Raw genomic sequence first — 225,213 nt, 5'->3', positions numbered from 1 at the left:
AGGTCGCGTTCCATCCACGCGCGTTCCGCGAGATCTACAAATTCATCGCAGGCCGTGAGCCAGCGCTGATTGCCATCCAGCCGGAGCGAGAGGTGCGAATCAGCGGCCTCGTGACGGGAACGCCGGGCGGCGCACCGACGAACCGTCCCGTGGCCGGCGCGAGCGTCGAGGTCTATCGCATCGCCGCCGAGACCCGGGCGCGCAACGGCGAGCCTGTCTATCGCGGCCAGACCGGCGCGGACGGGCGCTGGGGCCCTGCGGAAATCGATCCGGCCTCCTATATCGAGATCGTACTGACATCTCCGGGCGCGCCGATCACCCATTTCTACCGCTCGCCGTTCCCGCGCTCGTCCGACGTCGTGCATCTGCGCGCCGCGCGGCCGCTGGGCCAGGCCGATGCCGGAGCGGGCGCGATCGTGATCATGGCCAGGCCGCGGGGCTATTTCGGCTTGCCACGCGACATCGTGCTGCTCGACGGCAAGGAGCCTGCCGACATACAGAAGGGAGTACCGACCGACGCCGCCACGACATTGCGGCTGCCCGCAGGCGAGGTCGGGCGCAGCGTCACCGGACTGTTCAACGAGGAACGCATCGCCGCCCGGCTTTGGCCAGCTTCGGAGAGCAGGATTGCGGTCATCGAGCTGACTAATTAGTTACCGGAGTCAAATGATACACGAACGCTCTGGAGGGCGCGTCGATGCGCCCTCTTCCTCGCTTCGCAGGCGCCTCGGCATGGATCCGTTTCGCAGGATCTCTCGCCGTCGACGTGAGGGTCTTCCACTTGAGGGTCTGCCACGGTTCGCCGCGGTCGCCTGCACAAGCCGCGGCGCTGATGTTGCCGATCGATCCTTTGCCGCGCCGCCGGCGTCGTGAGGCCACCCATGAGTACCGCCGAGATCCATTATTTGCCGCAGGCCCGAGCACCGCTCGTTCCTCCGATGCCGCCGCGTGCGCCCGACAGCATGGGCGCGTTCCGTCGCGTACTGCTGATGGGAGAGAACGCGATCGCAACCTGGAGCCAGCGCGCCTATGAGGACGAGATCGTCCGCGGCCGGTTCTTCGGCAGCTCGAGCTACATTCTCAACACACCCGACACGATCAAGCATGTGCTGGTCGACAATTGGGAGAACTATGTTCGCACCGACGGTGCCATCCGCGTGCTGCGACCGGTGCTCGGCGAAGGCCTGCTCATCGCCGAGGGCAGGGCCTGGAAGCACCAGCGCCGCACTCTGGCGCCGGCATTCACGCCGCGCGCCGTAGCGGGGCTGATTCCGCACATGATCGCGGTGACCGATGACACCGTGACGCGGCTGAAGCAGCAATGCGACGCGCCGGTCGACCTGCGCGAGATCATGCAGCGCATGACGCTCGACATCGCCGGGCGCACGATGTTCTCGTTCGAGATGGGCCGTCACGGCGCGACCTTGCGCGACTTCGTGTTCGAATATGGCGCGCGGCTGGCCAGCCCACATCTGCTCGACATCGTGCTGCCGCTGTCCTGGCCGACGCCGCGCGACATCGCCCGCCGTCGCTTCCGCAAGCGCTGGACCGCCTTCGTCACCCTGCTGATGGCGGAGCGCCGGGCCGCCGGCAAGCTGGACGACGCGCCGCCGCGCGACCTGTTCGACCTGATGGGCGCGGCACGCGATCCGGAGACCGGTGCGGCCTTCACCGATGCGCAACTCGCCGACGAGGTCGCGACCATGATCCTCGCCGGCCACGAGACCACCGCAACGGCGCTGTTCTGGGCGCTGTATCTGATCGCGCTCGATCCAGCCAGCCAGAGCAAGCTGGCGCAGGAAGCTGGCGCGGCCAGCGATCTCGGCGATCCGGATCGATTGCCGTTCACCCGCGCCGTGATCGACGAAACGCTCAGGCTGTATCCGCCGGCCTTCCTGATTGCGCGGGCGGCCAGCGGGCCGGACCGGCTCGCGGACTTTCCGGTCAAGCGCGGCGACGTGGTGCTGATCTCGCCCTGGCTGCTGCATCGGCACGAAAAGCTCTGGCGCGCGCCCAACGCGTTCATGCCCGAGCGATTCCTGCCGGGCGCCGCGCCGCCTGAGCGCTTCGCCTATCTGCCGTTCGGCGCCGGAGCGCGGGTCTGTATCGGCGCCCATTTTGCGCTGGTCGAAGCCGTGTTGGCGCTGGCGCGCCTGGTCGGCGCATTCAAGATCGAGCTCATCGACCGCGCGCCGGTGATGCCCATCGGGGTGGTGACGACGCAGCCGGACCGGTCGCCGCTGTTCAGGATCACGCCGCGCTGAGCAACCCTGGCGCGCTTGCCGGCCGTTCGCTTACCGAAATGTCATGCGGTCCGGACCGTCCGGCGCATTGCCGGAGCCGCTTTTGATTCGCATATTGAAGATGTGGGCTCGGGGGTGGCCGGGACAACAGCCGCGAAGGACGTCATGCTGGAAGGACTGCGCCAATTCATCGCCGACGTCGTTTCGCCGCAGCAGACGCCGGCCTTTGACGACAACGGCTATCAGCTTGCCGCGACCGCGCTGCTGATCCATGTCATCTCGCTGGACGGCGAGCCGAGCGAGGCCGAGCGGCGCAAGCTGCACACCCTGATCGAGCTGCGTTTCGGGCTCGACCCCGGCAGCGCCGATCGCCTGATTGCCCAGGCCATGCTGGCCGAGGGCGATGCGGTCGACCTCTATCGTTTCACCAGCGTGATCATGCGCGAGGTCGATGAAGCCGGCCGGCTGCGCATTGTCGAGATGATGTGGGAGCTGGTCTATGCGGACGGCAGGGTCACCGAATTCGAGGACAATGTCGTCTGGCGTGCCTCGGAGCTGCTCGGCATTTCGACCCGCGACCGTGTCGACCTGAAGCACCGCGTTGCCGCGCGCCGGCCGGCCAATCCGGCCTGAGGCCCGGTTTGGAGCTCGAAGCGGAACCCGAGATGAACAAACTTTAATTTTGTTTCTGGCCGTAATCGCTCCGATAAGCCTATGTGAATTCGAAACTATTGCTTCAATTGGATCCCGCGTCGCATTTTGCGCGGCTTGCATGTTCCGGTCTGCCTATGCTCTCGTCCGGCGCGACCGAAGATTGTCTGGAATTTGATCAAATCAAAGAGCTGGGATCGTGGGTGAACGTGTCACGCTCATAACAGGTGCGTCGGCGGGGATCGGGACCGAGCTGGCCCGTGTGTTTGCCGCCAATGGACACCGTTTGGCGTTGGCAGCCCGGCGCGAAGACCGCCTGGCGGCGCTGGCCCGCGAGATCGTCACCCAAGGTGGCCCGGAGCCGCTGGTCATTCCCTGCGACCTGACGTCGCCTGATGCGGGCGACACCATCGAAGCCGCTTTGTCGGCCGCCGGCGTGGAGCTCGAATTTCTCGTCAACAATGCCGGCTTCGGCCTGTTCGGCAAAGCCGTGCAGCTGTCCCGGACCGAGCAGCTCGACATGATCGCGGTCAATGTGCGCGCGCTGACCGAGCTGTCGCTGCGCTTTGCCGACCAGTTGATCCGCAACAAAGGCGGCATCCTCAATCTGGGGTCGGTGGCCGGCTTCCTGCCGGGACCGGGCATGGCCGTCTATTATGCCTCCAAGGCCTATGTGATCTCCTTCACCGAGGCGCTGCGCAAGGAGCTCGCGCCGCATGGCGTCCGGGTGACCGTCCTGTGTCCTGGGCCGGTTCCGTCGGAATTCCAGGACCGCGCCGGTTTCAAGCCCGGGGTCGACTCGGTGATCCTGAACGTCTCGCCCAAGGCGGTCGCCGAGGCCGGCTATCGTGGTCTGATGGCCGACAAGCGCGTGGTGTTGCCCGGGCTCGGCATCAAGATCGTGCCGTTTCTGCTGCGCTGGTTCCCGCGCGGCTTCATCCTGGACGCGGTCGGCCGGCTGCAGCTGAAGCGCAGCTGATCGACGCTGGCGCGGGGCTTGCTTGGCGAGGGTCGCGCGCTCACGCGCCGTTAACTTTCGCTTAGCTATGATCGTCAGGTGATGCTCAGGCAAGACCCTTCGCGCCAACCGAACGGGACCGCCAAGACGGACGTTCGACAACGACCCTCCATACCGGCCCGCGCGGCTACACCGCGGCGGCCGGTTCTGATCATCCTGCATCAGGAGACGTCGAGCCCCGGGCGGGTCGGCAACGCGCTCCGTGCCCGCGGCTATCCGCTCGACATCCGTCGGCCGCGCTTCGGCGACCCGCTGCCGGAGACGCTCGATGAGCACGCCGGTGCCGTTATTTTCGGCGGTCCGATGAGCGCAAATGATCCCGACGAGTTCGTCCGCCGCGAGATCGACTGGATCGATGTGCCGCTGCGCGAGCAGCGCCCGTTCCTCGGGATCTGCCTGGGTGCACAGATGCTGGCGATGCAACTCGGCGCGAAGGTCGCGCCGCATCCGGAAGGGCGCGCCGAGATCGGCTATTACCCGATCCGTCCGACCCAAGCCGGGCGCCGATTGTGTCCACATTGGCCCGATCACGTCTATCACTGGCACCGCGAGGGCTTCGACCTGCCCGCCGGAGCCGAGCTGCTCGCCGAGGGCGGCGACTTTCCAGTCCAGGCCTACCAATACGACAACGCCACCGGGCTGCAGTTCCACCCCGACGTGACCTACGCGATGATGTGCCGCTGGACCACGCGCGGTCATGCCCGGCTGGACACGCCCGGCGCGCGGCCGCGCCACCATCATTTCGACGGACGAGCCGTGCACGATACGGCGGAGCGCGCGTGGCTCCAGCATTTTCTGGACGGCTGGCTGGCGCGGCGACCGGTTGCGGCAATGGCCGAGGCGGCTGAGTAGAAGCCGGTCTTTCAGACAATCAGGCTTTTCAGTCCATTGGGCTAAATACCAGCCTGGCTTCGCCATGTGGCTACGCCGGGCACCACGCTTCGCCCTTCGGGCACTGCGTGGCCGCGCCACGCGTAGCCCGAAGGGCGAAGCGTGGTGGAGCCAGGCGGGATCGAACCGCCGACCTCATCATTGCGAACGATGCGCTCTCCCAGCTGAGCTATGGCCCCAAGTCACGTTTCAAGTCCAAAGACTTGTCAAGTCCGACGGCTTGGTCACGCACGGCCGCTCGAGATTGGGAAGGCGGCCGGCAGAACGGCGCCATTTACAGTCGGGCCTCCGGCCAAGTCAAGAACGCTCACATCGCCCGTTAGCCTTGACGGGCAGCTTCCCTTGTTTGCCCCTGGGGGAACCGATATCTAGCGGTGAGCCCGTTCTCCCGCCCCAAGAAGCCCCCTGATGAAGCCCATCATTTACGTTCTGATCCAGGTCATCTCGCTTTACATGTACCTGCTGGTCGCGTCGGCCATCCTGTCCTGGCTGATCGCCTTCAACGTCGTCAACACGCGGAATCAGTTCGTCGCGGGCATCGCGGAGTTCCTCTACCGAATCACCGAGCCGGTGCTCAGCCCGATCCGCCGCCGGCTGCCGAATTTCGGCGGGCTCGACATCTCGCCGATCATCGTCTTCTTCCTGCTGATGCTGATCCAGATGTACCTGGCCGATTACGTCTATCCGTTCGTGCCCTAGGCCGAACGGCGCGATGAGCCCGCTGCCCTGGCGCCCGGCGTCCGACGGCCTGACCGTTGCGCTGCGGGTGACACCGCGCGGCGGCCGCGACGCTATTGACGGCATCGAGACGCTCTCCGACGGCCGCAGCGTGCTGAAGCTCCGGGTGCGCGCGGTCGCCGATGGTGGCGAGGCGAATCGCGCCGTGACCGAACTGCTGGCCAAGGCGATCGGCGTCACCAAGGCGGCGGTGCGAATCACCTCCGGCGCCACCGCGCGGCTCAAGCAGGTGACGATCACAGGCGACGCATCCAGGCTCGATCAGGCCTTGCGCGACCTCGTCGCAGCCCATAAGCCGACCGGGAAATAGTCGAGGCAGACGCAGGATACGCGAGGAGAACTTTCGGCTTCGCAGACAGCGGTCTTCACCCTCCCCTGGAGGGGGAGGGTCGCCTCACGGTCAGCGAAGCGAACGTGAGGCGGGGTGGGGTGATCTCTCCACGGGACCAGCATCCGTGGCTTCACCCCACCCCGCTCGCCCGCTTCGCGTGCGACCGACCCTCCCCCTCCAGGGGAGGATGGGAGCTCGCGGCAAGCATCCTGCGCTCAATGGACTGAGTTGAACGACGAGGGAGAGCAATGACCGCGCGCATCATCGATGGAAAAGTGATCGCAGCCGACCTGCGCGGGCAGGTGGCGCGCGAGGTGGAGCGGGTCAAACGCGATCACGGCCTGACGCCGGGGCTCGCGGTGGTGCTGGTCGGCAACGATCCGGCATCCGAGGTCTATGTGCGCAGCAAGCATACCCAGACCCAGGCCGCCGGCATGGCCTCGTTCGAGCACAAGCTGCCTGCCGACGTCGCGCAGAGCGAGTTGCTGGCGCTGATCGACAAGCTCAACCATGACCCCTCTGTTCATGGCATCCTGGTGCAGCTGCCGCTGCCGAAGGGCCTGGAGACCGAGATCGTCATCAACGCGATCGACCCGGCCAAGGACGTCGACGGCCTGCATCCGCACAATGCCGGCCGCCTCTCCGGCGGCCAGCCGGCACTGGCGCCGTGCACGCCGCTCGGCTGCATCATTCTGAGCAAGACCGTCCACCCCTCGCTGGAAGGCCTGAACGCCATCGTGATCGGCCGCTCCAATCTGGTCGGCCGCCCGCTGGTGCAATTGCTGTTGAACGAGAACGCCACCGTGACGATCGCGCATTCGCGCTCGCGCGATCTGGCCGCGCTGACCGCGCGCGCCGATCTGGTCTACGCCGCCGTGGGCCGGCCCGAGATGGTGAAGCGCGACTGGATCAAGCCGGGAGCGACCGTGATCGATGTCGGCATCAACCGCATCCCGACCGCCGAGGGCAAGACCCGCCTGGTCGGCGATGTCGCCTATGCCGAAGTTGCGGAGGTCGCCGGTGCGATCACGCCGGTGCCCGGCGGCGTCGGCCAGATGACGGTGGCGTGCCTGCTGGTGAACACGCTGCGCGCCGCCTGCGCCATCGCCGGACTGCCGAAGCCGGCGGTGTGAGCCTTCTTCCCGACGGGCCAAGCTTTGCTTGGACATGATCTTTCGGAAAGCCGGTTTCCACCTGTCCGGATCATGCTCTGGAGATCAGAGGCGCCGGCGCCGCGCGGTTTGCGATTCCGCGGCGCCGGGCTGACTCGAACAACAACCCTACTTCTTCGCCGCCTTGGCGCGGGCGATGCCCTCGCTGATCAGCTGATGGGCGTCGTCGGCATTGCCCCAACGCAGCACCTTCACCCATTTGCCGGGCTCGAGATCCTTGTAGTGCTCGTAGAAGTGCTGGATCTGCTGCAGGGTGATGTCCGGCAGGTCGGAATAAGTGCGGACCTTGTCATAGCGCTGCGTCAGCTTCGAGGACGGCACCGCGATGATCTTCTCGTCGCCGCCAGCCTCGTCCTCCATGATGAGCACGCCGACCGGGCGAACGCTCATGACCGCGCCGGGCACGATCGCACGGGTGTTGGCAACCAGCACGTCGCAGGGATCGCCGTCATTGGAGAGCGTGTGCGGGATGAAGCCGTAATTGCCGGGGTAGCGCATCGCCGTATACAGGAAGCGGTCGACGAACAGCGTGCCGGCCTCCTTGTCGAGCTCGTACTTGATCGGCTCGCCGCCGACCGGCACTTCGATGACGACGTTGACCTCGCGCGGCGGATCTTTCCCGATCGGGATGGCGTCGATGCGCATGGATGCTCCGTAGAACTTGAACTTTGAGAATTTGAACGTTTGAGGGTCGGACACTCGCGAGCTGAGCGCTCATATTCGCAGTCGCAAAAAAATCGCGGCTGCGCAACAGCTACCTCAATCCGAAACCTTCAGTTCAGTTCAGGACCGCGTTAACGCTTAACGCGTCCAGGGTTCAAGCAGTCCGGGTGCAATTCGCCGGGACTCAGTTCGTCCAGGCGAAGGCGACCTTGTCGAGCGACTTCGGCCCGAAGCGCTCGGACGACCGTGCGACCATGCGGCCCCCCAAGGCACGGTAAAACTCGGTGGCGGGATCGTTGTCGGACAACGCCCACACCACCATGCTCTTCAGCCCGCTTTGCGCGAGATCGCGCTTGGCGGCCTGAAAGAGCCGGCGACCGAACCCCAGCCCCTGAAATTCCGGTCGCAGATAAAGCTCGTAGACTTCGCCGTCAAAGTGCAGGCTGCGGGCGCGATTGCGGCCGTAATTCGCATAGCCTGCGACCTTGTCGTTGAACACCAGCACGCTGACGCGGCTGCCTTTGCGGATCGCGCTGTCCCACCATTGGGGGCCGCGCCGGTTGATCAGCTTCTCCAGCTCTGCGCCAGGGATGATTCCCTGATAGGCAGAACGCCAAGCTTCATCATGGGCTGACGCCACCGCAGCCGCATCTGCAGCCTTGGCCGGACGGACTTCGATCAGGGTTGTGCTCATGACGAGATCAAAGCAAGTCGGCGGCGCGCCTTCAAGGTGCCACGTTAAAGATCGGTTAACCTGTGGACTTTCGGCATCACCGTGGCGGAAAGCTGTGCCGAAAAGGGACAAATTCGCAACATGCCCATGCGCCAACGGTGCTTAATAACCGTCAGCTGCGACGGGCAACGACAAACTGCAGCGGACCGGCCGCAGCAGCCGCGCGCGCGGTGCCGGCGGAGAACGATTCCCGCTCGGCAGGACGATGGCGCTCGACGCCCTCCGATGATTGTTCGCTTTGCTTCGGCTGGGACGAACAGGCGCGCGACGGCCGCGCCAACCTGGCCGGGACAGCACGCACGCACTGCGATATCGATGAGCCAAAGAAGGGCGGCGACCGATGGCTGCAGCCCTGCAAGCAGGACCATGATGACGCTGTATTTCCTGGTCAAATATCTGCACGTCCTCGGCGCCATCGTCATTCTTGGCACCGGGACGGGGATCGCATTCTTCATGCTGATGGCGCATCTGAGCGGACAGGCTGCGTTCATCGCGCGAACCGCGGGCGTGGTCGTCATCGCCGACATGCTGTTCACGCTGTCGGCGGTGCTGCTGCAGCCGATCAGCGGCGGCACGCTGATGTGGCTGTCATCGACGTCGCTGTCGGAGCGATGGCTGACGACGTCGCTGGTACTCTATGCATTGGCGGGACTGTTCTGGGTGCCGGTCATCTTCATGCAGATCGAGCTGCGCGATCTCGCGCGCGCCGCCGACGCCGATGCTCAGCCGTTGCCGCCACGCTATTTCACCGTCTTCCGCCGCTGGTTCATCTGCGGCATTCCCGGCTTCGGGTCGGTCATGGCCATTCTCTGGCTGATGATCGCGAAGCCGTTCTGATCGGGAGCCGGCGATGACCGCTTATCCGCGCATCCTCGTGCTCGGCGCGTCCGGCCTGATCGGCCGCTACCTCACCGACGACCTGCGCCGGCGCGGCTTTGTGACGATCGGCCTGGCGCGGGCGTTTTCGGCCTCACAACGAATGTCGCCGCTGGACATCGAGCTGCCGATCATGGCGCTCGATCCGTCGGCTCTGGCAGGGTTGATCCGTGCCCATGAGATCGACGTGGTCGTCAATGGCCTGGGTGTGCTGCAGGATGGTCCGGGCAGCAGCACCGATGCCGTGCACCGCGATATCGTCGCGCGGCTGCTCGCCGCGTTCGCCGCCTGCGGCCGTAACGTTCGCTTCGTTCACATCTCGATCCCCGGTGCAGCCGAAGAGGACCACACGGCGTTCGCAACGACCAAACGCGAGGCCGAGCGGTTGATTGCCGCGTCGGAGTTCCCTTACGCGATCCTGCGGCCGGGCTTCGTGATCGCGCCCACGGCCTATGGCGGCAGCGCGATGGTTCGCGCGCTTGCCGCGTTGCCGCTCGATCTGCCGGCGAAGGATGCGGCAACGCCGTTCCAGCCGGTCGCGGTGGCCGACATCGCCGCGACGGTCGCCTGGCTGGCGACGCGCCCGATCGATGACGAGACGACCCGTGCGGTGAGCTGGGACCTGATGCAACCGCAGCCGGTCACGCTCGGCGACGTCATCGGTGGCTTTCGCCGCAGCTTTGGCACGGTGCAGTGGCCGCGCATCGCGCTGCCGCTGACGGTCCTCAAGCTCGGCGCTGTTGCCGGCGACCTATCGAGCTGGCTCGGCTGGAGGCCGCCGATCCGCACCACGGCGATGGCCGAGCTGCGCCGCGGCGTCCGCGGCGATCCGCAGCCCTGGATCGCCGCCACCGGCCTCACGCCAACGCCTCTGGCTGACGCGATCGGCGGGCATGGCGCGTCGATCCAGGACAAATGGTTTGCGCGGCTGTTCCTGGTCAAGGCGCTGATCATCACCAGCCTGGTGCTGTTCTGGATCGCCTCGGGCAGCATCGCGCTGTTCGTGTCGTTCCCCGCGACGACGGCAATCCTGACCACGCGCGGCTGGCCCGAGGGCTTCGCAATTCCGTTCGCAGCCATCACCAGCATGATGGACATCTCGGTCGGCGTCCTGATCTCATTCCGGCGGACGGCTGTGTTCGGCCTGATTGCAGGCATTGTCGTCTCGCTCGGCTACATGGCCGGATGCGCGCTGTTGACGCCTGATCTCTGGCTCGAGCCGCTCGGCGCTCTGGTCAAGACCGGACCCGCGATCGTGCTGATGCTGGTCGCGCTGCTGACAATGGACAATCGATGATGACCACCTGGCCCGATGACGACGTGATCCTGTATGACGGCATCTGCGTGTTCTGTTCGCGCTGGGTGCAGTTCGTCATCGCCCGCGACGCCGCCAAACGTTTCCGCTTCACGCCGATCCAGTCGCCTTACGGCACGCGCCTGGCGCAGGCGTTCGGCATCGATCCCAAGGAACCCGACACCAACGCCGTCGTGCATGGTGGCCGGGCGCATCTCAAATCGGATGCGGCGCTCACCGTGCTGTCGAACCTGCCGGGCTGGGGTTGGACGCGGGCATTGTTCGCGGTGCCTAAGCCGCTCCGTAACGCCGTGTACAGCGTGGTCGCGCGCAACCGCTACCGGATCTTCGGCAAATACGATTCGTGCTTCGTGCCGGACGCCGAGCTGCGCCGGCGGGTGCTCGAGTAGGCCAGATCAATCGATTGATTCGAACGATTCATCCGATATAATCCGTTGGATCGATTGATTTCAGCATGAAATTCTCTCCGAAACCGCTGGTTTGGGAGAGTTTTTCATGGCCACCCCTGCGCACGATCTCACCGCCGATGCCCCTGTCGTCGCTCATCGGGCAGATGCCCGCGCCCCTGCAACGCGTCTCTCACTGCTGTTGCCGGGGCTGGCGCTGTCCGCCGCGCTCGCGGCCGGTGCCTTCGGACTCCACCAGCTGCCAGGCTTCCGCCTGTTCAGCCCGATGATCCTGGCGATCATGGCCGGCATGGCGCTTCACAACGTCGTCGGCACGCCGGTGCGGGCCAAGCCGGGCGTCGCGTTCGCGATGCGCCGCGTGCTGCGGATCGCGATCATCCTGCTCGGCCTGCAGCTGACGGCCGCACAGATCGTCGAGGTCGGCGCGCGTGGGCTCGCGGTGATCGCGCTGAGCCTCGCTGGCACGTTCCTGTTCACGGTGTGGATGGGGCGGCTGCTCGGGGTCGACAGCAAGCTGGCGGAACTGATCGCCGCGGGCACCTCGATCTGTGGCGCATCCGCGGTGATCGCGACCAACACGGTCACGCGCGCGCCTGACGAGGACGTCGCCTATGCGGTGGCCTGCGTCACCGTGTTCGGCTCGATCGCGATGTTCGCCTACCCGCTGCTGCCGGCGCTGCTGCAACTCGACGCCCACGCTTTCGGCCTGTGGAGCGGCGCCTCGATTCACGAGATCGCGCAAGTGGTCGCAGCCGCTTTCCAGCAGGGCCAGCAGGCCGGCGAGTTCGGCACCATCGCCAAGCTGGCGCGGGTGACGCTGCTGGCGCCGGTGGTGCTGACGCTCGGCCTTTTGGCCACACGCCGCGCCCGCCGACACGGCCAAGACCATGTCAGCGCGCAGCCGCCATTGCCCTGGTTCGTGTTCGGCTTCATTGCGCTGGTCGGCATCAACAGCGTCATCACGGTGCCCGCCGAGGCGAAGACGGTGATTGTGACCGTCACCGGTTTCCTGCTGTCGATGGCGCTGGCCGCGATGGGGCTGGAGACGGATTTCGTCAAGCTCAAAGCAAAGGGCCTGCGGCCGCTGGCGCTGGGCCTCGCGGCCTTCCTGTTCATTGCGATCTTCAGCCTGGCGCTGGTGAAGCTAACGACATAGGAGCCGATGTGACGCTCGAGCAGCTCAGGATCTTCGTTGCGGTGGCGACGCGCGAGCACGTCACCCAGGCGGCGCGCGAGCTCCATCTGACCCAGTCGGCGACGTCGGCGGCGGTCGCTGCGCTGGAGGCGCGCTACCAGACCAGGCTGTTCGATCGCGTCGGCCGCCGCATCGTGCTGACGGCGGCCGGCAAGGCGTTTCTGGTCGAAGCCAAAGCCGTACTGGCGCGCGCTGCCGCAGCCGAGACCGTGCTCGACGACCTCGCCGGCCTGAAGCGCGGACGGCTGGCGCTGGCAGCGAGCCAGACCATCGCCGGCTATTGGCTGCCGGCCTTCATTCACCGTTTCCACGACGCGCATCCGGCGATCACGCTGGGGCTGTCGATCGGCAACACCGAGCAGGTCGCGGCCCAGGTGCGGGACGGCTCAGCCGATCTGGGATTCGTCGAGGGCGATATCGACGATCCCCTGCTCGCCGCGCAACCGGTCGCGGAGGACGAGATGGTGCTGGTCGGGCCGGCCGGCCATCCGCTGTGCCGGGCAGCGTCCCTCACGGTCGGCGATCTGAAGGCGGCCCGATGGGTGCTGCGCGAGCAAGGCTCGGGCACCCGCGCCGTGCTCGAAGCCGCGCTCGGCCGGTTCGGCATCACGCCGGCGCAGCTCGATATCGCGTTCGATCTGCCCTCCAACGAGGCGGTGCGGGGCGCCGTCGAGGCCGGTGCCGGCGTCACGGTGCTGTCGCGCCTCGTGGTGATGCGGGCCGTGACGGCGGGCCTGCTCGCCATTGCCAACATTGAGCTGCCCAAGCGGCACTTCTACAGCCTGCGTCACAAGCAGCACCACCAGACCCAGGCCGCGCGCGAATTCCTGCGCATGGTGAGCGCGGCGGGTTGATCGGGGCACGTCAGCGCGAGCGCAGCCACGGCTGATAGGCTAGCGCTTCCCCAGCGATGCGAGCGCCTCTCGCGCGGCGCGCTCACCGCTGTCGCGGGCGCCATGGGCGGTGGAGAAGAAATCCGGCGGCGTGGCCTCGCCGGCAAAGAACAGGCGATCGTCGACCGGGGCCGCCAGCACCGCGCGCTTGCCGGCATGGCCGGGCAGCGCGTGCGAATAGGCGCCGCGCGCGAACGGGTCGGCGCCCCAGCGCGACTCGGCGAGCGGCTTGAGGCTCTTGCGGATGTCATGGCCGAGCAGCGCCACGACGTCGTCGATCGCCTGCGCCGCCAGCGCGCCCGCGCCGGCTGCCTCGATCTCGCGGGCGAAGCTGCCGCCGTAGAAACCCTCGATGCAGGGCTGACCGAACGGGCGCAGCTGGAAGCTGCCGACGCGCGCGGTGTGGCTGCGGCCCCGCATGCCGGAATCTTTCGGCAGGTGCTCCCAGCCGTCGAGTGCCAGCGTCACCTTGTTATCGAGGCCGAGCGGCAGGCCGGCAGCCGCTTCGACCTTCGCGGGTAGCGGTGGATTGAAGCGGATCGCCTCGTCGGCGATGAGATTGGTCGGCACCGTGACGATGACCTTGTCGGCGGTCAGGGTGCCCTGCGAGGTCGTGAGGCGGATGCGCGTGTCGCCATGATCGATCAGGGTCACGTTGCAGTTCAGCGCGATCGGCAGGCCGGCGCCGTAGGCGGCGACCAGGGCTCCATAGCCGCGGCGGATGCGCCAGTTCACCTCGGTGTCTGCATACGCCTCGAAGTCGAGCAGCGACATCTGCTCCAGCTCGCAGCCGTTCAGATAGGTGCAGATCGCATCGATCATGCCGTTCCAGCGATTGCCCGGCTCGAGATAGTCGCTCGCGGGGGCATCGTGGCCGCGCGCGGCAGCTTCCGCCGTGCGGGTGAAGAACGCCTCCAGCGCGCCGATGAACTCCTCGCGCTCTTCGCGCGGGAACGCGGCCTCATAGGCCTGGTCGCGCCACGGCGGACGGGACTTGTCGATGGCGAAGGAAAGCTGCTCGGCGATCGCCACGAACGCGTTGCGGTCCGCGGAATGCAGCCAGCCGCAGCCGAGGTCGAAGGTGACGTCAGGCGAGGCCATGATGGTGTGGGCCCGTCCGCCGATGCGGTCGCGGGCCTCCAGCACGATGCAGGAGACGCTCCTGCGCTGCAGCGCATGCGCCGCACCGAGGCCGGCCGCGCCGGCCCCGATGATGGCAATGTCGATCGACGATGGGAGGCTGCTCATGAGGCGAATCCACCTCGTTGGCGTGGGCAGTCAAATCGCCGCACAAGGCGGTGTCATCACCCGGAAAGCAGGTGATCCAGTCCGCCGAGACGGTTATGTGACCCCGACGGGCCGCGGCGTACTGGATGCCCCGCCTCCGCGGGGCATGACGGCGGAGTGTGTGGAGGCGCTGCCTCTCGCAACGCCCGCGAGGTGTGAAGGCCGTGGCCGTCTTACGCCACCGCCTCCTTCTGCTTCTCGGCGCGCTTGCGCTCGTTGGGATCGAGATGCTTCTTGCGCAGGCGGATCGACTTCGGCGTGACCTCGACGAGCTCGTCGTCCTCGATATAGGCCAGCGCCTTTTCAAGCGTCATCTTGATCGGCGGGGTCAGGCGTACCGCTTCGTCCTTCGACGTCGTGCGGATGTTGGTGAGCTGCTTGCCCTTCAGAACGTTGATCTCGAGATCATTGTCGCGGGTGTGCTCGCCGACGATCATGCCGCGATAGACCTTCCAGCCCGGCTCGATCATCATCGGGCCGCGGTCTTCCAGCTTGAACATGGCGTAGGCCACCGCCTCGCCCTGGTCGTTGGAGATCAGGACGCCGTTGCGGCGGCCCTGGATCTCGCCCTTGTAGGGCGCGTAGTTGTGGAACAGGCGGTTCATGATCGCGGTGCCGCGGGTGTCGGTCAGCAGTTCGCCCTGATAGCCGATCAGGCCGCGGGTCGGTGCGTAGAACACCAGGCGCTGGCGGTTGCCGCCGGATGGCTTCATCTCGATCAACTCGGCGCGGCGTTCGCTCATCTTCTGCACGACGACGCCGGAATGCTCCTCGTCGACGTCGATCACGACCTCCTCGATCGGCTCCAGGGTCTGGCCGGTCGCCGGATCCTTCTGGAACACGACGCGCGGACGCGACACCGACAGCTCGAAGCCTTCGCGGCGCATGGTCTCGATCAGGATCGCGAGCTGCAATTCGCCGCGGCCGGACACTTCCATCGCGTCCTTGTCGTCGGCCTCGCGGACACGCAGGGCGACGTTGCCCTCGGCCTCGCGCAGCAGGCGGTCGCGGATCATGCGGCTGGTGACCTTGTCGCCCTCGGTGCCGGCCAGCGGCGAGTTGTTGACGATGAAGGACATCGACACGGTCGGCGGATCGATCGGCTGCGCCGGCAGCGGCGTCTCCACCGAGGGATCGCAGAAGGTGTCGGCGACGGTGCCCTTGGTCAGGCCCGCGATGGCGACGATGTCGCCGGCCTCGGCGTCATCGAGCGGCGTGCGCTCGAGGCCGCGGAACGCCAAGATCTTCGTGATACGCCCCTGCTCGATCATCTTGCCATCGGCGGCCAGCACCTTGACCTGCTGGTTCGGCTTGAGCGTGCCGGAGGTGATGCGGCCGGTGATGATGCGGCCGAGATAGGGATTGGCCTCGATGATGGTGCCGATCATGCGGAACGGCCCCTCCTCGGTCTTCGGCGGCGGGACGTGGCGCAGCACCAGCTCGAACAAGGGCTCCATGCCACGGTCCTGCGGACCTTCCGGGCTGTCGGCCATCCAGCCCTGCTTGGCCGAGCCGTACAGGATCGGAAAGTCGAGCTGCTCCTCGCTGGCGTCGAGCGCGGCGAACAGGTCGAACACCTCGTTGATGACCTCGGTCGGGCGGGCGTCGGGACGGTCGACCTTGTTGATGACCACGATCGGCTTGAGGCCGACCTTGAGCGCCTTGGAGACCACGAACTTGGTCTGCGGCAGCGGGCCCTCGGCGGCGTCGACCAGCACCAGCGCGCCATCCACCATGTTCAGGATGCGCTCGACCTCGCCGCCGAAATCGGCGTGGCCGGGGGTGTCGACGATGTTGATGCGGGTGTCCTTCCACTGCACCGAGGCGGCCTTGGCCAGGATGGTGATGCCGCGCTCGCGCTCCAGATCGTTGGAGTCCATGGCACGCTCGGCGACCTTCTGGTTCTCGCGGAAGGTACCTGACTGCTGCAGGAGACGGTCGACGAGCGTGGTCTTGCCGTGGTCGACGTGGGCGATGATGGCGATGTTGCGAAGATTCATGGTTGGTGTCTTCTAAGCTTTCTCAAGAGCCCGTGCTCTGTCCCCGGCGGGGCGCGCGCTTTGTTATAGTCGAATCAAGCTGTTAGCTTTGCGACGCGCGCTCGCGAAACTCGTTCGGCGGCAGGGACCGGCAGCCCCAAATAGGAAACCCGGCCAATGGACCGGGCAGACCTCACGCGTTGCGGCGCAATATAGGCGAAAAACGCCAAAAAACAATGACTGCTTTCAGGAATCAGAAGCGGGTCCGGGTGACTCGGCCGGCGGATCGGCTGACGCTTCGGCCAGCCAGCGCTGCCGGGCCGCCCGGACGTAGAGGATCCCGATCACCCCGGCGAGCAGCCCGATCGGAAGCAGCACGGACGGCATCTGGTTGATCCAATACAGCCGGCTGAAGCCGTAGACGGCGAGAAAGAGGCCGGGAATCACCAGCACGATCCCGGTCGCCATCAGCGGGCCGGCGAGACCGGCGGGCCGTGCGGCGCCCCACCACAGCGCGGCAACACCGACAGCGCCCAGGGTGAAGCCCGTCAGCAGCGGGCTGGGATCGCCGATATGCGTGATCGAGCCCATGGCGCTCAGCCCGAACAGCATCGAACAGGCCCCCGGCAGCAGCAGCACGACACCGGCAATCAGCATGACGCTCGGCAGACAGCCGCTCGCGGCCTCCGGGCGGCCAGGGGTCGTGGGGCGCAATCGGTGGTGCGCAGACAGCATCAGCACGGCGCCGACGATCGACGCGGCCAAGCCCTCGAGGAAGAAGCCGAAGTACCCGCCCATGTGCCAGCGAACGAAGAAGGCGAAGTAGATCGCCGCGTACAGCCCCCACGCGATCAGCGCCAGGCTGCAGACCATGATCAACGGATTCAGGCAGCCTTTGCCGCGCGGCCGGTCTTCGTCCGGAATGCCCTCGGGCGGTCCCTTCCAGCGCTCCTTCGGCAGCGGCGGCATGGCACGATCGGCTTGCGATTCAGGACGTTCCGGCGAGGTCATGTGACCGGCCTCAGCCCCAGCGGCGGTACACCGCCAGCACAATCATCACGAGTCCCGTAACGGCCATGCCGGCCAGGATCGCGCCGGGGCCGAGCAAGCCGCCGAACTCGTTCCACTCGCGGCGCATCAGCGCCATCACGCAGCCGAACGGAAACATCAAGACGAGCCCGCCGAGGATCGCCCCCAGCGTCGCCACCAGGCCGGCAGGCTCTCGCGCCCGACGCACGTCCTCCAGGAAGGGCGACAGCGGCGGACGGCGGTTGAACGGGTCATCATCCATGGCGGCGCGGAATCATTCGTCGAATGCCGAAGAAAACGAGCAGCAGGCCGATCGCGGCTGCCCAGAACAGGAGACCCTTGATGACATCGTCGGGACTCGGCTCACGCAACTCCATCACGAAGCATAGCAAGCCCGGCGCGAACAGCACCAGTCCGACGAGCAGCATCAGGATCGACAGGACGACTCCGCGCCACAGGCGGTCCGGGCTGCTCCTGCGGCGTCATGAACGGCTCCGCCCGCGCCTGACCGCCAGGATGATCAACACGACGCCGGCGATGGCCGCGCCGACGAACAGCAGTCCGATCGGATCGACGAGGTCGTTGCGCGTGATCTGGTTGGGAAAGATGACCAGGACGCAAGCCATGGGAAACAGCAGGATGAGGCCGGCAATGACCGCGAGCGCCGTCAGACAGCCGGAGCGCGCCTGCTGAGGCGGAAGTTCGGGGGGAAGGATCGGTCGATCAATCATGGCTGCGCGGAATCATGAGACGGACTGCAAAGAACACCATGCGTGCGCTCACCGCCGCCACGCCGTTATAATCAGCAAAATGCCGCCCGCGCCGACCGCCAGGCCGGCGACGACCCACGCCGTCAACTCCGCTGGCCAGTTCTTCTCCTGCAAGCCGAGATAACCGAAGACCACGGCGCAGGCGCCCGGCAGCAGCAGGATGACGCCGACCACGAACAGGACCGCCGTCAGGCAGCCGCTGCGCAGCTCACCCGGCTGCTCGGATGCAGGCGGCGGCGGACTCTTTTTCTCCGGCTCGCTCACGCCTGTTCACCCTTCGCCAGCCGGGCTCGGATGCCGTCGATGGCGCCGTTGCGATAGAACAGATTGTAGGTGTCGAACGGGATGATCTCGCCGCGCTCGGTGACGAAATGGATGCAGGAGCGTTTGACGTTGCCGACGCAGAAATTGAAGCGGTCGAGAAACTGCACGATGGTGACGCGGAAGACGTGCTCGTAGCCGAGATTGTCGGGCACCTGCACGGATGGCAAACAGCAGAGGAATTCGGCGACACGCTCGCTGGTATTGAGCGGCCCCGACGACAGCGAGAACAGCTCGACGAATTTGTCACGCAGCACCGGATATTTTTCCGGACTGATCGTGTTCGGCATCACCGACAGCAGCTCCTCCTGCGGCACCATCGCGGTGAGGGGCAGCACGGTTGTGCCGTTGCGCAGGCCATAGCCGATCGAGATGCTCTCGGGATTGCAGGGCAGCGGGATCATGTCCTGCTCGCCGAACACGCCGGTCTCGACGACGCGGCGGCGGATCTCCGACAGCATGATGCGATCGGTGTCCTTGTCGAAGTCGGCATTGCGGCCGGCGTCCTGCACCGGCTGCAAGGTGACGCCGCGCACGCAGCGCCATTCCAAGGCATGACGCACGATGTCGCCGATCTCGTCGTCATTGACCCCGCGCTTGATGGTCGCGACCAGCGTGGTCGAGATGCCCTGATGTTCGAGGTTCTCCAGCGCCTGCTGGCGGATGCGGCGCAAATCGGCGCCGCGAATGTTCGTGAGACCGGCGCGCGACAGCGAGTCGAACTGCAGATAGACCTCGAGCCCACGCTTGGTCTCCGCGAGCTTCGCGACGAAGTCCGGCTCGCGCGCGATGCGCAGGCCGTTGGTGTTGATCATAACGTGACGGATCGGCCGCGCGCGCACGGCGGCCAGGATGTCGAAGAAATCAGGATGCAAGGTCGGCTCGCCGCCGGAGATCTGCACCAAGTCCGGCTCGCCCTCGCTTTTCACCAGCGCGTCCAGCATCCGCTCGACCGTGGCGAGCGGCGTGAAATGCGAGCGCTGCGGCGAGGATTCGGCGAAACACACCGGGCAGGTCAGGTTGCAGTGATCGGTGATCTCGATCAGCGCCAGGCAGGAATGCTGCTCGTGGTCCGGGCACAGGCCGCAATCATAGGGGCAGCCATATTCGGTGCGGCGCTGGAAACTGAGCGGCGTATCGCCCGGCTTGATGAACGCCTTGCAGCGCCGCCAATAGGCTGCGTCATCGGAGACCAGCGTCGATTGCACGCCGTGCGCCTTGCAGCGCTTCTCGTACCAGACCTCGTTGTCCTGGATCTGGATCTTGGTCGGCACCAGCGCGAGGCAGGTCTCGCACAGGGATTGGGTCTGTCCCCAGAACACATAGGGGCGTGACTTACGCAGCGGCGCGTTCATGCGTGACCTTCGATTGCGGCGCGGTTGCCAGCATCGCCAAAGCGTAGGCCGCAATGGCGAGCGACAGCAGGTGAAACAAGGTGAAGGGGCCGACGACCGGCCCGTACGGCTTGAGGAATTCCCAGACGAAGCGCTGCAGGCCGTAGACCAGAAGCGCGAGATAGAAGCCGCTGGCGATCACCGCCGCATTCCGCCTGATCACCGCGACGATATAGGCGGCGGCAAAGCTGGCCATCGCGAGACTCTCATAGAGCTGCACCGGATGGCGCTGGATGCCGTCGCCGAAATCATGGCCCCAGGGCAGAGCCGTCGGCGTGCCGTAGGTGAAATCGTCGAGCCCGGCCGCAAAGCAGCCGATCCGCCCGACGGCGACCCCGACCGCGAGCGGCAGCGCAAAGCGCGCCCCGGTGCGCAAGGTGATGCCGTGGCGCCATTTGTAGAGTTCGACCGCGATAATGCCGCCGGCGAGCGCGCCCTCGACCGAGCGCGCCAGCCCGGCCATGCCGGAGAGCCACAGGTTCAGCGTGCCGAACAGATACGCGCCGAGCCCGGCACCGAATACGAGAGCGGCGATATAGGGCCATTCGGTCGACTGCCTGGGAAAGCTCACGCCGCCAAAGCGCGCGAGCCACCAGCCGGCGGCCGCCGCGCTGAGCCAGGCAGCGACGTCGAAGATCGCGTGGAGAACGGCGCCGTCCATGCCTGCCCTGAGGACTTCCCAAATCCGGTTGCATCCGGACTATGACAAGTTCCAGCAGGCTAAGGCAATGCTGGGATCGGATCAGCCCGTCGCGGCCTGCTCGGTCGGATAGACGCCGCGGAGAACCTCCTCGAAATGGGTTTTCACGGCCTCGTTGCACAGGCAGGAGCACTGTTTCAGGGCGTCAAAGTCACGCACAATGAAGGCGCCGCGCCGCGTGTCCAAAATGCCTTCGGCGCGGAAGGTCTGGACGACACGGCTGACATAGCTGCGGCCGACACCGAGCAAGGTCGCCAGTTGCTCATGGGTCAGCGGCACAATCGGCTCGCCATCCGTGCGGTCCATCGCCGCGACGATCCACTTCGCCGTGCGCTGCTCGATCGAATGGATGGCGTTGCAGGCGGTCGACTGAAACACCTGCGCCAGCATGCAATCGGCATAGCGGGCGAACACGTTGCGCAGCGTCTTCGATTGCAGCTTGGCAGCGGCGAGTCGCGACAGCGGCAGCCGCGCAAAGGGACCGCCGAACTTGACGACGATGCGCGTGTAGGCAGGCAGGAAGCCTTCACTGACGATGCCGCCCACCGCGCCCTCGCGTCCCACCAGGATGGTTTCGACGTCGCGACCGTCCTCGTTCGCCACCAGATAGGACGTGAGCGCCGGCCCGCATGGGAAATGCACGATCTGAACGTCGTCGCCGGGACGGTAGAGCAGATCATTCGGCGCCGCTTCGTCCTCGACCAGATGTGGCGCGATCAGCGCGTAATCGGCTGGGCTCAAGCGTCGCAGCAGATTGTTGTAGGGCCGCTCTCGCGACAGCGTCGTCACACCTTGGTTCAGCATCATCGTTCCCCGCGCCATACGCATGTGCGTGATCCCCGCCCCTTGTGTTCACAAGTGCACCGACACAGGAACTCTGATATGCTGCCTTCGGTTCCAGGAACCCGCCGGCGCGCTTACAAGGAGGCGCCGGGCAGCGGGGCCTTCACCCGGAACCCCGCAGATCATGACAAGCTCGCAGTCCAGCGTGCCCGAGCACTATCAGGACGTGCTGGTCGTCGAAGACGACCCGATCATTGCGCTCGGCCTCGAAGACACGATTACGGATCTTGGCATTGCCGTCATCAGAGTTGCGGCCAATGTCGCCAGCGCTCTCGCCATGATCGAGGAGCGCGCACCGCAATTCGCGCTGCTCGATGTCGGCCTCGTACGCGAAAAGAGCTTCGCGATTGCCGAGCGGCTGACAACGCTCGGCATTCCCTTCGCATTCTCGACCGGCTACGGCGCCGACCGCGTGCCGGCAGCGTTCGCCGACCGGCCGCGGCTGCCGAAACCGTGTCCGACCGAAGCGCTGGAGGCGGTGCTGCGGCGGCAGGCTTAGCTGCCGCCGCAGCACTTTGCTGCGTGTTTCGAGTGCGGCCGCCAGCTCAGCCGAGCTTCGGGTCAAGGGTCGTCGACCACAGCGCGACGTCGGCGCGATCGCGCAGGGTCACGGTCATCTGCCCGGTCTCGCCCTCGATCTTGACGTGCCCGAAGAACTGCATGCCGGCTGACGGCGGCAGGTTCTGCTTGTCGAGACCCGGCGCCTTGATGAAGCGCACCTCGGGGCCGAAAGTGTTGTCGAGCTCGTTCGGGCCGAACGTGCCGGCATGCAGCGGGCCCGAGACAAACTCCCAGAACGGCTCGAAGTCCTGGAACTGCGCCTTGTTCGGATCATAGTAATGCGCGGCGGCGTAGTGCACGTCCGCCGTCAGCCACACCGTGTTCTGGATCGGCGCGGTCTTGATGAAGCGCAGGATCTCGGCGATCTCCAGCTCGCGCCCGCGCGCCGGACCGTCGCCCTGCGCAATCGCCTCAGAGCCCTTCTTGTTGGCCGCGTCGTCATAGACGATCAGGCTGAGCGGCATGTCGGAGGCGATCACCTTCCAGGTCGCGCGCGAGTTCAGCAGCGCCTGCTTCAGCCAGCGCATCTGCTCGGGCCCGATGAAATAGGACGACGGGCCATATTTGTCCTCGAGGTTCGGGCCGTTGGCGCCGCGATAGCTGCGCTCGTCGAGCACGAAGACGTCGAGATGCGGGCCGTAATTGATGGTGCGATAGACCCGGCCAGGCTCGGCGATGCTCTCGCGCATCGGATACATCTCGTGGAAGGCGCGGGCCGCGCGCGCGGCGAGCAGCTGGATGTTGCGCTCCTTGTAGGCCGCCGGCAGCTCCTTGGAGGCCGACCAGTTGTTGGTCACCTCGTGATCGTCCCACTGCACGAAGATCGGCACCTCGGCATTGAAGGCGCGGACGTTCTCGTCGAGGAAGTTATACTTATGAGCCGCCCGGAATTCGTCGAGCGTCTCGGCGACCTTGGCCTTCTCTTCCACCGTCAGGTTTTTCCAGACCTTGTTGTCCGGCAGCTTGACCTCGGACTTGATCGGACCGTCGGCATAGATCGTGTCGCCGGAATGGAGGAAGAAGTCGGGCCGGTGCTTCTTCATGGTGGCGAAGGTGAACATGCCGCCATCGTCGGGATTGATGCCCCATCCTTGTCCTGCCACGTCGCCGCCCCAGACGAACGAGACGTCGCGCTTGTTGCCGGGCGCGGTGCGGAAGCGCCCGACCACCGCCTCGCTTTCGACGGCGCTGTGCGAGAGGTCGCGGAATTTGACGCGGTAGAAGATGTCCTGGCCGCTCGGGAGGTTCTCCAGCAGCATCTTGGCGGTAAAATCGCTTTCGGGCAGCGCCGCGATCGGCGGCAGGCTGCGCGCGTTCTTGAACGACTCTGTCGTCGCGACCTCGACCAGCATTTGCGACGGGCGGTCGGCACGGGCCCAGACCACGCCGCCATCCATGCTGACGTCGCCGGACTGGACACCATGCGTGATCTGCGGCCGGTCGGCGGCGCGGCTCAGATAGGGCATCGACAGCGTCGTGACGCCGGCGGCAGCTGCCGTCGAGAGGAATCGGCGGCGGGACAGCCTGGACAGCTGCGGGCGCGAAAGGTGAATGGTCATGCGAATCTCCTGCTTGGATGGCGCGTGCAATCGGCGCCGCCACCACCACGGCAGGCCTAGAAAAGATTGGTGACGCTGGAATAACACGGCCATGCCGAGCACATCGGGATACCGTTCACAGGCGAGGACCGTTGGGGAACGGGCGGGCTCAGGTGCCGGCGGCGCGCAATTGCGCGCCGGTGCGCTGCAGATTGGCGGGCATGCTCATCAGGATCAGCTTGCGATCGGCGACCGCGTTGTGGAACTGCTCCAGCGCAATGTTGAACGCAGTGAGAGCGGCATGCTCGATCGCGCCATCCTCGAAGCAGGTCAGCGTATTGCGCAGGATCTCGTCGGCCTCACCTTGCAGCTGATCGAGCTCCTCGGTCGAATCGCTCTTGCGTGCGATCGTGATCATCTCCAGCAACCGGTCGCGCAGCGAGCTGTTGATCGTACGTTCGTCCCGCTTGAGATAGCCGGCGAACCAGGCGCCCGCCGAGCCCATCGCCGAAAGTGTCATCAGCCCCCACCAGATATAGTCGCTGTAGCGGTCCAGGAAGGTCTTCTCCTCACCGTCGACGAATGCCGCGGCACCGGGATGGGCGGGAATCGCGGCGTCCTTGTCGGTGTCGGGGGTCTCGATCTTGGCGGCCAGCGGGAACTCCGACATCAGCTGCTGCCGCACCGAAAACAATTGGCGGGCGAATGTCGACACCGTCGAATCCGACAGGCCCTTCCGCGCCACGATGTGGTGATTGAAGCTGATGGTCTTGACTTCGTCCTCCGGCCGGTCCGGCGAGCCGCCGAAGGCGCCCGCCGGGATTTCGGTCGCTTCGTATTCCGGATGGTTCTGCGCAATCGCCTCGGCGGAGTCGATCGCCAGGAAGGTCGGCACGCCACCATCCTTGGTCGCGGCGGCGATGGCATCCGCGGTGATCTTGCTGTTGATCGGTCCGGCCGCGAGATAGACATCCGCCTTCTGGTTGCGCACCGCCTCGGCCGCCTCCGAAATCGGAAATTGTACGATGTCGACCTTGCTGGCATCGACGCCGTATTGATGCAGGACGATCTTCAGCAGGTTCACATTTGCCGGGGTCCGCCCGATGATGCCGACCTTGTGCCCGGGCAATTGCGAGATCTTGGTGATCTTGGCGCCGCTCTTGCGTCCCTTGCCCTTGGCCACAGGCGGCACCCAAAGCACGGCGACGTTCTTGCGCAAGGTCGCGACGGCCTGGGCATTCTTCGGCACTTCGAGGTCGCCGCGCACGATCGCGAGATCGACCTTGGCGGCAGCGAGCGCCTGCGCGCTCTCGGCCGCGCCTTCGGTCGGCACGGGACGAAGCCGCACCGCGGCATGCGATTGCGAGAAGGCTTGGGTCAGGGCTTGAACGACCTTGAGGTCGTCACTGTTCGGGGGACCCACCGCGATCTTCAAGGTTACCGGCCGCATCGCGAAATAGTAGGCACCCGCCAGCGCGCCGACGATCGCGAGGATCCCGGCGATGACGATGAACACGGCAGGGCGCATTTGCGAGCGCTGCGCTGGCGTGGTCTGTGGGTCTACCAGGTCCGGTCCTCCGGTCATCCGACGGCTCGGAAGCGGCGCCACGCGCAGCGCCGCCTGCCCTCGTTCTTCTCTAAAGGTAGACTGTAGCAAATTTCTTGTCCGCCCAGGGTGACATCTGCGTCATGGTTACCGGAGCCGAAGTGGCCCGATCATCGGGGCAGTTCCATGACCCGGCGAGATTGGCCGGGTGAGAGCTGTCTTTTGGGCGATGTGGCGCAATCATCGGGACGGCTGCAGACTACGGTCCCGTAAAGGTCCGGGTGCGGCACAAGGGCGCGGGCCATCCACGAGGTGAATGGGAGGTTGACATGGTGGAACGATTATCAGCAGAGGCACGAACCGACGCGCTCCGGAAACTTTCCGGGTGGTCCGAGCTGGACGGTCGCGACGCGATCAGCCGCAGCTTCACGTTCCGGGACTTCAACGAAGCGTTCGGCTTCATGACGCGGGTCGCGCTCGTGGCCGAGAAGCGCGATCACCACCCCGAATGGCGCAACGTCTACCGCACGGTCGACGTCGTGCTCTCGACGCATGATGCCGGAGGCGTGACCCTGCTCGATGTCGAGCTCGCCGAAGCCATGGATGCGATCGCCGCGTCGATGGCCTGAATCCGGTCCACCCCGGCGACTTGCGGCAGCATTGGCCATCCCCACATGTGCCGGGGATCGCGCTCCATGGCGCCATCCGGAACCTGGAGATGACACATGGCGTCGGATACGACCGACTACAGCGTGGGTTTCGAGCCTGCCGACCGGCTGGCGCAGGACCGCGACACTGTGCGCCGGCGGTTCTGGGTCAAGTTCAAGCAGGTCGTTGCCCGGCTGCCCTTCGCCGAGGATCTGCTTGCCGCGTATTACTGCGCCTTCGACAAGGAGACGCCGCGGCACGTCCAGGCCGCGCTGCTCGGCGCCATCGCCTATTTCATCCTGCCGTTCGATTTTCTGCCCGACGTGATGCCTGTTCTCGGCTTCACCGATGACGCGGCCGTGCTCGCCACGGCCATCCGCATGGTGGCCTCGCACATCACACCGGACCATCGCGCTGCCGCGCGCGATGCACTTGCGCGGCTCGCTGCGAAGCATGATCCGGATGCAGAAGCTGACGCCGGTTGATGCCGGCTGGCCTTGGATGGCCACGGTCATCGTCTGAACTGCTGAACAAAAAGCCCCGCCATGCGGCGGGGCTTTTCATTTGCTTCAGGACTGAGCCGAGATCAGCCGCTCAGCGCTGTCCCCGAGCCTGGGCGCGGGCGCTGCCGGTCTTTTCGGCCTCCCAGGCCTGATACTGCTTGAACAGGGCTTCCCGCTCGGCGTCGCTCTGGAGGTTCTTGCCGGCGTTGCTCTGCTTCAGAAAGTCGTCGAAGCGATCGCGCTGGGCGCCTTCCATCGCGTGGCTCTCGAGCCATTTGCTCGCCGAGGGAAGACGCTGCCAGCCCGCGAGCGGCGCCGAGAGCGAGACTTCCTTCCACTTCGGATGGAAGGGCGGATTCTGGAACGCCGGAAACTTTGTGAAGAACGCATCGACGAAGGTCGCGAGCTTGCGATAACGATCGGTGTTCGGCGCCCAATTGTAGGCCGCGAGCACCGCCGGCACTGCGATCGTATCCACCTTTTCGCCCTCGGCGATCAGGTTCGGATAGTCCTTCGCGGTCAAGGTCGCCGGGAGATAGTCGTTCTGCAGCGGCCGGTCGTAATCCACATTGACGAGATGGAAGCGGCCGTCATTCACGAAGTTGCTGACCGATTTGTAGGGCTTGCCGCCGACGACGATGACGGCGTCGAGCTCGCCGCGCTTCAGCTTCTCCATCGCGATGCGCTGCTCGATATAGAGGAAGTTCGCCCGCAGGCCGAGCCGTTCGAACACGGTCAGCGCGGTCACGAAGGTGCCGCCATTGGGCAGGTCGACGCTGACACGGCGGCCTTCGAGGTCACGCAGATTGCGCACCGCACGCGGCGCGATCACCTGCATCTCCTCATTGTAGAGCTTGGTGACGTAGGTGAACTGCTTCTTGATGTCCTTGGCGAAGCCCTTGCGCTCCAGATAGTCCAGCGTGTCGGCGCGGACGACGCCGAGGTCGACACCCTGCAGGAACAGGATGTCGGCCACGCTCTGTACCGAGCCGCGGCCGACGATCGGCAGAACGCGCAGATTGTTGCCGTCATCCAGCAGGGAGGCGAGGTCGGCGCCGAACTGCACATAGGTGCCGCCGATCGTGCCGGTGATCAGCGTCACCGTGTTGGCGTTCAAAGCCTGCTTGGTCTGCACCGAGCCGAACTGGAAGATCGCCTTCAGGCTGTCGCTGACCTTGGCGGGATCGAATTCGCTCTCCTCGGCATGGGCAGAAAAACCGAGCGCGAGGACGATGGCGGCAACGGCCGCTCCAAAAAGACGTCGCATGTATCCCCCTTCATCAAGTCGGGCACATGATCGCTCACCGGAACGCGGACGGCACCGTGTCAAAGCGGGCGCCGAGGATTGGTTCGAAGATCATGTCTGAAAGCAAAAAACCAAACACGGCGGCAACGGCCGCCATGTGCGCTCAATTCTGCAGCTGGTCGAGGCGCCTTTGCGCTTCGGAGGAGCCGAGCTGGGCGGCCCTGCGATACCAATTGCGGGCGGCCGTCGGATCGGCATTGATGTTGCGGATGTCCTTCGTTCCGAGCACATGCGGATCATAGGTCTGCGCCAGCATCAGTGCCGCCGCCGGCTCCTGTGCTTCGGCGGCACGCTCGAGCAGCAGGCGGGCGGACGGAATGTCGCCTGCCGCGAGCAGCCCCTTGGCGCGCTTCATGATGCCGGCCAGCTCATCCGGCTCCAGCCGCCGCGTCTGCACCGGCGGAGGAGCCGCGGTCACCGCGCCAAGACCCGGCGCCACGATCGCAGCTCCGGCACCGGGGGACGTGATGGAGGACGGCGCCATGGCCGAGGGTCCGGCCGGCGCGGCAGCGGCGTTGGGTGCAGCAGGCGCAGGCTGAGTGACGACGCGATTCTGCAGCGCAGTCTGATACGCGTTGGCGATATCGTCCCGGCTCGGCGCGACGGCCGCTGTCTGCACCGGGGAGGCCGCGGCGGATACTTCCGGCGGCAGCCGGGCCGGCTCATTCAGCTGCATATCACGGGCGGTCAGCTGGGTGCCGCTGGGCTGGGGAGGCGCGGTGGGATCAGGGGTGCTGCCGATGATCGAAGCCTTGGCCGTGGCGATGAGGTCGCGGGTCGCATCCGACGTCACCAGCGCGAACAGCATGGCGACGCCGGCCGCGGCAAGAACCGCCAACAGAATGCGCGACGAGATCGACGTGCGGCGCGCCCGCGCCGGCCACTGCTCCTCGAACTGCGTGCTCTCGATGGGATGGCCGCTCTCATATTCGGAGAGGAACATCGGCATCGACTCGTCGGCCGGATAATTATCCTGGGCCGACCTGCCGAAACGATAGGTCCGATTGCGCTCAGGCGGCGGATCGTCAGGAAAAGGACCAAATCCAGATTCAGGTTGGTTCCTGTCCTCGAAACGTCCGCGGGTCGTCCGCTCAGCCATGGCCTTCTTCCCCATCTCACGTCACGCAACACACGTGCGGTCTCAAGCTCGTCAGAAGCTCGAGACCGTTACGATTGTTAGAGGCACCCCACTGCCACCAACTAATTGACTAATTGAATCCGACTAAAAGTGGACAAGAGCTGGCGTGATTCTGGGTAAATTATGATCTCATTGTGGCGAGCTGATCGGATTATTGCCCCGCGCAACGTGTGATAATCAAGAGGCAACAACGACTAATCACCCGAATTTACCGTGCCACAATTTGCCTTGGTTGCATTAACCAAGACACGCTCGTTTTTAGTTTTTCGTCACCAGGTTGCAACCGTCTGGCGGCAGATGTGGCGTAGCCGGCTCTGGCTGGTATCAGAAGATTGCCGCAGGACGATCATTCCGCACCGAAGTTCGTTGATCGCCCACGATGGCCAGCGAGCGATCAGGACGTATCAAATTAGGTCCGAAATGCAGCGCGCCGGCCACAGGGCCGGCGCTTTTTGACCGCGCATGACAACGCACGCCCCTCAACCAGGGCAGGCGATTCTCACGGCGTCACGGATGCAGGATCACCTTGCCCATGGCCTGCCGCCCGGCGAGGACCTTGAGGGCATCGGCGGTCTGCGCCAGTGGGAAGGTCCGATCGACATGCGACGACAGCTTGCCTTCCGCCGTCCACTGCACGAGCTTCTCGAGATTGGCGCGGTTCTTTTCCGGATTGAGCCGTGTCCATGCGCCCCAGAACACGCCGCGGATGTCGCAGCCCTTCAACAGCGCGAGGTTGAGCGGCATCTTCGGAATGTCACCGGCGGCAAAGCCGATCACGAGGAAGCGGCCTTCCCAGGCGATCGAACGCAACGCCGCTTCGGCGTAAGTCCCGCCGACCGGATCGAAGATGATGTCGGCGCCCTTGCCATCGGTCAGGCGGCGCAGGCCTTCCTTCAGATCTTCCTTGGCGTAGTTCAAGGTCAGCGTCGCGCCATGCTGCCGCGCGAATTCGAGCTTCTCGTCTGACGACGCGCAGGCGATGACCTTCAGCCCCATCAGCTTGCCGAGCTCACAGGCCGCAAGACCAGTGCCCCCTGCAGCGCCGAGCACCGCGAGCGTCTCGCCGGGCTTGGGGCTGGCGCGATCCTCCAGCGCATGCAGCGCCGTTCCGTAGATGATGATGATGCCGGCGGCGCGGTCGAAATCGAGATTGTCGGGGATCTTGACGATCGCGGCGGCGGGCAGCGCGATCTTCTGGCGGGCACCGTTATGTCCGCAGGACGCCACCACACGGTCGCCGGCCTTCAGATCGGTCACGCCTTCGCCGACGCTCTCGATGACACCCGCGACCTCCGCGCCCGGAGAGAACGGGAACGGCGGCTTCATCTGGTACTTGCCCTGGATCATCAGGATGTCGAAGAAGTTCAGCGCCGCAGCCTTGATCGCAATCACGGCCTCCCCGGGGCCAGCCACCGGATCCGGCACGTCCGCGAGGACGAGATCATCGGGCTGACAGAATTGCGAACAGAGAATGGCTTTCATGGGCGCTCCTTGGCTGTTGTCCGGGCCGGGCCCGGCTTTTGGAACGTCATGCCGGATTTGCACCCCCGCGACAATCGCCATGACGTGGGCATCACACGACGAGCAGCGACAAATACCGCCACTCGGAACAAAGACGCTCCGATGAGCGTCGAAGTCACGATCACCCAATGTGACGATGATCGCGAGCTTGCTGCGCGACCGACGCGCGCGGCCATCGATCCGGCTTTGCAAACGATGCGTTTAGCCGCTATCCCTCGCCGCAGCCGGTCGGCGATTCCGGGCCATTATGCAGTCACATTATTGGTCGAACGAAATCGCAGGGGAACTTAGCTTCATCATGTTTTTATTGCGATTGTCGACAGTGCTGGCGGCCGGCGTACTCGTGCTCGGCGGGCCGTCCCTGGCTTTGGCCCAGACGGCAGCACCCAAGGCCGGAGCCAAGGCTGCGGCGCCACAGCCGAAAGCCTCGCCCAAGACCGAGGCGAAACCGACGGTCCCGAACATTGGCGGCGTGGAACCGACGCTGATCGGCCAGTTCGGCGGATGGGGCGCCTATACGGCCGCGCCGGGTGGCAAGAAGGTCTGCTTTGCCCTTGCCAAGCCCGCCTCGTCAAAAACCAATCCGGCCAATCGACCGCGCGATCCAGCCTATGCCTTCGTCTCGACCCGGCCGGCCGAGAAGGTGATCAACGAGGTCTCGATCATGATCGGCTACGCGCTGAAGCCGGGCTCCGAGGCAACGCTGGACGTCGGCGGTGCCTCTTATGCGATGTACACCCAGGGTGACGGGCTCTGGATCAAGAATGCGGCCGAGGAAGAGCGCATGGTGGATGCGATGCGCAAGGCCCCCGAGGCCGTGGTCAAGGGCGTGTCGGCCAAGGGGACCGAGACCACCGACGTGTTCTCGCTGAAGGGCCTGGCCCAGGCGCTCGATCGCATCGCCCAGGACTGCCGCCGCTAGGTCAGGTCACGCCTTTACCGCCCTGTCTTGCCGGTCGCATTTGCCGGCCGGATCGTTATATAAGGCCACGAAAGCCTTCGGCCGCAGCGGCCGGGCAGCATTTTGGGCCCCTGGACATGGCAAGGACTGCCGGGCTGCGCGAACCCGCCGCGCCCCTCGAAAAGACCCCGCTCGAAACCTACGTGCCGCCGGCGAAGCCGTCGCTGATCGGGTTGTCGCGCGCGGAGCTGGCGGCCCGGCTCGGCGACGTCGGCGTTCCCGAACGGCAGCAGAAGATGCGGGTGCAGCAGCTGTGGCACTGGATCTACTTCCGCGGCGCCAGATCGTTCGACGAGATGAGCTCGGTGTCGAAGGATACGCGCACCGCGCTGGCCGAGCGCTTCACGGTCGACCGCCCCGAGGTGGTGGCCGAGCAGATCTCCAATGACGGCACCCGCAAATGGCTGCTGCGGCTGCCGAGCGGCGACGATCTGCAGAAGGCGCATGAGGTCGAATGCGTCTACATTCCGGAGACCGACCGCGGCACCTTGTGCGTCTCCTCCCAGGTCGGCTGCACGCTGAACTGCGCCTTCTGCCATACCGGCACACAGCGGCTGGTGCGCAATCTCACCGCGGGCGAGATCGTCGGCCAGGTCATGGTGGCGCGCGACCGGCTCAACGATTGGGCGGATCGCGAGACGCCGCACGGCAATCGCCTGATCACCAATATCGTCATGATGGGGATGGGCGAGCCGCTGTACAATTTCGACGCGGTGCGCGATGCGCTGCTGATCGTGTCCGACAATGAAGGCATCGGCATCTCCCGCCGCCGCATCACGCTGTCGACGTCGGGCGTGGTGCCGAACATCAAGCGCGCTGGCGAGGAAATCGGCGTGATGCTGGCGATCTCGCTGCATGCGGTACGCGACGAGCTGCGCGACGAGCTGGTCCCGCTCAACCGCAAATATCCGATTGCCGAGCTGCTGCAGGCCTGCCGCGATTATCCGGGCGCCTCGAATGCCCGCCGCATCACCTTCGAATATGTGATGCTGAAGGGCGTCAACGATTCGCTCGACGATGCCAGGCTGCTGGTCAAGCTGCTCAAGGGCATTCCAGCCAAGATCAACCTGATCCCGTTCAATCCCTGGCCGGGCTCTGCCTATGAATGTTCGGATTGGGAGCAGATCGAGAAATTCTCGGAATACGTCTTCAACGCCGGCTACTCCTCGCCGGTGCGCACGCCGCGCGGCCGCGACATCCTCGCCGCCTGCGGCCAGCTGAAGTCGGAGACCGAGAAGCTGTCGGCGCGCGAGCGCCAGGCGCTGCGCGCGATGGCGATGACGGATTAGTCGTCGTGATTATCGCCTCTATCGGCAAGCAACATCGTCATGCCCGGGCTTGACCCGGGCATCCATCACGTCTGCCAACGACTGTGAGATGGATGGCCGGGTCAGGCCCGGCCATGACAAGTGGAGAAAGCGGGACCGCGATTGACCAACATGGGTGTCATGCGATGGCGCTGATCGGCCGGCTCGTCGTGATCGCGTTCGCGTTCCTGGTCGCGTGCTTTGTCGCGGGACTGGTCGTCGTGACCGCCATCCTGTTCCCCGAACTATCAGATCTCGGCATCGCCCCGATCGACCAGAGCGCGTTCCAGATCGTCATCGGCTTCGGCTTCATCTTCGTATCCGGCTTCGCCTTGATCCCGGCGATGCTGATCGCCCTCATCACCGAGGCGTTGTCGATCCGCAGCGTACTCGCTTATGCGATCGGCGGCGGTCTGGTCGGCGCGGCCTGTTATCTCGGCTTGATTCCGTTCGATCCGGAGACGTTTCGCTTCGACAGCATCGACCACCGTCAGTTCGAAATCCTGAGCGGAGCCGGTATTCTCGGCGGCCTCGTCTACTGGCTGATCGCGGGACGCAATGCCGGCCGCTGGCGCGAGCCGCCGCCCGCGTTTCCGCCACCGCCGCCGCTGCCGTCGGGATCGCCGCGGTGATGGCCGGTCTTTCCAAGGCCACGCGCTTTCGCTAAACCGCGCGCCATGAACCGCACCGGCCTCTTCATCGCATTGTCGCTCGCGCTCGTCATCGGCGTGCTGTTCGGCGTCTACCCTGAGCTCGACCTCAAGCTGGCGGCGCTGTTCTATGATCCGCACACGCGCAGCTTCCCCTTGAAGCTGGACGGCTACGCCGCTTTCGCGCGGGACGCGGCGATGTGGGTCGCCTGGGGCCTCGCCTTGCCCTCGCTCGTCGCGCTGGTGGTCAAGCTGATCCGGCCCGACCGGCCGCTGCTCATCAGGGGCCGCACCGTCGCGTTCCTGCTGCTGACCCTGTCGCTGTCGGCCGGCGTGCTCACCAATTTCACCTTCAAGTCCTATTGGGGCCGACCGCGGCCGGTCGTCGTCACGGAGTTCGGCGGCGACATGCAGTTCGTACCGTGGTGGGATCCGCGCGGCGGCTGCGGCCGCAACTGCTCGTTCTTCTCCGGCGAGGGCGCCACAGCGTTCTGGACGCTCGCCCCGGCCGCGCTGACGCCGCCCGCGGTCCGGCCGATCGCTTACGGCGCCGCCGTGCTGTTCGGCCTCGCCACCTCCGTGCTGCGCATGGCGTTCGGTGGCCACTTCTTCACCGACGTCGCCGCCGCCGGCCTCGTCACCTTCCTCGTGATCTGGCTGACGCATGGCTACATCTACCGCTGGCCGTCGACACGCCTGACCGACGCCGGCATCGATGCCGCATTGACGCGGTTCGCCTGGCCGGGCTTCCGGCTGATGCGCCGGCTGTTTCGCTCCCGCCGCCGGACCGCGGGGGCCAACCCTGCGGCCTGAGCGCGATTAATCGCGTGCCCAAGGCGACGAAATCTGTTATTCGCCGCCGAATTTCGCAACGAAACCGTCACCACCACCCGGTTGAACTCCACATGACCACGATCCTGAAGGGCCTGCCCAAGGGCGAGAAAGTCGGCATTGCCTTCTCCGGCGGGCTCGACACCAGCGCAGCATTGCTCTGGATGAAACAGAAGGGCGCGCGCTGCTTCGCCTACACCGCCAATCTCGGCCAGCCCGACGAATCCGATTATGACGAGATCCCGCGCAAGGCGATGAGCTTCGGCGCCGAGAAGGCGCGGCTGGTCGATTGCCGCACCCAGCTGGTGCATGAGGGTATCGCCGCGATCCAGTCCGGCGCCTTCCACATCTCGACCGGCGGCGCGACCTATTTCAACACGACACCGCTCGGCCGCGCCGTGACCGGCACCATGCTGGTCGCCGCGATGAAGGAGGACGGCGTCAACATCTGGGGCGACGGCTCGACCTACAAGGGCAACGACATCGAGCGGTTCTACCGCTACGGCCTGCTCACCAATCCGAACCTCAAGATCTACAAGCCTTGGCTCGACCAGCAGTTCATCGACGAGCTCGGCGGCCGCGCCGAGATGTCGGCGTTCCTCACCGCCAACGGCTTCGACTACAAGATGAGCGCCGAGAAGGCGTATTCGACCGACAGCAATCTGCTCGGCGCCACCCACGAAGCCAAGGACCTCGAGAACCTCAATAGCGGCATCCGGATCGTCAACCCGATCATGGGCGTGCCGTTCTGGCGCGAGGACTGCGTCGTCAAGCCCGAGACCGTCGTGGTGCGCTTCGAGGAAGGCCAGCCGGTGGCGCTGAATGGCCAGACCTTCACCGATCCTGTCGCGCTGTTCCTGGAGGCCAATGCGATCGGCGGCCGCCACGGTCTCGGCATGTGCGACCAGATCGAAAACCGCATCATCGAGGCCAAGAGCCGCGGCATCTACGAGGCGCCGGGCATGGCGCTCTTGCACATCGCCTATGAGCGGCTGCTGACCGGCATCCATAACGAGGATACGATCGAGCAGTATCGCATCAACGGCCTGCGTCTCGGACGCCTGCTCTATCAGGGCCGCTGGTTCGACTCGCAGGCGCTGATGCTGCGCGAGACCGCGCAGCGCTGGGTGGCCAGCGCCATCACCGGCGAGGTAACCCTGGAGCTGCGCCGCGGCAACGACTATTCGCTGCTCAACACCGAGAGCCCGAACCTGACCTATCAGCCGGAGCGGCTGAGCATGGAAAAGGTCGAGGATGCCGCCTTCACGCCCGCCGACCGCATCGGCCAGCTGACGATGCGCAATCTCGACATCACCGACACCCGCACCAAGCTGAAGCTCTATTCGGAGACCGGCCTGTTGACGGGGTCGGAAGGCGCGCAGATCTTCCAGCTCGGCCACGACAAGGGCTGAGCAAAAGCTGCTGGCTGAGACGCGCACGACATTCACCGGTGTCCCTGAGAACGCAGGGACCCGTAACCACCTGCAGATCTCGTAACAGACGGTCGTAGCTCCAGCCGGCGCAAAACTTGATCCGGTGAGCGTGGGTCCCCGCCTCGCGGCGACGACACAGAACACCACCAAACGGATTGCCACCAACAAAAATGGCCGGGATCGCTCCCGGCCATTTTCATTTTTGCCTCGGTCGCGGCGCCTCAGCGCGGCGGCGCGATGCCCGGGGGCGGCGGCGGCAGCGCGGCCTGGCCGCCATTCAGCAGCGGCGTGATGCGGCGGACCGTGACGCGGCGGTTGATGCGGCTCGGTCCCTGCGTCTGCTCCTTGAGGTACTGCTCGCCATAACCCTGTGACGTCAGGTTCTCGGCGGGAACGCCGAATTGCTGGGTCAGCAAGGTCGCGACCGATTCGGCACGGCGGTCCGAGAGCGACAGATTGTCGGTCTCGTTGCCGACCGCATCGGTATGGCCCTCGATCAGGAAGACCTCGCGCGGGTTGCGCTGGATTGCCTGGTTGAGGCCGTCGGCGATGACCTGAAGCTTCGCCACTTGATCAGGGCCGATCTCCCACGATCCCGTCTCGAAGGTGATCGTGTTGAGATCGATCGACGGCATCAGCTGTCGCACCGACGGCGAGTAGCGGACTTCATCGAGCGAGTAGCGGCGCTGGACGCGCTCCACGGGCGGCGCGACCAACGTGTCGTAGATGACATCCGGCGGCGCCTCCTCGGCGTCGACGATGTAGCGGTTGTAGGGGATGCGGATCTCCGGCGGCGGCAGATCCACATAGAAGCCGCCGACCGCCTGGGGATCGCGGTAGGTGTTGTCGATGATGATGATCTCGCGGCCGCCGATGTCGCGGCGGATACGGCGCAGCAGCCGGCCGTCGGGCGCGGTGATTGTCACGATCTGGCTGCCGTCCGGGCGGATCACCACGGTGCGGGTCTCGCCGCGGTCCTCCCGCATCACGCGGATGTCGCGGGCGCCGTAGCGGAAGCGCTCGAGCTCGTCATGACGCACGAACTCCTGCCCGCCCGGATCGCGCACGATGACGCGGCCGGGCTCATAGATCAGGGTGCGACCACCTTCCTGGACCTCGCGGCGCTGACCGCGGAAGTCCTCGAGGCGCTGCGGTCCCACCAAGGGTGCGCCAGGCGCAATCGGCGTGAGCTGCTGGGGTGACGGTGGTGGCGGCGCGGGAATCGGAGCTGCCACCTGCGGCGGCGGCCGATTGGTCATCGCCGGCGGTCCAGCGGGCGGCACCGCACCCTGCGCACCGGCTCCGGGACCAGATCCCGGTCCAGGCGCCGGCGTCGCTGCCGGTCCGCCGGGTCCAGGAGCGGCCGTGCCGGGACCCGGACCAGCGGCGCCGGGTCCTGCAGCAGGACCCGGTCCTGCCGCCGGCGGTGGCGTCGGTGGCGTGCCGGGACGTGGGCCGGGCGACGGCGTGCCGGGCTGCGCATTCGGGGGCGGCGTCTGTGCAGCCGGAGGCGTCGCCGGTGAAGGCGGCGTTCCGGGCCCGGGTGCGACGGTTCCGGCGGGCGGCGTCGGCGCGCCGCGCGGCGGGGGTGCCCCCTGGGGAGCACCGGGCGGCGGAGCGCCGGCACCTGGCTGTATCGGGGGCCGCTGCCCGGGGCCACCTGGAGGAGTCGGCGCCGGCGTCGGCTGCGGAGACGGCGCCGCGGACCGCGGTGGCGTGTGCGCAGGCGGTGGCGCGTTCCCCGCCGCTGGAGGCGAAGGTGGCGGTGTCACGGGTGACGGCGGCGTTCCCGGCCGCTGGTTCGGTGCCGAACTCGACGGAGGCGGCGGGGCGGGCGTGGCCGCGGGTGGCGTGGGCGGCGTTGGACGCACGGGAGCAGCCGCCGGCGGAGGCGCAGGCGGAGTCGCCGGGCGTGCCGGCTCATGCGGCGAAGCCGGGGGAGGTGCGGGAGGCGGCGGGGTGTGCACCGGCGGAGCCGCGACCGGCGGCGCGGGACGCGACGGCGGAGGCGCAGGCGGCTCGGCCCGTGAAGGCGGCGGCGCCGCATGGGGCGGCTCAGCCCGCGGCGGCGGCGGGGGCGGCGGCGGAGCAGCCGGACGTGGTGGCTCGGCCCGCGGCGGAGGGGGCGGCGGTGGGGGCGCTGGACGCGGCGGCTCGGCCCGCGGCGGAGGAGGTGGGGGAGGAGGAGCCGGCGCAGGACGCGGGGCCGCTGCCGGTGGCGGCGCGGGCGGCGGAGGTGCCGGGCGTGGCGCAGCAGCCGGCGGCGGCGCGGGAGGCGGCGGAGGCGCAGCCTGATGCGGTGGCGGCGCGCCGGGGCCGGGTCGCTGCGGCTGACCTTGCGGCTGCTGTTTCGGTCGGCCGTCCGGACCGACTTCGCCGCCGCCCGGACCTTGGGCGACGACCATCGGCGTCCCCTGCGCGTAGGATCCGGAGCTCGTCAGTTGCATTGCCGACAGCGCGGTCGTCGCAAGCAGCAGGACGCGAAGTTTGCTCATGTGAATTGTTTTCCCGAGACGTTCTTTTTGAAGCACGGCGTGATCAACAGCTATGCGTTAGGCTGGATTGTGGCGGGGTTCAAATTCGCGCGGCGATTTATTTCGACGTGAACCGGCTGCCGGACCGCCGTCATTCATGTTCCATTCAACCTTGATTTTCAAGGGCTTGCCGGGATTTAACGCTGCGGTGCCGGCATACGCCGGTACCCTGCTCTGTCCATCATCATCACGGCTCAACCACGATCAATCCGTGGCCGGATTCGGCGTGGTCGGCCCCTGCGGTCCGCGCGCCGGCACCTCGCTGGGTGTTTCGCCCGGCAGCTCGCGCGGAGGCGCCGGCATATCCGGCTCGTGCATCGGCGGCGGCACTTCGGGATTCGGATTGCCGAGCGGGTCCTCCGGGGGTGGCTCCATCGGACGACCCGGCGTCGCCGGCGGAATCTCGGGCGGCTCGATCGGCATCACATCGAAACCTTGCGGTTGTCGCCGATGTCGGGACGCGTGCCGGTGACGGCTGCGGCCGCCATTTTGACGTAGCTGACAACTGTACCCGGAGAATCCCAGAACTCGGCGTCATCGGGCGTGATCTTCAGCAGCCGAATGTTCGGATCCTCGGCGCTGTCCCACCACGCTTTTGCCGTCGTCGTGAACAGGTCGCGGATCTTGTTGCGGTCGTTCGAAACGGCGGCGGTCCCGGTCAGCGATACGTATGTCTGGCTGCCTGCATCCGCGAATGACAAATTGACCTGGGGATTGCGCGCGATCTCCTCATCCTTGTGATGCCGCGCATCAGTGAGGAAGTAGATCATGTTCTCGTCACGCGCGAGATAGGCGCTCATCGGCCGCGCACGGAGCTTGTTACCGTCGCGCGTGACCAGCATGGCAAAGCCGATCTTCTTCATCAGGTCCCAGGCGCGATCCTGATCGCGCATGTCGTTGTTGCTCATGGTCCGCTCCCTGGAATGTCAGGAGCGATAACGCCGCGGCGCGCCGCGATGTTCCGACCTCCGCAACGGAACCGGTGCGGCGAATTCAGCCGCGCAGCAGCAGCGTGTTGCTGCGTGTCCGCCCGATCTCGCGATAGCCCCGGCCGATCATGTCTGCGAGGCAATCGTTCTGCCATTCGTCGCGGGACAGATGTTCGATGACGACCGCGCGCGGCCACAGCAGGTCAGGGGCATGTCTGAAGAAGCAGGTCAGAACGCGATCCTCGAATCCCTCGACATCGATCTTCAACGCGTCGATCCGGGTCGCGCCAGCCTGTTCGAGGATGGCCTGCAGCCGCAGCGATGGAACCTTGATGGCCTCACTCCCGGCGGCGCCGACCACGATGTGGCTGGCGCCGAGATTGACGCCATCGGTTTCGATCATCACCTCGCCATCGCTATCGCCGGCCGCGACGGCGAACAGCTTCACTTGCGGCAGGGCCGAGGCATCGCGGTTGAAGGCAAGCCGCGCATGGGTCACGGGATGCGGCTCGATCGCGATCACCAGGCCGGTCGGCCCGACATGGCGCGCGAGCGGCAATGCGAAGGTGCCGACATTGGCGCCAACATCGACCGCCACTCCGCCCGGCGGAATGTGACTGCGCAGAAAATCCAGCTCCTCACGATTATACTCGGGATTGAACAGGGCTCCGCGCTCCGTCGCGCTGACCTGATGATGAAAGCGGAAACGCGCCCCTTGATAGTCGACATCGAGCGGTCCCGCGCGGAGCAGATTGACGATGCGGGTCAGCATCGGCCGGAATGCACCACGCTTCAAGCCGGATCCGCGCGCAACCCGGACGACGAGCGCCTGCGCGGCGTTGGGAGCGAAGGCTCCAAAGGGGGCGGGAGAAGGATCGTTGTCTGGCGTCAAAGTCGCGTCCTGAGCTGAGGCGACGTGTGATAGCCGGTTTTGCAGCGGACTCCAATGCGGAGGGCGTGGCGCGATTGTGTCCTCTCTGAGACCGTGCGCGGCACGATCGTCGTTGATCGGCGACCTCGCGCGCCCGTTCAGAGCTGCTTGCGCTGGCGCAGAAACCGGCCGATGAGGCGCCGCTTACCTTTGCGCGGGATCAGGTCGATATCGCTCACGAGCTTGGCGCCGCCCTTGCGCCGTTCCAGCACGATCTTCCGGCTGTGAAACGCTTCGAGCTCAGCACGATGCGCGACGCTGACGATGGTCGCCTTCGGCAGCTCGCTCGTCACGACCTGCATCATGCGATCCTGGCTCTTCTCATCGAGCGCGGAGGTGGCCTCGTCGAGCACCACGATATCCGGGCTGTGCAGCAACAGTCGCGCGAAGGCGAGGCGCTGCTTCTCGCCGCCGGACAGGGTTTGATCCCAAGGAGCCTCTTCCTCGATCCGATCCTTGAGATGATCGAGTCCGACCTTGTGCAGCGCGTCGGCGACCTGCTCGACAGGCCAATCCTCAGCTGCGCCGGGATAGGCCACCGCACGGCGCAGACTGCCTGACGGCACGTAGGGCCGCTGCGGCAACATGAACAGGCGGCGATCGGGATGAAAGTTGATGCTGCCACCGCCCCACGGCCACAGGCCGGCAATGGCGCGCACAAGAGTGCTCTTGCCGGTCCCCGACTCGCCGGCCACGAGCAGACGTTCGCCGGGATCGACCACGACCTCGGTCTCGCCGACGACCGCAGTGCCGTCATCGAGCGTCACCGAAAGATCGTTCAAGCTCAGCATTGCGTCGCCCGTCGTCTCGCCGTGCTTGATGCGGCCGAGTCCATCGCCGCGCTCCGCGCGTTCGAGCGCATCGAGCGACATCATCAACGAGGCGATACGGCGGGCGCAGGCATTCCAGTCCGCCAGCCGCGGATAATTGTCGACCAACCAGCCGAAGGCGGTCTGCACGATGGTGAACGCGCTCGCAGCCTGCATGACCTGACCAAGCGTCATGCTGCCATCGAGAAACTTCGGTGCGCACAGCAACAGCGGCACGACCGGCGCGATGAGGCTCGAGCCCTGCGACACAAGTGTCGTGCGCATGTGCTGCCCGGCGAGCCGCGCCCATTGTCCCAGGACGTTGCCGAACGTCCGATCGATGCCAGCACGCTCCTCGGCTTCGCCGCCGAGCAACGCGATGCTTTCGCCGTTTTCGCGCACGCGCGTCAGCGCGTAGCGGAAGTCGGCCTCCGCCTGATTCTTGTCCTCGGACGTCTGCACAAAGCGACGGCCGATCGTCACGATCGAGCCCGAAGCGATGGCGGCGTAGATCACCGCGGCCAGCACGAGGAAGCCCGGGATCGTGAGCTCCGTGCCGCCCAAGCGCAATGTGAGCGCACCGCCAATGGTCCAGAGTACGACGATGAAGGTTGCCGCCGAGAGCAGCGCCGAGGTGACCCCGGCCACGAAATCGACCGGTGAGTCGGTCGCGATGCGCAGATCCTCAGCGATCCTGTATTCCGGGTTCTTGTGATCGCCACTGACGAGATTGAGCTGATAGTAGCGCCCGGAGGCCAGCCAGCGCGTGATGATGCTGTTCGTCAGCCAGGCGCGCCAGCGGCGCTGGATCGCCATCCGGGCATAGACCTGCGCGACGGCCAGAATCACGCTGCCGATCGCCAGCGGGAAGAAGATCGCGGTCAGATGGAAAACGGTCGCCGAATCGCGCTTCTCGATCGCGTCGAAGATCGACCGATTCCAGACGTTGATGCCATATTGAAACGCGACGGTGCCGACGATCGGGGTCAGAAGGCCGATCGTGAAGGGCCAGGCCAGGCGGTCGCCGGCTGCTCCCCAATAGCCGTGCGCGCTGATCCAGAACCGCGTCAGCAGATAGCGCTTGCGGACCTGTTCGGCTTCCTCCGGCGACAGTTCAGGGTCGGGCTCCACCACCTCCGGCGGAGGCGGCTCGACCTGCGCGCCGTTTTCGGCGGCGATCTCGATGATCGGCGCCTCATCAGCCGACGACACAGCGGGCCGCGCGATGTCCTGGACCTGTCCCATTCGCCGACAACGGCGGGCCAAGTAGAAGGTTCCGCGACTCAGTTCCCGCTCCGATGATCAGCGCATCTCCGAGCTCGGAGCCACCGGCGGCGCACGGTGGAGCGGGACCGGCACCACCTTGTGCAGCACGCGCGACAATTCTTCGATCGAATACGGCTTGCGCAACAGTTCGAAGCCATTGGTACCCTGCTGCGCCAGCACATGGCTGTAGCCACTCGCCAGCACTATGGGGATGTTGAGCTCGAGCCGGCGAATCTCCTCGGCAAGTTCGAGACCGGTCATCCCCGGCATCACGACGTCGGTGAAAACGACATCGAACCGGCTCCCGCCGTCGATCAGCTCTTCCAGGGCGTCCCTGGCGTTGTCGACGAGGGTCGTGAGATAGCCGAGCTCGGCGAGCGCCTCGGTCGCGGATCTGCCCACGTCGATATTGTCCTCGACCACAAGCACCGCCATGCCGCGGCCGCCGATCGGCACCGCATGCCCGCCAGCATCGCCCCTTGGCTGCTCGGCCGGCGCGACACGCGGCAGATAAAGCGTGAACGTGGTGCCCTTGCCGAGTTCGCTGGTCACACCGATCTCGCCACCGGACTGCTTGGCGAAACCGAACACCTGCGACAGGCCGAGCCCGGTGCCCTGGCCGATCGTCTTGGTGGTGAAGAAAGGTTCGAAGATCCGACTGAACTGCTGCTGAGGAATACCGATGCCGGTGTCCTGGACAGCGAGCGCGACATAGCCGAGCGGCGGACGCTCCTGCGGCGCCGCGGGCGTCGGCAGATCGGACGCTGCCGTCACACTGATCACCAGTTGGCCCTGACCGGCCATCGCATCCCGCGCATTGACCGCCATGTTGATGAGGGCCGTTTCGAACTGGCCGGCATCGGCGTTGACGTAGCAGGGCTCGTCGGGAACGGAGGTCACGATCTCGATGCGCGAGCCCACCAGCGTCTTGACCATGTCGCGCAGCGTGACGACGCTGCGGCTGATGTCGAACACCTCCGGCTTCAGCGTTTGGCGCCGGGCGAAGGCGAGGAGCTGAGACGTCAATTTGGACGCGCGCGCCACGGTGTCCGAGATCGCATCAATGTAGCGCAGCCGCCGCTCCTCCGGCAGGTTGGCGCGGCGCAGCAGGTCGGCTGACGCCCGAATGACGGTCAGGAGATTGTTGAAATCATGCGCGACGCCGCCGGTGAGCTGGCCCAGCGCTTCCATGCGCTGGCCGTGCCTGAGGGCATCTTCCGCCTCCAGGCGACGGGCCGCTTCGATATAGAAGCGCTCAGTCCGGCGCCGCGCCATCGCCAGGAAGACGACGAGCAGCGCGGTTGCCGGGATGCCGAAGATCAGGTGCCGGCCCATCGTGCCGAGCCAGCGATCGCGGATCGTCGCCGTCTCCAACCCTGCCGAGACGTAGACCGGAAATCCGGCGAGACGCTGATAGCCGACGCGGCGCTCGAGTCCGTCGATCGGCGAGGTTTCGGTGACAAGTTGCTCCGTATCGGCGGCGGCCGCCGGAACATCGTTCGGCGGCGGGCCCGCGCTGCGCTGCGCCGCCGGAAAGCGTGCCAGAACAAGACCGTCGAAGCGGCGCAGCGCGAAGTAGCTGCCCGGCGCGCGTCCGATCCGGGCATAGAAGTGCTCGAAATAATCCGGCAGCACCGAAGCCTGGATCACGCCGGTGAAGCGGCCGTCCGCGCTCTGGCGGCGGCGGCTCACACTGAAGAACGCAGCGCCATGGTCGGGCGGCCGCGGCGTCAGTGCAGCACCGACGAAGCTGCCGGCGTTGGTCGTCACATGGGCGCTGAAGTAGTCGCGGTCGGCGAAGATCATATCCGGCGCCGGATAGATCATGCTGCTCACCAACGGACGACCCTGGACATCGAACACCCAGGCGGACTTCATCTGCGGCAAAGTATCCGAGAGCTGACGCAGCCGGCCATGCAGCGCCTGCTCGCGGGCCTTGATCTCGGCGTCGGAGAGATCACGGACGATCTCGTCGATCTCCGACAGGCTGCGGTCGATGGTCTCGAACACCTTCTCGGCATGCTCGTGGACGACATCCAGCGAGCGACGGATGTCGCGATCGGCCTCCTCGCAGGTCGAACCGTAGGAGACATAGGCCGCGACCAGGAACAGCGCGACCGGCAGCGCGAGCGACGCCACCATCATCCATCGCAGCATGATCAGCGATTTGCGTTGTGCGGTCTGCACGGTCGCTCCGGCCCCCAAAAGACCACGAGCTTAACGCAATCGGCCAAAGCTACAAACCAGCTGCGCCCGGAACTTATGACGGTTCCGGGCGCAAGCTCCGATGATCGATCGTTTGGTCGGCTGGCGCCCGGCTAGATCTGGCGCTCGACCAGCTTCAGCTTGAGCTCGGCGATCGCCTCGGCCGGGTTGAGGCCCTTCGGGCAGGCCTTGGCGCAATTCATGATGGTGTGGCAGCGGTAGAGCCGGAACGGGTCCTCGAGATTGTCGAGCCGCTCGCCGGTCGCCTCGTCGCGGCTGTCCTTGACCCACCGGTTGGCCTGCAGCAGCGCCGCCGGTCCGAGATAGCGCTGGCTGTTCCACCAATAGCTCGGGCACGAGGTCGAGCAGCAGGCGCACAGGATGCACTCGTAGAGACCGTCGAGCTTTTCGCGATCCTCGTGGCTCTGCCGCCATTCCTTCTGCGGCGTCGGCGAGGTCGTCTTCAACCACGGCTCGATCGAAGCGTATTGCGCGTAGAAGTTGGTGAGATCCGGTACGAGGTCCTTGACCACCGGCTGATGCGGCAGCGGGTTGATCTTGACCGCGCCATCCTTCACGTCGTGCATCGACTTGGTGCAGGCCAGGGTGTTCTGGCCGTCGATGTTCATCGCGCAGGAGCCGCACACGCCCTCGCGGCAGGAGCGGCGGAAGGTCAGCGACGGATCGATATGGTTCTTGATCCAGATCAGACCGTCGAGCACCATCGGGCCGCAATCATTGACGTCGACATAATAGGTATCAACGCTCGGATTCTTGCCGTCATCCGGATTCCAACGATAGACCTTGAACTCGCGGACCTCGGTAGCGCCCACCGGCTTCGGCCAGGTCTTGCCGCCGGTGATCTGCGAATTCTTGGGAAGTGCGAACTCAGCCATTTCGGGAGGCCTTCTTTGTTATGACGGACGGGCTCAGTACACACGCGCTTTCGGCGGGATGTACTGCACGTCGTTGGTCATGGTGTAGTTGTGCACCGGGCGGTAATCGATCGTGGTCTGGCCGTTCTGGTCGATCCACGCCAGCGTGTGCTTCATCCAGTTCTTGTCGTCGCGATCCGGGAAGTCCTCGCGGGCATGCGCGCCGCGGCTCTCGGTGCGATTGGCGGCGGAGTCCATCGTGACCACCGCCTGGGCGATCAGATTGTCGAACTCCAAGGTCTCGATCAGGTCGGAATTCCACACCAGCGAACGGTCGGAGACGGCAATGTCGCCGATGCCGCCATGGACCTTGTGGATCAGGTTGTGGCCTTCCTGCAGCACTTCGCCGGTGCGGAACACGGCGCAGTTGGTCTGCATCACATGCTGCATGCTCTCGCGCAGCTTCGCCGTCGGCGTGCCGCCGGAGGCGTAGCGATAACGGTCGAGCCGGCTGAGCGCCATGTCGGCCGAGTCCTTCGGCAGATCCGGCTGCTTGCCGTTCGGCGTCAGCTTCTCCGCGAGCCGCAGCGCGGCAGCGCGTCCGAACACGACGAGGTCGATCAGCGAGTTCGAGCCGAGCCGGTTGGCGCCGTGCACGGAGACGCAGGCCGCCTCGCCCACCGCCATCAGGCCGGGCACGATGGCGTTGTCGTCGCCGTCCTTCTTGGTCAGCACCTCGGCGTGATAGTTGGTCGGGATGCCGCCCATGTTGTAGTGCACCGTCGGCACGATCGGGATCGGCTCGCGGGTCACGTCGACATTGGCGAAGATCTTGGCCGATTCGGAGATGCCCGGCAGACGCTCGGCCAGCACCTTCGGATCGAGATGGTCGAGATGCAGGAAGATGTGGTCCTTCTTCTTGCCGACGCCGCGGCCTTCGCGGATCTCGATGGTCATCGCGCGCGAGACGACGTCGCGCGAGGCGAGGTCCTTGGCGGACGGCGCATAGCGCTCCATGAAGCGCTCGCCCTCGGCGTTGACGAGATAGCCGCCTTCGCCGCGTGCACCCTCGGTGACCAGACAACCCGAGCCATAGATGCCAGTGGGGTGGAACTGCACGAATTCCATGTCCTGCAGTGGCAGGCCGGCGCGCAGCGCCATGCCGCCGCCGTCTCCGGTGCAGGTATGCGCCGAGGTGCAGGACGCGTAGGCGCGGCCGTAACCGCCGGTGGCCAGGATCGTGGTCTGGGCGCGGAAGCGGTGCAGCGTGCCGTCGTCGAGCTTCAGCGCGATGACGCCGCGGCAGACGCCCTGGTCGTCCATGATCAGGTCGATGGCGAAGAACTCGATGAAGAACTCCGCGGCGTGGCGCAGCGACTGGCCATACATCGTGTGCAGCATGGCGTGGCCGGTACGGTCGGCGGCGGCGCAGGTGCGCTGCGCCTGGCTCTTGCCGAAGTCGATGGTCATGCCGCCGAACGGACGCTGATAGATCTTGCCGTCTTCGGTGCGCGAGAACGGCACGCCCCAATGTTCGAGCTCGTAGACCGCGTCGGGCGCATTGCGCACCATGTATTCGATCGCGTCCTGGTCGCCGAGCCAGTCCGACCCCTTGACGGTGTCGTACATGTGCCAGCGCCAGTCGTCCTGGTGCATGTTGCCGAGCGAGGCCGAGATGCCGCCCTGCGCCGCCACGGTGTGCGAGCGGGTCGGGAACACCTTGGTGATGCAGGCCGTGCGCAGGCCCGCTTCGCTGCAGCCGACCACCGCGCGCAGTCCGGCACCGCCTGCGCCGACCACGACGACGTCGTAGGTGTGGTCCTCGATCGGATAGGCTTTTCCGTTCGTCGCGGGCGCGCCGTTCGCGCTGCCATTTGCTCCGCCGGCCATGGGCTAGACTCCAGTGGACAGTTTGATGAGGGCGTAGATCGAGGCGAGCGCCACGGTCACCGCAAAGAAGTTGTTAGCCATGATCGCAACGAGCTTAAGCGGCTCGCTGTGGACATAGTCCTCGATCACGACCTGCATGCCGATCTTCATGTGCCAGCAGCTCGCGATGACGAACAGCAGCATGATCAGCGCGATCGGCAGCGAGCCGAGGATCTGCGCAGCGCCGGCCTGGTTGCGGCCGAGCAGCATGATCACCACCACGACCACGGGCACGATCAGCAAGGTCATCGCAACCGCGGTGATGCGCTGGCGCCAGAAGTCGCTGGTGCCGGAATGGGCGGCGCCGAGGTTGCGGACGCGGCCCAGCGGGGTCCGCATCGATTTCGCGCGTGCGTCGCTCATCGGCCACCTCCCACGGCGTAAGCCACGATCCACACCAGAACGGTCAAGGTGATGCCGCCGATCAGTGCGCCCCAGGTCAAAGTCTCACGCTCGTTCGGCTTGAAGCCGTAACCGAGGTCCCAGACGAAGTGACGGATGCCGGACAACAGATGGTGCAGCAGCGCCCAGGTGTAGCCGAACATGATCAGGCGGCCGAGGAAGCTGCCCATGAAGCCCTGGACGTAGGAATAGGCGCTTGGACCGGACGCGGCGGCGATCAACCACCAGGCCAGCAGCAGCGTCCCGAAATAAAGTGCAACCCCGGTGGCGCGGTGGACGATCGACAGGATCATCGTCAGCGTCCAACGGTAGGTTTGCAGATGCGGCGAAAGCGGTCGTTCGATCCTGGCTGTCATTGGTGCTTTGATGATTTCTTGTGGGCCGTGAACGGAAGGGGCTTGCGGCCGTGCGGATCGGCAAGGCGGGCTTTATTTACGGAGAAGGAACAGGCCTTGCAACGAACAAATGGCCCAAAACCGAACAGCGATTCAGTACTAGGTCAGCAGTGAAAAAAGGATCAATGGCCACCGTGGTATGCCAGGACCCAGCACATCGATCATATAGCGAATTTCCATTCACTTCTAACTCCTCGCGCCGGCTGCCACGAACGCGGTAGAACGCGTAAATAACGCAGATCGTAGAGCATTGATTCACCGCTTAACTACGGACCTGACGACGTCGGTTTCGCGATCCGCAGGGCTCCGCGGGGCGACAAATCTGCAAGGCTGACCGGAAGGATTCGCGGGACGAAGGAACGGGTCGCGCAGGTCGCCGGCTCGGCTCTGGAACAAGTCGGCACCGGCGTGCCGCGTTCCTGCCGACCGATGCCCGTATCTTGCCGCTGGTCGATTTTGCCGCATGTCGGGCTCAGACGCCTTCACCTAGTCTGCGGTGAGACGCGAGCAAAAAAGCCGTGCTGCAGGGAGGTCCGATGCCCGTGCCAACGGTCCGGCCGACAACCACCGAACGCCCGGCAGCGCTGCCCGCGCGGCAAGCGTCCTCGCACGAGCCGGCCGAGGAGCCTTTGACCTGCATCCTCGGCTTCACCGCGGCCGGCCTGTTTGCCGCGTGTCTTGCTCTGGCCATCCAGCACGAGGTCGCTTCGTTCGCCGTGCTGGAACTGATCTTGATCTGCGCCGCGCCGCCGCTGGCGGCACTCGTGGGTCTTAGGATCGGGCGACGGCGCTAGCCGCTCTCATTTCGTATAGATGTCCTTGTACTGATCACGCAGCACGTTCTTCTGCACCTTGCCCATGGTGTTGCGCGGCAGCTCGTCGACCACGAACACGCGCTTCGGCATCTTGAACTTGGCCAGCCGGCCGTCGAGCCCCTTGAGCACGCTGGCTTCATTGACGTCAGCACCGGGGTGACGCACGACGACCGCCGTGACGCCCTCGCCGAAATCGGCATGCGGCACGCCGATGACGGCGGACTCGACCACGCCCGGCATGGCGTCGATCTCGCTCTCGATCTCCTTCGGATAGACGTTGAAGCCGCCGGAGATGACCAGATCCTTGCCGCGCCCGACGATGTGGACGTAGCCCTGCGTGTCGATCTTGCCGAGGTCGCCGGTGATGAAGAAGCCGTCAGGACGGAACTCCGACTTGGTCTTCTCCGGCATCCGCCAATAGCCCTTGAACACGTTCGGGCCCTTCACCTCGATCATGCCGATCTCGTCGCGCGCGAGCTCCTTGCCGGTCTCGGGATCGGTCACGCGCACGGACACGCCAGGCAGCGGGAAGCCGACCGCGCCGGGCACGCGCTCGCCATCATACGGGTTCGACGTGTTCATGTTGGTCTCGGTCATGCCGTAGCGCTCGAGCACGGCGTGGCCGGTGCGCGCGAACCATTCGCGATGGGTGTCGGCGAGCAAAGGCGCAGAGCCGGAGATGAAGAGACGCATGTGGCTGGTCGTCTCTTTGTTCAGCCGCGGGTTCTGCAGCAGCCGGGTGTAGAAGGTCGGCACGCCCATCAGCACGGTGGCGCGTGCCATCAGATTGATGATCAGGTCGGGATCGAGCTTGGGCAGGAAGATCATCGACGCGCGCGCGAACAGCGTCACGTTGCTGGCCACGAACAGGCCATGCGTATGATAGATCGGCAGCGCGTGGATCAGCACGTCGTCCTTGGTGAAGCGCCAGTAGTCGATCAGGGTCAGCGAGTTCGAGGCGAGATTGTCGTGGGACAGCATCGCGCCTTTGGAGCGGCCGGTGGTGCCTGACGTATAGAGGATCGCGGCGAGATCGTCGGCGCCGCGCGGCACGGTGGTGAACGCGGTGGCGGCCTTGTCGGCGGCCTCGGTCAGCGAGCCCTTGCCTGACGCATCGAGCGTGTCCACCGTGGCGCCGACCTTGGCAGCCAGCGTGCGGATGCCCTCGGCCTTGGCGGGATCGCACACGACGACGGTCGGCTCGGCGTCGCCGATGAAATAGTCGAGCTCGTTGAGCGTGTAGGCCGTGTTGAGCGGCAGATAGACGCCGCCGGCGCGGACCGTGGCGAGATAGAGCACGAGGCCCGACACTGATTTCTCGGTCTGCGCCGCGACGCGGTCGCCCGGCTTCACGCCCCTGCTGACCAGCACATTCGCCATCTGGCCCGCGCGCGCAATCAGGTCGCCATAGGTGATGCGCTGACCGTCATGGGTCTCGATCGCGAGGCGGCTGGGATCGTCGAGACCGTCGAACAAGCGGGCGAACAGATTGGCGTTGGCGGTCTGGTTCATGCAACATTCCCCTGGAGCGGTGACCGGCCGGCAGTGCCAGCCGGCGGAACATCGTGCTCGACGAAGACGAAAAGGGCCGGGACGGCGGATGGCACCGGCGATGTCGCCAGGGTTGCCGTCTCTGATCGAGGCTGCCTTAGCAAAAACGCCCTTTCGAAGGCAACGGGAGACGCTGGCAAATGACCAAGAGGAAACGGATCGCGTGGATCACCGGCGGCGGCACGGGCATCGGTGAGGCCGGCGCGCTGGCGCTCGCCGCCGACGGCTGGACAGTAATCGTGTCGGGCCGGCGCAAGGCTGCGCTCGAAACGGTGGCGGCGAAGATCGCGGCCGCTGGCGGCACGGCCGAGGCCGTTCCGCTCGACGTCGCCAAGGCGGCGGAGGTGCAGGCCGCGGCCGACGCCATCCTGGCGCGGCACGGCCGCATCGATCTGCTGGTGAACTCAGCCGGCGTGAACGTACCCAAGCGACGCTGGGACGACATGACGCTCGACGGCTGGAACCAGCTGGTCGAGATCAATCTCAATGGCGTGCTGTATTGCATGAAGGCGGTGCTGCCGGCGATGCGCGCGCAAGCGGACGGCACCATCATCAACGTATCGTCCTGGGCGGGACGCCATGTCTCCAAGATGCCGGGGCCGGCCTATACCTCGACCAAGCATGCGGTGCTGGCGCTGACCCACTCGTTCAACATGGAGGAATGCATGCACGGCTTGCGCGCCTGCTGCCTGATGCCGGGCGAGGTCGCGACGCCGATTCTGGAGCAGCGGCCGGTCGTGCCGAGCGCGGAAGAGCAGGCGCGGATGCTGCAGCCGGAAGACCTCGGCCGCACGATCGCGTTCGTGGCAAACATGCCGCCGCGCGTCTGCGTCAACGAGATCCTGATCAGCCCGACGTGGAATCGCGGCTTCATCCAGACGCCGGCGAACAGGGATTGAGGGTGACATGGATTGAGCTTCCGTCATCCACAGATGCGCGGTTGCGAGAACCGTGCGGAGGCCGGAGATCGATCTCGGCATGCGGTGAGACGGCGACGAAGTTCGAGCCGGCCGCGTCGGGGCTCGACCAGCGCCCGCGTCAATCCAATCACGACGCGCTTCAGCGCGGTCGCCTGTCGGACATCTCTTGTGCGGGGGAGGTCACCAAAAATGGTGCCCAGGAAAGGACTCGAACCTTCACGGCCGTTAAGCCACTGGCACCTGAAGCCAGCGCGTCTACCAATTCCGCCACCTGGGCATGTGTGGGCGGTGTGTACGGATCGGACGCGCGCTTGTCAAACCGCTGAAGGCCCAAGATGACAATTTTTCTCACCCGATACGCAAAAACACGGCTCCCTTTTCCGCGATGCGGACGATGGGCTATATAGCGGCGCAAGATGGCGGGCCGCGGGGTGCGAATCGCCGCAAAGAGCCCTCCTCCGGGCGGACGGACCGTCCGGATGCAATCCCAGGAATGATCCCATGGCAACGAATCTGGCATCGAATCTGGACACCCTCGTCACCGTGTTCGGCGGCTCCGGCTTCGTCGGCCGCAACGTGGTCCGGGCGCTGGCCAAGCGCGACTACCGCATCCGCGTCGCCGTGCGCCGGCCGGAGCTCGCTGGCCATTTGCAGCCGCTCGGCCGGGTCGGCCAGATCCACACCGTGCAGGCCAATCTGCGCTATCCCGAATCGGTCGCGGCGGCGCTGCGCGACAGCCACGTCGCCATCAACCTCGTCGGCATCCTGACCGAGAGCGGTGCCCAGACCTTCGAGGCCGTCCAGGCCGAGGGCGCCGCGAATGTCGCCAAGGCTGCGGCGGCGGCCGGCGCCCGGCTGGTGCACGTCTCGGCGATCGGCGCGGACGCGGAATCGACAGCGAGCTACGCCCGCGCCAAGGCGGCCGGCGAGGCTGCTGCGCTGGCCGCGGTGCCCGAGGCCGTGATCATGCGGCCATCGGTCGTGTTCGGTCCTGAGGACCAGTTCACCAATCGCTTTGCGGGGCTGGCGCGCATCTCGCCGTTCCTGCCGCTGATCGGCGGCGGCGAGACCAAAATGCAGCCGGTCTATGTCGGCGATGTCGCGACCGCGGTCGCGGACGCGGTCGACGGCAAGGCGCAGGCAGGTGCGACCTACGAACTCGGCGGGCCGGAGGTGCTGAGCTTCCGCGAGATTCTCAAGATCATCCTCGACATCACCGACCGCGACCGCGCGCTGCTGCCGCTGCCATTCGGGCTCGCCCGGCTGCAGGCGGCACTGCTGCAATTCGCGCCCGGACCGCTGAAGCTGACGCCGGACCAGGTCGAGCTGCTGCGCTCCGACAATGTCGTGTCGGAGACGGCGAAGGCCGCCGGGCTGACCTTGCAGGGCCTCGGCATCACGCCGGATTCGCTCGAGGCGATCGGCCCGCAATATCTCTGGCGCTTCCGTCCGGCGGGTCAATTCCAGCGCAAGAACGCGTGAGAGAGCCCCTGCCCTCTCCGCGTCATTGCGAGCGACGCGAAGCAATCCAGAGTCGTGAACGGGACCCTGGATTGCTTCGTCGCTTCGCTCCTCGCAATGACGAGCGGTGAAAGCCGGACCTACTTGCCGAGCGCCAGCGCGATCAGGCCCAAAGTACCGACGATGACGCGCCACCAGGCAAACAGCACGAAGCCGTGGCGGGTGACGTAGCCGAGGAAGGCCTTCACCACGATCATCGCGGTGATGAAGGACACGACGAAGCCGATCGCGACCAGGCCGAGATGGTCGGACGTCATCTCGGCGCGGCTCTTGTAGAAGTCGTAGACGAAGGCGCCGACCATGGTCGGGATCGCCAGGAAGAAGGAGAATTCCGCGGCCGAGCGCTTGTCGCCGCCGAGCAGCATCGCGGCCACGATGGTCGCGCCAGAGCGCGACACGCCGGGGATCATCGCCAGGCACTGCGCCACGCCGATCCAGAGATACATCAGCAGCGGATAGCGCGTGGCGTCGTGCTCCCTTGGCTTCAGATCGATCTGGTCGACCCACAGCAGGATGGCGCCGCCGACGATCAGCGAGAAGCAGACGACCCAGGGATCGAACAGGAGCGCCTTGATGTATTTGCCGGCGATGAGGCCGATGATCACGGCGGGCAGGAAGGCGATCAGCACGCCGATGATGAAGCGACGGTCGTCAGCGTTCGACAGCGCGCCGATGGCGACGCGCGACAGCTTGAAGAAGTACAGCGCAACGATCGCGAGGATGGCGCCGAGCTGGATCAGGATCGCGAAGCTCTTCCAGAAGCCGTCCTCGCCGAGGCCGAAGAAGCGTTCCGCCAGCAACAGATGGCCTGTCGACGATACGGGAAGAAATTCGGTGACGCCCTCGATAATCCCGAGAAGCACCGCCCGCAGCGTATCTGACATCATTGATCCGATCCATGATTGCCGGCAAAACGCCGCCCTTCTCGCCTATTCGGCCGCGGCCCGCAATTGCAAAAAGCGGGCATCGCCGGCCCGGAGCAATGAACCGGAGCGCGGTCGGGCATACGAATCAGCACGGACCGCATCGCCGGTCCGCGGTCAGCGGCATGAGTTTTCGCGCATGCCGGCCCGCCGCCCTACTCCTTACACTTTCGCCGACCATGCGCTAATGGTCCGATTCGCAACGGCAAATCTGCGCCGGTCCTGCGGCCGATCTTCGAAGTGCGGTCGTTGGTTGATCGTTCGTTAAGCGCTGTGGCGGCACCATCGTCGAAAGGCTCCATGTACACGCTCTTCCACCACCCCTTCTGCCCGCATTCGCGCTTCGTCCGGCTGGTGCTCGGCGAATACGGGCTCGATCTGCGCCTGGTGGAAGAACGCGCCTGGGAACGCCGCGAGGCGTTCCTGGTGCTCAATCCAGCGGGAACGACGCCGGTGCTGTCGGTCGAGGGCCAGCCGGCGGTGCCGGGCGTCGGTGTGATCGCCGAGTTCCTCGACGAGACCTGCGGGCCCGACATGGGCGACCGAAGGTTGATGCCGACCTCGCCTGCGGAGCGCATCGAGGTGCGCCGGCTGATGGACTGGTTCAACACCAAATTCTTCGAGGAGGCCTCGAACCTTCTGGTGACCGAACGCATCTATAAGCGCTTCATGAGCGAGGAGGATGGCGGCGGGCCGCCGTCGACCGACGTGATTCGCGCCGCCAAGACCAATGTGCGCTATCATCTCGCTTATATCGGCTGGCTGGCGCAGCGGCGCAATTTCCTGGCGGGCGACCGCCTGACCTATGCCGACCTCGCCGCCGCCGCGCATTTGTCGGCGATCGACTATCTGGGCGACGTGCCATGGATCGAGGACGACGCAGCGAAGGCGTGGTACGCGCGGGTCAAGTCGCGGCCGTCGTTCCGGCCGCTGCTGAGCGATTGGCTGGCGGGCGTGCCGGCGTCGCGGACCTATGTGGATCTCGACTTCTGAGCCGTGACGCGCCCCAACCGGAGATGCTGAGGGCGGCGCTGGCCGGCGAGGCACAACGGCTGGGGTTCGATGCGATCGGCATTACCGCGCCGGTCGTGAACGCCGAGCGCGCCGCCGCGTTCGAGCGCTTCATCGCATCGGGCCAGCACGGCGACATGGACTGGCTCGCCCGCGAGCCGTCCCGCCGCACCGATCCGCGGACGCTGTGGAGCGAGGTCCGCAGCGTCGTGATGCTCGGCGTCAATTACGGCCCGGACGACGACCCGTGCACGATCCTGGCCGAGCGCAGCCGCGCCGCGATCTCGGTCTATGCGCGCGGCGACGACTATCACGACGTCATCAAGAAGAACCTGAAGGCCTTGGCGCGCTGGCTGGTCGCGCAGGCCGGCTGCGACGTGAAAGTGTTCGTCGACACGGCGGCGGTCATGGAGAAGCCGCTGGCCGAATCCGCGGGCCTCGGCTGGCAGGGCAAGCACACCAATCTGGTGTCGCGCGGCTTCGGCTCCTGGCTGTTCCTCGGCGCCATCTACACCACGCTGACACTGCCGGCGGATGCACCGGAGCATGACCATTGCGGCTCGTGCCGCGCCTGCCTCGACAGCTGTCCGACGGCGGCCTTCCCGGCGCCCTACAGCCTCGATGCGCGGCGCTGCATCTCGTATCTGACGATCGAGAACAAGGGGCCGATCCCGCGCGAGTTCCGCAACGCCATGGGCAACCGCATCTATGGCTGCGACGATTGCCTCGCCGCCTGCCCGTGGAACAAGTTCGCCCAGGCGGGGCGCGAGGCGAAGCTGGCCGCCCGCGACGCGCTGCGCGCGCCCTCCCTTGCGGAGCTGGCGGCGCTCGACGACGCCGCGTTCCGTGCGCTGTTCACGAAATCCCCGATCAAGCGCATCGGCCGCGACCGCTTTTTGCGCAACGTGCTGATCGCGATCGGCAATTCCGGTGATGCGGCGCTGACGCCGGCCGTCGAGCGACTGACGGCAGACCCGACCCCCCTGGTGCGCGGCGCTGCGGCCTGGGCGCTGGCACAATTGCTCGACGCGGACGCGTACGCGCGGCGTGCGGCCACCGCGCTGGCCTGCGAGAGCGACGACAGCGTCCGCGCGGAGTGGCGAACGCCGTGCTGAGCCCGACGCTCAGCCGATCTCGCCGACCGCCGCCAGCATGCGCGCGATGTCCTGCGGCCGCGACAGCCGGTGATCGCCATCCTGGATCATCGTCAGCACCACATCCTCGGCGGGCAGCCGGTGGGCCAGCGCGAACGCGTGCTGCCACGGCACATCCGGATCCTGCGCGCCCTGCAGGATGCGCACCGGACAGCCGACCGTGATGGCGCCGCCGAGCAGCAGATGGTTGCGGCCGTCCTCGATCAGCACCTTGGTGATCGGATAGGGCTCGCCATATTCGGAGGGACGCATCCAGACACCGTTGGCCTCGATCTCCCGGCGGATCTCGGCGGAGAAGCCCTTCCACATCAGCTCCTCGGTGAAGTCGGGCGCCGGCGCGATCAGCACCAGACCTGCGAGCGTCGCCTCGGCCGGCTGCCTCAGCAGTTCGCGCGCGAGCAGCAGCGCCATCCAGCCGCCCATCGACGAGCCGATCACCACCTGCGGCCCCCTGCAGAATTGGCGGAACACCGCGACGCTCTCCTCCAGCCAGCGGCTGATGGTGCCGTCGACGAAGCGTCCGCCCGATTCGCCATGGCCGGAATAGTCGAACCGGACACAGGCGCGGCCGCGCTCGGCCGCCCAGGCGTCAAGCGCCAGCGCCTTGGTGCCCTTCATGTCGGAATTGAAGCCGCCAAGCCAGAACAGCCCGGGCGGATGGCCGGTCCTGGCGCGCACCGCGATCTGGCGCGATTGCTCGCCGGCGCCGACGGCGATGAAAGCGGGGAGATCGGCAGATTCGACAGCGTGGTTCATGGATCGTTACTCGATGATGGACGTTGTGTGGGCGAACCGGCCGTGTCCGTCAATCGCTCGACCGGCCGCTGCCGCTTGCGAAAGCGCCGCCCACACTCTATGTCCGCGGGCGGAACCAGCATGGCCGGCAGCACGCCTATGAGCGCTCGTCCTGGCCAGATGGTCTCCTTGGGGGATTACGCCGTCGCGCTGACATCCTGCGCGTGCGACGCAAGTGCCGCGATGGCCGGGCGGAATTTCGACGCACCGGGCACGCGCGAGCTTGCCCGCAAAGGCATATTCCTTCAAACTAGCCGCCTTCTTCCACAACCTTGGAGAACTACCCATTCGCCGCCCCAATCGAGCCCCGCCCGCTGCCGTCAAAGACGGGCCGCGTACCAATGATGAGATTCGCAATGCGCAGATCCAGCTGATCGACGCCGAAGGCACCAACCGTGGTGTCGTCGAGACCGTGGTCGCCATCAAGATGGCCGCCGAAGCCGGCATGGATCTGGTCGAGATTTCGCCGAACAACTCGCCGCCGGTCTGCAAGATCATGGACTACGGCAAGTACAAATATTCGGCGCAGAAGAAGGCCGCCGAGGCCCGCAAGAAGCAGAAGGTCGTCGAGATCAAGGAGATCAAGCTCCGTCCGATGATCGATGACCACGACTACGACGTGAAGATGCGGGCGATGCAGCGCTTCTTCGAAGAGGGCGACAAGGTCAAGATCACGCTGCGCTATCGCGGCCGCGAAATGGCGCACCAGGAGATCGGCACCAAGCTGCTCGACAAGGTGAAATCCGACGTGGCGGCGTTCGCCAAGGTCGAGCAGGACGCCAAGTTCGAGGGCCGTCAGGTCGTCATGGTTCTGGCCCCGCGCTAGCGCGCAGGGACCAACGCTTCAAACCGGGCCCGCCACGCGTTGGCGGGCTTTTCTTTTGATGGCACCTCTTTTGCCGGGTGCTGGCCCCTGATCAGGACCGCGTCGCCTGCCACCGCCCGCTGCAAGTCCCGGCCGAACCTTTGCCGCTCCAGCGGCCGAAGCCGGACGTCGCGCCCAGCCGCCCGTTACCGCTGGCCGAGGAGCCGCCCTGGGAGACCCGCACCGTGACCGCGCCGCCGCGTCCGACGGAGCCGGTGATGTTCGCAGAGCCGGTCGAGAGCACCCGGCCGCCGCTGATCTGGATGGGGAAGCTGTAGCCCTGGTCGCAATTGCCGGCCTCGGTGATGATCAGGACGGTCCAGGGGCCGTCGAAGCCGGCGGCGTGGGCAGGGAGCGGATGCAGGAGCGCGAGGCCGGCGGTGAGGACGGCGGCGATAGCAGCGGACGGGATGACGCGGGCCATGGGCGAACCTCGGCTTGAAATGGGCTGACCATGGGTCGGAATAGCTGATTCCCTGGTTCGACGTTGCCAAGAGCCTTTGTCTCTGGCATAAGCGCGGCCTTCGTCGCCCGGCTGATCAAGGGCTGCCGTGGCGATGTCCCTGTGCGGGTGGGTCCGGGTTTGGATCCGAAACCTGAGCACAACCAACGCTCTAACGAGCATTTTCGCCAGATGGCGCCGCTTTCGCGGGCGGCTTGCCGTTGGCATGAAGGAGAGCCAAATGCCCAAGCTGAAGACCAAATCCGGCGCCAAAAAGCGCTTCAAGGTGACTGCCACCGGCAAAGTGATGCACGCCCAGCGCGGCAAGCGCCACGGCATGATCAAGCGGACGAAGAAGCAGATCCGGCAGCTGCGCGGCACCCGCGTGCTGTTCAAGACCGACGGCGACAACGTCAAGAAGTACTTCTTGCCGAACGCCTGACCGGCCTCTCGCTTCCGAAACCCTGGCCGCCTCAAAGCCGCGGCTGATCGTCATCTCTGAATCCAAGGATTTCCGGCATGTCTCGCGTCAAACGCGGTGTGACCGCCCACGCCAAGCACAAGAAAGTCTTCAAGGCCGCCAAGGGCTATTACGGCCGCCGCAAGAACACGATCCGCACCGCCAAGCAGGCCGTCGAGAAGGCTGGCCAGTATGCGTTCCGCGATCGCAAGCGCAAGAAGCGCACTTTCCGCGCGCTCTGGATCCAGCGCCTGAACGCCGCCGTGCGTCCGTTCGAGCTCACCTACAGCCGATTTATCGACGGCCTGTCCAAGTCTGGCATCACCGTCGACCGCAAGGTGCTGTCGGATCTCGCGATCAACGAGCCCGCCGCGTTCCAGGCGATCGTTGAGAAGGCCAAGGCGGCGCTCGCCGCCTGATCGCCTCCGCATCGTGAGAACTGAAGAAGCGGCCGATGCTCTCGGCCGCTTTTTGCTATCCGGCGACATCAATCCTTCGCTTGACCCCTGTCGCCGGCGCGGCGACAACCCAGCCGCCTTTTGTTCCGCGGAGATTTTGCCCGTGTCCGACCTCGCTTCGCTCGAAACCTCGATCCTCGACCAGATCGCCGCCGCCGGCGATGAAGCCGCGCTGGAAGCCGTCCGCGTCGCAGCCCTCGGCAAGAAGGGCTCGATCTCGGCGCTGCTGGCGACCCTCGGCAAGATGTCGCCGGACGAACGCAAGACCCAGGGCGCGGCGATCAACCTCGCCAAGGACAAGGTCACGCAGGCGCTGGCCGCGCGGCGCGACGTCCTCAAGGCCGCCGCGCTCGACGCCCGTCTCGCCGCCGAGACCATCGACGTCACCCTGCCGCTGCAGGATTCGCCGGCCGAGACCGGCCGCATCCATCCGCTCAGCCAGGTGATGGACGAACTGACCACGATCTTCGCCGATATGGGCTTCTCGATCGCGGAAGGTCCCGACGTCGAGACCGACGACTACAACTTCACCAAGCTGAACTTCCCGGAAGGCCATCCCGCGCGCGAGATGCATGACACGTTCTTCTTCAATCCGAAGCCGGACGGCTCGCGCATGCTGCTGCGGACCCACACCTCGCCGGTGCAGGTGCGCACCATGCTGACCCAGAAGCCGCCGATCCGCGTCATCTGCCCGGGCCGCACCTACCGCATCGATTCCGACGCGACCCACACGCCGCAATTCCACCAGGTCGAGGGCCTCGTCATCGACAAGGGCTCGCATCTCGGTCACCTCAAATGGATCCTGCACGAGTTCTGCAAGGCGTTCTTCGAGGTCGACCACATCAACATGAAGTTCCGGCCGTCGTTCTTCCCGTTCACCGAGCCGTCGCTCGAGGTCGACATCCAGTGCCGCCGCGACAAGGGCGAGATCCGCTTCGGCGAGGGCGAGGACTGGCTGGAGATTCTCGGCTGCGGCATGGTGCATCCGAACGTGCTGCGCGCCTGCGGCATCGATCCCGACGAGTATCAAGGCTTCGCTTGGGGCATGGGCATCGACCGCATCGCGATGCTGAAATACGGCATGAGCGACCTGCGCCAGCTGTTCGAAGGCGACGTCCGCTGGCTGTCGCACTACGGCTTCAAGCCGCTGGAGGTGCCGACCCTGGCGGGAGGATTGAGCACGTGAGCGTTGCCGGCCTCGCTGTCTCCCAGCAGACGCTGGGACTCCCTCTCCCGCTTGCGGGGGAGGGCTGGGGTGGGGGTCTCTCCGCACGGGAGGTGTCGATGGACGACGACAAGCCTACCTGGAAAGTCTCTCAGAAACTTCGATCGAACGCTCGAGCACTCCGCCAGAACTCGACCGATGCCGAACAGATCCTATGGTCGGAGCTGCGCGGCCATCGCCTGCTGGGCGCAGGCTTTCGCCGCCAAGCCCCGGTCGACCGCTACATCGTCGACTTCGTCTGCCACGCCGCACGTCTCGTGATCGAGCTCGATGGCGGACAGCATTTCTCGACGGAAGGCGAGCAGCGCGACGCTGCACGCTCAGCTGTCATCGAAGCCAAGGGATTTCACATCCTGCGCTTTGCCAACAACGACGTGCTGGCCAATCGCGCCGGCGTTCTTGAAACCATTGCCGCTGCCGTTGCGGCGAGAGCCCCCACCCTGACCCTCCCCCGCAAGCGGGGGAGGGAACAGGACTGACTTCGCAGGAACACCGCCATGAAATTCACGCTGTCCTGGCTGAAGGACCATCTCGATACCGACGAGTCGGTCGAGACGCTCGCCAACAAGCTCACGATGATCGGCCTCGAGGTCGAGCATCTCGAGGACAAGGCCAAGCTGCTCGCGCCGTATAAAATCGCGCGCGTCGTCTCCGCCGAGCAGCATCCGAACGCGGACCGCTTACGCGTCTGCATGGTCGACACCGGCGACGGTGGCGCGCCGGTGCAGGTGGTCTGCGGTGCGCCGAATGCGCGCGCGGGTCTGATCTCGGTGTTCTCGCCGCCCGGCACCTACATCCCCGGCAAGAACATCACGCTGTCGGTCGGCACGATCCGTGGCGTCGAGAGCCGCGGCATGCTGTGCTCGGCCGCCGAGCTGCAGATCTCCGACGATCACGACGGCATCATGGAGCTGCCCGCCGATGCGCCGATCGGCAAGCCCTATGCCGAATGGGCCGGGCTGGGCGATCCCCAGTTCGAGATCAATTTGACGCCGAACCGCCAGGACTGCACCGGCGTCCACGGCATCGCGCGCGACCTTGCAGCCGCCGACATGGGCAAGCTCAACGATCCCGCCATCAAGCCGATCAAGGGCGAGTTCCCCTGCCCTGTGAAGGTTGCTGTCGAGGACGAGAGACTGTGTCCCGGCTTCGCGCTGCGGCTGGTGCGCGGCGTCAAGAACGGCCCGTCGCCGGCATGGCTGCAGCAGCGCCTGACCTCGATCGGCCTGCGCCCGATCAACGCGCTGGTCGACATCACCAACTACATGACGTTCGACCGCGCGCGGCCGTTGCACGTGTTCGACGCCAAGAAGGTGAAGGGCAACCTCGTCGTCCGCCGTGCCCGCGACGGCGAGACCCTGCTGGCGCTCGACGGCCGCACCTACACGCTCGACAGTTCGATGTGTGTCATCGCCGATGACGCCGGCGTCGAATCGCTGGCCGGCATCATGGGCGGTGAGGCCTCGGGCTGCGACGAGACCACCACCGACGTGCTGATCGAATCGGCGCTGTGGAACGAGATCAACATCGCCCAGACCGGCCGCAAGCTCGGCATCAATTCCGACGCGCGCTACCGTTTCGAACGGGGTGTCGATCCGGCCTTCATGGTCCCTGGCCTGGAATTGGCGACGAAGCTGGTGCTCGAGCTGTGCGGCGGCACCCCGTCGGAGAACGTCGTCCTGGGCAACCGCTTCGGCGACGATCGCATCATCGACTTCCCGCTGACCGAGGTGAAGCGTCTCGCGGGCATCGAGGTGTCGCTGACCGAGATGCGCCGGATCCTGACCCATCTCGGCTTCGTGGTCGCGGGTGCTGGCCCCGTCGTGAAGGTCGCTGTCCCCTCCTGGCGCAGCGACGTGCACGGCAAGGCCGACATCGTCGAGGAAATCGTGCGCATGGTCGGCGTCGACAAGGTGCCGATGACCCCGTTCGAGCGCGGCGACGCGCCGCGCAAGCCGGTACTGACGCCGCTGCAGCTGCGCACTCGCCGCGCCAAGCGCGCGTTGGCGGCGCGCGGCATGGTCGAGGCCGTGACCTGGTCGTTCATCTCCAAGCCGGCGGCCGAATTGTTCGGCGGCGGCAAGGCGGAGCTTGCGCTCGCCAATCCGATTGCGGCGGATCTCTCCGACATGCGGCCGAGCCTGCTGCCGGGCCTGATCGCGACCGTGCAGGCCAATGCCGATCGCGGCTTCGGCGATGCCGCGATCTTCGAGGTCGGACAGGTGTTCAAGGGCGATCGGCCGGAGGATCAGTTCGTCGCCGCGAGCGGCATCCGCCGCGGCATCGCGTCGTCGAACGGTCTCGGCCGGCATTGGACCGGATCGCAGGCGGCGAACGCGTATGACGCGAAGGCCGACGCGCTCGCCGTGCTGGCGGCGGCCGGCGCGCCGATGGCGTCGCTGCAGATCGTCGCCGGCGGTCCGGCCTGGATGCATCCGGGCCGCTCCGGCACGATCCAGATGGGCCCGCAGAACGTGCTCGGCCATTTCGGCGAGCTGCATCCGCGCGCGCTGGAGGCCTTGAAGGCGGACGGACCTCTCGTCGCCTTCGAGGTCATCCTCGACCGCATTCCGGCCGCCAAGGCCAAACCGACCCGGGCCAAGCCGGTGCTGGAGCTGTCGGCGTTCCAGCCGGTGTCGCGTGACTTCGCCTTCATCGTCGATCGCAAGGTCAAGGCCGGTGACATCGTCCGCGCGGCACAGGGCGTCGACAAAAAGCTGATCACGGACGTCACGGTGTTCGACGTCTATGAGGGCAAGGGCATCGAGGACGGCAAGAAGTCGATCGCGATCGCCGTGACCCTGCAACCGCGCGACAAGACCATGACCGACGAGGAGATCGACGCGGTCGCGGCGAAGATCACTGCAGACGTCGGCAAGAAGACCGGCGGCACATTGCGCGGATGAGCCTGTCCGGGCTCATCCCTGCCGATCTCAGCCTGTTCGCGGCGGTCGCGCTGGCCGTCGTCGCCCTCATCGCAGCGACCGCACGTGGTTTCTCGGGTTTTGGCGCGGCGCTGATCTTCATGCCGCTGGCGAGCAGCTTTGCGACGCCGCGGCTCGTCGCGCCGCTGCTGCTGGTGATCGACTTCGTGTCGATGGCGCCGACGGTGCCAGCGGCCTGGCACGAGGCCGACCGCAGAGCCACTGCAGTGATCGTGGCCGGCGCATTGGTGGGCGTGCCGCTCGGCACGTGGTTTCTCACCCGGCTCGATCCGGTCACCGTGCGCTGGATCATCACCGGCTTCGTCGTGGCGCTGCTCGCGCTGCTGATCTCCGGCTGGCGTTATCGCGGCAAGGACTACGCCGCGCTCTCGGTTGCGGTCGGCGCCGTCTCGGGCTTTTGCAGCGGCGTGGCCCAGACCGGTGGGCCGCCGATCGTCGGCTACTGGCTCGGCCGCCCGATCGCGCCGAAGGTCGCGCGTGCGAATATCGTGCTGTTCTTCGGCGCGTCGGATTGCTTCGCCATGGTCAGCTATGCGGCCAGCGGCCTGATCACCTGGGATTCTCTCAAGCTCTCGCTGTTGATCGGCCCGGTCTATGCGCTCGGCGTGGCGCTGGGCGCCTCGCTGTTCGGCCGCGCCAGCGAGCAAATGTTCCGCGTCATTTGCTACGCGCTGATCGCAATCGCCGTCATCGCCGGCCTGCCGGCTCTCGACGGCGTGCTCGGCCGCGGCTAGCCTCATCGCAACGAGACGAACCGGGAGGATGCCATGATCAATCGCCGCACGATGCTGTCGCTCGCCATGGGTACGGCCGCAGCCATGGCGACGCGCTCCGTCATTGCGCAAGGCGCGAGGACCGGCACCCGCATCGTCTTCCTCGGCACCAAGGGTGGACCACGCGTCGGAATCGGCGCGTCAAATCCGGCCAATCTCGTCGTGGTCAACGGCACGCCGTTCGTGATCGATTGCGGCATGGGCGTCAGCCGCCAGCTCGTCAATGCCGGCGTGCCGATTCCGTCGGTGAAGTACATCCTGATCAGCCACCATCATTCGGATCACAATCTCGAATACGGCAACCTGGTTTACAATGCCTGGGCGGCGGGACTGTCGACCCCGATCCAGTCGTTCGGGCCGAAAGGCCTGGAGGCCATGACCCGGAGCTTCTGGGAGACCAACAAATTTGATGTCGACACCCGCATCGGCGACGAAGGCCGCCCGGATCCGCGGCCGCTGCTGATCGCCAAGGACATCGACGCGGATGGCGTCGTGGTCAAGACGGCCGATGTGACGGTGACCGCTTTCCGTACGCCGCATCCGCCGATCACTGACAATTTCGCCTACAAATTCGAGACGCCTGACGGCACGATCGTGTTCTCCAGCGACACCGCCTACAATCCGAAGCTCGCCGAGTTCGCGAGGGGCGCCGACGTGCTGGTGCACGAGTGCCTCTACGTCCCTGCCGTCGATCGTCTGGTGATCAAGACCAAGAACGGCGCGACCTTGAAGAAGCATCTGCTGGAGAGCCACACGACCACGGAGGACGTCGGACGCATCGCCGCCGCCGCTGGCGTCAAGGCGCTGGTGCTCAGCCATTTCGTTCCCGGCGACGATCCCGAAGTGACCGACGAGGATTGGACGCGCGATGTGAAAAAGAACTACTCCGGCCGCATCGTTGTCGCGAAGGACCTGATGGAGCTGAAACTGCCGGTGTAGGCGTTGAGCAAACAAAATGGTGGCCGGTGAGATCGGCCAGCGACAGGCGCTTCTCCCGCAAGCCGCCAGGGCAGCTTCACGAGAAGCGCGGCCAGTTTGTGAGTCCGTCGCGCCGGTCCGACGTCAATCCTCGGGCGAGGCCGAGCGGAGCTTGCGGCGACGACCGCGCTGGCGTTCGCTCGCCTGGTCCGGCTCCGGCTCCTTCAACGCACCGATCCGGCGCAACGCCGCTTCGGCGGCACGCTCGCCGGAGTCCCAGGCGCCATCGACCGTGCCCCACAGCGTCTCATGCGTGGCCTCGCCGGCGAGAAAAAGCGGACCGAGCGGCTCTGCCAGGATCTTGCGGGCCCCCTGGCTGCCGGGCGCCGCGGCCGACATCGCGCCAAGCACGCCGGGCGCCTGGTTCCAGCGCGTGGCCGCCGTCGACTTCACGGCCGCGGCGGCTTCGCTGCCGAACAGCTTGCCGATCCAGTCCTTGGCGAACGCGGCCATCGCCGCCTCACCCTGAGCTGAAAGGTCACGCCCGAACGCGCCGGCGACGTCGATGGTGCAAAGCGACGACCCGCCGATATTGGCGAGCAACAGGCCGGTCCGGTTCGAATTGCTCTGCTCGATGATCACTTCGTCACGGGAGAGGCCGAGCGGATTTCCCGTGAGCATCAGCGCGATGTGATCCATGCTGCCGAGGCTGAGCTTCGCCGCAGCGTCGAGCTGTCGCTTCGGCAGCTCCGGTGCGAATTTGATCGTGCCGGATGCCAGCACATTGGTCGACACCGTAAGAATGACCGCACGCGTGGCGATGCGGCCCGCCGGTGTTTCCACCGCGACATCGCGGTTGCCCCACACGATGCGCGTCGCCGGCGTCGACAACGACACGGGCAGCGCCTCGCCGAGCTTGCTGACCAATGTCCCGAGGCCCTGGCGACAGGCCAGCGGCGCGCTGCGGTCCTGGGCCCGCGCCTTGTCCATGGCGGAGAGATCAACGAGATCCTTGCCGGTCGCGCTGGCACCGAGAACGAAGGCGGTGGTGTTCGTCCAATCGCCGAGATCCTTCGGCAGCGCCGTGGCGCAGGAGGTGTCGAGCTTGCCGCGCGAGGCCTCGTCGATGGCGCGGTTGGCGCGCACGAGGCCGGCGAGAAACTGCTCGGTCTCGCCGGGCCGCGCATTGCGGCGGCCGACCCGGATCTTCTGGCCGACCGGCGCAGCCACCACGTCGACCCCGACCCCACGCGCGAGCTTGCCGATCGGGTTGCTGTCGGCGTTGAGCAGCCATCGCGCGCCGCGGTCGAACGGTACGCCGAACGTCGCGAGATCCGTGCTGCAGCGGCCACCGATCTGCGAGGACGCCTCGATCAGGACGACCTTGCGGTTGGCCGCGACGATGCGGCGTGCGGCGGCGATGCCGGCGGCGCCGGCTCCGATCACGACAATGTCAGCCTCACGTGGAACGGCAGCAAGTGCGCGGCGGCCGACCAGGGGCAACGCGGCCAGCGCCGTGGAAGCGGAAAGGAAGCCGCGGCGCGTGAAGCTCATGACATGGTTTCCGAAAGCTTGAACGAAATGAATTCACGTCAAGTTTTGCCGTATTCGCCGCGCTGCGGCAACAAGGATGGTAAACTGGCGGTTCTTGGCAACGCTTCGACTATGAACCAAATTGCAACCGCAATCGACCATCATGGACGAAGGGAAGAAGCAGGCGGCCACTCAAGGTCGCGGGGAGCATCATGGGTATCGTGCTCGATCAGATCGGCAAGCTGATTGCCGCCTATCTCCAGAAGGAGATACCGGGTTATGAGCCGTTCACGCCGAGCGATCCGGAGTACCTGCGCAAGGACATGCAGCCCGGCGACGTGCTGCTGGTCGAGGGCAACAGCCGCATCTCCGGCATCATCAAATACCTCACGCAATCGACCTGGTCGCATGCCGCGCTTTATGTCGGCCCCATCGACGGCGCCGTCGAGCCGGACGGCGAGCCCCATGTGCTGGTGGAGGCCTATGTCGGCGACGGCGTGATCTCGGCGCCGCTGTCCAAATATTTCGACTATCACACCCGCCTGTGCCGACCGGTCGGCCTTACTTTCGAGGACCGCCACACGGTCTGCCGCTATGCCATCAACCGCATCGGCTTCGGCTACGACACCAAGAACATCGTCGACCTGATGCGTTACCTCATCCCGTTGCCAATCCCGCAACGCTGGCGGCGGCGCATGATCGCGCTGGGCTCGGGCGACCCGACCAAGATGATCTGCTCGGCGCTGATCGCGCAGGCCTTCGACGCGGTGCGCTATCCGATCCTGCCCAAGATCACGCGGGCGCCCTCCAGGCGGGCGAAGCGCGAGATCCTGCACATCCGCGATTCTTCGCTGTACATGCCGCGCGACTTCGACATCTCGCCCTATTTCGAGATCGTCAAGCCGACCATCGTCAACGGGTTCGACTACACGACGCTCCATTGGGCCGACAAGCAGAAGCCGCTCGCGGAGGTAGCGGGCGAGTTCGCCGTGTTTCCAGGTTCCGTCCAGGCGCCGCCGCTCGTTCCTGAAGCGGCTGACCAAGAAGCGGCGCAGCCGGTTGCGGCTCAGGAAATAGCGGTCGAGAAACTCGGCGAGCGGCTCATCATCAACGAGCATTTTCTCGTCGCCGAGCCAGTGCGAACCATGGCGCCGCGGGCGGCCGCCCGACGGCGCAACAAGGTTGCGGTCTGAGCACGGCAGACCTCAGCGGTCCGATCGGCTGATCACGTCCATCAACTCCGCGATCTTCTGGCGCTGATCCGCCCTGTCACCGGAGGCGATCGCGTGCTCGACGCAGTGGGCAACATGATCGCGCAGGATCTCCTCCTCGACGCGGCGCAACGCCGCGCGCACGGCGGAAATCTGGGTCACGATGTCGATGCAGTAGCGGTTGTCCTCGACCATCTTCGACAGGCCCCTGACCTGCCCTTCGATCCGGCTCAAACGTTTCTGACAGGATGTCTTGATGTCCTCGCGCATGGGCTCTATATACCCCTACAGGGTATAGGTTTCAAGAGGCTGGGTGATGTCGGAAACCGAACACGGGCAAGCTGTCGCAGCAGGTCAATCCGCTGGATGCGGCTGCGGATCGCGCGCAGGAGCGGTCGAAACCAGACACAACGAGACGGCTGCAGAGGCGTGTTGCACCGACCGTGCCGATTCGGCCGCCACGAGCGATGCGGACGGCTGCTGTGGCGGTCATGACCACGCGACGCCCCTCCCCGCAAAGATGAAAGATCCGGTCTGCGGCATGTCGGTTGATCCGGCGACGTCGAAGCACCGCTTCGAGCACCAGGGCCAGACCTTCCATTTCTGCTCGGCCGGCTGCCGCAGCAAATTCGCCGCCGATCCCGCAAAATATCTCGCGCCCGTTGCGGCGGCCGGGTCGTGCTGTGCCGGCCACGATCACCATGCGCATCACCCCGACGCGACCACGGTCATCGACCCCGTCTGCGGCATGAGCGTCGATCCAGCGACCTCGAAGCATCGCTTCGATCATCAGGGCCACGCCTTCCATTTCTGCTCGGCTGGCTGCCGCACCAAATTTTCCGCCGATCCGGTGAAGTATCTGGAGAAGCGCGAGCCGCCGCCGGAGATGCCGGCGGGTACGATCTACACCTGCCCGATGCATCCGGAGATCCGCCAGGAAGGCCCGGGCACCTGCCCGATCTGTGGCATGGCGCTGGAGCCGGATGTCATCAGCCTCGACGATGCGCCCAATCCCGAGCTCGCCGACATGACGAAGCGGTTCTGGATCGGCGCGGTGCTCGCCGCCCCCGTGGTGGTGCTGGAGATGGGCGGACATCTCGTCGGCGGCCACGGCCTGGTCGATCCCGTGCTGTCGAACTGGATCCAGTTCGTGCTGGCGACGCCGGCGGTGCTGTGGGCCGGCTGGCCGTTCTTCGTGCGTGGCTGGCAATCGGTCCGGACTCGCAATCTCAACATGTTCACCCTGATCGCGATGGGAACATCGGTCGCCTATGGCTACAGCGTGATCGCTACGCTGGCGCCGCAGGCCTTCCCGCCGGCGTTCCGCGGTCATGGCGGCGCGGTGCCGGTGTATTTCGAGGCCGCCTCCGTCATCACCATCCTCGTGCTGCTCGGCCAGCTGCTGGAGCTGCGCGCGCGCGAGGCGACCTCCGGCGCGATCAAGGCGCTGCTGCAGCTGGCGCCGAAGACGGCGCGACGGCTCGACGCTGACGGCAACGATCATGAGGTGGAGATCGCAGCGCTCGCGGTCGGCGACCGGCTGCGCGTGCGTCCGGGCGAAAAGGTGCCGGTCGACGGCGTCCTTCTCGAAGGCCGCTCCTCGCTCGATGAGTCGCTGGTGACGGGCGAGTCGATGCCGGTCACCAAGGACGAGGGCGCGCGCGTCATCGCCGGCACGCTGAACCAGACCGGCAGCTTCGTGATGCGTGCCGACAAGGTCGGCCGCGAGACCCTGCTGTCGCAGATCGTGCAGATGGTCGCCGATGCGCAGCGCTCGCGCGCGCCGATCCAGCGCCTCGCCGACCAGGTCGCGGGCTGGTTCGTGCCGACCGTGATCGCGGCGGCCATCGCGGCGTTCGTCGCGTGGTACGCCTTCGGTCCCGAGCCGCGCTTCGCCTTCGGTCTCGTCGCCGCCGTCAGCGTTCTGATCATCGCCTGCCCCTGCGCGCTTGGCCTCGCCACACCGATGTCGATCATGGTCGGCGTCGGCCGCGGCGCCCAGGCCGGCGTGCTGATCAAGAGCGCCGAGGCGCTGGAGCGCATGGAGAAGGTCGACACGCTGGTCGTCGACAAGACCGGCACGCTGACCGAGGGCAAGCCGAAGGTGACGTCGATCGTCACCGCTGATGGCATTGACGAGACAGGCGCGCTGCGCCTCGCCGCCAGCGTCGAGCGCGCCAGCGAGCATCCGCTCGCCGAGGCGATCGTCCGTCATGCCGCCGAGCGCAACGTCAAGCTGGCCGAAGTGAAGAACTTCGACGCACCGACCGGCAAGGGCGCGCGCGGCGATATCGACGGCAAGGCAGTCGTGCTCGGCAACGCGACCTATCTGGCCTCGCTCGGCATCATCACCGATACGCTCGGCGTCGAGAGCAAGCGGCTGCGCAGCGAGGGCGCCACCGTGATCACGATGGCCGTCGACGGCAAGCCGGTCGCGCTGTTCGCGATCGCCGATCCGGTGAAGGCCTCGACGCCCGACGCGCTGAAGGCGCTGGCCGCCGACGGCATCAAGGTGATCATGCTGACCGGCGACAACCGCACGACGGCCACTGCGGTCGCGCGAAAAATCGGCATCACCGAGGTCGAGGCCGAGGTGCTGCCCGAGCAAAAGAGCGCCGTCGTGGCGCGCCTGCGCGCCAGCGGCAAGGTGGTGGCGATGGCCGGTGACGGCGTCAACGATGCACCGGCGCTGGCCGCGGCCGATGTCGGTATTGCCATGGGCACCGGCACCGACGTGGCGATGGAGAGCGCCGGCATCACGCTGCTGCAGGGTGATCTCGGCGGTATCGCGCGGGCGCGCAAACTGTCGGCGGCTGTCATGCGCAACATCCGCCAGAACCTGTTCTTCGCCTTCATCTACAACGCCGCGGGCATTCCGATCGCCGCCGGCATCCTCTACCCCGTGTTCGGCATCCTGCTGTCGCCGATCATCGCCGCAGCCGCCATGTCGCTGTCGTCGGTGAGCGTGGTCGGCAACGCGCTGCGGCTGCGGGCAACGAAGCTCTGAGGCGACGGACAGCCTATCCTCCGTCCTCGCGAGCGCGGCAGCGAAGCAATCCAGAGTCCCGCCCAACACCGTGGATTGCTTCGCTGCGCTCACAATGACGAAGGAAACAGTTGAGGCGCATCTGCGCACGGTGGGGAGGACGGGCTTGCCGAAGCCCGCTTGCATGTCTACCTCTCTCGCGTGTCTGACAGAGAGGTCCGCCGCCATGATCGATGCCGCCGTCAAGGCGATTTCGCAGATTCTGTCGCCGCCGATGCGCTCGATCCTATGGCGCTCGATCGGGCTGGCGCTGGTGCTGGTCACGGTGCTGGCGATCGGGCTGCAGCGGCTGTTGAGCTGGCTCGCCACCGCCGGCGAGGGCTGGGCCGAATCGATGCTCGGCCCGAATTCCCATGGCACGCTGGAGGTGCTGACCTGGATCATCTCGATCGCGGCCGGCTTCGGCGTCGTGTTCGGCGGCATCATGCTGATGCCCGCGATCACCTCGCTGATCGCCAGCCTCTTTGTCGACGACGTTGCCGATCTGGTCGAGCGCGAGCACTATCCGGCCGAGCGGCCCGGCGTCGCGCTGCCGTTCGGCGTCGCCATCATTGAAGGCCTGAAGGCGGCGGGACTCACCATCCTGGTCTATCTGGTCGCCCTGCCCTTCGTGTTCCTGGCCGGCGCCGGCTTCGTGATCTTCTTCCTCGCCACCGCCTGGCTGCTCGGCCGCGAATATTTCGAGCTCGCCGCGATGCGCTTCCGCCCGCCGGCGGAGGCCAAGGCGATGCGGCGCGACAATGCGGTCACCGTATTCACCGCCGGCCTGATCATCGCGGCCTTTGTGACGATCCCGATCGTGAACCTGGCGACGCCGCTGTTCGGCATGGCCTTCATGGTCCACCTGCACAAGCGCCTATCCGGACCGCGGCCCGAGCTGATCGAGCCGTCGTCGGAGCGCCGGCTGCGCAGCCTCTAGGGCCAGCCGCCGCGGCGATGGGCTCTCGGTCCTGTTGCGGGCAAAAGGAATGAGAATGAAGCCGAGCAGCGCAACGCCGGCAAGCAGCGCCCAGGCCTCGTTGACGCATAGCGCCAGCGACGCCTTCTCCACCAGCGGCCGGACATAGGCGATCGCGGCTTCCTCGGACACGCCGCGCGGCCGGTTGCGCAACAGCTCCGGGGCCAATCCGATCGCCTTGGCGGCCGCGGTGTCGCCAGCCATCAGCCGGTCGCGGAATGCCTGGGCATGCAGCCCGACGCGGCCGTAGATGATCGTGTCGATCAGAGCGATGCCGATCGCGCCGCCGAGATTGCGCATCAGGTTGAACAGGCCGCTGGCGTCGGCGACCTCGGCCTGCGGCAGATCGCCGAGCGCGATCCGCGTCGGCGGCAACAGACAGAACATGATGCCGACACCGCGCACCACCTGCGGCCAGAACATTTCCTGATAGTCCGCACTGGCCGGCTGGAACGCGCTAGCGGCAAGGCCGGCGCTGAACAGCGCGAAGCCGAACGAGGTCAGCAGCCGGGCATCGACCTTGCCGTCCAGCGCTGTCACCAGCGGCGCTGCGATCAGTTGCGCCACCCCAGTCACCAGCATGATCTTGCCGATCTCGAACGCATCGTGCTGGCGCACGAAGGCGAGGAACACCGGCATCAGATAGACCGAGCCGAACAGGCCGATGCCGAGACAGAAGCTCGACACGCAGCCGAGCGTGAACGAGCGGCGCTGAAAGCTGCCGAGCCGCAGGATCGGATGCGGCGAAGCCAGCAGCCGCTGGATCAGCAGAGTCAGGCAGGATCCGCTCAGCACCAGCAGCGCGATGCAGTTCGACGAGAGCCAGCCGCCCTTGGGGGCCTCCTTCAGGCCGAGTTCGAGGCTCGCCAGCGACACCGCGAGCAGCATCAGCGCCAGCAGGTCGAGCTTGTCGAGCTCGATGAGATTCATCCGCTGCTTCGGCAGCAGGCTCGGCGTCATCAGCGCAGCGATGATGCCCGGCACGATGTTGATCAGGAACAGCCAGGGCCACGACCAGGTGTTGGTGATGAAGCCGCCGACGACGGGGCCGATGGTCGGCGCGAGCACGGCAACCACGCCGCCGATCGTGGTTGCGACCGCGTGCAGCCGCGCCGGAAACAGCAGGAACACCGCCGAGAACACCACGGGGATCAACAGGCCGCCGAAGAAGCCCTGCAGCACGCGGAACGCCAGCAGCATGTGGAAGCTGCCGCTCATCGCGCAGCCGAGCGAGGCCGCCGTGAAGATGCTGACGGCGCCGACGAATAGCCAACGCAGGCTGAAGACGCGGGTGAGCAGGCCGGTCAGCGGAATGGCGATGATCTCGGCGATCAGATACGCGGTTTGGACCCAGCTCATGGCGTCCGGCGTGATGCCGAGCGCTTCCTGGATCGTCGGCAGTGACGTCGCCACCACCTGGATGTCCAGGATCGCCATGAACATGCCGACGCACATCAGGATGAAGCCGAGCCAAGTGGCGAGGCCTGGCGTCTCCTGCGGCGTCGCCGGTGCGCTCATGCGGTCTGGCTGCGGCTGATGCCCGACAGCGCCTCCGATTCGGCGCGGATCCGGATGACGAGGACGGCCGCATTCAGGCCGGAGAAGATCAGCGCGATCAGCGGCAGGTGCAGCGCCAGCGGCAGCAAGGCGATTTCCGCGGCGACCACCAGATAGTTCGGATGGGAGATGTAGCGGTAGGGTCCATCCGTCACCAGCGGCGCGCCGGGCAGGATGATGATGCGGGTGGTCCAGCGCGGGCCGAGCGTCGCCAGCACCCACCAGCGCAGCCCCTGCAGCAGCACGAAGCCTGACAGCAGCCAGGGATCAACCTCCTGGTCGGTGCCGAGCAGCCACAGCGACACCAGCCAGGCCGCATGCATCGTGATCATCAATGGATAATGATCCGCGCCGACCTCGACCGCGCCCATGGCACGGAGCCGGCGTGTGTTGTGGCGGGCGAGCACGAGCTCGCCGAGCCGTTGCATCGTGACGAGCGCAAGGATGAAGGCTGCAAAGGTCATGCGGCGTGCCTCAGTGAAACGCAGCTTGCGGTGAAGCCAGGTCCGAGCGCCGTCAGCACCGAGCGCGGCGGCAGCCCGCGGGCGCGGGCACGCTCCAGTACGAACAGCACCGTTGGCGCCGACATGTTGCCGTAGTCGGCGATGATTTCGCGTTCATGATCCAGCGTGCCCTGGCCGAGCGACAGCGCGCGCTCCAGCGCCGTGATCACCTTGGCGCCGCCAGGATGACAGACGAAGCGATCGACGTCCGACGAAGCGAGCTTCATGCCGCCGAGGATCTCGTTGACCGCAGGACCCATATTCTCGGTGACGAAGTCCGGAATGGTGCGCTGGAAGATCACGCCGAAGCCTTCCGGATCGACGCTCCAGCCCATGATATCGAGCGTCTCCGGCCACAGCTTCTCGCCGGTCGCCTCGACCCTGATAGCGCCGCCATCGCCGGCGCGCAGGATCGCGGCCGCGGCGCCATCTCCGAAAAGGCTGAGCGCGACGATGTTGGCTTTCGTCAGCTCGTCGTGGCGCACCGCGAGGGTGCACAATTCGAAGGTCACAAACAGCACGTTGGTGCCGGGCCGCGCCTGCGCCAGCCGGGCCGCGATCGACAGGCCCGACACGCCGCCGGCGCAGCCGAGCCCGAACACCGGCACGCGCGACACGTCGGAGCGGAAGCCCATGCGGCCGGCGACGCGCGCCTCCAGCGTCGGCGTGGCGATGCCGGTCGAGCTCACGCTGACGATGGTGTCGATCTCGTCCGCCTTGAGATCGGCCTGCGCCAGCGCCTTGGTCGTCGCGTCGATGAACAGCGCCTCGGCGCCTTGGAGATAGGCTTCCGTGCGCTCCGGCCAGCCGCGCCGCTCCATGTACCATTCGATCGGCTTGACGCCGTAGCGCTGGCGGATGCCGGTGTTGGCGAACAGGCTCGCCATCGTCTCGAACTGCGGGAAGCGCGGCGACAGCACCACGCGCGCCGCCTCTGTCACCTCGTTCTGGCGAAACTGATGCGGCGGCACCGCGGTCGCAAGCGACATGAGGGCGGCGGTATGGTCCATGCGTCTGATCCTTCCCACGTCCCGGCGCAGCAAAAGTCCGAGAACGCGAGAATCCTCACGCGCCACTCACATCGCCCGGATAACGGGTTTCATCTTATGTCCAATGCGGGCGCCGATGTGGCCCGGCCATGGTGAGACGGCGTCGCCGCGTGACGCAATAGTGACTGTCAAACGCGTTCTCGCGTGCAACCGTTCGTCACGTACAACGTATCAGGCGGTCTTCTCCGGCCAGCGGCACAGGTCCTTGATCAGGCACAACTCGCAGCGCGGCTTGCGCGCCAGACACGTGTAGCGGCCGTGCAGGATCAACCAGTGATGAGCATGCAGCATGAACTCCGCCGGGATCACCTTCTCCAGCCCGAGCTCGACCTCGAGCGGGGTCTTGCCGGGCGCAAGCCCCGTGCGGTTGCCGACGCGGAACACATGGGTGTCGACCGCCATCGTGTGCTCGCCGAACGCCATGTTGAGCACGACATTCGCGGTCTTGCGTCCGGCGCCGGGCAGCGACTCCAATTCAGCGCGCGTGCGTGGCACCTCGCCGCCGAACTCGCTGATCAGCTTCTGCGACAGCGCGATCACGTTCTTGGCCTTGGTGCGGTAGAGGCCGATGGTCTTGATGTAGTCGCGCAACTGCTCCTCGCCGAGCGCGATCATCTTCTGCGGCGTGTCGGCGACCGCGAAGAGCGGCCGCGTCGCCTTGTTGACGCCAGCATCGGTGGCCTGCGCCGAGAGCACCACCGCGACCAGCAAGGTATAGGGGTTGAGATGCTCGAGCTCGCCTTTCGGCTCCGGGTTGGATGCCGCGAAGCGGCTGAAGGCCTCACGGATCTCGGCGGGAGTCCAGGGTTTGGCCGCCTTCAACGCTTTCTTCACCGCGCGGGCAGGGGTCTTCGGCACGGTCTTCGCGTTCGCCGCCGTCTTCGGAGCCTTGGCGGCCGTCTTCGGAGCTGTCTTGGGCGCGGCTTTCGCGGCCTTTTTGGCGGGGCTGCGAACCGGTGCCGGCTTGGCGCGTTGGGGGCGGGTGATTTTGGCCATGATCCGGGTATACTGAGGCCCCATGATGCCAAGCAATGCTTTTGCGTCTCAGGAGACCGGCACCGACGCCGCGGATCAGGAGCTGTTCGCGGCACGGCTGACGCCGCACCGGTCGCTGAACCGCACCGGCTTCGTGGTGCTGATGGTCGTGGTCTGCGCGATCAGCTTCATCGGCGGCATCGCCTCGCTGCTGATGGGCGCCTGGCCGGTGTTCGGCTTTTTCGGGCTGGACGCGTTGGCGATCTACTGGGCCTTCAAGGTCAATTTCCGCCGCGCCCGCGCCTATGAGGAGGTCTCGATCACCCTGACCGAGCTGCGCCTGCGGCGGGTGAGCCACAAGGGCCACGTCATGGAATGGCGCTTCAACCCGCTCTGGGTGCGGCTCGACCAGGTCAGCCACGAGGAGTTCGGCATCGAGAACCTCTACCTCGTCGCCCGCGGCCAGCGCGTGGCGATCGCGAGCTTCCTCGGCCCGGAGGAAAAGGCGAGCTTTGCGAAGGCTCTCACCGCCGGCTTGCAGGCCGCGAAACGGGGGCCGGTGTATAATCCGCTGTAGAAGATATTGTTTCGAGGGAACGAGCACACAGCCCCGAGCTCCGTTCACCTCTCCCCGGCGGGGAGAGGTCGGCGCGCAGCGCCGGATGAGGGGGCCTATCCACCCGATCACTCCACGTGAGCCTCTCACCCGGTCCGCGAGAGGTGGACGGAGATCGCTGCGCCTGCGGGGGCCGACCGCTTCCACCTATGGCCCCCGGATCAGAAATCGGGTGGAGTCCCCGTCCCGGCCGCCCTACATCCGGACTCATGATGACCCTTGCCATTCACGATTCCGCCCTGGCCAAGCCGGGCCCGCACCAATCGGCCGCGCTGCGCGACTACGACGCCGTGCGCCGGGCGATCGCCTTCATCTCGGAGCATTGGCGCCGGCAGCCGACCATCGAGGACATGGCCGACGCCGCCAGCCTCACGCCGGACGAGCTACACCATCTGTTCCGGCGCTGGGCCGGGCTGACGCCGAAGGCGTTCATGCAGGCGCTGACGCTCGACCACGCCAAGGGCCTGTTGAAGGGCTCGGCCAGCGTGCTCGACGCCGCGCTCGACTCTGGCCTGTCAGGCCCCGGCCGGCTGCACGACCTGTTCGTCACGCATGAAGCGATGTCCCCCGGCGAATGGAAGACCGGCGACGCCGGCACGACCTTGCGCTACGGCTTCCACCCCTGCCCGTTCGGCATGGCCCTGGTCATGGCGACCCCGCGCGGCCTCGCCGGCCTCGCCTTCGCCGACCCCGGGGAGGAGGCCTCCGCACTATCAGACATGAAGAGCCGCTGGCCCCGCGCTGCTTACATCGAGGACGTCCCCGGCACCGCCGGCCTTGCGCAACGCATCTTCGACAAGAGCCTGTGGCGCCCCGACCAGCCGCTCCGCGTCGTCCTGATCGGTACCGATTTCGAGGTCCGCGTCTGGGAGACCCTGCTCAAGATCCCGATGGGCCGCGCCGTCTGCTACTCCGACATCGCCACCCGGCTGGAGTCACCAAAAGCGTCGCGCGCGGTGGGCGCCGCCGTCGGCAAGAACCCGATCTCATTCGTGGTGCCGTGCCATCGCGCACTCGGCAAGACCGGCGCGCTGACCGGCTATCATTGGGGCCTGACGCGCAAGCAGGCGATGATCGGGTGGGAAGCCGGGCAGGTTGGGATGGGGTAGGACGGCGGCACCACGCCCTCATTGGCCGGGCTTGTCCCGGCCATCCGCGTCTTTCCGCACGCGAGGAGACATGTGGATGCCCGGGACGAGCCCGGGCATGACGAGTAACTAATTAGCAGGATGGCTTGGGGGGACGTTGCGGATGAGGCACTGCCCGTCTGGCGGCCCTCGCCCCAGCCCTCTTTCCGTGAAGAACGGGGAGAGGGGCGCAGCGTCGCTGCGGGCGACAGTGGGTCTTCAGCTGACAAGACGCATTCAACTGACGAGAAACCAACCGACAAGAAACGCGGTGGCGCGCGGAAACGGAGCGCCTTGAGTGCGCGATCAGCCCGCCAGGTCCAGCTTCGACTCCACCGTCGAATCCGCCTTCAGCCGGTAGATGATCGGTACGCCGGTGGCGAGTTCGCGCTTCAGAATGCCTTCGGGCGTGAGCTTCTCCAGCACCATGATGAGCGCGCGGAGCGAGTTGCCGTGGGCGGCGACCAAGGTGCGCTGGCCGCGGAGGACGCCGGGCAGGATCTCCTGGACGTAATAAGGCAGCGCGCGGGCCAGCGTGTCCTTGAGGCTTTCGCCGCCGGGCGGCGGGACATCGTAGGAGCGGCGCCAGACATGGACCTGCTCTTCGCCCCATTTGGCGCGGGCGTCGTCCTTGTTGAGGCCGGAGAGATCGCCATAGTCGCGCTCGTTGAGCGCGAGATTCCTGCTGGTCGGCAGGCCGGGCTGGCCGAGCTCATCCAGGATCAGCTTCAGCGTGTGCTGGGCGCGCGTCAGCTCGGAGGTGAAGGCAACATCGAAGGTCAGGCCGTGCGCTTTAAGCTTGCGGCCGGCCTCCTTGGCTTCGCTGACGCCCTGCTCGGTCAGGTCCGGATCCTTCCAGCCCGTGAACAGGTTCTTCAAATTCCACTCGCTCTGGCCGTGGCGCACCAGCACCAGGAGACGTTCGCTCATTGCTCACTGATCCACTTGGTTGGTTTAGAACAGGTCCTTGAGGCCGAGCACATCGCTCATCGTGTAGTAGCCCGGCGGCTTGCCATGCGCCCACAGCGCCGCCTTCAGCGCGCCATGGGCAAAGATCATGCGGTCCTCGGCCTGGTGCGACAGCACCAGCCGCTCCGAGGGCCCGGCGAAGATGACGCTGTGATCGCCGGCCGCGGTGCCGCCGCGCAGCGAGGCGAAGCCGATGTCGCCAGAGCGGCGCTCGCCGGTAATGCCGTCGCGGCCGCGCGCGGAATGCTGGTCGAGCACGACGCCGCGGCCCTCGGCGGCGGCGCGGCCGAGCATCAGCGCGGTGCCGGAGGGCGCATCGACCTTGTGCTTGTGATGCATCTCGAGGATCTCGATGTCGAAGCCGGCATCGAGCGATTTCGCGACCTGCTTGACCAGCGCCGACAGCAGATTGACGCCGAGGCTCATATTGCCGGACTGCACGACGATGGCGCGCTTGGTGACGCTCTTGATCACGGCATCGTCGGAAGCCGACAGGCCGGTGGTGCCGATGATGTGGGCGATGCCGCGTTCGGCCGCGATCGCGACATTGGCGATCGTCGCCGCCGGCACGGTAAAGTCGAGGATGCCGTCGGCTTCGGCCGACATGGTCCAGAGGTCGCCCGACAGCTTGATACCGTTGGCGGGAAGGCCGGCGAGCACGCCGGCATCCTTGCCGATCAGCTCCGACCCCGGGGCTTCGAGCGCACCGGCCAGTTCCGCGCCGTCGCTGTCGGCGATCGCCCGCACCAGCGCGCGCCCCATGCGGCCGCCGGCCCCGGCAACGATCAAGCGCATCTTTGACATGTCAGTTCCTCCGCCGGATCAGGGCTATAGCCGGGGCTGACAGCGCGGGCAACCGAGCCCGGCGCGGAGCAGCCCCAGCCCCCGCGCAACAGGTCAGGGCTGCGGGCCGTCATAGCCCTCGATGATGACCAGGTCGCCTTCCGAGTGCGGCGAACGCATCGCGACCAGACGCTGGTATTCCGGGGAATTGTAGCACGCGAGCGCGGTCTCGTAGTCCTTGAACTCGATCACGACGTTGCGCGACCGCGAGGTGCCTTCCTTGGTCTCGTACTGACCGCCGCGGACCAGGAACCTGGCACCGTACTGATGGAACACGGCGCCGTTCTGCGCGACATAGTCCTTGTAGCCATCCATGTTGTGCACGTCGATCCGCGCGATCCAATAGGCCTTGGCCATCCCTGTGGTCTCCTTGTTATGAGGCGGTCCTGCTTAGGTTCGATTGGTCTTTACGTGCGATTGGTCTTGCCGACCAGCGCGAGGGCGCTGGCGATATCGGCGACGATGCTTTCGGCGGCGGCCGCCGGATCGGCGGCGCCGGTCACCGGACGGCCGACGACGAGACGATCGGCCCCACCGGCGATCGCCAGCGCCGGCGTCATGATGCGCTTCTGATCACCAACGTCGGATCCCGCCGGGCGGATCCCGGGGGTCACGAGCTGCATGTCAGGTCCCACGAGCGGGCGCACCAGCTGGGTCTCCTCCGGCGACAGGATCAGGCCGTGGATGCCGATCTGCTTGGCCTGCACCGCGCGGCGGGCGACCAGCTCCTTGACGCCCATGGCGTAGCCGGCCGCGGCGAGGTCGGCATCGTCGTAAGAGGTCATGACGGTGACGGCGAGCAGCTCGAGGGGGGAGCCGGCGGCACCGGCGAGCGCGGCGGTCATGCTCTGCGAAAAGCCGTGCACGGTGAGGAAGCGGGCGCCGAGCCGGGCGATCTGGCGGGTGGCGCGTTCGACCGTGTTCGGGATGTCGTGCAGCTTGAGGTCCATGAACACCTGCTTGCCGTCGGCCGCAAGGCGTTCGGCGAGCCCAAGACCGCCGGCATAGGTCAGCTCCATGCCGATCTTGTAGAACGTCACGGCATCGCCGAGCCGTGTGATCATGGCTTCGGCTTCCGCCACGCCCGGCAGGTCGAGCGCCACGATCAGACGGTCGCGCGGGGCAATCTCGGTCGGCATGTCACCTCACATCGTATGTTGCGCCAGATCGATCAGCTGCCGCACCAACGCATCGAGCGCGGCGATGTCGGCCGGCAGCCTGAGCCGATCCATGTCGTTATAGGCCTTGTCGGCGAAGGCCAGCGCGAGCTGGCTCGGGATGACCTGTGCGTCGCAGGCCGTCAGCATCAGCCGCAACGCCGCCAGCGCACGGACACCGCCGAAACGGTGTTCGGAGGCCGCGGCGATCGCGAACGGGCGGGTGCGGAACACCCGGCCACGGGCTTCCGGTGGCTCCTCCACGCGCGACAGCCAGGCCAGGGCATTGCTGAGCAGCGGCGGCGGGGCAGCGTTGTATTCGGGGGTCACCAGCAGAACCCCGTGATGGACCGCGATCATGCGCTTCAGATTGACCGCCTCGCGCGGCACGCCCGATCTCGCCTCGTGGTCGGCATCGTAGATCGGCAGCGGATAATCGGCCAGCGAGATGCGCGTCACGTCGGCGCCGGCCTGCACGAACTGATAGGCGGCGACTGCGGCGAGCTTGACATTGTGCGAGCCGGCCCGCGTCGAGCCGGGGATGATCAGGATTTTCAGGGCGGACATCGTGCGGCCGGACGGCGACCCGCCACGATGAGCCGCGGCTGCCGGTCAGGGCTTGCGATACACCCAGACGCGCGCGGGCGGAAGGTTCATCCAGATCCGCTCAGAGGCTTCGGTCGTGACGCCCGGCAGCGACTTCGGGATCGGCGGCACCACCGAATAGGTGAACTGCACGAACGGCGCGTTGGGCGCCATCGCCGCGAACGCATCGCGCACCAGCTTCATGCGGGTCAGCATCGGCTTGGTGACCAGCGGCAAGCCGGAGACGACGGCCGAAGCCGGCATGCCCAGAACGTTCCAGAGCGTGTCGCGAAGCCGGTAGGCATCGCCCTGAACGACCTTCGCCTGCGGATAGCGGTCGCGCAGCAGCGCACAGAAGCCCGGATTATATTCGACCAGAACCAGCCGCTTCTGGTCGATGCCGTGCTGAACCAGCGCATTGGTGATCGCGCCCGTGCCCGGCCCGAGTTCGATGACCGGTCCGGTGCCATGAGGATCGACATATTGCGCCATGGTGCGGGCCAGCAGCCGACCCGACGGCATGACGGCACCCATGTGCAGCGGCTTTTCGATCCATGAGCGGAGGAATCGCACCTCGTCGTCGAGACGAAGAGGTTTTTTCGACGCACGCACGGACGTTTGCAGGGGCATCTCAGTACCGGACGGGACCGTTTTCACGGCGATGTCAGAAAAGAGTCACAAAGACGTATAGGTCGCGGGCGGGGCGGTCAAGCCGAACCGTAACGCACGATTAAGGCTCGCGCTCCGCCCTCTTACAGAGGCATTCGATAATTTTTTGCATGTGCAGAGCAGCAAAGTCACACGACGCCCGCGCGCAAGCGCGGCGTCGCGTGAGGGCACGACTCAGCTCGCCGCCTTGCCGAAGAAATCCTTGACCTTGGTGAAGAAGCCGGCGGCCTCGGGCTGGGTTGCGCCGGACGACAGCTTCTCGAACTCGGCCAGCAGCTCCTGCTGCTTCTTGGTCAGGTTCTGCGGCGTCTCCACGACGATCTGGACATACATGTCGCCGGTCTGGCGTGAGCGCAGCACCGGCATGCCCTTGGAGGCGATCCGGAACCGGCGCCCGGATTGCGCACCGGCGGGAATCTTGACCTTGGTCTTGCCCTTGTCGATCGTCGGCACCTCGAACTCACCGCCGAGCGCCGCAGTCACCATCGAGATCGGCACCCGGCAATGCAGGTCGGCGCCATCGCGCTGGAAGAATTCGTGCTGAGACAGCGACAGGAAGATGTAGAGGTCGCCCGGCGGCCCACCGCGCAAGCCGGCCTCGCCTTCGCCGGCGAGACGGATGCGGGTGCCGTCCTCGACGCCCTGGGGAATGTTGACCGACAGCGTGCGATCACGCGTGACCCGGCCGGAGCCGGAGCATGACGGGCAGGGATCCTCGATCATCTGGCCGCGGCCGTGACAGCCGGGACAGGTGCGCTCCAGCGTGAAGAAGCCCTGCGCCTGCCGCACGCGGCCGGCGCCGCCGCACATCGCACAGGTCTTCGGCTTGGTGCCGGCCTTGGCGCCGGTGCCGGAACAGGACTCGCAGGTCACCGAGACCGGAATCTCGATCTGGGCCGTCTTGCCCTGGAAGGCCTCTTCGAGGGTGATCTCCATGTTGTAGCGGAGATCGGCACCGCGCTCGCGACCGGTGCCGCCGCGGCGCTGTCCGGCCATGCCGAACAGGTCTTCGAAAATATCGGAGAACGAGGACGCAAAGCCGGCGCCGAAGCCGTGCGGACCACCGGCGCCCTGCTCGAACGCGGCATGGCCATAGCGGTCATAGGCGGCGCGCTTGTCGGCGTCGCGCAACACCTCATAGGCCTCGTTGATTTCCTTGAATTTGACTTCACTGGAGGCATCGCCCGGATTCTTGTCCGGATGCCATTTCATGGCCAGCTTGCGGAAGGCGGCCTTGAGCTTGGTCTCGTCGGCGTCGCGTTCGACTTCCAGGGTCTCGTAATAGCAGCGCTTGGTGGACATCAATCAAACCCGCCCGAACATGGTCAGACCTGAACGGCTCGCGCGATCGCCGCGCGCCAGTTCAATGAAAATGACCCCCATCCAACGAGACGCAGGCTGCGCTCTTTGGCGTGGGGGTCATGGCTGTCGCCTCTACCGTCGTTTAAGCAGATTTCTTCTTGTCGTCGTCGACCTCGGTGAACTCCGCGTCGACAACGTCATCCTTGGCGGCATCGCGGGCCGCGTCGCTCTCGGCCTGCTGCTTGTACATGGCCTCGCCGAGCTTCATCGACGCCTGGGCCAAGGTGTTGGTCTTGGCCTTGATGGCCTCGGCATCGTCGCCCTTCAGCGCTTCCTTCAGATCGCTGACAGCGTCCTCGATGGCACGGCGCTCGGTGTCGGCGACCTTCGAGCCATGCTCGGCCAGTGCCTTCTCCGTGGAGTGCACCAGCGCGTCGGCATGGTTCTTGGCGTCGACCGCCTCGCGGCGTTTCTTGTCCGCCGCGGCATTCGCTTCGGCGTCCTTGACCATCTTGTCGATGTCGGCCTCCGACAGACCACCCGAGGCCTGGATGCGGATCTGCTGCTCCTTGCCGGTGGCCTTGTCCTTGGCCGAGACGTTGACGATGCCGTTGGCGTCGATGTCGAACGTCACCTCGATCTGCGGCATGCCGCGCGGGGCCGGCGGAATGCCCATCAGGTCGAACTGACCGAGCATCTTGTTGTCGGCCGCCATTTCGCGCTCACCCTGGAAGACCCGGATGGTCACCGCGTTCTGATTGTCCTCGGCGGTCGAGAACACCTGGCTCTTCTTGGTCGGGATCGTGGTGTTACGGTCGATGATGCGGGTGAACACGCCGCCCAAGGTCTCGATGCCCAGCGACAACGGGGTCACGTCGAGCAGCAGCACGTCCTTGACGTCGCCCTGCAGCACGCCGGCCTGGATCGCCGCACCGATCGCCACCACCTCGTCGGGGTTGACGCCCTTGTGCGGCTCCTTGCCGAAGAACTGCTTCACCATCTCCTGGATCTTCGGCATGCGGGTCATGCCGCCGACCAGCACCACTTCGCCGATCTCGCCGGCGGTCAGGCCGGCATCCTTCAGCGCCTTGCGGCACGGCTCGATGGTCTTCTCGACGAGGTCGGCCACCAGCGCCTCGAACTTGGCGCGGGTCAGCTTCATCGTCAGATGCTTCGGACCGGACTGGTCCGCGGTGATGAAGGGCAGGTTGATCTCGGTCTGCGTGGTCGACGACAGCTCGATCTTCGCCTTCTCGGCAGCTTCCTTCAGGCGCTGCAGAGCGAGCTTGTCGTTGCGCAGGTTGATGCCCTGCTCCTTCTGGAATTCGTCGGCGAGGTAGCTGACCAGACGCATGTCGAAGTCTTCACCACCGAGGAAGGTGTCGCCATTGGTCGACTTCACCTCGAACACGCCGTCGCCGATCTCCAGGATCGAGACGTCGAAGGTGCCGCCGCCCAGGTCGTACACGGCAATCGTACCGGCCTTGGTCTTGTCGAGGCCGTAGGCCAGCGCCGCCGCGGTCGGCTCATTGATGATGCGCAACACCTCGAGGCCCGCGATCTTGCCGGCATCCTTGGTGGCCTGGCGCTGGGCGTCGTTGAAATAAGCGGGGACGGTGATGACGGCCTGATCGACCTTCTGGCCGAGATGGGCTTCCGCGGTCTCCTTCATCTTCTGCAGGATGAAGGCGGAGACCTGCGAGGGCGAATAGGTCTTGCCGTCGGCCTCGACCCAGGCGTCGCCGTTGCCGGCCTTGACGATCTTGTAGGGGACGAGCTTCTTGTCCTTCTCGACCATCGGGTCGTCGTAGCGGCGCCCGATCAGGCGCTTGACCGCGAAGAAGGTCCGCTCGGGGTTGGTCACGGCCTGGCGCTTGGCCGGCTGACCGACCAGACGTTCGCCATCGTCACTGAACGCGACGATCGACGGCGTGGTGCGCATGCCCTCGGCATTCTCGATGACCTTCGACGATTTGCCGTCCATAACGGCCACGCACGAATTCGTGGTGCCGAGATCGATCCCGATGACCTTTCCCATGGTCTCATATCCTTCTTTTTGCGGCAGGTTGGGTGGGGCCCTGACGGCGCCCCCATCCAAAACCCCCTCAGATCAAATGCTCGCGATATTGCGACGATGAGCGTCATATAGGAGGGGGTGACTGACCCGCAAGGACCGGACAGGACCCTGGCACGCGGAAAAACCGCGGATTTTTGCCCGCTGCGCGAAAGCGCCGGCCGGCGGCGCCCAACGGTATCTCAACCGGACCTTTGCATCGCGCCGCGCCCGTTTCCGAGCCTGATCCGCAGCGCCGCCGCAAAGGCGCCATATCGGCTGGCGCGGCGACCGCGTCGAATCATCCTTAGCGAAGTCATAATCGGAGCGACCGTCGCCGGCACCGGAACTTCTGGTCGCAGCCAATCGGTCTGTTGCTGGCTTGGCAAACCCGCTAAAAGGCGTGCCGTCCTATGGCGACCGTACGGGGGCTGCGGCCGGCCGCATGCCCTGGGTTTGTGAACGAGGCTGCTTCTTCATGATGTTCTCCCGACTTCTCGCCGCGGCCGTCGTTTCGCTGTCGCTGCTCGGCCCGGTATCGGCTGCGGACGCGATTTTCCCGCCGGGCGTCCGGATCGGACTGGCGCCCCTGGTCGGCCTCACCAAGGCCAAGACCTTCCCCGGCTTCGAGACCGAGGATCAGAGCGTCAAGGTGCTGCTGACCGAGCTGCCGGCAGCAGCCTATGGCGAGGTCAAGAATGCGTTCACGGCGAATCCCGGGGGCACCGGCAACATCAAGCCGGAAAGCATTGAGACGGCTGCAGGGACGGCCTACTACACAGTCGAGAACGGCCGCGACGGTGCCGCCGCAGTGCGGCGCTACTCGATGATCCTGCCCGGCACCGGCTTCTCCGGTTACGTCGCGGTGCAGGTCCCGGAGACGGCGAGCAAGATCTACACGGATGATGCCGTGCGCCAGATGTTCGCCACCGCGGTGGTTCGCAAGGACGTCCCGGTGGACGAGCAATTGTCGACCATGCCGTTCAAGGTGACCGAGCTCTCCGGATTCAAGACCGTGCGCACGCTCGGACCGGGCGCGCTGCTCCTCGCCGACGGCGAAGAGGACAAGGGCATTGAAGCAGCGCCCTTCGTGGTGATCGGGCTTGTGGCCGGGGCAACACCGGAGGCCGGCGACCGGGGCCGTATCGCGCAGCAGGCCGCGACGACCATTCCCGGCGTTCGCGAAGCCCACATCACGATGTCGGAGCCCATTCGGATCGACGGGCTGCCAGCCTATGAGACCCGCGTCGACGCCGTCAGCGGCAAGGACAACACGCCCGTCACCGTCGTTCAATGGTTGCGCTTCGGCGGGCCGAACACGCTGCGGATCATCGGCAGCGCCCCGCGAGACCAATGGTCAACAGCGTTCCCGCGCTTCCGCGCGGTGCGGGATGGCATCCAGCCGAGGGGCTGAGCGCGCCGCCCGGCCCGATCGAATTGTTGCCAGCTCTGCCGGCAATCTGAGGTAACCTGAAGCCCGCGCGCCAAGCGCCGATGCCGCCGCCTCCTTTGCGATCGCGCGTTCCGCGCGTTGATGAGGAGGTGCCGCGGCCTGAGATCAATCAGGGGAGGAAGGTTACATGGACAGACGAGGGATTTTGGCCGGTCTCGGTGCGACGGCGCTGATGTCAGCGCTTCCCGCCCGCGGCTGGGCAGCGGCATCAATCAAGCCGGACGAGACATCGGCGCTGCTCGTGATCGACGTGCAGAATTTTTTCCTGCCCGGCGGCAGCCTCGCCGTAAAGGACGGCGAGCAGGTCGTTCCGATCATCAACCGGATCGCGAAGGCCTTCAGCAATGTAGTTCTGACGCAGGACTGGCACACGCCTGCGCACGTCTCTTTCGCTTCCAGCCACGCCGGAAAGAAGCCATTCGAGCTGGTCGACCTCGCTTACGGCAAGCAGGTGCTGTGGCCGGACCATTGCGTGCAGGGCACCGAGGGAGCGGCGCTCTCCAAGGATCTCGCGATCCCGCAGGCCGAGCTCATCATCCGCAAGGGCTTTCACAACGCGGTCGACAGCTACTCGGCTTTCACCGAGGCCGATGGCAAGACCACCACGGGTCTCGCCGCCTATCTGCAGGCGCGTGGCATCACCCGCGTCTTCGTTGCCGGACTGGCGACCGATTTCTGCGTCGCCTGGACTGCGCTCGATGCCCGCAAGGCAGGACTGGAGACTTATGTCGTCGAGGACGCCTGCCGCGGCATCGACACCCAGGGGTCGCTGGCCAAGGCATGGACCGACATGGCGGCGGCCGGCGTCAAGCGGATCAGTTCCGAGGATATCGCGGCATAGTCCGGTGCGCCGCGACACGGCTTGACAGCACGCGCCACCAACTAGAACTAAGAAAGCCACTTAAAAAATGAAAAAGGCCACGAGCTGACGGCTCGTGGCCTTCTGCTTGTCTTGGACTTGGGCGCCGCCGTCAGGCCGCGTTGTTGGGCTGATCGTTGTTCGCAGCGGGCGCCGGCTTGGCGCCGCCCTTGGACACGCCGACCAGCGCCGGGCGCAGCACGCGCTCGCCGATCATGAAACCGGCCTGTACGACCTGCACCACCGTGCCCGACGGCACCGAGGCATCGGGGACCTCATACATTGCCTGTTGGAAGTTCGGGTCGAACTTCTGTCCGGTCGGATCGAATTTCTTGACGCCGTTCTTCTCCAGCGTGTTGAGCAGCGAGCGCTCGGTCAGCTCGACGCCTTCGATCAGCGCCTTGAGGCCGGGATCGGCATTGGCCCGCGTCTCGGCCGGCACGGCATCGAGTGCACGCTGCAGATTGTCGGCAATATCGAGCACGTCGCGCGCGAAGCCGGTGATGCCGTAGATGCGCGCATCGGCAACCTCACGGGCCGTGCGCTTGCGCAGATTCTCCATCTCCGCCAGCGTGCGCAGCATCTTGTCGCGCGCGTCGGCGGCTTCCTTGGCCAGTGCCTCTGCTGAGCCGGTCTCGGGGTCGTCGGGCATGATATAGGGTTTGGAGACGACGGGTTCGCTGGCCTGCGCCGGGTTTTCCGGATCGTTTTTATGCAGGTCGGGATCGGTCATGGACAGACTTCTCGCAAGTTCGGCTGAACGGGTTTTCTGGATGTCGGGCGGGATATCGTGCTTTAGTCAGCGAAAATCAAGCGCGGGCTCGCGGCTCCACGCGATCGCAGGGTTAACCGGACCGATCGCGCATCAGCCACCGAGCAGCCGGCTGACCAGGCGCGCCGCATAATCGACCGTCGGTATCACGCGGGCATAGTTCAGCCGGGTCGGACCGATCACGCCGAGCACACCGACAATGCGGCCGGTGGCGTCGGAATAAGGCGACACGATCGTCGAGGAGCCCGACAGCGAAAACAGCTTGTTCTCCGAGCCGATGAAGATGCGGACGCCGTCGGCATTCTCGGCGCGCCCCAGGAGGTCGACGACGCCGCGCTTGGTCTCGAGATCGTCGAACAGCCGCCTGACCCGTTCGAGATCTTCGAGCGCGTGGAGATCCTCGAGCAGATTGGCATGGCCGCGCACGATCAACTGGCGATCGTCGCTGTCGCCGCCCGACCAGCTCGCGACACCGGCCGCAATCACCTTCTGCGTCAGCTGATCGAGCTCGGCGCGATCGTGCGCCAGCGCGGTCTCGAGCTCGAGCCGCGCTTCCGCCAGGGTGCGTCCCCTGATCCGGGCATTGAGGAAGTTGGAGGCCTCGGTGAGCGCCGAGGATGGCACGCCGGGCGGCAATGCCAGCACGCGATTTTCGACTTGGCCGTCCTCGCCGACCAGCACCACCAGCGCCCGCTCCGGCTCCAGCCGCACGAACTCGATATGCTTGAGCCGGGTGTTGGATTTCGCGGTCAGGACCACGGCCGCGGCACGGGTCAGGCCCGATAGCCGCGTCAGCGCCTCGTCGAGGGCAGCTTCCACCGACTGCGCCCGTCCGACGGACGCGAGCTGACTCTGGATCGATTGCCGCTCCGCCTCGGTCATGTCGCCGACCTGCATCAGGGCGTCGACAAAGAAGCGGAGCCCCGCCTCGGTCGGCAAACGGCCGGCAGAGGTATGCGGCGCATAGATCAGGCCGAGCTGCTCCAGGTCAGCCATCACGTTGCGCACCGACGCAGGCGACAGCGGAACCGCGATCAGACGCGAGATATTGCGCGAGCCGACCGGCTCGCCGGTCGCCAGATAGCTTTCGACGATCTGGCGAAAAATCTCGCGCGAGCGCTCATTGAGCTGCGCGAGCCCCGCCGGCGGTGTCATCAGGTTGATCGGATCGTGGTGGGCCACCAGAGACTCTCCTCCCCAGTTGCCTATAATGTGTCCATGCGGCGGCTCGGTGGCAAGCTGGTCTTGAGCAGGGGCCCCCTGGCGTGATCCCCCCCTGATAAGCCCTTGCCGCTGCCGGCCCCGGCTCCTACAAGGCCATTCAACACCCGTCTTTGCCCTGCCACGGAGAGAATCATGCGGCCGAGCCGCCGTGCACCGGATGAATTGCGGCCCGTGAGCCTGGAACGGGGCGTCGTCAAATACGCCGAGGGCTCCTGCCTGGTGAAGTTCGGCGACACCCATGTGCTGGTCACCGCCACGCTGGAGGACCGGCTGCCGCCATGGCTGAAGGGCCAGGGCCGCGGCTGGATCACGGCCGAATACGGCATGCTGCCGCGCGCCACCCTGGAACGGACCCGGCGGGAGGCCTCCGCAGGCAAGCAGACCGGCCGCACGGTCGAGATCCAGCGTCTGATCGGCCGCTCGCTGCGCACGGCGATCGACCTGGAGGCGCTCGGCGAGCGCCAAATCACGGTCGATTGCGACGTGCTGCAGGCCGATGGCGGCACCCGCACGGCGTCGATCACCGGGGCCTGGGTCGCGCTCGCCGACTGCATCAAATGGATGAAGACCCGCAATATGCTGAAGACCGAGGTCTTGCGCGCCAATGTCGCCGCGATCTCCTGCGGCATCTACAACGGCACGCCAGTGCTCGACCTCGACTACGCCGAGGATTCCGAGGCCGAGACCGACGCCAATTTCGTCATGACCGGCGATGGCCGCATCATCGAGGTGCAGGGCACGGCGGAAAAGACCCCATTCACCGAGGCCGAGTTCCTGGCGCTGATGGCGCTGGCGCGCAAGGGCGTGGCCCGGCTGGTCGATCTACAGAAGATGGCGGTCGCGTGAGCAGCAGCCATCGCAAGCTCAGCGGTCGCATCGTCATCGCGACCCACAATCCCGGCAAGCTGGCCGAGATGCGCGAGCTGCTGGCCCCCTACGGCGTCGAGGCCGTATCGGCCGGCGAACTCAGCCTCGGCGAGCCGGACGAGACCGGCGAGACATTCCAGGCCAATGCACGAATCAAGGCCGTGGCCGCCGCGGACGCCGCGCAGTTGCCGGCCTTTGCCGATGATTCCGGCATCGTCGTCCATGCACTGGACGGCGCGCCGGGCATCTACTCGGCCCGCTGGGCCGGGCCGGACAAGGATTTCACGGCGGCGATGACCCGGATCGAGCGTCTGCTGCAGGAGCGCGGTGCGACCGGACCGGACAAGCGCGGCGCGCATTTCGTCTCGGCGCTGTGCGTCGCCTGGCCGGACGGGCATGTCGAGGAGGTCGAGGCGCGCGTCGACGGCACCTTGGTATGGCCGCCGCGCGGCTCCGCCGGCTTCGGCTACGACCCGATGTTTCTGCCCGAAGGACATGATCGCACCTTCGGCGAGATGACGAGTCTCGAGAAGCACGGCCTGCCGCCGCTCGGCCTCGGCCTGTCGCACCGGGCCCGCGCTTTCGTGAAGCTCGCGGAGATCTGCCTTGACCAGCGCTGAGAACGAAGCGTTCGGCGTCTATGTGCACTGGCCGTTCTGCCTGTCGAAATGTCCGTATTGCGACTTCAACAGCCACGTCCGCCACACAGCCATCGACCAGGACCGCTTTGCCCGCGCCTTCGCCAGGGAAATCGAGACCACCGCCGCGCGCATCGGCGCGCGCACCGTCTCCTCGATCTTTCTCGGCGGCGGCACGCCGTCGCTGATGCAGCCGCAGACCGTCGGCGCCATTCTCGATGCGATCGGCAAGCACTGGCACGTCGCTTCGGATGTCGAGGTTTCGCTGGAGGCCAATCCAACCAGCGTCGAGGCGACCCGCTTTGCCGGCTATCGCACCGCCGGCGTCAACCGCGTGTCACTCGGTGTTCAGGCGATGGACGACGCCTCGCTGAAAATGCTGGGCCGCCTGCACACCGCCGAAGAAGCCATGAAGGCGGTGGCCATCGCGCGGCAAGCTTTCACGCGCTATTCGTTCGACCTGATCTATGCCCGGCCTGACCAGACGCCGGCGATGTGGACCGAGGAATTGACGCGCGCCATCGGCGAGGCGGCCGAGCATCTGTCGCTGTATCAGCTGACGATCGAGGAGGGCACGCCGTTCTTCGGCCTGCACGCCGCCGGCAAGCTGAAGACCCCCGACGAAGGTCTGGCGCGCACGCTCTACGATGTGACGCAGGAGGTCTGTGCGCGTCACGGCCTGCCGGCCTATGAGATCTCCAATCATGCGCGGCCGGGCGCGGAGTGCCGGCACAATCTCGTCTATTGGCGCGGCCAGGAATATGCCGGCATCGGTCCCGGCGCCCACGGCCGGCTCGATATCGACGGCATCCGGCACGCCATCGCGACCGACAAGCGGCCGGAAGCCTGGTTGATGCGGGTTGAATCCAACGGTCATGGCGTGATGACCGACGACGAGCTCAACCGCGAGGAGCGCGCCGACGAATTCCTGCTGATGGGGCTGCGGCTCGCCGAGGGCATCGACCCGAAGCGCTATGCCGCGATCTCCGGACGGCCGCTCGACCCGCGCCGCATCGCGCTGCTGCGCGAGGAGGGCGCGATCATCGTCGATGGAGACGGTCGCCTGCGGGTGACGCAGGACGGCTTTCCGGTGCTCGATGCCGTCGTGGCCGATCTCGCCGCCTGACGCTGCGCGCTTTTGTGTGGCGTTGAAGCTATGTGGCGTTAAAGCTCTTGGGCGCACCGGCGACAGCCTGCCCGCCCCCTGAGCCGACGCGCATGACCGCGAGCCCGCGCTCGTTGGTGCCGTCGCTGCGGAAACGAAACAACCCGTCGATGCCGGCAAAGCCGGACGCGTTGGTCAGCACGTCTGGCGCGAAACGCTGCGCGCCTTGCGTTCGCGCCAGCGCCGCGACGAGGGCGACCGCATCATAAGCCAGAGTCGCTGTCCGGACGGGATCGCCGCCGAACCGCGTGCGATAGCGTCCCGCAAACGCGCGGAAGCCTGCGGGATCGGGCGCCGCGTAAAGGCCGCCCTGGAGACTGGCGCTGTTGTAGACCCGCGGATTATCCCACAGCCCGGTGCCGAGCAGCTGGATGTTGCGCAGATTGGCCCCCGCCGCCGTCAGCGCATCCGCCGTCGCAACTACCGAATCGCCGTCGTCCGCCAGCAACAGCGCGTCGGCACCGCCGAGCGACTGCGCCACGGTGCGCGCCGCCGTGTTGCGATCGCCGCTATATTTCTCGAAGGCCACGATCCGGCCGCCGCGCCGGCTGACCGCCGTCTTGAACGCACCTTCGACCACCGTGCCATAGGCGTTGTCGGGCAGCAGCGCCGCGAAGGAGCGCTTACCGACACTCGCCGAATAATCCACGATACGGATCGCGTCGGACTCCGGCAGGAAGCTCAGCAGGTACACGCCACGACCGGCGACGCTCGAATCGGTGGAAAAGGCGATCACCGAGATGTTGCGCGTGCGCGCGACCTGGGCGGTCGCTGGCACCGAGCCGGCGAACAGCGGACCGAGAATGATCTCGGCGCCCTCGTCGCAGGCCTGCTGTGCGCCCTGTTGCGCGCCTTGCGGACTGCCGGCGTCATCCTTGATCAACAGCTGGATATTGGGGTTCTGGAACTCGGCCAGCGCCATCTCGGCGGCGTTCTTCATCGACTGCGCCGCGATGCCCGCATTGCCCGAGGCCGACAAGGGCAGCAGCAGCCCGACCTTGACTTGGCCGTTTCCGGCTACCGCCGGTTGTAGCGGTGGCCCGGAGGGGCCGGTCGGTTGCTCGAACGGGTTGGGGATGCTCATGCCCTGCTGCACGCCCGAGCAGGCCGACAACAGCGGCGCGCCGACGATCAGGCCCAGCGCCGTTCGTCGGGCAACCCCATGCGAGTCCGGGCCGTGAGACTTGAGGCCGAAAGACCTGGGACCGTGAGACTTGGGATGACGCGGGCCCACCATGGCATCTCTTCGTTCGGCCGAGACGGCCAGAAGTTCCTTTATCGCACGCCCGTCGGGTCGCACTGATTCAGTCATATTGTCGATGAATAGTTAAGCAAAACAAAAGGCTGTCAGGGCCACACAGCCAATCAATTCGACGTTTTGCACGGCATATCCCCCGCTCGCACGCTGCCGCTTCCTTGACCGTTTCGAACTTGCCGGTCCGAACTTGAAGCTCCGATGAACGGGACGCCCCCGTTTGGATCGGAAGGTCGATCGGCCGGACGCCCGTTCCGCGGTGGCTTTCCCCGGCCGGGCCATTTAAATTACCCCGATGGGCGCGCACGCAACCTCGAACATGTCGCCGAACCCCGGCAATTCTTCCACCACATCTGCCACCACGCGGGGCTATATGGTGGCCGGACACCGCGTGACTGCCCCGAAGGCGCGACCGGGACTTTATCTCGTGGCGACGCCGATCGGCAATCTCGCCGACATCACGCTCCGGGCGCTGGAGACGCTGGCCGGTGTCGACGGCATCTTGTGCGAGGACACGCGGATTACGCGACGGCTGACCGAACGCTACGGCCTGTCATCGGAACTCGCCGCCTATCACGAGCACAATGCCGAAGCCGTGCGGCCAAGGATCCTGCAGCGCCTGGCCGAAGGTGCCGCCATCGCGCTCGTGTCCGATGCCGGCACGCCGTTGATTTCGGATCCCGGCTACAAGCTGGTGCGCGAAGCCTGTGGGGCCGGTCATGCCGTGACCGCATTGCCCGGCCCCTCGGCGGTGCTGGCCGCCTTGAGCGTGGCGGCACTGCCGACCGATCGCTTCTTTTTCGAAGGCTTCCTGCCGGCCAAGCAGCAGGCGCGACGCGCGCGGCTGTCCGAGCTGGCACGCGTCGATGCAACGCTGGTGATGTTCGAGTCTGGCAACCGCGTGCAGGAGTGTCTGGCGGATCTCGCAGACGGCCTGCCCGGACGACAGGCCGCGATCTGCCGCGAGCTGACAAAGCTCCACGAGGAGGTCCTGCGGGGCGCGATCAGCGATCTGGCAGCGCAGGCCAATGAGCTGGAAACGCGCGGCGAGTTCGTGCTGGTGATCGGACCGCCGGCGCGCGATGCCGAGGTGCTGACGACGGATCAGCTCGACGCGCTGCTCGCGGATCTGCTGCAACGGTCGAGCGTCAAGGACGCTGTCATGCACGCCGTCGAACTCTCAGGCCGTCCGCGGCGCGAGGTCTATGCGCGCGCCCTCAAGCTCGCCAAGACCAAGCGGGCGGGAGAGGCCGATGGCGAAGGCTGAGCACACCAGCACGGCCAAGCCTTCCAAGCCAGCCGCGCCTGAGCGTGTCGCCGCCTTTCGCACCGGGCTTTCGGCGGAAGCACGCGCCGCCGCGCTTCTGATCGCCAAGGGCTATCGGATCCTCGCCAAGCGCTTCCGCACGCCGCATGGCGAGATCGACATCATCGCGCGCAAGCGCGACCTCGTCACCTTTGTGGAGGTCAAGGCCCGTGCCTCGCTCGACGATGCCGCCTATGCGGTGACGCCGCGTCAGCAGCAGCGCATCATCGATGCCGCGCAGGCTTGGCTGATGACGCATCCCGAACATGCCGAATTCGAGCTGCGGTTCGACGCAATTCTCGTTGCGCCGCGCAGCCTGCCGCGCCATCTGATAGCGGCATTCGACGCGAGCACCTGACATGACCTTACTGCAGCGAGCAGGGACCTGCCCATGAAACTGAATGTCGCCGTCCAGATGGACCCGATCGCGCGCATCAATATCCGCGGCGATTCGACCTTTGCGCTGCTGCTGGAGGCGCAGCGGCGGGGCCATGGCCTCTCCTACTACACGCCCGACAAGCTCTCGCTGCGCGGCGAGGAGCTGTACGCGCCGGTGCAGGCCTTGGCCGTGCGCGATGAAATCGGCGATCATTTCACGCTAAGCGAGCCGAAGCCGACCGCCTTGGCCTCCTTCGACGTCGTGCTATTGCGACAGGATCCGCCGTTCGATCTCGCCTACATCACGTCGACGCATTTCCTGGAGCGGATCCATCCGAAAACGCTGGTGGTCAACGATCCCGCGAGCGTCCGCAACGCGCCGGAAAAACTGTTCGTGATGAACTTCCCGCAGCTGATGCCGCCGACGCTGATCTCGCGCGATCTCGACGAGATCAACGCCTTCCGCGCTCAGCACGGCGCCGTGGTGATGAAGCCGCTTCACGGCCATGGCGGGGCGGCCGTGTTCCGGGTCATGCCGCAGGACATGAATTTCGGCTCGCTGTTCGACATGTTCTCGGTGACCTTCAAGGAACCCTGGGTGATCCAGCGCTTCCTTCCCGAGGTGAAGCATGGCGACAAGCGCATCATCCTGGTCGACGGCGAGTTCGCCGGCGCCGTCAACCGGGTCCCGGCGGCCGACGATCTGCGCTCCAACATGGTTCGCGGCGGCGCCGCGCAGGCCACCGAGCTCAGCCCGCGCGAACGCGAGATCTGCGATACTCTGGGGCCGGAATTGCGCGCCCGCGGCCTGTTGCTGGTCGGCATCGACGTGATCGACGGCAATCTCACCGAGATCAACGTGACCTCGCCGACCGGCATCCGCGCCATCTCGCGCCTGGGCGGGCCCGACATCGCCGCCCGCGTCTGGGACGTGATCGAGGCCAAGCGGCGTTGAGTGCGCCGACGTTCACGTTCGGCGCGCCGATAGCTGGGGATAAGGCCGATCAAAACGCCCGGTGCGGCCCGCTCCGGGGCTGGTGGTCCGCGCCCAGAACGCTGACGAGCGCGCAATCCATGGTATGACGCACGTCTCATGCGTCTCGTCCTGACCACCTGGAACATCAATTCGGTGCGCCTGCGCATCGACCTCGTCGCCAAGCTCATCAAGCAGGTCAGGCCCGATGTGCTGTGCCTGCAGGAGACCAAGTGCATCGACGACGCCTTTCCGCTGAAGCGATTCAAGCGGCTCGGCTATGAGCATATCGCGCTGAACGGCCAGAAGGGCTATCACGGCGTCGCCGTGATTTCGAAATGGCCGTTCGACAGCACCGGCGTCAGGACGTTCTGCGACAAGGTGGATTCCCGGCATATTTCGGTGGCCTTCGGCGAGAAGGCGCAGCTGGCCCGGCCGCTGGTGCTGCATAATTTCTACGTGCCTGCCGGCGGCGACATTCCCGACCCCGCGCTCAATCCGAAATTCGAGCACAAGCTGCAATTCCTCGACGAGATGAAAGCGTGCGAGCCGTTGCACCCGCGCGGCGACGACCGCCACATCCTGGTCGGCGACCTCAATGTCGCGCCTCACGAGCACGACGTCTGGTCGCATAAGCAGCTTCTGAAGGTGGTGTCGCACACGCCGATCGAATGCGAGAAGCTGCTGGCGGCGCAGAGCCACGGCGCATGGGTCGATGTCGCCCGCGAGCGGATCCCGATGTCGGAGAAGGTCTACACCTGGTGGAGCTATCGCGCCGCCGACTGGACCGTCGGGAATCGCGGCCGGCGGCTCGACCACATCTGGGTGTCGCGCGCGCTGAAGGACAATGTCACCGATTTCAGCATCCTGCGCGACGCCCGCAGCTGGGAGCGTCCGTCAGATCATGTCCCGGTGACGGTGACGCTCGACGTGTAATTCGGGCATGATCCGGACAAGTGGAGACCGCATTTTCCGAAAAGACCCTGGTCAACAACGCGGAATGATCATGATGCGTTTCCGTGGAAACGCCTCATGGTCCAGAGGTCACGACATCAGCTTGGCGCCGGCCTTCAGGATGTCGCCGGCCAGCCGTGTCGCCCGATTGGCGAACTCCTCGCGCAGCCGCCGTGCCGCGACGGCATCGCTTTCCAACACGCGCTGGAACAGGCTGCGCGAAAGCCGAACCACCGACGCATATTCCAGGGCCGTCGCGGTCGCAGGGCGTCGCATCTCCACCAGCAGCGCCAGCTCGCCGATCAGCATGCCCGGCGTCGCGACAACCTCGGCTCCGACCTGGTCGCTGACGCGCAGCGAGCCGCGCTGCACCACATAGCCGCAATCAGCCGTGTCGCCCTCGCGGAACAGCGCCTCGCCGCTCTGGATGTTGCGCGGCTCGGACCCGATCGCAAGCATGCGCAGGGATTCGCGTCCCAACAGCCGCAGCGTCGGGACGCGCTCCAACAGCGCAATATCATCTTCGATCGACATCGAGAGCCCGGGGAAGGCAGAATTAATCCAATATCATAGACGGCGGACCGCCATCCCCGAACGTATCACGGCACCAGCTTGTAGCCACCGGCCTCCGTGACCAGAATCTCTGGATTTGCGGCATCTTTCTCGATCTTCTGCCGCAAACGGTAAATATGCGTTTCCAGCGTGTGGGTGGTGACGCCGGAATTGTAGCCCCACACCTCCTGCAGCAGCGTCTCGCGCGACACCGGCTGCTGGCCGGCACGGTAAAGGAACCGCAGGATGGCCGTTTCCTTTTCCGTGAGCCTGACCTTGCGGGCGTTCGCGCCGGTCAGCATCTTCGAGCCGGGGCGGAAGCTGTACGGACCGACCGAAAACACCGCATCCTCGCTGGCCTCGTGCTGGCGCAGCTGGGCGCGGATGCGCGCCAGCAGCACGGCGAAGCGGAACGGCTTGGCGACATAGTCATTGGCGCCGGATTCCAGGCCCAGGATCGTATCCGAATCGGTGTCGTGCCCGGTCAGCATGATGATCGGGGCCTTGAAACCGCCCTTGCGCAGGCTGCGCACCACCTCGCGACCATCGGTGTCGGGCAGCCCGACATCCATCAGGACCAGATCGGGGGAATTGGCCTTCGCCGCGCTGGCGCCCTTGGCGCCGGTATCGACCGCCTGAGCCTCGAACTCGTCATGCAGCGACAGCTGCTCCATCAGTGTGTCGCGCAGATCGGTGTCGTCATCAACGATCAGGATCTTGCGGGCATTGGCCATTGGTACAAATCCTCTTGCTGGCGCCGGCGGGGATCGAATGATGGGCGCCTTCGACGGTGGGCAAAACAGGCTCATCAGCCCTGTTTCGTCTTGAAGTAGGGGGCTGTTACCGATTCACAAGCGCCCGACACTGTACTCCAGATTTGGGAAGGGAATGAGGTGAATGTCCTGTGTGACCCCGCGCGGGACCATTTGCCGACATTAAGGCAATTGACGGGCAATGCATGGCAATGAAGAGGCGCGTTGTTTCATATCATGACGCAAAGGGATCATCTGGTATGCCAACTACCACGATCCGGGTCCGGGCCGCCGCCGGGAATCGGCGGCGCGGCTGGCTGATCATGGAGGGACTGATCATCCCCGTTGCCCTGGGCCGCGGCGGCATCCTGGCCAATAAGCGCGAGGGCGACGGCGGCACGCCGCGCGGCCTCTTCCGGCCACGCCGGCTGTGGTGGCGGGCCGACCGCCACCGGCGGCCGCAGACCCGGCTCCCCGTCCGTCCGATCGGCCCCGAGGACGCCTGGTGCGAGGATCCGGCCGATCGCCGCTACAACCGGCCGTTTCGGCTGGGCGGCGATCAGCCGGGGGACCGGCTGGCGCGCAGCGACCATCTCTATGACTTCATCATTGAGATCGACCACAACACGCGGCCCCGGATCGCCGGACGGGGCAGCGCTGTGTTCCTGCATTTGGCGCGGCCGAATTTCGGCCCCACCGCCGGCTGCGTGGCCATGACCCGGTCGGCAATGTTGCGGCTGTTGCAAAGCATCGGCCCGCGCACCAGGATCATCATCGAATGACAAGATTCTGAGGGAGGACACCATGCTCACGCCGAGCCAGGCCGTATCGGCTTCGCGGATCCTGCGTGAGCATTGGCGCGAGGGCAGCAAGTTCGCGGCATTGCCCCCAGATCTGCAGCCACGCAACCGCACCGAGGGCTACGCCATCCAGGCCGAGATCGAGTCGCAATCCAGCGCGCCCTTGTTCGGCTGGAAGATCGCGGCGACCAGCGAAGCCGGGCAGCGCCACATCAACGTGGCCGGACCGCTGGCGGGCCGGATTCTCGCCGAGACCGTGCTGCCCGATGACGGCACGGCATCGATGGCCGGCAACGCGATGCGGGTCGCGGAGCCGGAATTCGCCTTTCGCATGGCCAACGACCTGGCGCCGCGGACCATGCCCTACGACGTCGCCGAGGTGCTCGCCGCCGTGGCCACGCTGCATCCAGCCATCGAGATCCCTGATTCGCGGTTCGCCGATTTCGTCACGGCCGGCGAGGCGCAGCTGATCGCCGACAATGCCTGCGCCCACCTGTTTGTGCTGGGCGCTCCGGCGACCGCGGATTGGCGCAGCCGTGATCTGGTCGAGGAACGCCCCCGGATTACGCTCAGCGGCCGGGACTTCATCGGCCACGGTCGCAACGTGCTCGGCGATCCCCGCGTGGCGCTGGCGTGGCTGGTCAACGAACTCCGGGCGCTGGGACTGACGTTACGGGCAGGGCAGGTGGTCACGACCGGCACCTGCCATCCGCCACTGCCGATCGGCAGTGGCGACAGGATGGACGTCGATTTCGGGGACCTCGGACGGGTCTCGGTGCGCTTCGCCTAACGACGCTCATTCTCGCGCGTGGTGGCCTCAGCCGCTGCGTGTCCCGTCAGCGATGGCCGAAGATCGCCGAGCCGACGCGCACATGCGTGGCGCCGAACTGAATGGCCGTGGCGAAATCGGCGCTCATGCCCATCGACAGATTCGCAAGGCCGTTGCGCGCCGCGATCTTGGCGGTCAGCGCGAAATGCGGACCCGGTGCCTCGTCGACCGGCGGAATGCACATCAGGCCGGAAATCTCCAACCCATAATCCTTGCGGCAGGCCGCCACGAACGCGTCGGCTTCACCGGGCGCGATGCCGGCCTTTTGCGGCTCCTCGCCGGTGTTGATCTGAACGAACAGCTGCGGATGCCTGTTCTGCGCCGCAATTTCCTTGGCGAGCGCGGCGCACAGGCTCGGACGATCCACCGAATGAATGGCGTCAAACAGCGCCACCGCCTCCTTGGCCTTGTTGGACTGCAACGGCCCAATCAGATGCAGCGACAGCCCCGGATGCGCCGCCATCAGCGCCGGCCATTTTCCTTTGGCTTCCTGGACCCGGTTCTCGCCGAACACGCGCTGGCCGGCCGCGATGACCGGCTCGATCGCATCCGCCGCAAACGTCTTGGACACGGCGATCAAGGTGACCGAGGCTCGCTCGCGTTTGGCGTCGCGGCACGCCCGCAGGATCTCCTGCTCGACTGCAGTGAGCGCGGATGGTGAAGACGAGGTGAAGCTGGTCGGGGCATCTGGCACGAGGGTGTCCGTCGGTAGATTTACGGGTTTGGCTGCAATTTTACGGAGTTCGGGAAAGGCTTCTTGAACCCTTCTCCCTACCTTGCGCGATCGGGGGCAGGGGGAAAAAATGCCAAGCATCCGCTTCAATCGCAATAGAGTGAAGCTGAACCGGCTGTTGGGGATTCGGGCACGGCTGGCGCTGCTGGCCGTGATCCTGGTTGCGCCGTTGATGCTGGAACGCGCGCGGTCGCTCGAAACCGCCCGCACGCGACAGATTGCGCTCGCTTCCGAAGAGTTCTTCAATATCGCCCGACAAAGCGCCGACATGCAGCGCGAGGTCATCATGTCGGTCGAAACGGTGCTGAAATCCACCGCCTATGTCCGCGCGTCGGCGTCCGGCGTCAGCCGCAGCTGCGATATGCTGCGCGCCAGCCTGCCGACAACGCTGCCCTGGATCCGCACCCTGATGATCGCCGGACGGGACGGACGCATCCAATGCTCCACCAATAATCAATATGTCGGTCTCGACTTCAGCGAGCGGCCTTATTTCCGCGGTGCGCAGGAGACCCGCGACTTCGTGTTCAGCGACTATCTGCTGTCGAAACCGACGCACATGCCGATCGTCATGGCCGCCTATCCGGTCGCAGCGATCACCGGGGAGCCCGACGCCGTCATGCTGGCGAGTGTCAATCTGGAATGGATGTCCAAGATCATGAGCAATCTTGGCAGCCGTCCGGGAATCACGGCGGTGCTGATCGACAGCGAGGGAACCGTGCTGGCCGCGCCGACCGATCGCACCGAGCTGATCGGACGGCCGCTCGACAGCGTGCCCCTGCTGTCGGCGGTGGCCGAGACCGCGATGAGTTCCGACAAGCCTTCGGACACCGTCTCGTTCACGGCCGCCGACGGATCAAAACGCGCGATCAATTTCACGCGCATCGCCGACACCGGCTCGCGCCTGATCGTCAGCATCGATGAAACCCGCGTTACGGCCGCGATCGACCGGGACATCCGCAACGCCTATCTGCAGGCCGGGCTGGTTTGCCTGATCGTGCTGCTCGGCGCGCTGATTGCGGCGGAGAAGCTGATCGTCAAGCCCGTCAACATGCTCGCGGCGACCGCGAAGCGCTTCGGGCTCGGCCAATGGTCGGCGCGTGTCGCCACCAAGAACCTGCCCTCGGAATTCGTGCCGCTGGCGAAGTCGTTCAATGCCATGGCCGCCAAACTCGGCCAGCGTGAGCGCGAGCTCATTGCCGCCAATGACCGGCTCACCGTGATGGCTTCGATCGACATGCTGTCCGGACTGGCCAACCGGCGCGGCTTCCAGAACCATATCGACGTCGAATGGGCGCGCGCCCTGCAGACCGGCGCCGAGCTCTCGCTGCTGATGATCGATGTCGATCACTTCAAGCTCTACAACGACACCTATGGCCATCCGGAAGGCGATGCCTGCCTGTCCCGGCTTGGCGAGACCTTGGCGCAGATCGCGCAAGCCACCGACGCCTTTGCCGGACGTTATGGCGGCGAGGAGTTCTGTCTCTTGATTCCCGGCATCGATGCGCGGCAGGCTTTCGAGATCGGCGAGCAGATCCGTTATGCGGTGCTCGAGCTGAACCTGCCGCATGCGACTTCGGCGTATCGCTGCGTCACCGTCAGCGTGGGCGTGGCCTCTGCGCGGCCCAACGACGCGCTCGCGACGACCGACCTGATCGAAGCCGCCGACGCCGCGCTCTATGCCGCAAAGCACCACGGCCGCAACACCGTCATTGCGCATGGGCTGGTGGACTCTGCTCGCGAAGCAACTGGCGTGGCGCGCGCGGGATGAGCAGCGCAAGATGGTCAGCCGACCGCGAGCTTGCGGTCGAGCTCGAGCTCGGTAATGACGCGGTTGCGGCCGAGCTTCTTGGCGAGATAGAGGGCGCGGTCGCAGCGGTCGATCAGATCGGCCATCGATTCGCCGAACTGGAACTGGCCCACGCCGATCGACACGGTGATCTGGGGCAGCACCTCGCCGGTTGAACGCCGGGTGAACTGACAATCCGCGATCGTGCGCCGGATCCGTTCCGCAATGGCATGGCAGCCTTCGAGATCGGTCTGCGGCAGCACTGCGATCAGCTCCTCGCCACCATAGCGTGCCGGAAGATCCTGGTCGCGGACCCGCTCGCGCAGTGCCTTGGCCACCAGGCGCAGCACCTGATCACCGACACCGTGACCGTAATTGTCATTGAACTTCTTGAAGTGATCGACGTCGATCAGCAGGATGCTGAGCGGCTCGTCCCTCTCCATCGACTCGATCTGGGCGTGACGGAAGAATTCCTCGAGCGCGCGGCGATTTGGCAGACCAGTCAGCGTATCGGTGCGCGCGCGCTGCTCCGATTTGTTGAGCGAGTCTCTGATCGTGTCGAGCTCGCGCGACTTCTCGGCGAAGCTCGCTTCGAGCTTGGCCGCCCGCGCGGTGGCCTGGGCGAGTTCGCTGACGAGATTCTCGATCAGGATCTTCGGATCGACACCCTGCTCGCTGCGCTCGGCGACGCCGTCGATCGCCGCCATATGCGTGCGGTTGTCGGCGATGGCGGCGGTCAGATAGCTCTTGGCGGAGTCCATCACGCCATGCAGCTGTTGCGAGACTTTATGGACGACAGCCGCTTCCGTTCCCTGCTGGCCGATATAGGTGTCGAACAGCGCCTGGTTTGTGGTCTTGTCGAACTTCCGCTTGTTGCTGACAAGAATGTCGACGGCACGCTTCAGGTCCGACGCCGATCCCAGCGAGTACTTGAACCACAAATGGAAGTTGTTAGGCGTGGGGGGCACGCGCTGCTGAGCCATGGAACGCATGGCCTTGTCCGCGACCGTCGTCGCGTACTCGAAGTCAAGCTCGTCGAACGTAGCGCCGGACACGATGCGGAGTGTTCCAAGATGCTGGCTGGGGATCTTGATTATGCACTCAGTCTCCCATTCAAGTCTTAACCGTGCCTCAATCGAACCTTCGACACCCCTGACGGAGCCGCTAAAAAACGCGCAATTACCGTCGCTTAGTTGATGCTCGAAATGGTATCATCATCTCCCGCCCCATTGACCCGCGTGCCGCTTTTGTGGCCTAGTCCGCCGTCTTGAAACGACGCGAATCCTCGAAAATTACAAGCGATTCCATGACATCCGAACGCTACAACGCCCGTGAAGCCGAGCCGCGCTGGCAGCGCCAGTGGGACGAGAAGGCGATCTTCGCCACCAAGAACGACGATCCGCGTCCGAAATACTACGTACTCGAGATGTTTCCCTATCCATCGGGGCGCATCCATATCGGCCATGTCCGTAATTATACGCTGGGCGACGTGCTGGCGCGCTTCATGCGCGCCAAGGGTTTCAACGTACTGCACCCGATGGGCTGGGACGCGTTCGGCCTGCCGGCCGAGAACGCCGCGATCGAGCGCAAGGTCGCGCCGAAAGCATGGACCTACGACAATATCGCGGCAATGAAGAAGCAGCTGCGCTCGATCGGCCTGTCGCTCGACTGGGCCCGCGAGTTCGCGACCTGCGACCCGTCCTACTACAAGCACCAGCAGAAGATGTTCCTCGACTTCATGCAGGCGGGGCTGGTGGAGCGCGAGCAGCGCAAGGTGAACTGGGATCCGGTCGACATGACCGTGCTCGCCAACGAGCAGGTCATCGACGGCCGCGGCTGGCGCTCCGGTGCGGTGGTCGAACAGCGTGAGATGAACCAGTGGGTGTTCAAGATCACGAAGTACTCGCAGGAGCTGCTGGACGCGCTGGACGGACTGGACCGCTGGCCCGACAAGGTGCGGCTGATGCAGCGCAACTGGATCGGCCGCTCCGAGGGCCTGCTGATCCGCTTCGCGCTGGATCCGCAGACCACACCGGCGGGCGAGACCGAGCTGAAGATCTTCACGACGCGACCGGACACGCTGTTCGGCGCCAAGTTCATGGCGATCTCGGCCGACCATCCGCTGGCGCAGGCGGCCGCGGCCAAGAACCCGGAACTCGCCGCGTTCATCGCCGAGATCAAGCGCATCGGCACCGCCCAGGAGGCAATCGACACCGCGGAGAAGCAGGGCTTCGATACCGGCATCCGCGCGGTGCATCCGTTCGACCCGAGCTGGACCCTGCCGGTCTATGTCGCCAATTTCGTACTGATGGAGTACGGCACCGGCGCCATCTTCGGCTGTCCGGCGCATGACCAGCGCGACCTCGACTTCGTCAACAAATACGGTCTCGGCAACACGCCGGTGGTCTGCCCGGAGGGGCAGGACCCGGCGTCGTTCGTGATCACCGACACCGCCTTCGACGGCGACGGGCGCCTGATCAATTCGCGCTTCCTCGACGGCATGACCATCGCGCAGGCCAAGGACGAGGTTGCCAAGCGGCTCGAGGCCGAGCAGCGCGGCGGCGCGGCGGTCGGCGAGCGCCAGGTCAATTTCCGCCTGCGCGACTGGGGCATCTCGCGGCAGCGTTATTGGGGCTGCCCGATCCCGGTGATCCATTGCCCGACATGCGATGTCGTGCCGGTGCCGGCTAAGGACCTGCCCGTGGTGCTGCCGGACGACGTCACCTTCGACAAGCCGGGCAACGCGCTCGACCACCATCCGACCTGGAAGCACGTCACCTGCCCGAAATGCGGGGGCAAGGCGACCCGCGAAACCGACACCATGGACACCTTCGTCGATTCGTCCTGGTACTTCGCCCGCTTCACCGATCCGTGGAACGAGACCGCGCCGACCACACCCGATGTCGCCAACCGGATGATGCCGGTCGACCAGTATATCGGCGGCGTCGAGCACGCGATCCTGCATCTGCTCTACAGCCGCTTCTTCACCCGCGCGATGAAGGCGACCGGGCACGTCGCGATGGACGAGCCGTTCGCCGGCATGTTCACGCAGGGCATGGTGGTGCATGAGACCTACCAGAAGGCCGACGGCACCTACGTCAATCCGGCCGAGGTCAAGATCGAGGTCGGCGGCAATGGCCGCCGCGCGGTGCTGACCGCGACCGGCGAGGACATCACGATCGGCCCGATCGAGAAGATGTCGAAGTCGAAAAAGAACACGGTCGATCCCGACGACATCATCGAGAGCTACGGCGCCGACGTCGCCCGCTGGTTCATGCTGTCGGACTCGCCGCCGGACCGCGACGTGATCTGGAGCGACGAGCGGGTGCAGGGCGCGGCACGCTTCGTCCAGCGTCTCTGGCGGCTGGTCAACGAATCGGTCGCAGCAGGCCAAGAGGCGCCCTCCTCCCGCCCGGCCACGTTCGGCCCGGACGCGCTGGCGCTGCGCAAGGCCGCGCATGGCGCGCTCGACAAGGTGACCGGCGGCATCGAGCGGCTGCATTTCAACGTCTGCCTGGCGCATATCCGCGAATTCGCCAATGCGCTGGCCGAGGTGCTGGCGCGGCCGGCCAAGCCGGCGCCCGACCTGGCCTGGGCGATCCGCGAGGCGGCCCAGATCCTGGTGCAGCTGTTCTCGCCGATGATGCCGCATCTGGCTGAAGAATGCTGGCAGGTGCTGGGCCAGGGCGGGCTGATCTCGGAGGCCTCCTGGCCGCAAATCGAACGAGATTTGCTGGTTGAGGACAGCGTGACCCTTGTCGTGCAGGTCAACGGCAAGAAGCGCGGAGAAGTCACAGTCGCCAGCAACGCGCAGAATCCGGAAATTGAGTCTGCCGTTTTGGCCCTTGATGCAGTAAAATTGGCGCTGGATGGCAAGCCCGTCCGCAAGGTGATCATTGTTCCCAAGAGGATCGTGAATGTCGTCGGCTAGGTTTCGGATCGCTGCGCGCCTGGTCGCCGTGGCCGCTTTGGCTGGCCTGACGGCCGGCTGCTTCCAGCCGATGTATGCCGAGCATGCCGACGGCACGCCCGGACTGCGCGACAAGCTGGCCGGCATCGAGCTGCCGCCGGTCGACAAGCCGAACGCGTCGCCGGAGGCGCGCATCGGCGTCGGCATCCGCAATGCACTCGCCTTCAAGCTCTACGGCACCGCGACCGGCACGGCGCCGACGCACAAACTGGTGCTGAAGTTCCAGACCAGCCGGTCGTCCCTGATCGTGTCGCAGACCACGGGCCTGCCGACCACCGAGAATGTCGGCATCGACGCCCAGTACAATCTGGTCGAGCTCGCCACCAACAAGTCGGTCATGACCGGGACAACCTTCGCCCGCACCTCCTACGACATTCCCGGATCGTATCAGCGATTCTCGCGCCAGCGCGCGTTCCGCGACGCCGAGGACCGCGCCGCCGAGCAGATCGCCGAAAACATCAAGACCAGGCTCGCGGCCTATTTCACCGCGGGCACCTGAGACACGGCTGACACCGCCGTGGTTGCGCTGCGCGGAAAAGACATCGACGCCTTCCTGGGCCGACCCGATCCCGCGCGGCCGCTGATTCTGCTGTACGGCCCCGATACCGGTCTGGTCCGCGAGCGCGCCGACACGCTGATGGCGTCAGCCGTCGACAATCCGGATGATCCATTTTCCGTCGTGAAACTCGATGGCGACGAACTCGCCGCCGAGCCCTCAAGGCTCGTCGACGAGGCCATGACGGTGCCGCTGTTCGGCGGCCGCCGCGCCATCCGGGTGCGCGCGGGATCGCGCAATTTTGCGTCCGGGGTCGAAACGCTCAGCCAGATGACCGTGCGGGACTGCCGCATCGTGATCGAGGCCGGCGATATCAGACCGGATTCACCGTTGCGCAAGATCTGCGAAAAGGCGACGACAGCGGCGGCGATCGGCTGCTATCCGGACACCGAGCGCGATCTGGCCCGGCTGATCGACGAGGAGCTCCGCGTCGCCGCTTTGCGCATCGCGCCGGATGCCAGGGCCTCGTTGATGGCGCTGCTCGGCGGCGACCGTCAGGCCTCGCGCAACGAGTTGCGTAAGCTGACCTTGTTCGCCCATGGCGAGGGCGAAGTGACGCTCGATCATGTCATGGCTGTCGTCGCCGATGCCTCGGAGATGAAGCTCGACCCGATCGTCGACGGCGCGTTCGGCGGCAAGCCGGATGTCGTCGAAACCGAGTTCGGCAAGGCGATGATCGCCGGCACCTATCCCGGTGTCATCATCTCGGCGGCGCAACGGCACGCCGCATGGCTGCACAAATCAGCGCTCGCCGTCGCCTCGGGGACGCCGGTATCGAGCATCCTGGAGGGTGGTTTTCCGCGACTGCATTTCTCACGCAAGCCGAGCGCCGAGACGGCGCTGCGCAACTTCTCCCCTGCCCGGCTGCTGCCGATCATCGACCAGCTGGCCACCGCCGCACTCGACATGCGCAAGCAGCCGGGACTGGCCGCGGCCATCGCGCAGCGGACGTTGTTGTCGATCGCGGTGAATGCGCGGCGGAAGGGCTGATCGGTCCTCATCAGGACGCCGGCTGATCTCACATCGACATCGCATTGAGGCACAAGGCGGAGCGCCAACCTCCAGCGTCATTCCGCGGCGACGCCCGCCAGCGCGGCGAGACCGGAATGACCAAGGAGAGCGCGGAAGCGCCTTGGGCAAGCGCGATCGTTCGGGTCGTCGGATGAGTAGCACCGTCAAACTAGAACTTCGTCAAGCCCGCCCATCATGATGCGTTTCCACGGAAACGCCTCATGATCTTTCCTCTTTATTTGAGCATGATCTTTTCGGAAAACCGGTTTCCACTTTTCCGGATCATGCTCTAACCCTGCTCCAACCTCCGCATCACCTCATCGAGCTGCTCGAGGCTGCGATAGGTGATCTGCACCGTGCCGCCAGGATCGCGGTGGCTGATCGACACCGTGAGACCGAGTGCATCACCGACGCGCTTCTCCAACGCCAGCGTGTCGGCATCCTTCTTCTCCGGCGCTGCGCCGCCGCCGGAGCTGCGCGGCTTCTGCGGCTTGCGCTCGGGCACACCCTCGTCATGCGCGAGTGCCTCGGTCTGACGAACGTTCAACCCTTCGGCGATGATCTTCTTCGCGGCAGTCAGCGGATCCGGCAAGTTGATCAGCGCGCGCGCATGGCCGGCCGAAATCTCGCCGGTGGCAATGAAGCCCTGCACCTCGGCCGGCAGCTTGGTCAGCCGCATCATGTTGGCGACGTGGCTGCGGCTCTTGCCGACAATCTTGGCAATCTCTTCCTGGTTGCGTTTGAACTCGTTGGCGAGCGCGTGATAGCCCTGCGCCTCCTCCATCGGGTTCAGATCCTCGCGCTGCACATTCTCGATGATCGCGAGCTCCAGCGCATCGCTGTCGCTGACATCGACGGGAACGATCGGCACCTCGTGCAGACCCGCGGCCTGCGACGCCCGCCAGCGCCGTTCGCCGGCGATGATCTCGTAGCGATCCTGCTGGCCCTTGACCGGACGCACCACGATCGGCTGGATCACGCCATGCTGCTTGATCGAGGCCGAGAGCTCGGCGAGCTCGCTGTCGGAAAACGTCTTGCGCGGATTGCGCGGGTTCGGCTTGAGAAACTCGATCGGCACCTTGCGCTGATTGCGCGGCCGTTCCGGCGGCGCGCCCGCCTCGCGGCCGACGTCACCGATCAAACTTGCAAGACCCCGGCCCAACCGCGATCGCGACTCGTCCGCCATCGCCTTCTCCTTTGGATTCACGTCAAGCTCCGCTCGCGTCCTGCTGCCGAGCTACGCGTCGGCACAATAAAAAGGGATCGCGAACCCCGCGACCGGGATCCGCCGTCATCCTCGAATAGAGCCCGGATGACGCAAGGTCATCTGGAGCAAAGGCATTGATCAGTTGGCGCGCAGATCGCGCTCGCGCTGGATGACCTCGGTCGCGAGCTTCAGATAGGCTTCGCTGCCGACGCATTTGAGGTCATAGACCAGCACCGGCTTGCCATAGGACGGCGCTTCCGAGATGCGGACGTTGCGCGGGATCATCGTGTTGTAGACCTTCGATCCCATGAACTGACGCACATCGGCGACGACCTGATTGGACAGGTTGTTGCGCGAGTCGAACATGGTCAGCACGATGCCGTGGATCGACAGGTTCGGATTCAAGGTCGAGCGCACCTGCTCCACGGTCTGCAGCAATTGCGACAGACCTTCGAGCGCGAAGAACTCACATTGCAGCGGCACCAGGATCGCGTCCGACGCCGCCATGGCGTTGACGGTCAGCAGGTTCAGCGACGGTGGACAGTCGACCAGCACATAGGTGTAGTCGTTCTCCGGCGAGACATTGTTGTTCAGGCCGGCGATCGCATCGCGCAGACGGAACGCGCGGTTGGCGCTGTTGCCGAGCTCGAGCTCCAGACCCGACAGGTCCATCGTCGAGGACGCGATGTGCAGCCGCGGCACGGCGGTCGCCACCACGGCGTCGCGCAGCGAGGCCTCGCCGATCAGCACATCGTAAGTCGAGCAGTTGCGGCTGCCGCGGTCGATGCCGAGTCCGGTCGAGGCGTTGCCCTGCGGATCGAGATCGACGATCAGCACGCGCTCGCCGATGGCCGCCAGCGCCGTGCCGAGATTGATCGCGGTCGTGGTCTTGCCGACCCCGCCCTTCTGGTTGGCGAGCGCCAGGATGCGCGGATGCCCATCCGGGTGAGGGGCTCTATCTTCTTGATAAATTTGATCAATTACGGCCATGCGCGATCGCCATCGGTTGTCAGCGGAATTCAGTTGTGTCGCTCGATGCAATCGATTGCGACGATCCAGCCCTGCCCGCCCGTCCGGCTGGAGTAAAGTTTCGGCTCAATTTTCCAATACTTAGTAGATTCGGTCAATTCCGCTTCTACATCTTGACCCTTGAGAAACAGCGCTTTCGCGCCTCTTTTCACCAAGGGCTCCGCAAAGCCGATGAGTTGATGTAGCGGAGCCAGGGCGCGTGCGGTCACGCAATCGACTCCCCCGCTCCACTTCTCCACGATATCCCCGATTTCTGACAAATGCACGATCCCCGGAGCGCCGGTGACGCGAATGGCTTCGCGAAGAAAGGCCGCCTTCTTGGCGATGCGCTCCACCAGGTGGACCTCGGCGCCCGGCCGCTCGGCCAGGGCGCAAGCAAGGACCACACCGGGAAAGCCGCCGCCGCTGCCGAGATCGACCCAGATCTTTGCGTCGGGCGCGAGATCCAGCAGCTGTAGCGAATCCGAAATGTGCCGCGTCCACAAATGCGGCAGAGTCGAAGGCGCGACCAGATTCGTCTTGGCCTGCCATTCCAGCAGCAACGCAACATAGCGATCAAGGCGCTGTTCCGTTTCACGTGAAACGGGTGTCAGCGCGAGGGCTGCCGCCTTGTCCGCCGCGATCACTTTGGACGCCACCACCGCCGATGTCTGTTTCACGTGAAACGCCTTCAGACCATAGCTTTGCTGCGCCGGGCTTCACGGCGGAGATAGGCTGCCAGGATTCCGAGCGCTGCCGGCGTCATGCCGTCGATCCGTCCCGCCTGCCCGATCGTCCACGGCCTGGCGGCGGTCAACTTCGCACGGGCTTCGTTCGAGAGACCCGGCACGAGCGCGTAGTCGATGTCGCCCAGCACCAGACCCTCATCGCGTCGGAACGCGTCGACGTCCTCGCTCTGCCGACGAACATAGACATCGTATTTCGCATCGATCTCGAGATGGACGGCAATGGCTGGTCCGATCGTGCCGAGTTCGGGCCAGATGCCTCGCACCTCGGAGAAACCGATCTCCGGATAAGCCATCAGCTCGAAGGCCGAGCGGCGCTGGCCGTCCCGGTTGAGCGTGAGTCCGTACTTGGCGGCCTCGTTCGGCGTGATGGTCACAGACCTTGCCAGCGACCGCGCCGCTTCGAGCGCATCCATCTTCGTCCGGTGGAAACGCGCGCGATCCCCCCCGACACAACCGAGCGCAATGCCCTTGTCGGTCAAGCGCTGGTCGGCATTGTCGGCGCGCAGGGTGAGACGATACTCCGCCCGCGAGGTGAACATCCGGTACGGCTCGGTGATCCCGCGGGTCACGAGGTCGTCGATCATGACACCGACGTAGCCGTCGGCGCGATCGAAGACGATCGGCTCCCCGCCTCCCGCGGTAAGAGCCGCATTGAGCCCGGCCACCAGACCCTGCGCCGCAGCCTCTTCGTATCCGGTGGTGCCGTTGATCTGGCCGGCCAGAAACAGACCTCGCATCCGCTTGGTCTGAAGCGTCGGCTCGAGTTCGCGCGGATCGACATGATCATATTCGATCGCATAGCCCGGCCGGATCATCCGGACGCGCTCGAGCCCCGGAATAGTCGGAAGCAGCGCGAGCTGAACCTCTTCCGGCAGTGACGTCGAAATGCCGTTCGGATAGACGGTCGTGTCGTCGAGCCCCTCGGGCTCCAGAAAAATCTGATGACCATCGCGATCACCGAAGCGAACGATCTTGTCCTCGACCGAGGGACAATAACGTGGGCCGGTCGACTTGATCTGGCCGGAATACATCGGCGAGCGATGCACATTGGCGCGGATCACGTCATGGGTCGCGGTCGTTGTCCGGGTAATGCCACATTGGATCTGTGGCGTCGTGATAGTCTGGGTCAGGACGGAGAACGGCTCCGGCGGATCGTCTCCCGGCTGCATCTCCACAGCCGACCAATCGATCGTCGTCCCATCGAGCCGCGGCGGCGTTCCGGTCTTGAGCCGGCCGAGACGAAATCCAATCGCTTCGAGCGATTGCGACAAACCCAGCGCTGGCGCTTCGCCGACGCGACCGGCGGGCCAAGTCTTCTCGCCGAGATGGATGAGCCCGCGGAGGAAGGTGCCGGTGGTGATAACGATGGCACCGCAGGCCAAGGGCCGGCCATCAGCCAGCCTGAGTCCAGTGATCTGTCCATCCGCAACGATCAGCTGATCCGCCTCACCTTCAACCACGGTCAGGTTCGCCGTCTCGCGGATCGCGGCCTGCATCGCCGCGGCATAAAGCTTACGATCGGCCTGGGCGCGGGGGCCCCGGACGGCAGGACCCTTCCGGCGATTCAGGACGCGAAACTGGATACCGCCCGCGTCAGCGACCCGGCCCATCAATCCATCCAGCGCATCGACTTCCCGAACCAGGTGACCTTTGCCAAGTCCACCGATCGCCGGATTGCAGGACATGGCGCCGATGGTCGCGAAATGATGCGTGACCAGCGCGGTGCGGGCGCCCATGCGCGCCGAAGCCTCGGCCGCCTCGCAGCCCGCATGGCCGCCGCCAATGACGATGACGTCGTAGGATGTCAGGTGATCGCTCATGGCCGACTATCTAACGCTCAAGGACGATGCTCGGAAGACGTTTCACGTGAAACATTGCGCAGTTCGGATGACAGGTGTTTCACGCGAAACATCGAGGCCGCGCCGACGCCGTTTCACGTGAAACGTCCCGCTGAAGTGCTCTGCGGACGTCGGCCGATTTCGCGTTGAACAGTTCTCTGGTTCCGCTGTGTTTCACGTGAAACAATTGACGCCCGGTTAACCAAAGAACGATTGGTTAAGTATATCTGCTCTCCGCTACTTCCCGATACAGAACTCGCGAAAGATCACGTCGAGCAGATCCTCAACATCCACCCGTCCCAAAAGACGTCCGAGCGCAAGCGCGGCGATGCGCAGCTCCTCAGCTGCGAGCTCCTCGCCCAAGTCGACGGCCGCGATGCTCCGGCGAAGCGCTGCAGCGGTCTCGCTCAGCCACGTCCGCTGCCGCTCTCGCGTGATCAGGCCGTGCTCCGTCGCGCCGAAATAGTCCCGCGCGAAACCGACCAGAGCTTCCAGCAGATCTGACATCCCTGCTCCGCTTCGCGCCGAGATCGCGAACACGGGACTCTCGGGGCTGACAGAGATCGCTCCGCTCTGCTCCGTGATCATTAGATCGATCTTGTTACGGACGAACCAGATCGGACCATCAGTCTGGCGCTCCAGCTCTGCCTGGTCATCTTCGGTCAGCCAGAGCACGAGATCGGCTTGAGCCGCACGGTCCCTGGCACGCCGGACCCCCTCCTGCTCCACTGGATCATCAGTCTGCCGGATGCCCGCGGTATCAATCACGGTCACCGGATAGCCGTCGAGGTCGAGCGCGACCTCGATCAGGTCACGCGTCGTGCCCGCATGCGGGGACACGATCGCGACCTCGCGCCGCGCCAGTTGATTCATCAGCGTCGACTTGCCGGCATTCGGCGGTCCGGCGATGACCACAGTCAGCCCGTCGCGCAGCCGCTCCGCCCGGCCCTGTGCCGCCAAGACCTCCTCGATCTCTGCCAGGAGTTGCCTGATCCACGCGAGCGCCGGAGCGATCAGCTCCGCCGGTACGTCTCCCTCATCGGCAAAGTCGATGCCGGCTTCGATCAGTGCCGCCGCCTGGATGATCTGGTCGCGCCAACTCCGGGCTTTGTCCCCGAGCAGTCCCTTGAGCTGTCGGAGCGCCTGGCGCCGCTGCCGGTCGGTGTCGGCATGAATGAGATCATCAAGGCCTTCGGCCTCGGTCAGATCGATCTTGCCGTTCTCGAAAGCACGCCGGGTGAATTCACCGCGATCGGCGGCGCGCATCTGCGGCATCGCTGACAGCAGGGAGACCAGCGTGGTGATGACGGCGCGACTGCCATGGACATGTAGCTCGGCGACATCCTCACCGGTCGCGCTGGCCGGTCCCGGAAACCACAGCACCACCGCATCGTCGATCGGATCGCCACGATCGTCGCGAAGCAAAGCGCGGGTCGCCAGACGTGGCGGCGGCAGCTTGCCTGTCAGCGTCTGAAGCGCCGGGCCGGCACCAACTCCCGACAGCCTGACGATAGCGATCGCGCTCGGCGGGCGTCCGGAGGACAGCGCAAAAATGGTCTGATCATGAGGATGCATAATCCTCAGTTGGGCTCACCGGATCCGAAAGACAATCGGTTTGCGCTGGCATGCTTTACGCTGGATGGCGAACGCCCCGCCGCGACTAGCCCTCGGCTCGAGAACTGCGCGCCGGCGTCGCGAATCGCGAGACTGCGATAAGGGCCTTAGGGCTCGAGATCTTACCAGGGGGCGCGCAAGCTCCGACTCGATCTCAGAGGGATCATGCGCCGAATGGAGACGGAGAGCTGATCGTCATGCAGGCTGATCCGGATGTCTCATTCGTTGTCACGACAGACCTGCATACTCGGACCGAGTCCGGCATGAGCGGCAAAGGCAGCACGGTCACCCGTGGCGCCACAAAACAAGCCAAAACAAAAAGGGCGCTCCGAAGAGCGCCCTTGCCGGATCCGGAGATCGGTCCGTCGATCAGGTGTTCATCGACTCGAAGAACTCCGCATTGCTCTTGGTGCTGCGCAGCTTGTCGAGCAGGAAGTCGATCGCGTCCATGGTGCCCATCGGATTGAGGATGCGGCGGAGCACGTACATCTTCTTGAGGTTCTGCGGCTCGGTGATGAGCTCTTCTTTGCGTGTGCCGGAGCGCGCGATGTCGATCGCCGGGAAGGTCCGCTTGTCCGCGACCTTGCGGTCGAGGATGAGCTCGGAGTTGCCGGTGCCCTTGAACTCTTCGAAGATGACCTCGTCCATGCGGCTGCCGGTATCGACCAGCGCGGTCGCTATGATGGTCAAGGAGCCGCCCTCCTCGATGTTGCGGGCCGCACCGAAGAAGCGCTTCGGCCGCTGCAGCGCATTGGCGTCGACACCGCCGGTCAGCACCTTGCCCGAGGACGGCACGACGGTGTTGTAGGCGCGGCCGAGGCGGGTGATCGAGTCCAGCAGAATGACCACGTCGCGGCCATGCTCAACTAGGCGCTTGGCCTTTTCGATCACCATCTCCGCGACCTGAACGTGACGCGCGGCCGGTTCGTCGAAGGTCGACGACACGACCTCGCCCTTGACCGAGCGCTGCATATCCGTGACTTCCTCCGGACGCTCGTCGATCAGGAGCACGATGAGGTAGCACTCGGGATGATTGGCCGTGATCGAGTGCGCGATGTTCTGCATCAGCACGGTCTTGCCGGTCCGCGGCGGAGCGACGATCAAAGCGCGCTGACCCTTGCCGATCGGCGCGACGATGTCGATGACGCGCGGCGACAGATCCTTGCGGGTCGGATCCTCAAGCTCGAGCCGGAAGCGCTCGTCCGGGAAGAGCGGCGTGAGATTGTCGAAATTGACCTTGTGCTTGGACTTCTCGGGATCCTCGAAGTTCAGCGTATTGACCTTCAGCAGCGCGAAATAGCGCTCGCCCTCCTTCGGGCTGCGGATATGGCCTTCGATCGTATCACCGGTGCGCAGGCCAAAGCGGCGGATCTGCGACGGCGATACATAGATGTCATCCGGGCCTGGAAGGTAGTTGGCGTCCGGCGAGCGCAGGAAGCCGAAGCCGTCGGAGAGAACCTCGACGACGCCTTCACCGATGATGTCCGTTTCCTGAATCGCAAGCTGTTTGAGAATGGCAAACATCAACTCCTGCTTGCGCATCGTGCTGGCGTTCTCGACCCCGTTTTCCTCCGCGAAGGAGACGAGCTCGGCCGGCGTCTTTGACTTGAGGTCCTGTAGTTTGATTTCCCGCATTGGGGTGGTCCTGTGGAAGCGACTTGGGAGGGATGCGAGGTGGCTGTGGGAAGGCGGACGAAATGAGGTCCGCAGGTCTGAGCAGGCCGGCGCGATCAGCGCCAGACCTGATGCGGCGGCCGGTCGAGCCGGGACGCAACCACATCCGCCTGCGTGGGGTGGGATTTAAACAATATAGAAAATCGCGCCGTCGTTCGCAAGCCGCTCGGTAACCGAGCGGTCCACGCCGGGGAGCGTCAGAACGGCTTGACGATGACGAGAACCACGATCCCGATCATGAGGATTGTCGGTACCTCGTTGATATAGCGATAGAATTTCTGAGTATGGGTGTTTCGATCGGCGGCAAAGTCCTTGACCCAACGGGTGAACAGACCGTGGACGCCGGACAGGATCAGAACGAGCAGGAATTTGCCGTGGAACCAGCCGCTGGCATACCAATGTCCAGCCCACACCATGTAGAGACCGGCCAGCCAAGTCACCATCATCGCTGGATTGATGATCGCCTTCAGCAGCCGGCGTTCCATGATCTTGAACGTCTCGGACTGCTTCGAGCCGATCTCCGTGTCGCAGTGATACACGAACAAGCGGGGCAGATAGAGCATGCCGGCCATCCAGGCGATGACAGCAATGACATGCAGCGCCTTGATCCACTCGTACATCTGGTGACGCGATCCTCTGCCGGCTGTCCCAATCTTTGGGAGGCGAGACATATCCGCTCGCTCGATCGCTTCCAAACTAAATATTATTAGAATCTTAAGGTTTGAGTCTAAGTAGCGGTGGATTGGACTCATGCAATCCTGTCAGCCAATTTCCCGCAGCTTGTTCACATCCTTCAACAGGACCGGGAGGCAGAGCCTTGCGCGCTGGAGTCCCATGAGACTCAAAAGCTTGCCGACAATCACGAACAGCTTATCCAGAGACAAGCGCGGCCCTTCCCGATATCATCGAACCCAGCCACTTGCTGTATCCCGGCTTGCGAGCGTGTGAACAACGACGGGAGTTATACAGAGGGGTCCGCCAAGGGCCGCTTTTTCACCCCATCCTTCACAGTGATTCACAGATCGTTAAGGATTTGATGCCCACCACCGGAAATTACTTTCACCTCCATCTGGTTTCCGACTCGACGGGCGAAACTCTGATCACGGTCGCGCGAGCCGTGGCCGCGCAGTACGCCAATGTGACGCCGGTCGAGCACGTCTACCCGCTGGTCCGCAGCCAGAAGCAGCTCGACCGGGTCCTCGACGAGATCGAGGAGGCGCCGGGCATCGTGCTGTTCACGCTCCTGGAGAAGGATCTGGTCAGCCGGTTGGAAGCCAAGTGCCAGCAGATCAACATCCCAAGCCTGTCGATCATCGGGCCGGTGATGCAGCTGTTCGAGGCCTATCTGGGTGCCTCGACCGCAGGGCGCGTCGGTGCGCAGCACGTGTTGAACGCCGAATATTTTGCCCGGATCGACGCGCTCAACTACACGATGCTTCACGACGACGGTCAGATGGTCGACGGCCTGGAGGACGCGGATGTTGTCCTGGTCGGTGTGAGCCGCACCTCGAAGACGCCGACCTCGATCTATCTCGCCAACCGCGGTGTGCGAACGGCGAACGTTCCCCTGGTGCCGGGGATCCCGATCCCGCATCAGCTCGAGACGTTGAAGAAGCCCCTGGTGGTCAGTCTGCACGCCACCCCGGAGCGCTTGATCCAGGTGCGGCAAAATCGTCTGCTGAGCATGGGTGCGGAATCCGGCAATGAGACCTATGTCGACAAGCAGTCGGTGACCGATGAGGTCGCCTATGCGCGCAAGCTCAGTGCGAGGTTCAACTGGGTCATGCTCGACGTGACGCGACGCTCGATCGAAGAGACCGCCGCCGCCATCCTCAAACTCTATACCGATCGGCAGCGGCAGCGCCTGCCGGAATGAGCTGATAACGATGACCTTATGGTGTGGTGACGAACGCCTCGTTCTGGCTTCGCAAAGCCGCGCGCGGCGCATGCTGCTCGAAAACGCCGGTCTGGCCTGCGAGGCAGTGCCCGCCGATATCGACGAGCGTGCCCTGCAGTCCGAGGCCGGGCTGGTGGCGCCCTACGAGATCGCGTTGCATCTCGCGCAGGCCAAGGCCCGCGCCGTCTCGGCGGCGAAGCCGAACTGCTATGTCGTTGGAGCGGACCAGACGCTTGCGCTCGGTGAGCGCATGTTCAACAAGCCGGCCGGCCGGCAGCAAGCCATGCAGCAGTTGCTCGCATTGGCGGGACGTACGCATGCCCTGCATTCTGCGATTGCGGTGGTTCGCAACGGAGAGGTGCTGTTCTCCCATGTCGCGGTCGCCTGGATGACGATGCGGAGCCTGACTGAGAGCGACGTGGCCACCTATCTCGACACGGCCGGTCAGGCAGTGCTGTCGAGCGTCGGCGCCTATCAGCTCGAAGGGCTCGGCGTGCATCTGTTCGACCGCATCGATGGTGACCACTTCACCATTCTCGGGCTGCCGTTGTTGCCGCTGCTCGCCTATTTCCGCGAAGCGCGGCTGCTCAGGTTTTGACGCGGGACGAGATCACCGACAGGAGCCGATGCGAATGAGGGTGCTGGGGCTGACCGGCTCGATGGGGATGGGCAAATCGACCACGGCCAAGCTGTTCGCGGAAGCCGGCGTGCCCGTCTATGATGCCGATGCCACGGTTCACAAGGTGTATGAAGGCGAAGCTGCGCCGGCGATCGAGGCTGCCTTTCCCGGCACCACGGTCGGCGGCAAGGTCGACCGCAGCAAGCTGTCGGCCAAGGTCGTCGGCGATCCCGAGGCGATCCGGCGGCTTGAAGCGATCGTGCATCCGATGCTGCGCTCCTATCATCAGGATTTTCTCGACAAGGCCGCCCAGTCCGGTGTGCCGGTCGCGGTCGTGGATGTCCCGCTGCTGTTCGAGACCGGCGGCGACAAGCGGGTCGACGCCGTGGTGGTGGTCTCCACCTCGCCGGAGATTCAGCGCCAGCGCATCCTCGCGCGCGGGACGATGACGGAAGAAGCGCTCGATGCGCTGTTGGCGCGGCAGATGCCTGATGCGGAGAAGCGCGCGCGGGCCGATTTCGTCGTGGATACGTCCAATGGTCTCGATCCGGTGCGGGCCCGAATCCGCGACATCCTTGCCGAGGTCGTTAAGATGCCGCAGCGGCGCGCGTGATTCGCCACGCGCTTTGCAGCGACGGACACAGCCATGCGTGAGATTGTACTCGACACTGAAACCACCGGACTCGACGCGTTGCGCGGCGACCGTCTGGTCGAGATCGGCTGTGTCGAGATCATCAACCGCATGCCGACCGGCCAGGTCTTCCATCGCTATATCAATCCCGAGCGCGACATGCCGGCCGAGGCATTCGCAGTCCACGGCCTGTCGAGCGAGTTCCTGGCAGACAAGCCGCTGTTTCACGAGATCGTTGAGGAGTTCCTGGAGTTCATCGGCGATGCGCCGCTGGTGATCCACAACGCGTCGTTCGATATCGGCTTCATCAATGCCGAGCTCGACCGGGTCAAGCGTGCGGCAATCCCGCGGGAACGCCTGGTCGATACGCTGCTGCTCGCCCGGCGCAAGCATCCGGGCGTGTCGAACCGGCTCGACGATCTGTGTTCGCGTTATGCGATCGATAATTCCCGGCGCACCAAGCACGGCGCGCTGCTCGACGCGGAACTGCTGGCCGAGGTCTATGTCGATCTGGTTGGGGCCCGGCAGTCGCAGCTGATCCTGACGCAGGACACGCAGGAGATCCGGGTCGGCGCCGCCGGCGACACGCCGCGGCGGCAGCGCGAGACCCCATTGGCTGCGCGCGTGACGGATGCGGAGCGCGAGGCGCACCGCGCCTTCATCGCCACCCTGGGCGACAAGCCCATCTGGATGGAATTTCTCGCCGGAACGTGACCCGGGCCGTCCGGCTGCGGATCACGTCCGTCAATCATCGCAAATAATGCTCTAACGGATCAGCTCGGACGGATCTGCGCGCCCTGGGCAGCCGCCTGACGTTCCATGTTCTGCCGGTAGAGGCTGACGAAATCGACCGGGTCCAGCATCAAGGGCGGGAAGCCGCCGTCACGGACCGAATTCGCAACGATCTCGCGGGCGAACGGGAACAGCAGCCGCGGGCATTCGATCAGCAGCATCGGCGAGAGATGTTCCTGGGGAACATTGACCAGCCGGAACACGCCGCCATAAACCAGCTCGAAGCTGAACATGACCTGGGTGCCGCTCTCGGCCTTGCCCTCGATCGTGAGCGTCACCTCGAATTCGGTGTCCGCGAGGGCGTTGGCGCCGACATTGATCTGGATGTTGATCTGCGGCGGCTGACCCTGCGGTGCCAGGGATTGCGGCGCATTGGGGTTCTCGAAGGACAGATCCTTGATGTATTGCGCCAGCACGTTGAGTTGGGGAGGAGGGGCCGCCTCAGGGTTGGCGCCGTTACCGTTGGTCATCGCAGTGTTCTCCTGGCACAAAGGGCGGGTCGTTGCGGCGCGTGGCTACCATAGGGCCGGCTTGTTCCACAAGGACGAGGCTTAGAGGCTGTTTCGGCCGCCGACCATCGCTGGTCCAACCCGATATGCCTCCATTTGTCGCACAAGGTACCAGGCTGCAACGGGGCGTCGGCGATGGCGGGAAACCTCGGCCGGGACCATCCTGATCCGATTTCCCCTTGGCCTGGAAACGGGTTAGGATCGCCGTGCCACAATGTGCCATTGGCCCGGCTCATTTCGATGACTACATCGGGGTGGATGGACCGATTCATTGGTCTTTACCCGATTCTCGGTAAACGGGTGTCCGATGGCCAGACCCCCGCGTCCGGCCCGACAGGTCAGTCAGAAAGCGAACACGACGTGGATATTTATACCATCATCTTCCTGGCATTGGCGGTCTTTATCTTCGTGCGCCTGCGGGCCGTGCTCGGTCAGCGCACCGGCAGCGAGCGCACGCCGTTCGACCGGGCCGCCCGGAATGCGGTGCAGGGAGCTCCGGACAATCATGTGATGCCAGTCCCGGGCGCGCCGCTTGATCCAGCGGTTGCAACCGCTGGTGCAGAGCCGGGCGTGCCGAGCGATCGCTGGCGCGGCGTGGCGGAGCCGGGCACGCCGCTGGCGCGCGGCCTCGATGCTGTCGTCGCCAATGATCCCTCGTTCGACCCGCGCCATTTCCTCACCGGCGCGCGCAGCGCCTATGAGATGATCGTGCTGGCTTTTGCCAATGGCGACCGTCGCGCGCTGCGCGACCTGTTGTCGTCGGAGGTCTATGACAGCTTCGACGCCGTCATCAAGGATCGCGAGAAGCACGAGCAGAAGACCGAGACCCGGTTCGTGTCGATCGACACGGCAGAGCTGGTCAGCGCTGACCTCCGGGACCGGACGGCACAGCTGACGGTTCGCTTCGTGTCACAGATGATCTCGGTGACGCGCGACAAGATGGGCAACATCGTCGACGGCAATCCGGACAAGGTCGCCGACATCACCGACATCTGGACCTTCGCGCGCGACACCGGTTCGCGCGATCCGAACTGGAAGCTGGTCGGCACCGGCAGCCACTGACGCTGACATTGAACAGCCGATCGTATTCCATGATCGGCGGCATAAGAGGTCGATCAAGGTCGCGGTCGTGAAGGGAGGCACATCGAGGGCGGCATCGGTTTTTTGATCCTGTTTTTTCCGAGCTTCGCGTTGAGTGGTACTTAGACGGTGCAGACATGGTTCGCGAAATTTGGAAGCGGGGTTTTTCCGCCCATCGTCTCAGCTCCTGGACCGCGGCGCTCGCTTTGGCCGTCGTCGCCGTGGTGCTCGCGCCCTATGCGGCAGAGGCGGTGCGCGCGCGTCATCGCTCCGCTCCGCCGATGCGTCACCTGCCCTACCCTCAGCTCGATTGGCCGCTCGAGATCACCAACAGCCAGTATCTGCCATTGGCATGGAGCGATGTGCCCGGCTGGACCGACGACGATCAGCTCGCGGCATACCGGACATTTCGCGCCAGCTGCAAGCCGATCACGGCCAAGCCCGACGGTACGCCCGAAGACAAGGCGCTTGGCGACTCGTTGCGTGATCCCTGCCGGGAGGCGCGGGCGTCCGATCTGGCCGACAATGCCGCAGCGCGCGCCTTCTTCGAACGGCATTTCGAACCGCTGAAGATCTCGAAGCTCGGCGACGCCGACGGCTTTGTCACCGGCTACTACGAGCCCGTGATCGAAGGCTCGCGCACCCAGAACGAGGTTTACAACGTTCCGGTCTATCGCCGTCCCTCCAACCTGTTCGTCCGCGGCTTCAAGCAGGACGCGACCAGCCTGCCCAACAAGGGCCCGGTCTATCGCAAGATCGGACGGCGCAAGCTGGTCCCTTATTATGACCGTGCCGAGATCGAGGACGGCGCCATCGAAGGCCGCGGTCTCGAAATCGCGTGGCTCAGGAACCAGACGGATCTGCTGTTTGCACAGATCCAGGGTTCGGCCCGGATCAGTCTCGATGACGGCTCGACCGTGCGCATCAACTACGATGCCTATAATGGTCACCCCTATACGCCGGTCGGCCGCATCCTGATCGAGCGCGGCATCATCCCGCGCGAGCAGATGTCGATGCAGCGCATCCGCGAGTGGATGGAGCAGAACCCCGAAGGCGCCAACGAGCTGCGCCGGATGAACCGCTCCTACATCTTTTTCCGCGAGGTACAGCTGTCGGAGAAGGACGAGGCGGTCGGCGCGCAGGGCATTCCGCTGACGCCGGGCCGCTCGATCGCCGTCGACAAGTCGCTGCATGTCTACGGCACGCCGTTCTTCATCACCGGTGAGCTGCCGATCGACTCCGAGAAATCAAAGACAGCGTTTCATCGCCTGATGATCGCGCAGGACACGGGATCGGCGATCGTCGGCCCGGCTCGCGCCGATCTCTATTTCGGCGCCGGTCAGGACGCCGGCAAAGTGTCGGGCCGGCTCAAGCACAATATCCAGTTTGTGATGCTGGTGCCGCGCAGCCTCGACCCGGTGGCGCGCGGCCGCAAGATGCCGCTGCCGGATGCGCGGCCCTCGGAGAAGATCGCAAAACTGTTTCCCGAGGTGCTGCCGAAGGACGCGCCGAAGGAGACCGCCAAGGATCAGACAAAGGACCAGTCGAAAGATCAGGTGAAGGGGCCGGATCAGCCCAATCCCGCCGCCTCTACCGTCAAGGATGCCAAGGCCCCTGCCCCGGCTGCCAGCGCAAGCCCGCCGACCACGGTGGCGCAGAACGTGACGGCCCCGCAGCCGGTGCCCTTACCCGAGGCCAGGCCGCGGCTTGAAAGTGATCGCAATATCCGCCGATTGCGTTATGGCAGACGCCACCGCAACCGCCGATGATCCGTCGCCTCCATGTCGCATGATCCCGAGCCGCCCCGTGGCCGCCGAAGGCGCGGTCTCACCGAGGACGAGCGCACGCTGTGGGAAACGGTCGCGCGACAGGTCAAGCCGCTGCGCAAGATCCAGCGCCCGGTTCGCCCGCACCCGCCGATGGTGACGGCTGAGCCGCAGCCGGACAAGCCGACCATGACGCAGCGGCAGGTCGTAGCGGCCGCCGCGCCCAAGCCGGTCAGGCCGGCGATCCCGCCACTGGTCTCGCTCGGCCGCAAGGAGCGCTCGAAACTGTCGCGCGGCCGTAGCGAGATCGATGCACGGCTCGACCTGCACGGCATGACCCAGAGCCGGGCGCATCAGGCGCTGCACCACTTCCTGCACCGCGCCCAGCATGACGGCCTTACGTTCGTGCTGATCATCACCGGCAAGGGCACGATCGGGGCGGATCCCGAACGCGGCGTCCTCAGGCGCCAGGTGCCGCATTGGCTCAGCCTGCCGGAATTCCGCTCGCTGATCGTCGGCTTCGAGGAAGCCCATGTCGGTCATGGCGGCGCGGGCGCGCTCTATGTGCGCATCCGGCGGCCGCGCGGCTGACGGTCAGAACGGCCGTATGATGCCGAGACGCGGGATGACCGTGACGATCCAGCCCAGGATCGTGGTCTTGCGATCGTCGCCATCGACGAGGACCGCCGGCTTGGCCGGGAGCGTCTTCACCGCATGCAGCATCAGCACCATGCAGACCACCCAGCTCGAGATCCAGCGCGAATAGTCGAACACCATCGCGAACATCACGAGATAAGCGAGGCTGATCACGCCGAGCGAAGCGATGACGATCTGGCGATGACGCTGCTCGTGCAGTGCGCCGATCAGGCTCTTGAAGCTCGACCATAACGGCAGATGCAGCCAGAGCAGCAGCGCATAGACGGGCACGCCGAGCAAGTTCGACGGTAGCCGCGCCCAGGTGTCCTGCACTTCCTTCGCGAGCGGCTGGTACCAGACATAGGCGAATTGCAGCAGCTCCGTGCGCGACGGATCGGCCATGCGGGATCGCAAATAGGTCACGAAGTCTGCTTCCGGGAGCGGCATCGTGCCGAGGAATTGCGCGCCGAGAAAGAGCGCGCCGAGGCCAGCCAACACACCGGCGCCGGTCGCGATATCGAGCGTCGTGATCGTGCGGGGGAGATAATAGCGCAGCACCACGATCGCGGTGATGGTCGGAACATACATCAGCAGATGGATGTGGTGGATCAGCACCAGTACCGCCGAGATGAAGGCCGCAAGCAGCACGTAGAGCAGCGAGCCCGCCGGAACCAGCAGCAGGATGATCGCGCCGAGACAGCCATAGACATCGAAATGGCCGAGCGTGAACAGGAAGTTCTTGAACACGAAGGGCGAGCCGGCGGTGAAGACGAACAGCGGCAACGTCGTGCGGTCCAGGCCAAAGGTGCGGCGGAAGAGCTGCACGAACAGAGCGAAAGTGATCAGCCAGACGGTGCCCCCCAGCGCAAACACCAGCCACACCGGCACCTTCGTCGTGAACAGCCCGACGATCGCGCCGATCAGCGCGCGCTTGATGAAACCGTGGTGATAGTCGACCAGCAGATGGATATAGGGGATGTAGGGCGGCAGCGTGAGCTTGTGCAGGACCACGCCGAGCATCACGGCGGCGTTGACGGCGAGCATCGCCCGCCAGTGTTTGCTGAACGCGGCGGTCATGCAGTGCCCAAGCGATGGCAGATGGAGAAGAGGTCGTCGCCACGCGCAAAACCATTGTCCCGGCCTTGAGCCGGGACCCGTAACCACCGCTGTCTGTGCCGAGGCAGGTCTGGAGCCGCCATCTCGAATGACAAATCAGCTTTCGTGGTTATGGGTCCCCGCGTTCGCGGGGACGACGGCGGAGTTTGAGGCTGCGCCGGGGCGGACGAGCGAAGCGGCTCCAAGCGCAACAACCTCTTACAAAATGAACCGGCTCAAATCCGCGTTCTTGGCGAGATCGCCGATATGCTGCTGCACATAGGCGGCATCGACGCGCATGGTCTCGCCTGATCGGTCCGAGGCGGTGAAGGAGATCTCGTCGAGCACGCGCTCCATCACCGTCTGCAGCCGGCGCGCGCCGATATTCTCGACCGTGGAATTCACCGCGACCGCGATGTCGGCGAGCGCATCGATCGCGTCATCGGTGATGTCGAGCGTGACGCCCTCGGTCTTCATCAGCGCCACATATTGCTTGATCAGCGACGCCTCCGGCTCGGTGAGAATGCGGCGCATGTCGTCGCGCGTCAGCGCCTGCAGCTCGACGCGGATCGGCAATCGGCCTTGCAGCTCCGGCAACAGGTCGGACGGTTTTGCGATGTGGAACGCGCCCGACGCGATGAACAGGATGTGGTCAGTCTTGACCGCGCCATGCTTGGTCGAAACCGTGGTGCCCTCGATCAGCGGCAGCAGATCGCGCTGCACGCCCTCGCGCGACACATCGCCGCCGTGGCGGTTCTCCCGCACGCAGATCTTGTCGATCTCGTCGAGGAACACGATGCCGTTGTTCTCGACCACGCTGATGGCCTCCTGCACCAGCTGGTCATTGTCGAGCAGCTTGTCTGACTCCTCGGCGATCAGGATGTCGTGCGATGACTCGACCGTCACGCGCCGCGTCTTGGTCCGGCCGCCGAGCTTGCCGAAAATGTCGCCGATCGAGATCGCGCCCATCTGTGCGCCCGGCATGCCCGGGATCTCGAACATCGGAAAGCCGCCGCCGGAGGACTGCGTCTCGATCTCGATTTCCTTGTCGTTGAGCTCGCCGGCGCGCAGCTTGCGGCGGAACGAGTCGCGGGTCGCCGCACTTGAATTGGCGCCGACCAGGGCGTCGAGCACGCGCTCTTCGGCCGCGAGCTGGGCCCGCGCGGCAACGTCCTTGCGCTTGCGCTCGCGGACTTGGACGATCGCGACCTCGACGAGGTCGCGGATGATCTGTTCGACGTCGCGTCCGACATAGCCGACCTCGGTGAACTTGGTGGCTTCGACCTTGAGGAACGGCGCGCCGGCGAGCTTGGCCAGCCGCCGCGCGATTTCGGTCTTGCCGACGCCGGTCGGGCCGATCATCAGGATGTTCTTCGGCAGCACCTCTTCGCGCAGGCCGGCGTCGAGCTGCAGCCGGCGCCAGCGGTTGCGCAAGGCGATGGAGACTGCGCGCTTGGCGTCAGCCTGGCCGACGATGTAGCGGTCGAGTTCGGAGACGATTTCGCGGGGAGAAAAGTCGGTCATGGGCTCTAGCTAGGCTCGGATTGACGGGGTGGCAAGTCGCCGGGCTCGCGGGACATCAGAAGCGCTGGGCCATCCGGTGTTTCGACCAGGCGCTCGCGCCGAAATCCGGCCTTCCTTTTCATAGGCGCGGATGGCACGTGCATTGGCCGGCGACGGGTCGGCGACGATACGTGGGATGGCGTGCTGAAACACCAGGTCGCAGAAAGCCCGGATGGCGCGCGGACCGTGACCCCGCCCAATGCGTTCCTGTCCGGCGATGAACAGGTCGATCCCGCGGGTCTCTGCGGGCTGGGGACCGAAGCCCTCGTTCCATTGCGTCAGCGCGTAGCACTGCAGATAGCCGGCCGCGTCATCATCCGTCAGCAGGATGTACTGATCCATGGCCGGCTCGTCACGATCACCATCGATCAAGCCATATTGCTCGTCCGGATCACCCCACCATTGACGAATATGGGGCTGATGCAGCCAGTTGCGGATCGCGGGCAGGTCGCCATCGGTTATCCGACGGAAGCGAATGGTCATGGCCGCCCCTGTCCTCACAACAGCGGCGGTCCGGCCTGCCACTGCCGGATCGCCTCGGTCGGGTAAATCAGCATCAAGATATTGAGAGTCAGGTTGTCACGGATGTGCAGGCCCACCCCGATCTCGAACGCGATCGCAATCAGTACGGTCAGCCAGATCGGCAGCACCCGCGCGAGCAGAAAACCGGTGATCATCGCCAGCGTATCGCCGATGGAGTTCACGACGCTGTCGCCGAAATAATCCAGCGAGATGGTGGCGGCGCGATAGCGCTCGATGATGAAGCTCGAGTTCTCGACCAGCTCCCAGGCGCCCTCGATCAACATCGCGATGATCAGCCGCCCCTGCCAGGGCAGAAGCGGAACGACCAGTGCGGTCAGCGCATAGAACAGGAAGCCGTGGATGATGTGGGAGAACGTGTACCAGTCGGTGAGATGCTGGGAGTTCTCCGAGCTCTGCACCACGCCGTGCCACAGCTTCACGGTGCCGCAGGCGCAGATCGGCAGCCGGCCCATCGCGAACAGGATCGCGGCCTGCAGCACCAGCAGCGCCAGCACCAGTACGAGCCAGGGTCCGGACGATCGTCGGGACGCCATGCCGATCCCGTCCGCGCTCATGGCCTACTCGGCCGCCAGCGCTTCGATGGTGATGTTGCGGTTGGTGTAGACGCAGATATCGGCGGCAATGTCGAGCGAGCGCCGCACGATGCTCTCGGCGTCCTTGTCGGTGTCGATCAGGGCCCGCGCCGCCGCCAGCGCATAATTGCCGCCCGAGCCGATCGCCATCACGCCGGCCTCCGGTTCCAGCACGTCGCCGGTCCCGGTCAGGACCAGCGAGACCTCCTTGTCGGCCACGATCATCATCGCTTCCAGCCGGCGCAGATAGCGGTCGGTGCGCCAGTCCTTGGCGAGCTCGACGGCCGCCCGGGTCAGCTGCCCCGGATATTGCTCGAGCTTGCTCTCCAGCCGCTCGAACAGGGTAAACGCGTCGGCAGTGGCCCCGGCGAAGCCGCCGATCACATCGCCCTTGCCGAGCTTGCGCACCTTGCGGGCATTCGACTTGATGACGGTCTGGCCGATCGAGACCTGGCCGTCGCCGCCGATGACCACCCTGCCCCCTTTGCGGACGGTCAGGATCGTGGTGCCGTGCCAGACGGCGGGCTCGTGCGAGGTTGCGTGCATGGAAAGTCCCTGGTTGGTGCCCTCATTTAGGCGCTCGGGCTGGGGGACACAATTACCGCGCCCCTGCCCTGCCCGGTCAGGCCTTGAAATCCGCTCACCATGGCCCGAGATCAGGCGAGGTGCCGTCATCCCGCAGTAGCTAAGGTGTCATCCGCCTGATAAAAGGGCCGCGTTTTCAAGGGAAAGCTGACCCCATGCGTAGCGCGACCATCAAGCGCAAGACCAAAGAGACCGACATCGAGGTGGCCGTCAATCTCGACGGCACCGGCGTGGTGAACATCGCGACCGGTATCGGCTTCTTCGATCACATGCTGGATCTCCTGGCCCGGCATTCCCGCATCGACATGACCGTCAAGGCGGTCGGCGACCTCCATATCGATTTCCACCACACCACCGAGGATGTCGGCATCGCGCTCGGCCAGGCGGTGCGCCAGGCGCTCGGCGACATGGCCGGCATCACCCGCTATGCCTCGATCCACATGCCGATGGACGAGACCCTGACCCGCGTCGTGATCGACGTCTCGGGCCGGCCGATGCTGGTGTTCCGCACGACCTTCCCGCGCGACAAGATCGGCGAGTTCGACACCGAACTCGTGCGCGAATGGTTCAACGCCTTCGCCATGAACGCCGGCATCACCTTGCATGTCGAGACGCTGTACGGCGAGAACGCCCATCATATCGCCGAATCCTGCTTCAAAGGTCTGGCGCGGGCGTTGCGGTCAGCACTTGCGATCGATCCGCGTAACCAAGGCGAAGTGCCATCCACCAAGGGTCAGCTCGGCGGCTGATCTCTTCCCTCGAGGGATATTCGACATGCCCGTCTATACGGTTCACGCTCCCCTCGCCGCCGGGGCCGATCTGCGTTCGACGGATCGCTTCGTCTTCATCCGTGACGGATTCCATCTCTGGGCCGCGGTGCTCGGAGCCGTCTGGCTGGCTTGGCATCGGTTGTGGCTGGCGGTCATCGGCTATGCAGCCCTGATGATCGTGATCGACCTGATCCTGGCGCGGATCGGCGTCGCATCCGGTGCGATCGCCGCGATCGATCTGTTGATGGCGATCCTGCTCGGGCTCGAGGCTTCGAGCCTGAAGCGCTGGAGCTATTCGCGCGGCAATTGGCGCCAGCTCGACGTCGTCGTCGCCGACGATCTCGATGCCGCCGAGCGGCGCTTCTTCGAGCGCTGGGCGGCGCGCCGGAGCACCATCGGCTACGACAACCACACCGTCGATCGCGGCGCTCCGCCGCCGACGCGTGACAATGGACAGCGGCCGCCGCCGCCGCTGCCGCATGCCAGTATCATTGGCTTGTTCCCCGAACCCGGAGGTGGACGATGAGTGTTGCCATCATCGATTACGGCTCCGGCAATCTGCATTCCGCCGCGAAAGCGTTCGAGCGCGCCGCGCGCAGCATGGAGGATCCGCAGAAGGTCGTGGTGACCCGCGATCCCGACACGGTGTATCGCGCCGACCGCATCGTGCTGCCGGGCGTCGGCGCCTTCGCCGATTGCCGCCGTGGGCTCGATGCCGTCGACGGCATGCTGGAGGCGATGACCGAGGCCGTCCGCCAAAAGGCGCGGCCGTTCTTCGGCATCTGCGTCGGCATGCAGTTGATGGCGACGCGGGGCAAGGAGCATGTCACCACCGACGGCTTCGACTGGGTCGCTGGCGATGTCGAGAAGATCGCGCCCCGCGACGAGAGCCTGAAGATCCCGCATATGGGCTGGAACACGCTCGACTTGGTGCAGGAGCATCCGGTGCTGGAGCGGCTGCCGCTCGGGCCGAAGGGCCTGCACGCCTACTTCGTGCACTCCTATCACTTGAACGCCGTCAATGAGAACGACGTGCTGGCGCGCGCCGATTATGGCGGGCCGATCACCGCGATCGTCGGCAAGGACACCGCGATCGGCACGCAATTCCATCCCGAGAAGAGCCAGCGTTTCGGTCTCGCCCTCATTTCCAACTTCCTGAAGTGGAAGCCGTGATTGCAGCGTGCCTGCGCGTCCAGGAGACGGGCAGGGCGCTTGCCTGAAAGACAACTCAGATGATTCTGTTTCCCGCCATCGATCTGAAGAACGGCCAATGCGTGCGCCTGGAGCAGGGCGACATGGCGCGGGCCACCGTCTTCAACCTCGATCCCGCCGCCCAGGCCAAGAGCTTCGCCGACCAGGGCTTTGATTATCTCCACGTCGTCGATCTCGACGGCGCCTTCGCCGGCAAGCCGATGAACGCCCAAGCGGTCGAGGCGATGCTGAAGGTCGTCAAGATGCCGGTGCAGCTTGGCGGCGGCATCCGCGATCTCAAGACCGTGGAGGCCTGGCTCAACAAGGGCATCACCCGCGTCATCATCGGCACCGCTGCCGTGCGCGATCCCGAATTGGTGAAGACGGCGGCGAAAGCCTTTCCCGGCCGCGTCGCAGTCGGGCTCGACGCCCGCGACGGCAAGGTCGCGGTCGAGGGCTGGGCCGAGACCTCCGAGGTCACCGCGCTCGACATCGCCAAGCGATTCGAGGATGCCGGCGTCGCCGCGATCATCTTCACCGACATCGCTCGCGACGGTCTGCTGAAGGGGCTGAACCTCGATGCGACAATCGCGCTCGGCGACGCCGTCTCGATCCCCGTCATCGCCTCCGGCGGCCTCGCCTCGATCGAGGACGTCAAGGCGATGCTGACGCCGCGCGCCCGGAAGCTGGAAGGCGCCATCGCCGGCCGCGCGCTCTATGACGGGCGGCTCGATCCGGCCGAGGCGCTGGCGCTGATCCGCGCGGCGCGCAAGGCCGGAGCATGAAGCTCGAAGACCTCATACGAACCGGATTGTCGCGGATCGACACGATCGCGGTCCGGCGTACTGCGCTCAATCCGGCGCTCTGGCTGGTTGGATTGGTCAGCCCGCTATCCCTGATACTGGCCGCTTTTGTCACTGATCCGTCCGCCCGGACGGTGCTATTCTGTTTCGCTGGAGCTCCGCTCCTGTTCGCGATGATCGGCTATCTGATCTTGCTGTTCAGAGAACCCGATCGGCTTCAATCGAAGAGTACAGAATACAACAGCGAGCCATCAATCTTCTTCATAGGCAGGGTCGCAGCACTGAGATTGTAGAAGTGGCGAACCAGGTGCCGAGGATCGAAACTTCCAAATCTCTGCCGAAGCACGGAGAGAACGAATGAAAAACTTCCTTCTGGTTTTCGACGACGGAAGCGGTTCAGACATCGACCTCAAGAAGTATGTCGAGTCGCTCGACGTTGGTGCAGAAATCTACACCCTCGACGGCCATGTCTGCTTCGTGAAGAGCGACCTGTCAGCTTCCGAGCTATCGAGCCGGCTCTTGAAGTTCGCTGGATCGAGCCTGTTCTTCATCGCGGATATCAGCAATTCTGAATACGAGGGCCGGATGCTGGGCGTCTTCTGGGACTTCCTGAAATCGCGCACTCTCGCATCGGCAGCCGAGTAATGTTCAAGGTCCGTGTCATTCCCTGCCTCGACGTCAAGGACGGACGGGTCGTCAAGGGCGTCAACTTTGTCAATCTGCGCGATGCCGGCGATCCGGTGGAGGCCGCGATCGCCTATGACGCCGCCGGCGCCGACGAGCTCTGCTTCCTCGACATCACCGCCACCCATGAGAACCGCGGCATCATGCTCGACGTCGTCCGGCGCACGGCGGAGGCCTGCTTCATGCCGGTCACGGTTGGCGGCGGCGTGCGCACCATCGACGACATCAAGACCTTGCTGCGCTCCGGCGCCGACAAGGTCTCGATCAATTCGGCCGCCGTGGCGCGGCGCGAGTTCGTGAAGGAGGCCGCCGAGAAGTTCGGCGAGCAGTGCATTGTCGTGGCGATCGACGCCAAGTCGGTGGCGCGGCCGGGCGGCGGCAGTCGGTGGGAGATCTTCACCCATGGCGGGCGCAAATCGACCGGCATCGACGCGCTGGAATATGCCCAGGAGGTGGTTTCGCTGGGGGCCGGCGAGATCCTGCTGACCTCGATGGATCGCGACGGCACGCGGCAGGGTTTTGATATTCCGTTGACGCGGGCGGTTGCCGACAGCGTTCCGGTGCCGGTGATCGCCTCGGGCGGCGTCGGCAATCTGGACCATCTGGTCGACGGCATCCGACAGGGCCGGGCGACCGCGGTGCTGGCCGCCTCGATCTTCCATTTCGGGGAATTTACCATCCGGCAGGCCAAGGAGCACATGGTGCGCCAGGGCCTGCCGATGCGGCTCGATCCCTGACGACATTGCGCCGCAAAAATGTTACATGAACGCTGGTCCGGCCGCCTCCATGGGCGGGCAGGCGTTCCGAGTTCAGGCTGATGTCCCGCTTCACGCTTCACGATCTGGCCGCCATCATCGACGCCCGCGCCGCGGCGGGCGGCGAGGCGTCTTATACGCGCAAGCTGCTCGACAAGGGCCCGGCGCAATGCGCCAAGAAGATGGGCGAGGAGGCGGTGGAGACGGTGATTGCCGCTGTTGGCACCGACCGTGAGCACCTGATCTCCGAAAGCGCCGATCTGCTGTTTCATCTGTTGGTGCTGTTGAAATCGCGCGACGTCCGCCTCGAAGAGGTCGAGGCGGCGCTCGGCAAGCGCACCGGCATGTCGGGGCTAGAAGAAAAGGCGTCGCGCAAGACGGAGTAGGGCGCGACGGCGGGGGAAACGAAGGGCAGCATCATGGATATGCGCACCACCGAACAACAATATAATCCGTACCGCGTCTTCACCCGCCAGCAATGGGCCGAGTTGCGCAACGACACGCCGATGACGCTCGAACCCGGCGAGTTCTCCAAGTTGCGCTCGATGCATGATCGCCTCGATCTCAAGGAGGTCGAGGACATCTACCTGCCGCTGTCGCGGCTGTTGTCGATGTATGTCGATGCCGCACAGCGGCTGTACTACGCGCAGCGTCAGTTTCTCGGCATCCGCGACCGCAAGATGCCCTACATCATCGGCGTCGCCGGCTCGGTGTCGGTCGGCAAGTCCACCACCGCGCGCGTGCTGCAGGCGCTGCTGGCGCGCTGGTCGCCGCGGCCCAAGGTCGATCTCATCACCACCGACGGCTTCCTGTATCCGAATGCGGTGCTGGAGCGGCAGGGCTTGATGCAGAAGAAGGGCTTCCCCGAGAGCTACGACCTGCCGCGGCTGCTCGCCTTCCTCTCCGACATCAAGGCCGGCCGCCATACAGTGCGCGCGCCGGTCTACTCGCATCTCACCTACGACATCGTTCCCAATCAGTGGGTCGAGATCGACCAGCCCGACATCCTGATCGTCGAAGGCGTCAACGTGCTGCAGACCGGGCCGTTGCCGCGCGACGGCAAGGCGGTGCCGGTGGTCTCCGACTTCTTCGACTTCTCCGTCTACATCGATGCCGACGAGGCGGTGTTGCGCAAATGGTATGTGAAGCGCTTCCTGTCATTGCGCGACACCGCGTTCCACGATCCCCGGTCCTACTTCAATCGCTACGCGCTGCTGTCGGACGAGGAAGCCATCGCCACCGCGATCGCGATCTGGGAACGCACCAACCTCGCTAATCTCGAAGACAACATCCTGCCGACACGGCCGCGCGCAACCCTGATCCTGAAGAAGGGCGCCGATCACGAGGTCGAGACGGTGGCGCTGCGGCGGCTGTGAGCTGCGAAGTGCTAAGCGGACTCAAGCGTGAATCGGAGTTCGTGCCCGGCTTGCGCAGTTCTTACCTCTGCCCGCTCTTTGCAGGGAGAGGTCGGATTGCGTAGCGATCCGGGTGAGGGGCATGCCGCACGCGCAGCTCAGATTCCAAGTTCATCGGACGGGCATAGCGGCTCTGGGTGCATGCTAGCTGCCCGAGACATGATCGTTGTCGGAGCCGGATCGTAGAACGGTCGGCTCGCTGCAGAGACTCAGCACCGCCCGTGGAGCTGCCCCTCACCTCGACCCTCTCCCCGCAAGAACGGGGAGAGGGAGCGCACCTCCCATGCGAAGACGAATAACTACGCCGCCACCTGCCGCGCCGCCGCCAGATTGGCCAGCGCTTCATCCAGCTTGTCGCGGTCGATCGGCTTGACCAGGAAGCCGTCCATTCCCGCCTCGAAACAGGCGTAGCGGTCCTCGACCAGGGCATTGGCGGTGAGTGCCAGGATCGGCGTGCGCCGGCCGGGCTCGCTGGCCTCATGGGCGCGAATGCGACGCGTCGCGGCAATGCCATCGAGCCGCGGCATCTGCACGTCCATCAGGATGAGATCATAGGGCGTGCCGGCCGCGCGGGCGGCGAGCCAGGAATCCAGGGCAGCCTCGCCGTGCACGGCGATATCGGCGTGATGGCCGAGCTTGGTCAGCAATGAGCGCATCAGCAGCGCGTTGATATCGTTGTCCTCGGCGACGAGGATCGCCAGCCCGGTGCCCGCCCGCGCCGCGATCGATGGTGCGATGGTCGGAATCGGATGCTCGGCGAATGCCGCTCCTGCGTCCAGGTCGAAGCTGACGCGCGCGGCGAGCGAAGCGGCCCGCAACGGCTTCACCAGATAGCCGTTGAAGGGCGCGGCGGGGGCCAGCTCGTGCCGGCTCGTCGGCGTGACCAGCACGATCAGCCGCGTCGTATGATGGTGTGCAGCCTCGCCCAGACGCCGCGCCGCCTCGCTGCCGATCGCGTCATCGATCAAGACCGCGTGCCAGGCGCGCTCGGGCAGCAGCGCCGCGGCGATCTCGGTCTCGGCGACGAGGCAGGTCTGCGCGCCCCAATTCTGCAGCCGCCTTTCGATCAGCTCGGCCTGCAGGCCGGCCGGGGCGATCAGCATGATCGACTGTCCGGTCAGGTCGGGGCCGCGAAAGCTGTTCTGCTCGCCGCGCTCGAGCGCCGGCGGCAGCGGCACGGACACCTCGAACGTCGAGCCCGCGCCGGGCTGGCTCTGCAGCGCGATGCGTCCGCCCATCCGCTTGACGATGCGGTCGGAGATCGCGAGCCCAAGACCGGTGCCGCCGAAGCTGCGCGCGACGCTGTCGTCGGCCTGCTCGAACTCGCGGAAAATTCGCTCCTGCGCGTCAGCCGCGATGCCGATGCCGGTGTCGCGCACCTGGAAGCTGATCTCGTTCGGCCAGATGCCGGGCTCGGCAATCAGCGCCACGCCGCCTTTGCTCGTGAACTTGATCGCGTTGCCGGCGAGATTGAGCAGCACCTGGCGCAGCCGTGCGGCGTCGCCGGTCACCCAGGTCGGCAGCCGCTCGTCGAGATAGGCCGCGATCTCCAGCTGTTTACCTTGCGCGCGCGGTGCCAGGAGCTCGGTGATCTCCTCGATCAGCGCGGTCAGCGCGAACGGCTGCGCCTCGAGGGCCAGCTTGCCGGCCTCGATTTTGGAATAATCGAGCAGCTCGTTGATCAGCGACATCAGCGCTTCACCCGAGCTGCGGACGGCCTTGGCATAGGTGGTCTGCTCCGGTGTGAGCTGCGTCTCCAGCAGCAGCCCGCTCATGCCGAGGATGCCATTCAACGGTGTGCGGATCTCGTGGCTGGCCATCGCCAGGAAGCGCGACTTGGCGCGGTTCGCCGCATTAGCCTGGTCGCGCGCCTCGGCCAGCGCCCGCTCGGTCTCTGTGCGGTCGGTGACGTCGCGGCCGACACATTGCTGCACGGCCGGATGTCCGGCATCGGAGCGCACGAGCGCCTCGCGCCAAGCGATCCAGCGCGGCCCGATGGCGCTGTCGATCCGCTGGTCGTGGACGCGCGTGCCGCTCGGCTCCAGCGCGCTGTCGCCTTGCTCGAGGAGATCGAAGCTGAACTGGCTGCCGAGCAGGTTTTCGCGATCGAGGCCGGCCATCCGGCAATAGGCGTCGTTGACGAAGATGATCGTGCCGTCGCTCTCGCGCATGACGATCAGGTCGCCTTGTTGCTCGAACAGGCTGCGGGCGCGCTGCTCGGCCTCCTGAAGCTCCCAATTGCGGTCCGCCAGCACCTCGTTGTGAAGCGCGAGCTTGTGCATTTTCTTGCGCATGAAGCGCAGCCGCATGCTGAGCGTCGCGAGCCCGACGCAGGCGAGCGCAAACAGAAAGCTCGCGCCGATCGCGAAGGCGTGCGGGTTGTAGCCGGAGGTCTCGGACAGGCTGGCCTTGATGAAGCCATAGGCGCCGCCGAACCCGGCCATGAAGATCATTGCCGAACGCAGGATCGTAAACAGCGTGTGATGGCGGCGTGTGAACCGGCGCAGCCGCAGCCTGATGCGAAAACTCGCTCCCATCATCTCGCTCACTCCCGAAATCATCAATTCCAATATGACGGCCGGCCCGCACCATGCGGCGTCGGTCTTGCTGAGACTTTGAAACGATCCTGCACGGATCGTCGGCCGTGCAGAGATGGTGAACCGGGCGTTAGCCCGGCTCACGGCAGCGCATTCGCCGGCGCAACGTCGTGATGGTGAGCGGCCATGACCGACGCGACGGCCTGTCGCGCCGTGTCATGGCTGGAGCGACCATGAATGCGGTCATCCGTGCGGCCGTCCGTCGCACCTTCTCTGGCGAGATCGATGCGCGGTGTGTCGGCCGGCGCCTCGGCCGCGATCGCGACCGCCTGGATCGCGGCGGTCACGCTGCAGCCTTGATCGGCCTGGACGGTCGAATGGTCGACGACGACAAGATCGACCGCCTGCGGATCGTCGCGGAGTGTCACGCGGGCGGGATCGTCAGCCGAGTCGCCATGAAAATCGGCGTGAAACGGCTGGGTATCGAGCGCGATGCTGTCGGCTCCCTCCGCCATGCAGGGCGGCATCGCCGGCGCGAATTCGAATCTCACCATGAGCGCGGCCGCGATCAGTGACGCAGCCGCAACGACGAGCTTGATACGCAACATGACACGCACCGACACGGAAGGCCTGATCACGGACAAGGCGAGCCTTATGGTTGCCGGAGCGTAAAGAGAAATCGTTACCAGGAGGTTGAGGTGGGATGGCGCTCACGCCGCATGCCGGCTGTCCTCCGCCAGCGCGCGGTACGACAGCGCCTCCGCCAGATGCAGCCGGCCGATAGTGTCGGCGTGATCGAGATCGGCCAGCGTTCGCGCCACCCGCAGCACGCGGTGATAGCCGCGCGCCGACAGGCGCATCGTTTCGGCAGCCTCGCGCAGCAGTTTCTGGCCGGGCGGATCGAGTTTGGCGATATCGTCGAGCACTGCGGCCGGCGCCTCGGCATTGGTCCTGACATGCGGCAGGCCGGCCTTGGCGTAGCGCGCGCGCTGCAGGTCGCGCGCGGCGGCGACGCGGGCGGCGACCTCGGCGGAGCCTTCCTTCGAGGGCGGCAGGATCAGGTCGGCGGCAGTCACCGCGGGCACCTCGATCCGCAAATCGATGCGGTCCATCAGCGGGCCGGAGATGCGCATCTGATAGTCTGACGTGCAGCGGTCGATGCGGCCGCGCTTGCAGGCATAACCGGGCTCGAAGGCGTTGCCGCAGCGGCACGGATTCATCGCCGCCACCAGCATGAAGCGGGCAGGGTAGGTGACGCGGTGGTTGGCGCGCGAGATCGAGACCTCGCCATTCTCCAGCGGCTGGCGCAGCGAATCCAGCACGCGCGGATCGAACTCCGGCAGCTCGTCGAGAAACAGCACGCCCTGATGCGCCAGCGAGATCTCCCCTGGACGGGCGCGCAGGCCGCCGCCCGTGAGCGCCGCCATGCTGGCCGAATGATGCGGGCTGCGGAACGGCCGCCGGTTGGTCAACGCGCCGCCCTCGATCTCGCCGGCGACGGAGGCGATCATCGAGACTTCGAGCAGCTCGGCCGGCGACAGCGGCGGCAGGATCGAGGGCAGCCGCGCCGCCAGCATCGACTTGCCGGCGCCGGGAGACCCGATCATCAGCAAATGATGGCCGCCGGCGGCGGCGATCTCGAGCGCGCGCTTGCCGCTCTCCTGGCCCTTGATGTCGCGCAGATCGAGCAGGCTCGCCGGCGCCTCCTGGATCTTTGGCTGCGGCCGCGACAGCACCTGCGTGCCCTTGAAATGGTTGGCGATCTGGATCAGCGACGTCGCCGCGATGATCTGCAGGTCCGGGCTCGCCCAGGCCGCCTCCGCGCCGCAGGCGGCCGGGCAGATCAGGCCCTCCTCGCGTGCATTGGCGCCGATCGCGGCGGGGAGCACGCCGGCCACCGGCGCGATCGAGCCGTCGAGGCCGAGCTCGCCGAGAACGGTGAAGCCATTGAGTGCATCCGGCGGAATGGCGCCGATCGCCGCCATCAGGCCGAGCGCGATCGGCAGATCGTAATGGCTGCCTTCCTTGGGCACGTCGGCCGGCGCCAGATTGACGGTGATGCGCCGCGCCGGCAGCGCCAGGCCTGAGGCGATCAGCGCCGAGCGCACCCGTTCGCGCGCCTCCGACACCGCCTTGTCGGGCAAGCCGACGATCGCAAACGCCGGCAGGCCGGGGGCAACCTGGACCTGCACGTCGACCGCGCGGGCCTCGATGCCCTCGAAAGCGACGGTGGAAACGCGCTGGACCATGATGCCCTCCCGCGCGCAACGGTATCTGAAGCGGGCGGGGTTCGCAAGAACAATGCAAGAACATTGTCATCAAGGGCGCGTCGAAGGCTGTTAAGGACGCTGAGAGCCCTCCGTAGTTCCCCGGAACTGGCTTAACGCGGCTTTAGGCCGGTGCTCGCATTCTTCCGCATCTGATGATCGCGCCCCGTGTGACGGGCGCCGGAATGAGAGATGTGCGATGCCTCCAGCGCCTTCGGCCGCTCCCGTCAAGATGCCTCCAAGTGAGGCGCGGACGGTGTCCGAGCTCGCCACGGACATGCTGCGCCGGACCACGGCCCTGTTTCTCGCCGGACCGCGGCCGGCGTCGGCCGAGCAGCTCGATCTCTATGACCAGATGTTCGCCCGCCTGATGCCGCAGGTCGCCACCGATCTCTTGGCCGAGCTCAGCATGGCCTTGGCCGGCGTGGAGCGCGCGCCCTATGCCACTGCGCGTTTGCTCGCCGTGCATCCGGAATTGCGTGTCGCCGGGCCGATGCTGGCCAAGGCAGCCGCGCTCACGGAACGTGACCTTGCGGAGTTCATTCGCAGCTCCAGCCCGGCGCATCTCGTTGCGATCGCCAGCCGCAGGGGCATCGGCGACAGCCTGACGAACCAGCTGATTGCCCGCGGCTTTCCGGCGGTGCGCATGGCGCTGGTGCAGAATCTCACGGCGCGGCTGTCCGAGGATGGCTATCGCAGCCTGTTCAAGATCGCCGAGCGCGACGAGGACCTCGCCGAAAAGCTGGCGCTGCGCACCGACCTGCCAGCCAAGCTGTCGCGCGCCTTCGTCGCGGCGGCCAGCGAGGGCGCGCGCGCCCGCTTCATCAAGGCAGCGCCGCCCGCGACGCGCGCCACCTTGCAAGCCACGCCGACGAGGACCGCCGGTGCCGCGATGCGCGCAATGTGGGACTATGAGCAGGTCAAGACCGAGGTCGCCGCCCTCAATCGCAGCGGCAAGCTGAGCGATTCCGCCGTCAACCGGTTCTGCGTGACCGGCGATTTTCCGGCGGTCATCGCCGCGCTGGCGCTGCTCTGCGTCGTGTCCATCCAGGTGATCGAAGCGCTGATGGAGGACGACCGCGTCACTGATCTGGTGCTGGCCTGCAAGGCGGCGCGACTGAGCTGGCCGACCACGGCGATGATCCTGCGCGCGCGTCCCGGCTGCGACACGATCCCGGCCGACGATCTCGAGGAGGCGCGCAAGCGCTTCGAGAAGCTCGTGCTGTCAGAGGCGCAGTGGAAGGTCCGAGGGCTCGAGGCGGGCTGATCGGACGGCCGGATGCATCAACCCGGCGGCGTGCTCGGATAGGTCGTGAAGTCGATCTTGAACATCGCCGGATCAAGCTTCTTGGTCGTATCGAGATTGTAGACGGCGATCGTCGTGTCGTAGCCCTGCGGATCGGTCACGGTCCACTGTTTGAGCTGGCCGTCCTTGGCGCCGAGCATCAGCATCAGCCGGCTGGTGCCGATCAGCGCCTGCTTCTCCTCGATCGTGATCGTGACATAGAGGTCGTCGGAGGCGACCGCGATCACATTGGTGTCCTTGAGCAGGTCGATCCGGTCGGACAGCAGATAGCGCAGCGGCGTCTGCGACAGCGGGTAGACGTCCTGGGTCGCGAGCTTGCGGTCGCGCACGACCAGCGATGAGCCGTCGGCGATGATGTCGATCGGCGTCGGCGGATCATATTCGAAGCGCACCTTGCCGGGCTTCTGGATGTAGAAATCACCCTTGGTCTTGCTGCCGTCCGGGCCGACCTGGACGAAGTTGCCGACCAGCGTCTGCAATGACGACAGATAGGCGCTCACCTTTCCCGCGATCGCCTTCTGATTGGCGTCGAACGAGGTGAAGATGCTGGCCGGCACGTTGCGCCGGGGATCCGGAATGATCGGATTGGGCGGCGTGGTCTGGGTGGTCGCAGGGCCCTGTCCGCCACGCTGCTGGTCGGAGGCGCTGAGCTGGGCGCCGCCCTTGGGGCCCGATTTGGGCGCCGGCGTGGTCTGGGCGGCCGCATGGCCGGCGGCAAGGGTCAGGACACAGGTCGCCACGGCCGCGACCATCCCAGCCGGAATACGGCGTCCGTGCAGCGGCGCTGGAAGCGAAAACAGGCGGTTCAACAAGGGGCTTTTCAAAACGACGTCCTGAGTTTTACGCGTTCTATCTTGGTTCGGTCGGGCAGCGTGATCGTAATTGCGTGAAGATACGACACGGAAACGGCAGATCTGGGACCAAAGCGGGCGGTCAGAACCCGCCTTCTTCCTCGGGCACCAGGATCTCGCGCTTGCCGGCATGGTTGGCCTGGCCGACGATGCCTTCCTGTTCCATCCGCTCCATCAGCGAAGCGGCCTTGTTATAGCCGATCTGCAGCCGCCGTTGAATGTAGCTGGTCGAGGCCTTGCGGTCGCGTTTGACCACGGCAACGGCTTGCGCGAACAGGTCGTCGCCCCCGCCACCACCGCCCATGCCGGTGGCGTCGAAGACGGTGCCGTCCTCCTCGCTCGGTTCCTCGGCCGTGACCGCCTCGAGATATTCCGGCGAGCCCTGCGCCTTCAGGTGCCTGACGACCTTCTCGACCTCCTCGTCGGAGCAGAACGGGCCGTGCACGCGGCTGATGCGGCCGCCGCCGGCCATATACAGCATGTCGCCCTGGCCGAGCAGCTGCTCGGCGCCCATCTCGCCGAGGATGGTGCGGCTGTCGATCTTGGACGTCACCTGGAAGGAGATGCGGGTTGGAAAGTTGGCCTTGATGGTGCCGGTGATGACGTCGACCGACGGCCGTTGCGTCGCCAGGATCACGTGCAGGCCGGCGGCGCGCGCCATCTGGGCGAGGCGCTGCACCGTGCCCTCGATGTCCTTGCCCGCGACCATCATCAGGTCGGCCATTTCGTCGACGATGATGACGATGTAGGGCAGGGGATCGAGGTCGAGCTTCTCCTCCTCGTAGATCGCCTTGCCGGTCTCCTTGTCGAAGCCGGTGTGGACGGTGCGCGTCAGCTCCTCGCCCTTGTTGCGGGCTTCCGCAAGGCGGGCGTTGTAGCCGTCGATGTTGCGCACGCCGAGCTTGGCCATCTTCTTGTAGCGTTCCTCCATCTCGCGCACGGCCCATTTCAGCGCGACGACGGCCTTTTTCGGGTCGGTCACGACCGGCGTGAGCAAATGCGGGATGCCGTCATAGACGGAGAGTTCGAGCATCTTCGGATCGACCATGATCAGCCGGCACTGGTCAGGCCGCAGGCGATAGACCAGGCTCAGGATCATGGTGTTGATCGCGACCGACTTGCCCGAACCGGTGGTACCGGCGATCAGCATATGCGGGGTGCGGGCGAGATCGATGATGATGGAATCGCCGCCGATGTTCTTGCCGAGGCAGAGCGGCAGCTTGGCGACGCTCTCGGTCGCCTCCTTGGCGACCAGGAGCTCGCGCAGATAGACCTTCTCGCGATGCGCGTTGGGCAGCTCGATGCCGATGGCGTTGCGGCCGGGCACGACCGCGACCCGTGCCGACAGCGCGCTCATCGAGCGGGCGATGTCGTCGGCGAGGCCGATCACGCGCGACGATTTGATACCGGGCGCCGGCTCCAGTTCGTACAGGGTGACGACGGGACCGGGATGCGCCTTGACGATTTCGCCGCGGACGCCGAAATCCTGCAGCACGCCTTCCAGCGCGCGCGAATTGGCCTCGAGCTCGCTCTTGGACAGCGGCTGGCGGTCGGAGGATTTGGGCGCGGCCAGCATCGAGACCGAGGGCAGCTCGTATTTGTCGCTGGACTTCTTCGTCGGCGCTTTCGCCGCCGGCTTCTTGCGCGCTTTCGGGGCCGGCTCCTCCTCTTCTTCCTCTTCCTCCTCCTCGCCGGCCTCTTCCTCCTCGTCGTCCTCTTCGGTCATCTCGGGCGCGAGCGTCGGCTTCTTCTGACCGCGGACCAGGCTCGGCTCCTGCCGGCCGGAGGCGGCGCTGCGCGGCTGCGGGCCTGACGACACCAGCGCGCGATAGGCCGTGCTGAGGAACCAGCCGATCTGCGCCTTCGCGCTCATGATGGCGTGAAATACCCAGCCGAGCCGGATCGCCTTGCGGTCGTCGTCATCCTCGGCCTCGGACAGCGGCGTGTCGTCCTCCTCGTCCGCCGCGAGGTTCGGATCAGCTTCCTTCGCGCCCATGCCGCCGGCGACCAGCAGGCAGCCGATCATGGCGATCAGCAGCAGGCTGCCGAGCACCAGCCGGTAGATCAGGCCCGGCGGACCGAACACCACCGCTGGCGCGCGCACCAGGGCATCGCCGACCACGCCGCCGAGTCCGGTCGGCAGCGGCCAGGCATGCGAGCGCGGCCAGCAACTGGCGAAGCCGGCGGCGATGGCGGCCCCGAGCACCCAGGCGCCGAAGCGCAGCGCCTCGCGGTCGAACGGCCGGTGCGTCATCATGCGCCAGCCGCGGATCGCGATCGGCAGGATCGCCATGATCGAGCCGAGGCCGAGGATCTGCATCAGCAGATCGGCGCCGATCGCGCCGGGATAGCCGACGATGTTGCGGATCGCGCGCGAGGTCGCGTGGCTGAGACTCGGGTCCTGCACCGACCAGGTCATCAGCGCCGCGGCGGCGACGCCGCACAGCGCGATCAGGCCGAGGCCCGCGAGTTCGCGCAGCCGCCGCACCAGCGCGTCGCGCAGCGACGTCGGCAGGTGATTGACCAGGGGAATGACTCGTTCGATCGCCGGCATCCGCATCAGCCCCGCGTCTACCTGAGGACCTCGACCAGCCGGTGCAGCGCCTCACCGGTTGACGAGGCGTCGGCCACCAGCGCCAGCCGGATATAGCCGAGCCCCGGATTGAAGCCGTCGGCCTGCGGTCGTGCCAGATAGCTGCCGGGCACCACGCGCACTCCGGCGTCACGATACAGTCTCACCGTGACGTCCTCGTCGCCGCCGCGCTCCGTGACGTCGAGCCAGACGCAGAAGCCGCCATCGGGCCGTTGATAGCCGTAGCGGTTGCCGATGATCTGGTCGGCGAGATCGAACTTGGCGCGGTACAGCCGCCGGTTCTCCTCGACATGCGCCTCGTCGCCATAGGCGGCGACCGCGACGTGCTGCAGCGGCACCGGCACCTGCGGCGCGGCGACGTTGCGCAGCTCATGGAAGGCGGCAAGGAAACGGCGGTCGCCGGAGGCGAAGCCGATGCGCATGCCCGGTACGTTGGAGCGCTTCGACAGCGATTGGAAGGCGACGACGTTCTGATAGTCGGGCCCGGCGTGCTCGAGCATGCTGCCCGGCGCCTGCCTCGTATAGATTTCCGAATAGCACTCGTCGCTGAAGATCAGGAAGCCCCAGCGGTTGGCGAGCTGGACCAGCTTGCGCATATAGTCAGCACTCGCCACTGATCCTTGCGGATTGGCAGGCGTCGCGATGTAGACCGCGACGGTGCGCGCCAGGGTCGCCTCGTCGATCGCATCGAGGTCGGGCAGGAAGCCGTTGTCGCGCGTCGTCGGCAGGTAGATGGAGTCGCAGCCGGCGGTGCGGGCGCCGACGCCGTACACCGGATAGAACGGGTTCGGCATCAGGATGGCAGGCTTGCCACGGCGCGGGCCGACATGGCGAAGCGCGGCATGCGCGGCGAAGAACAAGCCCTCGCGGCTGCCGTTCAGAACCAGGATCTCGTGCTCCGGATCGATCGCGCGCGGCAGCGCGAATCGGCGCGCCAGCCAGCCTGCGGCGGCCTTGCGAAATGGTTCGATGCCCTTGGCCGCCGGGTAGCGGCCGAAATCGGCGATGTGCTGCGCCAGCACCGGCCCGACAAAGCCGGGAACAGGATGCTGCGGCTCGCCGACCGCGAGCGTAATCATGGGCTTGCCCGGAGAATAGGGCGCGAGCAGCTCGTTCAGCCGCGCAAACGGCGAGCGTTCGCTCTCCGAATGGCTGGCGCCAGCGGGCGCGGGGGATGAAGCGGTCATTGCCATACGTAAAACGCGCGCCAAACCAGTGGAAGCCGCCGATCGCCCATGAACCGGTGCCTTTGTGGTCACCATAGGTGGGGCGAGGTTAAGACGCGATTAACCATCGGCGCTGCCGTCCGTTTTGATCGTTTTTCGGGGCACGATCCAGAGGCAATTTCGCAACAGCGGCGGACATTGTGGTGATTCGCGACAGGCCCCGGAACCTTTGGCGGACGGGCGGTTCGCAATCGCGTGTGGCGAAGGCCCGAGTCCCGGGGCGGGCAGCAGATGGTTTCGCCCCGCCGGGGGCCTCATGTTTCGAGACGCAGCGCTCCTCACCCAACGAGGCCTCCACGACGGGCGCCGCGAACGGACGTCGGAGATCGCGCTGCTCGTCACACGGGACCGGCTTAGAAGGTTGCCGCGCGGCGGCCGGCGGGCACCCTGGCGGTCGCTGACGCCGAACTCCTGCGGCAGCTTGGACTCCCGCGCTTGGATGTCATGCCATCCGAGCGGGCTCGATTCCCTGTCGCCGTCACGCCGCAGCCTTCACCGCGCCGAGCGGCCTCAGCTGCAGCGTGAGCCGCGCACGGCTCGACGAACGGCTCATCCGCCGCCAGTCCGTCGCCGATCGATTAGCTTGTTGAGGAGAAATGGGCGGCCCGGTGCGCCGGAATAAGTCTGGGAATCTGTACGCACCGGGCCTTGGCCGAACTACTTGGGGGCTTAGTTCGGATGGTCTTCGATTAGCACGGTCGTTTTTCCGGCGTATTGCCGGTGTTCGAAGATTTGTAGAATTTGATGTCGGAACGCGCAGAATGCGGCGGGGGCTGGCCAATTGCTTAACGGAGATGTCCGCGCCGGTTGTGGCTTCCCGGTCGCAAGGTGCAGACCGCACATAACTACATGCTGACCGGCTTTGGCGCACCGCGCGGCGCTCGATCATTTCCGATCGGAAACACTCAGCCACATCGCGCATCAATCGACATTTCGCGAAACGAGATCGGCGCATCTCGACCATCATTGACGGGCATCACCGATTCCCATGGGCGAGCCGTGCCTTGCGGCGCGCCGAGGACTCTGACTTTTCGAAAGAGCGTCGATGATGCGTCTGAGACTGCCGGGCGTGCTTGCCCTGATGCTGCTGGCCCTGCCCGTGACGACGTTGCCCCGGATGGTGGCGGCCGCGCCTGCCGCCTCTGCCACCTCGATCACGGTCGAGGGCAACCGGCGTGTCGAAGCCGATACGATCCGCTCCTACTTCAAGCCGGGGCCATCCGGTGCGCTCGATGCCGCCCAGGTCGACGACGGCCTCAAGGCGCTGGTCGAGACCGGCTTGTTCGCCGATGTGAAGATCGATCGCCAGGGCGGCCGGCTGATCGTGCGCGTGGTCGAGAACCCGGTGATCGGCCGCGTAGCCTTCGAGGGCAACAAGAAGGTCAAGGACGAGCAGCTCCAGGCCGAGGTGCAGTCGAAGCCGCGCGGCACGCTGTCGCGTCCCATGGTGCAGTCGGACGCGCAACGCATCGCCGAGATCTACCGCCGTTCGGGCCGCTATGACGTGCGCGTCACGCCTGAGATCATCGAGCAGCCCAATAACCGCGTCGACCTCGTGTTCACGGTGGTGGAGGGCGTAAAGACCGGGGTGAAGTCGATCACCTTCGTCGGCAACAACGCCTATTCGGCTGCCCGGCTGCGCGACGTGATCAAGACCCATGAATCCAACTGGCTCAGCTTCCTCGGCAACAACGACGTCTACGACCCCGACCGCGTCGAGGCCGACCGCGACCTCATCCGCCGCTTCTATCTCAAGAACGGCTATGCCGATGTTCAGGTCGTCGCGGCCCTGACCGAATATGATCCCGAGCAGAAGGGTTTTCTGGTCACGTTCAAGATCGACGAAGGCCAGCAATATCGCGTCGGCTCGGTCGACTTCCAATCGACCATCGCGGCCCTGGACGCCAATGCGCTGCGTACTTATTCGCGGGTCAATGTCGGCGCGCTCTACAATGTCGAGCAGCTCGAAAAATCGGTCGAGGAGATGCAGATCGAGGCCTCCCGCCGCGGCTTCGCCTTTGCTGTGGTCCGGCCGCGCGGCGACCGCAACCTCGAAGCGCACACCGTCGCGATCGTGTTCCAGGTCGACGAAGGGCCGCGCACCTATATCGAGCGCATCACCATCCGCGGCAACACGCGCACGCGGGATTATGTGATCCGGCGCGAGTTCGACATTTCGGAGGGCGACGCCTACAACCGCGCGCTGGTCGATCGGGCCGAGCGACGGTTGAAGAACCTGGACTTCTTCAAGGACGTGAAGATCACCACCGAGCCCGGCTCCTCGAGCGACCGCGTGATCCTGGTGGTCGGCCTGGAGGAGAAGTCGACCGGCGACTTCTCGATCTCCGGCGGCTATTCGACCACCGACGGCGCGCTCGCCGAGGTGTCGATCTCCGAGCGCAACTTCCTCGGCCGCGGCCTCTATGCCAAAGCCTCCGTGAGCTATGGGCAATATACCCGCGGCGTGGCGCTGTCCTTTGTGGAGCCCTACCTGCTGGACTACCGCGTCGCGCTCGGCCTAGATATTTCCTACCGTCAGCAGCTCGCCAACAGCTACACCAGCTACGGCACGAGGACGGTCGGCTTCAGCCCGCGACTCGGCTTCCAGCTGCGCGAGGACACGTCGCTGCAGCTGCGCTATTCGCTGTACCGGCAGGAGATCACGCTGCCGTCCTATCTGGCGAACTGTAACAACAACTCCGCCAACGGCCTGCTCGCCTTCAATCCGACTCCGGCCTATATCCAGAGCGTGCTCGGCGGCGTCGACCCGACCAATTCGACCAGTTCGGGCGTCTATGGCTATGGCTGCTACGGCGACGGCGAATCGAGCCTGGCGGTGCGCAAGGAGCTGAACGACGGCGCGGCGCTGACCTCGGCGCTCGGCTACACGCTGACCTACAACACGCTCGACAACACCAAGAACCCGACCGACGGTCTCCTGATCGACTGGCGCCAGGATTTCGCCGGTGTCGGCGGCAATGTCAGCTATCTGAAGTCGGCCGTCGACGCGAAATATTTCACGCCCTTGGTCTCCGACATCGTCAGCGTCATCCATCTGCAGGGCGGCGTCCTGAACAAGATCGGCGACAAGGACCTGCGCATGCTCGACCATTATCAGATGGGCCCGACGCTGGTCCGCGGCTTCGCCTCCAACGGCATCGGTCCGCGCGACATCACCTATCGCAGCCTCGGCGCGACCGGCGACGCGCTCGGCGGCACCAGATATTGGGGCGCCTCGGCCGAGCTGCAGATGCCGTTCTGGTTCCTGCCCAAGGAAGTCGGCCTGAAGGGCTCCGTCTATGCCGATGCCGGTTCGCTGTGGGGCTATCAGGGCCCGACCTCCTGGGCCGCCACCGGCGAGGTCAACACCGCCGCCTGCAAATGCGCGATGCAGTACGACGACAGCAAGGTCGTCCGCTCCTCGGTCGGCGTCGGCCTGATCTGGGCCTCCCCGTTCGGCCCGCTGCGCTTCGACTACGCGGTGCCGCTGTCCAAGGGCAAATACGACGTCGTCCAGGAGTTCAGGTTCGGCGGCGGCACGTCGTTCTGAGGCGGGGGGCCGGTCGCTTGAGCCCGGCTCGCCCAAGATCTTCGTCGTCATCCCCCGGGGGTGCGCAGCACGAGCCCGGGATCCCCTCGCCAAAGGCAGACGTGGATCCGCATAGCGGGCAGACATCGTGCCCCGGACCTTGTGCGGTCGGCTGAGAGCACGCCGACACCACCGGTCATTGCGTGGGGGGAAGCGACGAAGCCATGACGGTGGCGAGGCTCATGGTCTGCCTGAGATCCTGCGAGAGATTCATGCCGTCTCTCGATTTCCAGCGGCCTGCGCTCGTGCATCCGGAGCTCTCCGCCCGATCAGCTCTCTGAGCGGATGCGAGCGCCGCGGATGACGGCTGGTGACCGCTGCTGTCCTTCATTCAAGAAGGCAGACAATACATCGTTGAGCTCGATTCTCTGCGCCAGGAGTCGCGAGACGGCGACGGTCACCGGTCCTGGCTTCCTTGCTGCTCGGCGTCCGGTGCGAGGATGGCCAGCGCGCCTGTCAATCCACCTTGATGAGCCGCCCGGAGACCAAAGGCGGGCTGCTTGTCGATGTCCGGCCGGATCATCCCTCGATGAGGACAGTTCGAGGTGACGTTCATGGAAAGCTGCGGTCTACGAACTGGCTTGGGAGTTGGCGCTGATGGAGGTTCCAGACCGCCGAAACACCGCCCACCAGCTCCACAACAGCGCCAGCGTCGTACCGGACCGCTGCTGGCTTCGGCGAACTCAGCTGTTTCATCCCAGCCAAAGCGCAGGTGCATTCGCCGGCCAAGGCTCGCGACCAAGGCCGGCGAACGCGTTCCAACTATCCCTTGTAGCCCATCAGGAGGCGCGGCAGCCACAGCGAGAAGGCAGGGACGTAGGTCACGAACATTAGCGCTGCGATCAGTGCGGCGTAGAACGGCAGGATGGTGCGCATGACGGCGCCGACCGAGATGCCGCCGATGGCACAGCCGACGAACTGCGTGGTGCCGACCGGCGGGGTGTTGAGGCCCAGCGCACAGTTGATCAGCATCAGCATGCCGAACTGCACCGGGTCCATGCCGGCCTTCATCGCGATCGGCAGGAAGATCGGCGTGCAGATCAGGATGGTGGCCGCCATGTCCATGAAGGTGCCGAGCAGGAACAGGATGACGTTGATGAGCAGGAAGATGATCCAGGGCTGCGTCGAAACCTTGCTCATCAGGTCGCCGGCGAAATCGGCCACCTCGTAGAGTCCCATCAGGTACTGGAACATCGTCGAGACGCCGATCAGGAGCAGCACCACGCCGGTCGTCTTGACCGCCTTGGCGGCGGCGCGCAGGAAGTTCTGCAGCGTCATGGTGCGGTAGATGAAGAACGTCAGCAGGATCGTATAGGTGACCGCGACGGCTGCGGATTCGGTGGCCGTGAAGACGCCGGAGAGGATGCCCGCCAGGATGATGCCGACGATCAAGAGGCCCGGCAGCGCCGCTGCGAACGAGCGGAAGACCTCCGCCCAGCCGGGAAATTTGCCCGCGGGATAGCCGCGCTTCACGGCGACTGCATAGGCGGCGACCAGCATGCAGACCATCAGCACCAGCGCCGGCAGGAGACCCGCGGCGATCAGCGCGCCGATCGACACCTTGCCGCCGGCGGCGAGCGCATAGATGATCATGTTGTGACTGGTCGGCATCAGCGCACCGACCAGCGAGGCGTGGGTGGTGACGTTGACGGCGTAGTCGGTGTCGAACCCTTCCTTCTTCATCATCGGGATCATCACCGCGCCCATTGCGGAGACGTCGGCGACCGGAGAGCCTGAGACACCGCCGAACAGCGTGCAGGCGACGACGTTCGACATGCCCAAGCCGCCGCGGATGTGGCCGACGAGGTTCTTGGCGAGCTGCACGATCTTGTCGGCAACGCCGCCATGCAGCATCAGCTCGCCGCTGAAGACGAAGAACGGGATGGCCAGGAACGAGAAGATGTTCATCCCCGACATCATCTGCTGGAAGATCACCGCCACCGGCAGGCCTTCATACAGAATGGTGCAGATGGCCGAGAGGCCGATGGCGAAGGCGACGGGGACGCCGAGAACCAGGAAGCCGAAGAAGGTGGCGCCGAGAATGATCAGTTCCATGACGGGATGACCTCTTCACCGCGCAGGAGAGCAATGATGTGCTCGATCGAGAAGGAGACGATCAGGACGCCGGAGGCGACCAGCGGCACGTAGCGGATGACTTCGGGCAGGCCGAGATTGGGGATCTTCACCGTGCCGACCGAGGCACCGAGGATCCAGCCATTGTAGGCCATGGCGAGTCCGAACAAGGCGACCAGCACATGGATCACCAGCTCGATCTTCTCGCGCGTGCTGTCCGGCAGCATCACCAGGAGGCTGTCCATGCCGATATGGCCGGCGTCGCGGACGCCGACGGCGGCGCCGATCAGGGTGACATAGAGGATCAGGACCAGCGCCAGGTTCTCGGTCCAGGTCGGGCTGGAGTTGAGCACGTAGCGTCCGAACACCTGGTAGAACACGATGGTGACGATGACGAGCAATCCGGCGACGGACAGATACATGCCCAAGCGCGCGATGATGGCGTTGATCCGCGTCAGCGGGCCGCGCGACGGGCGCCCCTCCGGCGACTCGTGGTCTGCGACGTGTGGGTCTGTCATTCCCGTCCCTCTCCCCTGCCTGCGTCCGGCGTCGCCGCGTGGCGACGCCGGGGCCGGCTACTCTTGCTTGGTGATTGTTACTTTTACTTCGCGACTGTGACTTCGTGTCCGTTACTTCGTGTCCTGGATGCGCTTGACGAGGCTCGAGAGCTTCTCGTCGCCCGCGAACTTCTGGTAGACCGGCTTCATCGCGTCGACGAATTCCTGCTTGTTGGCGACCGTCACGACCTGGACCCCGGCGGCCTCGACGGCCTTGCGGGAGGCCTGCTCGCGCTCGTCCCAGAGCTTGCGCATGACCGGCACCGAGTCCTTGGCCGCCTTGCGGACCAGCGCCTGGTCCTCCTTGCTCAGCGTGTCCCAGACCTTCTTGGACATCACGAGGACCTCGGGCGCCAGCGAGTGCTCGGTGATGTTGTAGAACTTGGCGGCCTCGAAATGGCGCGAGGATTCGTAGGAGGGCCAGTTGTTCTCGGCGGCGTCGACCAGGCCGGTCTTGAGCGCGGTGTAGACCTCGCCATAGGGCATCGGGGTCGGGTTGGCGCCGAGGCTCTGGATCATGCCGACCCAGAGGTCGGACTGCTGGACGCGGATCTTCAGGCCCTTGAGGTCGGCGAGCGACTTGACCGGCGCCTTGACGGTGTAGATCGAGCGCGCGCCGCTGTCATAATAAGCGAGGCCGACCAGGCCGGCGGGCTCCATCGCGGCCAGGATCTCGTCGCCGATCGGGCCGTCCAGCACGTTGCGCATGTGCTGCGTGTCGCGGAACACGAAGGGCAGGCACAGCGCAACGGTCTCCGGGACGAAGTTGTTCAGCGGCGAGGAGTTGATGCGCATCATGTCGAGCGCGCCGATCTTGAGCTGCTCGATCGTGTCCTTCTCGGAGCCGAGGGCGCCGTTCGGAAACACCTTGACGCCGAGCTTGCCGCCGCTCGCAGCGGCCAGCTGCTTGCCCATGAACTTCACGGCTTCGACGGTCGGATAATCGGCGGGGTGCACGTCGGCGGAGCGGAAATCGCGCGCGGTCGCCAGCGGCGCCGAAACCGCCAGCACGGCGGCTGCGATGATACCTGTAAGTGCCTTCATCTGGGCTTCCTCCTGGGTTGATTATGTCGTTGTTGGGCAGATGCTGCGGGCCGCCTTGGGCCGCTTCGCTTCACATGCGAAGTCAAGCACCAATGAAGTCAAGCACCAATATGGTCCCTAGGGCGAGTGGCAATCTCTGTCCAAGCCAAATGCGGCATCGATCAATGCAAGACTTGCATCGATCGGCGGGGTGGGGCGCGAGGCAAACAAACGAGCCGGCTTGGCCGGCGCATTTGCGCCAGCAAGCTTGTCGGCAACGCGGACTGCGTGCGCAGCGCGAGGCTCTCTTTTCACAGGAGGCTCTCTCTTCACAATTCCTGGCCTACTGTCACAAGCTTCTCTCCGGACGGTGCTGCTTGAAGCAATCATGAGTTGTGGCGGGCATCAAGGCGCGGTTGGTGTCGCCGTGACTTGGGTCGGGGGCAGGGTTCGCGGTGCTGGTTGTCGGGCTCACCGCATGGCTGACCCATGGGCCCCCCCTGCGCTCGCACAAGTCCTTCCGGCCTACATGGCTGCCAAGGCATCCTGCCTGTCGGACAGGATCCCGAGCGGCCCGCCGGCCGGGCTCTCCCCCCGGTACGCTGCCAGCCCGAGCCCGGCCCTTGCATCCGGGCGGCGGGGCTGGCATTCCCTCGCTGGATCCCCGCATTCGCTTTGCGCGTTTGCCGGATGGTTACCAGCGCCGGGCTACGCCGGTTCCCGAGCGCGTCTTGCGGCGTCGGGCCTGTCCGACCCGTCCGATACCGACCCGACCGAGGTTTTGACACCCATGACCGTACGCCTGCACCGCGGCGACCTGCCTGATCTGTCCCGCTACACCTCGTCGGTTGCGATCGACACCGAAACCATGGGGCTCAATCCGCACCGCGACCGGCTCTGCGTGGTGCAGTTGTCGCCCGGCGACGGTTCGGCCGATGTGGTGCAGATCCCGAAGGGGCACACCGACGCGCCGAACCTCAAGGCGCTGCTCGCCAATCCCGCCATCACAAAAATCTTCCACTTCGCGCGGTTCGACGTCGCGACGCTGTTCCATACGTTCGGCGTCATGCCGCAGCCGGTCTACTGCACCAAGATCGCCTCGCGGCTGGCGCGCACCTATACCGACCGTCACGGCCTGAAGGATCTCGTGCGCGAGCTGCTCAATGTCGATCTCTCCAAGCAGCAGCAGTCGAGCGATTGGGGCGCCGACAATCTGAGCGAACCGCAGCTCGCTTATGCCGCGTCGGACGTGCTGCATCTGCACGCTTTGCGCGAGAAGCTGGATGTCATGTTGGCCCGCGAGGGCCGGCTGGGGCTGGCGCAGGCCTGTTTCGCGTTCCTGCCGCATCGGGCAACGCTCGATCTGGGCGGATTCGAGGCCGAGGACATCTTCGCGCATTCGTGACGGCCACCCGGGTCCCGAGCCGTTCATGACCATTAATCTCTCTTAATGATCCCGAGCCTCTCCTGCGTCGCGATTTCGCGCCAGTTCCGGGCTGCAATGCACCCGGTGCCCATGGTAGGATGATCGCTGTTTCGCGCGCGTCCCGTGTGTTTCGGAGTCCCGGTGAACTCGGTCCACAACCCCGCTTACGATCCCAGCCTTCAGGCGCGCTTCGCGGTGGCGGCGCGCCACAGCCGCTTCGTGCGGGTGTTGCGCGTGGCGGTGCCGGCGGCCGTGGGTCTGGCGATGGCGGTCGTCATCGGCGTTGCGCTGTTCAATCCGTTCCACATGGAGATCAACACCAAGAACCTCACCGGCAATCTCGTCATCTCCGGCCGCAAGATCACGATGGAGACGCCGCATCTCACCGGCTTCACGCCGGACCAGCGGCCCTATGATCTCGTGGCCAAGAGTGCCGTGCAGGACCTCACCGATCCCGATCATGTCGAGCTCAACATCCTCCGCGCCAAGGTGCTGATGGAGGATCAGTCGACCGTGACGCTGAACGCAAAGACCGGCGTGTTCGATACCAAACAGCAGCAGCTCGATCTGAAAAAGGACATCCTGCTGACGACATCGAGCGGCTACGAGGCGCGTTTGAGCCGCGCGTTCGTCGACATGGCCAAGGGCACGGTGAGCTCGGACGAACGCGTCGACGTCAAGCTCACCAACGGCACCTTGTCGGCTGACCGGCTGCGCATCACCGACAATGGCGACGTGGTGCGTTTCGAAGGCAATGTCGTGATGAACCTCGACAACATCAACGCCGCTCCGGCCGCGACCGCGAGCAGCGATCCTGGCCGTCCGGCCCGTAACGCAAAGTGACCGCATGACGACGTGTCGTTTCATTTCCGCCGCGATCCGCGGTGCCGGCCTCGTTGCGCTGGCGATGGTCGCGTGCGCCGGGGCGGTGCAGGCGCAGACGGCGGCCACCGGGGTGCCGAACGCCCTGCAGGGATTCTCGCAAAACCGTGATCAGCCGATCCAGATCGAGGCGGCCTCGCTGGAAATGCGCGACAAGAAGAAAGAGGCGACGTTCTCCGGCAATGTGAAGGTCGTGCAGGGCGACACCACTATGACCTCCAAATCGCTGGTCGTGTTCTATGATGGCGGCGCCCAGGGCGGTGCGAAGCCGGCCAAGACCATGCAGGCGGCGGCGCCGGGGCCGGACGGGAGCTCGTCGATTCGGCGGCTGGAGGCGCGCGGCGGCGTGACGGTGACCCAGAAGGAGCAGGTCGTCACCGGCGAGACCGCGGTGTTCGACACCAAGACCAACCAGATCACGATGCAAGGCAACGTTGTGCTGACCCAGTGCAAGAACGTGCTGCGCGGTGATCGGCTGATGGTCGATATGACGACCGGCGTGTCGCGGGTGGAATCCGACAGCGGCCGGGTCCAGGCGCTGCTGCCGCAGGCCTCCTCGGGTTCGGGCGGTTGCGGATCATCCGGCGGCGCTGCCCCCGGCGGCGGTGCGCCACTGTCGCTGGGCAGCACCAAAACGAAGTGACCTCAAATAGTTACCGAAAGATTGCCGGCTGCAGTTGAACCTAGCTGCGGCTGCCTCTATCTAACGCTGGGCTTTGCTCGTCCTGACAGGCTGGTGCGGCCGGACCAGTGCTGCGGTCGATGATGAGCGGCGCGTCGAAGGGCGTAAGCGAAGCAGGGATGGTGGATCTAATCGGCATGTTTCGTCGGCGTCCCGCCAAGCGCAGCCCGCAGGGCTCGGCGCGTCGGCGCGACGACATCACCGCGATGAACGATCCCTTTGGCAATTCCTACGGCGATGATCCGCTCGCGGCGCTGGCCGATTCCGTGCGCGACGAAGCGACGCCGCGGATCAATCCGCGCTCGCCGCAGAACACCGAGCAGATCCAGCGCAAGCGTCCGGCCTCGCAGCCGATGCCGGCCAAGCCGCGCAGCAATGGCAGCGGCGGCCCGCAGCTGTTGCGCCGTCCCGGATTCCTTGCCGTCCATTCGATCGAGAAGAGCTTCGGCAGCCGTCAGGTCGTGCGCGGCGTGTCGATCTACGTCCGGCGCGGCGAGGCGGTCGGCCTGCTCGGGCCGAACGGCGCCGGCAAGACCACCGTGTTCTATATGATCACCGGCCTGATCAAGGCCGATCGCGGCGCCATCGAGCTCGACGGCCATGACGTCACGCGGCTGCCGATGTATCAGCGCGCGCGGCTCGGCATCGGCTATCTGCCACAGGAGGCCTCGATCTTCCGCGGCCTCACCGTCGAGCAGAACATCCGTGCCGTGCTCGAAGTGGTCGAGCCGTCACGCAAGAAGCGCGAGCGCGAGCTCGATGCGCTGCTCGAGGAGTTCACCATCACGCGGCTGCGCAAATCGCCGTCGATCGCGCTGTCCGGCGGCGAGCGTCGCCGCGTCGAGATCGCGCGCGCGCTGGCGACGCGTCCGAACTACATGCTGCTCGACGAGCCGTTCGCCGGCATCGATCCGATTGCGGTCGGTGATATTCAGCAGCTGGTGCGCCATCTAACCAATCGCGGCATCGGCGTCCTGATCACCGACCATAATGTCCGCGAGACGCTCGGCCTCACCGACCGCGCCTATATCGTCTATGCTGGACAGATTCTCACCGAGGGCAGCCCCGAGGAGATCGTCGCCGATCCCGACGTGCGCAGGCTCTATCTCGGCGAGGAATTCCGGCTGTAGGATTACGGACGCGGTGTTCGTCGGTATTGTCGCGGGTGTGACAGGCGCGGGAAACGCTGTGATTAACGCTGTTTCCTGAAGGCTCCCCGGCGACCGGTAATCTCGTCTTCTGGCCGCGCATACTCCGTTTTTCTTATTCGTCAAGACGTGTACATCGCGCGCAGATTAGGATAAGCAAGAATTGGACCAGTAAGGGAATGTTCTTGCTCCCATGGCGTTGACGCAGAGATTAGAATTCCGCCAGTCGCAGTCGCTGGTGATGACGCCGCAGCTGATGCAGGCGATCAAGCTGCTACAGCTGTCCAATCTCGACCTCTCCACGTTCGTTGAAGAGGAGCTTGAGCGCAATCCGCTGCTGGAGCGTGCCAATGACGGTCCGGAAGCGCCGGTCGCCGGTGAGCAGCAGATGTCCGAGCGCTCCGAGTTCTCGGATGCCGGCGAGGCCGGTGGTGAGGATTTCGGCGATGGCGGCGGCGCCGCCGGTGAGAGCTTCGACGGCGCCCCGGAAGACTGGATGAGCCGCGATCTCGGCACCCGTACGGAGATCGAACAAACCCTCGACACCGGGCTCGACAACGTCTTCTCCGAGGAGCCGGCGGAGACGGCCGCGCGCAACGCCCAGGACGCTGCGCCCACCACCTACACCGAATGGGGCGGCGGCGCCTCCGGCGACGAGGACTACAATCTCGAAGCCTTTGTCGCGGCCGAGACCACTTTGTCGGATCATCTCGCCGAACAGGCCGCGGTGGCCTTCACCGCGCCCGCCGATCGCATGATCGGTCAATATCTCATCGATCTCGTCGACGAGGCCGGCTATCTGCCGGCCGATCTCGGCCAGGCTGCCGATCGGCTCGGCGCCGAACAGGCCGATGTCGATGCCGTGCTGGGCGTGCTGCAGACGTTCGATCCGCCCGGCATCTGCGCGCGCAATTTGAGCGAGTGCCTGGCGATCCAGCTGCGCGAGCTCGACCGCTATGACCCGGCGATGCAGGCTCTCGTCGAGCATCTCGATATCCTCGCCAAGCGCGACTTTGCCAGCCTGCGCAAATTGTGCGGCGTCGATGACGAGGATCTCGTCGATATGATCGGCGAGATCCGCAGGCTCGATCCCAAGCCGGGCCTGAAGTTCGGCACGACCCGCACCCAGACCATGGTGCCCGATGTCTATGTGCGTCCCGGTCCGGACGGCGGCTGGCTGGTCGAGCTCAACAGCGACACGCTGCCGCGCGTCCTGGTGAATCAGGTCTATTACTCCGAGCTGTCGAAGACGATCCGCAAGGACGGCGACAAGTCCTACTTCACCGATTGCCTGCAGAACGCAACCTGGCTGGTGCGCGCGCTCGACCAGCGCGCACGCACCATCCTGAAAGTGGCGACCGAGATCGTGCGCCAGCAGGACGGCTTCTTCACCCATGGTGTCGCGCATCTGCGGCCCTTGAACCTCAAGGCCGTTGCGGATGCGATCCAGATGCACGAATCGACGGTGTCACGCGTCACCGCCAACAAATACATGGCGACCAATCGCGGCACTTTCGAGCTGAAATATTTCTTCACCGCCTCAATCGCATCGGCCGATGGCGGCGAGGCGCATTCGGCCGAAGCGGTGCGCCACCACATCAAGCAACTGATCGATGCGGAAGATCCCTCCGCAATCCTTTCCGACGATACGATCGTCGAGAAGCTGCGCGCGGCCGGCATCGATATTGCGCGCCGCACGGTCGCAAAATACCGGGAGGCGATGCGGATCCCATCCTCGGTGCAACGCCGCCGCGACAAGCAGAGCATGCTGGCGCACGCGCTGTCGGGACCTGCCGGCGCCGACCGCACCCGGGATACCGCGTCAGTTTGACCACTGCGCAAGATTGCGCCTTAACCAAATAGGCTTAGTGTCATATTCGGTTCACATGAATCGAGGCGACACATGACCCTGCGGATTTCCGGAAAGAGCATCAGCGTCAGCGAAGCGCTGCGCGGCCGCGTCAGCGAGCGCACCGACGAGGTGCTCCGCAAGTATTTCGATGGCAACTATTCCGGCCACGTCACGCTCTCCAAGGACGGCTTCGGCTTCAAGACCGATTGCGCGCTGCACCTTGATTCGGGGATCACCCTCGAGGCCGAATCGAACGCGCCGGACGCCTATGCCAGCGCTGATCAGGCGCTCTTGATGATCGAGAAGCGGCTCCGCCGCTATAAGAGCCGGCTCAAGGACCGGTCGGCGCGCAAATCGCATGCGGCCAATGCCGCGCTGGCCGGTCTCGACGGCGCCGTGCTGGATGCGCCGAGCTATGTGATCGAGGCGCCGGCGGAGGGCGACGAGGAGATCACGGGCTACAATCCGGTCATCATCGCCGAGAACACCACCGCGTTGAAGCGGCTGTCGGTGTCCGAAGCGGTTCTGGAGCTGGATCTGTCCGGCGCACCCTGCATGGTGTTCCAGCATGGCTCCAGCGGCCGGGTCAACATCATCTACCGCCGCGCCGACGGCAATATTGGCTGGGTCGATCCGCCGGCCGTGAAGCCGTAATTTGATGGGACAGGCCGGGCGGCGCTGCAACCGCAAAATCGTTTGTTGATCAAACGTTTGCCGAAGAGGTCGCGACGTCACGCCACGGTGATGAAGAGGTGCGATGAGCGGTTTGGGGCGTTCGCGCCTTCAGGCCGCCATGCTCCGGCGATCTTAAGGATAGGCTGCCGGAACATGCTTGCGGGAGTTGGCACCGCCGTTGCGTTGGGGTAGAAGCGCCTCGCATCGGACACGGGGTTAACCCCGCCTGCCGCCTCAGCTTCTTGACGCCGGTCTGTCCCGACCTATTTCGCACACTGACGGTTCAATCACCTCGGAACGCCCTATGCCGATTACCGATCTGGTCGCACCCGAGGCGATCCTGCCGGCTTTGAAGGTCATCAGTAAGAAGCAGGCGCTGCAGGAGCTGGCGGCTCGGGCCGCCGCATTGACCGGGCAGAACGAGCGTGCCGTGTTCGAAGTCCTGCTGCAGCGCGAGAAGCTCGGCACCACGGCCGTCGGCTACGGCGTGGCAATCCCCCACGGCAAGCTGCCGAAGCTGGACAAACTGTTCGGGCTGTTTGCCCGGCTGGAACGGCCGATCGATTTCGAAGCCATGGACGGCCAGCCGGTCGACCTCGTGTTCCTGCTGCTCGCGCCGGAAGGCGCGGGGGCCGATCATCTGAAGGCGCTGGCCCGCATCGCCCGACTGCTCCGCGACCAGGACGTCGCCAAGAAGCTCCGCGCCTCACGGGATGCTCAGGCGCTGTATTCGGTGCTGGCACTGCCGCCGGCCTCCGCAGCCTGACGTCGTATCACCCCGCCCTGTAACGATCGGGAAAGCCTGCTGGCGAGCCTCCGCGCGGCGCCAAACCCGTTCGTCCGCGCGGGTATGGGCAGCGGCGTCGGCTCGTAGCCGAATTCGACGACAAGCTCCTGGAATGCCTCGCTTCGGAGCAGGTCGAAATGCTGCGGCAGCATCCGCTCCTTGTAGATGCCGATCTTCCGGCCGCGTCCTGACGACGTCAGACCGCGGCCAAGCACATCGAGCTCCGCGGCTGTCCTGCGTGGCAGTCCAAGATAGTCGCAGATGCGATGCAGGACAGGAAACGATGACCGTGCTGCATCGTCGGCCGCGAGTTCTGAATAGAGCTCTTCGAAGCGCACGGTCAGGCAGGCCGGCGAGTCCAGCCAGCTCATGAAGTTCTTGATGCCCGATCGGGGCAAAGAGAGCAGGGTCGATGTGATGCGGGAGGCGTCATCGGGGTGAGCGGCCGATCCGGCCGCCCGCAGATAGGCGTTCCACTTCCGCATCTTCGGGTACGACGCCGAGTGGTAGACGAAGTCGACCCAGCTCACGACGATGTCGCGGGGGTCGCGGACGATGAACAGCATCTTGTGTTCCGGTCTGCCCAGAAGATATTGCTCGAGATACGGACAGTACTCGGTGTGCGAGGCGCAGAAGTAACCGGAGCGCAGGGCCGACGCCCAGAGCGGGGCCGGAAGCGCGCGCCCGTAGTCCAAAGAACCGTCGGGATTGAGCTTGCTGATCGATGACGTGTAGGTGTGATAGCCGAGGTCGACATGACCGCCCAGCGCTCGGACAAGTTCAACCAGCAGGTAGGTCCCTGCTTTCGGCACGCTGTTGCAGATGACGTAGTAAGGGCTCGGCCCCGGCTGAGGACTGTCCAGAAATACGTGCCGGTTGGGTATGGTCCCGCGTGCAAGCTCGCGAAAGACGCCTGCATCAAGCCGTGATCCATGCATTTGCCATCCCTACACATGCTCGTCACACATCGGACTACCGCGTGCTGCAACGGGGACAACTTAAGGATTGGACATCTTTGTCCGGATTGTTTCTGGTTGTGAAATCGATCGCTCCGGACATCGACGGAAATGAATTTCTCGAAAATCCTTTCCGCAGCGGCTTCGTCTGTCGCTGGCTATCGCAATGATCTCGCCATGTAGCGCACCGTCTTCGTGCCGCTATGGATGCGCGCTGTCGCCAACGGCTGAAAGCCGAGTGCGGCGTGGAACGCGTCCGATTGCGGATTGGGCGGGTCGAGGTTGACCTCACACACGACGCGGTCGTGCCCGGCTTCCGTCGCCGTCCGAATCAGCTCGTCATAGAGCCGGCGCGCCAGACCGCGGCCGCGGGCGGACGGCGCGACCACGATGCGATCGACATAGACGAAGCGATCATAGCCGGCGCGAAACCATCGATAGTTCGGACTGTCATAGACAGCGTCCTGGTCCAGCGCGATCAGCAGCGCATCCGCCGCGCCGATCCGCCAGGCGCGCCACGCCTGCTCGACCAGATGCAGCAGCGCTTCGGGCGCGAGCCACGACAGTTCAGACGCGTGGGCATTGTTCAGAGCGAGCAGGGCGGCCGCGAGCTTGTCGTCGACCCGCAACTCCGTCGCGCTCAACGCGGTGATCGACGAGCTCATGCGTGGCGACCGTCCTGACGATAAAAAAGGGCCGTCCCCTGGTCAGGGGACCGCCCTCATATCAGTGCATCAGCCGCATGGGTCTCACAAGATGCCGTCGCCGGCGGCGAGGACTGCGCCCCGCTTAGTGCACGCTCACGGCCTGAAGCTCATGGCTCCACGCATTGGCGATCGCCGCTTCGCGGCTGTCGGTGAGCATGATCGGCGTGCCATCGGCGGCATGCAAGGCGAACAGCTTCAGTCCCGGCGCAATACGCGGCGCTTGCGGAAACAGGCCCGGCACGTCTTCGGAGCGGATCTGCTTCACATAGGCGATGTGACCTTCACCCAAGGTGGCCAGCGCCTCCGGGGAGACGCGGGAATCAGACGCAACATTCACTTCGTTCATGGTCTCGACTCCTTCTGAGACTCAAGCGGTCGAGTCCGCTACTCGTTCCATCACACCATTATTCGTGTTCATTGATAGCGATTGTCTTAACGATCCGCTCAGGTTCTGGCCTGGCCAGATCGACCGACAACAGCCCGTTCTTCAGATCCGCCCCGAGCACATGCATTCCCTCCGCCAGCACGAAGGTGCGCTGGAAGTGGCGCGCGGCGATGCCGCGATGAATGTATTGCCGGGACTTGTCGTCCTGCTGGCGGCCACGGATGACGAGCTGGTTTTCCTCAATGGTGACATCGAGTTGGTCACGGGTGAAACCCGCCACCGCCAGCGTGATCCGAAGACGCTCGGGCTGGCCATTGGTGCGCTCGAACCGCTCTATGTTGTAGGGCGGATAGCCGTCGGCACCTTTGACCACGCGGTCGAGCACGCGCTCGATCTCGTCGAAGCCCAGCAGGAACGGACTGGAGAGCGAAGGAACACGAGACATGGTTTACAAAGTCCTCTCGAAGCGACTTTGACGTTTCAGGGCCCTGACGGCACCCCTTGAGCAGCAATATGGTCATGATGCCAGGCGCGTTCAAGCACCTCCAAAGTCGCAAACGGCCTGTCTGTGGAAGGGGTTAAATCGGCAGCCGTTGCCGGCCGTCAACCGAGAACAGATGCAGCTTGCCGCGCGGCGCGACGGCCCGGATCCGGGCGCCGATGTCCGGCGCCGCGGTGCCCGGTAGCCGCACGATGACGTCGTTGGCGGCCGCAATGAGGCTGTCCTGGCTGTCGGAACCCTGCCGGGCGCCGTAAACATAGGTCTCCGCCCCGACATGCTCGATCGCGTCGACCCTGAGGTCGAGGCCGATCCCGCCGGCCGGAACCGTATCGGCAAGCTCGAAATCCTCCGGCCGAATGCCGAGCTGGCCGGCCTCGGCCGGAACCGCGTCGGCGCCGTGCAGCTGCGCGCGCACGCCCTCGATCGGCATCAGGTTCATCGGCGGTGCGCCGATGAAGGACGCCACGAACGTGGTCGCCGGCCGCTGATAAATTTCCAGCGGATTGCCGATCTGCTCGACCTTGCCGCCATTCATCACCACCAGGATGTCGGCCAGTGTCATGGCCTCGAGCTGGTCATGCGTGACGTAGATCGCCGTGGTGTTGAGACGGCGCTGCAGCTTGCGGATTTCGACCCGCATCGCGATGCGCAGCTTGGCGTCGAGATTGGAGAGTGGCTCGTCGAACAGGAACACCTTCGGCTTGCGCACGATCGCGCGGCCCATCGCCACCCGCTGGCGCTGGCCGCCGGACAGCTGGCGCGGCTTGCGCTCGAGCATGGTGCCGAGCTCGAGGATGCGCGCGGCGTCCTCGACGCGCGTCTTGATCTCGGCTTCGGGCACGCGGCGGTTGCGCAGGCCATAGGCCATGTTGTTGTAGACGCTCATATGCGGATACAGCGCGTAGTTCTGGAACACCATCGCGATGTCGCGATCGGCCGGCTCGATCGCGTTGACGATGCGGCCGCCGATATCGATCTCTCCCGAGGTGATCGTCTCGAGCCCCGCGACCATCCGCAGCAGCGTGGATTTGCCGCAGCCCGACGGACCGACCAGCACGCAGAACTGCCCGTCGCCGACCTCGATATCGATGCCTTTGATGGCCTCGAACCCGCCGGGATAGACCTTGCGGACGTTGCGGAGCGTGACGTTAGCCATGGGCGGGTACCGGTGATGCGTGACGAGCGAGCGATTGCTGGCGAAGAGCGAAGAGGGAGTGGCGAATAGGGGAAGGCGAATGGATCTTCATGCGCGGACGCCCCTATCCGCTAATCGCCATTCGCTATTCGCCCCGCTCACTTTTCCGTCTCCACCAGACCTTTGACAAACAGGCGCTGCATGAAGATCACGACAGCGACCGGCGGCAGCATCGCCAGCACGGCGGTGGCCATTGCGAGCTGCCATTCGGCAAGCTCGTCGGTGGTGGTCAGCATCTTCTTGATGCCGATCACGATGGTCTGCATCGAATCCTTGGTGGTGATGAGCAGCGGCCAGAGATACTGATTCCAGCCATAGATGAACTGAATGACGAACAGGGCCGCCACGGTGGTCATCGACAGCGGCAGCAGCGTGTCCCAGAAGAACCGCAGCGGGCCGGCGCCGTCGATCCGGGAGGCCTCGAGCAGCTCATCCGGGACCGTCATGAAGAACTGGCGGAACAGCAGCGTGCCGGTCGCGGAAGCGATCAGGGGCAGGATCAGCCCGGCATAGGTGTCGAGCATGCGCAGATCGGCGACGACCTTGTAGGTCGGGTAGATGCGGACCTCGACGGGCAGCATCAGGGTGATGAAGATGATCCAGAACGCCGTCTTGCGGAATGGAAACCGGAAATAGACGATCGCAAAGGCCGACAGGATCGAGATGATGATCTTGCCGACCGCGATGCCGATGGCGGTGATGAAGGAATTGACGAGCAGCACGCCGACCGGCTGGTTCATGAAGCGGGAGCCGCCGACGAACACGGCGCGGTAGTAGTTTTCCAGCATGCGCCCGCCCGGCACCAGCGGCAGATTGCCACTGACTACGGTCGCTGCGTCATAGGTCGAGGCGACGAAGGCGACGTAGACGGGAAACGCGAAGATCACGACGCCGAGCGAGAGCACCAGATACGCGACGAGATCTCGGAGCGGGCGATGCTCGACCATCAGTATTGCACCTTGCGCTCGACGTAGCGGAACTGGATCGCCGTCAGCGCGATCACGATCACCATCAGGACGACCGATTGCGCAGCCGAGCCGCCGAGATCGCCGCCGAGCCTGCCATCGGCAAACACCTTGTAGACCATCGTCGTGGTGGTGCCGGCGGGACCGCCCGACGTCACGGCATCGATGATGCCGAAGGTCTCGAAGAACACATAGACGATGTTGACGACGAGCAGGAAGAAGGTGGTCGGCGACAGCAGCGGGAAGATGATGGTCCAGAACCGCCGCAGCGGACCGGCGCCGTCGATCGCGCCGGCCTCGATCACGCTTTTCGGGATCGCCTGCAGGCCGGCGAGGAAGAACAGGAAATTGTAGGCGACCTGCTTCCAGACCGCGGCCATGACCACCAGCACCATGGCATGGGTGCCGTTGAGCATCGGATTCCAGTCGAAGCCCATGACGCGCAGCGGGCGCGCCAACGTGCCCAGGGTCGGATGGAAGATGAAGAACCACAACACGCCGGCAATCGCCGGCGCCACCGCATAGGGCCAGATCATCAGCGTCTTATAGGCCGAGGCGCCCTTGAGGTTCTTGTCGGCCTGCGTGGCGAACAGCAGCGCGACGCCGAGCGAGAGCACCGTCACCAGCGACGAGAACACGACGGTGGTGCCGATAGCGGTGTAATATTCCGGCTGAGCGAACAGGGCCTGATAGTTTTCGAGCCCGACAAATTCGGAATTGAGGCCGAATGCGTCCTCGCGCAGGAAGGACTGCCAGATCGCCTGGCTGGCCGGCCAATAGAAGAAGATCAGCGTGATCGCGAGCTGCGGCGCCAGCAGCACATAGGGCAAGAGCTTGCCGTTGAAGACGACCGACTTTTCCATGCAGTGCGCCGCGAGAGGGAGAGGCGAGACGTCCCCTCCGGGGGCGGAGGGGACATCTCAAGGACGGCTCTACTTGGCCGTTTTCTCGAAGGTGCGCAACATCGCATTGCCGCGGGCGACAGCGGAATCGAGCGCGTCCTTGGCGGTCTTCTTGCCGGCCAGCGCCGCCTCGATCTCCTCGGCCCAGACATCGCGCATCTGCACCATGTTGCCGAAGCGCAGGCCACGCGAGTTCTCGGTCGGCTCCTTGTTGGTGAGCTCCTTCAGCGGCGTCTGCAGGGTCGGATTCTTCTCATAGAAGCCGTCCGCCTTGGTCTTCTCATAGGCCGCCTTGGTGATCGGCAGATAGCCGGATTCCTGGTGCAGCTTGGCCTGGCGGTTGGTGTCGGACAGGAAGGTGAAGAACTTGGCCACGCCCTTGTACTCGTCCGCCGACTTGCCGCCCATCACCCAGAGCGAGGCGCCGCCGATGATCGAATTCTGCGGCGCGCCCGGTGCATCCGGGTAGTACGGCATCGGTGCCGAGGTGAAGTCGAACTTCGCGGTGCTCTTGGCAGTGGCGTAATAGCCCGACGAGGTCAGGAAGATCGCGCATTCGCCGGAGCCGAAGCGGCTCTCGCTGGCGCTGCCGCGACCGGAATAATCGTAGGTCTTGTCCTTCTGCAGCTCGACGAGGTTCTGCAGGTGCTTGACGTGCAGCGGGGTGTTGAATTCGAGCACCGTGTCGAAGCCGTCGAGGCCGTTGGCCTTGGTGCCGATCGGCACGTTGTGCCAGGCCGAGAACTGCTCGATATTGGCCCAGGATGCCCAGGCGTTGGAGAAGCCGCAGGTGTCGTGTCCGGCCGCCTTCAGCTTCTTGGCCGCGTCGAACACCTCCGGCCAGGTCTTCGGGATCTCGGCGACGCCGGCCTTCTTCAGCTCATCCTTGTTGATCCACATCACCATCGAGGACGAGTTGAACGGGAACGACAGCATGTCGCCCTTCGACGTCGAGTAGTAGCCGGTGATCGCCGGCAGATAAGCCTTGGGATCGAACGGCTCGCCGGCATCCTTCATGAGCTCATAGACCGGCTTGATCGCGCCCTTGGCGCTCATCATCGTCGCGGTGCCGACCTCGAACACCTGCAGGATGTGCGGCGCGGTGCCGGCGCGGAACGCAGCGATGCCGGCATTCAGCGTGTCCGGATAGGCGCCCTTGAAGGTCGGCACGACCTTGTAGTCGCTCTGGGAGGCGTTGAACTCCTCGGCGAGCCGGTTGACGATGTCGTTGTTGCCGCCGGTCATGGCGTGCCACCACTGAATCTCAGTCACCGCGTGTGCGGGAGAAACAGCGAAACCAAAGGTCGCCGTGACCACGGCGGCAGCAGCGAATTGGCGAAGTGACATCAAAATATACCTCCCATGAACGTCATCGTCGTTTGCGGCCGTTAACAGCGCCAGATGACAGTTATGTGAATGTATAGACGGCTGATCCGGCATGGGAAAGCCGTGCGAAGTGCATCGTTGAAGAGCGGTAAATCTAGCGAGTCCTCGCCGCGTCCTGGTGCGGCGCGGCGATCGCTCCGATGTGGTCGCGGTCAGCGCTTGCGTTCGGCGCAAACGGTTCCTTCAGCCAGCAGCGCCTCGATCTCGTCCGGCGTGTAGCCGAACTCGGCCAGGACCTCCTGGGCGTGCTGGCTGAACGCCGGCGGTGTCGTGCGGAGGCTCGCTTTGGTGCGTTCGAGCCGGATCGGCGATGCAACGCCCTTGTACCAGTCCTTCTCGATCACATCGCCGCGGTAGAGCGTGTGCGGATGGGTCAGGGCCTGATCGATCTTCTGTACGGGACCCGCCGGCAGTCCGGCGGCGAGCAGCCGATCGCATAACGGCTCGGCCTCGAATTGGCTGAACACCGCGGCAAGCTCGGCGCGCAGCGCTTCGCGGTTGGCAACGCGGTCCCTGTTGCGGGCGAAGCGCGGGTCGGTTCCGAGGTCGGGACGTCCGATCTCGCGTGCGAGCTTGCGGAAGGTGCCGTCATTGCCGACGCCGATGAAGATGTCATCGGTCTTGGTCGGGAAGATCGCGTAGGGCACCAAATTGGGATGCTCGTTGCCGGTCAGCGACGGCGGCTTGCCGTGCATGAAGTAGTTCGCGGTGTGCGGATGCATGATCGCAAGGCCGGTCTCGTACAGCGTCACTTCGAGGAACTGGCCGATCCCTGAGCGCTGCCGCTCCGACAGCGCCATCAGGATGCCGATGGCGGCATAGAGCCCCGTGGTGATGTCGACCAGCGGCACGCCGATGCGCATCGGGCCGCTCTCCGGTGAGCCGGTCGCGGCGATCATGCCGGTCATCGCCTGGATGATGGCGTCATAGCCCGGATTACCGCCACGCGGCCCGTCGGCGCCGAAGCCGCAGATGCGGCAGTGCACGAGTTTCGGAAATTTCTCGCGCAGCGCATCGCTGCCGATACCCCACTTCTCGAGCGTGCCCGGCTTGAAGTTCTCGATCAGCACATCGGCGGTCTCGAGCATCTTCAGAAGCACCACGCGGCCGCCGTCCGAGGCGAGGTCGAGGCCGATCGAACGCTTGTTGCGGTTGATGCCGACGAAATACGCCGCGTCCTCGTCGTGGAAGGGCGGGCCCCAGTCGCGCACCTCGTCGCCGGCCGGCGGCTCGACCTTGATCACGTCGGCGCCGTGATCGGCCAGGATCTGCGTGCAATAGGGGCCGCCGAGCACACGCGTGAGATCGATCACGCGCAGTCCGGCCATGGCGCCGGGAGCAAATTGGGGTGTCATCGGATGTCGCGAGGTTGGATTGAACTCGCGGTCATTAAGCACTGCCAAGGCGCAGGTGCAAACGCGTCGGGCCATGGCAGCCCTCGCCAGAGACGGGGGCTGCCATGCGGAAGGTCCGAGAGCGGCTGTGCCGCAGGGTGGAATTCAGCCTCAGATGACGCTGAGCTTCACGTCCACATTGTTGCGGGTCGCGTTCGAGTACGGGCACACTTGGTGGGCCTTCTCGACCAGCGCCTCGGCATCCGCCTTGGCAAGGCCGGGCAGCGCGACCGCGAGCTCGACGGTGATGCCGAAGCCGCCTTCGGAACGCGGGCCGATGCCGACCGTTGACGTCACCGAGGCGTCGGCCGGAACCTTCGGGCCGCCTTGCGACGCAACGAACTTCATGGCGCCGATGAAGCAGGCGGCGTAGCCGGCTGCGAACAGCTGCTCCGGATTGTTGCCGGCGCCGCCGCCACCGCCGAGCTCCTTCGGCGTGGAGAGCTTGACGCTCAGCGAGCCGTCGAGAGTGGCCGCCTCACCATCGCGGCCGCCGGTGGCCTTGGCGCTGGTCTTGTAGAGCACGTTCACGGACATGGGGTGTCTCCGGGTTGATGACGAATTCAATGACGCCATATTGCATACAATTAGATTGTGCACAATACGATTGTGCGGTAGAAAAATCGTGATCGGCGCTGGCCCCTCATTGTCGCTAGGGGAACCGTGGGCCAAAGATGCCGGACAGGATCGATCTGTGGTGACCTCGATGCGAAAGAAATCCGCGGCCGATGTGCCGCTCCAGCTCGGCAACCAGCTCTGCTTCGCGGTCTATTCGACGGCCCACGCCTTCAACCGCGTCTACAAGCCGCTGCTCGACCGTCTCGGTCTGACCTATCCGCAATATCTGGTCATGCTGGTGCTGTGGGAAAGGGATGGGCTGTCGGTGAAGGAGATCGGCGAGCGGCTGTACCTCGACTCGGGCACCCTGACGCCACTGCTGAAGCGGATGGAGGCGGCGCATCTGCTGAAGCGCACACGTTCGGCAGCGGATGAGCGACAGGTGCTGGTCGCGCTGACCGCGCAGGGCGCCGCGCTGCGAGACAAGGCCAAGGCCATCATCCCGCCGGCGATCCTCGATGCCACAGGCTGCTCGCTCGCGGAGCTTGCCGACCTGCATGGCAAACTGGTGCGGCTGCGGGAACAACTGAATGCGGCGGCGGGGTGAGAGAGGCTCAACACGGCCGGACAAGCCGCTTCTTCGAAAACGCTCGCCCGGAATGCGACTTCAGATAGGCCTCGAATGCGAGCGCGTTCGACTTGTCCGGAAGCGCGCAATACCAGACCAATGTCCACGGCATGAATTTGGACGTGTGGGCCGAGCGGCCGGCGTTGTGATCTTTGAGGCGCTGCCTCAGGTCGGCGGTTGCGCCGACATATTCCTGGTCGGGAAAGGTTACGCTACGGATGATGTAGACGTACCACATGCGAAGGTGCTCGCCGCGAAGGACCTCGAGTGGGCATTTTGCATGTGGTCATCAAGTCTGTCAGCCCGGCTGCGTTCGCACGGAATCAGGGCGTAGCCAAAGGGATAGCGCGATTTGGGAGATAACGAACCTGGAAAAGGTAGCGAGCCTGTTGAAGCCCGGCTTCGCCAAGAGGCTTCGCCGGGCACCACGCTTCGCCCTTCGGGCTCCGTCGTGGCTGCGCCACGCGTAGCCCGAAGGGCGAAGCGTGGTGGAGCCAGGCGGGATCGAACCGCCGACCTCTTGCATGCCATGCAAGCGCTCTCCCAGCTGAGCTATGGCCCCTGAACCGAACCGGCGGTCTGGGCGACCGCCGGGGAGCACCGTGAACCACAGTTCGCGGACGATCTCAAGTGTCTTGATCGATTATTCTTCGTCGCCGCCCACATCGCCGATGATGTCGGTGACATCCTCGTCGCCTTCTTCCTCGTCGGCGATGAAGGTGGAATCATCATCCTCGTCGTCGTCGAGGGTCTCGTCGATCTCGATGTCGTCCTCGGTCTCGGGCACGACGGCCTTGACCTTGCCGGTGTTTTCCTCGGCATCGGCCTCCTCGAGCGGCACCAACTCCTCGGCCTCGGCGGGCTCAACCACGTCGGCGGCCGCGGCAGCGCGAGCAGCCTCGCCGCGCATGGCCCGGGTCGGCGCCACCGGCGCGATCGGCACGACCTCGCCGGTGTAGGGCGAAATCACCGGGTTCTTGTTGAGGTCATAGAACTTTTTGCCCGTCGTCGGGCAAATGCGTTTGGTTCCGAGCTCGGATTTGGCCACGTGCAGGCGTCCTGGCAATGTCTGAAAAGCGGTGTCTCACTTGGCTAGTTGCCGCGCCGCTGTCAATAGCGCTTTCAACCGGAAATCACGGCCCGTGACGGGCGCGGGCCCCTGTGATACCTGCCGGCTTCGAACCAGAAGGACCCCGCCGTGAGCGCGCCAGCCGCCCCGATCCCCCTCGAATCTCGCGCCTCAGGGCCGCTCTCGGGCACCTTGCGCGTGCCCGGCGACAAATCGATCTCGCACCGGGCGCTGATCCTGGGGGCGCTGTCGGTGGGCGAGACGCGGATTTCCGGGCTGCTCGAGGGCGAGGATGTCCTCAACACCGCGCAAGCGATGCGGGCGCTCGGCGCGAAAGTCGAACGTCACGGCGACTTCGCCTGGACGGTGCACGGCGTCGGCGTCGGCGGCTTTGCCCAGCCGGCGGCGACGCTCGATTTCGGCAACTCCGGCACCGGCTGCCGGCTGGTCATGGGCGCCGTGGCCGGCTGCCCGATCACCGCGGTGTTCGACGGCGATGCCTCGCTGCGCAGCCGCCCGATGCGTCGCATCCTCGATCCGCTGGAGCTGATCGGCGCCAAGGTGACCGCCAGCGCCGAGGGCGGCAAGCTTCCGTTAACCCTGCAGGGCGCCAGCAACCCGGTGCCGGTCGTGTATCGGACGCCGGTGGCCTCGGCCCAGATCAAATCGGCCGTGCTGCTGGCTGGCCTGGCGGCGCCCGGCGTCACCACCGTGATCGAGCAGGAGGCCAGCCGCGACCATACCGAGCTGATGCTGAAGCATTTCGGCGCCGAGATCGTCACCACCCTGGAAGGGACCCATGGCCGCCGCATCGCGCTCACCGGACAGCCGGAGCTGCACGGCGCGCCGGTCATCGTCCCGGCCGATCCGTCCTCGGCCGCGTTCCCGCTGGTCGCCGCCCTGATCGTCGACGGCTCGGATCTCGTGCTGTCGGATGTCATGACCAATCCGCTGCGCACCGGCCTGTTCGCGACCTTGCGCGAGATGGGCGCCTCGATCGAAGAGGACGATGTCCGCGGCGATGCCGGCGAGCCGATGGTCCGCTTGCGCGTGCGGGCCTCGAAGCTGCGCGGCGTCGAGGTTCCGCCGGAGCGGGCGCCGTCGATGATCGACGAATATCTCGTGCTGGCGGTGGCCGCCGCTTATGCCGAGGGCACGACCATCATGCGCGGCCTGCACGAGCTTCGCGTCAAGGAATCCGACCGGCTCGAGGCCACCGCAGCCATGCTGCGCGTCAACGGCGTCAAGGTCGAGATCTCCGATGACGATCTGATCGTCGAGGGCCGCGGCCACGTGCCGGGCGGCGGGCTGGTCGCGACCCATATGGACCACCGCATCGCGATGTCCGCTCTGGTGATGGGGCTCGCGTCGGACAAGCCGGTCAAGGTCGACGACACCGCCTTCATCGCCACCAGCTTTCCGGACTTTGTTCCGCTGATGTGCAAGGCAGGGGCGGATTTCGCATGATCATCGCCATCGACGGCCCGGCGGCCTCGGGTAAGGGCACCATGGCCAAGCGCCTCGCAGCGCATTACGGCCTCAGGCATCTGGATACGGGCGTGATCTATCGCGCCGTTGCGCATGCAATGCTGGCCGCCGGCATCGACCTGAAGGATGAGGCCCGGGCGGCGGAGGTCGCGATGACCCTGGACCCGTCGACCTTCGACAATCCGGCGCTCCGGTCCCACGACGTCGGGTCCGCCGCCTCCGTGGTGTCGGCGCTGCCGCGGGTGCGCGAGGCGCTGGTGGCTTTCCAACGCCAGTTCGCCAGCGCGCCGCCGGGCGCCGTGCTCGACGGCCGTGACATTGGAACCGTGATCTGCCCGGACGCCGAGGTGAAGATCTACGTGGTGGCCGATCCGCGCATCCGGGCGCATCGGCGTACCCTCGAGGCGCGGTCCCGCGGCGAGCCGGCGGACGAGGCGGCCATTCTGGCCGACATCCTGGCACGCGACGAACGCGACCAGAACCGGGCCGTCGCCCCTTTGAAACAAGCCCCGGATGCTTACTTGCTTGATAACTCCCATTTGGATATAGAAGGCGGCGTCCGGGCCGCCATCGATATCGTCGAGGCCGTTCGAGCGGGCCGCCAGCGGGTCTGATTTCCGTCGGCGTCATTGGAGGAACCGCCCGCTCCCGCCCTTGACCATCGATAGCTCGATTGCGGTTCAATCGAGCCCGATCATCCGGACGAAGCTTCATACGTATCGCATGTGCAGGCATTGCCGGCCCGCGTCGTGGCGCTCTCAGCGCACCGCGCGGACGTCTGGGGATTTGTGGACCTCCAGGCACTGTCCATCCGATGCGCCGATCAACCCCAAGCTGGCGAGAATGTCCGCATCTGGAGAACCAATGGCTTCGAGTATCTCTGCTAATTCCTACAATCCCAGTCGCGATGATTTTGCCGCGATGCTGGATGAGTCCTTCACGAAGGGCAACCTTCAGGAAAGCTCCGTCGTCAAGGGCAAGGTCGTTGCGATCGAGAAGGACATGGCCGTCATCGACGTCGGCCTGAAGACCGAAGGCCGCGTGGCGCTGCGTGAATTTTCCGGTCCCGGCCGCGACAGCGAGCTGAAGGTCGGCGACGAGGTCGAAGTGTTCCTCGACCGCATCGAGAACGCGCTCGGCGAAGCCGTGCTGTCGCGCGACAAGGCCCGCCGCGAAGAGAGCTGGGGCAAGCTCGAGAAGGCGTTCCAGAACAACGAGAAGGTCAACGGGGTCATCTTCAACCAGGTCAAGGGCGGCTTCACCGTCGACCTGGACGGCGCCGTGGCGTTCCTGCCGCGCTCGCAGGTCGACATCCGTCCGATCCGCGACGTCGCGCCGCTGATGAACAATTCGCAGCCGTTCCAGATCCTCAAGATGGACCGTCGCCGCGGCAACATCGTCGTGTCGCGCCGGACCGTGCTGGAAGAGACCCGCGCCGAGCAGCGCCAGGAGCTGGTGCAGAACCTCGAAGAGGGTCAGGTGATCGACGGCGTCGTCAAGAACATCACCGATTACGGTGCGTTCGTCGACCTCGGCGGCATCGATGGCCTGCTGCACGTCACCGACATTGCCTGGCGCCGTGTCAACCACCCGACCGAGGTGCTTTCGATCGGTCAGACCGTCAAGGTCAAGATCATCAAGATCAACCACGAGACGCACCGCATCTCGCTGGGCATGAAGCAGCTGCTGGACGATCCGTGGCAGGGCATCGAGGCGAAGTACCCGCTGCAGGCCCGCTTCCACGGCCGTGTCACCAACATCACCGACTACGGCGCGTTCGTCGAGCTCGAGCCGGGCATCGAAGGCCTGATCCACGTTTCCGAGATGTCGTGGACCAAGAAGAACATGCACCCCGGCAAGATCGTGTCGACCTCGCAGGAGGTCGAAGTGCAGGTGCTCGAGGTCGATAGCGTCAAGCGCCGCATCTCGCTCGGCCTCAAGCAGACCATGCGCAATCCGTGGGAGGTCTTCGTCGAGAAGCACCCGACGGGTTCGGTGGTCGAGGGCGAGGTCAAGAACAAGACCGAGTTCGGCCTGTTCCTGGGTCTCGAAGGCGACGTCGACGGCATGGTCCATCTGTCGGATCTCGACTGGAAGCTGCCGGGCGAGCAGGTCATCGACAACTACAAGAAGGGCGACATGGTCAAGGCCGTGGTGCTCGACGTCGATGTGGAGAAGGAGCGCATCTCGCTCGGCATCAAGCAGCTCGAAGGCGATCCCTTCGCCGAGCCGGGCGATGTCAAGAAGGGTGCAGTCGTCACCTGCGAAGTGCTCGACGTCAAGGACGGCGGCATCGACGTCAAGATCGTCGGCACCGAGTTCTCGACCTTCATCAAACGCTCCGAGCTGGCGCGCGATCGCAATGACCAGCGCTCCGAGCGGTTCGCCGTCGGTGAGAAGGTCGATGCCCGCGTGATCCAGTTCGACAAGAAGGCCCGCAAGGTCCAGGTGTCGATCAAGGCGCTGGAAGTCGCGGAAGAGAAGGAAGCCATCGCGCAGTACGGCTCGTCCGATTCGGGCGCCACGCTGGGCGACATCCTGGGCACCGCGCTCAAGAACCGCGACGCGAAGTAAGCCTTCGATCGCCGTCATCAGATCAAAGCCCCGGCTTCGGCCGGGGCTTTTTTTATCTGCCCCTCCGGCTCTCTCCGCCGGCTGGCGATGTGCTGGCCGTGTCTTGGCGGCCCTGTGGCGGTCTCTTGGCGGGCCTTCCTTTCTTCAAAATGCGCCGTGATTGATGTAATCGGATAACGAGATATTCAGGCTGCGGCTGCAAAACGCGCCCAGATTTCCAGGAGCTGTCCATGTCGCTTGATTCGGATGTGATCGTCGATCGCCGCAGGCTGCGCCGCAAACTGACCTTCTGGCGCGTCGTCGCGGTGCTGATCGCGATCGCAGCGCTATCCGCCATCGGTCTTGCGATGTCGCCGCGCGGCCGCACCGCGCTCTCGACGTCAGGCTCGATCGCCCGCGTCAACATCGAAGGCCTGATCCGCAGCGACCACGAGCGCGTCGAGGCGCTGGAGCGGCTGGAGAACTCATCGGCCGAGGCCGTGATCGTTCACATCAATTCGCCGGGCGGAACCACTGCCGGCTCCGAACAGCTCTACGATTCCCTGGTGCGGCTGAAGGCGAAGAAGCCGCTGGTCGTGGTCGTCGAAGGACTCGCCGCGTCCGGCGGCTATATCGGCGCGATCGCCGCGGACCACATCGTCGCGCAGCAGAGCTCGCTGGTCGGCTCGATCGGCGTGCTGTTCCAATATCCGAATGTCAGCGAATTGTTGAAGACGATCGGCGTCAAGGTCGAAGAGGTGAAGTCCTCGCCGCTGAAGGCGGCGCCGAACGGCTATGAACCGACCAGCCCGGAAGCGCGCGCCGCGCTCGACGCCCTGGTCAAGGATTCCTACGCCTGGTTCCGCGGCCTCGTGAAGGATCGCCGCGGGATGGATGACGCGCTGCTCGAGAAGGTGGCGGACGGCCGCGTCTTCACCGGCCGGCAGGCGATCGAACTCAAGCTGATCGACGAACTCGGCGACGAGAAGACGGCAGTGGCCTGGCTCGTGGCCAACAAGAACGTCAAGAAGGATCTGCCGGTGCGCGACTACAAGCTCGTGCCGCGGTTCGGTGACTTGACCTTCCTGCGCACCGCGACCTCCCTGGTGCTCAATGCCGTCGGCCTGTCCGGGATCGCGCATCAGATCGAGCAGGCCGGGGTCGTGCAGGCGGTCGACCGGCTGGGACTTGACGGCATGCTCGCATTGTGGACGCCGGCCGCGGGAAATTGAACCCGCCAAGACCTTCATGGTCACAAAGATCACGTCCTGCGTGTGCTGCGAGGAGGGTCGGGGATCGGGTCGCGCGCCCGATTCACGGCCTCGGCGAATGATTTAGCGTCTTGACAGTCCAGCATATTTTCACGGAAATGGGAGCTGTCTCCCCGGGTACATTTTCTCGATGATCAAATCCGAGCTTGTTCAGCGTATCGCCGAGCACAACCCGCACCTCTACCAGCGGGATGTCGAGAACATCGTCAATGCGATCCTTGATGAGATCGTGGCTGCGCTGGCGCGTGGTGATCGCGTCGAGCTGCGCGGCTTCGGTGCCTTCTCGGTCAAGCATCGGCCCGCACGCGCCGGGCGCAACCCGCGCACCGGCGCCCATGTGCCCGTGGACCAGAAGAGCGTCCCGTTCTTCAAGACGGGCAAGGAAATGCGCGAGCGGCTGAACCGGGACAATCCCGCCGGCGCAGCCGACACCGACGATTGATCCCGTCTCGCGGCCGACCTGCGCGTCGTTTGCGGATGATTTCACGGCGAACCCAGCCTGATTGATACGAGCGAACGCATGCGAAGATTCCTCACCGTCGTGATCGTCGTTCCCTTGCTGGTGTTGTTCGTCGTCTTTGCCGTCGCGAACCGGCATTTCGTTACCGTCTCGTTCGACCCCTTCAACGCGGTCGACCCCGCTTTATCGGTCTCGATTCCGCTCTTCGCCCTGATCATCGCCGTTGCGATCCTGGGCGTCATTGCCGGTGGCTGCGCCACCTGGATCGGCCAGCGTCGATGGCGGCGTGCCGCCCGCCGGCACTTGGCCGATGCCGAAGCGGCACGGGCCCAAGTCGCGCAGCTGAGCGCCGCGGTGCGTGCCAACCAGGGCCCGTCACAATCCCTGGTTCCTGCCGCGCCGGCCCGGCTTTTCGCCCCTTATGGGCGAGACAAGCAGGGCGCCGCGTTGTAGAAGGCGGCCGAGGCCGGACGGCGATCGGAATCCGTCGGTCCAGGTAATCTTTTCCGTCCGGACGCGCGTTCTTCATAGATGTCCCTGCTCGTCAAAATCTGCGGCCTGACCACGCCCGAGACCCTCGGTGCCGCGCTCGACGCGGGGGCCGAGATGGTCGGCTTCGTGTTCTTTCCGCCGTCACCCCGTCACGTCGGCCTAACGGCCGCGCGAGAGCTCGGACAACAGGCGAAAGGGCGCGCGCTGAAGGTCGCGCTGACGGTTGATGCCGATGATGCGACCTTCGAGAACATCGTCGAGACCCTGCGTCCGGATCTGCTGCAGCTGCATGGTCGCGAGAGCGTTGCGCGCATCCGCGATCTCAAGCAGCGCTTCGGCCTGCCGGTCATGAAGGCGATTGCTGTCGCGACGACAGCAGATCTCGTGCCGCTGGCCGGCTACGCCGATGTCTGCGACCGTATCCTGTTCGATGCCCGTGCACCGAAGGATGCCACCCGTCCGGGCGGACTGGGCGCCACGTTCGACTGGCATGTCCTCGACGCGCTCGCGCTGGATCGCCCGTTCATGGTCTCCGGTGGCCTGAGCGCCGACAACGTCGCTGAGGCCGTGCGGATCACGCGCGCCGGCGGCGTCGACGTATCATCCGGCGTCGAGCGGGCGCCGGGCGTGAAGGATTGCGACATGATTCGGAATTTCATCCGCGCGGCGCGCGCCGCTGAAGAGTTGAGCGTTCAATGACGACAGCACGTCCAAATTCCTACCGCAGCGGTCCTGACGAGCGCGGGCATTTCGGCATCTTCGGCGGCCGCTTCGTGGCCGAAACCCTGATGCCGCTGATCCTGGATCTGGAAAAGGCCTATGCCGACGCCAAGGCCGATCCGGCGTTCCAGGCCGAGATGAACAGCTATCGGACGCATTATGTCGGCCGTCCGTCGCCGCTGTACTACGCCGAACGTCTGACCCAGCATCTCGGCGGCGCCAAGATCTATTTCAAGCGCGATGAGCTCAATCATACCGGCTCGCACAAGGTCAACAACGTGCTTGGCCAGATCATGCTGGCGCGCCGCATGGGCAAGCGGCGCATCATCGCGGAGACGGGTGCCGGCCAGCATGGCGTCGCCACCGCCACGCTGTGCGCCCGCTTCGGGCTGGATTGCGTGGTCTATATGGGCGCGGTCGACGTCGAACGTCAGCAGCCCAACGTGCTCCGCATGGAGATGCTCGGCGCCAAGGTGGTGCCGGTGCAGTCGGGTGCCCGCACGCTGAAGGACGCGATGAACGAGGCGCTGCGCGATTGGGTCACCAACGTCCACGACACGTTCTACTGCATCGGCACGGTCGCCGGTCCGCACCCTTATCCGATGATGGTGCGCGACTTCCAGTCGGTGATCGGCGACGAGACGCGGGTGCAGATGCAGGAGGCCGAAGGCCGGCTGCCGGACTCTCTGGTCGCCTGCATCGGCGGCGGCTCCAATGCGATGGGCCTGTTTCATCCCTTCCTCGACGATCCCTCCGTCGAGATCTTCGGCGTCGAAGCCGCAGGCCATGGCCTGACGCAGCTGCATGCCGCGTCGATCGCCGGCGGCCGTCCCGGCGTGCTGCACGGCAACCGCACCTATCTGCTGATGGACGAGGACGGCCAGATCGCCGAGGCGCATTCGATCTCGGCCGGCCTCGATTATCCCGGCATCGGCCCTGAGCATTCCTGGCTGTTCGAAGCCAAGCGCGTGACCTATCTCTCGGCCACCGATGACGAGGCGCTGGCGGCGTTCCAGCTGCTGTCGCGGCTGGAAGGCATCATCCCGGCGCTCGAACCGGCGCATGCCATCGCCAAGGTGATGGAGCTCGCGCCGAAGAAGCCGAAGGAACACCTGATGGTCGTCAATCTGTGCGGCCGCGGCGACAAGGACGTGCCGCAGGTCGGTGAGATCCTGCGAAAGAGGGCGAAAGAGTCGTGACCAGCCGAATGGATGCGCGCTTCGCGCAGTTGAAGAAGGAAGGCCGCTCGGCGTTCGTCACCTTCGTGATGGGTGGCGACCCCGACCCTGAAACCTCGCTCGCGATCGTCAAGGCGCTGCCGCAGGCGGGCGCCGACATCATCGAGATCGGCATGCCGTTCACCGATCCGATGGCCGACGGTCCGTCGATCCAGGCCGCCGGCCTGCGCGCGCTCAAGGCCGGCATGACCTTGAAGAAGACGCTGCAACTGGTGCGCAGCTTCCGTGAGGGTGACGCAGCGACGCCGATCGTGCTGATGGGCTACTACAACCCGATCTATATTTACGGCGTCGACAAGTTCCTCGACGACGCCAAGGCGGCCGGCGTCGACGGCCTGATCATCGTCGATCTGCCCCCGGAGGAAGACACCGAGCTGTGCATTCCCGCGCTGAAGGCCGGGCTCAACTTCATCCGGCTGGCAACGCCCACGACCGATGACAAGCGTCTGCCGGCCGTGCTCGCGAACACCTCCGGCTTCGTCTACTATGTCTCGATCACCGGCATCACCGGCGCGGCGGCGGCGGATTCGTCCGCCGTGGGCGCCGCGGTGGCGCGGATCAAGCGGCATACGGCGCTGCCCGTCTGCGTCGGCTTCGGCATCCGCACACCGGAGACCGCCCGCGCCATCGCGGCGAATGCCGATGGCGCCGTGGTGGGCACCGCTTTGGTCGACGCGCTCCGCGCCAGCCTCGATGCCGAGGGCCGCGCGACGCCGAAGACCGTGAGCGCCGTCGCCGATCTGGTCGCCGCCTTGGCCCAGGGCGTGCGCGGCGCGCAACAGGCTGCGGAATAGTCCGCCAACCACCCTATGACGGGGCGTCCCGGCCGGCTTGCCGTGACGCCGCTGTCCCGCCATATATCCCGGCGACCGCAACACGGAGCTTCTCATGAACTGGCTTACCAATGTGGTCCGGCCGAAGATCCGCAACATCCTGCGCCGCGAGACGCCGGAAAACCTCTGGATCAAGTGCCCGGATTCCGGACAGCTCGTGTTCTACAAGGACGTCGAGGCCAACCAGTTCGTCATTCCCGGCTCGAACTATCACATGCGCATGGGCGCAACCGCCCGGCTGAAATCGATGTTCGACAACGAAACCTGGTTCGACGTCGCGTTGCCCGAAGTGACGCCCGATCCGCTGAAGTTCCGTGACGAGCGCCGCTACGCCGACCGCATCAAGGATGCGCGGGCGCGGACCGGCATGAACGATGCCGTCAAGGTCGGGTTCGGCAAGCTCGAAGGCATGGGCGTTGTCATCGCCGTGCAGGATTTCGACTTCATGGGCGGCTCGCTCGGCATGGCGGCCGGCGAAGCGATCGTGCGCGGGCTCGAGCTCGCGGTCGAGAAGACATCGCCATTCATCGTGTTCGCGGCGTCCGGTGGGGCGCGCATGCAGGAGGGCATTCTGTCGCTGATGCAGATGCCGCGCACGACCGTGGCCGTGCAGATGCTGCGCGAGGCCAAGCTGCCCTATATCGTCGTGCAGACCAACCCGACCACCGGCGGCGTCACCGCGTCCTACGCGATGCTCGGCGACGTCCACATTGCCGAGCCCGGCGCGCTGATCGGTTTCGCCGGCGCCCGCGTCATCGAGCAGACCATTCGCGAGAAGCTGCCTGAAGGCTTCCAGCGCGCTGAATATCTGCTCGACCACGGCATGGTCGACATGGTCGTGCATCGTCATGACCTGCGCCCGACCCTGGCGCGGCTCTGCCGCCTGCTGACCAAATCGCCGGCTGTCGAACACCCCAAGCCGGCTCCGCAGCTGCCGCCGCCGGCCAAGACGGTCGAGGCGGCCGATGCGCCGGCGGTTGCGCCGACCGCGTGAACGATCTCGCCGCCCAGCCACGCCCTTCGCTCGACGAGCTGATCGCGCGGCTCTCCGCGCTGCACCCGAGCAGGATCTCGCTCGGGCTTGAGCGCATGCACCGGCTGCTCGCGCAGCTCGACCATCCCGAGCGCAAGCTGCCGCCGGTGATCCATGTCGCCGGCACCAATGGCAAGGGCTCGACGGTCGCCTATCTGCGCGCGATGCTCGAAGCCGCCGGCCTGCGCGTCCACGTCTTCACCTCGCCCTGGCTGGTGCGTATCAACGAGAGCTATCGGCTCGGCAAGGTCGGCGGCGGCGTCCTGGTCGATGATGACGAATTGATCTCCGCGCTGCTGGAATGCGAGCGGGTCAATGCCGGCGCGCCGATCACCTTCTTCGAGGTCAAGACCGTCGCGGCCTTCCTGCTGTTCGCGCAGCATCCTGCCGATGTCGTTCTGCTCGAAGTCGGCCTTGGCGGCCGGCTCGATTCGACCAACGTGGTCGATCAGGTCGCGGCCTCCGTGCTGACGCCGATCAGCATGGACCATATGGAATTCCTCGGCGACACGCGCGCACTGATCGCCGCCGAAAAAGCCGCCATCATCAAGCGCGGCTGTCCGGTGATCTCGGCGGCGCAGGAGTCGGATGCAATGGCCGTGATTGAGCGCGAGGCCAAACGGCAGCGCGCGCCGCTGTTCGCAGCCGGTGAGAGCTGGCATGTGAGCGTCGAGCGCAATCGGCTCGTTTATCAGGATGATCGCGGTCTGCTCGATCTGCCGGCGCCGAGATTGTTCGGTCGCCACCAGTTCGACAATGCGGGGCTGGCCATCGCGACCTTGCGCGCGATCGATCAGTTCAGGCTCACCACCAAGGCATTCGAGGACGGCATCGTCAACGCCGAATGGCCGGCGCGCATGCAGCGGCTGTCGAGCGGTGCCCTCACCACGCTGGGGCCGCAAGGGGCCGAGATCTGGCTCGACGGCGGCCATAATGCCGAAGGCGGTCGCGTCGTCGCCGCTGCGCTCGGCGATCTCGAAGAGCGCGTCTCGAGGCAGCTCGTCGTGATCGTCGGCATGATGGGCAACAAGGATGCGGCGGCTTTCCTGGCCAATTTTGCCGGGCTGACGCGCCATATCATCGTCGTGCCGATTCCGAACGAGAGCAAGGCGATGGCGCCGGCCGATCTCGCCGCGGCGGCGCGCACGCTCGGCATGCGCGTCGAGATCGCCGATGGCGTGGCGTCAGCGCTCGCCGGCATCGCGCGGCTTGCCTATGAGGTGCCGCCGCGTATTCTGATCACGGGGTCGCTCTATCTGGCGGGCCACGTGCTCGACCTCAACGGCACGCCGCCGACCTGAGGGAAATGATACATGCGCTTCGCCGCGATCGCCGATATCCACGGCAACCATCTCGCGCTGGAGGCCGTGCTCGCGGATATCCGTGATCAAGGCGTGACGGACATCGTCGACCTCGGCGACATGGCGAGCGGTCCGCTCGATGCGCGGCGCACGATGGACATGCTGATGGCGCTCGACGCTGTGCATGTACGCGGCAATCACGATCGCTGGCTGATCGATCGGCCGTTCGAGAAGATGGGCGGCTGGGAGCGTCCGGCCTATCCGCAGCTCGACGCCGGCCATCTTGACTGGCTGCGCACGATCCCGGCGACCGCCGTGTATCGCGAGCAGGTGTTTCTGTGTCACGCCACGCCCGAGGACGACAACGTCTACTGGCTCGAGAGCGTGGCGCCGGACGGCGCCATCACCTGCGCGTCGCTTGATGACATCGAACGACTGGCCGCCGGCATTTCGCAGTCGTTGATCCTGTGTGGCCACACGCACACTGCACGCGCCGTGCGCCTCCGTGACGGGCGGCTGATCGTCAATCCCGGCAGCGTCGGCAGCCCCGGCTATTCCTACAACGTGCCGCATCCGCATGTCGTGCAGGCCGGCACGCCCGACGCGCGATACGCGATCGTCGAACTCACGCCGGCCGGCTGGAGCGTCAGCTTCCGCCACGTGCCCTATGATCATCGCGCGATGGCTACGCTGGCGCGTGCCAACGGCGATACCGAATTCGCGTCGGCGCTCGCGACCGGCTGGATCCGCTGAGCTCACGCGAGCAGCTTCAAGGGATCGGCGATCGTCTGCTTGAGCTGCTCGAACGTACATTGCCTTGGCGATTTGTCGGGACGCCAGCGCAGGATCGAGGTGCCGTGGCGGAAGCGATCGCCGGAGAAATGGTCGTAGCAGACCTCGATCACCAGCTTCGGCTTGAGCGGGCACCATTCTGTCGAGCGCGCGGTCGACCAGCGGCTCGGCCCGCCCGGCGCATTGCCGGTGAAGCCGGGCGGCGCAATCAGCGGTTCTAATTTGTCTGTCAATGCGGGCTTCTCCTCCTTCTTGAGCGCGGAGGTGAAGCCGACGTGATGCAGCAGGCCGTCATCATCGTAGAGCCCGAGCAGCAGCGAGCCGACCAGCTTGCGGCCCTGGGCGCCCTTGTTGGTGGCGTAGCGGAAGCCGCCGATGACGCAATCGGCCGAGCGATGGCGCTTGATCTTCTGCATGCCGTCGCGATTGCCGGCCTGGTAGGGCAGGTCGATGCGCTTGGCGATCACGCCGTCCGAGCCGCCGCCCGACTGCGCCAACCAGTCCTGCGCGGTCGCAAAGCGGGTGGTGGCCGGCGACAGCCGGAAGGTCGGATGATCCGTGAAATTCGCCTTCGCGAACGCCTCCAGCGCGAGCCGCCTTGCGTGCAGCGGCCGGGCCATCAGCTCTGCATCCTTCGCCGTCGCCAGCAAGTCGAAGGCGAGGAACAGCGCCGGCGTCTCCACCGATAGCTTCTTCACGCGGCTCGCGGCCGGATGGATCCGCTGCAGCAACGCGTCGAACGAGAACGACTTCGCCTGCGGCACGACCAGCTCGCCATCAAGCGTGAAGCGCGTGGCCTTCAGTGCCCGCGCGGCGGCGGCCACCTCGGGAAAGTAGCGTGCGAGATCTTCGCCCGCCTTGGACTGCATCGTCACGTCAGCCCCGTGGCGCGCCAGAAGACAGCGGAAGCCGTCCCATTTCGGCTCATACTGCCACTCGTGCCCGCGCGGGATCGCATCCACCGACCGCGCCTCCATCGCCAGGAGGCCGGATTTGCGAGAGGGGGAGCGGCTGAGGCGGGAGGGCATGGCGACATCCGGAAATCGCTGAAAACACCCCTCTCAACGCAAACGGCCGGCGATTCCGCCGGCCGTTCGACAAAAATGATGTTGCGGGCGCGTCAGACCGCGGACGAGATCCACTGTTGCAGCTTCGCCTTGGGCGCAGCGCCGACCTGACGGGAGGCCATCTCGCCGCCCTTGAACACCATCAGGGTCGGGATCGACATCACGCCATATTTCGAGGCCGTCTTGGGGCTCTCGTCGACGTTCAGCTTCACGATCTTGACCTTGTCGCCCATCGCGCTCGAAATCTCGTCGAGGGCAGGGGCGATCATGCGGCAGGGGCCGCACCATTCGGCCCAGAAATCGACGACGACCGGACCGTCCGCCTGCAGCACTTCGCTTTCGAAATCGGCGTCGGAAACCTTGCCAACGGCCATGGGATTACCTCGTTCGGTTGGAGGGAGCGGCGCTGATGTGGCGCCGCCGCAGCGTGGGGGTGAAAGTATGAATGGGGCGATGCCGGGTCAAGCGCGCTCACTCAGACGGGATCGGATGGCAGCATGGCGTCCAGCGCGGAGGCCGGAATCTCCATGAATTCAGGGGCTTCGGTCCAGAGCAGGGCGGCCCGGACGGCCCTCTGGGGATACAGCTGGCCAAGCACGGCCCGGTAGAGCGCGAGCTGGCGGACATAGGCCGGGGGTACCTCGGCGAGGTCCGATGGCGGCTGCTGGTTGGTCTTGAAGTCGACGATCAGCACTTCGGAGCCGGTCACGACGAGACGGTCAATCTGGCCGGACACCAGCGCGCGCGGTTGTCCGGGCAAAGCGAGGCGGCCGACGATCGACACTTCGGCCCGGCTGCCGGGCGCAAACACTGCGGCAAAACGCGGGTCCTGGATCACGGCAAGCACGCGCTCGGCGAGCCCTGTGCGCTGCTCCTCGGGCCAGTCGGCGGCATTGCGCAGCAGGTAGCGCAGGGCGGCGTCGCGTCGCCGCTCCGGCAGGACCTCCGGCAAGGACTGCAGCAGGCGGTGGACCAAGGTGCCGCGCTGCATCGCGAGGCTGCGCGCCGCTAGCGATTCGCCGGAGCGTACCGGCCGTTCGTCGGCGGAGGGATCGGACGGCCTGAGCACGGCGACCTCGCCGGGCGTCTCGGCGGCGACCGTGCGCAGCCACGCCGGCAGCTCCACGGGCATCTCCACCATGCGTCGCGCCTCATCCTTGGCGGTCTCCGCGATATCCTCCGCCCGCGCGTAGCGCTTGATCGGCCCGTCCTCGGTCTCGATCACCTCGACCTGGAGGCCCGCCGCGTCCAGTCCGCGCGCCATCAGGTCGTACCAGCTGCCGCCGCGGATGTTGGTCATGTTGCCGGGCATGCAGCCGCCGATGACCAGCCGATCCGCGGCGCGCGTCATCGCGACATACAGCAGCCGGCGATACTCATCCTCGGTCTCCTTGAGCATCGCCGCGCGCGCCGTTGCGACAGGCTGCGGATCATCCGACTTGCGCCCGGCCCAGACCACGATCTCCTGGTCGCCATGCGACACATGAATCAGCCGCAGCCGCTGCGAATCCGCCGGCGACGACGTCGTGTCGACCAGGAACACCACCGACGCTTCGAGGCCCTTGGCGCCGTGCACGGTCATCACCCGGATCTCGTCGCGCGAGATCTCCATGTCGCGCTTCACCTCGGTATCGGCGGCGCGCAGCCAGGCGACAAAGCCCTGCAGCGAGGCCGGCGCCTTGCGCTCGTAGGACAGCGCCAGTTCGAGGAATTCGTCGAGCGCGTCATTGGCCTCATGGCCGAGCCGCGCCAGGATGCGGCGCCGGCCGCCATCGCCGCCGAGCAGCCAGGCGTAGAAGGCGAACGGCGTATCCTCGGCGGCGCGGCGCTCGCATTGCTGCAGCCGGCGCAGCACCGCCTGCAGCCGCGGGTCATCGGCCGCCTGCGCCGTCAGCGCGTCGCGCAAAGAGCCGCGGCGCTGCCACGCCAGCTTGAACAGGTCGTCATCGTCGAGCCCGAATAGCGGGCTCTTCAGCGCGATGGCCAGTGCTAGGTCGTCCTGCGGAAGCAGCAGCGCGTCGGCGAGGTTCATCAAATCGATGATCGCGATGTGCTCGGTCAGCTTCAGCCGGTCGGCGCCCGCGACGGGAATGCCGGCATGCTTCAACGCCTGGATCACGGCATCGAATGCGGTGCCGCGCCGGCGCACCAGGATCAGCATGTCGCCATAGCTCAGCCGCCGCCGCGCTCCGTCATGGCCGGTCATGGTGCCCGCGCGGATCAGCCGCTTGATCTCGGCCTGGATGCGCCGCGCCAGCTTCACCTCGGGACTCGTCACCGAGACGCCGTCGAACGGCGCGCGCCAGCCCTCGATCTCCTTGCGGTCGTCGCGCTCGCACAGGCTCCACAGCTCGACCAGGCTTGGCCCGGCATCGGTCAGCGAGTTGTGGACGGGATAGCCAATATCGGGCGAATGGATGCTGCTGTAGACCTCGCGCTCGCGGAACACGTGGTCGACCGCGTGCAGCACGGTCGGGCCGGAGCGGAACGAATAGGTGAAGGACACCGGATCGAACAGCAGGCCGGCATCGGTGAAGCGCTTCTGCAGCTGCCGCCTGCGGGCATCGAATTCATGCGGATCCGCGCCCTGGAACGAGAAGATCGACTGCTTCTCGTCGCCGACCGCGAAGATCGTGCGCGTCAGGCCCTCGCGCGCGCCGGCGCCGGCGGTGAACTCCTCGATGATGTGAGCGACGATGTCCCATTGCCTGGGGCTCGTATCCTGTGCCTCGTCGATCAACACGTGATCGACGCCACGGTCGAGCTTGTAGTGTACCCAGCCGGCAGAGACGCGGTTGAGCATGACCAGCGTCTTGTCGATCAGGTCGTCATAGTCGAGCAGCCCGCGCTCCTCTTTCTCGCGGCGATAGTTCGCGGCGGCCGCGGTCGCGATTTGCAGCAGCGCCTCGGTTCGGTCGCGCACGACCGCGGCGCGGCGCTTCTCGATCAGGCGGTCGAGCCGGCGCGCCTCCGACTCGAACAGGCCAGCAAGCCCGGGATTGCTGTCGGCGAATTTCTTGGTCAGCAGCGATTTGCGCGGCTCCTTGTCCTCGGTGAGGAACACGCGGAGATATTCGTCGACCTGATCGCTGCCCGAGAACGCCAGCGCGGCGCGGAGCTGGTCGGCCTGCTTCTGGTCCGTCTTGGCGCCACCATCGAGCCGGGCGGCGATCTCGGTCCAGTCCGCGCGCGGCAGGTTGGGACCATCGAGAATGTCCTGCTCGATTGCCCCCAGCGTCTCGTCCGGCGCGATGCCGAGCACCTGCCCGAGCTGCTGTGCGGCGACCTCGACGCGACCCGCGCCGTCGGTCCAGGCCATGAAATGGTCACGGCTGAGACAGGCCTCGCGCACCACCTCCTTGAAGGTCGAATCGGCCGCGTTGGCCATCGCGACCTGCAGCGCGCGGCCGACCGCGCTGTCCGGCGTGCGCGCCGCGTCCAGCAGCACCTTGAGATTGGCGCGCTCCATCATCTCGGTCTGGTCGCGCTCGTCGAGCACCGAGAACCGCGCCGGCACATTGGCCTCGAACGGGAATTGCTGCAGCAGCCGGGTGCATAGCGCGTGGATGGTCTGCACCTTCAGCCCGCCCGGCGTCTCCAGCGCGCTCGCAAACAGCTTGCGCGCCGAGGCGCGCAGCTTCTTGTCGGGCGTGGGAATGCCGGTGGATTTGATCGCGCTGTCGAGCGCCTCATCGTCGAGCGTCACCCAATGACCGAGCGTCGAGAACACGCGCTCGGCCATGTTGGCCGCGGCGGCCTTGGTGAAGGTGATGCAGAGAATCTTCTCCGGCGGCACGCCGTCGAGCAGCAGCCGGATCACCCGCTGCACCAGCACATGCGTCTTGCCCGAGCCGGCATTGGCCGAGACGAAGGCCGACGCGGCCGGGTTCGACGCGCGCGTCTGCGCGTCGCGCACGGCCTGCGGGATCGGACGCGGCGCCTTCACCATTCCTCCACTCCCAGACCACCGGCCGCCGACCATTCCTTGATGCGGGCGAGGTCGTCATAGGCGCCGTAGCGGTTGGCCCACATCGACAGGTTCAGTGAGGTGTAGCCCTGATTGATGTCCTCGAAGCTGCGGATCAGCGCTTCGAGCTTGGCGCGCGCCTCCTGCGCGGCCTGGTCCGGATGCTGCGGCGGGTCGCTCTTGTTGATCTTCAATTCGAGAATGCGCTCCTCGCCCGGCGGGTTGTTGCCGGACAACCTGATATAGACGAGCTGGCTGATCAGGCTGCCGGCGGGGATGCCGTCGAACCCACCTTCGCGCAGGATCGCCGCTTCCAAGGTGAGCTGCGGCGACAGGCCCATGCGCACCTGCTTGGCCGTCGGCGGCTGGCCGGTCTTGTAGTCGAGAATGGCGTAGGTGCCTTCGGCGCGGCGCTCGATGCGGTCGGCGCGCGCCGACAGGATGAAGGTCCGGTCAGGACTCAAGGGAATGCCGATCTCGCCGCGGATCTCCGCAGTGATGGCGCCGATCTGCTCGCGGCGTGCGCTCTCCCAGGCCGCGAACCAGCCCGCGATGCGCTGGAAGCGCGGCCACCACAGCGCCCGCGCCTCGGGGCGCTCCATCAGCGGCGCAAAGTGCTTCTCGCCGATCTGCCGCAGCACAGGCGCGGGATCCGGCGGCAGCGCATCGGCATAGGTTTGCGTGAACTCGCCGATCGCCTCGTGGATCGCCGAGCCGCGATCCGCCGCCGACAGCGGCATGTCGACCGGGTCGAGCGGATCAAGCTTGAGGATGTAGCGCGCGAAGATGGTGTAGGGATCGCGCAGCCAGTCCTCGATGGCGGTGACCGACATGCGCAGCGGACGCGCCGCCAGCGGCGGCTTCGGCGCCGGCTGTTCGACCGGCTTCACCTCGGGGGGCTGGTCGAGCACCTCGGCATAGCGGACGTAGGTCTCGCCACGTGCGGTCGCCGCCTTCCAGCGGTCGGCCCCGGCGACGGCTTCGAGCCGATGCAGGAAGCGCGACGCGACAGCCGGCGCGCCGCCGGATTTCGCCGCGTGGGTCAAGATGACCTCGGGGGCGCCCAGCAGCTGCGCGAAGTCATGCGCCGACAGGCCGATGCGGCGCTCGGGCAGATCAAGGCCGAGCTGATGCCGCATCGGGCGGCTGAGCCAGGGATCGATGCGCGGCGCCGGCGGCCACACGCCCTCGATGAGACCGCCGATGATCATGCGATCGGCCTGCATCAGCCGCGCTTCGAGCGGGCCGTAGATCTGCAGCTGCGCGCCATGGCGCTCGGGGCGGCGCACCGCGCGATCGGAGAAGGCGGTGTGGAACAGGTCCGGATAGTCTGACAGCGGCGCCATCAGGCCGCAGCGCTCGCCTGAGGCGAGGAGATCGTCGAAGCAGCGCGCCAGCGCCGCGCCGTCGCGGTCGGTGAAGGCGGTGCTGAGACCGACATCATCGGTCGACAGCGCGATCAGCACCTCGCGATGCCGCGCCGCGAGCTCGGCGAAATCCTGCGGGCGCGGCGAGGCAAGATTTTCCAGCGGCGCCAGCGCGGTCTGCAATTGCGCGATCAGCGCGCCGGCGCGGTCGAGTTGCTCAGGGCTCAGCCGCGCGCGCGGCTCGGCCCGGTGCAGCGATGAGGCTTCGCCCTGATGCAGCCTGGTATGCTCGTCGCGGAAGCGGGCGAAGTCGCGCGCGAGCCCGCTGGTGCCGGCTTGCGGCCGCGTCCCGCGAAGCATCGCGAGCTCGAGCGTCTCGATCGCGCTTGTCCAGCCCTTGGCGGCCCGGCCGAGGCGGCACAGCGGGTGCTTGAGCAGCGCCAGCAGGGTCGGCGGCTCCAGGCTGCGCGCGGCAGCCTCGGCAGCGAGGCGCGCAAAGATGCCGGCCGGCGTTTCCAACAGCGCATCGCCGCCGGAATCGTCGAAGGTCAGGTGCCAGCGCGTCAGCGCTGCCATCACGCGGCGCGCCAGCGTGCGGTCCGGCGTCACCAGCGCGGCCGATTTGCCGAGATGGCGGGCCTCGCGCATGGCGATGGCAATCGCCAGGGCCTCCATCTCCGGATTGGGCGCGGCGACGACAGCGAGATTGTCCATTGCCTCGGCGATGTTGGCGGCGACGTCGAGCTGGCGCAGCCGCTCGTGCCAGACCGCGGTCGCTTCCGACGGCCGCATCGCTTCGGAGATCAGCACCTCGCGGCCGCCGCGGCCGGGATGCGCGAGCCGGATCACGTCGCGCCGCTCCAGGCCGAAGCGCTTGAGCAGCAGGTGCATCGCATATTGCGGATGGTTGACGGCGGGCGGCGTGATCACGCGGCCGGCGCGATCCTTGGCGCCGCCGATCGAATTCCATGCGGCTTCATCGAGATCGGTGTCGAGCCCGGGCAGCACCACGGCACCGTGCGGCAGCTTCGCCACCGCCAGCAGGAATTTTGCCGTCGCCGGCATCGAGCCGGTCGAGCCCGCGGCAATGACGGGTCCATCGGGATGCGCCGAGAGCCGCGCGGCTTCGGCGGCGATCAGCAGGTCGCGCCGCGCCGCCGGCTCGATGCGCTCGATCTCCTGCAGATAGGCCGGCCATGCCGTGCGCGCGATGCGCAGGAACTCCAGCGAATATTGCCAGTATTTGTCGAGCTGGTCCGGCACCAGCGCGTCCAGCGCCTCCCACGACACGCCGCGCGTCACCATGTCGTCGATCAGCCGCGCGAGGTCGCCGGCCAGCGCCAAGGTCGAGGCGGGGCCGCCAATCACCAGCGGTGCCGACACCGGCGTCTTGGCCCAGGCCGCCACCAGCCGCGCCAGAGTGAGCCGCCGCTGCAGATCGGCGAGCCGCTCCGGGATCTCCAGCGGAGCCGGCCCGAGGAATGCGTCGCGATCCTCGGCGAAGGCCAGCTCGTCCTCGTCGATGTCGCCGAGCGCGACGAGGCGCGGCAGCACCGCGGCGTCGGTCTTCAGCTCGTCCAGGAACATTTCGCGCGCGACACGGAGCGAGCGGCGCGTCGGCAGATACAGGGTCGCAGTCGCGAGCCGCGCAGGATCGCTGCGCGCCTCAAAACCGTCGACCAGCCGGCCGTCCACCAGCGCCGCGATCACGCTGCGCAGGAACGGGGCCGAGATCGGAACAGTGAAGACGCGCATGGCCTGCGATTCGCGGTTGCTCAGGGCGTCTATATAGGGAGCGGTGGCTCGAAGGTCATACCCGGGGTGTGGATGGATGTTGATAGGTGCGTGACCTTCTTCCGGTGCTGGAGACTCCTTGGGCGTGAATAGTCGCCACGTTTCGGGGCGGTGCCGAATGTGAGCTGGCGGATTCGCCCGGCTACGCCGCGCTCTCCATCAGCGCTTCTTCGGCTTCGGCGACCGCGGCCGGCGTGCCGACATGCATCCAGACGCCTTCGAGGCGCAGGCCGAACAGGCGGTCCTGCTCGTTGGCCTTGTCGAACATCTTGGTCAGCGAGAATTCGCCCTTCGGCGCGCCGTCGAAGATTGCGGGGGAGATGATGGCGGCACCGGCATAGACGAACGGGACAACCTGGTGCTCCCGGCGTTTGCGCAAGGTGCCGTCGGCAAGCATGGCGTAGTCGCCGAGGCCCGAATAGCCGATCGAGGTCGCGGTCGGGGCCATCAGCAGCATGATGTCCATGAGCTCCGGATCGAAGGCGTCGGCGAGGCGCGACAGATTGTGGCGCACGCCCTCGATCCACATCGTGTCGGAGTTGACGTGAAAGAACGGCTGATGGCCGAGCAGCGGCAGCGCCTTGACCACGCCGCCGCCGGTGCCGAGCACCTGGTCGCGCTCGTCGGAGATCATCACGCGCGGCGCGGTGCGCGTCGCCGTGTGCGCGATGATCTGGTCGGCGAGATAATGGACGTTGACGACGGCCTCGGTGACGCCGGCCTCGGCGAGGCGGTCGAGCACGTGGTCGAGCAGCGGACGGCCCGCGACGCGCACCAGCGGTTTGGGCTGAGTCTCCGTCAGCGGGCGCATGCGCAATCCAAGACCGGCGGCGAGGACCATGGCTTTGTGCGGCTGGACGGGCATCTTCGAAGCATCTCGATCAAAGGTGGTCGACGCGAATCATACCACGCAAATTCATCTATCGTCTCGGTCGGTTGCGATAGCCTGAGGGGATGACGAATATGCGACGACGGCCGCGTCGTCGTGACGCAAGATGCCGCAGCGGTCCGCGTCAGGCCTCGGCGGCCGCGCGCTTGTTGGCCTTCTTCTTGCCCTGTTTCAGGAAGGTGACGCCGATCTGGTCGCCATTGACCCAGGCCAGCTCGCAGCGCCGGTAGGCGAGGCCGGTCGACGACAGCAGCAGGAAGAATTCCTTCAGATGCAGTCCCTCGACGGAGCCCTCGACGGTCAGCTTGGCGCCGGTCTCGGAGACATCCTCGATGGTGCAGTTGCGCCGCCAGGTGCCGTCGATGCCCATCATGAAAGCCGGGATGCCGCGCTCGAAGACGACGCGCTCGCCCTTCATTCGCTCTGCCATCGCAACCTCCATCCACGCGGCGCAGCCGGACACCGCGGCGGCAGGGTAAAGGGAGACGGCTAAGAACCGGTAAAGCTACGGGGGATGCCGGGAAGCGTGTGGCTCGGCCACCCTCCCCCTCCAGACAGGGGCGATCGCACGCGAAGCGGGCGAGCGGGGTGGGATGAAGCCAAGGGCGACGGCGGATGTGGAGAGATCACCCCGCCTCGCTGCCGCGAGTGCGTCGACTCTCCCCCTCCAGGGGAGGGTGACAGTGAGCGTTGATTGTCAGTCTTCAGAAAACGGTCGCGCTCACGCCACGCCCACCGGCGGCGGCACGTTCGCCGCGTACCAGTCGCGCAGCGGATCCAGGACCGGATGGCACAATGAGCGGTGCAGATAGTCCCAGATGCGGGGCTGGTGCTTGAGGTATTGCGGCTTGCCGTCGCGGCGGTTGAGGCGGGCGAAGGTGCCGAGCAGGCGGGTGTTGCGCTGGGCGGACATGATCGCGTAGTGCGCGGCGAATTCCTCCGCGTCGAACGCGGTGGACGCCGCCTGGCGCGCGGCGATGTAGCGCGTGCGCAGTGCCTGCTCGATGTCCGCCGGCACGTCGATGCGCGCGTCCTGCGCCAGCGACACCACGTCATAGGCCGGCGGGCCCATCACGGCGTCCTGGAAGTCGATCACGCCGACCCGGGCGATGCCCTCGCGGGCCGGCAGCCACAGCAGGTTCGGCGAGTGATAGTCGCGGATCACCCAGGTCGGCCTTGCCGCCAACGGCGCGTCGAGCAGGTCGCGCCAGAGCTCCAGGAATTCGGCGCGCAGCACCTGCGACGGCGCGACGCCGCGGTCCGGCAGGTACCATTCGAGCATCAGGCCGATCTCGATCAGCATGGCGTCGGCGTCGAAGGTCGGGACGGTGTAGGTGACCTGCGGCGCCAGCGGCAGCACCGATGGCACGTCCTGCGCATGCAGCGCGGCCAGCAGGTCGGTCGCCACTTCGTAGCACTCCACGATCGGTCGCGGCGGATCGCCTTCGATCACGCCCTCGCGCCCGAGATCCTCGGTGATGAGAAAGCCATGGTCGAGATCGGCGTCGTTGATCTTCGGCGCCGAGATGCCGCGGCCGCGCAGCGCGCCGGCAATGGCCACAAAGGGGCGGACGTCCTCGGCGAGATGCACGGCGCCGCTATAGGATTTGCCGTTGTAGATCGCCGGCCCATCGGGCCGCCTCGGCGAGTTCATCAGGATGAAGACGCGCTCGCCCTTATAGAGCCGCGCATAGGACCGGGTCGAGGCATCGCCGGCCATCCGTTCACGGCGGGATTTGGCGTGGCCGGCCTCGGTGAGGAATTCGCGCAGGACCTTGAGACGTGCGACGATCGCGGCGGCCTTGCCGGTACCGGTGATCTCGGCGCTGCGCGCGGTATCGCCGTGGGATGCATCGTGGCGCAGCGCGATGTCGATGCGATCATGCGGCAGCTCGTCGCCGGCGCGTTCCGGCCATTCGATCAGCACCACCGTGGCTTCGGGCAGCGGTGACAAGCCGATCTCCTCCAGCTCCGACGCATCGCTGATGCGGTAGAGATCGGCATGCACCAGCGCGAAGCTCGGCAGCTCGTAGCTCTGCGCCAAGGTGAAGGTCGGGCTCGGCACTTCGAGCTCGGCATCATCGGCGAGGTAGCGGATCATCGCCCGTGCCGCGGCGGTCTTGCCGGCACCGAGATCGCCCGTGAGCGTGATCAGCACGCCCGGGCCGATCAGCAAAGCGAGGTCGGCCATCAAGGCGGCGGTCGCGGTCTCATCCGCCAGCGCGGTGGTGAATGTCAGTCGGTCCGTCATTCCGCAGCGTTGCGTTGCGCGATGTGGTCGGTCGGGAAGTCACAGGTGACCGTGGTGCCCTTGCCGACCACCGAATCCATCCGCACCTTGCCGCCGTGCAGCTCGACGAAGGAGCGCACCAGCGACAGGCCGAGTCCGGCGCCGCGATGGCGCGAGCCCTGCGAGCGGCTGACGAACCAGTCGAACATCTGGTCCTTGAGATCGGGCGGAATGCCGGGTCCGGAATCGGTGACCGAGAACGCGACGCTGTGGTCGGTTCGGCGGGCGCTGACCAGGACGGTCGAATCCTGCGGCGAGAAGCCCACCGCATTGGCGAGCAGATTATAGAGCACCTGCACGACGCGGCGCTCGTCGCCGACGAAGGTGCCGACATTCGGATCGACCTGGACCTTGAGGCGGATGCGGTCGGTGGCCAGCCGGTCCTGCACGCCTTCCGCCGCAGCCTCGATCGCCTTGGCGGCGTCGACCGGCCCGAGCTCGAGCTTCATCGCGCCGGCGTCGATGGTGGCGAGGTCGAGAATGTTGTTGGTGAGGGCCAGCAGCGCGTTGGTCGATTTGGTGACGTAGTCGAGATATTCGGCCTGCTTTGGCGTCAGCGGCCCGGTCGATGGGTCGGACAGGAAATGCGCGAAGCCGATGATGGTGGTCAGCGGCGCGCGCAGCTCGTACGAGACGTGGTGGACGAAGTCGATCTTCATCTGGCCAGCGGCTTCCAGCGCCTCGTTGCTCTCGCGCAGCGCGCGCTCGACATTCTCGGTGTCGGTGATGTCCTGGAAGGTCAGCATGGTCGCGCCGTCGGGCAAGGGGCGGCTCATGCAATCGAGGACGCTGCCGTCCTTGCGCTCGAGTTTCAGCGCGATGTCGAGACGGTTCTCGATCGAGGTGATGGCCTCGCGAATGGTGCGCCAGGCAACGGCGTCGTCGTACAGCGAGCGGCACCACGACTCGACGGTGTCAATATGCGGATGCTCGCGCAGCTGATCCGGCGACAGCCGCCACATCTTGGCGAAAGCGGGATTGAACAGCTCGACGCGGCCATTGGAGCCGAACACCGCGACGCCTTCGGCCAGGCTGTCGAGCGTCTCGCGCTGGACCCGGATCAGTCCGTCGAAGCGGCGGGCGAGCGCGAAGCTCTCGGTGACGTCGTCGAACAGATAGGTCACCCCGCCTTCCGGATTGGGCGTGGTGACGACGGAGAGCGCGCGGCCATCCGGCAGGAACCAGGTGTCCTTGGCGGCCTCGACGGCGCGATAGGCCTCGTGCAGCTTGGCCTTCCAGGCGCGGAAGTCAGCCTGCTCGGGCAATTTGCGTGCGGCGCGCAGGCGGTCGAGCACCGAGGAATCGTCCGGTTGGCTGTCGAGGAAGGCGGAATCGAGATCCCACAGGCGGCGATAGGAGTCATTGTAGAACGAGAGCCGGCGTTGGCCGTCGAACACGGCGACGCCGGATGACAGCTGGTCGAGCGTGCGGCGATGCGCCTCGGCCATGCGCACCAGGGCGGTGCGCAGCGCTGCAGCCTCGCTGGCATCGATGGCGACGCCGGCGCTGCCATTACTCAGCGTGAAGGCGTGCACATCGTGCATGCGGCGCTCGCCGCCGGTCACGATCGGCAGCCGGCCCTCGAAGCGGCCGGCGGCGCCAAGCGCGCGCTGCAGGTCGGTGCGGTCGGCGGAATCGAGCAGTTCGAGATTGCGGCTGATCGCGTCGGGGACGTCACGGGCGTCGGCGGCGCGCGCATAGGCGGGGTTGACATAAGTGAGCGCGCCATTGGCCTGTCGCGCCCAGACCGGCCAGGGCAGGGCAGCGGCGAGCGCGCGCAGCGACTCGGTCTCCTCGCCGAGCGCCTTGAACCTCAGCTGGGTCTCGGCGAGCTCGCGGCGCAGGCCCGACAATTCGCGGATACGTACGATGGCCTGGCCGCCAATGGCGCGGCCCATCGCCTCGATGGCATGGCCATGCGAGCTGGTGAGATGCAGCAGGAAACCTTCGCCGGCCTCGCGCAGCGCATCGACCGCACGATCGAGCTGCAGCGCCGGCTCCGGCGGCAGCCAGCTGCCGAAGGCGAGGATGCGTTGCGGCTGATCCTGCGGCACCAGCATCGCGGTGTCGCCGGAGATCTGCGGGCGATGGCCGCCAGCCGGCCAGGCGATCAGGATCTGCGGCTCGGCAAACAGCAGCGCGCGGTAGCGATCGGCTTGCAGCTGCAGTGCGGCGACATCGGCGCGCAGCCGCGCTTCCTTGCGTGCGGCTGCCAGCCGCGTGCGCACCAGCGCCACGGCTGCGACCACCGAGAAGCCGAGCAGCGCCAGCATCGCCGTCACCTCGGCGACGTCCTGACGGCTCAATTCGAACAGCGTCGTGACTGCATCCGCCGGCACGCCATTGCCTGCAAAACCCGGTGTCGCCGGAGCAAGCGCGGTCGCTGCGAGCCCCAACAGGCCCTTGCGCGCGAGTGACGTGCACGACAGCAGCGTCTGACGCATCACCACGATCACGCCCGACATTTTTGCCCCAAACCGCACGAAGTTCCGCGCGGCGCCGATCGCGTCGACCGCGCCGTTTCACGAATCAATCAACAATACCCGCTTCGGGACTCCAGCGGTAAGAGTCCAGACCGTGAACGGTGGTTGCGTGTGAGGAAAATGCGTCTATCGATCGGCGCTTTCGAGTCCAAATGGTGGCGGTCCGTGTTTCAACGGCCCGTCGAACCGAAGCCTCCGCTGCCGCGCGCCGTCGCCGACAATGTCGTGGTGATCGAAAGCGCGGCGCGCGCGACCGCAGCGATCACCATCTGCGCGATGCGTTCGCCGCGGCGGATCGTAAACGGTTCCTTGCCGTGATTGATCAAGAGCACGCAGATCTCGCCGCGATAGTCCGCGTCGACCGTGCCGGGTGCATTCAGCACGGTGACGCCGTGCCGCGCCGCCAGGCCGGAGCGGGGCCGCACCTGCGCCTCATAGCCGTCCGGCAGCGCGAGCGACAAGCCGGTCGGAACCATCGCGTGACTGCCGGGGCCGAGCACCAGCGGCGCATCGGCGGCAACCGCGGCGAGCAGATCCATGCCGGCGGCATGCGCGGTCTGATAGGCCGGCAGCGGCAGGCCCTCGCCATGCGGCAGGATCTGAACGTCGATCGCAATCGTCTCGGTCACGCGGCGGGTCCTATCGTTCGGGCGATCTCGGCGACCAGAGTGGTCGCGACCTCGTCCTTGGTCATGATCGGCCAGGACGCGACATGGACGCCCTCGGTATCCTTCGTCAAGAGATGCACGGTGTTGCGGTCGCCGCCCATCACCCCGGTCGCGGGCGAGACGTCGTTGGCGACGATCCAGTCGCAGCCCTTGCGCGCGAATTTGGCCTTGGCGTTGTCGATCAGATGCTCGGTCTCTGCGGCGAAGCCGATCACCAGCCCCGGCCGCCTCTCCTTCAGCTTGGAGATGGTCGCGAGGATGTCTGGGTTCTCGACCAGCGTGAGCGGCGGGATCGCCGTGTCGGTCTTCTTCAGCTTCTGGCCGCCCTCATTGGCGACGCGCCAGTCGGCGACCGCCGCGGCGAAGATCGCGACATCGGCGGGCAGCTCGGCCTCGACCGCGTCGAGCATCTGCCGCGCCGACTCGACATGCGTGACCCGGACCCCCTTGGGATCGCTCAGCTCGACCGGACCGGCGATCAGCCGCACGTCGGCGCCGGCCGCCTGGGCGGCCGCGGCGATCGCGAAGCCTTGCTTGCCGGAGGAACGGTTGGCGATGTAGCGCACCGGGTCGATCGCCTCATGGGTCGGCCCGGCCGTGATCAGCACCCGGCGGCCGGCCAGCGGGCGCGGCGTCGGCGGCTTCAGCATCGCCACCACGGCGTCGGCGATCTCGGTGGGCTCGGCCATGCGGCCGACGCCAGCCTCGCCCTTCTCCGCCATCTCCCCGGCATTCGGCCCGATCATCTGGATGCCGTCGCGCTGCAGCGTGGCGGCGTTGCGGCGGGTTGCCGGGTTGCTCCACATCATCGGGTTCATCGCCGGCGCCAGCAGGATCGGCCGGCTTGCCGCGAGCAGCACGGCGCTCGCAAGGTCGGAGGCCAAGCCCTGCGCCATCTTGGCCATCAGGTCGGCGGTCGCGGGCGCCACCACGATCAGGTCGCAGTCGCGCGCCAGCCGGATGTGGCCGACATCGAACTCGCTGCGTGCGTCGAACAGGTCGGTGAAAACGCGCTCGCCCGACAGCGCTGATGCGGCCAGCTCGGTGACGAATTGCGTCGCCGCCTTGGTCAGCACGCAGCGGACCTGGATGTGGCGCTCCTTCAGCCGCCGGATCAGGTCGAGCGACTTGTACGCGGCGATGCCGCCGCCGATGATCAGGGTGACGCGGGCCTCGCGTGCGACGCCGGGCTGCGGCACCATCGGCTCGGGCGGGGGGGCCGGCGTGGGCGGCGCCGACGGCGGTTCGGACGGGTCTGCCGGCTCGATCAGCCCGCGCAGGATGACCCGGACTTCCTCCTCGACGGAGCGGCCATTCTGCGCCGAGCGCAGCCGCAGATAGGTCTTGAGCGTCTCGTCGAGCTTGCGGATGGTCAGGCTGGCCATGACCGCCTCCCCAGCATTGTTGTTATGAGAGCAATGCTAGCAAAACTTGCAGGCAGTGCAATCATATTTCGAGAAGCTGAGATGAGCTGTGGCCGAGCAGGCGGTCTGCTCCCTCTCCCCGTTCTTGCGGGGAGAGGGTCGGGGTGAGGGGCAGAGCTGCGCCGTGCTCGCGGTGAGAGCTGGGCTCTCAGGGCGTCACAGCCGGAGCACCGCGAACAGGATACCGATGAAGGTCAGCGCGATGACCCACAGCGCGATGGCGCGCCAGCGGCTCTTCTTGCCTTCGGTGCGGCCCATCGCGGCGATGGTCTCGGGCGACAGGCGCAGACCGTCGCGGGTCATGGTTTCCATGTGCTCGAGCACGGCGGCGGCGCGGGCGGCGAGCACCGGCAAGGTCGCGGTCAGCCGGGCGAGCTCGCCGATGCCGGTGACGGCGCCCTCGATGCGGCCGATGGGGCCGAGATTGCGCTCGATCCATTCGCGCACCACGGGATCGGCGATCTTCCAGATGTCGAGCTTGGGATCGAAGCCGCGCGCGACACCCTCGACCACCACCATGGTCTTCTGCAGCAGGATCAGTTCGGGCCGGGTGCGCATGTCGAACAGGCCGGTGACCTCGAGCAGCAGGGTCAGCAGCTTGGCCATCGAAATCTCTTCGGCCGTGCGGTTGTGGATCGGCTCGCCGATGGCGCGGATGGCCTGCGCGAAATTCTCCACCGAATGATGTGGCGGCACGTAGCCGGCCTCGAAATGCACCTCGGCGACGCGGCGATAGTCGCGGGTGATGAAGCCGAGCAGGATTTCGGCGAGGAAGCGCCGCTCCTTCATGCCGAGCCGGCCCATGATGCCGAAATCGACCGCGACCAGGCGTCCCTCCTTGTCGAGGAACAGATTGCCCGGATGCATGTCGGCATGGAAGAAGCCGTCGCGCAGCGCGTGGCGCAGGAAGCTCTGGATCACCTTGCGGCCGATATCGGGCAGGTCGACGTCGGCCTGGGCGAGGCGGGCGTGGTCGTTCAGCGCGATGCCGTCGATCCACTCCATGGTCAGGACGTTGTTGGCGGTGCGGTCCCAGTCGACGGTCGGCACGCGGAAGTCCGGATCGTCGCGCGTGTTCTCGGCCATCTCCGACAGCGCGGCGGCCTCAAGCCGCAGATCCATCTCCATCGCGACCGAGCGCGACATCGTGTTGATGACCTCGACGAGGCGCAGCCGGCGCGCTTCCGACGAATGCGCCTCGGCCTTCTCGGCGACGAAGAAGAAGTCCGAGAGGTCGCGGCGAAAACGCGCGGCCACGTTCGGCCGAAGCACCTTGACGGCGACGGCGTGGCGGATGCCGTCGCGCTCGACCTCGCCGCGATGCACCTGGGCGATCGAGGCGGCGGCTACGGGGGCGCTGAGCGAGACGAACACCTGGCTGATCGGCCGCTCCAGCGCGGTCGCGATGACGGCTTCGGCCTCGGCCTGCGGAAACGGCGGCAGCCGGTCCTGCAAGGATTCGAGATCGCGCGCCATGACGACGCCGACGACGTCGGGCCGGGTCGCCAGGAACTGGCCGAGCTTGAGATAGGCCGGCCCCATCCGCTCCAGCGCGCGCGACAGCCGTGGCCCGGACTTGGCGCCGGGACGTTCGACAAGACGCGCCAGCTTGAGCGCAAGTTGGCCGGGCGGCGGCGCCAGGCTCGGGTCGACGGCACCGAACACACCCTCGCGCGCGAACACGAAGGCGGCCCGGGCGAGCCGCGTGATATGGGTCAGTGCGGAGATCACAAACGCCAGCCGGAATGAAGCGCGACGATGCCGCCGGAGAGGGTCTGCCAGGAGACGCGCGAGAAGCCCGCCGCCGAGATCATCTCGGCGAAGGCATTGGGACGCGGAAACTGGCGGATCGATTCGACGAGATAGCGGTAGGACTCGGCATCGCCGGTGACGGCGCGGCCGAGCTGCGGGATCACGTTGAAGGAGAACAGGTCGTAGAGCTTGTCGAGCCCGGGCACTTCGACGGTGGAGAATTCCAGGCACAGAAAGCGGCCGCCATGCTTGAGCACGCGATAGGCCTCGGCGAGCGCCAGCTCGATCTGCGGCACGTTGCGAATGCCGAAGGCGATCGTATAGGCGTCGAAGGACCGGTCGGGAAAGGCGAGCTTCTCGGCATTGCCCTCGACGAACGAGACCTTGTCCTCGAGATATTGCTTCAGCGCGCGCTGGCGGCCGACCTCGAGCATGTCGCCATTGATGTCGCAGACGGTGGCATGGAAGCCTGCGCCAGCCTTCCTGGCGGCACGGAAGGAGATGTCGCCGGTGCCGCCCGCGACGTCGAGCAGCGCGAACGGCGCATCGCTCTTCGGCGGGTTCAGCGTGTTGATCATGATGTCCTTCCAGACGCGGTGCAGTCCTGCAGACATCAGGTCGTTCATCAGGTCATAGCGCTGTGCTACGCTGTGAAACACATCGTTCACCAGCGTCTGCTTCTCGCCCAGCGGCACGTCCCTGAAGCCGAAATGAGTGGTCTGGTCCGTCTGATCCATCACCCTTACTCCGATACGGCACCATAGCGCCGCTGCGGCCAAGGCGCTATCACGTCAGCTGGACAAGGTGAATGGTCGTGGACGCAAAAGGTGAAATGAACCGGCATGCCTGAGCTGCCCGAAGTCGAGACCGTCCGGCGCGGGCTGCAGCCGGTCATGGAGGGGGCCAAGATCGTCGCCGCCGAGGCGCGGCGCGGCGATCTGAGGTTTCCGTTCCAGCCCGATTTTGCGAAGCGCCTGCAGGGCCAGACCGTCAGGGGGCTGGGCCGCCGCGCCAAATATTTGCTGGCGGACCTCAGCTCAGGCGACGTGCTGCTGATGCATCTCGGCATGTCCGGATCGTTCCGGGTCATCAAGCAGGACGACGAGGAGACGCCGGGCGAGTTTCATTATCCGCGCGGCAAGGACAGCGTGCATGACCACGTCGTGTTTCACATGTCCTCGGGGGCCGACATCGTGTTCAACGATCCGCGCCGGTTCGGCTTCATGAAGATCATCGGCCGCGGCGAGATCGAGCGCGAGCCGCATCTGAAGGATCTCGGGCCGGAGCCGCTCGGAAATGAATTCGACGCCGCGATGCTGGCAACGGCTTGCGCCGGCAAGAAGACGAGCCTGAAGGCGGCGCTGCTCGACCAGCGCGTCGTCGCCGGGCTCGGCAACATCTATGTCTGCGAGGCGCTGTTCCGCGCGCATCTGTCGCCGCGGCGGCTGGCGGCGACGCTCGCCACCAGGAAGGGCGAGCCGACCGATCACGCCAGGCGGCTGGTCGAGGCGATCCACGCCGTGCTCAACGAGGCGATCCGCGCCGGCGGCTCATCGCTGCGTGATCACCGGCAGACGAGCGGCGAGCTCGGCTATTTCCAGCACTCGTTCCAGGTCTATGACCGCGAGGGCGAACCGTGCCGGACCGACGGCTGCGGCGGCGTGGTGAAGCGCTTCGTGCAGAACGGCCGCTCGACCTTCTGGTGTCCGAAGTGCCAGCGATGAGGTGACGGCTGGCGTGCCTGAACGGACCGCGGTGCGCTTGTAGGGGCAGGGGGCCGGCGTATACTGCTGCCATGGCTGTCAGCGCGCCCGCATTGAAGGCATTCCTGCTTGCCACGCCGTTCTTCGGCGGCCTGTCGGATTCGAGCCTCGATCTGCTGGTCGCGCGGCTGGTCGAGCGCCGGTTTGCGAGCGGAGATACTATCGTCGCTGAGGGCGAACCGGGACGCGCGATGTTCGTCGTGCACAGCGGGACGCTGGGCGTCAGCGAGCGCCTGGACACCGGCGGCGTCATCAGGATGTCGAGCCTCACGCCCGGCGACTTCTTCGGTGAGATGACCTTGCTGGAAATGCAGAACAGGTCGGCCACGGTGGTCGCGGAAACGCCGACCGTGCTGTACGAGCTCACAGCGCGAGAGCTCTATGCTTTCTACAAGGCCGACATCCACGCTTATGTGATCGTGATGCAGAATATCAATCGCGAGCTATGCCGCCGGCTGCGTCGTGCGGACGCGCGCATCAAGGCGCTGGAGATGCGGGAGGCGGGATCGCCGTCGGTCCGCGGTGACGCCGGCCTGCTATAGACCGGCGTCCCAGGATGAACTCGCCTCGTTCGCCGAGGTCGCGACGGGGTTGGTCCGCAGGGAATGCAGCTCGGTCCGTGGCGAGAGCCGCATACGCGACTCGTCACCTTCGATCAGTCGCGTCTCGACCCACTGCCACAGCAGCCGGATCTCGCTGGCCGATTTTCCACTGGCATGGAATTCGGTGACTCCCAATCCGGCAGCCAGCGCATCCTGATGATCGTTGCGCAAGGTGACCAGCGGTCTGGCGACGACATCGGCGAGATCGCGATCGTTGTGACACAGCGCGTTCGCCGCTTCGCTGGCGCGCGGGCCACGATGCGGCGCCTGGTTGAGCACAAAGGCGAACCGCCGGTGGCTGGCCCGGATGATCTTCACGGTGGGCGCCGATGCAATGATGTCCGCGATACAGGGGCGCGCCGGCACCAGGCACAGATCGGCCTGCTCGATCGCGGCGCGGGTCAGTTCATTGATGCCGCTCGACGTGTCGATGACGGCGAGCGTGACGCCGCCGCGCGCGAACGCATCGAGGCGGCGGCCGATATCAGCAGGCTGTTGAATGGGTTCGACGAGGGGTTCGGCCAGTCCGCGGCAGCTCTGCCAATACGACAAGGTGCCCTGCGGATCGGTCTCGATCAGGCGAACAATTTCGCCGGCCTGTTGTGCGGCCACGGCCAATCCCATTGCGAGCGTACTCTTGCCGCTGCCGCCCTTCTGCGTGGCCAATACGATCGTGCGCATCATGCGATCCCCCGCTGGTCCGCAAAAGCCGGTTGCAGACCCCCGCAACGGAAGCACCATTCGAACCGTCGGCAGGATTGCCGCTGATCGCTCGCCTGTGAGCGGATCGACTCGAATGGGATGGCTCGAATCGCAAGCTTTTACGTCCCGCAGCAACTATGACACTTGTGTGACGGATGTAAATGTCAGACGGCGGCAGGCCGCGCCACGCAAAGTTGATAGTTGTGTGACGTGGGTCGTATCATCCGATCGCGTTTGCGGATGAGGACGCGCAAAATATCCGGCCGCTCGTTTGGCGAGCGGCCGGATCAGCGGCGAATGATTTGCGTGTGCTTAGCGCGGCGTAGCGCCGGGAGCGCTGCCTACAGTCCGGCTTTCCAGTTGATGCCATTGTCGGCCCAGGTGGGATAGACCCGGGTCACCGGCAGCTTGGGTTCTTCGGCCGGCGGCGTCAGCAGGATCGGGAATTCGACCTCGGCGTGCTCGCTCGCCTCCTTCAACTCGCCTGCCTCATGCATGACGTGGTCGCCGGCGAGCTTGCCGGCGGTCCAGCGCCACAGGCTCTTGATCTCCTGCGCGGACTTGCCGCTCGGATCGAACTCGCTGACGCCGAGGCCGGCGGCGAGCGCATCCTGGTGGTCGTTGCGCATCATGATGAAGGGTTGCGCCAGCACCTCGGCAATGTCGCGCGGCGCGTCGGCATCGAGCGCCGTGGTCGCATCGGTGATGCGGTGGCCGCCGCGGATCGGGGCCTGGTTGAGCACGAAGGCGAACGGCTTGCGCCAGGCTCTGACGACGCTGAGCGTCGGCGCGGTGGCCTCGATGTCAGCGACGCTCGGGCGCGCAGGGATCAGGCAGAGATCGCAATAACGGATCGCCGCAGTGGTCGACGCAGTGATGCCCGCTCCGGTATCGATCACGCAGACAGTCACGCCGTCGCGGGCGAGCGCATCGAGGCGAGTCTCGATCATCTTCGCGTCATAAACGGCTTCGACGATCGGCTCGCCCGTCGTGCGGCGCGCCTGCCATTTCGACAGCGTGCCCTGGCGATCGGTCTCGATCACGCGCACTCTATGGCCGGCCTGCTGCGCAGCCACGGCCAGACCAATAGCCAGCGTGCTCTTGCCGCTGCCGCCCTTCTGCGTGGCCAAAACGATCGTGTACATCGGGAGACAGTCCTTCGGATGTTGACGGAACCAATGAGAACGCCAAAGCTGAGCGCATCGCGGAAACGCGGTGCAGAGCTATTCTCGCTCAGGACAGTCCCGGCCCGATCCGACGGAGAACGAGGGATCGCGGTGGTCCGAATCAGCACGCCGACAAAACTGTTCGAACTATTTCACGCGCGGCCTGGGCTTGCACAGACCGGTTGACTACGGCGGGAGCCGTTCCGAGTTGATAGCAAGGTGCTAGGAAGTCAGCGGCTGCGTGCCGCGGGCAAGGGTTCGGCATCGTCGAGTATCCTCCCGTGCAGTCGCGATCCTGCACGTCAGATCCTCGCCGGCCGCCGTCGGGCCCTTAATTTTTTCTAAAATGTCATGCTTAATTTTGCGTAAACGCCGCGGTCAACGCACCGCAGCGCAGCGGCGACGCGTCACGCCTCATCGGCGAAAACGTCGATGCCGAGACTGCGCAGCAGATGATGCTGCTGGCTCGCCGAGATCTGCAGGCCCGAGAAGCTCTTGATGTCCTGCAGGTCGAAACCCGTGAGGTCGGCACCGCGCAGGTCGGCTCCCGAGAGGTCGGCCAGACGCAAGGCCGCATGGCTGAGATCGCTGCCGCGCAGCGAGGCGTTGACCAGCGAGGTGCCCTGCAGCTCCGCGCCGGAGAGATCGCAGTCGAGAATCCGGAGCGAGGACAGGTCGGTTTCGCGCAGCACCGCATTGTCCATCCGGCAGCGCTCGAACGTGCCCGCCAGCCGCACCGGCTTCTTCGACCTGGTGCGCGCCGACGAAAAGGCAAAGGCCGGCTTCTCGAACATCACGCCGGACATCCGGCAATCGGAAAACGTGACGTCCCATAGCTCGCAGGCATTGAAGGTCGTGAGCATCAGGTCACAGTTGCGAAAGACCGCGCCGCGAAGGTCGCAGAAGCGGAACGTGCAGCCCTGGGCGCGTTCGGCGTCGAAGAAGCGGCATTCCTCGAACCGGGCGCCCGAGAAATTCACGTTCGCGAATTCGCAGCGGCTGAACCGGGTCGTCGTCCATCGTGACAGTGCGAGTCCACCGCCGACAAAGCGGGTGGAATCGGCGCTGCAGTTCATGAATTGCGCCGAGTCGGGCGTGTCGTCATCGAAGCTGAACTCCGAGAGGTCCGTGGCCGTCAGGCTGGCGTTGCGCTGCAAGGCGCGGCGCAGGGCGTCGTGGTCGTGCTCTGACATCGTCGCCGCTCCGCGCTTGGACGATGGCGCTATTTGCGCACGCAGATGACCCGCACAGTGGCGGCCTTGGCGTCGAGCGACGTGCCGTCAGGCGTAACCCCGTGCGCCTTCAGAAAGGCGCGCGTCGCCTCCGCGCTGACCATTACGGCCTGCGTCGCCGGGATCATGGCCGTGCCGGCGAGCAGGCCGGGCTTCAGCAGCGTGATGCCGGCGAAACGGCCGTCGCCATCCAATGCGGCGCCGCCGGAGAAGCCGAGGCCCGGCGCCGGCGCGAGCGCGGCATCGCCGCTGCCAACGCCGGCGAGTTGCGCCTTCACGGTGCTGATCGCAGCGCCGCCGCCCTGGCTCTGCGGATCGGCGATGCCGACGATGTCGATGGATGATCTGGCGCTGCCGCCCGACAGCGCCAGCGGTTTCAGGCCGCGCGCGCCGTAGATCCGCAGCAGCGCCAGCCCGCGTTCCTTGTCCTCGGCCACGCGCTCGGCATGGCCGAACCCCGGGATGGTGAGCGCCACGCAGCCATCGCTGACCTCGCGATCGGTGATGATGGCGCCGTCCTGGGTCGCGATGATTCCGGTGCCGTAGTCGACGCTCCGCCGCGGTGCCGGCGCAGCGGCTTGCGTCGCCGGGAACGGGGTGAAGGCGCTCGACATCGCGATCACGACCGGCTCGACGGTGTTCTCGGTGGCCTGGTCGTAGAGGATGGTCAGGATGCGGACCTCGTCGCCCTTGAAGGTGCCGCGGATGTAAAATTTCTTCAGGTTCTGCAGGCCGGAGAGCACGAAGAAGTCAGGCTTGACGACGCTGTAGTCGACGGTGCGGCCGGGCTCCTTCTTCTCGCGGTCGGCCAGCGCCGCACTGGTCGGGCTGGCCTCCTTGCGGCGTGACAGCACGACCTGCACGGTGCCGGTGGGCGAACTCCATTTCGAGCCGGTGCCGTCGCTGCTCTGCTGCGGCACCAGCCTGGTGGGAATGCCCAGGCGCGCGCCGCTGACCGGTTCGGTCACGAGCTTCCAGCCGACGCTCTCCTGCTTGCGGCGGGCGGTGTCGGCGAGCACGGCGCGCTCCTGCGGATTGAGCACGCCGGTCGGCTTGCCGCCCTTGAGCTTCTGATACTCCTTGATCGCATTGACCATGCGCTCGCTGACGTCGCCGGTGATGGCGCCGTTGTACTGGCCGACCCAGGCGAGATCGGATTGCAGCGCAAGCCGTTCGGCCTGTCCCATTGCATTGGCGGTGTCGGCCGGCGCCTGTACGCCGGGCCGGACCGGCTGGGTCGCGACGGGCTTGGGCTTGGCGCCCGGCAGCACGCCCTGCGCCGCCGGCGCGGGTGTCGCCTGTGCCAGGGCCGGTCCGCATGCGCTGATCGCGCTCGCGCAGATGAAGGTTGCCGTGGCCAGCCGTCTCATGACAAATCCCGCTGCTCTTGCCGCTGACATAAATAAGCACATCTGCTTGGTCGGTCACAATCCGGCGAGGGTTCAGTGTGGGGATCCGCGATCTCCATCACGGCCGACGGCGATGCGGCAGCAAAAGGACGTTGTGCAGAGATGCTGAGCGACGAGGAATTGGAGCGCTACGCCCGTCATATCGTGCTGCGCGATGTCGGGGGGCCCGGACAGGCGGCACTGAAGCGCGCGTCGGTGCTGGTGATCGGCGCCGGCGGACTCGGCGCGCCGGCCCTGATGTATCTCGCAGCTGCCGGTGTCGGCACCATCGGTATCGTCGATGACGACGTGGTGTCACTGTCGAACCTGCAGCGGCAGGTGATTCACACGACGCCCGATATCGGTCGGCCCAAGGTCGAGAGTGCCGCGGAACGCATCACCGCGCTGAACCCGCATGTCTCGGTCATCGCGCACCGGACCTGGCTCAACGCCGACAATGCGCTCGCGCTGATCGGCGGCTATGATCTCGTGCTCGACGGCTCCGACAATTTCGACACCCGCTATCTCGCCTCCGATGCCTGCTTCCTGGCCGAAAGGCCGCTGATATCAGGCGCGCTCGGCACCTTCGATGCCTCGCTGACGACGATCCGCGCGCATGAGCGCAACGAGAACGGCGAGTTCAATCCGACCTATCGCTGCCTGTTTCCGGAGCCGCCGCCGCCCGGCACGGTGCCGGCCTGCGCCGAGGCCGGCGTCATGGGCGCGCTGGCCGGCATGCTGGGCTCGATGATGGCGCTGGAGGCGATCCGCGAGATCGTCGGGTTCGGTGAGGGTCTCGTCGGCCGTCTCTTGATGCTCGATGCGCGCACCATGCGGTTCGAGACGCTGCGTTATAAGCGAGATCCGGCCAATCCGCTGAATGGCGATGGACCTGTCATCGCGGATCTGAGTGCCCATCGGAAGTAAGTGGCTGCTGAGCCGACAGGCGCGCACCTCACACTCCGCTGTCGTCCTCGACAAGCCCGCCGACGCAACGCGTCGTCGGGCGCTGATCTGGGGGACCCACTCCGTGCTTTCAATCAGGTGCTCGGAACGCGCCGCGCGTGCCTGTTCAGAGATCACGCGGCATGGGTTCCTGCGTTCGCAGGAACGACACCGATTGTGTGGCCGGCCAACGGGCCTACAGCATGCTCGGCAGCACGCGGTCCGGCGGGCGGTGGTTGTCGAGGAAGGTCTTGATGTTGATGATGACCTTCTCGCCCATTTCGACGCGGCCTTCGATGGTGGCCGAGCCCATATGCGGCAGCAAGGTCACCTTGCCGGATTTGGCGAGCCGCACCAGCCGCGGATTGACCGCCGGCTCGTGCTCGAACACGTCGAGGCCTGCACCCGCGATATCGCCGGCCTCGATCAGCCGCGTCATCGTCTCCTCGTCGATCACCTCGCCGCGCGCGGTGTTGACGATGTAAGCATCCTTGCGGATCAGCTTCAGCCGGCGCGCCGACAGCAGGTGGAACGTCGCCGGCGTGTGCGGGCAGTTCACCGAGATGATGTCCATCCGGGCCAGCATCTGGTCGAGGCTTTCCCAATAGGTGGCGCCGAGTTCGTCGGCGATGACGGGCGCGACAGGGCGGCGGTTGTGATAGTGGATCTGCAGGCCGAAGGCGCGGGCGCGCCGGGCGACCGCCTGGCCGATGCGGCCCATGCCGATGATGCCGAGCCTTTTTCCGCCGATGCGATGGCCGAGCATCCAGGTCGGCGACCAGCCTGCCCAGTTCTTGCCTTCGGTGAGGATCGAGGCGCCCTCGATCAGCCGGCGCGGCACGGCGAGGATCAGCGCCATGGTCATGTCGGCGGTGTCCTCGGTGAGGACCTTCGGCGTGTTGGTGACGGTGATGCCGCGCGCGACGGCCGCCGCGACGTCGATATTGTCGACGCCATTGCCGAAATTGGCGATCATCCGCAGCTTGCAATCGGGCTGATTCAGAATGTCAGCGCTGATGTGGTCGGTGACGGTCGGAACCAGCACCTCGGCGGTGCGCACCGCGTCGGCGAGCTGGTCCTGGCTCATCGGCTCGTCGTCGAGATTGAGCCGCGCGTCGAACAGCTCGCGCATGCGCGTCTCGACCGAGTCCGGCAGCTTGCGTGTCACGACGACGAGGGGCTTTTTCCTAGCTGACATGTGCTGCTCTCATGAGATCCTTCAGACCTCATTAACCGGGTTCGCCGAAACTACCGTCGTCGTCTGAGAACGGCGTTTCCCTGGACTGGTCGTGTCGGATCTCGCAGGTGGGCCGATCCGTCCCTGACAGGGTTTCGCGAGCGATTCTCAGGCGCTTCCTGGCCGCTTGTGTTCGGTCTTGTCTAGCAGAAGGCCGGGCCAAGACAAGAAGCCAACGGCAGGCCGGGACCTGCGCTGCGGCAAGCCCTCTCTGTGCACGAAGGGGGGCAGCCGAGCGGTTCGATGGGGATCGGGCGAGGGATTGCAGGCGACCAGATCGGCGCGCGGCGATCCTTGCGAGGGAGAGTGAGTTGAGTTCGATGGCGTTGGGGCGTTTCGGGATGGTCGCGGTGCTCATGCTCTGTCTGTTTGACGGGGCAGTCGGCAGCGGCGCTGCGGCAAAGGATGTGGCTCTCTCCACCAGCGGCCTGCCTGTGCCGCGTTATGTCAGTCTGAAATCGGATCATGTGAATGTCCGCGCGGGTCCGACCAAGGACAATGACGTGGCCTGGGTCTACACGCGGTCCGGCCTGCCGGTCGAAATCACCGCCGAATATGAGAACTGGCGGCGCGTGCGCGATTCAGAAGGCTCGGAAGGCTGGGTGTATCATTCCCTGCTGTCCGGCCGCCGCACGGCCGTCGTGACCATGAAGAACAAGGATGATCTGGCCGCGGTCTATGACAGCCCGAGCGCGTCCGGCGCGGTGACGGCACGACTGCAGGTCGGCGTCATCGCCCAGGTCAAGAAGTGCAGCAATGGCTGGTGCCGCGTGCTCGGCAACGGCTTCGACGGCTGGATCGAGCAGCAGCGGCTATGGGGCGTCTACGCCGACGAGCAGGTGAACTGACGCCCGCCACAGGCCGGTCCGGCGTGTTGCATGCCGCGTGACGCAATTCCGCTGCTGTGCAGACAACAAAATGCCCGCCATCAAGGCGGGCATAGCGAAACGCTGCGCTCCGGACCGGTCTGCTCAGCGCTTTTTGCGCAGCCGGACCACCATGTCGATCCGGGCGATCTCGTAGCCGTCCGGAGCCTCGGGCAGCTTCGACAGCGCGAGATGCTGATCCGGAATATCGACCAGCTCGTGGTTGTTCTCGAGGTAGAAATGGTGATGGGCGGTGACGTTGGTATCGAAATAGGTCTTGGTGCCGTCAACGCTGACCTGGCGCAGCAGTCCTGCGTCCGTCAGCTGGTTCAGCGTATTATAGACCGTGGCGAGCGAGACCGGCACCTTCGCCAGGGTCGCTTCCTCGTAAAGCATTTCGGCCGTCAGGTGCCGCGCACCCTTGCCGAACAGCAGCCAGCCCAGCGCCATGCGCTGGCGCGTCGGGCGTAGCCCGGCCGCCTGCAGCATCTCGTTGACGTCGTGCCACGGACAGCCGTTAAGAGCCGGCTGACGTCCGCTCCCAAGACCTTCCGGGGTACCCCGGTCATGGCCACTCATCGAGGCGTTGTTGCTCGCATCCACTTCAAGCACCACAGAATTCGCTCTCATCCACAACTGATATAGGGACGAAGTCGGTCAGATGCAAGCTTATCGCAACTGACCGATCTAGAACGCCCCTAAACTGCGTCTGGCGCCCGGCCCGGTTGCGGACCGGGATTCTGCAGCGATTTAGCGGGACACCCGCATTGACGCCGCAAACCCCTATGTTAGAGAGCGCCCGGACCCGATTTGCCTGCGCTGGCGAGCGTGACCGGCTCTGGTGGCCGCATTCGCGGATACATATGTCGGTCCGCCGGCCCGCTGATAGCGGTCATCTTCGTCTGGCGCGATGGCCCAGCCCTCGTCCCGATGCGATGGCTGAGCAGCCAGGGTGGCGCGAACGGGGCGACGCGCGGGAGGGATCCATGTCGCGCGGCACAATTTCCACCCAGGGATCGTTGAGAAGGGCCATCAAGCATGCCGGATCGGCGCAGCGTTTACGAATATGAGGATCTGCTCGCCTGCGGCCGAGGGGAATTGTTCGGCCCCGGCAATGCGCAGCTGCCGCTGCCGCCGATGCTGATGTTCGATCGCATTGTCGAGATCACCGAGACCGGCGGCGAGTTCGGCAAGGGCGTCGTGCGCGCCGAACTCGATGTCAAACCGGATCTCTGGTTCTTTGCCTGCCACTTCAAGAATGATCCGGTGATGCCTGGCTGTCTGGGCCTCGATGCGATGTGGCAGATGGTCGGCTTCTTCCTCGGCTGGAGCGGCGGCGAAGGCCGTGGCCGGGCACTTGGGCTCGGCGATCTGAAGTTCTCCGGCCAGGTCCTGCCGACCGCCCGCAAGGTCGTGTACAATGTCGACATCAAGCGCGTGATGCGCTCAAAGCTGGTGCTCGGCATCGCCGACGGGTGGCTTTCGATGGATGGCGAGATTATCTATCGCGCCAAGGACCTGAAGGTCGGCCTGTTCAAGCAGGGCGCCACGCCATCTTGAACCCGCGGGCTGCGATCACCGACAGTGCAGCAGGCGCGACTGCAACGAGACACATGAGCAAGGCGAGGCGGACATCATGAGGCGGGTTGTCATCACGGGCATGGGCATCGTCTCATCGATCGGCAACAACACCCAGGAGGTGCTGGCGAGCCTGTATGAGGCGAAGTCGGGCATCTCCCGTGCTGAGAAATATGCCGAACTCGGTTTCCGTTCGCAGGTGCAAGGTGCACCGACGCTGAATCCGGCCGATGTCGTCGACCGTCGCGCGATGCGCTTCCTCGGCGAGGGGGCGGCGTGGAATCACGTCGCGATGGAGCAGGCGATCCTGGATGCCGGGCTGGAGCCCAGCGACGTCTCCAACGTGCGCACCGGCATCATCATGGGCTCCGGCGGCCCGTCGACGCGCACGCAGGTCGAAGCCGCCGACATCACCCGCACCAAGGGACCGAAGCGGGTCGGCCCCTTTGCCGTGCCGAAATGCATGTCGTCGACGGCCTCCGCGACGCTTGCGACCTGGTTCAAGATCAAGGGCGTCAACTACTCGATCTCGTCGGCCTGCGCGACCTCCAATCATTGCATCGGCAACGCCTACGAGATGATCCAGTACGGCAAGCAGGACATGATGTTCGCCGGCGGCTGCGAGGAACTCGATTGGACGCTGTCGGTGCTGTTCGATGCGATGGGTGCGATGTCGTCGAAGCACAATGACACGCCCGCGACCGCATCGCGTCCCTATGACGTAACGCGCGACGGTTTCGTGATCGCCGGAGGAGCCGGTGTCCTCGTGCTCGAGGAGCTCGAGCACGCCAAGGCGCGCGGCGCCAAGATCTATGGCGAGATCGTCGGCTATGGCGCGACCTCCGACGGCTACGACATGGTCGCGCCGTCGGGCGAGGGCGCCGAGCGGTGCATGCAGATGGCGCTGTCCACGGTGCGCACCAAGGTCGACTACATCAATCCGCACGCGACCTCGACGCCGGCCGGTGACCCGCCGGAGATCGAGGCGATCCGCAAGGTGTTCGGATCCGGCGAGAAGTGCCCGCCGATCGCGGCGACCAAGGCGTTGACCGGTCACTCGCTCGGCGCCACCGGCGTGCATGAGGCGATCTATTCGCTCTTGATGATGAAGAACGGCTTCATCTGCGAGAGCGCGCACATCACCGAGCTCGATCCCATGTTCGCCGACATGCCGATCGTGCGCAAGCGCATCGACAACGCCAAGCTCGGCACCGTGTTGTCGAACTCGTTCGGCTTCGGCGGCACCAACGCGACGCTGGTCTTCAAGCACGTCGACGCCTAAAATTCCGATAGTCCTGTGTTCCTCGGCGTGAAGCCGGACAACAGCGCGAACGATTTCGCACCGATGTCCGGCTATCGGTGTATTTGAAGCCTGACGATCATCTTGGCTGGGCCGGTCCCGGCATGACGAAGGAGAGACATCATGCAGGGTCTAATGGCGGGCAAGCGCGGTCTGGTCATGGGCATCGCCAACGACCATTCGATCGCCTGGGGCATTGCCAAGACGCTGGCCGCGCATGGCGCCGAAATGGCCTTCACCTATCAGGGCGACGCCCTCGGCAAGCGCGTGCGCCCGCTGGCCGAGGAGCTCGGCGTCAAGCATGTGCTGTCCTGTGACGTGGAAGACATTGCCAGCGTCGACGGCGTCTTCGCGGCGCTGCGCGAGGCCTGGGGCGGGCTCGACTTCATCGTCCATGCCGTGGCCTTCTCCGACAAGAACGAGCTGAAGGGCCGCTATGCCGACACATCGCGCGAGAACTTCTCGCGCACGATGCTGATCTCCTGTTTTTCCTTCACCGAGATCGCCAAGCGCGCCGCCGAGCTGATGCCGGAGAGCGGCGGCAGCATGATCACGCTGACCTTCGACGGCTCCAACCGCGTGATGCCGAATTACAACGTCATGGGCGTGGCCAAGGCCGCGCTCGAAGCTTCGGTGCGCTATCTCGCCGCCGATTACGGTCGCCGCAGCATCCGCGTCAACGCGATCTCGGCAGGACCTGTGCGCACGCTGGCTGGCTCCGGCATCGGCGACGCCCGTTTCATGTTCGCGTTCCAGCAGAAGCATTCGCCGCTCGGCCGCGGCGTGACCCTGGAGGAGCTCGGCGGCTCCGCGCTTTATCTGCTCTCCGAGCTCTCGGGCGGCGTCACCGGCGAGATCCACTACGTGGATTCCGGCTACAACGTGATCTCGATGCCGCGCCCGGAGGATCTCAAGGGCGAGTAGTCGCCTCGCTCTGGCGGCATAGGCGGATCGTCGGCTGCGCGCCGCCATTTCGGCCTCGTTCAGCAGTCGTGTCTGGCGCTGGCGATGCCCAGTCGATATCACGGCGCGCAGCGCGTCCCCGTCTCACTCGTGTCCGAAATAGGCCGGCAGTCGCTGATCGAGCCGGAATTTGAGCATCGAGCGTGCCATGTCGCGCAGCACGGTGTTGTTGGCCGCGTCGGGCGGGGACGCCGGAAAATTGGCGTTGTCGACATCGCCTGCGCGTGACGGCGGTCCGACGCCGGACGTCAGGCGGGAGAGGAACGATTTCGAGCTCGTCGCAGGCTCGCGCGTCTCGAACGTCGTGCCGTCGTAGAGCCGGATATCCATCATGGTGAAAACATGCGTGTATCGTCCGAGGCCCTCGCCGCGGTTGATGACGCCGATTCCCGTGACCTCGTCATTGGTGGACGGCTCGCTGTCGGTGCGGCGCGTGACAACCAGATAGCTCGCGCAGCGCGCCGTTCCGGCCAGCTTCCTGACGATGGCCGTGAGCGTGCCGTTCTCGGCTCTGATCGGCGGGGATTGATAGTACGAATCGAACGTGCCCTTCGGAACGGCAATGCGGTGGACCCCGGCGTCCCCCGCGGCGGCCTTCACCCGCGCGAAGACGAGATCGTCGAAGCCCCAGGACACCGGCACTTCGGCATAGTCGTCGCCCAGCCGCGTCAGGCCGTTCTTCTGCACCGTGAAGCTGTCGCCGAGGGCGGCGATCACGCCGGTATCGCACGGGCCGCTGTCGCGGAAGTTCGTTGCTGACTTGCCGCCCTTGGCAGGGCTGGCCGCGGCCTTTGGCGTAGGTCTGGCATTCGGTGGTGCCGGCGACGATTGTGCCAGGGCATTGGTGCAGGACCAGAGCATGGCGATGAGCAGCGGCACTGATCGGCGAATGAAGGTCACAGGGAGAGCTCGTTGCAGCGGGAGAGGGCAAACGGGTGGGGCGCGCCGTCAGACATGGGCGCCTGCATCACTCGATCTTCAGGTAGCTCGGCAGGTCGCGATCGAGCTTCGCGGCGACCAAGGTGCGCAGTCGCTCACGCAGGATAGCGCTCTTGGCCGCGGCCGCCAGCGGCTCGGGAAAGTCTGCATTGTCGAGCTTGTTGAGAGGATCTTCGGTGAGCCTCATGGTCTCGGCAAGCCTGGCGCCTGTGTCGGCTGAGAACGAGCCGATTTTCTCGTAGGACTGGCCGTCGATCAGCGTGATGTTGACATTCGCAAACAGATGCGAGTGCCGGAGGAGTGATCCGAGACCCTGATTATAGGCGCCGATGCCTCTGAGCCTCAGGGTGGTGTTGGGAATGGTCGTCTCGAACTTCGTGACCACGAGATAGCGGGCGCAGTTCGCATTCGTGGTGACATTGCGCACGATCGAGCTCAGGCCCTCCTTCGGATCGGGCAGGAAGCGCGATGTCGGGTGGTAGTAGGGTTCGAACGCGCCCGTCGGATAGCTGATCCTGTGGACAGTCGGGTCGCCGCCCGTGGCTGCACGCACGCGCGCCACTGCGAGGTCGTCCAGTCCCCAGCCCGGCAAGGTGACGTCGTCCTCTTCGGTTTCGAACACTGTCAGACCAAACTTGCTGACCGCGAGCTGGTCGCCGAGCGCCGAAATGACGCCGAGCCGGCACGGACCGCTCTCGACGGCGCTCGGTTTCGCGGCCGACTTGGCTTTGGCCGCCTTCTTGGCTGCGGGCGGGGCCTTCGCCGGCGCTGCCGGCGTCGAGGGAGCCTGGGCCCAAGCCGCGGTCGTGAAAGCGGCGGCGAAGGCGATGGGCGCAAGGCGGCGGATCAGCAAGAGCGGCACGGGCATGGTGTATTTCGGGAATGGCGCAGATGTCGGGAACCCGAACTTTGATCGCTTGCGAACGCGGACGCAATGCTTTCCCATCGGCGCGCGCAATATTCGATGCCTGCACGCTCTGTGATCAGGGCGCCGCCGCCTGACGGCCCCGCTTCCAACGATAATATTTCATGATGCGGCCATGCACTGGATCGGCTTCCGCCTTCTCCAGCACGAAGCCTTCGCGCTCGTACCAGCGCCAGGCTTTCGCATTGCCTTCGGCGCAGCGCAGCCAGACTTCGTCGGGCAGCAGCTCACGCGTGAAGGCGAGCAGGCGGCGGCCGAGCGAGCGGCCCTGATGCGACGGCGCGATCATCAGCTGGTCGAGATAGAGCTGCGGGATGTTGATCGCGAGCATCGCCGCAAGCTGGCCGCCGTCATCGGCCACGTAGAGACTCCAGCCATTGTGGACTTCGCGTGGCACCCGTTCCTGGAGAGCAGCGAGCAGCTTCTCGCTCGGGACATCCAGCCCGGTCGAGCACCAGCTCGCCATCCAGAGCCTAGCGACGGCGTTGTATTCGTCAGCGCGGGCAGGGCGGATGACCGGCTGGTGGTCCATGGCTGTAACCTCTGATGAGCTCTGAAGCTGACGTAAGCCCTCTCACCCGTCATTGCGAGGAGCGAACCGACGAAGCAATCCAGGATCCTGGCGCAGCCCTGGATTGCTGCGCTGACGCGCGCAATGACGCGGACCAGCCGGCAATCGATCACAAAAAAGGGCGGCCCGAAAGCCGCCCTTCGTATCTCCTGCGATGCCCTGCCGGCTTTACTCGCCAGCGGCCTCACGCGGTGCCTCGGCGCCGCCTTCGGCCTTCTGCTTGGCTTCGAGGTCTTCGCCGGTGGTCTGGTCGACCGCCTTCATCGACAGGCGGGTCTTGCCCCGATCGTCGAAGCCGAGCAGCTTGACCTTGACCTTGTCGCCTTCCTTGACGACGTCGGTGGTCTTCTGCACGCGCTTGTCGGCGAGCTGCGAGATATGGACGAGGCCGTCGCGGGTGCCGAAGAAGTTCACGAAGGCGCCGAACTCCATCACCTTGACGACGGTGCCGTCATAGATCTGGCCGATCTCCGGATCGGAGGCGATCGACTTGATCCACTTGATGGCGGCCTTCATCGCCTCGCCATCGCTCGAGGCGACCTTGACGGTGCCGTCGTCCTCGATGTTGACCTTGGCGCCGGTCTTCTCGACGATCTCGCGGATCACCTTGCCGCCGGTGCCGATCACTTCGCGGATCTTGTCGGTCGGGATCTTGAAGGTTTCGATGCGCGGCGCGTATTCGCCGAGCTCGGCGCGCGCAGCGGTCAGCGCCTTGGACATTTCACCCAGGATATGGATGCGGCCTTCGCGGGCCTGGCCCAGCGCAACCCGCATGATCTCCTCGGTGATGCCCTCGATCTTGATGTCCATCTGCAGCGAGGTGATGCCGCTCTCGGTGCCCGCGACCTTGAAGTCCATGTCGCCGAGATGATCCTCGTCGCCGAGGATGTCCGACAGAACCGCGTAGCGGCTGCCTTCCAGGATCAGACCCATCGCGATGCCGGCGGTCGGCCGCTTCAGCGGCACGCCGGCATCCATCAGCGCCAGCGACGAGCCGCAGACGGTGGCCATCGACGACGAGCCGTTGGACTCGGTCACCTCCGACACCACGCGGGTGGTGTAGGGGAACTCGTGATGCGGCGGCAGCACCGGGTGGATCGCGCGCCAGGCCAGCTTGCCATGGCCGATCTCGCGGCGCTTGGTGCCGCCGAGACGACCGGTCTCACCGACCGAATAGGGAGGGAAGTTGTAGTGCAGCAGGAACGTCTCTTTGTACGTTCCCGACAGCGCGTCGATATACTGCTCGTCCTCGCCGGTGCCGAGCGTGGTCACGACCAGCGCCTGGGTCTCGCCGCGGGTGAACAGCGCCGAGCCGTGGGCGCGCGGCAGCACGCCGACCTCGCACACGATGTTGCGGACGGTCTTGACGTCGCGGCCGTCGATGCGGCGGCCGGTGTCCAGGATGTTCCAGCGAACGATCTTCGCTTCCAGCTCCTTGAACACGTCGGCAACGCGCAGCTTCTCGTATTTCGGCTCCTGCCCTTCTGGGAAGAAGTAGGCCATCACCTTTTCTTTGACCGCGGCGACGGCGGCGTAGCGCTCCTGCTTGACCGGGATCGCATAGGCCTTGCGCAGGTCCTGCTCGGCGATGCCCAGCATTTCCTTCTCGATCGCGCTGTTGTCGATGATCGCGACGTCGCGCGGCTCCTTGGCGGCCTTCTCGGCGAGCTCGATGATCGCGTTGATCACCGGCTGGAAGTGACGGTGACCGAACATCACCGCGCCGAGCATGATGTCCTCGTTGAGCTCCTTGGCCTCCGATTCCACCATCAGCACCGCGTCCGAGGTGCCGGCGACGACCAGATCGAGCTGGGTGTCGGTCATCTCGTCGAGGGTCGGATTGAGGATGTATTCGTCATTGGCGAAGCCGACGCGCGCGGCGCCGATCGGGCCCTTGAACGGCACGCCCGACAGGGTCAGCGCTGCGGAGGCTGCGACCATCGCCAGGATGTCCGGATCGTTCTCCATGTCGTGCGACAGGGTGGTCACGATCACCTGGGTCTCGTTGCGCCAGGCGTCGACGAACAGCGGACGGATCGGGCGGTCGATCAGGCGGGAGACCAGCGTCTCCTTCTCGGTCGGACGGCCTTCACGCTTGAAATAGCCGCCGGGGATGCGACCGGCCGCATAGGCCTTTTCCTGATAGTCGACGGTCAGCGGCAGGAAGTCGACGCCTTCGCGCGGCGACTTGGCGGCCACGACGGTGGCGAGCACGACGGTCTCGCCATAGGTGGCGACGACGGCGCCGTCGGCCTGGCGGGCGATCTTGCCGGTTTCAAGCTTGAGCGGACGTCCACCCCAGTCGATCTCGACGGAATGCTTGGTAAACATGCGTGTCTTCTTTCATGAGATGATCGAAGGCAGGCCGCCCAGAAACAAAAAAACCATGCGCAAGATTGCAGGGCGCTGGAAAGCGATCAGCACCCTGCGATCCTGCCATGGTTTTCCTATTTCGGATGGCGGCCATCCTTCTCGTAGGTAACGGGCACCTTGCCCGTCACGCCCAGCGGCCGGATTGCTGCTGAGGCGTACTGCACGGTCTGGGTGGGACCAGTTGAAGAGCGTATCCGCTTCTTTCCAGGTCCGGCCAGACCGCATGATCCCGGATTCGCGAACGCCGCGACAGGTGCGGCGTTCTCAGGATCATGCCATCAACGCGCGCAGGATCGCGCGCGTTCATTCCAGGTCGAAGCTCAACGACGGATGTTGTGCTTCTCGAGCAGCGCCTTGTAGCGCGCCTCGTCGTTCTTCTTCAGATAGTCGAGCAGCGAACGGCGGGTCGAGACCAGCTTCAGGAGGCCGCGGCGGGAGTGATTGTCCTTGCCGTGGGTCTTGAAATGGCTGGTCAGGTTGTTGATGCGTTCCGACAGGATCGCAACCTGCACCTCGGGAGAACCGGTGTCACCGGCCTTGGTGGCATTCGCCTTGATGATTTCCGCCTTGCGCTCTGCGGTCACCGACATCGTCAGTCTCTTTCGTTGCGACCGGAGCTGGCAGTCAGTCCGGTCAGGTTGAACACGCGCTTGGGGATGAGTTCGCCATTGCCAATTTCGGCAAGCGCCAAAAGGCGGCCTGCGACCGTGACATAGACTGTGCCGCTACTCTGGGGCGCATCCCGTCCGCGCAACAAAACGGCTTGACCCCTGTGGAGCCTTGCCGCATCAGCCCGAGTGACGGCCAGTGCCGGGATGTCGTCCAGCGCGGTCTCAACGGGCAGCAGTGCGTCGGCGAGGCTTCCCTCACCGGACGCGGCTCTATTGCACAAAGCCTCCAGCTGTTCCAGCGGAATCATGTCGTTCTCGGTAAACGGACCGACCAGGGTGCGCCGGAGCGCGCTGATATGGCCGTAACAGCCGAGCAGCCGGCCCATGTCGCGGGCCAGCGCCCGGACATAGGTTCCCTTGCCGCATTCCGCCTCGAATACCGAATGGTCGGCATCGGGCTGGTCGACGAGGGTCAGTTCGTGGATTTCGACCGGACGGGGCTGGAGTTCGACGACCTCGCCGTCGCGGGCGAGATCGTAGGCGCGCTCGCCCTGGATCTTGATCGCGGAATAGCGCGGCGGGGTCTGCTCGATCCGGCCGGTGAATTGCGGCAGCAGCGCCCGAATCGCCGCGACATCCGGCCGGCTCGTGCTGGTCTGGACGACGCGGCCCTCGGTGTCGTCGGTATCGCGTTCCTCACCCCAGGTCACGGTGAAGCGATAGCGCTTGCGGCCATCCATCACGAAGGGGACGGTCTTGGTGGCTTCGCCGAGCGCGATCGGCAGGCCGCCCGAGGCGAGCGGATCGAGCGTGCCGGCATGGCCGGCGCGCTTGGCCTGAAACAGCCGCTTGGCGACCGCAACGGCCTGGGTCGAGGTCATGCCGATGGGCTTGTCCAGAACGACCCAGCCATGGATGTCGCGCCGGTCGCGGCGCGGCTGGTTGCCGTGCTGGCGTGGCTTGTTGCGCGGGTCATTGTTGTCGCGCGGACGTGCGTCAGCCGCGTGATGTTTTTTGACGTTGACGGCGGTCGTATCGGCGTGGGTCGTATCGACAGTGCCGGTTTCGGGGGGAATGGTCATCAGCTCTCTTCCGAATCCGAATTGAGGTCTCTTTGCACCGCGGGTGTTCGCAATAATTTCTCGATCCGTTCCGCTTCGTCGAATCGCTCATCGGCGCGGAAGCGGATGTCAGGTGCAAATTTCAGGTTAACGCGGTGCGCAATCTCGCCGCGCAGAAACTTCTTGTTGCGCTCCAGCGCCGCAAGCACGATTTCGGTGTCCCGGCCGCCGAGCGGCATGATGTAGATCGTGGCGAGCTTGAGGTCCGGCGACATGCGGACTTCGGGCACCGTGATGATGTGTCCCTCCAGGTCCGGGTCGTGCGCACTACCTTGGCTGAGGATGTCGGCGACAGCGTGGCGCACCGTCTCGGCCACCCGCAGCTGGCGCTGCGAGCCTCCGGAAGCCGTGCTTCCTCTCTGGTGATGGCGAGGCATTGTTTAAAAATCCAATAGATCATCACCCGGCGTGGCACGGGCGATGAAGGCCATTCTGATTGAGTTCGACGACGCTTCGATTCGTTCAAATGAGACTTGCGACTCCCCTCCGGGGAGGGGGTCGCAGCTCAGTCAAAACACAGCGCTCTGTAGGATTCGGACTTACAGCGAGCGCTGGATGGTCTCCACGCGATAACACTCGATGACGTCGCCGACACGCATGTCGCCGTAGCTCTCGAAGGCCATGCCGCATTCCTGGCCGGCCTGCACTTCCTTCACTTCGTCCTTGAAGCGCTTCAAGGTCGACAGCTTGCCCTCGTGAACCACGACGTTGTCGCGGATCAGGCGGACATTGGCGCCGCGCTCGACAGTGCCATCGGTGACGCGGCAGCCGGCGACCTTGCCGACCTTGGAGATGTTGAACACCTCCAGGATCTGCGCATTGCCGAGCATGGTTTCGCGCAGCGTCGGCGCAAGCAGGCCGCTCATCGCCTTCTTCACGTCATCCACGAGGTCGTAGATGATGTTGTAGTAGCGGATCTCGATGCCGTTGCGCTTGGCGAGTGCGGCCGCTTCCTTGTTGGCTCGCACCGAGAAGCCGATGATCGCGGCGTTGAAGCCTTCCGCGAGCGTCACGTCCGACTCGCTGATGCCGCCGACGCCGGCATGCAGGATGCGCGCGGCGACCTCGTCGGTGCCGAGCTTCTCCAGCGAGCCGAGAATGGCTTCCAGCGAGCCCTGCACGTCGGCCTTGATGACCAGCGGGAATTCCTTGCGGCCCGCGGTCTTCAATTGCGACATCATCTGCTCGAGCGAACCGCGCATGCCGGAGATCGAGGCTGCCGCGTTCTCGCGCTTCTGGTGTGCGCGATAGCTGGTGACCTGACGGGCACGGGCTTCGTTCTCGACCACGGCAAGACGGTCGCCGGCTTCCGGCGGACCGTTGAAGCCGAGCACCTCGACCGGCACCGACGGACCTGCCTCCTGCAACGTCTCGCCCTGATCCGAGATCAGCGCGCGGACGCGGCCCATCTCCGCGCCGGCGACGATGATGTCGCCGACCCGCAACGTGCCGCGCTGGACCAGCACGGTGGCGACCGGACCGCGGCCGCGATCGAGCTTGGCTTCGATCACGGTGCCCTCGGCCGGACGATCCGAATTGGTCTTGAGGTCGAGGATGTCGGCCTGCAGCGCGATCATCTCGAGCAGACGATCGAGGTTGGTCTTGTTCTTGGCCGAGACCTCGACGTCGACGACTTCGCCACCCAGGGACTCGACCTGCACCTCGTGCTGCAGCAGCTCGGTGCGGACGCGATCGGGCCGTGCATCCGGCTTGTCGATCTTGTTGATCGCCACGATCATCGGCACCTTCGCCGCCTTGGCGTGGTTGATGGCCTCGATCGTCTGCGGCATGACGCCGTCATCGGCCGCGACCACCAGCACGACGATGTCGGTGACCTTGGCGCCGCGGGCGCGCATCGCGGTGAACGCGGCGTGGCCCGGCGTGTCGATGAAGGTGATCTTCTTGCCGGAATCCGGCGCCGTCACCTGATAGGCGCCGATGTGCTGGGTGATGCCGCCGGCTTCGCCGGACACCACGTTGGCATGGCGCAGCGCGTCGAGCAGCGAGGTCTTGCCGTGGTCGACATGGCCCATCACGGTCACGACCGGCGAGCGCGGCTCGGTGTCGGTCGAATCGTCGACGACGTCGAACAGGCCCTCTTCCACGTCCGAGGCGGCGACGCGCTTCACGCTGTGGCCGAGTTCCTCGGCGATCAGCTGTGCGGTGTCGGCGTCGATCACGTCGGTGATCTTGTGCATCGCGCCCTGGCGCATCAGCAGACGGATGACGTCGACCGCGCGCTCCGACATGCGGTTGGCGAGTTCCTGAATGGTGATCGCTTCCGGAATCGTCACCTCGCGGACCAGCTTCTCCTTCTGCTCATTGGCCGCATGGCCCTTGAGGCGCTGGGTGCGGCGGCGGAACGAGGCGATCGAGCGCTCGCGCACGTCGTCGGCGGTGAGCGCGGTGACGACGGTCAGGCGGCCGCGCTGCTTCTGCGGACCCGGCTTGTGCGTGGTCTTCGGCGGCGGCGCAGGACGCGCAGCGCCGCCGGGACCACGGCGGATCTGGCGCGGACCCTCATCATCCTCGGGACCTGCGGCAACGCCGGGCGCGCGGCCGAGCGGACCTGCGCCCGCGGGACGGGCGGCTGCAGGGCGTGCGCCGGCGGGCTGTGCCCCGCCGGGGCGCGCGCTGGTGCCGATCTGCTGTGGCCGGCTGCCCGGTGCGCCCTGCGGGCGACCTGGGGCTTGCGCCGGACGAGCGGGAGCTGTGACCGCGGCGGGCTGCTGCTGCGGCGCGGCGGTCGCCGGACGGGGCGCCTCGCCTTCACCGAACCGCTTCTTGGCCTCGAGCTCGGCCTTGCGCTTGGCTTCCTCTTCCTGACGGTGGCGCTCTTCCTCGGCCTTGCGGCGCGCCTCGGCAGCCTCGCGCTCGGCGCGTTCGGCGGCTTCGCGCTCGGCGCGGCGGCGGGCTTCCTCTTCGGCCTGACGGCGCTCTTCCATGTCGCGGACGCGCGCGTCGGCGAGCGCGCTGGCGCGGGCCGAACGCTCATCCTCGGTCAGGGTGCGCAGCACCACGCCGGATCCGCCGCGCTGCGAAGAGCCGGGACGGGGCCCTGACGGACGGTTGCTTGGCGGTGGCGGCGGCGGCGCCTTGGCGACGACCGGCTCCGGCGCATGCGGCGCATCGGGCGCCCCATCGCCGACGCGGCGCTTGGTGCCGCGCTTCTCGACCACTACCTGCTTGCTCCGGCCATGTGGGAAGCTCTGGCGTACCGTGCCAGTCTCGACGCGCGGCTTCAGCGTCAAGGTCTTGGTCGGGACACTCAGTTTCTTGTCGCCCGGAGTGTTGTTGTCGGCCATTCAGTCGTCCTAATCTCGTTACCAGCGTGCGGGTCTGCCGCACCGTCCCATTCGTGCAATCGTCGCGTATTCGTCGCTATGTCTTCGAAGTCGAAGCAGATTTCGTGGCCGCGGTTCCGGCAATCTTGTCAGCGTCGGCCGACCGGTATCGGACCAGAGTCTGGCTGCGCGACAGGAATGTCCTGCTCGCCGGGCCTGCGAGCACGGCAGCATGTATCACATTTGAGCGCCCAAGTGCCAAATCCAATTCTGCCGAAGTGAGGCAGCAGATGATCGGAAATGGCGGGGCTTGCCCCTGGTCCTCGTCATTCGACCGCACCAGGGCGTCGAGCTTGCGAATCCCATCGGCTGCGCCGTCCGAGGCATGAAGCAGGGCGGCCAATGCTGTCCGGGATTGCCGCTGCGACAGCGCCGCTTCCACCTTGGAGAATCCGGACACGACCTGACCGGCCTTGGCAGCGATCCCCAGGGCCTCGATGGCGCTGCGGGCCAGCAGGGCCTCCAGATCGTCGGCCAGTGTCGGCGGGACGCGGACGTTCGCCTTGAAGCCCCGGCTGAAATGGTGACGCCGCACCGCTTCCGCAACCACCGGCTTTGACGCCGTGATCCACAATCCCCGTCCCGGCAGCTTGCGCTTGATGTCGGGCACGACCTCGCCCGACGGGCCGACCACGAAGCGGATCAGCTCCTCGATCGGCCGCACCTCGCGGCTGACCGCGCACATGCGCATGGTCGCGGACTTCTCGGTCCGCGGTCCATTGTCGAGCTCGGGGTCAGCCAAAGCGAGCATGTGGTGGTGCGGCTCCTCATCTCAAGCCAGCAGTATCGTGGCGGGTCTCATGGCGGCGTCCAGCATGGGTCAGGCAGGCTGTCCTTCGGAGGCGTCCTCGTCCTCGGCTTCCGGCTTGGCAATGTCGGCTTCGCTGATCCAGCCGGCCTTGACGCGGGCCTGCATGACCATGGCTTCGGCATCGTCGCGCGAAACCTCGAGGCCGTCGAGAATGCCGGCGTGCTTGGTCTGCTCGCCGCTATCCTTGCGCTCGGTCCAGCCGACCAGATCGTCGGTGGCGCAGCCGGCGAGGTCGTCGACGGTCTTGATGTCGTTCTCGCCGAACTTGACCAGCATCTTGGAGGTGACGCCGGGCACGGTCTTCACCGCGTCCTCGACGCCGAGCTCCTTGCGCTTGGCCTCGAGCTCGGCCTCCTGCTGCTCCAGGAACTCGCGGGCGCGGGTCTGCAGCTCGGTCGCGGTCTCCTCGTCGAAGCCCTCGATGCCGGCGAGATCCTTGAGATCGACCAACGCCAATTCCTCGACCGAGGTGAAGCCTTCGGACGCCAGCAGCTGGCCGACGACCTCGTCGACATTGAGCGATTCCATGAAGACGCGGGTCGAGTTCTCGAAATCGGCCTGGCGACGCTCCGATTCCTCCTGCTCGGTCAGAATGTCGATGTCCCAGCCGGTCAGCTGCGACGCGAGGCGGACGTTCTGGCCGCGCCGGCCGATCGCCAGCGACAGCTGGTTGTTGGTGTCGGGCACGACGACTTCGATGCGCTCGCGGTCCTCGTCGATGACGACCTTGGCCACTTCGGCCGGCGCCAGCGCGTTGACCACGAAGGTCGCGATGTCGGGCGACCACGGGATGATGTCGATCTTCTCGCCCTGCAGCTCGTTCACCACGGCCTGCACGCGCGAGCCGCGCATGCCGACGCAGGCGCCGACCGGGTCGACCGAGGAGTCGCGGGAGACGACGCCGATCTTGGCGCGCGAGCCGGGATCGCGGGCGACGGCCTTGATCTCGACGATGCCGTCATAGATCTCGGGCACTTCCTGCGCGAACAGCTTGGCCATGAATTGCGGATGGGTGCGCGACAGGAAGATCTGCGGGCCGCGGGTCTCGCGGCGGACGTCGAACACATAAGCGCGGACGCGGTCGCCGTTGCGGAAGACCTCGCGCGGCAGCATCTCGTCGCGGCGGATGATCGCCTCGCCGCGGCCGAGGTCGAGGATTACGCTGCCATATTCGACACGCTTGACGACGCCGTTGACGATGTCGCCGATGCGGTCCTTGAACTCCTGGTACTGCCGGTCGCGCTCGGCCTCGCGCACCTTCTGCACGATCACCTGCTTGGCCGACTGCGCGGCGATGCGGCCATATTCCAGCGGCGGCAGCGTGTCGGCGATGGTGTCGCCGATCTGC

214 protein-coding genes, 3 tRNA genes and 1 pseudogene (2 of these 218 cut by a window edge) are annotated in these 225,213 nt (G+C 65.7%); 100 read left to right on the top strand and 118 right to left on the bottom strand.

The genetic code is table 11. From position 1 onward, the window contains the following. The 5 genes from BBTA_RS01335 to BBTA_RS01315 form a co-directional block, all read left to right on the top strand. On the top strand, window positions 1-653 hold the final stretch of the coding sequence (locus tag BBTA_RS01335; RefSeq protein WP_012040627.1) for a hypothetical protein. Its footprint begins 712 nt before the window's first position; the window shows 653 of its 1,365 coding nt (coding positions 713-1,365); the start codon falls outside the window, past its left edge; its stop codon occupies window positions 651-653. 228 nt (window positions 654-881) lie between these two features. Then, window positions 882-2,264 carry a cytochrome P450 gene (locus BBTA_RS01330; RefSeq protein WP_012040626.1) on the top strand — a complete coding sequence of 461 codons (1,383 nt, stop codon included), beginning with the start codon at window positions 882-884 and terminating at the stop codon, window positions 2,262-2,264. Window positions 2,265-2,408: 144 nt separating this feature from the next. Next, complete coding sequence (locus tag BBTA_RS01325; protein ID WP_012040625.1) at window positions 2,409-2,876, top strand: TerB family tellurite resistance protein; 468 nt, start codon at window positions 2,409-2,411, stop codon at window positions 2,874-2,876. Between the two features lie 217 nt (window positions 2,877-3,093). After that, window positions 3,094-3,873 (top strand): SDR family oxidoreductase, encoded by a 780-nt coding sequence (locus tag BBTA_RS01320; RefSeq protein ID WP_012040624.1) that lies wholly within the window; start codon window positions 3,094-3,096, stop codon window positions 3,871-3,873. An 81-nt stretch (window positions 3,874-3,954) separates the two neighbouring features. Then, on the top strand, window positions 3,955-4,764 hold the full coding sequence (locus BBTA_RS01315; RefSeq protein ID WP_012040623.1) for a glutamine amidotransferase: 810 nt from the start codon (window positions 3,955-3,957) through the stop codon (window positions 4,762-4,764). 142 nt (window positions 4,765-4,906) lie between these two features. Here the strand turns inward: BBTA_RS01315 and BBTA_RS01310 are convergent. After that, window positions 4,907-4,982 (bottom strand) — tRNA-Ala (locus BBTA_RS01310). 229 nt (window positions 4,983-5,211) lie between these two features. On the opposite strand from BBTA_RS01310, the gene BBTA_RS01305 reads away from it, so the two are divergent. The 3 genes from BBTA_RS01305 to folD all read left to right on the top strand — a co-directional run bounded on the left by BBTA_RS01305 (window position 5,212) and on the right by folD (window position 7,005). After that, a complete protein-coding gene (locus BBTA_RS01305) occupies window positions 5,212-5,502 on the top strand; it encodes a YggT family protein (protein WP_012040622.1) in 291 nt (96 codons plus the stop codon). Between the two features lie 13 nt (window positions 5,503-5,515). Continuing rightward, window positions 5,516-5,851, top strand: a complete 336-nt coding sequence (locus tag BBTA_RS01300; protein WP_012040621.1) for a DUF167 domain-containing protein — start codon at window positions 5,516-5,518, stop codon at window positions 5,849-5,851. A 269-nt stretch (window positions 5,852-6,120) separates the two neighbouring features. Next, the gene (gene folD, locus BBTA_RS01295; RefSeq protein WP_012040620.1) at window positions 6,121-7,005 is read left to right on the top strand and encodes a bifunctional methylenetetrahydrofolate dehydrogenase/methenyltetrahydrofolate cyclohydrolase FolD; all 885 of its coding nucleotides are present in this window, start codon (window positions 6,121-6,123) and stop codon (window positions 7,003-7,005) included. Window positions 7,006-7,152: 147 nt separating this feature from the next. Here the strand turns inward: folD and ppa are convergent, their stop codons facing one another. Together ppa and BBTA_RS01285 are read right to left on the bottom strand one after the other, a co-directional pair. After that, a complete protein-coding gene (gene ppa / locus BBTA_RS01290) occupies window positions 7,153-7,689 on the bottom strand; it encodes an inorganic diphosphatase (RefSeq protein ID WP_012040619.1) in 537 nt (178 codons plus the stop codon). A gap of 202 nt (window positions 7,690-7,891) precedes the next feature. Further along, the gene (locus tag BBTA_RS01285) at window positions 7,892-8,401 is read right to left on the bottom strand and encodes a GNAT family N-acetyltransferase (RefSeq protein ID WP_008963902.1); all 510 of its coding nucleotides are present in this window, start codon (window positions 8,399-8,401) and stop codon (window positions 7,892-7,894) included. Between the two features lie 408 nt (window positions 8,402-8,809). On the opposite strand from BBTA_RS01285, the gene BBTA_RS01280 reads away from it, so the two are divergent. From BBTA_RS01280 to BBTA_RS01260, 5 genes are all read left to right on the top strand, one after another. Beyond that, window positions 8,810-9,277, top strand: coding sequence for a DUF2269 domain-containing protein (locus tag BBTA_RS01280; protein ID WP_012040618.1), 468 nt, complete (start codon window positions 8,810-8,812; stop codon window positions 9,275-9,277). Window positions 9,278-9,290: 13 nt separating this feature from the next. Further along, the gene (locus BBTA_RS01275) at window positions 9,291-10,613 is read left to right on the top strand and encodes an SDR family oxidoreductase (RefSeq protein ID WP_012040617.1); all 1,323 of its coding nucleotides are present in this window, start codon (window positions 9,291-9,293) and stop codon (window positions 10,611-10,613) included. After that, window positions 10,613-11,020 (top strand): thiol-disulfide oxidoreductase DCC family protein, encoded by a 408-nt coding sequence (locus BBTA_RS01270; protein ID WP_012040616.1) that lies wholly within the window; start codon window positions 10,613-10,615, stop codon window positions 11,018-11,020. The genes BBTA_RS01275 and BBTA_RS01270 overlap by 1 nt, the downstream gene beginning before the upstream one ends. 199 nt (window positions 11,021-11,219) lie before the next feature. Beyond that, window positions 11,220-12,194 carry a YeiH family protein gene (locus tag BBTA_RS01265; protein WP_012040615.1) on the top strand — a complete coding sequence of 325 codons (975 nt, stop codon included), beginning with the start codon at window positions 11,220-11,222 and terminating at the stop codon, window positions 12,192-12,194. A gap of 8 nt (window positions 12,195-12,202) precedes the next feature. Next, window positions 12,203-13,087: a LysR family transcriptional regulator gene (locus BBTA_RS01260; protein ID WP_012040614.1), complete on the top strand. Its 885-nt coding sequence runs from the start codon at window positions 12,203-12,205 to the stop codon at window positions 13,085-13,087. 39 nt (window positions 13,088-13,126) lie between these two features. On the opposite strand, the gene BBTA_RS01255 is transcribed toward BBTA_RS01260, so the two are convergent. The 10 genes from BBTA_RS01255 to BBTA_RS01215 form a co-directional block, all read right to left on the bottom strand. After that, complete coding sequence (locus BBTA_RS01255) at window positions 13,127-14,374, bottom strand: NAD(P)/FAD-dependent oxidoreductase (RefSeq protein WP_012040613.1); 1,248 nt, start codon at window positions 14,372-14,374, stop codon at window positions 13,127-13,129. A gap of 212 nt (window positions 14,375-14,586) precedes the next feature. Next, window positions 14,587-16,413 (bottom strand): translational GTPase TypA, encoded by a 1,827-nt coding sequence (typA, locus tag BBTA_RS01250; protein ID WP_012040612.1) that lies wholly within the window; start codon window positions 16,411-16,413, stop codon window positions 14,587-14,589. Window positions 16,414-16,638: 225 nt separating this feature from the next. Continuing rightward, the gene (locus BBTA_RS01245; RefSeq protein ID WP_244424292.1) at window positions 16,639-17,361 is read right to left on the bottom strand and encodes a hypothetical protein; all 723 of its coding nucleotides are present in this window, start codon (window positions 17,359-17,361) and stop codon (window positions 16,639-16,641) included. Window positions 17,362-17,413: 52 nt separating this feature from the next. Further along, a complete protein-coding gene (locus BBTA_RS01240) occupies window positions 17,414-17,683 on the bottom strand; it encodes a hypothetical protein (RefSeq protein WP_244424290.1) in 270 nt (89 codons plus the stop codon). Next, window positions 17,676-17,849, bottom strand: coding sequence for a hypothetical protein (locus BBTA_RS40595; RefSeq protein WP_012040609.1), 174 nt, complete (start codon window positions 17,847-17,849; stop codon window positions 17,676-17,678). Before BBTA_RS40595 ends, BBTA_RS01240 begins: the two co-directional genes overlap by 8 nt. A 54-nt stretch (window positions 17,850-17,903) precedes the next feature. After that, window positions 17,904-18,152: a hypothetical protein gene (locus tag BBTA_RS01235; protein ID WP_012040608.1), complete on the bottom strand. Its 249-nt coding sequence runs from the start codon at window positions 18,150-18,152 to the stop codon at window positions 17,904-17,906. 48 nt (window positions 18,153-18,200) lie between these two features. Beyond that, on the bottom strand, window positions 18,201-18,455 hold the full coding sequence (locus BBTA_RS01230) for a hypothetical protein (protein WP_012040607.1): 255 nt from the start codon (window positions 18,453-18,455) through the stop codon (window positions 18,201-18,203). Then, window positions 18,452-19,867: a radical SAM protein gene (locus BBTA_RS01225; RefSeq protein ID WP_012040606.1), complete on the bottom strand. Its 1,416-nt coding sequence runs from the start codon at window positions 19,865-19,867 to the stop codon at window positions 18,452-18,454. The genes BBTA_RS01230 and BBTA_RS01225 overlap by 4 nt, the downstream gene beginning before the upstream one ends. Continuing rightward, complete coding sequence (locus BBTA_RS01220) at window positions 19,848-20,567, bottom strand: prolipoprotein diacylglyceryl transferase (protein ID WP_012040605.1); 720 nt, start codon at window positions 20,565-20,567, stop codon at window positions 19,848-19,850. The genes BBTA_RS01225 and BBTA_RS01220 overlap by 20 nt, the downstream gene beginning before the upstream one ends. An 81-nt stretch (window positions 20,568-20,648) precedes the next feature. Next, window positions 20,649-21,410, bottom strand: a complete 762-nt coding sequence (locus BBTA_RS01215; RefSeq protein ID WP_012040604.1) for a Crp/Fnr family transcriptional regulator — start codon at window positions 21,408-21,410, stop codon at window positions 20,649-20,651. A 163-nt stretch (window positions 21,411-21,573) separates the two neighbouring features. On the opposite strand from BBTA_RS01215, the gene BBTA_RS01210 reads away from it, so the two are divergent. Next, window positions 21,574-21,948 (top strand): response regulator, encoded by a 375-nt coding sequence (locus BBTA_RS01210; protein ID WP_012040603.1) that lies wholly within the window; start codon window positions 21,574-21,576, stop codon window positions 21,946-21,948. Between the two features lie 46 nt (window positions 21,949-21,994). On the opposite strand, the gene BBTA_RS01205 is transcribed toward BBTA_RS01210, so the two are convergent. Both BBTA_RS01205 and BBTA_RS01200 read right to left on the bottom strand, forming a co-directional pair. Next, window positions 21,995-23,569: an alkaline phosphatase gene (locus BBTA_RS01205; protein WP_012040602.1), complete on the bottom strand. Its 1,575-nt coding sequence runs from the start codon at window positions 23,567-23,569 to the stop codon at window positions 21,995-21,997. A gap of 148 nt (window positions 23,570-23,717) precedes the next feature. After that, window positions 23,718-25,064, bottom strand: a complete 1,347-nt coding sequence (locus BBTA_RS01200) for a TAXI family TRAP transporter solute-binding subunit (protein ID WP_012040601.1) — start codon at window positions 25,062-25,064, stop codon at window positions 23,718-23,720. A gap of 359 nt (window positions 25,065-25,423) precedes the next feature. On the opposite strand from BBTA_RS01200, the gene BBTA_RS01195 reads away from it, so the two are divergent. Further along, window positions 25,424-25,723: a 4a-hydroxytetrahydrobiopterin dehydratase gene (locus tag BBTA_RS01195; RefSeq protein ID WP_012040600.1), complete on the top strand. Its 300-nt coding sequence runs from the start codon at window positions 25,424-25,426 to the stop codon at window positions 25,721-25,723. Between the two features lie 96 nt (window positions 25,724-25,819). Further along, on the top strand, window positions 25,820-26,227 hold the full coding sequence (locus BBTA_RS01190; RefSeq protein WP_012040599.1) for a YkvA family protein: 408 nt from the start codon (window positions 25,820-25,822) through the stop codon (window positions 26,225-26,227). A gap of 109 nt (window positions 26,228-26,336) precedes the next feature. On the opposite strand, the gene BBTA_RS01185 is transcribed toward BBTA_RS01190, so the two are convergent. The 3 genes from BBTA_RS01185 to BBTA_RS01175 form a co-directional block, all read right to left on the bottom strand. Beyond that, window positions 26,337-27,512, bottom strand: a complete 1,176-nt coding sequence (locus BBTA_RS01185) for a TAXI family TRAP transporter solute-binding subunit (RefSeq protein ID WP_012040598.1) — start codon at window positions 27,510-27,512, stop codon at window positions 26,337-26,339. A gap of 142 nt (window positions 27,513-27,654) precedes the next feature. Beyond that, window positions 27,655-28,650, bottom strand: coding sequence for a hypothetical protein (locus BBTA_RS01180; RefSeq protein ID WP_012040597.1), 996 nt, complete (start codon window positions 28,648-28,650; stop codon window positions 27,655-27,657). Window positions 28,651-29,196: 546 nt separating this feature from the next. Continuing rightward, window positions 29,197-30,171, bottom strand: coding sequence for an NADPH:quinone oxidoreductase family protein (locus BBTA_RS01175; RefSeq protein WP_012040596.1), 975 nt, complete (start codon window positions 30,169-30,171; stop codon window positions 29,197-29,199). Between the two features lie 337 nt (window positions 30,172-30,508). Here BBTA_RS01175 and BBTA_RS01170 point away from each other — a divergent pair, with 337 nt between their 5' ends. The 5 genes from BBTA_RS01170 to argG all read left to right on the top strand — a co-directional run bounded on the left by BBTA_RS01170 (window position 30,509) and on the right by argG (window position 35,371). After that, window positions 30,509-31,132 carry an invasion associated locus B family protein gene (locus BBTA_RS01170; protein WP_041750250.1) on the top strand — a complete coding sequence of 208 codons (624 nt, stop codon included), beginning with the start codon at window positions 30,509-30,511 and terminating at the stop codon, window positions 31,130-31,132. 116 nt (window positions 31,133-31,248) lie between these two features. Then, a complete protein-coding gene (gene rlmN / locus BBTA_RS01165) occupies window positions 31,249-32,460 on the top strand; it encodes a 23S rRNA (adenine(2503)-C(2))-methyltransferase RlmN (protein WP_012040594.1) in 1,212 nt (403 codons plus the stop codon). A 164-nt stretch (window positions 32,461-32,624) separates the two neighbouring features. Then, window positions 32,625-33,110 (top strand): hypothetical protein, encoded by a 486-nt coding sequence (locus tag BBTA_RS01160; RefSeq protein ID WP_012040593.1) that lies wholly within the window; start codon window positions 32,625-32,627, stop codon window positions 33,108-33,110. Window positions 33,111-33,155: 45 nt separating this feature from the next. Next, window positions 33,156-33,941 (top strand): phosphatase PAP2 family protein, encoded by a 786-nt coding sequence (locus BBTA_RS01155; RefSeq protein WP_012040592.1) that lies wholly within the window; start codon window positions 33,156-33,158, stop codon window positions 33,939-33,941. A gap of 92 nt (window positions 33,942-34,033) precedes the next feature. Beyond that, a complete protein-coding gene (gene argG, locus BBTA_RS01150) occupies window positions 34,034-35,371 on the top strand; it encodes an argininosuccinate synthase (RefSeq protein ID WP_012040591.1) in 1,338 nt (445 codons plus the stop codon). Window positions 35,372-35,613: 242 nt separating this feature from the next. Here argG and BBTA_RS40590 read toward each other — a convergent pair whose 3' ends face one another. Then, window positions 35,614-37,797 (bottom strand): OmpA family protein, encoded by a 2,184-nt coding sequence (locus tag BBTA_RS40590; RefSeq protein WP_012040590.1) that lies wholly within the window; start codon window positions 37,795-37,797, stop codon window positions 35,614-35,616. Here BBTA_RS40590 and BBTA_RS41195 point away from each other — a divergent pair. Next, window positions 37,687-37,998, top strand: a complete 312-nt coding sequence (locus BBTA_RS41195) for a hypothetical protein (RefSeq protein ID WP_148221379.1) — start codon at window positions 37,687-37,689, stop codon at window positions 37,996-37,998. The genes BBTA_RS40590 and BBTA_RS41195 overlap by 111 nt on opposite strands. 132 nt (window positions 37,999-38,130) lie before the next feature. Here the strand turns inward: BBTA_RS41195 and BBTA_RS01140 are convergent, their stop codons facing one another. The 9 genes from BBTA_RS01140 to sdhC all read right to left on the bottom strand — a co-directional run bounded on the left by BBTA_RS01140 (window position 38,131) and on the right by sdhC (window position 47,628). Continuing rightward, window positions 38,131-38,349 (bottom strand): hypothetical protein, encoded by a 219-nt coding sequence (locus tag BBTA_RS01140; RefSeq protein WP_012040589.1) that lies wholly within the window; start codon window positions 38,347-38,349, stop codon window positions 38,131-38,133. After that, complete coding sequence (locus BBTA_RS01135) at window positions 38,349-38,834, bottom strand: pyridoxamine 5'-phosphate oxidase family protein (RefSeq protein ID WP_012040588.1); 486 nt, start codon at window positions 38,832-38,834, stop codon at window positions 38,349-38,351. Before BBTA_RS01135 ends, BBTA_RS01140 begins: the two co-directional genes overlap by 1 nt. Window positions 38,835-38,919: 85 nt before the next feature. Further along, on the bottom strand, window positions 38,920-39,747 hold the full coding sequence (locus BBTA_RS01130; protein ID WP_012040587.1) for an FkbM family methyltransferase: 828 nt from the start codon (window positions 39,745-39,747) through the stop codon (window positions 38,920-38,922). A 137-nt stretch (window positions 39,748-39,884) separates the two neighbouring features. Continuing rightward, window positions 39,885-41,840, bottom strand: coding sequence for an ABC transporter ATP-binding protein/permease (locus BBTA_RS01125; protein WP_012040586.1), 1,956 nt, complete (start codon window positions 41,838-41,840; stop codon window positions 39,885-39,887). Window positions 41,841-41,897: 57 nt separating this feature from the next. Then, complete coding sequence (locus tag BBTA_RS01120; protein ID WP_012040585.1) at window positions 41,898-44,048, bottom strand: hybrid sensor histidine kinase/response regulator; 2,151 nt, start codon at window positions 44,046-44,048, stop codon at window positions 41,898-41,900. Between the two features lie 131 nt (window positions 44,049-44,179). Then, on the bottom strand, window positions 44,180-44,962 hold the full coding sequence (locus BBTA_RS01115; protein WP_012040584.1) for a succinate dehydrogenase iron-sulfur subunit: 783 nt from the start codon (window positions 44,960-44,962) through the stop codon (window positions 44,180-44,182). A gap of 33 nt (window positions 44,963-44,995) precedes the next feature. After that, on the bottom strand, window positions 44,996-46,831 hold the full coding sequence (gene sdhA, locus BBTA_RS01110; protein WP_012040583.1) for a succinate dehydrogenase flavoprotein subunit: 1,836 nt from the start codon (window positions 46,829-46,831) through the stop codon (window positions 44,996-44,998). 3 nt (window positions 46,832-46,834) lie between these two features. Next, window positions 46,835-47,209: a succinate dehydrogenase, hydrophobic membrane anchor protein gene (gene sdhD / locus BBTA_RS01105; RefSeq protein ID WP_012040582.1), complete on the bottom strand. Its 375-nt coding sequence runs from the start codon at window positions 47,207-47,209 to the stop codon at window positions 46,835-46,837. A 20-nt stretch (window positions 47,210-47,229) separates the two neighbouring features. After that, window positions 47,230-47,628, bottom strand: coding sequence for a succinate dehydrogenase, cytochrome b556 subunit (sdhC, locus tag BBTA_RS01100; RefSeq protein ID WP_041750248.1), 399 nt, complete (start codon window positions 47,626-47,628; stop codon window positions 47,230-47,232). 575 nt (window positions 47,629-48,203) lie between these two features. On the opposite strand from sdhC, the gene BBTA_RS01095 reads away from it, so the two are divergent. Continuing rightward, entirely contained in the window at window positions 48,204-48,461 is a 258-nt protein-coding gene (locus tag BBTA_RS01095; protein WP_012040580.1) for a hypothetical protein, read from the top strand. A gap of 6 nt (window positions 48,462-48,467) precedes the next feature. On the opposite strand, the gene BBTA_RS01090 is transcribed toward BBTA_RS01095, so the two are convergent. Beyond that, a complete protein-coding gene (locus BBTA_RS01090) occupies window positions 48,468-49,994 on the bottom strand; it encodes a malonyl-CoA synthase (protein WP_012040579.1) in 1,527 nt (508 codons plus the stop codon). Between the two features lie 179 nt (window positions 49,995-50,173). Here BBTA_RS01090 and BBTA_RS01085 point away from each other — a divergent pair, with 179 nt between their 5' ends. Further along, entirely contained in the window at window positions 50,174-50,932 is a 759-nt protein-coding gene (locus BBTA_RS01085; protein WP_012040578.1) for an SDR family oxidoreductase, read from the top strand. 211 nt (window positions 50,933-51,143) lie between these two features. Here BBTA_RS01085 and BBTA_RS01080 read toward each other — a convergent pair. After that, window positions 51,144-51,230, bottom strand: a tRNA-Leu gene (locus BBTA_RS01080). Window positions 51,231-51,466: 236 nt separating this feature from the next. Here BBTA_RS01080 and BBTA_RS01075 point away from each other — a divergent pair. After that, the gene (locus BBTA_RS01075) at window positions 51,467-52,435 is read left to right on the top strand and encodes a complex I NDUFA9 subunit family protein (RefSeq protein WP_012040577.1); all 969 of its coding nucleotides are present in this window, start codon (window positions 51,467-51,469) and stop codon (window positions 52,433-52,435) included. Between the two features lie 119 nt (window positions 52,436-52,554). On the opposite strand, the gene BBTA_RS01070 is transcribed toward BBTA_RS01075, so the two are convergent. Then, window positions 52,555-53,361 carry an undecaprenyl-diphosphate phosphatase gene (locus BBTA_RS01070; protein WP_012040576.1) on the bottom strand — a complete coding sequence of 269 codons (807 nt, stop codon included), beginning with the start codon at window positions 53,359-53,361 and terminating at the stop codon, window positions 52,555-52,557. 336 nt (window positions 53,362-53,697) lie between these two features. Here BBTA_RS01070 and BBTA_RS01065 point away from each other — a divergent pair, with 336 nt between their 5' ends. After that, window positions 53,698-54,390: a glutathione S-transferase family protein gene (locus BBTA_RS01065; protein WP_012040575.1), complete on the top strand. Its 693-nt coding sequence runs from the start codon at window positions 53,698-53,700 to the stop codon at window positions 54,388-54,390. After that, on the top strand, window positions 54,339-55,523 hold the full coding sequence (queG, locus tag BBTA_RS01060) for a tRNA epoxyqueuosine(34) reductase QueG (RefSeq protein ID WP_083780579.1): 1,185 nt from the start codon (window positions 54,339-54,341) through the stop codon (window positions 55,521-55,523). The genes BBTA_RS01065 and queG overlap by 52 nt, the downstream gene beginning before the upstream one ends. A 9-nt stretch (window positions 55,524-55,532) precedes the next feature. Here the strand turns inward: queG and BBTA_RS01055 are convergent, their stop codons facing one another. Continuing rightward, the gene (locus BBTA_RS01055) at window positions 55,533-56,318 is read right to left on the bottom strand and encodes a carboxylesterase (protein ID WP_012040573.1); all 786 of its coding nucleotides are present in this window, start codon (window positions 56,316-56,318) and stop codon (window positions 55,533-55,535) included. Window positions 56,319-56,643: 325 nt separating this feature from the next. Between BBTA_RS01055 and infC the strand changes: the two genes are divergently transcribed. Beyond that, on the top strand, window positions 56,644-57,183 hold the full coding sequence (gene infC / locus BBTA_RS01050) for a translation initiation factor IF-3 (RefSeq protein ID WP_085963464.1): 540 nt from the start codon (window positions 56,644-56,646) through the stop codon (window positions 57,181-57,183). Window positions 57,184-57,274: 91 nt separating this feature from the next. On the opposite strand, the gene BBTA_RS01045 is transcribed toward infC, so the two are convergent. After that, window positions 57,275-57,646, bottom strand: a complete 372-nt coding sequence (locus BBTA_RS01045; protein WP_012040571.1) for a hypothetical protein — start codon at window positions 57,644-57,646, stop codon at window positions 57,275-57,277. Between the two features lie 259 nt (window positions 57,647-57,905). Between BBTA_RS01045 and rpmI the strand changes: the two genes are divergently transcribed. The 7 genes from rpmI to BBTA_RS01010 all read left to right on the top strand — a co-directional run bounded on the left by rpmI (window position 57,906) and on the right by BBTA_RS01010 (window position 64,464). Then, window positions 57,906-58,106, top strand: a complete 201-nt coding sequence (gene rpmI / locus BBTA_RS01040) for a 50S ribosomal protein L35 (protein WP_008539890.1) — start codon at window positions 57,906-57,908, stop codon at window positions 58,104-58,106. Between the two features lie 77 nt (window positions 58,107-58,183). Beyond that, window positions 58,184-58,543: a 50S ribosomal protein L20 gene (gene rplT / locus BBTA_RS01035; RefSeq protein WP_012040570.1), complete on the top strand. Its 360-nt coding sequence runs from the start codon at window positions 58,184-58,186 to the stop codon at window positions 58,541-58,543. A gap of 142 nt (window positions 58,544-58,685) precedes the next feature. Continuing rightward, window positions 58,686-59,768: a phenylalanine--tRNA ligase subunit alpha gene (gene pheS, locus BBTA_RS01030; protein WP_012040569.1), complete on the top strand. Its 1,083-nt coding sequence runs from the start codon at window positions 58,686-58,688 to the stop codon at window positions 59,766-59,768. 98 nt (window positions 59,769-59,866) lie between these two features. Then, a complete protein-coding gene (locus BBTA_RS01025) occupies window positions 59,867-60,286 on the top strand; it encodes an endonuclease domain-containing protein (protein ID WP_012040568.1) in 420 nt (139 codons plus the stop codon). Window positions 60,287-60,304: 18 nt separating this feature from the next. Next, entirely contained in the window at window positions 60,305-62,713 is a 2,409-nt protein-coding gene (pheT, locus tag BBTA_RS01020; protein ID WP_012040567.1) for a phenylalanine--tRNA ligase subunit beta, read from the top strand. Beyond that, window positions 62,710-63,486 carry a sulfite exporter TauE/SafE family protein gene (locus BBTA_RS01015; RefSeq protein ID WP_012040566.1) on the top strand — a complete coding sequence of 259 codons (777 nt, stop codon included), beginning with the start codon at window positions 62,710-62,712 and terminating at the stop codon, window positions 63,484-63,486. The genes pheT and BBTA_RS01015 overlap by 4 nt, the downstream gene beginning before the upstream one ends. Window positions 63,487-63,519: 33 nt before the next feature. After that, window positions 63,520-64,464, top strand: a complete 945-nt coding sequence (locus BBTA_RS01010) for an MBL fold metallo-hydrolase (protein WP_012040565.1) — start codon at window positions 63,520-63,522, stop codon at window positions 64,462-64,464. Between the two features lie 123 nt (window positions 64,465-64,587). On the opposite strand, the gene BBTA_RS01005 is transcribed toward BBTA_RS01010, so the two are convergent. Continuing rightward, entirely contained in the window at window positions 64,588-65,997 is a 1,410-nt protein-coding gene (locus BBTA_RS01005) for an FAD-dependent oxidoreductase (protein WP_012040564.1), read from the bottom strand. Window positions 65,998-66,188: 191 nt separating this feature from the next. On the opposite strand from BBTA_RS01005, the gene BBTA_RS01000 reads away from it, so the two are divergent. Beyond that, window positions 66,189-67,169, top strand: a complete 981-nt coding sequence (locus BBTA_RS01000; RefSeq protein WP_012040563.1) for a YiiX/YebB-like N1pC/P60 family cysteine hydrolase — start codon at window positions 66,189-66,191, stop codon at window positions 67,167-67,169. A gap of 12 nt (window positions 67,170-67,181) precedes the next feature. Here BBTA_RS01000 and BBTA_RS00995 read toward each other — a convergent pair whose 3' ends face one another. Then, entirely contained in the window at window positions 67,182-67,457 is a 276-nt protein-coding gene (locus tag BBTA_RS00995) for a metal-sensitive transcriptional regulator (RefSeq protein ID WP_012040562.1), read from the bottom strand. 46 nt (window positions 67,458-67,503) lie between these two features. Here BBTA_RS00995 and BBTA_RS00990 point away from each other — a divergent pair, with 46 nt between their 5' ends. Together BBTA_RS00990 and BBTA_RS00985 are read left to right on the top strand one after the other, a co-directional pair. Continuing rightward, the gene (locus tag BBTA_RS00990) at window positions 67,504-70,194 is read left to right on the top strand and encodes a heavy metal translocating P-type ATPase (RefSeq protein ID WP_371260182.1); all 2,691 of its coding nucleotides are present in this window, start codon (window positions 67,504-67,506) and stop codon (window positions 70,192-70,194) included. A gap of 205 nt (window positions 70,195-70,399) precedes the next feature. After that, window positions 70,400-71,152 carry a sulfate transporter family protein gene (locus tag BBTA_RS00985; protein ID WP_012040560.1) on the top strand — a complete coding sequence of 251 codons (753 nt, stop codon included), beginning with the start codon at window positions 70,400-70,402 and terminating at the stop codon, window positions 71,150-71,152. Here the strand turns inward: BBTA_RS00985 and BBTA_RS00980 are convergent. From BBTA_RS00980 to nth, 4 genes are all read right to left on the bottom strand, one after another. Beyond that, window positions 71,090-72,709: a DHA2 family efflux MFS transporter permease subunit gene (locus BBTA_RS00980; RefSeq protein WP_012040559.1), complete on the bottom strand. Its 1,620-nt coding sequence runs from the start codon at window positions 72,707-72,709 to the stop codon at window positions 71,090-71,092. The two genes, BBTA_RS00985 and BBTA_RS00980, sit on opposite strands and share 63 nt — an antisense overlap. Then, window positions 72,706-73,212, bottom strand: coding sequence for an isoprenylcysteine carboxyl methyltransferase family protein (locus BBTA_RS00975; RefSeq protein WP_041750247.1), 507 nt, complete (start codon window positions 73,210-73,212; stop codon window positions 72,706-72,708). Before BBTA_RS00975 ends, BBTA_RS00980 begins: the two co-directional genes overlap by 4 nt. Beyond that, window positions 73,209-74,261 carry a type III polyketide synthase gene (locus tag BBTA_RS00970; RefSeq protein WP_012040557.1) on the bottom strand — a complete coding sequence of 351 codons (1,053 nt, stop codon included), beginning with the start codon at window positions 74,259-74,261 and terminating at the stop codon, window positions 73,209-73,211. Before BBTA_RS00970 ends, BBTA_RS00975 begins: the two co-directional genes overlap by 4 nt. Before the next feature lie 210 nt (window positions 74,262-74,471). Then, entirely contained in the window at window positions 74,472-75,296 is an 825-nt protein-coding gene (gene nth, locus BBTA_RS00965; protein ID WP_012040556.1) for an endonuclease III, read from the bottom strand. A 22-nt stretch (window positions 75,297-75,318) separates the two neighbouring features. Here nth and BBTA_RS00960 point away from each other — a divergent pair, with 22 nt between their 5' ends. Together BBTA_RS00960 and BBTA_RS00955 are read left to right on the top strand one after the other, a co-directional pair. Next, window positions 75,319-75,852: a DUF2244 domain-containing protein gene (locus BBTA_RS00960; RefSeq protein ID WP_041750246.1), complete on the top strand. Its 534-nt coding sequence runs from the start codon at window positions 75,319-75,321 to the stop codon at window positions 75,850-75,852. A 248-nt stretch (window positions 75,853-76,100) separates the two neighbouring features. Continuing rightward, a complete protein-coding gene (locus BBTA_RS00955; protein WP_012040554.1) occupies window positions 76,101-77,000 on the top strand; it encodes a bifunctional helix-turn-helix domain-containing protein/methylated-DNA--[protein]-cysteine S-methyltransferase in 900 nt (299 codons plus the stop codon). Between the two features lie 324 nt (window positions 77,001-77,324). On the opposite strand, the gene BBTA_RS00950 is transcribed toward BBTA_RS00955, so the two are convergent. The 8 genes from BBTA_RS00950 to dnaK form a co-directional block, all read right to left on the bottom strand. Continuing rightward, window positions 77,325-77,948, bottom strand: a complete 624-nt coding sequence (locus tag BBTA_RS00950; protein WP_012040553.1) for a 2,3-bisphosphoglycerate-dependent phosphoglycerate mutase — start codon at window positions 77,946-77,948, stop codon at window positions 77,325-77,327. Between the two features lie 24 nt (window positions 77,949-77,972). Continuing rightward, the gene (dapB, locus tag BBTA_RS00945; protein WP_012040552.1) at window positions 77,973-78,791 is read right to left on the bottom strand and encodes a 4-hydroxy-tetrahydrodipicolinate reductase; all 819 of its coding nucleotides are present in this window, start codon (window positions 78,789-78,791) and stop codon (window positions 77,973-77,975) included. 93 nt (window positions 78,792-78,884) lie between these two features. Then, on the bottom strand, window positions 78,885-79,187 hold the full coding sequence (locus BBTA_RS00940) for a DUF1330 domain-containing protein (RefSeq protein ID WP_012040551.1): 303 nt from the start codon (window positions 79,185-79,187) through the stop codon (window positions 78,885-78,887). A gap of 50 nt (window positions 79,188-79,237) precedes the next feature. Beyond that, window positions 79,238-79,969, bottom strand: coding sequence for an orotidine-5'-phosphate decarboxylase (pyrF, locus tag BBTA_RS00935; protein WP_012040550.1), 732 nt, complete (start codon window positions 79,967-79,969; stop codon window positions 79,238-79,240). A gap of 6 nt (window positions 79,970-79,975) precedes the next feature. Beyond that, a complete protein-coding gene (locus BBTA_RS00930) occupies window positions 79,976-80,554 on the bottom strand; it encodes an NADPH-dependent FMN reductase (protein WP_012040549.1) in 579 nt (192 codons plus the stop codon). A 45-nt stretch (window positions 80,555-80,599) separates the two neighbouring features. After that, window positions 80,600-81,202 (bottom strand): class I SAM-dependent methyltransferase, encoded by a 603-nt coding sequence (locus BBTA_RS00925; RefSeq protein WP_012040548.1) that lies wholly within the window; start codon window positions 81,200-81,202, stop codon window positions 80,600-80,602. A gap of 213 nt (window positions 81,203-81,415) precedes the next feature. Continuing rightward, the gene (dnaJ, locus tag BBTA_RS00920; RefSeq protein WP_012040547.1) at window positions 81,416-82,543 is read right to left on the bottom strand and encodes a molecular chaperone DnaJ; all 1,128 of its coding nucleotides are present in this window, start codon (window positions 82,541-82,543) and stop codon (window positions 81,416-81,418) included. Between the two features lie 142 nt (window positions 82,544-82,685). Then, the gene (gene dnaK / locus BBTA_RS00915; RefSeq protein ID WP_012040546.1) at window positions 82,686-84,581 is read right to left on the bottom strand and encodes a molecular chaperone DnaK; all 1,896 of its coding nucleotides are present in this window, start codon (window positions 84,579-84,581) and stop codon (window positions 82,686-82,688) included. Between the two features lie 493 nt (window positions 84,582-85,074). Here dnaK and BBTA_RS00910 point away from each other — a divergent pair, with 493 nt between their 5' ends. Next, window positions 85,075-86,010 (top strand): hypothetical protein, encoded by a 936-nt coding sequence (locus BBTA_RS00910; protein WP_011942707.1) that lies wholly within the window; start codon window positions 85,075-85,077, stop codon window positions 86,008-86,010. A gap of 166 nt (window positions 86,011-86,176) precedes the next feature. After that, window positions 86,177-86,890 (top strand): bifunctional nicotinamidase/pyrazinamidase, encoded by a 714-nt coding sequence (gene pncA, locus BBTA_RS00905; protein WP_011942706.1) that lies wholly within the window; start codon window positions 86,177-86,179, stop codon window positions 86,888-86,890. A gap of 130 nt (window positions 86,891-87,020) precedes the next feature. Here the strand turns inward: pncA and grpE are convergent, their stop codons facing one another. Next, on the bottom strand, window positions 87,021-87,641 hold the full coding sequence (gene grpE, locus BBTA_RS00900) for a nucleotide exchange factor GrpE (protein ID WP_011942705.1): 621 nt from the start codon (window positions 87,639-87,641) through the stop codon (window positions 87,021-87,023). Between the two features lie 132 nt (window positions 87,642-87,773). Further along, window positions 87,774-88,862: a heat-inducible transcriptional repressor HrcA gene (gene hrcA / locus BBTA_RS00895; RefSeq protein WP_011942704.1), complete on the bottom strand. Its 1,089-nt coding sequence runs from the start codon at window positions 88,860-88,862 to the stop codon at window positions 87,774-87,776. 174 nt (window positions 88,863-89,036) lie between these two features. Between hrcA and rph the strand changes: the two genes are divergently transcribed. Genes rph through hemW form a run of 3 tightly spaced genes read left to right on the top strand, consistent with a single transcriptional unit; the run spans window position 89,037 to window position 91,535 of the window. Beyond that, on the top strand, window positions 89,037-89,750 hold the full coding sequence (rph, locus tag BBTA_RS00890) for a ribonuclease PH (protein WP_011942703.1): 714 nt from the start codon (window positions 89,037-89,039) through the stop codon (window positions 89,748-89,750). After that, window positions 89,747-90,391, top strand: a complete 645-nt coding sequence (gene rdgB / locus BBTA_RS00885) for an RdgB/HAM1 family non-canonical purine NTP pyrophosphatase (RefSeq protein WP_011942702.1) — start codon at window positions 89,747-89,749, stop codon at window positions 90,389-90,391. The genes rph and rdgB overlap by 4 nt, the downstream gene beginning before the upstream one ends. Continuing rightward, window positions 90,378-91,535, top strand: coding sequence for a radical SAM family heme chaperone HemW (hemW, locus tag BBTA_RS00880; RefSeq protein WP_011942701.1), 1,158 nt, complete (start codon window positions 90,378-90,380; stop codon window positions 91,533-91,535). The genes rdgB and hemW overlap by 14 nt, the downstream gene beginning before the upstream one ends. 28 nt (window positions 91,536-91,563) lie before the next feature. On the opposite strand, the gene BBTA_RS00875 is transcribed toward hemW, so the two are convergent. Continuing rightward, window positions 91,564-92,811 carry a penicillin-binding protein activator gene (locus BBTA_RS00875; RefSeq protein ID WP_011942700.1) on the bottom strand — a complete coding sequence of 416 codons (1,248 nt, stop codon included), beginning with the start codon at window positions 92,809-92,811 and terminating at the stop codon, window positions 91,564-91,566. Window positions 92,812-93,202: 391 nt separating this feature from the next. Between BBTA_RS00875 and rsmI the strand changes: the two genes are divergently transcribed. From rsmI to BBTA_RS00855, 4 genes are all read left to right on the top strand, one after another. Continuing rightward, entirely contained in the window at window positions 93,203-94,096 is an 894-nt protein-coding gene (gene rsmI / locus BBTA_RS00870) for a 16S rRNA (cytidine(1402)-2'-O)-methyltransferase (protein WP_011942699.1), read from the top strand. Next, window positions 94,083-94,493, top strand: coding sequence for a YraN family protein (locus BBTA_RS00865; protein ID WP_011942698.1), 411 nt, complete (start codon window positions 94,083-94,085; stop codon window positions 94,491-94,493). Before rsmI ends, BBTA_RS00865 begins: the two co-directional genes overlap by 14 nt. A 33-nt stretch (window positions 94,494-94,526) precedes the next feature. Beyond that, complete coding sequence (gene gshB / locus BBTA_RS00860; protein WP_011942697.1) at window positions 94,527-95,468, top strand: glutathione synthase; 942 nt, start codon at window positions 94,527-94,529, stop codon at window positions 95,466-95,468. Window positions 95,469-95,606: 138 nt separating this feature from the next. After that, complete coding sequence (locus BBTA_RS00855) at window positions 95,607-96,422, top strand: exodeoxyribonuclease III (RefSeq protein WP_011942696.1); 816 nt, start codon at window positions 95,607-95,609, stop codon at window positions 96,420-96,422. Between the two features lie 108 nt (window positions 96,423-96,530). On the opposite strand, the gene BBTA_RS00850 is transcribed toward BBTA_RS00855, so the two are convergent. Beyond that, window positions 96,531-96,974 carry a cyclic nucleotide-binding domain-containing protein gene (locus BBTA_RS00850; RefSeq protein ID WP_041750244.1) on the bottom strand — a complete coding sequence of 148 codons (444 nt, stop codon included), beginning with the start codon at window positions 96,972-96,974 and terminating at the stop codon, window positions 96,531-96,533. 65 nt (window positions 96,975-97,039) lie between these two features. Next, window positions 97,040-97,726 (bottom strand): response regulator transcription factor, encoded by a 687-nt coding sequence (locus BBTA_RS00845; RefSeq protein ID WP_006612692.1) that lies wholly within the window; start codon window positions 97,724-97,726, stop codon window positions 97,040-97,042. Window positions 97,727-98,004: 278 nt separating this feature from the next. Here BBTA_RS00845 and BBTA_RS00840 point away from each other — a divergent pair, with 278 nt between their 5' ends. Next, entirely contained in the window at window positions 98,005-98,526 is a 522-nt protein-coding gene (locus BBTA_RS00840; protein ID WP_011942694.1) for a L,D-transpeptidase, read from the top strand. A 22-nt stretch (window positions 98,527-98,548) separates the two neighbouring features. Continuing rightward, window positions 98,549-99,334, top strand: coding sequence for a 2-keto-4-pentenoate hydratase (locus BBTA_RS00835; protein ID WP_011942693.1), 786 nt, complete (start codon window positions 98,549-98,551; stop codon window positions 99,332-99,334). 46 nt (window positions 99,335-99,380) lie between these two features. Here BBTA_RS00835 and BBTA_RS00830 read toward each other — a convergent pair whose 3' ends face one another. After that, window positions 99,381-100,067: a YggS family pyridoxal phosphate-dependent enzyme gene (locus tag BBTA_RS00830; RefSeq protein ID WP_011942692.1), complete on the bottom strand. Its 687-nt coding sequence runs from the start codon at window positions 100,065-100,067 to the stop codon at window positions 99,381-99,383. Window positions 100,068-100,176: 109 nt separating this feature from the next. Between BBTA_RS00830 and BBTA_RS00825 the strand changes: the two genes are divergently transcribed. Beyond that, the gene (locus tag BBTA_RS00825; protein ID WP_011942691.1) at window positions 100,177-101,874 is read left to right on the top strand and encodes a diguanylate cyclase; all 1,698 of its coding nucleotides are present in this window, start codon (window positions 100,177-100,179) and stop codon (window positions 101,872-101,874) included. 14 nt (window positions 101,875-101,888) lie between these two features. On the opposite strand, the gene BBTA_RS00820 is transcribed toward BBTA_RS00825, so the two are convergent. Next, window positions 101,889-102,875 carry a GGDEF domain-containing protein gene (locus BBTA_RS00820; RefSeq protein ID WP_011942690.1) on the bottom strand — a complete coding sequence of 329 codons (987 nt, stop codon included), beginning with the start codon at window positions 102,873-102,875 and terminating at the stop codon, window positions 101,889-101,891. Between the two features lie 323 nt (window positions 102,876-103,198). On the opposite strand from BBTA_RS00820, the gene leuS reads away from it, so the two are divergent. From leuS to holA, 3 genes are read left to right on the top strand one after another with little or no spacing between them, the layout of a single operon-like run. Continuing rightward, on the top strand, window positions 103,199-105,823 hold the full coding sequence (gene leuS / locus BBTA_RS00815; RefSeq protein ID WP_011942689.1) for a leucine--tRNA ligase: 2,625 nt from the start codon (window positions 103,199-103,201) through the stop codon (window positions 105,821-105,823). Then, the gene (gene lptE, locus BBTA_RS00810) at window positions 105,810-106,361 is read left to right on the top strand and encodes an LPS assembly lipoprotein LptE (RefSeq protein ID WP_011942688.1); all 552 of its coding nucleotides are present in this window, start codon (window positions 105,810-105,812) and stop codon (window positions 106,359-106,361) included. The genes leuS and lptE overlap by 14 nt, the downstream gene beginning before the upstream one ends. A gap of 18 nt (window positions 106,362-106,379) precedes the next feature. Further along, window positions 106,380-107,408 (top strand): DNA polymerase III subunit delta, encoded by a 1,029-nt coding sequence (holA, locus tag BBTA_RS00805; protein WP_011942687.1) that lies wholly within the window; start codon window positions 106,380-106,382, stop codon window positions 107,406-107,408. Between the two features lie 310 nt (window positions 107,409-107,718). Here the strand turns inward: holA and BBTA_RS00800 are convergent, their stop codons facing one another. From BBTA_RS00800 to hemJ, 7 genes are all read right to left on the bottom strand, one after another. Beyond that, window positions 107,719-108,615 carry a ParB/RepB/Spo0J family partition protein gene (locus BBTA_RS00800; protein ID WP_011942686.1) on the bottom strand — a complete coding sequence of 299 codons (897 nt, stop codon included), beginning with the start codon at window positions 108,613-108,615 and terminating at the stop codon, window positions 107,719-107,721. A gap of 159 nt (window positions 108,616-108,774) precedes the next feature. Then, on the bottom strand, window positions 108,775-109,626 hold the full coding sequence (locus BBTA_RS00795) for a ParA family protein (protein WP_011942685.1): 852 nt from the start codon (window positions 109,624-109,626) through the stop codon (window positions 108,775-108,777). A gap of 29 nt (window positions 109,627-109,655) precedes the next feature. Beyond that, the gene (gene rsmG, locus BBTA_RS00790; protein ID WP_011942684.1) at window positions 109,656-110,324 is read right to left on the bottom strand and encodes a 16S rRNA (guanine(527)-N(7))-methyltransferase RsmG; all 669 of its coding nucleotides are present in this window, start codon (window positions 110,322-110,324) and stop codon (window positions 109,656-109,658) included. An 11-nt stretch (window positions 110,325-110,335) separates the two neighbouring features. Further along, a complete protein-coding gene (gene mnmG / locus BBTA_RS00785) occupies window positions 110,336-112,213 on the bottom strand; it encodes a tRNA uridine-5-carboxymethylaminomethyl(34) synthesis enzyme MnmG (RefSeq protein WP_011942683.1) in 1,878 nt (625 codons plus the stop codon). Between the two features lie 255 nt (window positions 112,214-112,468). Further along, window positions 112,469-113,806 (bottom strand): tRNA uridine-5-carboxymethylaminomethyl(34) synthesis GTPase MnmE, encoded by a 1,338-nt coding sequence (mnmE, locus tag BBTA_RS00780; protein ID WP_011942682.1) that lies wholly within the window; start codon window positions 113,804-113,806, stop codon window positions 112,469-112,471. Between the two features lie 408 nt (window positions 113,807-114,214). Beyond that, the gene (gene rho, locus BBTA_RS00775) at window positions 114,215-115,480 is read right to left on the bottom strand and encodes a transcription termination factor Rho (RefSeq protein WP_008965552.1); all 1,266 of its coding nucleotides are present in this window, start codon (window positions 115,478-115,480) and stop codon (window positions 114,215-114,217) included. Between the two features lie 236 nt (window positions 115,481-115,716). Further along, window positions 115,717-116,139, bottom strand: a complete 423-nt coding sequence (gene hemJ, locus BBTA_RS00770; RefSeq protein WP_011942681.1) for a protoporphyrinogen oxidase HemJ — start codon at window positions 116,137-116,139, stop codon at window positions 115,717-115,719. A 416-nt stretch (window positions 116,140-116,555) separates the two neighbouring features. Between hemJ and BBTA_RS00765 the strand changes: the two genes are divergently transcribed. From BBTA_RS00765 to dnaQ, 4 genes are read left to right on the top strand one after another with little or no spacing between them, the layout of a single operon-like run. Beyond that, window positions 116,556-117,395 carry a pyruvate, water dikinase regulatory protein gene (locus BBTA_RS00765; protein WP_011942680.1) on the top strand — a complete coding sequence of 280 codons (840 nt, stop codon included), beginning with the start codon at window positions 116,556-116,558 and terminating at the stop codon, window positions 117,393-117,395. 10 nt (window positions 117,396-117,405) lie between these two features. Next, complete coding sequence (locus tag BBTA_RS00760) at window positions 117,406-118,014, top strand: Maf family protein (RefSeq protein ID WP_041750243.1); 609 nt, start codon at window positions 117,406-117,408, stop codon at window positions 118,012-118,014. Window positions 118,015-118,048: 34 nt separating this feature from the next. Beyond that, window positions 118,049-118,648: a dephospho-CoA kinase gene (gene coaE, locus BBTA_RS00755; RefSeq protein WP_011942678.1), complete on the top strand. Its 600-nt coding sequence runs from the start codon at window positions 118,049-118,051 to the stop codon at window positions 118,646-118,648. 33 nt (window positions 118,649-118,681) lie between these two features. Then, the gene (gene dnaQ, locus BBTA_RS00750) at window positions 118,682-119,380 is read left to right on the top strand and encodes a DNA polymerase III subunit epsilon (RefSeq protein WP_011942677.1); all 699 of its coding nucleotides are present in this window, start codon (window positions 118,682-118,684) and stop codon (window positions 119,378-119,380) included. A 59-nt stretch (window positions 119,381-119,439) separates the two neighbouring features. On the opposite strand, the gene secB is transcribed toward dnaQ, so the two are convergent. After that, window positions 119,440-119,928 (bottom strand): protein-export chaperone SecB, encoded by a 489-nt coding sequence (secB, locus tag BBTA_RS00745; protein WP_011942676.1) that lies wholly within the window; start codon window positions 119,926-119,928, stop codon window positions 119,440-119,442. 399 nt (window positions 119,929-120,327) lie between these two features. Between secB and BBTA_RS00740 the strand changes: the two genes are divergently transcribed. The 3 genes from BBTA_RS00740 to BBTA_RS00730 all read left to right on the top strand — a co-directional run bounded on the left by BBTA_RS00740 (window position 120,328) and on the right by BBTA_RS00730 (window position 123,404). Further along, a complete protein-coding gene (locus tag BBTA_RS00740) occupies window positions 120,328-121,029 on the top strand; it encodes a Tim44/TimA family putative adaptor protein (RefSeq protein ID WP_011942675.1) in 702 nt (233 codons plus the stop codon). Window positions 121,030-121,184: 155 nt separating this feature from the next. After that, window positions 121,185-122,816 (top strand): murein transglycosylase A, encoded by a 1,632-nt coding sequence (locus BBTA_RS00735; protein ID WP_011942674.1) that lies wholly within the window; start codon window positions 121,185-121,187, stop codon window positions 122,814-122,816. A 12-nt stretch (window positions 122,817-122,828) separates the two neighbouring features. After that, complete coding sequence (locus tag BBTA_RS00730; RefSeq protein WP_011942673.1) at window positions 122,829-123,404, top strand: Smr/MutS family protein; 576 nt, start codon at window positions 122,829-122,831, stop codon at window positions 123,402-123,404. 3 nt (window positions 123,405-123,407) lie between these two features. On the opposite strand, the gene BBTA_RS00725 is transcribed toward BBTA_RS00730, so the two are convergent. From BBTA_RS00725 to hslV, 5 genes and pseudogenes are all read right to left on the bottom strand, one after another. After that, complete coding sequence (locus tag BBTA_RS00725; RefSeq protein ID WP_011942672.1) at window positions 123,408-124,526, bottom strand: hypothetical protein; 1,119 nt, start codon at window positions 124,524-124,526, stop codon at window positions 123,408-123,410. 237 nt (window positions 124,527-124,763) lie between these two features. Next, window positions 124,764-126,068: an ATP-dependent protease ATPase subunit HslU gene (hslU, locus tag BBTA_RS00720; RefSeq protein WP_011942671.1), complete on the bottom strand. Its 1,305-nt coding sequence runs from the start codon at window positions 126,066-126,068 to the stop codon at window positions 124,764-124,766. A 5-nt stretch (window positions 126,069-126,073) separates the two neighbouring features. Then, a pseudogene (locus BBTA_RS00715) lies at window positions 126,074-126,590 on the bottom strand (GNAT family N-acetyltransferase). A gap of 14 nt (window positions 126,591-126,604) precedes the next feature. Continuing rightward, window positions 126,605-127,183 carry a DUF2585 family protein gene (locus BBTA_RS00710; RefSeq protein ID WP_041751174.1) on the bottom strand — a complete coding sequence of 193 codons (579 nt, stop codon included), beginning with the start codon at window positions 127,181-127,183 and terminating at the stop codon, window positions 126,605-126,607. 24 nt (window positions 127,184-127,207) lie between these two features. Continuing rightward, window positions 127,208-127,768, bottom strand: coding sequence for an ATP-dependent protease subunit HslV (hslV, locus tag BBTA_RS00705; RefSeq protein WP_011942668.1), 561 nt, complete (start codon window positions 127,766-127,768; stop codon window positions 127,208-127,210). A gap of 194 nt (window positions 127,769-127,962) precedes the next feature. Between hslV and hisB the strand changes: the two genes are divergently transcribed. The 9 genes from hisB to coaA all read left to right on the top strand — a co-directional run bounded on the left by hisB (window position 127,963) and on the right by coaA (window position 133,386). After that, window positions 127,963-128,556, top strand: a complete 594-nt coding sequence (hisB, locus tag BBTA_RS00700) for an imidazoleglycerol-phosphate dehydratase HisB (RefSeq protein ID WP_011942667.1) — start codon at window positions 127,963-127,965, stop codon at window positions 128,554-128,556. 25 nt (window positions 128,557-128,581) lie between these two features. Further along, complete coding sequence (locus BBTA_RS00695) at window positions 128,582-129,103, top strand: DUF2628 domain-containing protein (protein WP_011942666.1); 522 nt, start codon at window positions 128,582-128,584, stop codon at window positions 129,101-129,103. Further along, window positions 129,100-129,750: an imidazole glycerol phosphate synthase subunit HisH gene (hisH, locus tag BBTA_RS00690; protein WP_011942665.1), complete on the top strand. Its 651-nt coding sequence runs from the start codon at window positions 129,100-129,102 to the stop codon at window positions 129,748-129,750. Before BBTA_RS00695 ends, hisH begins: the two co-directional genes overlap by 4 nt. 59 nt (window positions 129,751-129,809) lie before the next feature. Then, the gene (gene hisA, locus BBTA_RS00685; RefSeq protein WP_011942664.1) at window positions 129,810-130,553 is read left to right on the top strand and encodes a 1-(5-phosphoribosyl)-5-[(5-phosphoribosylamino)methylideneamino]imidazole-4-carboxamide isomerase; all 744 of its coding nucleotides are present in this window, start codon (window positions 129,810-129,812) and stop codon (window positions 130,551-130,553) included. Continuing rightward, complete coding sequence (locus tag BBTA_RS00680; RefSeq protein WP_011942663.1) at window positions 130,550-130,864, top strand: hypothetical protein; 315 nt, start codon at window positions 130,550-130,552, stop codon at window positions 130,862-130,864. The genes hisA and BBTA_RS00680 overlap by 4 nt, the downstream gene beginning before the upstream one ends. A 64-nt stretch (window positions 130,865-130,928) precedes the next feature. Continuing rightward, entirely contained in the window at window positions 130,929-131,216 is a 288-nt protein-coding gene (locus BBTA_RS00675; protein ID WP_011942662.1) for a hypothetical protein, read from the top strand. Then, window positions 131,216-131,992 (top strand): imidazole glycerol phosphate synthase subunit HisF, encoded by a 777-nt coding sequence (hisF, locus tag BBTA_RS00670; RefSeq protein WP_011942661.1) that lies wholly within the window; start codon window positions 131,216-131,218, stop codon window positions 131,990-131,992. The genes BBTA_RS00675 and hisF overlap by 1 nt, the downstream gene beginning before the upstream one ends. 80 nt (window positions 131,993-132,072) lie before the next feature. After that, window positions 132,073-132,396 (top strand): phosphoribosyl-ATP diphosphatase, encoded by a 324-nt coding sequence (locus BBTA_RS00665; RefSeq protein ID WP_011942660.1) that lies wholly within the window; start codon window positions 132,073-132,075, stop codon window positions 132,394-132,396. Between the two features lie 33 nt (window positions 132,397-132,429). Beyond that, window positions 132,430-133,386 carry a type I pantothenate kinase gene (gene coaA, locus BBTA_RS00660; protein ID WP_011942659.1) on the top strand — a complete coding sequence of 319 codons (957 nt, stop codon included), beginning with the start codon at window positions 132,430-132,432 and terminating at the stop codon, window positions 133,384-133,386. 338 nt (window positions 133,387-133,724) lie between these two features. On the opposite strand, the gene BBTA_RS00655 is transcribed toward coaA, so the two are convergent. From BBTA_RS00655 to BBTA_RS00645, 3 genes are all read right to left on the bottom strand, one after another. Continuing rightward, window positions 133,725-135,962, bottom strand: a complete 2,238-nt coding sequence (locus BBTA_RS00655; RefSeq protein WP_011942658.1) for an ATP-binding protein — start codon at window positions 135,960-135,962, stop codon at window positions 133,725-133,727. Window positions 135,963-136,102: 140 nt separating this feature from the next. After that, window positions 136,103-136,570: a hypothetical protein gene (locus BBTA_RS00650; protein WP_041750242.1), complete on the bottom strand. Its 468-nt coding sequence runs from the start codon at window positions 136,568-136,570 to the stop codon at window positions 136,103-136,105. Between the two features lie 102 nt (window positions 136,571-136,672). After that, entirely contained in the window at window positions 136,673-138,211 is a 1,539-nt protein-coding gene (locus BBTA_RS00645; protein ID WP_011942656.1) for a YifB family Mg chelatase-like AAA ATPase, read from the bottom strand. Between the two features lie 217 nt (window positions 138,212-138,428). On the opposite strand from BBTA_RS00645, the gene BBTA_RS00640 reads away from it, so the two are divergent. Continuing rightward, on the top strand, window positions 138,429-139,496 hold the full coding sequence (locus BBTA_RS00640; protein ID WP_011942655.1) for a DUF2336 domain-containing protein: 1,068 nt from the start codon (window positions 138,429-138,431) through the stop codon (window positions 139,494-139,496). Between the two features lie 17 nt (window positions 139,497-139,513). On the opposite strand, the gene BBTA_RS00635 is transcribed toward BBTA_RS00640, so the two are convergent. The 3 genes from BBTA_RS00635 to BBTA_RS00625 form a co-directional block, all read right to left on the bottom strand. Continuing rightward, the gene (locus BBTA_RS00635) at window positions 139,514-140,287 is read right to left on the bottom strand and encodes an outer membrane lipoprotein carrier protein LolA (RefSeq protein ID WP_011942654.1); all 774 of its coding nucleotides are present in this window, start codon (window positions 140,285-140,287) and stop codon (window positions 139,514-139,516) included. A gap of 181 nt (window positions 140,288-140,468) precedes the next feature. Then, on the bottom strand, window positions 140,469-142,946 hold the full coding sequence (locus tag BBTA_RS00630) for a DNA translocase FtsK (protein WP_011942653.1): 2,478 nt from the start codon (window positions 142,944-142,946) through the stop codon (window positions 140,469-140,471). Window positions 142,947-142,957: 11 nt separating this feature from the next. After that, entirely contained in the window at window positions 142,958-144,172 is a 1,215-nt protein-coding gene (locus BBTA_RS00625; RefSeq protein WP_011942652.1) for an aminotransferase class I/II-fold pyridoxal phosphate-dependent enzyme, read from the bottom strand. A gap of 1,078 nt (window positions 144,173-145,250) precedes the next feature. Between BBTA_RS00625 and bamA the strand changes: the two genes are divergently transcribed. Continuing rightward, window positions 145,251-147,755, top strand: coding sequence for an outer membrane protein assembly factor BamA (bamA, locus tag BBTA_RS00620; RefSeq protein WP_011942651.1), 2,505 nt, complete (start codon window positions 145,251-145,253; stop codon window positions 147,753-147,755). A 436-nt stretch (window positions 147,756-148,191) separates the two neighbouring features. Here the strand turns inward: bamA and BBTA_RS40585 are convergent, their stop codons facing one another. The 4 genes from BBTA_RS40585 to BBTA_RS00605 all read right to left on the bottom strand — a co-directional run bounded on the left by BBTA_RS40585 (window position 148,192) and on the right by BBTA_RS00605 (window position 151,468). After that, a complete protein-coding gene (locus BBTA_RS40585) occupies window positions 148,192-148,350 on the bottom strand; it encodes a hypothetical protein (protein ID WP_168167854.1) in 159 nt (52 codons plus the stop codon). A 206-nt stretch (window positions 148,351-148,556) separates the two neighbouring features. Then, window positions 148,557-149,849 (bottom strand): TRAP transporter large permease, encoded by a 1,293-nt coding sequence (locus BBTA_RS00615; protein ID WP_011942650.1) that lies wholly within the window; start codon window positions 149,847-149,849, stop codon window positions 148,557-148,559. Further along, the gene (locus BBTA_RS00610; RefSeq protein WP_011942649.1) at window positions 149,840-150,385 is read right to left on the bottom strand and encodes a TRAP transporter small permease; all 546 of its coding nucleotides are present in this window, start codon (window positions 150,383-150,385) and stop codon (window positions 149,840-149,842) included. Before BBTA_RS00610 ends, BBTA_RS00615 begins: the two co-directional genes overlap by 10 nt. A 111-nt stretch (window positions 150,386-150,496) precedes the next feature. Then, window positions 150,497-151,468, bottom strand: a complete 972-nt coding sequence (locus BBTA_RS00605; RefSeq protein ID WP_011942648.1) for a TRAP transporter substrate-binding protein — start codon at window positions 151,466-151,468, stop codon at window positions 150,497-150,499. A 769-nt stretch (window positions 151,469-152,237) separates the two neighbouring features. On the opposite strand from BBTA_RS00605, the gene BBTA_RS00600 reads away from it, so the two are divergent. The 7 genes from BBTA_RS00600 (at window position 152,238) to ptsN (ending at window position 158,878) form a co-directional block, all read left to right on the top strand. Further along, window positions 152,238-152,852: a ribonuclease D gene (locus BBTA_RS00600; RefSeq protein ID WP_011942647.1), complete on the top strand. Its 615-nt coding sequence runs from the start codon at window positions 152,238-152,240 to the stop codon at window positions 152,850-152,852. Window positions 152,853-153,014: 162 nt separating this feature from the next. After that, window positions 153,015-153,716: an LPS export ABC transporter periplasmic protein LptC gene (lptC, locus tag BBTA_RS00595; RefSeq protein ID WP_011942646.1), complete on the top strand. Its 702-nt coding sequence runs from the start codon at window positions 153,015-153,017 to the stop codon at window positions 153,714-153,716. Between the two features lie 4 nt (window positions 153,717-153,720). Beyond that, complete coding sequence (locus tag BBTA_RS00590; protein WP_011942645.1) at window positions 153,721-154,398, top strand: LptA/OstA family protein; 678 nt, start codon at window positions 153,721-153,723, stop codon at window positions 154,396-154,398. 158 nt (window positions 154,399-154,556) lie between these two features. After that, window positions 154,557-155,567, top strand: a complete 1,011-nt coding sequence (gene lptB, locus BBTA_RS00585) for an LPS export ABC transporter ATP-binding protein (protein ID WP_011942644.1) — start codon at window positions 154,557-154,559, stop codon at window positions 155,565-155,567. A 211-nt stretch (window positions 155,568-155,778) separates the two neighbouring features. Continuing rightward, entirely contained in the window at window positions 155,779-157,416 is a 1,638-nt protein-coding gene (gene rpoN / locus BBTA_RS00580; RefSeq protein WP_011942643.1) for an RNA polymerase factor sigma-54, read from the top strand. Between the two features lie 72 nt (window positions 157,417-157,488). Beyond that, window positions 157,489-158,091, top strand: coding sequence for a ribosome hibernation-promoting factor, HPF/YfiA family (gene hpf, locus BBTA_RS00575; RefSeq protein ID WP_008962741.1), 603 nt, complete (start codon window positions 157,489-157,491; stop codon window positions 158,089-158,091). Window positions 158,092-158,416: 325 nt separating this feature from the next. Continuing rightward, window positions 158,417-158,878 carry a PTS IIA-like nitrogen regulatory protein PtsN gene (gene ptsN, locus BBTA_RS00570; RefSeq protein WP_011942642.1) on the top strand — a complete coding sequence of 154 codons (462 nt, stop codon included), beginning with the start codon at window positions 158,417-158,419 and terminating at the stop codon, window positions 158,876-158,878. Here ptsN and BBTA_RS00565 read toward each other — a convergent pair. From BBTA_RS00565 to BBTA_RS00520, 10 genes are all read right to left on the bottom strand, one after another. After that, complete coding sequence (locus BBTA_RS00565; RefSeq protein ID WP_011942641.1) at window positions 158,830-159,837, bottom strand: sulfotransferase domain-containing protein; 1,008 nt, start codon at window positions 159,835-159,837, stop codon at window positions 158,830-158,832. The two genes, ptsN and BBTA_RS00565, sit on opposite strands and share 49 nt — an antisense overlap. A 176-nt stretch (window positions 159,838-160,013) precedes the next feature. Continuing rightward, window positions 160,014-160,520 carry a GNAT family N-acetyltransferase gene (locus BBTA_RS00560; RefSeq protein WP_011942640.1) on the bottom strand — a complete coding sequence of 169 codons (507 nt, stop codon included), beginning with the start codon at window positions 160,518-160,520 and terminating at the stop codon, window positions 160,014-160,016. A 124-nt stretch (window positions 160,521-160,644) separates the two neighbouring features. After that, a complete protein-coding gene (locus tag BBTA_RS00555; protein ID WP_011942639.1) occupies window positions 160,645-160,908 on the bottom strand; it encodes a DUF1150 domain-containing protein in 264 nt (87 codons plus the stop codon). A 58-nt stretch (window positions 160,909-160,966) separates the two neighbouring features. Beyond that, complete coding sequence (locus BBTA_RS00550) at window positions 160,967-161,392, bottom strand: Hsp20 family protein (RefSeq protein ID WP_011942638.1); 426 nt, start codon at window positions 161,390-161,392, stop codon at window positions 160,967-160,969. 133 nt (window positions 161,393-161,525) lie between these two features. Continuing rightward, complete coding sequence (locus tag BBTA_RS00545; RefSeq protein WP_011942637.1) at window positions 161,526-162,605, bottom strand: sn-glycerol-3-phosphate import ATP-binding protein UgpC; 1,080 nt, start codon at window positions 162,603-162,605, stop codon at window positions 161,526-161,528. Between the two features lie 137 nt (window positions 162,606-162,742). After that, window positions 162,743-163,591, bottom strand: a complete 849-nt coding sequence (gene ugpE, locus BBTA_RS00540; RefSeq protein ID WP_011942636.1) for a sn-glycerol-3-phosphate ABC transporter permease UgpE — start codon at window positions 163,589-163,591, stop codon at window positions 162,743-162,745. Then, the gene (ugpA, locus tag BBTA_RS00535) at window positions 163,591-164,472 is read right to left on the bottom strand and encodes a sn-glycerol-3-phosphate ABC transporter permease UgpA (RefSeq protein ID WP_011942635.1); all 882 of its coding nucleotides are present in this window, start codon (window positions 164,470-164,472) and stop codon (window positions 163,591-163,593) included. Before ugpA ends, ugpE begins: the two co-directional genes overlap by 1 nt. Window positions 164,473-164,541: 69 nt before the next feature. Next, window positions 164,542-165,858, bottom strand: a complete 1,317-nt coding sequence (gene ugpB / locus BBTA_RS00530) for a sn-glycerol-3-phosphate ABC transporter substrate-binding protein UgpB (RefSeq protein ID WP_011942634.1) — start codon at window positions 165,856-165,858, stop codon at window positions 164,542-164,544. Window positions 165,859-166,049: 191 nt separating this feature from the next. Then, the gene (locus BBTA_RS00525; RefSeq protein ID WP_011942633.1) at window positions 166,050-167,252 is read right to left on the bottom strand and encodes a CaiB/BaiF CoA-transferase family protein; all 1,203 of its coding nucleotides are present in this window, start codon (window positions 167,250-167,252) and stop codon (window positions 166,050-166,052) included. Window positions 167,253-167,402: 150 nt separating this feature from the next. Next, complete coding sequence (locus BBTA_RS00520; RefSeq protein WP_011942632.1) at window positions 167,403-167,828, bottom strand: organic hydroperoxide resistance protein; 426 nt, start codon at window positions 167,826-167,828, stop codon at window positions 167,403-167,405. 169 nt (window positions 167,829-167,997) lie between these two features. Between BBTA_RS00520 and BBTA_RS00515 the strand changes: the two genes are divergently transcribed. Further along, a complete protein-coding gene (locus BBTA_RS00515; RefSeq protein WP_011942631.1) occupies window positions 167,998-168,456 on the top strand; it encodes a MarR family winged helix-turn-helix transcriptional regulator in 459 nt (152 codons plus the stop codon). Between the two features lie 7 nt (window positions 168,457-168,463). Here BBTA_RS00515 and BBTA_RS00510 read toward each other — a convergent pair whose 3' ends face one another. The 3 genes from BBTA_RS00510 to BBTA_RS00500 form a co-directional block, all read right to left on the bottom strand. After that, window positions 168,464-168,715, bottom strand: a complete 252-nt coding sequence (locus BBTA_RS00510) for a GIY-YIG nuclease family protein (protein ID WP_011942630.1) — start codon at window positions 168,713-168,715, stop codon at window positions 168,464-168,466. A gap of 248 nt (window positions 168,716-168,963) precedes the next feature. After that, window positions 168,964-169,039, bottom strand: a tRNA-Ala gene (locus BBTA_RS00505). A gap of 81 nt (window positions 169,040-169,120) precedes the next feature. Next, window positions 169,121-169,525, bottom strand: a complete 405-nt coding sequence (locus tag BBTA_RS00500; RefSeq protein WP_011942629.1) for a TIGR02300 family protein — start codon at window positions 169,523-169,525, stop codon at window positions 169,121-169,123. 150 nt (window positions 169,526-169,675) lie between these two features. Here BBTA_RS00500 and aroA point away from each other — a divergent pair, with 150 nt between their 5' ends. The 12 genes from aroA (at window position 169,676) to BBTA_RS00440 (ending at window position 181,688) form a co-directional block, all read left to right on the top strand. Beyond that, window positions 169,676-171,013: a 3-phosphoshikimate 1-carboxyvinyltransferase gene (gene aroA, locus BBTA_RS00495; RefSeq protein WP_011942628.1), complete on the top strand. Its 1,338-nt coding sequence runs from the start codon at window positions 169,676-169,678 to the stop codon at window positions 171,011-171,013. Further along, complete coding sequence (gene cmk / locus BBTA_RS00490; protein WP_011942627.1) at window positions 171,010-171,648, top strand: (d)CMP kinase; 639 nt, start codon at window positions 171,010-171,012, stop codon at window positions 171,646-171,648. Before aroA ends, cmk begins: the two co-directional genes overlap by 4 nt. Before the next feature lie 250 nt (window positions 171,649-171,898). Then, window positions 171,899-173,608, top strand: a complete 1,710-nt coding sequence (rpsA, locus tag BBTA_RS00485; RefSeq protein ID WP_011942626.1) for a 30S ribosomal protein S1 — start codon at window positions 171,899-171,901, stop codon at window positions 173,606-173,608. A 230-nt stretch (window positions 173,609-173,838) separates the two neighbouring features. After that, window positions 173,839-174,819: a signal peptide peptidase SppA gene (gene sppA, locus BBTA_RS00480; RefSeq protein ID WP_011942625.1), complete on the top strand. Its 981-nt coding sequence runs from the start codon at window positions 173,839-173,841 to the stop codon at window positions 174,817-174,819. A gap of 169 nt (window positions 174,820-174,988) precedes the next feature. Then, window positions 174,989-175,300, top strand: coding sequence for an integration host factor subunit beta (locus tag BBTA_RS00475; protein ID WP_011942624.1), 312 nt, complete (start codon window positions 174,989-174,991; stop codon window positions 175,298-175,300). A gap of 78 nt (window positions 175,301-175,378) precedes the next feature. Continuing rightward, window positions 175,379-175,771: a lipopolysaccharide assembly protein LapA domain-containing protein gene (locus BBTA_RS00470; protein WP_011942623.1), complete on the top strand. Its 393-nt coding sequence runs from the start codon at window positions 175,379-175,381 to the stop codon at window positions 175,769-175,771. 78 nt (window positions 175,772-175,849) lie between these two features. Next, window positions 175,850-176,509, top strand: a complete 660-nt coding sequence (locus BBTA_RS00465; protein ID WP_011942622.1) for a phosphoribosylanthranilate isomerase — start codon at window positions 175,850-175,852, stop codon at window positions 176,507-176,509. Then, window positions 176,506-177,729, top strand: coding sequence for a tryptophan synthase subunit beta (gene trpB / locus BBTA_RS00460; protein ID WP_011942621.1), 1,224 nt, complete (start codon window positions 176,506-176,508; stop codon window positions 177,727-177,729). Before BBTA_RS00465 ends, trpB begins: the two co-directional genes overlap by 4 nt. Then, window positions 177,726-178,562 (top strand): tryptophan synthase subunit alpha, encoded by an 837-nt coding sequence (gene trpA, locus BBTA_RS00455; protein WP_011942620.1) that lies wholly within the window; start codon window positions 177,726-177,728, stop codon window positions 178,560-178,562. Before trpB ends, trpA begins: the two co-directional genes overlap by 4 nt. A 94-nt stretch (window positions 178,563-178,656) precedes the next feature. Then, the gene (accD, locus tag BBTA_RS00450; RefSeq protein WP_011942619.1) at window positions 178,657-179,595 is read left to right on the top strand and encodes an acetyl-CoA carboxylase, carboxyltransferase subunit beta; all 939 of its coding nucleotides are present in this window, start codon (window positions 178,657-178,659) and stop codon (window positions 179,593-179,595) included. Further along, window positions 179,592-180,935, top strand: a complete 1,344-nt coding sequence (locus BBTA_RS00445) for a folylpolyglutamate synthase/dihydrofolate synthase family protein (RefSeq protein ID WP_011942618.1) — start codon at window positions 179,592-179,594, stop codon at window positions 180,933-180,935. Before accD ends, BBTA_RS00445 begins: the two co-directional genes overlap by 4 nt. Before the next feature lie 12 nt (window positions 180,936-180,947). After that, on the top strand, window positions 180,948-181,688 hold the full coding sequence (locus tag BBTA_RS00440) for a metallophosphoesterase (RefSeq protein ID WP_011942617.1): 741 nt from the start codon (window positions 180,948-180,950) through the stop codon (window positions 181,686-181,688). Between the two features lie 2 nt (window positions 181,689-181,690). Here the strand turns inward: BBTA_RS00440 and BBTA_RS00435 are convergent, their stop codons facing one another. From BBTA_RS00435 to ubiE, 12 genes are all read right to left on the bottom strand, one after another. Next, complete coding sequence (locus BBTA_RS00435; protein ID WP_011942616.1) at window positions 181,691-182,704, bottom strand: ATP-dependent DNA ligase; 1,014 nt, start codon at window positions 182,702-182,704, stop codon at window positions 181,691-181,693. Between the two features lie 143 nt (window positions 182,705-182,847). Continuing rightward, window positions 182,848-183,168 carry a thioredoxin gene (gene trxA / locus BBTA_RS00430; RefSeq protein WP_011942615.1) on the bottom strand — a complete coding sequence of 107 codons (321 nt, stop codon included), beginning with the start codon at window positions 183,166-183,168 and terminating at the stop codon, window positions 182,848-182,850. A 101-nt stretch (window positions 183,169-183,269) separates the two neighbouring features. Beyond that, entirely contained in the window at window positions 183,270-186,743 is a 3,474-nt protein-coding gene (gene addA / locus BBTA_RS00425) for a double-strand break repair helicase AddA (RefSeq protein WP_041750240.1), read from the bottom strand. Continuing rightward, window positions 186,737-189,883 carry a double-strand break repair protein AddB gene (gene addB / locus BBTA_RS00420; protein ID WP_011942613.1) on the bottom strand — a complete coding sequence of 1,049 codons (3,147 nt, stop codon included), beginning with the start codon at window positions 189,881-189,883 and terminating at the stop codon, window positions 186,737-186,739. The genes addA and addB overlap by 7 nt, the downstream gene beginning before the upstream one ends. Window positions 189,884-190,064: 181 nt before the next feature. Beyond that, window positions 190,065-190,787 (bottom strand): nucleotidyltransferase family protein, encoded by a 723-nt coding sequence (locus tag BBTA_RS00415; protein ID WP_011942612.1) that lies wholly within the window; start codon window positions 190,785-190,787, stop codon window positions 190,065-190,067. Window positions 190,788-190,935: 148 nt separating this feature from the next. Next, a complete protein-coding gene (locus tag BBTA_RS00410; RefSeq protein ID WP_011942611.1) occupies window positions 190,936-191,241 on the bottom strand; it encodes a PilZ domain-containing protein in 306 nt (101 codons plus the stop codon). A 291-nt stretch (window positions 191,242-191,532) separates the two neighbouring features. Further along, complete coding sequence (locus BBTA_RS00405; RefSeq protein WP_011942610.1) at window positions 191,533-193,062, bottom strand: bifunctional tRNA (adenosine(37)-N6)-threonylcarbamoyltransferase complex ATPase subunit type 1 TsaE/phosphotransferase; 1,530 nt, start codon at window positions 193,060-193,062, stop codon at window positions 191,533-191,535. Continuing rightward, window positions 193,059-195,566 carry a PAS domain-containing sensor histidine kinase gene (locus BBTA_RS00400; protein ID WP_011942609.1) on the bottom strand — a complete coding sequence of 836 codons (2,508 nt, stop codon included), beginning with the start codon at window positions 195,564-195,566 and terminating at the stop codon, window positions 193,059-193,061. The genes BBTA_RS00405 and BBTA_RS00400 overlap by 4 nt, the downstream gene beginning before the upstream one ends. Window positions 195,567-195,754: 188 nt before the next feature. Further along, the gene (gene dut, locus BBTA_RS00395) at window positions 195,755-196,213 is read right to left on the bottom strand and encodes a dUTP diphosphatase (RefSeq protein WP_011942608.1); all 459 of its coding nucleotides are present in this window, start codon (window positions 196,211-196,213) and stop codon (window positions 195,755-195,757) included. Continuing rightward, on the bottom strand, window positions 196,210-197,637 hold the full coding sequence (coaBC, locus tag BBTA_RS00390; RefSeq protein WP_011942607.1) for a bifunctional phosphopantothenoylcysteine decarboxylase/phosphopantothenate--cysteine ligase CoaBC: 1,428 nt from the start codon (window positions 197,635-197,637) through the stop codon (window positions 196,210-196,212). Before coaBC ends, dut begins: the two co-directional genes overlap by 4 nt. A 195-nt stretch (window positions 197,638-197,832) precedes the next feature. Then, window positions 197,833-199,407 (bottom strand): 2-polyprenylphenol 6-hydroxylase, encoded by a 1,575-nt coding sequence (ubiB, locus tag BBTA_RS00385; RefSeq protein ID WP_011942606.1) that lies wholly within the window; start codon window positions 199,405-199,407, stop codon window positions 197,833-197,835. Then, window positions 199,404-200,165 carry a bifunctional demethylmenaquinone methyltransferase/2-methoxy-6-polyprenyl-1,4-benzoquinol methylase UbiE gene (gene ubiE, locus BBTA_RS00380; protein ID WP_011942605.1) on the bottom strand — a complete coding sequence of 254 codons (762 nt, stop codon included), beginning with the start codon at window positions 200,163-200,165 and terminating at the stop codon, window positions 199,404-199,406. Before ubiE ends, ubiB begins: the two co-directional genes overlap by 4 nt. Window positions 200,166-200,270: 105 nt before the next feature. Between ubiE and mutM the strand changes: the two genes are divergently transcribed. Further along, on the top strand, window positions 200,271-201,152 hold the full coding sequence (gene mutM / locus BBTA_RS00375) for a bifunctional DNA-formamidopyrimidine glycosylase/DNA-(apurinic or apyrimidinic site) lyase (RefSeq protein WP_011942604.1): 882 nt from the start codon (window positions 200,271-200,273) through the stop codon (window positions 201,150-201,152). A gap of 71 nt (window positions 201,153-201,223) precedes the next feature. After that, complete coding sequence (locus BBTA_RS00370) at window positions 201,224-201,733, top strand: Crp/Fnr family transcriptional regulator (RefSeq protein WP_011942603.1); 510 nt, start codon at window positions 201,224-201,226, stop codon at window positions 201,731-201,733. Here the strand turns inward: BBTA_RS00370 and BBTA_RS00365 are convergent. From BBTA_RS00365 to BBTA_RS00350, 4 genes are all read right to left on the bottom strand, one after another. Beyond that, window positions 201,728-202,474, bottom strand: coding sequence for an AAA family ATPase (locus BBTA_RS00365; RefSeq protein ID WP_041751173.1), 747 nt, complete (start codon window positions 202,472-202,474; stop codon window positions 201,728-201,730). The genes BBTA_RS00370 and BBTA_RS00365 overlap by 6 nt on opposite strands. 362 nt (window positions 202,475-202,836) lie before the next feature. Then, a complete protein-coding gene (locus BBTA_RS00360) occupies window positions 202,837-203,640 on the bottom strand; it encodes a ParA family protein (protein WP_011942601.1) in 804 nt (267 codons plus the stop codon). A 428-nt stretch (window positions 203,641-204,068) separates the two neighbouring features. Next, window positions 204,069-204,854 carry a pentapeptide repeat-containing protein gene (locus tag BBTA_RS00355; RefSeq protein ID WP_011942600.1) on the bottom strand — a complete coding sequence of 262 codons (786 nt, stop codon included), beginning with the start codon at window positions 204,852-204,854 and terminating at the stop codon, window positions 204,069-204,071. A 29-nt stretch (window positions 204,855-204,883) separates the two neighbouring features. After that, complete coding sequence (locus BBTA_RS00350; RefSeq protein WP_011942599.1) at window positions 204,884-206,263, bottom strand: serine protease; 1,380 nt, start codon at window positions 206,261-206,263, stop codon at window positions 204,884-204,886. A 141-nt stretch (window positions 206,264-206,404) separates the two neighbouring features. On the opposite strand from BBTA_RS00350, the gene BBTA_RS00345 reads away from it, so the two are divergent. Next, complete coding sequence (locus BBTA_RS00345) at window positions 206,405-207,208, top strand: molybdopterin-synthase adenylyltransferase MoeB (RefSeq protein WP_011942598.1); 804 nt, start codon at window positions 206,405-206,407, stop codon at window positions 207,206-207,208. A 214-nt stretch (window positions 207,209-207,422) separates the two neighbouring features. Here the strand turns inward: BBTA_RS00345 and BBTA_RS00340 are convergent, their stop codons facing one another. Then, entirely contained in the window at window positions 207,423-208,424 is a 1,002-nt protein-coding gene (locus tag BBTA_RS00340; RefSeq protein ID WP_011942597.1) for a D-glycerate dehydrogenase, read from the bottom strand. A 359-nt stretch (window positions 208,425-208,783) separates the two neighbouring features. Between BBTA_RS00340 and BBTA_RS00335 the strand changes: the two genes are divergently transcribed. Beyond that, a complete protein-coding gene (locus tag BBTA_RS00335; RefSeq protein ID WP_041750239.1) occupies window positions 208,784-209,311 on the top strand; it encodes an SH3 domain-containing protein in 528 nt (175 codons plus the stop codon). Between the two features lie 123 nt (window positions 209,312-209,434). Here BBTA_RS00335 and irrA read toward each other — a convergent pair whose 3' ends face one another. Further along, window positions 209,435-209,908, bottom strand: a complete 474-nt coding sequence (gene irrA / locus BBTA_RS00330; RefSeq protein WP_083780749.1) for an iron response transcriptional regulator IrrA — start codon at window positions 209,906-209,908, stop codon at window positions 209,435-209,437. 459 nt (window positions 209,909-210,367) lie between these two features. Between irrA and fabA the strand changes: the two genes are divergently transcribed. The 3 genes from fabA (at window position 210,368) to fabI (ending at window position 213,131) form a co-directional block, all read left to right on the top strand. Continuing rightward, window positions 210,368-210,889 carry a 3-hydroxyacyl-[acyl-carrier-protein] dehydratase FabA gene (gene fabA, locus BBTA_RS00325; protein ID WP_011942594.1) on the top strand — a complete coding sequence of 174 codons (522 nt, stop codon included), beginning with the start codon at window positions 210,368-210,370 and terminating at the stop codon, window positions 210,887-210,889. Window positions 210,890-210,965: 76 nt separating this feature from the next. Beyond that, window positions 210,966-212,189: a beta-ketoacyl-ACP synthase I gene (gene fabB / locus BBTA_RS00320; protein WP_041750237.1), complete on the top strand. Its 1,224-nt coding sequence runs from the start codon at window positions 210,966-210,968 to the stop codon at window positions 212,187-212,189. Between the two features lie 141 nt (window positions 212,190-212,330). After that, the gene (gene fabI, locus BBTA_RS00315) at window positions 212,331-213,131 is read left to right on the top strand and encodes an enoyl-ACP reductase FabI (RefSeq protein WP_011942591.1); all 801 of its coding nucleotides are present in this window, start codon (window positions 212,331-212,333) and stop codon (window positions 213,129-213,131) included. A 123-nt stretch (window positions 213,132-213,254) separates the two neighbouring features. On the opposite strand, the gene BBTA_RS00310 is transcribed toward fabI, so the two are convergent. The 10 genes from BBTA_RS00310 to nusA all read right to left on the bottom strand — a co-directional run. Beyond that, window positions 213,255-214,070, bottom strand: coding sequence for a hypothetical protein (locus BBTA_RS00310; protein ID WP_011942590.1), 816 nt, complete (start codon window positions 214,068-214,070; stop codon window positions 213,255-213,257). 67 nt (window positions 214,071-214,137) lie between these two features. Beyond that, window positions 214,138-214,977 carry a hypothetical protein gene (locus BBTA_RS00305; RefSeq protein WP_011942589.1) on the bottom strand — a complete coding sequence of 280 codons (840 nt, stop codon included), beginning with the start codon at window positions 214,975-214,977 and terminating at the stop codon, window positions 214,138-214,140. Window positions 214,978-215,092: 115 nt separating this feature from the next. After that, window positions 215,093-215,566: a GNAT family N-acetyltransferase gene (locus BBTA_RS00300; protein WP_011942588.1), complete on the bottom strand. Its 474-nt coding sequence runs from the start codon at window positions 215,564-215,566 to the stop codon at window positions 215,093-215,095. A 207-nt stretch (window positions 215,567-215,773) separates the two neighbouring features. Continuing rightward, window positions 215,774-217,936, bottom strand: a complete 2,163-nt coding sequence (gene pnp / locus BBTA_RS00295; protein WP_011942587.1) for a polyribonucleotide nucleotidyltransferase — start codon at window positions 217,934-217,936, stop codon at window positions 215,774-215,776. 362 nt (window positions 217,937-218,298) lie between these two features. Continuing rightward, a complete protein-coding gene (gene rpsO / locus BBTA_RS00290) occupies window positions 218,299-218,568 on the bottom strand; it encodes a 30S ribosomal protein S15 (protein ID WP_009025947.1) in 270 nt (89 codons plus the stop codon). Window positions 218,569-218,570: 2 nt separating this feature from the next. Then, window positions 218,571-219,671 carry a tRNA pseudouridine(55) synthase TruB gene (gene truB, locus BBTA_RS00285; RefSeq protein WP_011942586.1) on the bottom strand — a complete coding sequence of 367 codons (1,101 nt, stop codon included), beginning with the start codon at window positions 219,669-219,671 and terminating at the stop codon, window positions 218,571-218,573. Beyond that, window positions 219,671-220,087, bottom strand: coding sequence for a 30S ribosome-binding factor RbfA (gene rbfA, locus BBTA_RS00280; RefSeq protein ID WP_011942585.1), 417 nt, complete (start codon window positions 220,085-220,087; stop codon window positions 219,671-219,673). Before rbfA ends, truB begins: the two co-directional genes overlap by 1 nt. A gap of 162 nt (window positions 220,088-220,249) precedes the next feature. Then, window positions 220,250-223,015: a translation initiation factor IF-2 gene (gene infB / locus BBTA_RS00275; RefSeq protein WP_011942584.1), complete on the bottom strand. Its 2,766-nt coding sequence runs from the start codon at window positions 223,013-223,015 to the stop codon at window positions 220,250-220,252. Between the two features lie 76 nt (window positions 223,016-223,091). Then, a complete protein-coding gene (locus BBTA_RS00270; protein ID WP_011942583.1) occupies window positions 223,092-223,805 on the bottom strand; it encodes an RNA-binding protein in 714 nt (237 codons plus the stop codon). 69 nt (window positions 223,806-223,874) lie between these two features. Then, window positions 223,875-225,213, bottom strand: partial view of a transcription termination factor NusA gene (gene nusA, locus BBTA_RS00265; RefSeq protein WP_011942582.1) — the 3' portion only. It continues 275 nt past the right edge of the window; the window shows 1,339 of its 1,614 coding nt (coding positions 276-1,614); its start codon lies off the right edge, out of view — the gene reads right to left on this strand; it ends in the stop codon at window positions 223,875-223,877.

It is taken from the genome of Bradyrhizobium sp. BTAi1 (assembly GCF_000015165.1).
Classification (GTDB): domain Bacteria; phylum Pseudomonadota; class Alphaproteobacteria; order Rhizobiales; family Xanthobacteraceae; genus Bradyrhizobium; species Bradyrhizobium denitrificans.
Note: the sequence above shows the minus strand (reverse complement) of the source record. Positions and strands in the feature narration are given on the sequence as shown.

Coding starts and splice junctions, on each gene's coding strand:
- BBTA_RS00825 (WP_011942691.1), top strand. CDS start 100,177: ATGCCAAGCATCCGCTTCAATCGCAATAGAGTGAAGCTGAACCGGCTG.
- coaA (WP_011942659.1), top strand. CDS start 132,430: ATGGATATGCGCACCACCGAACAACAATATAATCCGTACCGCGTCTTC.
- BBTA_RS01175 (WP_012040596.1), bottom strand. CDS start 30,171: ATGAAAGCCATTCTCTGTTCGCAATTCTGTCAGCCCGATGATCTCGTC.
- BBTA_RS00565 (WP_011942641.1), bottom strand. CDS start 159,837: ATGCATGGATCACGGCTTGATGCAGGCGTCTTTCGCGAGCTTGCACGC.
- BBTA_RS00845 (WP_006612692.1), bottom strand. CDS start 97,726: ATGGCCAATGCCCGCAAGATCCTGATCGTTGATGACGACACCGATCTG.
- ugpB (WP_011942634.1), bottom strand. CDS start 165,858: ATGTCACTTCGCCAATTCGCTGCTGCCGCCGTGGTCACGGCGACCTTT.
- BBTA_RS00305 (WP_011942589.1), bottom strand. CDS start 214,977: ATGCCCGTGCCGCTCTTGCTGATCCGCCGCCTTGCGCCCATCGCCTTC.
- BBTA_RS00300 (WP_011942588.1), bottom strand. CDS start 215,566: ATGGACCACCAGCCGGTCATCCGCCCTGCCCGCGCTGACGAATACAAC.
- BBTA_RS00735 (WP_011942674.1), top strand. CDS start 121,185: ATGGTTCGCGAAATTTGGAAGCGGGGTTTTTCCGCCCATCGTCTCAGC.
- BBTA_RS01005 (WP_012040564.1), bottom strand. CDS start 65,997: ATGAGCTTCACGCGCCGCGGCTTCCTTTCCGCTTCCACGGCGCTGGCC.
- secB (WP_011942676.1), bottom strand. CDS start 119,928: ATGACCAACGGTAACGGCGCCAACCCTGAGGCGGCCCCTCCTCCCCAA.
- BBTA_RS00365 (WP_041751173.1), bottom strand. CDS start 202,474: ATGCGCACGATCGTATTGGCCACGCAGAAGGGCGGCAGCGGCAAGAGT.
- rpsO (WP_009025947.1), bottom strand. CDS start 218,568: ATGTCGGTGACCGCAGAGCGCAAGGCGGAAATCATCAAGGCGAATGCC.
- BBTA_RS01300 (WP_012040621.1), top strand. CDS start 5,516: ATGAGCCCGCTGCCCTGGCGCCCGGCGTCCGACGGCCTGACCGTTGCG.
- BBTA_RS00910 (WP_011942707.1), top strand. CDS start 85,075: ATGATGTTCTCCCGACTTCTCGCCGCGGCCGTCGTTTCGCTGTCGCTG.
- BBTA_RS00800 (WP_011942686.1), bottom strand. CDS start 108,615: ATGGCGGACGAGTCGCGATCGCGGTTGGGCCGGGGTCTTGCAAGTTTG.
- sdhD (WP_012040582.1), bottom strand. CDS start 47,209: ATGCGGACCCCGCTGGGCCGCGTCCGCAACCTCGGCGCCGCCCATTCC.
- BBTA_RS00405 (WP_011942610.1), bottom strand. CDS start 193,062: ATGACGGACCGACTGACATTCACCACCGCGCTGGCGGATGAGACCGCG.
- lptB (WP_011942644.1), top strand. CDS start 154,557: ATGGTGGATCTAATCGGCATGTTTCGTCGGCGTCCCGCCAAGCGCAGC.
- BBTA_RS01170 (WP_041750250.1), top strand. CDS start 30,509: ATGTTTTTATTGCGATTGTCGACAGTGCTGGCGGCCGGCGTACTCGTG.
- gshB (WP_011942697.1), top strand. CDS start 94,527: ATGAAACTGAATGTCGCCGTCCAGATGGACCCGATCGCGCGCATCAAT.
- cmk (WP_011942627.1), top strand. CDS start 171,010: ATGATCATCGCCATCGACGGCCCGGCGGCCTCGGGTAAGGGCACCATG.
- BBTA_RS00635 (WP_011942654.1), bottom strand. CDS start 140,287: ATGGTCGCGGCCGTGGCGACCTGTGTCCTGACCCTTGCCGCCGGCCAT.
- rlmN (WP_012040594.1), top strand. CDS start 31,249: ATGGCAAGGACTGCCGGGCTGCGCGAACCCGCCGCGCCCCTCGAAAAG.
- BBTA_RS01115 (WP_012040584.1), bottom strand. CDS start 44,962: ATGGCTGAGTTCGCACTTCCCAAGAATTCGCAGATCACCGGCGGCAAG.
- dnaQ (WP_011942677.1), top strand. CDS start 118,682: ATGCGTGAGATTGTACTCGACACTGAAACCACCGGACTCGACGCGTTG.
- BBTA_RS00985 (WP_012040560.1), top strand. CDS start 70,400: ATGATCGATGCCGCCGTCAAGGCGATTTCGCAGATTCTGTCGCCGCCG.
- rbfA (WP_011942585.1), bottom strand. CDS start 220,087: ATGCCTCGCCATCACCAGAGAGGAAGCACGGCTTCCGGAGGCTCGCAG.
- typA (WP_012040612.1), bottom strand. CDS start 16,413: ATGAATCTTCGCAACATCGCCATCATCGCCCACGTCGACCACGGCAAG.
- BBTA_RS01010 (WP_012040565.1), top strand. CDS start 63,520: ATGATCAATCGCCGCACGATGCTGTCGCTCGCCATGGGTACGGCCGCA.
- BBTA_RS41195 (WP_148221379.1), top strand. CDS start 37,687: ATGCGGTGGCGGCGCGCCGGGGCCGGGTCGCTGCGGCTGACCTTGCGG.
- BBTA_RS00615 (WP_011942650.1), bottom strand. CDS start 149,849: ATGGAACTGATCATTCTCGGCGCCACCTTCTTCGGCTTCCTGGTTCTC.
- sppA (WP_011942625.1), top strand. CDS start 173,839: ATGTCGCTTGATTCGGATGTGATCGTCGATCGCCGCAGGCTGCGCCGC.
- BBTA_RS00680 (WP_011942663.1), top strand. CDS start 130,550: ATGAAGCTCGAAGACCTCATACGAACCGGATTGTCGCGGATCGACACG.
- ubiE (WP_011942605.1), bottom strand. CDS start 200,165: ATGGATCAGACGGACCAGACCACTCATTTCGGCTTCAGGGACGTGCCG.
- BBTA_RS01220 (WP_012040605.1), bottom strand. CDS start 20,567: ATGGACGGCGCCGTTCTCCACGCGATCTTCGACGTCGCTGCCTGGCTC.
- BBTA_RS00510 (WP_011942630.1), bottom strand. CDS start 168,715: ATGTGGTACGTCTACATCATCCGTAGCGTAACCTTTCCCGACCAGGAA.
- BBTA_RS01045 (WP_012040571.1), bottom strand. CDS start 57,646: ATGGCCCGCGTCATCCCGTCCGCTGCTATCGCCGCCGTCCTCACCGCC.
- BBTA_RS00990 (WP_371260182.1), top strand. CDS start 67,504: ATGTCGGAAACCGAACACGGGCAAGCTGTCGCAGCAGGTCAATCCGCT.
- BBTA_RS00725 (WP_011942672.1), bottom strand. CDS start 124,526: ATGACCGCCGCGTTCAGCAAACACTGGCGGGCGATGCTCGCCGTCAAC.
- BBTA_RS01285 (WP_008963902.1), bottom strand. CDS start 8,401: ATGAGCACAACCCTGATCGAAGTCCGTCCGGCCAAGGCTGCAGATGCG.
- BBTA_RS00555 (WP_011942639.1), bottom strand. CDS start 160,908: ATGAACGAAGTGAATGTTGCGTCTGATTCCCGCGTCTCCCCGGAGGCG.
- BBTA_RS00440 (WP_011942617.1), top strand. CDS start 180,948: ATGCGCTTCGCCGCGATCGCCGATATCCACGGCAACCATCTCGCGCTG.
- BBTA_RS00795 (WP_011942685.1), bottom strand. CDS start 109,626: ATGGCCGTAATTGATCAAATTTATCAAGAAGATAGAGCCCCTCACCCG.
- hslU (WP_011942671.1), bottom strand. CDS start 126,068: ATGACCGACTTTTCTCCCCGCGAAATCGTCTCCGAACTCGACCGCTAC.
- coaE (WP_011942678.1), top strand. CDS start 118,049: ATGAGGGTGCTGGGGCTGACCGGCTCGATGGGGATGGGCAAATCGACC.
- BBTA_RS00600 (WP_011942647.1), top strand. CDS start 152,238: ATGACCGTACGCCTGCACCGCGGCGACCTGCCTGATCTGTCCCGCTAC.
- BBTA_RS00835 (WP_011942693.1), top strand. CDS start 98,549: ATGCTCACGCCGAGCCAGGCCGTATCGGCTTCGCGGATCCTGCGTGAG.
- BBTA_RS00400 (WP_011942609.1), bottom strand. CDS start 195,566: ATGTCGGGCGTGATCGTGGTGATGCGTCAGACGCTGCTGTCGTGCACG.
- BBTA_RS00520 (WP_011942632.1), bottom strand. CDS start 167,828: ATGTCCGTGAACGTGCTCTACAAGACCAGCGCCAAGGCCACCGGCGGC.
- BBTA_RS01125 (WP_012040586.1), bottom strand. CDS start 41,840: ATGGGACAGGTCCAGGACATCGCGCGGCCCGCTGTGTCGTCGGCTGAT.
- BBTA_RS01315 (WP_012040623.1), top strand. CDS start 3,955: ATGCTCAGGCAAGACCCTTCGCGCCAACCGAACGGGACCGCCAAGACG.
- BBTA_RS00865 (WP_011942698.1), top strand. CDS start 94,083: ATGGCGAAGGCTGAGCACACCAGCACGGCCAAGCCTTCCAAGCCAGCC.
- BBTA_RS01065 (WP_012040575.1), top strand. CDS start 53,698: ATGTACACGCTCTTCCACCACCCCTTCTGCCCGCATTCGCGCTTCGTC.
- fabA (WP_011942594.1), top strand. CDS start 210,368: ATGCCGGATCGGCGCAGCGTTTACGAATATGAGGATCTGCTCGCCTGC.
- BBTA_RS00630 (WP_011942653.1), bottom strand. CDS start 142,946: ATGCGGATGCCGGCGATCGAACGAGTCATTCCCCTGGTCAATCACCTG.
- BBTA_RS01180 (WP_012040597.1), bottom strand. CDS start 28,650: ATGGCTGAGCGGACGACCCGCGGACGTTTCGAGGACAGGAACCAACCT.
- infB (WP_011942584.1), bottom strand. CDS start 223,015: ATGGCCGACAACAACACTCCGGGCGACAAGAAACTGAGTGTCCCGACC.
- BBTA_RS00950 (WP_012040553.1), bottom strand. CDS start 77,948: ATGAGCGAACGTCTCCTGGTGCTGGTGCGCCACGGCCAGAGCGAGTGG.
- BBTA_RS01305 (WP_012040622.1), top strand. CDS start 5,212: ATGAAGCCCATCATTTACGTTCTGATCCAGGTCATCTCGCTTTACATG.
- BBTA_RS00695 (WP_011942666.1), top strand. CDS start 128,582: ATGCCCGTCTATACGGTTCACGCTCCCCTCGCCGCCGGGGCCGATCTG.
- BBTA_RS00560 (WP_011942640.1), bottom strand. CDS start 160,520: ATGAGCTCGTCGATCACCGCGTTGAGCGCGACGGAGTTGCGGGTCGAC.
- ptsN (WP_011942642.1), top strand. CDS start 158,417: ATGCCGATTACCGATCTGGTCGCACCCGAGGCGATCCTGCCGGCTTTG.
- BBTA_RS01235 (WP_012040608.1), bottom strand. CDS start 18,152: ATGATTGATCGACCGATCCTTCCCCCCGAACTTCCGCCTCAGCAGGCG.
- nth (WP_012040556.1), bottom strand. CDS start 75,296: ATGGCCAAAATCACCCGCCCCCAACGCGCCAAGCCGGCACCGGTTCGC.
- BBTA_RS00970 (WP_012040557.1), bottom strand. CDS start 74,261: ATGGACCATACCGCCGCCCTCATGTCGCTTGCGACCGCGGTGCCGCCG.
- BBTA_RS00410 (WP_011942611.1), bottom strand. CDS start 191,241: ATGGCAGAGCGAATGAAGGGCGAGCGCGTCGTCTTCGAGCGCGGCATC.
- BBTA_RS00435 (WP_011942616.1), bottom strand. CDS start 182,704: ATGGAGGCGCGGTCGGTGGATGCGATCCCGCGCGGGCACGAGTGGCAG.
- hisB (WP_011942667.1), top strand. CDS start 127,963: ATGCGTAGCGCGACCATCAAGCGCAAGACCAAAGAGACCGACATCGAG.
- fabI (WP_011942591.1), top strand. CDS start 212,331: ATGCAGGGTCTAATGGCGGGCAAGCGCGGTCTGGTCATGGGCATCGCC.
- hisF (WP_011942661.1), top strand. CDS start 131,216: ATGTTCAAGGTCCGTGTCATTCCCTGCCTCGACGTCAAGGACGGACGG.
- BBTA_RS00525 (WP_011942633.1), bottom strand. CDS start 167,252: ATGACACCCCAATTTGCTCCCGGCGCCATGGCCGGACTGCGCGTGATC.
- BBTA_RS00625 (WP_011942652.1), bottom strand. CDS start 144,172: ATGGCAATGACCGCTTCATCCCCCGCGCCCGCTGGCGCCAGCCATTCG.
- addA (WP_041750240.1), bottom strand. CDS start 186,743: ATGGTGAAGGCGCCGCGTCCGATCCCGCAGGCCGTGCGCGACGCGCAG.
- BBTA_RS01330 (WP_012040626.1), top strand. CDS start 882: ATGAGTACCGCCGAGATCCATTATTTGCCGCAGGCCCGAGCACCGCTC.
- BBTA_RS01135 (WP_012040588.1), bottom strand. CDS start 38,834: ATGAGCAACAACGACATGCGCGATCAGGATCGCGCCTGGGACCTGATG.
- BBTA_RS01025 (WP_012040568.1), top strand. CDS start 59,867: ATGGACGACGACAAGCCTACCTGGAAAGTCTCTCAGAAACTTCGATCG.
- BBTA_RS00975 (WP_041750247.1), bottom strand. CDS start 73,212: ATGACCTTTGCAGCCTTCATCCTTGCGCTCGTCACGATGCAACGGCTC.
- BBTA_RS01325 (WP_012040625.1), top strand. CDS start 2,409: ATGCTGGAAGGACTGCGCCAATTCATCGCCGACGTCGTTTCGCCGCAG.
- BBTA_RS01090 (WP_012040579.1), bottom strand. CDS start 49,994: ATGAACCAGACCGCCAACGCCAATCTGTTCGCCCGCTTGTTCGACGGT.
- BBTA_RS00960 (WP_041750246.1), top strand. CDS start 75,319: ATGATGCCAAGCAATGCTTTTGCGTCTCAGGAGACCGGCACCGACGCC.
- mutM (WP_011942604.1), top strand. CDS start 200,271: ATGCCTGAGCTGCCCGAAGTCGAGACCGTCCGGCGCGGGCTGCAGCCG.
- BBTA_RS01195 (WP_012040600.1), top strand. CDS start 25,424: ATGGTGGAACGATTATCAGCAGAGGCACGAACCGACGCGCTCCGGAAA.
- BBTA_RS00610 (WP_011942649.1), bottom strand. CDS start 150,385: ATGACAGACCCACACGTCGCAGACCACGAGTCGCCGGAGGGGCGCCCG.
- BBTA_RS00955 (WP_012040554.1), top strand. CDS start 76,101: ATGATGACCCTTGCCATTCACGATTCCGCCCTGGCCAAGCCGGGCCCG.
- pncA (WP_011942706.1), top strand. CDS start 86,177: ATGGACAGACGAGGGATTTTGGCCGGTCTCGGTGCGACGGCGCTGATG.
- BBTA_RS01070 (WP_012040576.1), bottom strand. CDS start 53,361: ATGATGTCAGATACGCTGCGGGCGGTGCTTCTCGGGATTATCGAGGGC.
- BBTA_RS01015 (WP_012040566.1), top strand. CDS start 62,710: ATGAGCCTGTCCGGGCTCATCCCTGCCGATCTCAGCCTGTTCGCGGCG.
- BBTA_RS00645 (WP_011942656.1), bottom strand. CDS start 138,211: ATGGTCCAGCGCGTTTCCACCGTCGCTTTCGAGGGCATCGAGGCCCGC.
- BBTA_RS00840 (WP_011942694.1), top strand. CDS start 98,005: ATGCCAACTACCACGATCCGGGTCCGGGCCGCCGCCGGGAATCGGCGG.
- BBTA_RS01185 (WP_012040598.1), bottom strand. CDS start 27,512: ATGCGACGTCTTTTTGGAGCGGCCGTTGCCGCCATCGTCCTCGCGCTC.
- BBTA_RS01205 (WP_012040602.1), bottom strand. CDS start 23,569: ATGACCATTCACCTTTCGCGCCCGCAGCTGTCCAGGCTGTCCCGCCGC.
- BBTA_RS01215 (WP_012040604.1), bottom strand. CDS start 21,410: ATGCTGAACCAAGGTGTGACGACGCTGTCGCGAGAGCGGCCCTACAAC.
- BBTA_RS40585 (WP_168167854.1), bottom strand. CDS start 148,350: ATGAACGTCACCTCGAACTGTCCTCATCGAGGGATGATCCGGCCGGAC.
- bamA (WP_011942651.1), top strand. CDS start 145,251: ATGATGCGTCTGAGACTGCCGGGCGTGCTTGCCCTGATGCTGCTGGCC.
- BBTA_RS01085 (WP_012040578.1), top strand. CDS start 50,174: ATGACCAAGAGGAAACGGATCGCGTGGATCACCGGCGGCGGCACGGGC.
- leuS (WP_011942689.1), top strand. CDS start 103,199: ATGACATCCGAACGCTACAACGCCCGTGAAGCCGAGCCGCGCTGGCAG.
- BBTA_RS00515 (WP_011942631.1), top strand. CDS start 167,998: ATGCGAAAGAAATCCGCGGCCGATGTGCCGCTCCAGCTCGGCAACCAG.
- coaBC (WP_011942607.1), bottom strand. CDS start 197,637: ATGGCCAGCCTGACCATCCGCAAGCTCGACGAGACGCTCAAGACCTAT.
- BBTA_RS00335 (WP_041750239.1), top strand. CDS start 208,784: ATGGCGTTGGGGCGTTTCGGGATGGTCGCGGTGCTCATGCTCTGTCTG.
- dnaK (WP_012040546.1), bottom strand. CDS start 84,581: ATGGGAAAGGTCATCGGGATCGATCTCGGCACCACGAATTCGTGCGTG.
- BBTA_RS00730 (WP_011942673.1), top strand. CDS start 122,829: ATGTCGCATGATCCCGAGCCGCCCCGTGGCCGCCGAAGGCGCGGTCTC.
- BBTA_RS01160 (WP_012040593.1), top strand. CDS start 32,625: ATGGCGCTGATCGGCCGGCTCGTCGTGATCGCGTTCGCGTTCCTGGTC.
- BBTA_RS00470 (WP_011942623.1), top strand. CDS start 175,379: ATGCGAAGATTCCTCACCGTCGTGATCGTCGTTCCCTTGCTGGTGTTG.
- BBTA_RS00370 (WP_011942603.1), top strand. CDS start 201,224: ATGGCTGTCAGCGCGCCCGCATTGAAGGCATTCCTGCTTGCCACGCCG.
- rpmI (WP_008539890.1), top strand. CDS start 57,906: ATGCCCAAGCTGAAGACCAAATCCGGCGCCAAAAAGCGCTTCAAGGTG.
- BBTA_RS00655 (WP_011942658.1), bottom strand. CDS start 135,962: ATGGGAGCGAGTTTTCGCATCAGGCTGCGGCTGCGCCGGTTCACACGC.
- BBTA_RS00590 (WP_011942645.1), top strand. CDS start 153,721: ATGACGACGTGTCGTTTCATTTCCGCCGCGATCCGCGGTGCCGGCCTC.
- BBTA_RS00675 (WP_011942662.1), top strand. CDS start 130,929: ATGAAAAACTTCCTTCTGGTTTTCGACGACGGAAGCGGTTCAGACATC.
- BBTA_RS00355 (WP_011942600.1), bottom strand. CDS start 204,854: ATGTCAGAGCACGACCACGACGCCCTGCGCCGCGCCTTGCAGCGCAAC.
- BBTA_RS00465 (WP_011942622.1), top strand. CDS start 175,850: ATGTCCCTGCTCGTCAAAATCTGCGGCCTGACCACGCCCGAGACCCTC.
- BBTA_RS01000 (WP_012040563.1), top strand. CDS start 66,189: ATGGGTATCGTGCTCGATCAGATCGGCAAGCTGATTGCCGCCTATCTC.
- dnaJ (WP_012040547.1), bottom strand. CDS start 82,543: ATGTCCACCAAGCGCTGCTATTACGAGACCCTGGAAGTCGAACGCGAC.
- BBTA_RS00710 (WP_041751174.1), bottom strand. CDS start 127,183: ATGGCGTCCCGACGATCGTCCGGACCCTGGCTCGTACTGGTGCTGGCG.
- BBTA_RS01055 (WP_012040573.1), bottom strand. CDS start 56,318: ATGAACCACGCTGTCGAATCTGCCGATCTCCCCGCTTTCATCGCCGTC.
- rpsA (WP_011942626.1), top strand. CDS start 171,899: ATGGCTTCGAGTATCTCTGCTAATTCCTACAATCCCAGTCGCGATGAT.
- accD (WP_011942619.1), top strand. CDS start 178,657: ATGAACTGGCTTACCAATGTGGTCCGGCCGAAGATCCGCAACATCCTG.
- BBTA_RS00340 (WP_011942597.1), bottom strand. CDS start 208,424: ATGTCAGCTAGGAAAAAGCCCCTCGTCGTCGTGACACGCAAGCTGCCG.
- fabB (WP_041750237.1), top strand. CDS start 210,966: ATGAGGCGGGTTGTCATCACGGGCATGGGCATCGTCTCATCGATCGGC.
- BBTA_RS00940 (WP_012040551.1), bottom strand. CDS start 79,187: ATGGCCAAGGCCTATTGGATCGCGCGGATCGACGTGCACAACATGGAT.
- pheT (WP_012040567.1), top strand. CDS start 60,305: ATGAAATTCACGCTGTCCTGGCTGAAGGACCATCTCGATACCGACGAG.
- BBTA_RS00665 (WP_011942660.1), top strand. CDS start 132,073: ATGTCCCGCTTCACGCTTCACGATCTGGCCGCCATCATCGACGCCCGC.
- lptE (WP_011942688.1), top strand. CDS start 105,810: ATGTCGTCGGCTAGGTTTCGGATCGCTGCGCGCCTGGTCGCCGTGGCC.
- trxA (WP_011942615.1), bottom strand. CDS start 183,168: ATGGCCGTTGGCAAGGTTTCCGACGCCGATTTCGAAAGCGAAGTGCTG.
- mnmE (WP_011942682.1), bottom strand. CDS start 113,806: ATGCATCCTCATGATCAGACCATTTTTGCGCTGTCCTCCGGACGCCCG.
- BBTA_RS00415 (WP_011942612.1), bottom strand. CDS start 190,787: ATGCCCGTCCAGCCGCACAAAGCCATGGTCCTCGCCGCCGGTCTTGGA.
- hemJ (WP_011942681.1), bottom strand. CDS start 116,139: ATGTACGAGTGGATCAAGGCGCTGCATGTCATTGCTGTCATCGCCTGG.
- trpB (WP_011942621.1), top strand. CDS start 176,506: ATGACGACAGCACGTCCAAATTCCTACCGCAGCGGTCCTGACGAGCGC.
- BBTA_RS00820 (WP_011942690.1), bottom strand. CDS start 102,875: ATGGCTCAGCAGCGCGTGCCCCCCACGCCTAACAACTTCCATTTGTGG.
- BBTA_RS00875 (WP_011942700.1), bottom strand. CDS start 92,811: ATGGTGGGCCCGCGTCATCCCAAGTCTCACGGTCCCAGGTCTTTCGGC.
- BBTA_RS00475 (WP_011942624.1), top strand. CDS start 174,989: ATGATCAAATCCGAGCTTGTTCAGCGTATCGCCGAGCACAACCCGCAC.
- rplT (WP_012040570.1), top strand. CDS start 58,184: ATGTCTCGCGTCAAACGCGGTGTGACCGCCCACGCCAAGCACAAGAAA.
- sdhA (WP_012040583.1), bottom strand. CDS start 46,831: ATGGCCGGCGGAGCAAATGGCAGCGCGAACGGCGCGCCCGCGACGAAC.
- irrA (WP_083780749.1), bottom strand. CDS start 209,908: ATGAGTGGCCATGACCGGGGTACCCCGGAAGGTCTTGGGAGCGGACGT.
- ppa (WP_012040619.1), bottom strand. CDS start 7,689: ATGCGCATCGACGCCATCCCGATCGGGAAAGATCCGCCGCGCGAGGTC.
- mnmG (WP_011942683.1), bottom strand. CDS start 112,213: ATGAGCGATCACCTGACATCCTACGACGTCATCGTCATTGGCGGCGGC.
- BBTA_RS01210 (WP_012040603.1), top strand. CDS start 21,574: ATGACAAGCTCGCAGTCCAGCGTGCCCGAGCACTATCAGGACGTGCTG.
- hisH (WP_011942665.1), top strand. CDS start 129,100: ATGAGTGTTGCCATCATCGATTACGGCTCCGGCAATCTGCATTCCGCC.
- BBTA_RS01245 (WP_244424292.1), bottom strand. CDS start 17,361: ATGCCGCCGCTGCCGAAGGAGCGCTGGAAGGGACCGCCCGAGGGCATT.
- pnp (WP_011942587.1), bottom strand. CDS start 217,936: ATGTTTACCAAGCATTCCGTCGAGATCGACTGGGGTGGACGTCCGCTC.
- BBTA_RS00360 (WP_011942601.1), bottom strand. CDS start 203,640: ATGTACACGATCGTTTTGGCCACGCAGAAGGGCGGCAGCGGCAAGAGC.
- BBTA_RS00930 (WP_012040549.1), bottom strand. CDS start 80,554: ATGTCCGCCCTGAAAATCCTGATCATCCCCGGCTCGACGCGGGCCGGC.
- BBTA_RS00550 (WP_011942638.1), bottom strand. CDS start 161,392: ATGTCTCGTGTTCCTTCGCTCTCCAGTCCGTTCCTGCTGGGCTTCGAC.
- rho (WP_008965552.1), bottom strand. CDS start 115,480: ATGCGGGAAATCAAACTACAGGACCTCAAGTCAAAGACGCCGGCCGAG.
- addB (WP_011942613.1), bottom strand. CDS start 189,883: ATGCGCGTCTTCACTGTTCCGATCTCGGCCCCGTTCCTGCGCAGCGTG.
- ugpA (WP_011942635.1), bottom strand. CDS start 164,472: ATGGAAAAGTCGGTCGTCTTCAACGGCAAGCTCTTGCCCTATGTGCTG.
- hslV (WP_011942668.1), bottom strand. CDS start 127,768: ATGCACGCAACCTCGCACGAGCCCGCCGTCTGGCACGGCACCACGATC.
- BBTA_RS40590 (WP_012040590.1), bottom strand. CDS start 37,797: ATGGTCGTCGCCCAAGGTCCGGGCGGCGGCGAAGTCGGTCCGGACGGC.
- BBTA_RS01095 (WP_012040580.1), top strand. CDS start 48,204: ATGCCCGTGCCAACGGTCCGGCCGACAACCACCGAACGCCCGGCAGCG.
- BBTA_RS00760 (WP_041750243.1), top strand. CDS start 117,406: ATGACCTTATGGTGTGGTGACGAACGCCTCGTTCTGGCTTCGCAAAGC.
- rpoN (WP_011942643.1), top strand. CDS start 155,779: ATGGCGTTGACGCAGAGATTAGAATTCCGCCAGTCGCAGTCGCTGGTG.
- BBTA_RS01275 (WP_012040617.1), top strand. CDS start 9,291: ATGACCGCTTATCCGCGCATCCTCGTGCTCGGCGCGTCCGGCCTGATC.
- BBTA_RS00850 (WP_041750244.1), bottom strand. CDS start 96,974: ATGTCGATCGAAGATGATATTGCGCTGTTGGAGCGCGTCCCGACGCTG.
- BBTA_RS00855 (WP_011942696.1), top strand. CDS start 95,607: ATGCGTCTCGTCCTGACCACCTGGAACATCAATTCGGTGCGCCTGCGC.
- BBTA_RS01280 (WP_012040618.1), top strand. CDS start 8,810: ATGACGCTGTATTTCCTGGTCAAATATCTGCACGTCCTCGGCGCCATC.
- BBTA_RS00270 (WP_011942583.1), bottom strand. CDS start 223,805: ATGCTCGCTTTGGCTGACCCCGAGCTCGACAATGGACCGCGGACCGAG.
- hpf (WP_008962741.1), top strand. CDS start 157,489: ATGACCCTGCGGATTTCCGGAAAGAGCATCAGCGTCAGCGAAGCGCTG.
- ugpE (WP_011942636.1), bottom strand. CDS start 163,591: ATGGTCGAGCATCGCCCGCTCCGAGATCTCGTCGCGTATCTGGTGCTC.
- folD (WP_012040620.1), top strand. CDS start 6,121: ATGACCGCGCGCATCATCGATGGAAAAGTGATCGCAGCCGACCTGCGC.
- BBTA_RS00605 (WP_011942648.1), bottom strand. CDS start 151,468: ATGAAGGCACTTACAGGTATCATCGCAGCCGCCGTGCTGGCGGTTTCG.
- BBTA_RS01240 (WP_244424290.1), bottom strand. CDS start 17,683: ATGGATGATGACCCGTTCAACCGCCGTCCGCCGCTGTCGCCCTTCCTG.
- BBTA_RS00765 (WP_011942680.1), top strand. CDS start 116,556: ATGCCCACCACCGGAAATTACTTTCACCTCCATCTGGTTTCCGACTCG.
- BBTA_RS00925 (WP_012040548.1), bottom strand. CDS start 81,202: ATGCCCCTGCAAACGTCCGTGCGTGCGTCGAAAAAACCTCTTCGTCTC.
- BBTA_RS00980 (WP_012040559.1), bottom strand. CDS start 72,709: ATGAGCGCACCGGCGACGCCGCAGGAGACGCCAGGCCTCGCCACTTGG.
- BBTA_RS01155 (WP_012040592.1), top strand. CDS start 33,156: ATGAACCGCACCGGCCTCTTCATCGCATTGTCGCTCGCGCTCGTCATC.
- argG (WP_012040591.1), top strand. CDS start 34,034: ATGACCACGATCCTGAAGGGCCTGCCCAAGGGCGAGAAAGTCGGCATT.
- pyrF (WP_012040550.1), bottom strand. CDS start 79,969: ATGCCGACCGAGATTGCCCCGCGCGACCGTCTGATCGTGGCGCTCGAC.
- truB (WP_011942586.1), bottom strand. CDS start 219,671: ATGACCATTCCCCCCGAAACCGGCACTGTCGATACGACCCACGCCGAT.
- BBTA_RS00545 (WP_011942637.1), bottom strand. CDS start 162,605: ATGGCTAACGTCACGCTCCGCAACGTCCGCAAGGTCTATCCCGGCGGG.
- hisA (WP_011942664.1), top strand. CDS start 129,810: ATGATTCTGTTTCCCGCCATCGATCTGAAGAACGGCCAATGCGTGCGC.
- BBTA_RS01270 (WP_012040616.1), top strand. CDS start 10,613: ATGACCACCTGGCCCGATGACGACGTGATCCTGTATGACGGCATCTGC.
- dapB (WP_012040552.1), bottom strand. CDS start 78,791: ATGTCAAAGATGCGCTTGATCGTTGCCGGGGCCGGCGGCCGCATGGGG.
- BBTA_RS01190 (WP_012040599.1), top strand. CDS start 25,820: ATGGCGTCGGATACGACCGACTACAGCGTGGGTTTCGAGCCTGCCGAC.
- rsmI (WP_011942699.1), top strand. CDS start 93,203: ATGGTGGCCGGACACCGCGTGACTGCCCCGAAGGCGCGACCGGGACTT.
- sdhC (WP_041750248.1), bottom strand. CDS start 47,628: ATGACAGCCAGGATCGAACGACCGCTTTCGCCGCATCTGCAAACCTAC.
- BBTA_RS40595 (WP_012040609.1), bottom strand. CDS start 17,849: ATGCTGCTCGTCGGACTGGTGCTGTTCGCGCCGGGCTTGCTATGCTTC.
- BBTA_RS00650 (WP_041750242.1), bottom strand. CDS start 136,570: ATGTTGCGTATCAAGCTCGTCGTTGCGGCTGCGTCACTGATCGCGGCC.
- BBTA_RS00995 (WP_012040562.1), bottom strand. CDS start 67,457: ATGCGCGAGGACATCAAGACATCCTGTCAGAAACGTTTGAGCCGGATC.
- BBTA_RS01225 (WP_012040606.1), bottom strand. CDS start 19,867: ATGAACGCGCCGCTGCGTAAGTCACGCCCCTATGTGTTCTGGGGACAG.
- BBTA_RS00350 (WP_011942599.1), bottom strand. CDS start 206,263: ATGAGACGGCTGGCCACGGCAACCTTCATCTGCGCGAGCGCGATCAGC.
- BBTA_RS01140 (WP_012040589.1), bottom strand. CDS start 38,349: ATGCCGATCGAGCCGCCCGAGATTCCGCCGGCGACGCCGGGTCGTCCG.
- rph (WP_011942703.1), top strand. CDS start 89,037: ATGCGGCCGAGCCGCCGTGCACCGGATGAATTGCGGCCCGTGAGCCTG.
- BBTA_RS00640 (WP_011942655.1), top strand. CDS start 138,429: ATGCCTCCAGCGCCTTCGGCCGCTCCCGTCAAGATGCCTCCAAGTGAG.
- grpE (WP_011942705.1), bottom strand. CDS start 87,641: ATGACCGATCCCGACCTGCATAAAAACGATCCGGAAAACCCGGCGCAG.
- BBTA_RS01255 (WP_012040613.1), bottom strand. CDS start 14,374: ATGAGCAGCCTCCCATCGTCGATCGACATTGCCATCATCGGGGCCGGC.
- BBTA_RS00345 (WP_011942598.1), top strand. CDS start 206,405: ATGCTGAGCGACGAGGAATTGGAGCGCTACGCCCGTCATATCGTGCTG.